The sequence below is a fragment of the Lentzea sp. NPDC058436 genome (genome assembly GCF_042721515.1).
In the GTDB taxonomy this organism is placed as follows: domain Bacteria; phylum Actinomycetota; class Actinomycetes; order Mycobacteriales; family Pseudonocardiaceae; genus Lentzea.
The window spans coordinates 1,157,324-1,383,672 of the sequence record NZ_JBHXLF010000001.1; the positions used below are offsets into that span (position 1 = coordinate 1,157,324).

Genomic DNA, 226,349 nt, shown 5'->3' on the forward strand with positions numbered 1-226,349 from the left:
GGCTTCTACCTGATGGACGAGCCCGAAGCGGCGCTGTCGTTCCAGTCCTGCCTGCGGTTGATGCATTTGATGTACGAGCTGGGCAAGTCGGGGGCGCAGATCATCTGTGCGACCCACTCGCCGATCCTGGCGTCGACACCGGACGCCGACATCATCGAGGTAGGGGAGCACGGCTTTCAGCGATCGAGGTGGGAGGACCTGGCGCTGGTCGATCACTGGCGTCGGTACATGGCGAGGCCGGAGGCCTATCTGCGCTACGTCACCGAGGAGTAGCGGTGCCTGAGGGTGGACTGCTTGAACAGTTGGCTCGCGCGCGTGCTGAGAGAGCCAGGTGCGGCAAGACGACGGTAGTCATGCACTGCGGACAGCCTCTCCCCGGAGTCGGGAAGACTGGTGCCGGGTGGGAAACGTCCACGGCTTCCTATAGGCGTGCGGCGGCTTCGGCGATGAACTCCAGTGACTCGTCTTCGTCGAGCGCCAGTTGTCGCAACGCGGAGAACCTGTCGGCCACCTGCTCGACCTCGCTACGAGATTCGAGGTATTCGGAGCGCAAGAAGGTTTCCGTGTAGACCACGTCGTTGTGCTGTCTGTGCGGGAAGTTCATCCATGCGAAGGTGTGTCGCCCGGAAAGTCATCGCTGCTCTGAGCGTTGAGGTTCTCCCAGCTGAGAGCATGTCTGGGTGGTCTGTTCGTTGTTGTACCAGGTGGTCTGCAAGTTGTTGTCTGTTCCGGCGGTGCTGCTTCGAGGTGAGGCGGCTAAGGATGCGGAGCTTCTCGTTCTGCGGCACGAGAACGTTGTGCTTCGTAGGCAGTTGACTGGTCCGGTTCGTTACGAGCCTGCGGACCGGTTCTGGTTCGCGGTGCTGTCGAGATTGGTGCATCGCTCGCGCTGGCAGGAGGTCTTTCCGGTTACCCCAGGGACGTTGCTCGACTGGCACCGCAGGTTCATCGCCCGGAAGTGGGATCACACCGCGCGCCGGCGAACCGGGCGTCCATCGACCGCAGCGGCGATGAAGGCGCTCGTACTCCGGCTCGCTAGAGAGAATCCGCGGTGGGGTCATCGGTGGATCCATGGTGAGCTGGTTCGGCTTGGTCATCGCCTGGGGGCCTCGACGGTCTGGGAGATCCTGAACCGCGCGGGCATCGATCCGGCGCCGCGGCGATGCGGCCCGACGTGGCGGGAGTTTCTGACTGCGCAGGCTGAGGGGATCATCGCGGCTGACTTCTTCCACATCGACACCGTGCTCGGAGCGCGCCTGTACGCGCTGGCGTTTCTCGAACACGGCACCAGGCGCTTGCACATCACTGGAGTTACGGCGAATCCGACGCGGGAGTGGACGGTGCAGCAGGCAAGGAACCTGGCCAGCGAGCTTGGAACGCGCATAGAGTCCTTTCGCTTCCTGCTGCGTGACCGCGACGGTAAGTATGGCGACGCGTTCGACGCCGTATTTGAGGCAGAGGAACTGCGAGTGATTGCGACTGCGCCTCGAGCTCCGCGGATGAACGCGCATTGCGAACGGGTCATCGGCAGCATCCGCCGCGAGATTCTCGACCACGTCCTCATCATGGGAGAAAGCCATGCGCGTCACGTACTTGCGGCCTACCAGACGCACTACAACGAACACCGGCCTCACCAGGCCCGCGACCAGCTACCGCCAGACGTCCAAGAGCACACCGGAGCGGCGCATGATCTTGACGTCTCTGGCGGTCAACCCGTCCGCACGCGGATCCTCGGTGGGGTGATCAACGAGTACCGATATGCAGCTTGAGCTGCAGCGACCACTTTCCGAGCGGCACAGGTCAGGCTTTCAGGCCCCACAACGCGGTGATGGCATCCCGAGTGCTGGGGAGAGCATCGATCAGCCGCGCGGACTCACCGTTCTGCACGCACGCAGCGTAGATGACAGCTGCAGTGTCGCTCTGCCAGCCATCGCGCACACCGCCCGGAAGCGGACTGTCGATGATCCGGGTGAGCTGCTGGTGAAGGTGCAGGATCTTTTCACGGGCGTCACCGGGCTGCATCTTGTGCGCTACCTGGCGGAGATCCAGTGCGACCTGCGGTACACCGAGCTCAACGAGTCCATCTGACGTTCGAGGGTTCAGGTCGAGCTGCGCACAGATCATGTAGACGCGGTCGAGCGAGGCTTGCGCAAACTCGTGATCACGCTGGCGCATGGTCCAGTCGCGGTTGTTCTGCCGCTGCTGAACGTCGGCGTGTCTGTCGTCGGCGCGGTCGCTCTGGTCGTTCGCGCGCCCACGCTTGTGCAGATTTATCCCAGCGACCGTACCGATGGTGCTGCTGATGAGCGCGATGACGACTGACCCGACGAAGGTCGTGCCGCCTGCGGAAAGCGGGTTCTGTGCGAAGTCAGCGAGGAGTTGGAGCGAAGACACGAAATGCCCTTCTCGGTGAGGTTCTCACCGGGGCAGAAGTCCATGTGCCGCAACAAAGGCGACAGCACATACGGATGCCCCGGCGCGCCTTGGCCAATCCTGGAGAGATGACAAGAGCGCTGGAATATCACCGGCGAAGGACGCAGAGAGCTCCGACAGGCGTGGCGTGGAACGAGCCCCGCGACGTGGTGGATGACACGGTTCGCACCCGTGAGCAGTCGTCGAACAGCAGAAGTGCGGCCATCGGTATCGAGGACAGCCACATGGTGAAACTGAAGGGCGCACACGGATGCATGCGGGTGTTACCCGCATGCATCCGTGTGCGCCCAGTTCCCATGGCGAAAGAGCGTACCGGAGCTGAAGACGAGCGGGTCGCAGGGGCGCGAACGCGGAGACGGTCAGTCCGCAGTCTCGGCGATTGCGGCAGACACCAGGGGACGCCATGCGCCGTCCGGCAAGGATCACGACCAGCACGACGACGCGCGTGAACGGTGGCACGCTCGAAATCGTGGGGGGCGAGGTGGGCGACTTGGAGGTTGCTGCGACGGCGGAGCGCTACAGCGCGCGTCTTGGGACGTGGCGCCGCTGGTTGACGAGATCGTGTAGGCGTTCGGCTCTGCCGTGGATGCCGGTTGCTCCGGGTCGGTCTGTCGCGGGGGCGACTCGCTCTCGTGAGTCGGTAAACGGCTAGCTCATGGGCCTCGTGGGAACTCATCGTCGAACGCCGGGTCAAGAAACGGGGGCACTGAAACGAGCACCGCACCGGCCGATCACTGGCCGGCGCAACGCCTTCGAAGATCTGCAGTGATGTCCGCGGGCTTGCGCACCGGTCTTCCCGTAGGACCGTCCGCTGTGTCGAGCGGAGCCACGAAACAGTCGTCAGGTCGCCGCACCTTCTCATCACTCTTCTTCACCTTGGTCGACCGAGGATTCGACCACTTCTCCGGAACCGAACCCACCGTGCTGCGGATCACGCTCGAAGACCGAGAGATCGAGTGGGCCGATCTGCCGGGTTCCTGGCCGGTCAAGGAGGTGAACTCGGCCTCCGAGTTGTCTGCGGCGGTAGCCGACGTGCTGACCGGCAGTCCCGCACTGCTCCTGCCGCCGTGGCGCCGCCGTGACGACCTCAAGGGGTCGGTTGTCCGGGATGAGCACGAGCTCGTCCTCTTGGACTGCGCGCCGCCGAAATCAGGCTCGTTGCTCGCGGCCGTGATCCCGGCGATGAGTCTGCTCGGGCCTGTCGGCGCCGAGAGGTTCAGAGAAGAGCTCTTCCGCACCTGGTGCCCAGTGCTCGCGCAGTACTCGAGGGTGTACTGCCGGGTGTGCACCACCGATTCTGGATCGCCACCGTTTTTCTCCGTCCCCGAGCGGAGGGTGAAGCGCCGCCGCTGCGGATCTTCGAGTACTCGGCGGCCGATGACGAGAAGGCCGTGCTCGACGACTTCGACCGGCTGCTCGCCAGGAAAGGCGGGCGGGGCGACTTCGGGTACGTGCTCCGGGACGTGCCCGAGCCGAAGGAGCCGCTGAGCTTTGCGCGTCACGACCCTCGGCTCAAAGCCAGACGCGAGTCCCTCACCGCGTTCGGTGGCGCTGCCACGATCGACGGGGTGTTCGAGATCCTGCCGCCGGGTCTCCACTCCGTTGCCGACCGTGCGCTCAAGTGCGATGTGGACGCTCCCGGCGCCGTTCGCGTTCTCAGCGGCCGTGAGATCACGCGCGACGGCACGATCGTGCTTTCCGACGAACAGGCAGAATGGGCGACGGTTTCGGCGGACCGGCAGCTGTGCGTCGGCGATGTCGTCACGCGCGCCATGAGGTTGCCGGGGCAAAACCTCGTCGTGGCTGAGGTGTCCGAAGAAGACCTTCCCGCGGCAGCGAACCAGTCTGTTGCGGTGCTGCGCCCGAAGCCGCAGCTGGACGGGTCTCAACGCACAGTGGTTCTCCAGTACTTGCGCTCGGCGCTGGCCCGGGAGTTGCTCGACGCTTCCCGTGGTGGTGCGGCGCACCTCAACCGTCAGACACTCCGGGAATTGCCCTTGCCCAGGCTGGACGAGGCGTTGACCGCGGCCCTGTCAGATCTAGCCGAGGCCGCGCGGAGTTTCGAGACCTGGCGGATAGAAGCGGAAACCGTGTTGCAGTCGGCTTTCCCCGACGACGAAGACTTCGAGATGGCCAAGTCGCGGCTCGTGGAACATGGACGAACCTCACGGCTCCGGCTGGAAGCCGCGTCGAACCTCGCTGACCAGGACTACATCGTCCGGACGCGGTTCCCCTACCCGATCGCCTACCGATGGCGGACCGTGGAAGCGGAACTCAGCGCAGGCCCCACTCGGGACGCGTACAACGCCGTCCTCCAAGCTGCTGAGGTCCTGCTGTGCTACATCGCCCATCTGGCCCTTGTCCTCGCCCGTGACGCGAACATCGAGATTGGGTACAGCGGCACGGTCCGCGCCACCCTTGCCAAGGGGCGAGGTCTGGGATTCGGCGACTAGTCCGCGATCCTCGAAGAGGTGCGCGACGGCAAAGCCTTCCGGAACCTTCCCGATGCCCACCCGTTGAAGGACCTCCGCGCGCTCTTGGCCGACCCAGGCGTCGCTGCGGCTCGCAAGAGGCTGAACGTGCGCCGCAACGACGACTCACATCTGCGGACGGTGGACTTCACGGACCTGCCGCATGCGCTCGACTCGGCAGCGGCCGACCTCCGTACCCTGCTCGCGGCGGCTGAGTTCCTGTCCGACCTGTCGCTCATCCACGTCACCGCGGTCCGGTGGGACAGCATCCGTGCAGAAGCCACGGTCAGCTACCGCGAGTTGATGGGCGACCACCCGGTCGCGCCGACGCGGACCATGACCTACCGCGAGGCGGGTGTGGAGGTCGACAGCCTCTACTTGGTGGACACTCGACACCGCTTGCACCTGCTGCGGCCGTTCCTCGTCGGCCGCATCTGCCCGACTTGCCGCAACTGGTCCACGTTCCACGCCGACGGCGCGAGTCGAGGCGTGGTGACCCTCAAGAGCCTCGAACACGGTCACACGCTCAAGGACGCCTCGGTGGACGAACCCCTGCGCCAAGTCGGTCTGCTCTGACCCTCGACGAATTCAAGGCCATCCTGGTCGAGGCGTTCGCCGAGGCGTGGGGGCTGGACTCGCACGGCGGGCGGGCTGGTCGGAAGCAGGGTCTGCTGCACGAGTAGGTGACTCTGCGACGGCGGAGCAGGGCTGATCAGTGCAGCGCAGTCAGGCGGCCAGCTGACCGTGCTGTTCTTCTGACACAGACGAAGCAGACACCCGTGAGGACGGAGGTTGTCCTCACAGAGTGAACGCACCACCGCGCCGACAGGCTTTCCGTCATACTGCAACGTTTTCGGCACTAGGGGCGATTGTCCAGTTGGTGAGCGTGCGTCCGGAAGGGTGGGTGGTTTGGGTTCTGGCCGACTGGTGGTGCTGTCCCTGTGAAGCTGGGCAGGTGGTGGACCGTCATCCTCGCGTTCGGCACGGCGGTGATCGGCTTCTTGGTTTGGTTGTCCAAGTCGGCCGACGCCTTGGATATTGGCGACAAGCTCGCCAGTGTCTCAGGTGCGTTGCTCGCGCTCGCGGGGTTGTTCGTCGGTCTGGTAGGCCTGCGGGCGAACGCCGCGAGAGCCGTTATCCGTGATGCTGGCCAAGCGTTGGAAGATCTGGCCCGGCTGGTTAGCCGACAATGGGAACGCGAAGCCAACGCGCGCGGACTTACCCAGCAGGCGCCTTTGGACGTCCGCTGGGCCTCAACCCAACGGCCGGTAGCGCCAAGTGCAGCGGAGATCGTCGGTGTAGAGGCGATGGCTGCCAGACCCACGCGTCTCAAGTTGCGGGGAGGTGTCGAAGATTTAGCGGATGCTTTACAGATGCTTCCTAGCCATCAACTTGTGCTACTTGGAGAGCCTGGCTCCGGTAAGACTAGTGCGGCGGCTCTTCTGACCCTCCAACTACTCGCTCAGCGACATGTCGGCGACCCTGTGCCAGTGCTCTTGTCGCTCGCGTCGTGGGATCCGAAGAGCCAGGACATAGAAACCTGGATGATGCAAAGGATCTCGGTCGACCACCCGGTGTTTCGCAAGCGCGGCGTACACGGGCCTGAGGTCGCGTGGGACCTAATTGAACGCAGGATGATTCTACCTGTGCTGGACGCATTGGACGAGGTTGCCTCGAAGGCAGACGCGGTCCGGGGCATCGCGCATGTGGTCGGCCGTAACAGGCCGATGGTCTTGACATGCCGCGCAGATGACTACGAGGAGATCATTCGCGAGACCGGTATTCTGGTTGGCCGTGCGGCGGTCGTCGAGCTGAAACCGGTCGATGCGGTCGAGGCAGCCCGCTACCTCAGAGACGGCCCTCAAGACGCCGACCAACGTTGGAAGTCGGTCGTGACCGCTTTACGCGGGGATCCGGAGGGCTTGCTGGCGCGAGCACTGTCCACTCCGCTAGCCGTCTATCTGGCGAAGACCGCGTATGCGTCCCCATCGACCGACCCTGCGGACCTGCTCGCGCTTCCGACGCTTACCGCTGTCGAACACCATTTGCTCGATGCCTATCTGCCGGCGCTGTATTCGCTGCCGGACGCCCTGAATGCGCGAAAATGGCTTGCCTTCCTGGCTCGCAGACTTGCGATGAATCCTTCCGCAGGAAACCTCGCGTGGTGGCGGTTGTTCTTGTTATTACCACGGCCTTATGTGATCACCTCTGCGACCCGGGCTGCGCTGGTTGGAGCACTGTTCGCGCTCGGTGTAACGATCCTAGCAATCGCGAAGGGGCGGTTGGGGCCACCCGAAGATGTACGCGCCTTCGCGATATGGTGTTTATTCCTTCTGATAATTCATCTAGTGGGTGCGGTCATAGTAGCCTCAGTAGGGGCGCTGGTGGGCCTTGCTGTGACCTTGGTGGCGAGCTGGAGACCGGAAGTCGAAAAGTTCATAGTTTTAGTTCCGTTGCCTAAAACTATGGTATTGACGCTTAGGGGTACAGTCCGCATAATATTACGGCAGGCAACCCTTGGCGTTCTCATGATGTTGGTTATGGGCGCACTCTTGATGCATGACGTACGACTGAAGAATCTGTTGGCCGTTGGGTTATTGATGGGCCTTGGGGCGTCTATTCCTGCACTTGCTGAAACAATTTCGCTGGATATCCCGGTCGATGCTCGCAGTGCACTGTCCGATGATCGCAAAGCCACCCTAATATATGGGCCTTCACTTGCGGCTGTGCTGTCACTCGCGATGGTCTTGCTGCTGGCCGGCACGTCAAAGCCATTGTCTGCGGGGTCAGCGGCTATCGTAGTTATTATCGTATCTAGCTTTGTTGTCTGGTGGCAGGTCCCGGGAGCTTGGTTCAGATTCGCCACTGCGCGGCTGTGCTTCGCCCTATTTCGAAAACTTCCCTGGCACCTTGTCCGGTTCCTTGAAGACGCACACCATCGTGGAGTTCTACGTCAAGTCGGGGCGGTGTACGAGTTCCGTCATCAGCGCTTGCAGCAGTACTTCAGTCAACAGGGCAGTGAGTAGAAAATCGTACGCCACATTCCACGTCATGCCGAGGGTGGTGTTCGTTGATGATGGGCTGTCGGCCGGTGATCTCGTGTCTGGAGGTGCCGGCGAATCGTTCGGTGTAACAATTGTCTCGCAGGCACCCCACAGGCTTGGGACGTGTGTCGAAACCGGGCGTTGGCAGGTGAACTATGGCTGCTCAACGCCGTTCACACCCTGTGGGCTCGTAAAACTATCGTCGCGATTGGAGGCCTGCCTACACAGCTCTCCGGCGGCGGTGTGCGTGCCGAAAAGCACGTCCGTGCAGGTCGCGAGTCTCGGCCGACGGCGGGCGGTCGTCGACCATGATCGCGCCCCGTGCTGGTCCCGCTTCGTTTACCTGCCGTCACCCACGCCTTCGCCGCGCTGCGGCTACTGCCACTGACTGACCGCGAGAAGGATGTCGAGAACCTCGCTCTGCGCCTCCAAATCACCGTGTTGCAACGCCTGTGGGGTGCCAGAACTCCACACACACGCGTTGAGCTGCAGTGGTCGGGCACCGTTGCACAGTCAGCATGATCGTGGGCGTGGCGCTGCGAATGCTGTACCTCGTCTTTGTCCGGCTGGGCGGCTGGCTGGTTCTGCTTGGCCGGTCCTCGGCGGCCAAGGACGTCGAGTTGTTGGTGTTGCGGCATGAGGTCGCGGTGCTGCGCCGTACTCATGGTCGTGCGCAGTTTAAATTGGGCTGATCGTGCGGTGCTGGCCGCGTTGGTGCGTTCTGGGCAGCGAGTCGTACGATGCGTTACGTCTTCTCCTGAACGCCGAGGAGACCGAGTAGCTCGTTCACCCGATTGGCCTTGGGCTCTGTGCTGAGTGTGAGCCGTCGTGATGCTGCACCAGCCCAGCTGAACGCGCGCAACTCGACTTTCGAGGGGAGACCTGGCGCCCCTGGTACGTGCGGCTAACCAAGCCGCACGACAACGAGCACCGGCCCCACCAAGCGTGCGAGTAGCGACTACCAGACCTTCGGGACGTCGAAGGTAGAGCGAGCTCGGGCCTGAAGCTACGCGAACACGAGCAGACCTCGTTGGGCTGTTGGGCTGTTTGGGTGGAGCAAGCTCCAGTCGGCGTCATGGTGTCGCTGCCTCTCGAGTCTCGGCTTTGATCGAGGGAGCTGTCTGTGGCCACGTTGACGAATGCCGAACTGGTTGCCGCGTTGACGGGGCGTCGCCGTCCAGTGGCACAGTCTGAGGAGCCTGGTCTGCGCTTTGCGTTCTACGGGCGCATGTCGACGAGCACGTTTCAGGATGTGCAGACGTCGCGTGCGTGGCAGCGTGCGGTGTCGGATGAGTTGATCGAGGGTGTCGGCTCGGTTGTCGCGGAGTTCTTTGATGTGGGTGTATCGCGGCGGTGGACGTGGCTAGACCGTCCGGAGGCCGCGGCGTTGCTGGCCGCTGCTTCAGATCCTGATCGTGCCTTCGATGCGGTCGTGGTGGGGGAGTACGAGCGCGCTTTTCATGGTGATCAGTTCCGTGAGGTCATGGCTCGGCTGAATGCACTGGGTGTTGAGGTATGGCTGCCGGAAGCAGGCGGCCCAGTGGAGCTCGGCAGCCCTGTGCATGAGGCGTTGATGGTGTTGTTGGGTGCGCAAGCGCAGCGTGAGGTGGCGCGGGCTCGTCAGCGAGTGCTCGCGGCGATGCGGTCTCAGACTCGTTTGCAGGGCCGGTTTCTGGGTGGTCGGCCGCCGTATAGGTATCGGTTGGTTGATGGTGGTCGGCATCCGAATCCTGTGCATGGGCGGTGGGGTCGGCGGGTGCAGGTGTTGGCGCCGGATCCGGTGACGGCGCCGTGGGTGCGGTGGATGTTCGCCGAACGTGCTCGCGGGCGGACGGTGGCGTCGTTGGCACGGGAGCTCAACGAGCGTGGCGTGGTGTGCCCGTCGGGCGCCGACCCTGAGCGGAACGCGCACAGGTCGGGGGAGCGGTGGATCGTCCGGACAGTGGCGATGATCCTGGAGAACCCGCGCTACACCGGCCGGCAGGTGTGGAACCGAAGCAGCACAACCGGTCACGGGCCTGGCGGACGTGCCGGTGGCCGCGGCTCGGGGGCGCTGCGATACAACCCGGTTAGCGAGTGGGAGGTGTCCGAGCAGATCGCGCATGAGCCTCTCGTCGATGACGAGACGTTCGTCGCGGTGCAGGGGATGCGGGTGGCGAAGCCTGCCGAGGACGGCGAGGCACGGCGTTACCTGCTGGCGGGGCTCGTCGTATGTGGATTGTGTGGCCGTCGGATGGATGGGCACTGGGTTCACGGGCGAGCTGGCTATCGCTGCCGGCACGGCTTCACCAGCGCCAAACGACGTTCCGGCGGCGAACCACGGAACCTCTACGTCCGAGAAGACCACCTGCTCGAGGCGCTGCCACATCTACTCGGGCGGACTGCTGGACCCGTGGAAGTAGGTGTGGGCGAGGAGCTGGTCGATCAAGTTCGTGAGCAATGCCTGCAGATTAACTATGACGACCGGCGTCTTGAAATTCGACGCGCACGACTAACTCTGAAAACCGTGGAACCGGCTTGTCGCCCAGTTCAGCAGGCGCTCGCGTTGGATTTACACGCGGATCTAGCAGTGGTCGAAAACGAATTACCCCACGGAACTCTGGTGAATCCCGTGGGGTAAGAGAATGTCCGAACGTGAAGCAAGCTTGCGCAGTTCGGGTGTTCATGCGCTATTGAATAGCTCGAACCTAGTGCAGAGGGCCAGTCGACACGATTCAATCTCTCGTCGCTGAGTTCATCGACTTGGGCAACAACTTTTACGGTTACACGTTGGACTGCACGCTGATCTGGAATCAGGTCCATCTGCATCAGGCGCTGCGCAAGTAAGAGCGACACAGCAACAAGCACTGCACCCACGGTCGCTCGGCACCCTGCGAGTCCGGCCTCAGGTTGTCGACCTCATTGGATCGAACGCTTCGCCATGGACTGACATGATCTTCTCGGCTGAGTCATCCACGAGTATCAACATGCGTCTTGACCTGCGTGGACGTCGTTTTCGGTGCACGCAGGGTGGTTGTTGTCCGTCATCGCCGACCTGTTCGGGTAGTAACAACGTGTAACTGTGGTACGACAATCGAGGCATGTCCGAGCCGCGGCCCACGTTCGGCCAGGAAGTTCGTATCCTGCGTAACGAGCGTGGGCTCTCAATGTCGCAACTGACCGAGTTGGTTCCGTACAGCAAGGGCCACCTGAGCAAGATCGAGAACGGCCAGGTACAACCGAACCTCGAGATGGCGAGGATCTTCGACATCGCGTTGGACGCCGACGGCCGCCTGATCAAGCTCGCGATGGAGGCTGCGGAAGAAACGTTGATCAGGATCGAAGGCGCGCAGGTCGAGCTCGAGGAGCGGGTCCAAGAAATCACGTCGCGCCTGAAGGAGTCGAGAGTCGACACCAGCACGGGTCAGGCACCGGCAGAGGGCGTCGAGGTCAGGTGGTCGACTGACTCCGCAGCATCGGTCGACCTCCTGCGACGCGACTCGTTGGCGCGTGTGCTCACTGTGAGGTTGCGGGAGTCGAAGCGGGACGATCCGCTCACGTCGTTGCTCGTGCATCTCGACGGCAGCTGGGGTTCCGGCAAGAGCAGCCTCCTCATGCTGCTCGCCGCGCATCTTCTCAAGGAACCGCCGTTCGTGATCGTGTGGTTCGACGCTTGGCAACAGTCACGCGTGTCGCCGCCGTGGTGGGCTCTCCTGACCGAACTCCGGCAGCACCTTCTCGCCGATCGCAATCCGTTCGAAAGAGCGTGGCTCCGCTTCAGGGGGATGTGCGCGCGGATGCGGGTGTCGGGCGCGCCCTACGCGGTCGCGCTGATCGTGCTCCTCGTGCTTTCGTCCGGAGTCGGATACGCGACCTGGTGGCTGGCGAGCCGCTTCACCCCGACGGCCGGTGATCTGGTCAAGCTGTTCGCGCCCATGAGCGTGATGGTGGCGTTCCTGTGGGCCGGGAGCCGCGTCGCGGCGCGCGCGTTCCTATGGGCGTCCGCAGGCGGAGCTCGGCTCTTCGAACAGTCCAATCCGAACCCGATGACCCGTGTCGCGTCGCACTTCGACTGGCTCCTTAAGCGTTCGAAGAAGCCGGTGGTCTTCTTCGTAGACGATCTCGACCGCTGCCGGCAGGACTACGTCGTCGAACTCCTGGACTCCGTCCACGCACTGGTGCGTGACGCGCCGCGGATCCACTACCGCTCCGATGCGAAACAGTTCACTCCAGCGGCTTACTTCGTCGTCGCGGCGGACGGTACATGGATTCGGCGGAGCTACGAGCACGCGTACGAGACCTTCGACGAACCGATTGCCGCGTCGGGAGGTTCTCTCGGCTATTTGTTCATGGACAAGCTGTTCCAGCTGAACGTGCAGATGCCGGCACTGGGAGGCAACACCCAGAAGGCGTTCATGGGAAGGCTGCTTGGGCTCGCGTCCGACGACCTGGAACCGGAGGTCGCGTCCGCCAGCGCCGCCATCAAGAATGCCGGGGGCGATGAAGCGGCGATTATCCATGCGTTGAAGAACCTGAGCCCGGACGCGCGGGAGGTGGTTGCCGGTGAGGCGGCGCTCGCCCTGGCTTCCGGAGAGACACGTATGCACACGGAGCACACGTTGCGGAAGTTCTCGCCGATGCTGCACGGCAACCCGAGAAGCATCAAGCTGTTCCTGAACACCTACAGCATGCTGCGTTCTGTGCGGACACTGGAAGGAAGCACCTTGGCTCCCGACACGCTGGCGCTGTGGGCGTTGATCCGCGTGCGGTGGCCGAGCATCGCGGACGTCCTCGCGCGAAACCCCGATGCGGTCGAGGGGATCAAGGACGATCTCTGGTGCGCGGACCACTTCCCCGAGGACCTGCGGGCCCAGGCAAAGAACAAGGAGCTGCGGCGCGTCGTTGTCCACGAGCAGGGCGGGCCGCTTACTAACACCCTGATCCGGCAGTGCTGCGGGCTGACTGAGAACTAGTCGAGCAGTTCCTAAAGTTCCTAACCAAATGATCAACTGCGATGACTGAAGCTCCATCATTGTTGATCATGGAGTGGTGGGGAAGGGTGAGCAGCCGTGGATCGTTTCCGGCGATCTGTGGGAGCGAATCGAGCCGTCGTTGCCCCGGTGGGAGTACGCGCTGCCCAAGCTTGGCCGCAAGCGCATCCCGGACCGGCTTGTCCTGCAAAGCATCCTGTTCGTGCTGCACACCGGCATCCAGTGGGAGTTCCTGCCTCAGGAGCTGGGATTCGGATGCGGAATGACGTGCTGGCGGCGCCTGGCCGAGTGGAACGAGGCCGGAGTGTGGCAGCGGTTGCACGAGGTGTTGCTGGCCGCGCTGAATGCGGCGGGCAGGCTGGACTGGTCGCGTGCGGTGGTCGACAGCTCGCACGTGCGGGCGGCGCGGCGCGGCCCAAAAGCGGCCCAGCCCGGTCGACCGCGCCAGGCCGGGCTCCAAGCACCACGTGATCACCGAGGGCGGCGATATCCCGACGGCGTACAAACTGACCGGAGGCAACGTCACCCAGCTCCTCCCGCTGATCGAGGCGATCCCGCCGGTACGGGGCAAGCGCGGGCACCCTCGCCGCCGGCCCGACGCGCTGTACGCCGATCGTGCCTATGACTTCGATAAGCACCGCAAAGAACTGCGCGCCAAGGGCATTGATCCCCAGAATGCGCAGCGAGGAACCGATCACGGCTCCGGGCCCGGCACAGTCAGGTGGGTCGTGGAGCGCACGATCGCCTGGTACCACAGCATGAAGCGGCTGCGTGTCCGCTGGGAGCGCCGCGACGACATCCACGAAGCGTTCCTCGGCTTGTCAACCTGCATCACCTGCTACAGGCACACCAAGATCCTTTGATAGGAACTCTTAGCCAACTCAGGATGTCACCTATCGGTGCAGCAGACTCATCGACCCTAGGCGCTCGTTCGGTGGAACATGACCAATGATGACTACAAGACCTGCCTGAGGGCGAAGCTGAAGTCGCTCGATGCCGGTGCCGAGTCTGGTGTGCCGGGCAGCGCTTCTCCGGTCGATCTGGGGGCGCGTGCTTAGTGTTGGGTATGACGATGCGTATGTCTGGACCTGTGCCAACTGACGAGATCAGGCGGTTGGCCACCCCGGAGCTTGCCCTGCGATTGCTGGCGAGCCTGGGAACCGGCGAGGTGAGCGCGAACAGCACCTTGCGGGGTGCTGAGCAGGCGTTCGAGCACAATCAGGAGCCGGACGTGATCGAGTTGCTGGACCGGCTCTCGGATGCCTGGGCGTGGTTGGAGGCGCATGGGCTGATCGGGCCGAGTGCCCGCAACACGGCTTCTGCGTGGCAGCGGCTGACTCGCGCCGGGCATGAGGCCAAGGCTGATGCCGCTGCCCTGACCAGGTTGTGGGCCGGTGACCGCCTGGCGGGCTCTCTGCATCCGATCCTGGAGGAGCGGGTGCGCCCCATCTTCAACCTCGGCGACTATGAAACCGCGTGTTTTGCGGCGATGAAGACGGTCGAGGTCGAGGTGCGTCGGATGGCTGGTTTGGAGAACTCCGTTATCGGTGTGGACTTGATGCGCCAGGCGTTCAGGCCCGAGGCGGGACCTCTAGCGGACGTTGACGCTCACAAGGGTGAGCAAGTGGCGATCATGGAGCTGTTCGCCGGAGCGATCGGGGCTTTCAAGAACCCTTCCAGCCACCGCACTGTGCACTTCGATGATGCGATCGAGGCGGCCGAGGTAGTGCAAACAGCCGATCTGCTGCTGCGTCTACTGCAGCGAACGGCCCGCCGCAGTAAGGGACTGGAACCTGATCGGAATCAAGGATGGCTAACGCCCAAGGGGTAGCCAGCACCGTCCCTCCTGTTCGGCTGCATCGATCTTTGCGATGAGCGCATCCGACAACGTCATTCGTCCGTCGAAGATTGCGATCAGGTCTTGGGCGTCAAGGAGGATCAGGTTGTTGCGAGACCCGCGGGCCACGTTGGCGAGGTGATCAAGGGTGTTGTCGTCGAAGCTGGCCATTGCAACGAACAGGCCGCGCGTGCTGTCCAGCTTCCCGTCGACGTTGAACTTGAATTTCGCTAGATCGCCGAACGTTGGCGGGTGCTCCGAGGACGGGGAAGTTGGTGTAGATCGCCGGGCCGGTTTCGAGCAGCAGCGGTTTGCGAGATGGTCCGACGACCTTCAGTCGGACCACTTCGCCACTGCTCGCCCACCAGGGCGCTGCCCAGCATGTTGGGGAACCGCGTGCCTGGCTCGCCCGGCCGGTCGGCGCGGGCGTTTCGCAGGTACCAGGCCTGGCCAACATCGCCTTGGACCCACACATCGTTGAAAGCTCGCTGACCACCACGGGGCCGAGCATCTCCGGACGGATCGTCCACTGAGTACGGCAGAGCGATGTCCCTTGCCAACAGGACAGCCCAACGAAAAGGCCCGGATTCCTTGCGGTTGATGACAATCTCCAGGTTGACGGGCCACGCCTGGCCCGGATGGAAGTCCAGTGTGAGATCCATGGTCAAGCTGACCTGGACGTCTACATCAGTAGTCAGCAGCGCCAACTGGCCGCCGTCGACCTCGGGCAAGCCTCTTGGTGACCCCTGTTTGAAGGTCTGGTAACCGAACAAGAGTGCGGCGATCGCCAAGCCGCCCACCAGAATCGGCAGGCTGAATCGGACCCACGGGCGCGCCATCCGGATCCCTCCCTGCGAGATCGAGGTGCCACTACATCGCGGGGTCGCAGGCCAGTGTGACTCTCCGATCGCGGTTCCTTACCAAGTCGTGACCCAGGACTCCAGCACGGCCTGCACGACCGGTACACGCGGGGTGGAATGCCGTAACGCCCCGAACAATGCCGCGATGGTCTCCGCAGGTTCGGACATTGGAGGCAGGGGTGCGGAAAAACCGCGGGCGGTTGATCCGCATCAGCTGGTGGGGCGGCGCGGGACTGGGGGTGCTGAGCCTCGCCTGGTTTCTCGCGGCCGACGGCCTCGACATCGGTGATCAGCGCGCCAGCATCGTCGGTGCGGTGCTGGCCGCGTCCGCCCTCGCGCTGTCGTTGTTGTTGCGGCAGGGCGACGCCGACGAGAAGAACAGGGTGTCTCGGCAGGAGTTGTTCGCGCGCCACCTCGGCACGTTGCTGGACGAGCAGGCGAGCCAGGAGGACTGGCAGGACGAGAAGTATTCGGAGCTCGAGGCCGAGGTCGAACTCGAGGGCGGGCAGCGACGCCGGTGGTACTCCGGGCGCAGGACCGACGCACTGCGTCGGGTCGGATCGTTGTCGAAGGCGTTACGCACCAGCACCGAGCGGTTGATCCTGCTGGAGGGGCATCCCGGTTCCGGCAAGAGCATCGCGCTGCGGCACGTCGCGTACCAGCTGGCACTGGACGCGCGGCGCAGCTCTTCGAGCGACGTCGCCATCGCGTTGTACGTCAACCTGAAGTCGTTCCGGCCGCAGCGTCCGGTGACCTCGGCTGCGGTGCGCGACTACGTGCGGGACGCGGTCAACCCAGGCCCGAGCGCCGACGTCGACAACTACCTCGATCAGGAGTTCGCGCGGCGGATGGTGGAGGGCACCTGGCTGTTCCTCTTCGACTCCTTCGACGAGATTCCCGACATCCTGAGTTCGACGGAGGCTGACGATGCGGTGAACGAGTTCGCCGCCGCGATCTCGGAGTTCCTCAGCGCGTGGACCAACTGTCGCGGCGTGCTCGCTTCCAGGGAGTTCCGCGGTCCGGGGCGGCTGGGGTGGCCGAGATTCCGCATCCTCCGGCTGACACTCAAGCGGCGAGCCGCTCTGGTCAGGCGGTTCCGTTTGCGTCCCGAGGTCGAGCGCAAGCTGTGGACCGGCCTCGGCAAGGTGCGTCCCGAGGACGAGGACCGTTATGAGACCCCGCTGGCCATGAACCTGCTGTGCTCGTATCTGCGCGACACGCAACGGTTTCCCGAGAACCCGCACGAGGTGATGGAGAGGTTCGTCGTCAGCCGGGTCGAACGCGACAAGGTTCGGCACGCGCAAAGGTTCGGCCTGCAAAGCGATTTCGTGCTTCGCCTCGCCGAGGAGTTCGCCTTCGCGATGGTGGCCCTCGGGCTGCGTGCGGACAAGACCGTCCTGATCGAGCGTGCGGTCGAGAGCGGGGTCGGCAGCGTCGATGACGTGACCAAGGGCGTCACCGCGCTCACTTACTCCAAGCTCGCACACACCGAGAACCTGGGCGGCGTGGAGGAACTCACGTTCGCGCACCGCCGGATCCAGGAGTACTTCACGACGAGAATTCTCCTGCGAGAGTCCGACCGCGTGCTGGTGGACAAGCTGCTCAGCGACCAGAACTGGCGTGAGGCGGTGGTCACCATCCTGCAGACACATCCGAAAGACAAGCTGGACGCACTCGTTACGACGGCCGGATCGCTTGTCACCGCGAAGCTTCCGCCCGCGGACGCGACGACCTACCAGTGGCCGGCGGGACTGGACTACCTGCTGCAACTGCTTACTGCGGGCCTGCGTCACCGCGCCGCGATGCTCGGTCCCACCGTGATGGGACAGCTGTCCAAGTTCTTCGCGCGGACCTGGCGGGAAGGCAGGCGCCACGAGAAGCTGTCGGTGCTCGAAGCCCTGCCCCTCACAATGTCGAAGCGCCAGCATTCGTTGCTCAGCAACGCTTTCTCGTCCGGTAGTCCCATGCTCCGCGAGGAGGCCTACCGCCAGCTGGGTGGTCTGCCGAAGGTGCCGGACGATCTCGGGCGATACGTGCGTCGAGGTCTCGTGTCCCAGTGGCTGACCGGGGCATTGCGCCGCCCGCAGCTGGAGACCGTGCGCGCGTGGGTGCGCCGCGCAGACCCGGCTGGGAAACTCGCGCGAACTCTGCGCCTGCTGCTGGTAATCCCGCACGTGGACGCGGTGCTCGCCTTGGCCATCGCAGGGCTCGCAATCTGGAGGCTGGGCGCGACGATCCCCGGGATGTGGGCGGAAGCTGGCCTCGCGGCCGGCTACGTGGCTGTCTCCCACCTGTCTCTGCTGATGATCGCGACGCATCCACATTACTCGTGGAGTCCGCGGCTTCGGTTGCTGTTGCCGATCCAGGTGGTGCGCAACGCGGTGATGGCTGTGTTCCGGCGAGAGCCTGGGCACTCATACCGTGTGCTGGGCCTGCTCGTGCGAATGTCGCTGTTGGTTCCCTTCGCATTGCTCGGCGTCAAGGATCCCAGTGCTGTTGGGGCACTCGCCATTTCGGCGCTGTTGCTGTTGTGGCCGCTGTCGGCGTTGCGCGCTGTGGTGAACGACCGCGTGCCGCACGTTGCGCTGTTGCCGTTGCTGCCGGCCGTCAATGGACAGCGCCACCTCGTGCGTGCGGGGGTTGCTTCCGGACGAGCGGTCGCCGCAACGGGTAGGGGCCTCTACCGCCGCCGCACAGGAATCTGGGAGACCCTGAAAGGCCTCTGCTACGTCGTGGCTGGCGTAGCGCTGTTCACAGGTGGGTTCGCGTTGATCGGAATGGGGCTGTCGTTCCTTGTCAAGTGGGTCAAAGGCTCTGGCAGTTCGTCGGCCGCGACTCCGACGACAACGACCACCACCACGTCCAGTCCCAAGGAGGAGACGCCGTCGTGGACGAACGATGTGGACTGGCCGCTCGTCTGGACGATTGTGGGCGGCGTCGTCGCCGTCGTGGTGCTGGTGTTGGTGGTTCGGCATCTCGTGATCGTCATCCGGGACACGAGGGTGGCCCGCGCCGTCGGCCGTGCACTTCCCGAGACGGAGGGTGAGGTCGACGTCGCGCACATCATCAAGATCGTCGAGTCCGCTCGAGGCGACCGCGTGTTGCTGAACTGCATCGCGGAGCTGAGGCGGCGGGGCATGCTGCAGCGGGCCGAGCGCGTCGTGACGTTTCTGAGTGATTTTGCGGCGACCAGCGAGCGATCTCGGACCGAAGCGGGCTGGAGCACGCCGTACAAAGGTGGCAAGCCGCGTATGCGGCTGGCACCGAACTGCGGCCAGGACTTCCGCGACTGGTTCATGAAAGGCTCACTCGGCGCCGACCTGACCAGTGCACGCCGAGAGCGCATCGTCCGCTCGTTGAGCGAGGCGGCGATCGACGAGATCGCTCGCCTGGCGCGGTTGCGGCCAGAGCCTGACGATGTTGCCCCCGCTGTTTGAGCGAGTACTCAAACTCGTTGTCCTCTATTTTGAGCACTCGCCGGGTTGTGGTCGGCGGATGGACAGGCACTGGGTTCATGGGCGGGCTGGCTATCGATGCCGGCATGGCTTCACCAGTGCCAAGCGACGTTCCGACGGCACACCGCGGAACCTCTACGTCCGTAAAGACCACCTGCTTATGGCACTGCCACATCTGCTCGAGCGGACTACTGGCCCCTTGGAGGGCGCGGGGGAGGAGTTGGTCGATCATGTTCGCGACCAGGTTTCTGCAGATTCATTATGACGACCAGTGCCTTGAAATTCGCCCTGCACAACTAACGTTGAAAACTGCGCAACCTGCTCGTCATCTAGTTCAGTCAGGGCTCGCGTTGGATTGGCGCGTTGACTAATCAATGGCCGAAATATAAGTTACCCCACGGGATTCTGTTGAATCCCGTGGGGTAAGAGAATGTCCGAACATGAACCCCCACGCGTAGCAAGCGTGCAACATTCGCGTGTTCATGTGGCCATGGATAGCTCGCCGTCAAATTAGAGGGCCAATCCAAGTGATTTGGCCAATTCTTTCGGCGGGAGCTGAATCGCAATCTCGATCAGCTCTTCTACGTTAGGCCTCGATCGGTTTCCGCAGGGCGGTAGGAATGTCGAACGGGATAGATGTCGATCGGGTCGAGGTTGCGGTGTGAGTGCCCGAATCTCGGCAATGTCAACGAAGGTCTTCTTGAGCCTGCCGTGCATATGCCGAGAAAGGCCGTGGCCGGTCTCGCTGACGGCGATACCAGCCGGACCGGGACGGCTTAAGGACGTCGGAGTTTCCTTTGTCACCCGATTCAAGCAAGGCGGCCACGACACCGCTGACCTGGCGCAGCTGATCAACGAGTATGAACCTGCAGCGGCCGGATGCGCAGGTCAAACCATTGGGCACTGTTTTGGTACCCACAGGCTGCTGGGCTGTGTTGTGGCACTGACAGCCGCTCGGGTCTCCGGCAGTGGCGGTTGGAGGGTTAACGCGCCAGTGGTACGCATGATTTGGACCGTGACGAGTTGACGGTAGTGGAACGGGGGGCGACGTGAACGGGGAGGGTTCAGCTGGCCACACACACAACGAGGTCACCACGTCAGGCCAGTCGCACATCCTGCAGGCCGGCACCGTCGAGGGATCGGTCTATATCGGTGACGCGGCTCTGGCACAGGCTCAGGCCGACGCACTGGCCGTCCACCGCAGGCTCGAAGCAACCTATGACCGGCTGGACGCCACACAGCGCCAGCTGATCGACCAGATCAGGGCTCAGTCGCGGGACCTCGGTACTTCTCCAGGAACCGCAGAGCCGGTGCAGGTCGGATTCCATCCGGCGGATCACAGCTGGGCGTTGTGGATCGCCGACACACTTCGCCATGCCGGATACGCCCCCGTGCTCGTGCCGGTAACCGAGGACGCGCTTAGCGGCACAACGAGAACAGTGGTGGTGCTGAGCGACGACTACCTGGCTGCGGTTGCGATGGCGGCAGAACCGGACTGGTTGCCGGTGCTCGTGAGGAACAGCGCACATGGCGCCCTGCCGGCCCACCATCTCCGGCTGGTCGGCGTCCGCGCGGACCGGGCCGCGTCGTTGCTGGTTGAGGCCGTCGCGGCGACATCAGGGAGGCGGCGGCCGCCTCCTCCGTCGATGCGTGTGCGCGATCTGGACGATCCCGTGCTGTTCGGTGTGCACCCGTCGCCGACGTCGGACTCGCGGGTACCGCGCTACGTGCGGCGCGATGTCGAGAACCGGCTCGAACGAATGCTGGCAGGCAATGTGTTCGTCGTTGTCGTCGGAGACGCCGCCGCGGGCAAGACCCGGATGGCGTACGAGTTCATGCGGGCGAGAATGCCGGATCACTGGTTCGTGGTACCCGATGACGTGACCGGTCTGACGGCTGCGCTCGACCAAGCGGACGCGACCGACGCGTGCGTGGTGTGGCTGGACGAGTTGGAACGCTACCTGGAGCCGGGCGGGCTGACCGCGGCCACCGTGAGTTCGTTGCTGCGCAAGCAGGGCCGGCACCTCGTGATCCTGTCCACCATGAGGGCTCAGGAACACGCGATGCTGAGTCCCCGCTGGGAATCGCGGATCGGCGACGAGCGCGGGCAGTGGTGGCGGTCGGCGCGTGACGTGCTCCGGCTCGCCCACGAGGTGCACCTGGACACCCGATGGTCGAAGGCCGAGCTGGCACGGGCGGCGAGTTCGTCCGACCCGAGGGTCCGTGAGGCGGTTCGGCATGCGGGTTCCTCCGGACTCGCCGAGTACCTGGCCGCCGGTCCGCAACTGCTGGCGGAATGGCGGGACGCGTGGTCCGTCGGCGTCCGGCCACGCGGCGCCGCGATCGTCGCGGCCGCGGTGGACGCCGCTCGGGCCGGTCTGCGCGACGGTGTCGGGATTGATCTGCTCAGACGACTGCACACCCACTACCTGAAAGCACGCGGCGGCCGTGCATTGCGGCCGGAGTCGTTCACCGACGCGGTGGCCTGGGCGACGGAACTCGTTCCCGGTACGAGTGCGCTCCTCGTGTCCGCGGGCAAACGGCGCTACCTGCCGTTCGGCTATCTGATCGACGCGACCGACGGCGACGTGCCCGAGGCCACCTGGCGGACGTTGATCGAGCGGGCGTCTGCGGAGGAGTGCTGGCACGTCGCCCAGTCCGCGTACGCCCGGCGGTTGCTCGACCTCGCGGAGTCGGCGTTTCGGCGTGCGGCGGAAGCCGGCAATCCGGCGGCCGAACTGAGCGTCGCGGACTGCATCGGGGAAGCGGGCAGGCGCCGCGACGCACTGGCGTCGTTGCACATCATCGTCGAGGAACGCACCCGGCGGCTCGGGCCGCGCCACCCCGACGTCCTGGACGCGTTGCGCGCACTCGGCAGCTGGACGGGGCGCGTCGGTGACCTGCGCGGGGCGGTCGCGATCTTCGAGTTGCTGGTGGACGAACGTGCTTCCGCGTTCGGCGCCACCCATCCGGACACCCTCGCGGCCAGGCACGCGCTGGCGAACTGGTGCGGACGGGCGGGTGATCTCCCCACCGCAACCGGCGAGTATCGGCGACTGGTGGACGACCTCGTGCACCTGATCGGCCAGGACGAACCGCAGACGCTCGCCGCCCGGCACGAGCTCGCGAACTGGCTGGGGCGAGCGGGCTGTCAGGAGGAGGCGCTCGCCGAGCACGAGAGCGTGCTGGTCGCCAGGCAACGCGTGCTCGGCCCCGATCACGTGGACACGCTCCGCAGCAGACATCGCACCGCACGGTTCGTGTGCGATGTGCGCGGTCCAGCTGCGGGACTGCCGTTGCTCCAGCAGGTCGTCGTCGATCGGACTCGGGTGCTCGGCGGCAGCCACCCGGATACCCTGCGGAGCAGAGCGCAGTTCGCGCGGTGGACCGGCAGGGCAGGTCGTGCACGGGAAGCCGCGGAGCTCTATCGGCGACTGGCGCTGGACAGCGACCGGACGCTGGGCGCGCGTCATCCCGACACGTTGCGCTACCGCCATCAGGAGGCTCGGTGGGGCGGTGAATCCGGCGACCACGCCCGCGCGGAAGCGATGCTGCGGCGGATCATCGCCGACTGGACCGCGCTGCTCGGCGCACTGCACCCGTACACCCTGATCAGCCGGTACCGGCTCGCGACGTGTCTGCACGATGGTGGCGACCTGCCCGCCGCGATCGACGTGCTCGCGAGCCTGGCCGCCGACGACGACTCCGTGCTCGGTGCCGAGCACCCCTACGCGTGTCATGCCGGGGAACTGCTGGCGAGATGGCAGGATCAGCTCGCCGAACGGTCAGCACAAGGGAGCGGGGATGGAGCCGGGGATCGATGACGATCTCGCGAAGGTGCTCGGTTCTGACGGCCCTGAGGTCAAGCGCTGGGCGGTACAGGTAGGCGCCGAACTGCGTTACGCGGGCTGGGAGGACCGCGGCAACACCGCCGCCAGGCTGGTTGCCGCTTACGTCACGTGGAATCGTCTCGGCGGCACCGGCAGCTTCTCCGGCAAGCTGATCCTGAAGTACATCCCCTTCCGCTGGAAGGAAACCGAGGAACCGTGGCGGACCGCGGACGCTTGGGACGCGGCGGACGAGGCGTTTCGCGACGCTCACCTGGTACGACAGATCCGCGACCCGGTGATGCTGCCCAACGGCGGCTGGCTCATGTTCCTCGACGTCGCGAGCGGAAAGCTCAGCGGGTTGCGGTCGCTGTCCAACTTGCTGGAGAAGAGGGAGTTCGCGCTGCTCGCCGACCACGCTTCGGTGGTCGTCCGGCAGATGCTCGGTGCGTTGGCTCCGGTCGAGGACGCATACCCCACGGTGGCCGGGCTGCTGAGCGAACTGCTCGGCGCCCGCATCGAGCCGAACGGCACCGTGCACAAGTGGTTGCTGGGCAAGGGACTTGTCACCGGCAAGCCCGTCGCCGCCGTCGACGTGCAGGTCGACGGACTGCCGAACCCGGTGTCATTCGTGCTCGGGGGCCTGTCCGCCGGCACGCGGAAGATCCGGGTGCGGTTGACCGGATCGCACCGGGACATGCATCCGGGCAACTGCCTGACAGGCCGGGTGGTCGGCGAGTTCTGGCTGATCGACCAGGCGCGGTTCGCCAGCAGTTGGCTCGCGGCGTTCGATCCGATGTACCTCGTGGTCACGACGGTCGCGCACCTGCTGCCGTCCGATGCCGACCAACGCCGCGATGTGATCCGTCTGCTGGTGGACCCGGAAGCGCCACCGGACCTCTACGTACCCATGCCGCTGCGGGACTTCGTGATCGCTGTCCGGACGGCGTGCGCCGACTTCGGCGCAGAGGGAAACCTCGATGACGAGTGGCAGGTCGAGTCACTGGTCGCGCTCATCGCGGTGGCGTTGATCATGACCGGGCGAAGCCTGATCGACGAGACCGACCGCGAGTGGTTCCTGCACCTCGCCGCGAACGCGGCTGCCAGGTTGACGTCGTTGATCGGAACCGAGGACACCGGAGCCGAGGACAGCGGTGCCAGGAGTTCGGTCGCCGCGGACGGGCCGGTGTTCCGTGACGCCGCCGCGCCCCGCGCTGACGAACCCATCGCGGTTGATCTGCCCGTCCTCCTGCCGTATCTGGTGTCTCGTGGCCAACTGGTGTCACGGATCAAGGAGCTGCACACCGTCCGGCCTGGTCAGGTCGTGGCCCTGCACGGGCCACCTGGCGTGGGGAAGAGCCAGGCGGCCGTCGAGTACGCCCACACGTTCGGTACCGGCTACTCCCACGTCGTGTGGTTCTCCGGCGGCCCCCTGCTGACGGCGCAGTTCGCCGAGTTCGCGCGCGGCCTCGGAATCGCCGCCGAGTCCGTCCCGGACGTCCTGCGCAGCAGGGTGTTCAAGGCGATGCGGGAGTCGGGACAGCGATTCCTGCTCGTCTTCGACGGGGTCGACACCGCCTCCGAAATCCGGCCTTTCTGCCCGTTCTCGCCAGAGGTCGACGTGCTGGTGACCTCTCGTAGTCCACAGTGGACTCAAATGGGGAAGCTGCTGCCGGTGGGCCCGTTCGAGCGCGCCGAGTCGGTCGGACTGCTGGAGTCGATCATCGACCCGGCTGAGGGGACCGACGCGCTGGCGCAGGCGCTCGACGACCTGCCGGCCGCGGTCGCACAGGCCGGCCACTACCTGGTCGGCCTCGCTATGTCCCCTCAACGGTACCGCGAGCAGGTGCTGCGGGAGCCGGAGAGCACACTGGCCAAAGGGCCGCTGGACGACTACGGCGCGCTCGGCTTGGTGTGGGCGACCGCGATCGACCAGCTCCGGCTGCGCAGCCCCAGGGCGGCCGACGCGCTGAACGCCATCGCGTTCTGCGGATCCGCGCCGGTGCCGGTCGAACTCGTGCCCGACGCCGGTGAGGGTCAGCACGAGACGTTCGACGACATCGTCAAGATCTTGACGGAGTCGGGCCTGGTCACCGCATCCGGTGAAACGCTGAGCTGCTACGCACTCCTCCGGTCGTTCGTGCGGAACAGATGCGCGCCCGATCAGGCAGAGGGACTTCGGCTGCTGCTCGGGCGCCAGCTGGTCGACCACCACCCCGGCGACCCGCGCTCCCCGCGGACGTGGCGGCGCTATCACGAACTGTTGCCGCACATCGTCGAAATCGGCCCGTTGCTCGCGCACGGTCGCAACTTCCTGAAGCTCTACCTGGACTCGGTGCATTACCTGATCGTCCAGGGCGACGCGGCGACCGCGATCGGACTCGCGGAGAAGGCTCGAACCGAGTGGGGCGAGGATGACGAGGCGATGGTCGATGTACTCGACCGCATCTCGCAAGCGCACTTCTACCGCGGCGACTACGACACGTCCGTACGGCTGGACGCCGAGATCCTCGACCGGGCACGACGCGCGTTCGGTGAGAACCACCCCGACACGGTGATGGCGCAGAAGCATGTCGCAGCGAGCACCGCGGCACTGTCGCGCGATCCGCGGAACGCCATGGTGGCGTTCGAGCAGATCGTCAACCGCCACGACGACCTGCTGGGTTCGAGGCATCCGGAGACCTTGCGCGCCCTGCACAACCAGGCGCACTTCCTGCGTGCGGCAGGACAACTGGAGCGCGCTCTGGAGATCGATCGGCGGAACTTCCAGACCCTCGGCGAAGTCCTCGGCTCCCACCACGTCGACACGCTCAAGTCCGGCCACGCGTTCGGGCTGGACCTCACGGCCTGCGGCGACCACGAGGCCGCGCGGCAGGTCAACGAGCGGGTGCACGACGCCCTGCTCGAGGTGTTCGGTCCGGCGCACCCGCAGACCGCCCAGTCGGCGATCAGCCTCGCCGACAACCTCCACCGCGCAGGCGAGTTCGAAGCCGCTCGACGGCTGAACGCCGCGGCGCGCGAGACGTTGCTGGCGGCACGCGGCGCTGATCACGGGCTGACGCTCCTCGCCACGCACGGTCTCGCGAAGAACCTGCTGGCGCTCGGCGACGTCGAGCAGGCGGCGTCGTTCGCCGAAGACACCTACGAGCGGCGTGCCCGTCTGCTCGAACCTGACAGCCTCCAGACGGTGCGCAGCGGCAGCCTGCTGGCACAGGTGCTGGAACGCCGCGGCGACGGGGGACGGGCGCGTGAGCTGAAAGCGCGCATGACCGAGCTGCTCACGGCGTCGCACCGGGAGCGGTCGTGATCAGCGGCGCGGTGGGTTGTCCCGCCTGACGACGAACGTCTCCTTGGGGTCGTCGCGCAGGATCGTGTCGAGATCGCCGGGCGGCAGGTTGCGGTAGGCACGCCACTTCGCGCCGTCGAACACCTCGACGTCATCGTCGTCGGTGATCCGCAGGTCGCCGAGCTTGGCGGTCGCGTCGTCGTCCATGTTGGCATCATCTCACCGTGAACGACCGAGAGCCGGGAAGCGGCGAGTCGCCGACGCAGCGACTGCTCATGCGCGCGCAGGAACACCGGATGTCCTATGAACGCACCGGGGATCTTCGCCTGCTGCGGCTTGCGACCACACTCACGTTGTCCGCGGTCAACCGCGCGACAGATGACGTTCAGCGCGGTCATGCGCTAGCGAACTACGCCGCGAACCTGCACTTTCTGATGCACCTGACCAGCAGACGGCTGATGCTGGGAGTCGCCGAACGCCGGTACGCGCAGGCCTACGCGCTCCTGGCCGACGACCACTCCGCGCGCGCCGTCGTCCTGGGCAACCTCCTAGCGATCGCACGGCAGCGGTACCAGGAGACCAAGGACGTCAGGGTGCTCACCGCCGCCATCGATCGGGTGCAGTCGTACCTGGCCGGCCCGGACATCCCGGCGCAGCGCCGGGTGATGCTGCTGTACCAGCTCGGCGTGCTGTGGAGATTCCGTGCGCAGGGCGAGGACAGGATCGCGCACCTGCACCGCGCGATCTCGTTGTTGCTCAGGGCGAACCGCGACAACGGCGAAGAACGGTTCGTGGCCGCGATCGCGAACGCCTTGTCAGCCGCACTGGCGGACCACTTCAACTACACGCATCGGCTCTCCTCGATCGACCGGGCGATCGAGGTGCTCCGCGGCGCGGCGGACGCACTGCTCCCGAACGACCCCGATCGGGTGATGCTGGCCAGCAACCTCGCGACCTATCTCGGCGAACGACTCGAAGCCGCCTTTGCACCCGAGGACCTGGACGAAGCCGTGGCCTGGGCACGGGTCGCCGTCGATCTGGGCAGGGACTCGCGGGACGCGGCGCAGTTCCACCTCACGTTGGGAAATCTGCTGATGCTCCGCTTCCGGGGTGCCGGAGTGCTCGGTGACCTGCGCGAGGCGATCGGCGAGCTGAACACCGGGGTGAACGCAGCCCCGTCACCCGAAGCCGCGGCGACCGTGCTGAACGCCCTGAGTACCGCGCACGACCTGCTCGCACGAACGACCGGTGTGGTCGCCGACCGCCGAGCGTCACTCGAGTTCGCCCGCACCGCGGTCGCGCACGAGAGCAGGCGCGCGGCCACGTACCGGACCAGGATCAACAACCTGTGCCGGGCACTGGCGACGGAGGCCACCGTCCGGGGGAGTCAGGCGTTGATCGACGAGGCGGTGGTACGTCACCAGACGGTGCTCGCGGCAGCACCGGACGGGTTCACCGCCATGACCGATCTGTGGCTGGCAGGGGCCTCGCTGTTGCTCGACCGCAGCCGGGTCGTCGGCAGGGCTGCGGATGCCGTCGCGGCAGCGCGCATGTGCAGGCAGGTGCTCGCCGAGGTCGGCCAGGACACGGACTTGTTCGTCCAGGCCCATGCCGTGCTTGCCCGGTCGATGACGCAGTGGCGTCACCTCGCGCCCGACCGCGTGCTCGACGGCGCGACTCGGCGCAGTTGGCGCGCCGCGTCACGGATCTCGTCCGCCCGCGATCCGAGGCGGGGGTTCGACGTCGCGGTGCAATGGCTGCGCCACGCGGTGGCGGCGGAGTGGTGGGAAGACGGCGTCGACGCCGCACGTGCGGCTGTCGCCAGCCTCGACGCACTGGTCAGAGCGCAGACCACCCGGACAGAGCAGCAAGCCTGGTTGCGCGTCGGCGCGGACCTCGCCGCGCTGGCGGCCGAGTCGGCGCTCGCCTGCGGGAGACCGCGGCTCGCAGTGGAGCTGGCGAACAGCGCGCACGCCCGGCTGCTCGCCCTGGTGTCGGAGGTGGGTCCGGTCACCGATGAAGGAGAGGGTCTTCGCCAGTGCGCGGCGACCGAGCCGATCGTGCTCCTGTGCCCGGGACAGCGCGGCGGCACGGCAGTGGTGGTTCGCGCGGCCGGTGCGGCCACGCGCGTGGAGACGATCACGTTGCCGGGGCTCACGAGCGCCGCGGTCGAGGCGCAGATGACGAAGCTGGACGAACGACTTCGCGCCGAGGGGCTCGCCGAGCGGAGGTTGCGCGACCTGCACGTCGGCCTGCAGGTGTACGGGAAGTGGGCCGGGGAGCACATCTTCCGGCCGGTGACGCGGGGGCTGCCCGAAACGTCGTTCAGCCTCCTCGCCCTCGGTGCGCTAGGCGGACTACCGCACGCCGCGGCGTGGTGGTTCGCTCCGGAGGCCGGGGACTTCGTCGTGCTGCATCAGCGCGCACGGGTCAGACTGCTGCCCAGGGTCGATCCGCGGTACGCGCCGGGTGGGTCGCCCGGCGTGGACGACGGCCTGAGCGTGATCACCCTGTCGGGTTCGCCGATGAGGAACCGGTACCGGCCGGCCGACCTGATGACGGCGGAGACCGCGCTGCTCAGGTCCTGGACCAGGCACCGGACGATGCGGTTGATGGACGACGACCACCATCTGGTGCGCAAGGAGCCGGGCGCGGACGTGCTGCACGCGGCCGGACACTCCACATTGGACACCAGTGGCGCCGAGGGAACGCTCAGGGTGCCCGGCGGTGCGACGCTGACGCTGCGGCGGATTCAGGAGGTGCTGGCACGGCGGCTGGCCGCGGTACCGGAGCTGGTGCTGTGGTCGTCCTGTCAGAGCGCGGGACGGGACGTGCTGCTGCCCGGCGAACATCTCGGACTCGCGGGTCTCGCCCTGGAGATGCGTGCCCGCAGGGTGGTGGCCACGACCGTGCCGGTTCCCGACGACAGCGCGTTCCTGTTCGCGTCCCGGTTCGTGCAGCAGCTCGGCCTCGGGACGCCCCCGGCCGAAGCGTGGCACCAGGCCGTCACGTGGCTCGCCAGTTCCTTGCCTGATGCCATCGTGGCCTGGCTGGGCGAGATCGGGGACGAGCTCGACGACGCGAACGCGGCGGTCGTCGCGGCGCTGCGGGACCGGATCTCGCGGCTGGCCGACGACCAGCCGCCGTACGGGTCGCCGGTGTACTGGGCCTCGTTGTGTTACCTGGGCGCACCCTGAGACAACGTCACGTGACCGGTGCCGAGCAGCACGAGCGCCGCAGGGCGTTTGCTCAAGTTCTCCCTTCCGACTGCCGACATACTCGATCTACCAGTGTTCAGTCCGAGGGAGCAGAGGAAGGTCCGTGCGCAGGGAATCCGCGGCGGTTCGCCTGAAGGAACGAGCGCTCGACCTGATCGAGACGTACGAGTCGACCGGTGACGTGCGCACCCTGCGCCGCGCCGTCAAGGCGTTCCGGGACGCGGCCGCGGCCACGCCGGCCGGACATCCCGACCGGGCCGCGCGCCTGTCGAATCATGGTGCCGCGCTGCAGGCGTTGCACGAGGCGACCGGCGATCCGGAACCGCTGGAGCGCGCGGTCGAGCTGGCCCGCGACGCGGTTGCCGCCGCGGCACCGCACGACCCTGAACGACCGATGTATCTGGGGAACCTGTGTGCTGCGCTGCTCGCACGCCACGGCCTCGACGAGGATCCGGTCACGGTGGAGGCGGCGATCGACGCGGCACGCGAGGCCGTGGCCGCAGAACATCCCGATCAGGCGAGGTACTTCAGCGACCTCAGCGAGGCCCTGCTGCTCCGCTACGCGCACGACGCGGACCTGCCAACTCTGGTGGAGGCGGTCGACGCGGCCAGACTCGCGGTGGACCACGCTGCGCAGGACGATCCCGATCGCGGCACCTACCTGTCGGATCTCGGACTTGCGCTGCGCACCCGCTACGAGCGCGACGGCGTCCGGGAGGCTCTCGAGGAAGCGATCCTGGTGGGGCGAGCCGCGGTCGCCTGTGTCCAGGAGGGCGACGCCAGGACCGGGGTCTACCTCTGCAACCTCAGCGCGACGCTGCTCACGTGGTACGAGAGCACCGGCGAGGAGCCGTTCCTCCACGAGGCGCTGCACACCGGGCGGGCGGGTCTTGCCGTGTTCGCCGCCGACGATCCCGATCGCGCCGCACCGTTGTCGAACGTGGCGGCAGCCCTGCAAGCGTTGTACGAGACGAACGGCGATCATGCCGCGCTGGCCGAGGCGATCGCCGCGAACCGTGCTGCCCTCTCGTTCACCGAACCCGGCGATCCGCTGCACGCCGTCTACCTGACCAACCTCAGCCTCGCACTGCTGAGCGAGCACATCCGGACCGGTGCCGCGGACCTCCTGCGCGAAGGTGTGGCAGCGGCGAGGGCCGCAGTCGCCGACACCGTGCGGCGTCCTGATCGGATCGGGTACCTGACGAACCTGTCGAACGCGTTGCGCGCCCTCTACGAACGCAGCGGAGATGTGGCCGTGCTGCGAGAGGCGGTGAGCGTGAGTCGTGAGGCGGCAACCGCTTCCGAGCCGGACGACCCCGGCCGCGCGGGCAGGTTGGCCAACCTGTGCGGAGATCTGGCCGCGCTGCACGAACACACGGGAAACGTCGGTGCGCTGGAAGAAGCGGTGCGCGTTGGCCGGGAAGCCGTCGCGATCACCGTGGAGGATCATCCGAACCTCGGTGGGCGCCTGCAACAGCTGTGCTCGGCGTTGCGAGCGCTGTCTGAGCGTCGCGGTGACGCGTCCGCGCTGGAGGAAGCGATCGCGGTCGGCAGGGAGGCGGTCGCGGTCACCCCCTTGGTGCATCCGGACAAGGCCATGCGGCTGGCCAAACTCAGCACCGCGTTGCAGTTGCGGTACGTGCGCAGCGAAGACGAGTCGGTGTTGCGGGAGCTGCTCGGGTGTCAACGGGAGATGGTAGCGCTCACCCCGGAAGGCCACGTCGACCGAGCCGGGAACCTGATGAGCGTCAGCCTTACGTTCCAGGCGCTGCAGGCCACGCAGTTCGCCGCGTTCCAAACCGCGGTGCGGGCCGGGAGGATCGCCGAGGACCCCGAGCACCGGCCGGACCTGGACACGCTCGACCGTGCCATCCGGTTCGCGCGCGAGGCACTGGAAAGCACGGCGCCGGACGGTCCCTTCCGCGCCTTGTGCGCGACGGTGCTCGCGGTCGCCTCACACGAGTGGTACCGCCGGACCGGCAGCCGGACGGCCTTGGACGCCGGACTCCGCAACGCCGTGACTGCCTTCGAGACGACGGGTGCGCCGTCTGCGGTCCGTGCGTCGGCGGCCAAGCTCGCGGCCTCGATGGCGGTGTCCGCCGAGAAGTACGACGAGGCGGCGGTGATGGCGGAACAGGCCGTCGAGCTGTTGCCTCAGGTCGCGACCCGCGACCTGGCGTTCGGTGACCGGGTGGACAGGATCGCCGACCTCGCGGGCCTCCCTTCGTCGGTGGCCGTCGCGATGATCGAGGCCGGAAAACCGGAACGCGCGTTGGCTCTGCTGGAGAAGAGCCGTGGTGTCCAGTTCGCGGACGCACTGGACATCAGGAGCGACCTGACCGAGTTGCGGCGCCGCGAACCGCGGCTCGCGACCGAGTTCGACGACCTCCGCCAGGCGATCGGCATCGCCGATCGAGAAACTCCCGGCACCGACTACCAGCAGCTGTCGGACACACGGATCCAGCTGCGCGAACGGTGGCAGGCACTGCTCGGCCGCATTCGCGCCGTGCCGGACATCGAGGGGTTTCTCGTTCCCCCGACTGTGGAAACGCTGCGTACCGCCGCCGAGTCAGGGCCGATCGTGCACCTCATCGCGCACGAGGAACGGGGTTACGCGTTGATCGTCGTGAACGACGCGGACGATCCCGTGCGCGTGGTGAAGCTCGACAACCTGACCGTGGACGCGGCGACGTTGCACGCGGCCGATCTGGACGTGTTCGTGCGGTCAGCCGGCGACGAGGACCGGTCGCAGGACGAGCGCGACGCGGCCCAGCGGGAGATCCTGCGTGTTCTCGGCTGGTTGTGGGACGAGGTGACCGAGCCCGTGCTGCGGCACCTCGGTCACGCCGCGCCCCCGGCGGCCGGCCAGGCCTGGCCGAGGGTCTGGTGGTGCCCGGTGGGGGTCGTGGCGTCGTTGCCGCTACACGCCGCCGGACACCACCTGCGGCAGCCGCACACCGACACTGTGCTGGATCGGGTGATCTCGTCCTACACCCCGACCGTCCGGGCACTGTTGCACGCCCGCGCACCTCGGGGAGAGCCTGATGCCAGGTCACAACGGGTTCTGATCGTGCCGGTGCCGGATGCATCGGAGACCAGGCCGCTGCCCGCCGCCAGGCAGGAAGCGGATCTCGTGCGACAGCTGATCTCGGACGCGACCGTGCTGCCGAGGCGAGGAAAGGCCGTGCTGCACGACGACGTGCTGGCCGAGCTGCCTCGCCACCGGATCGCCCACTTCGCCTGCCATTGTGTCGCCGACTCGGACGTGCCCGGCAACAGCAGGCTGCTCCTGCACGACCACGCCCAACGGCCGCTCACCGTGACGCGGATCAGTGAGCTGCATCTCGCGAACGCAGGCCTTGCCTACCTCTCCGCATGCGGCACGGCGGACACGAACATCGACCACGCCGACGAGGCGACTCACCTCATGGCGGCGTTCCACCTCGCCGGCTACCGAGCTGTGATCGGTTCGCTGTGGCCCGTCAACGACACCGCGGGCGCGGTCATCGCGTACGGCGTGTACTCCCACCTCTCTCAGCGCGGCACTGTCCCACCGGACCCCGCGGTCGCCGCCGAGGCGCTGCACCGGACGGTTCGGCGTAGCAGGGGCGGAGCACGAGATGTGCCTACCAGGTGGGCGGCGCACATCCACATGGGCGCCTGAGAGGCGAGGACGGAGACGCGGACGTCACGGGTGCGAAGATGTGCGGCGTCCCAAGGAGAGGGGATGGGGTGCGTGCCGGTGCGGCTTGGCGATGACGTGGCTGATCTGCTCGACGGTCCTGACGGCGACGATCTTCGCCGATGGAGCACCTCGACCGGCCAAAGGTTCCTCTACGCCGGCTGGGAGGAACGCGGGAACACCACCGCCGCTCTCATCGCCGCTTTCACGGGTCGGCGCACGGAACAAAAACTGATCATCAAATACGTCCCGCTCGGCCGGCGCGAAACGCTCGAATCTGCACGGCACTCCGAAGCGTGGGACGAGTCGCCGGACGAATTCCGGAACAGTCATCTCGTCCGGCAGACCCGGGAACCGATCATGCTGCAGAACGGCGGCTGGATCCTCTTCCAGGACATAGCCGCACGCGACTTGAGCAAGGTGGCGACGATGTCGGCACGGCTCGGCGACGCCCTGGTCGACAGGTTGCCGGCGGCCTCGCTGGCGGCCGCCACGACGTCCGCCGTGCATGCGGCGCTGGCCGGATGGAATCCCGAACGGGGCCATGGGCAGTTCGTCTCCACCGCACAACACATGGCGACGCTGCTCGGAGGCCGCCTGCGCGACAAACATCCGTTGCGCGAGTGGGCGTACGGCCGAGGCCTGGTGGCGGGCGCGGACCCCAGCCCCACCGAGTCGGACGTCGACGGCTTGCCGAATCCGTTCCTGCTGGCCGCAGGGGACCACCCTGCGCGTGGCCGCCGCGTGTACGCGGTCTACGGACGCGCGCACGGCGACCTGCATCCGGGCAACGTCCTGTTCGGAGCGGAGCCGGAGAAGTTCTGGTTCGTCGATCTCGCACGGTTCGGCAAGTCCGCTCCGCTCACCTTCGACCCGGTGTACCTGCAGATCACGGTGTCCGCGCACGTCCTGGAGCGGTTCGACCAGGACATGCGTCTGGTGGCGATCGACTTCCTGCTGGATCCGTCGGGGGACCGGGCACAGGTGCTGCCCGCGCTCTACCGCGACGTGATCAGAGCGATCAGCGGTGCCGCCGAGTCGTGGGCGAACGAGACGAGCCGGGCCCAAGAGTGGCGTGTGGACACGTTGCTCTCCTTCGTGGCCTGTGGGCTGGTGATGTGCGGCCGCACTCGTTTCTCCGAGGCCACCCGCGAGTGGTTCCTCCGGCTCTCCGCCGCGGCGACTGCTCGGTACCTGGCGTTGGACGAGCCTGCCTTCCCCGCCCAGGTCCCCGCGAGGCCCGTGGTCGAGTTGGAGGTCCGTCCCGAACCGCTTCCGGAGACTGAGCCACTGCGGATCGTGGCTCACGACCGTGCTTCCCTGCGCGCACTGACGTTGCCGGCGGTGCTGCGCTCCCGATGGCTGGACCTCGCTCTGGAACGCCGTGACCTTCAGGCCGCCACATCCGGCGGCCGGCAAATCCTCGTCGTCAGCGGCGAGGGCGGCATCGGGAAGAGCGTGCTGCTCGGGCAGTTGCTGGACCGCCTGGAACCTGGTGGACAGTCGCTGGTCCTGGTGTCGTGCGGAAGCGTCGACCAAGGCGCGGCACTGTCCGACTTGGCATCGGTGGACCTGGCCCTCGGCCTCGCGACGGACAGGGACCGGGGCGGGCGGGGTCTGCTGCACCTCCTGGACACCCAACGCGCCGCACATGGTTCAGTCGTGCTCCTGATCGACACGCTCGATCTCGTCCTCGGCGAGGAGTCGGCAGCGCCCCTGGCCGCGTTGCTGGTCGAAGCCCTCGGGATCGGAGAGGTCGTGGTGACCTGTAGGACGCACGAGTTCCGCGACTACCTTGAGCTGGCGCCGCGTCTCGCGGGCAAGATCACGAAACAATCCGTGCCGCCGCTGGACGGACCAGAGATCGTCGACTGGGCCAACAGGTACCTGCGCGCTCGGCCGGACTCGGACGACCACTCGGCCTTCCTTGACCACTTGGCCGGCCGGATCGAGTCGAGCGGTTCGTTGCTGGAGGTGTGTTCGCTGCCGGTGCGGCTGGCGCTGGCCTGCGAGACGTTCGGACAGAGGGGGTACCTGCCGGAGGATCTCAGCATCAACGACCTCTACGTCGCGTACTGGGACGCCCGAGTGGGAAGGCAGGCCGGGATCGCCGGTGTGACCGGCCGCATGAAGGAGAACGCCGCGCTCGCGGTGGCCAGCGGAGTGGTCACGAGGTCGGGACGCATCGTCGTGCGCGTGCCCAAGGCCAGCATCGGTGCGGAGCACACCGCCGGCTTGGAGCGGCTCGCCAGCGAGGGGGTGCTGCGCGAACGTCCGACCGAATGGGAGTTCTTCCACCAGACCTTCGCCGAGTTCGCCCACGCCAGATGGCTCCTGATGCACGGGATTGAGTCCACAGAGGTCGCCGAGCTGGTGGATCGGGTGACCTCGGGACGTGCCAACCTCTGGCCCGTCGTGGGATCCGTGCTGTTGCAGGTCTCCGACGACGACTTCCCGGTCGTCACCGCAATGATCCCGATGCACAGTGCCGACGCGACCCGGACGCGGGTGCTCGGCACGCTGCAGCGGCGCGACCAGAAGGTCCTCGTCCAGGTGCTGTCCGAACTGCGTGACGAGGTGGAGCTTCTCCCCGTCGCGCTCGCCGCTCTCGGCACTGCTCCGTGGTGGCATGTCCCTGTTGCCTTCGACGGTGCCGTGGAGGCGCTGCGCAGCCGGCCGGAGCTGCTCAGCTCGCCGGCGATCGACGCCCTCGCCCAACTCGGTCCTCGTGCGGCGGCCAGCGCCGACGCGGTGAGTCGGGCGCTGCGCGAGGTGTCGTTGTTGAAGGGCAAGGTTCCCGAGGACAAGCGCATCGGCTATCTCCAACGGCTGGTCAGGCCGTTCGCGGCGCACAAGACCTCCGCCGAGAAGCTCGCCGTGATCAGGGATGCGTACGTACACCTCGGTCCGCTTGGCCGCCGGGAGGCGTTGCGCGCGCACTTCGCACACGCGCCGACCCGAGACGTCGTCACCCTGGCGCTGACCGCCGTGGAGTACCAGTGTCCGCCGCTGACCGACGAGGAACTGGTCCCGCTGCTCCTCGCGCTGTGGGAGGACGCGACGGCACGTGCCCGGCTCGGCTGGACGACTTGGCGGGAGGCATTGGCCAGGTCCATGCCGAAGGACTGGGACAACGCCCAGATCAAGCTGGTCGTCCACCTTGCGGAGCACGATGAGAAGGTCTCTGCGGAACTGGTCGACGAACTGCTGGATGACGACGTGCGAAGCCCCGACCGGCACGTCAACGCCTTCGCTCAACTCGTTGCGCACCGGGTCGACTGGGCTGCCGCACGTATGCTCGCCAGGAGTGCGCCGATCACCCGCCGCGCCGTGAGCGCGGTCGGGAAGTGCGGTTCGCTCTTCGCGTCCGAACTGGACGAATCAACCCGGCTGCGGCTGATCGGCTGGCTGTGGGCGGCCAGGACCACCGCACCCCGCCCCGCGTGGCCGACTCAGTTCGCGCTGGCGGGGAACAACGTCGAGACGGTCCGGGCGCTGCTGTGCGAGTTCGGCGCGAGGGTCGCCGAGTCGGAGGTGGTCGTGGCGGTCGCGCACACCCTCTTCCACAACACCGCACTCAACGCACTCGTGCCCCTCACCTCGGAACTGCGTGATCTGGTCGCGCAGATCCAGCGACTCGGCAAGATGACCAACCGAGAAGTGCTCCAACTTCGCGCGCGGCTGGAAGGTCGGCTCGCCGAGGTGGACCCGGACGCTCGGCGGTGGATCGAGGACCAGGTCACCACCGGCGTCAGCCCGAACGTGGCGAGCACGGTGATCAAGACGTTCGTGGACGCGCACGCCGCCGCTGGCCCTCCCGCCCGCATGGTCACCTGGCTGGCGGCACTGTTGAACACCCCGCACACCGATGCCGCCGAAAGACTCGCGACGATGTTACTCGGCGCACGAGAGTCCTTCGCCGAGATGGACGCAGACGGACTGGCAGCGTTGGTGCACTCGGTCATCGCACGCATGGAGGCGGCGGTGAACCGGCAGGAGGACAGCGGACTTCATCGAGCGCTGCTAAACCTGTTGATCCGGCTGGACGATGTCCGCGCGTTGGGCCAGCACGAAGTGTGGTGGATCTACCGGAACGTCCGGGCTCGCCTGATCGCCGATGCGTCGGCAGCGGCCGGGCCGCCCACGAGCGACTACCCGGCGGCGATCCGCGACATGTCGACCCTGTCCGGCACGCTGATGTCACGGCGCCTCGACTCGGGAACCGTGCGTGACATGCTCGCCGAGATCGTGCTGGGTCTCGACGAGTCCCAGCTGAAGGGCAAAGTCCGGGTTCCTTTCACCAGCCTGCTGGTCAGTCTCGCGCATCGGGATCCGGAGGCACCGGACTGGCTGGTGGCCGTCTTCGGCACGCCGGGTGTCGGCGTTGAGGTCCAGAAGGCGATAGCGCGGGCGCTGTTGAAACTGGAGGACAACATGCCGGGCGGCAGGGCCTCGGCGCTGAAGGACCGGCCGAACTGCCCGGTGGCGGTCGAGTCCCTGATCGTCAAGGAGCTGCGTTCTTGACCACTTCGGGGGTGAAGGCGATGGAGCGGTCGGCGCGTGATCAGCCCGCAGGAGAGAAGTTCTTGAGGCGGAGCTGACGGATCTTCATGCGCGGCTTTCGTTCTTCTCAGCAGGTTCCACAGGTCAGCCTGCTGCGTTGCGCGGGGCAGTACCCCACCTGAGCGACTTGACCGTGTTGTCGTAGGGGGACTTCGGTCCGTTAGCGCGAGAATGCCACGCCGAACAGGTGAAGCCATTTGTGCCAGCGAACGACCTGTAGTGGCCGCAGAGGTCGGGTGCGGCACTGCAGGCCGCACGGCCGTAAGTTCCGGGACAAAGCTGCGCCGTCCATTGTCTGCATCCGGCGCGATCCTCGAGGTGCCATTCTCCGGCAGCAGCTCATCCTCGTAGGTGCCGGTCCCCGCTTTTCTCCCTCGTCGTGGGATTAGTGACCGGCATGGTGAAGAGCGCAACCGGTGTCGGCGTCGCCGAAGCGGTGCTAACCGGCGGATCCGCGTTCACCGGATCAATGCTGCTGTGCCTCGGCATCCTGGCGTCGCTGCACAAGTTCGAGCGGCTGATCGAGCGGGGACCAGCCAGCGCGACGAGTCGTCGTAGCCTTGCTTCCGCAGTCCTTGGCACCGGGCCGATCCACTTCGGCCCGGTGCCGAGTTTGGGAAGTCGTGTGCCTGCTACGTAGCGTCACGAGCCTTGGCAATCGCAGGGAGGCTGCCTTCGCCTGTCAGGTCGTGACGCCCGCGGGGATAGGCTCCAAACCCCATTTACGCACGGCCTTGCTGGAAACGAAGCGCCACTCCGCGCGGCACTTGTCGCAGTCGATCCAGACGTCATGATCACGGAAGCCCGGAACATTGTCGTGCTCTTCGATGATCCTCCCGTCGCCGCAGGGGCAGTGGTACTCGTAACGCTCCACCGTCCCAGCGCCGGCGCCTCAGCCCTCGTGATAATGCGAGTCTCCACCGATTCGTTCAGTACGAATGGGCTGCGGTGATGGCAACGTCCTTGTCCACTCTGCGATCGCGCTCACTACGGCGTCGTACGCCTCGGGCGAATGTGAAAGCTCACGGAAGATCGTCAGCAGCTCGTCGGGGGTGCGAGCGATGCGATGATCGCCGTCTCGCACGCCGGAGGAGTAGTCGTTTGCCAGATCGCCCACTGGGTCGTTGCGATCGGCCTGCAGAATCAGCCAGGCGTGGAACGCAGCCACCTCGTTCACGGGAGCTGGCCGAACCCAGCGACCTGTGATGGGCTTGCCAGTTGCCGCCTGGGCAAGCGCGGCCTGTAGATGTGCGTACCCGGCGGGGCAGTAGTGGTCTGAATGCGGTCGAGTCTGCCCCGGACCGACCATTCTGCGTACGTAGTCGTGCTCGCGCTCCGACACACCAATCAGGAGGTTCGGGCCAGCATCATCCGGGTCGGCGATCATGAGCCCCAGCGCTGCTGCTGCCCAGATCAGCCGGCCGTTGGACACATACGAGCAGTGCGGGGCCAGGAACCACTCCGCGGTGTGCTTCAAGGAATAGCTGTTCACCTCCAGCGTCGCGGTCCCCGAGATAGGGGTGAACATGCGGAGCATGTCCGTGATGAGAGCGAGTTCGATAAAGTCAGTCTCGCCATTGAAGTGCCACGACGCTTCCGAGAGAATCCATCCTCACCGAGGACAGGATCGCCACCGCGCGCACCGATCAACTCATGATCGTCGAGGATAGCGATGAGTCGCCGTGCACTGACTCGATCGCCGAGGAGCCCTTGGGTCAGCGGAGAACTCATCTGCCGCAGAGCGGCGGTGTACTTTGCGCCAGTGAAGGCTGCCCACTTGCGCGCATCCTGCTGGAGCGCGCGATTCTGTGTGTGATTGTTGGAGGTCATCTCAATCCTGCTCCGGACTAGCACCCCACGCCCACCAGCCCTGTGACATGAGAGAGATCCCAATCCAACAGGTAGTGCTTCTGGATCGGCAACCGTTGTCCTCGGCGTCTTCGTCGCGTGGAACTCAGACTCGGAGAAAGGCAGTCCAGGCTGCCCGCGTAGAGCGTAGCCGGGAGAGTTTCGCACGTCCACACCACGGCGAAGGGATCGGACCATCGAGCAAGGCGCGGGCACTGTCCTTCGTGCCGGATCATCGTGAACTCGCCGGTGCTCGACGTCCTGGGCTCAGAGCAGCGTCCACGGAGCGAGGGCCCAGACGGGGAGGTTGTCGCGCTGCCGGAACTCGAACGCACACCATCTCTGGAACCCATCCAGTACGGCAGGTCATCTCTGAGTTGGCTTGCCGTGATGGTGAGCTGGCCCGATTTCTGGTGTGGCTCGCTCTTGGTCTGTTCGGGTGGAGATGGACAGGACGTCGTCACGATGCCTTTGACAGCTGGGTCTCGGTTGTGACCGAGGGAGCTGACTGTGGCCAGGCTGACGAACGCCGAACTGGTTGCCGCGTTGACGGGACGTCGCCGTCCAGCGACACCGTCTGAGGAGCCTGGCCTGCGCTTTGCGTTCTACGGGCGGATGTCGACAAGCGTGTTTCAGGACGTGCAGACGTCGCGTGCATGGCAGCGCGCCGTGTCGGATGAGTTGATCGACGGCGTCGGTTCGGTTGTTGCGGAGTTCTTTGATGTGGGTGTGTCGCGGCGGTGGTCGTGGCTGGACCGTCCGGAGGCTGCGGCGTTGCTGGCCGCCGCTGCAGATCCTGATCGTGATTTCGACGCGGTGGTCGTCGGTGAGTACGAGCGGGCGTTTCACGGTGATCAGTTCCGCGAGGTCGTGGCTCGGCTTAACGCACTTGGTGTCGAGGTGTGGCTGCCGGAAGCGGGCGGTCCGGTGGAGCTCGGTAGTCCGGTGCATGAGGCGTTGATGGTGTTGTTGGGTGCGCAGGCGCAGCGTGAGGTGGCGCGGGCTCGTCAGCGGGTGTTGGCGGCGATGCGGTCTCAGACTCGTTTGCAGGGCCGGTTTCTGGGTGGTCGGCCGCCGTATGGGTATCGGTTGGTTGATGGTGGTCGGCATCCGAATCCTGTGCATGGGCGGTGGGGTCGGCGGGTGCAGGTGTTGGCGCCGGATCCGGTGACGGCGCCGTGGGTGCGGTGGATGTTCGCCGAACGTGCTCGCGGGCGGACGGTGGCGTCGTTGGCACGGGAGCTCAACGAGCGTGGCGTGGTGTGCCCGTCGGGTGCCGATCCCGAGCGGAACGCGCACAGGTCGGGGGAGCGGTGGATCGTCCGGACAGTGGCGATGATCCTGGAGAACCCGCGCTACACCGGCCGGCAGGTGTGGAACCGAAGCAGCACGACGGGTCACGGGCCTGGAGGCCGTCCCGGCGGCCGCGGTTCAGGTGTGCTGCGGTGGAATCCGGTCAGCGAATGGGAGGTCTCCGAACGGATCGCGCACGAACCACTCGTGGATGACGAGACGTTCGTCGCCGTGCAGGGGATGCGGTTGGCGAAGCCTGCAAAGGACGGCGAGGTCCGGTGCTACCTGCTGGCGGGGCTTGTCGTGTGCGGGCTGTGTGGTCGTCGGATGGACGGGCACTGGGTTCATGGGCGAGCTGGCTATCGATGCCGGCATGGCTTCACCAGCGTCAAGCGACGTTCCGGCGGCGAACCGCGGAACATCTACGTCCGAGAAGACCACCTTCTCGAGACACTGCCACACCTGCTCGGGCGGGCCGCGGGCCCTGCGGAAGTAGGTGCGGGCGAAAACCTGGTCGATCAAGTCCGCGAGCAACACCTGCACATTCACTACAGCGACCAGCGTCTTGAAATTCGACCCGCACCGCTAACGCTCAAGGCTGCGGAAACTACCTGTCGACCAGTTCAGTCGACGCTTGCGTTGGATTGGTGTGATGACACGAAAGTCGTCGAAATATGAATTACCCCACGGGATTCTGGTGAATCCCGTGGGGTAAGAGAATGTCCGAGACGAAGTCGCACACTATTCACCCACGTAGCTCTGCCTGGCTTTGAGTAGGACGACCCGACCGGTTCGGCACACGACGCCCGTCCTGCGGTGGTCACGCGGGACGGGGCCCAGGGCTTGTGTTCGTAGGTCGTCGCTAGCTGCGGACCTTCGCGGCGGGACCTGGGGACACCTTGATCACCACGTGTCCTACCGTTGAAGATCCCCGCCTCGAAGACGGGTTGATGAGGCTGCGTTGCAGAGGCAGTTGGCACCCTGAGGGCCAGGCACAAACGCCAGTTGTCCCCTTTTTGTCAACTATAGGAATATTTAATGGGCGCAATCTGGCGTGTCGCCGGAGTGCGGCTAGCAGGACATCTGATTAACTACCCGGCCGAGTCCGGCACCTTGCGAGCACGCTCCATATTCCAACCGACCGGGGGTAATGCGGGTACCACGTTGCCCCGATGGGGGTGAAACGAAAGTGATGTCGCCGACGATGTCAAGCGTGTTCGGACCATGTGCGCACCAGTCGCTCGGCTACGTCGAGATCCGCTAGGTCGTCAACGTCGATGACATCGCGCTCAAGGTATACGCCGACCGCGCCGGGAAAGGTGGACACCAAAGTGGCCATGAACTGCGTATCGCGCTTGACCCCGGACAGTTTCAACTTGCCCATGGAAGTCCACATCTCTTCCCCGACCCACCGCACGTTCCCGAACACGGAGCTGGACGCTGATATGCCCTTGCCGATCCCGGTGACCACCTCCGGGTCGGCGTCGTGACAGTGAATCCAAATGGGATCGGAGTCGTGCACCAGATCCGTTCCGAGCACCGTCATTAAGCGGCTCGGTGTACGCCGAGCCGCTTCGACTAACCGTCCGAGGCTGCCGATCGGCAGTACCACGTCACAGGTACTGATCAAGTGCTCCTTCCCTGCGAAGCTCGCCGACAGGGCGCGTACAGCTTCGAAGGTGCCCTCCCCGGAGGTGGGTATGAAGTTCCACTCGAACCTGCGGTCTGCTGCCAGTCCGGTCATCACCTCATCGTCATCGGCTCGGACCGCGGCCGACACGTCCGTGACCCCTAGGTGGGCCGCCTCGTCAAGGAAGTACGACACGACCGGTCGGCCACCCACCCGAACGAAAGGCTTCGGAGTAGTGACACCTTGTGCCCGCAAACGCGATCCGGTACCGCCGGCCATCAGCCCGGCATGACGTAATCCGAACATATGTGTACCCCTTCACCGCTGCACGGTTACGCGGTTTTCCGCGGCCGAACTTCTGGAAATGTCGTGCACTATGGCACGGCTGACAAGATGGACGCAAGAACTGTGCTCGTGGCCCCGAGTCTCACCATAGCGGTGGCAAATACCGCGCTCGCCTCACGCGTATCATGCGTCATTACGATGGCTGGCAGCTTCGCGTGCCACGGGGCAAACATCCTGCGCTCGGTCGGAACCGGCCGGCCGTTGTGGATCACAGATTTTACTGATATCCACTCACTGCGGTCCGGCATGCGGGTGACCATCGATGGAGATTTCGTGCACTTGTCGCCAGATGCCGCCGGGGCATTTCGTTACGACCGCGGACAGGAATGGCGGAAGTCATCATCACACGAATTTCAGGAATGGGACGTGACGAGCCGACCCGCCGTCGTGACGGCCTACTGCTACTGGCACCACCGCCGGTATGACCGGTTGACCGCCTCTCTGATGGTGCCGGGGTTGACCCGGTCCGCGCGGTCGCTCGGCTACCAGGAAGCCGTAGTGGATCACCGGCTCGACGGTCGGCTTTGGTTTCGTGCCGCGCCGTCCACCGCCGATCTGGAACGGCTCGCCGCCGACACGACCAGGGCACCCGCGCTGCTCCGCCATCAGGTGCAGGTATACGACGAGATTCTGCGCTCCCTCTCCGGTCCGGCCAACACCGGTCATCGACGGCTGGCCGAACTGTGCGAACTGCTGCACGCCTACTTCTCGGTCCACCTGCTCACGCACAACACCTACGAGCACGTCCTGCTCGAACTGCGCGAGCACCTCCGCCGCGGCGCGCCGCGTACAGCTGATCTCGCCGACCTGCTCGACGTTGTGCTGACGCCCGACATCGTCGCGTGGCATCGTGCTCGGCAACTGGACAACCATAAGGATCTGCTGACGGACTCCACGCCGGTGGACTTGCCGGACACCACCGTAACGGTGGCAGTCGAACGGCATGTGCGCCGTGTCTACCGGGAATACATCTCGCTCGGTGACGCGCTGCCGCCCCTCGACGATGACCGGCTGAAACTCTGCGCGACAACCATTGTCGTGAAGGAGTGGAAGTTCGTGCTCAACAAACTGATTTTTTCCAGGTTTGGCGCGCAGGCTCATGAACTCGCCGAGCGCCGCTCCCTTGACCTCGCGGAGCTGAGGACCATGGATCACGCCGAGTTGGTCGCCCTGGCTGGACCAGCGGAGTTCCGTCCGTGACCGATACGACGACCGACCCTGATACGGGCGCCAAGGGATTCGGCCTGCGCGCCCTGGCTGCGCAAGGCATCCCCACCCCGCCTACGTTCCCCGTGCCGCTAAACCCCGTCGGAGGATCCGGCTGCCCACCCGTTCCCCCTGGCTCTGGTGGCTACATCGTGCGCGCGTCGCCCGTCGTCGACTTTGCAGTCCTCCCCCTACTCTCCGGGCTATACGACTCGGTCCGTATCGAGCGCTTCGAGGACCTGCCGCCCGCGGTCGAGCAAATCCGGCAGAGCGCGATGGACGAAGCCGTGCGTACTCGACTCGACGAGCACAGGCTGCCGCCGCCTCGGGTCGTGGAGCTGTTGCAGCCCTACTTCACGGCGCTGATCTCCGGGATCGCTCACGTCGATCCGCGCCGCGGCATCAGGACGGCGTGGAGAGAGGGCAACCTCGAACCGTTGGCTGGCGGCCACGCCGCCGGTGAACTGCAGTGCGTCCTGCCCTACACGGGAATCGTGCGCGGACCGGCTGACGACTCAGACCGGATCGCCTGGTGGTCCGATCGGATCGCTCTCGCGTTCACCGAGTTGGCGAAGCTGCGGACATCGATGCAAGTGCTGGAAGTCGAGTGGCTTGTCGACCTGCGAGGTCGCTTCTACGGCCTGCAAGCACAGCCGCTCCTAGATGACGGGATGCGTGATGACTGGTAGCACTGCTCTCATGTTCGTCGGCTTGGCCGGTTCGACCGCTTCCACGGCGGTAGCGACATTGCTCGAGTCGATTCGGCAACCCTCGTACCTCAGGTCAACCACGACCACGGGGCCGTTGGAAGCGCTCGACCTGCGACGCCCGGACGGCTTCCGTTTCGGAGGCTGGGACTTCGACTCTCGCGCGCTGGATGCTGTGTGCGACGGCCATGGAATAGTCGGGAGTCTGCACGCCGACACCCGGCAGGCTTTGTCGGCCATCCGGCCTATGTCGGGGATAAGAACGAACCTTGACATCGAACCGCGGACAGGTTTCGACAACTTCGTACAGGTCACCGACGTTGGCGAGGCGGTCGATAGGGTAGCCGAGGACATCGGCCGCTTCACGACCACCGCGGGCGCGGACAGCGCCATCGTGTTCTACACCGGGTCGCCGCACGCCGACGACGCCAACGACCCGGTCCCTGTGCCGAACACCTGGGAGGAGCTGCGAGCCACGGCAGGGGTGGTTCCTTCGTCGGTGGTGTACGCACTGGGTGCGATTCGTGCCGGCGCGCATTTCGTCGACTTCACGCCCGGCCGGTGCCTGGACTCCGCATTGGTGCACCGGCTCGCGGCCGAACATGCCGTGCAGCTCGCTGGTCGGGATGGCAGTACAGGTCAGACGATGCTCAAGATGGCGCTCGGCGAACTACTGAAGTCGCGCGGCTTTCGGGTGCGTGGCTGGTACAGCACTAACGTTATCGGCAATCACGACGGTTACGTACTTTCTCTTCCACAACACGCCGTGGTGAAGTTGTCCGACAAATCCGACGGCTTACCGAAGTTGCTCGGTTACGACGATTTCGACCACCACGTCTCCATCGACTACGTACCCCACTGGGGCGACCACAAGGAATCCTGGGACGCGATCTCGATCGAAGGTTGGGCTGGCAGTCGACTCGACATTCGGGTGAACTGGCGGGGTGCAGATAGTATGCTCGCCTCCGCAATGCTCTTCGATCTCGCCCGACTCTTGGACTACGGCGCCCGTTTCAGTCTTTCTGGGCTCCGCCATGAGGTCGGCTACTTCTTCAAGAGACCTCTTGGCCGCGAGGGCGTAGCCCCCGGTGCGCTCCTGAAAGATTTGGTCGGCTTCTACACTGCGCTCAGAAAAGCGTAGGTGGTCATGGTCGATCTGACCGTCTACTTCAGCGGCACGCTTGTCAGCATCGCCATCGGCGTGGCATGCGCGGGTTTGCCGACCGTGGCCACGACCTGGCGCACCGGGCAGCTCAAGCAGCGCCGCCCGTCCGAGCCAGGGTTCAGCGTCGGCCTCGTGCTCGTGTACGGACCAGCGGCTTATGGTCTCGGTGGACTGGTCTTCTACCTCGTCCCGTCCAGCAATCCTTACGTGAACGCCTCGATCTCGTTATTCGGTTGGGTTTGCGCGCACGTCACATATCTGATGGGTCGGCGAACCCGTCAGTCCGCCGATACCGGAAACGCGAGGTTCGCGGGCTTGACCGACCTCTATCACCTGTCTGATCCGACCCGGCTGCGCGGCGACTTGGCGAGCGACGCGAAGCGGGTGACTCACGCTAGACTGATCGCACCACACGCGATGGTGCGATCGCTGGGCGACCCGCACTCCCCGATGGGAGAGATCCTGCGCGGCATTTCCGCCTCCGGTATACGGCTTGAGATCCTAGTAGATCCTAGTGATGGAAAAACACTGCGCAGCCATCTTACGGGCCAGCACGTCATCGTCGGCAAAGAGTCCGTCGACTGGCCTTCAGCGTGGCTCATCGCATCCATCGGACGGGTCATGTATTTCGGTCCAGTAGGTAGCGCGGGCGATATCCGGCAATTGCCGATCGTGCGCGGTGAGCGTTCAGACAGCGGCGACAGTCGCAATCTCGCCGACGCTATGTACGCGATCTCTGAGATGTTGTTTTCGGACGCTCGTGGCCACGCTGGCTTTGGTAAAATCCTTACGGCATCGTCACCGAAGGACTATCGCGAGCGCATCGTGCCTGCCGAAGCCGGGGCGACGACCGTCGAGAGGTTGCCGAAACGCTTGTCGGTGATCTTTAAATCCGAATCAACCGTCCGTTCCATTGCTGAGCAGCGCTTCGGTCCCGCGTCCAAGTCGGTGGTCGAGTACGTCAACGAGCATAACGCGCGGCGCGCCGAGTTCTTCGCTGCCCTGGCGCGAGGCATGACGTGCCGTGAGATCTACAACGAAGCCGAACTGCTGACCTATGTCGCGTCGCGACGCCATTCATCGAAGGTAAAGCTTTCGACCGACGACATGTCCGATACCGTGCGCCGATGGCGGGAGGCACTGACGCTGCACGAGAACTATGTCGTGGGCATCACGACCGATCCGTTGCCGTTGAAGTATGAGCTGATCGATGGACGGCTGGTTGTGATGCACGAGGCCATCGGAGTTGCCGATGCCCACCGTCTTAACGCGATCTTCATCCACAGCGCGACGGTCGGAGCGAGCTTCACCCACGACTTCGACACGATCTGGGATCGGATCCCGCCGGACCGTCGCAGCCGTACCCATGTGCTCAACTTCATCGACCAGAAGTTGATCCCTTTGATCGAACACACGGAGGAACTGACTTGACCGCGCTGGAGCACTGGAAGAAGTTTCGCCCCGCCGAGTTGACCGTGCGGGAGTTCGACCACTGGCTGGTCGTCGTCCGGGGAAAGCAAGTTACGCTCGGCTCGGTCGTATTTCTGCCCAAGCGAGCGATCCCGGCACTGGGTGAGATGAGCCACGACGAGAGCGCCGAGATGCCAACGGTCGCTCGGTGGTTCGAACGCGTCACGAAGGAGTTGTACGGCGCCGAGCGGTTCAACTATGTGGCCGCCATGATGAAGGATCCCTTCGTGCACTTCCACGCCTTCCCTCGGTACAGCTCGGCGCGATCAGCGCACGACATCGAGTGGCGCGACGAGGCATGGCCGCGCGTAATCGAGTTCAAGGACGTCGACACGTCCGACGAGGTGCTGCTCGACATTCACCGAGCCATGTCGCAGGTTGAAGTCTGAGCAGATGCGCGGTGCGTCGGGTCGCGCTCCGGCCCGACGCACTGTTCACGAGGCATCACCAGGCCGAGATCACTGACGCCCAATGGCTGCGTGACTACGAGCACGAACTCTATGGCGGCAGCCAGGCGCGAATCTTTGACCGATGGCCTCTCATCGAACCGCCGGCGGTGTCGCCGGAACTCGCGTCCGACCGGCGAAGCATGCCGAGGTTGTCCCCGGTGGCGACAACGCGCCGGCCGAGCCGGTCGGTGACCGCGGTGACCGAGCGAATGTCGACGTCCTGTATGGACAGTGCTTTCTCGAACAGGATGCCCGTTTTCGGATCCCGCGGTCGCACGACACCGTGGCCGCGTAGGAGATCACGGACTCCGACGAGCTGTCTCCCGGAAGCACGGCCAATCCACGCACTCCGCCGGTGTGGCCGCGGTGAGCTCAGAAGATCGACGTGCAGGTGCCGGCGTTCCACATGCGAACGTGGCCGTTGTTGTGACCGGCCACCACTGTGTCCGAGGAGGGGAGGTGGACGAGCGTGCGCACTCTGGACCCAGCGGGGGGAGTCGAGGTCGCGGATGGCGGCGTCCACGGCAGGATCCCCACGCGGAGGCCGCCGTCCTCATGCCCGGTGACCAGAAGATCACCGGACGGGCGGGGAATCGCGATGATCGCGTGGATCTCGCTGTCCGGCCAGGACAGCGGCTCACCGTCCGCCTTGCCCGTGAGCGGGATCCAGCGGCAGACCACGTTGTCGTGGGTCGCCAGCGCCAGCCGTACCCTGCCGTGGTGATCGACGTACGAGGTGATCGGGCGAGCCCTGCCGTGCTCGTCTGGCAGGGGTCGCCGCCGGTTGGCGTGTCAGGGGGCCTGGACGCGGGTCCTGCGTCCCGCCGCCAGCAGCCCGGCCGTCGGGAGCCGGGAACGACTTGTAGCCAGATCGGTCAGCCCGATCAGGCTGATCACCACGGCCTCCGCGATGCCGTCGCATCTGGCCTCCGCGTGCCGCCTGGCCACCGTTGCCGAGTCGAGGCTCGGTTGCCGCGGATCATTTGCTGATCTCCGCGTTGGTCTTCGCCGATGTAGCGGCACAGTTCGTCGGCCTGCCAGCCATCGAAGTAGCCATGCTGCTCGCCAATAGCAGGGTCGGAAAAGATGACGATGTTGGGCGACTGCGACGACGCGGAGATGCCGTCCTGCCCGCTGCCGTCGTACCGTTGATGCAGTTCCGTGCGCTTGACTTGCAGGCCTGGCTGAAGATGCATGTTCTACTCTATCGTTTTCGGGGTGGGCTCTGCGTCGAGGGCGAGCAGGTGCTGCTCACGTCGCTCCGGTCGTAGCAGCTGCTCGATGTGCTCGATAAAGCGACGAGGAAGTGGACAGCGGTCGATCGCAACTCGCCACGCCTCAAGGTCAATGAGCACTCGGAGCCGACTACTCGCTACGAGCGTGCGTTCGAGTTCGCTCAGTTGCTCGTTTAGCCAGGCGGCTTGTTCTGTGTCCAGGAGGAAGGCCTCTGATCCGTGAATAGGCAATTCCAGGCGGAGCGCTGAGCGCCACTTCTCGGGTTGAGCGACGTACTGGGCGAGCACGGGATTACGATTGTACGAGTCTGCGAACAACTCCTCGAGCGCTGGCGGAACCGAGGGAGTGAACGTGAACGTCACGTACTTGAGCCAGGTCGTATTTCGCCCCGGTCGATAGCCGCGGCTTTCGCTCCCGTAGTAGGGCGCGCCGGCTATCTCCCTGCGGGCGTGTTCAGTTGCCGGCACGAGGTTGGCGTACGACGTGCGTAGGTGCTGAGATGATGTCGTTCTCCCCAGTCGCTGTGACAACCATGCGGCCTGGTCTCGGAGATCTTCCGTCCGGGAGGACAACTCGTTGAAGACATGCATGAACCTGTGCTGCTCGGTCGGCGTAACAAGTAGTGCACTCCAAGAGGCATGGGCCTCGAAGTCGTCCACGTCGCCGAAGTAGGGTAGGCCGGTGAGCATAAGATGGATCGAGGCGCTCGCCGATACAGTTCGGAGTTCCTCCAAAAGTTCGGCGGCAATGCGCCTGGACACGTGGTGTTCTTCCAGTTGTCGACGAAACTGTATCTCGAGATCCGCCGGCGATGAGTAGGTCAAGTCAACGAGGGCCGGTCGTAGGGCATCCGAGATGTCCTGATATAGCCATCGCTGCTCGAAGTGGTACTCAAGAGGCGAGTCGTGGACTTGCACGACGTGGGCAGAGGATTTTCCTGGAGCGGCGCGCAGAGCCCGGCCCGCCACCTGCATGAGGTGACCGATGCTGGAGGAGGGGTATGTGATGATGGCGGCATCGATGGATGGGTCGTCAAACCCCTCACCGACGAGTTGGCTGGTCGCGATGAGAATCCCAGCTGGCCGTGCCGCGAACTCGTCCAAGAATTCCCCAGGCGTGGACAGGCCGCGACTGTTGGCGTCGCCGTGAACGAAGGCGATGTCATCGCTCACCAGAGGGTGCGAGTCTCTCACCTCCAACTGCTCGAGGAGGGCTTCGTACAGGTTCTCGGCACGTTCGCGCAGCGATACAGCGATGAGTGGCTTCGCGAAGTCGGTGTCAGTCCGCTCTAGCAGGTAGTCCGCAAGATCGCGTAGCCCTTCGGGCGAGTGCCAATCCAGCTCCGGCATATCCTCCGGAGGGTCGAAGACCGGTTCGATGACGCAGCCCCGGCTGAACAGTTCGCGGTAGGTGATCGTGTACGCGATCTCGTCGATGCCGATCGGCAGGGCGTCTGATCGATTCGGTGTGGCGGTTAGGAATAGGCTCGGAATGCTCTCGAGCTTGAGGATCGGCGCGTAAGAAGACGCCGCGGCGTGGTGCGCCTCGTCCACGATCACTAGGGACAGCGAGTCGCCGAGGCTCGCCAGGGTCCCGCTGAGGTTGTTCGTCATCGCAAAGTGGACCCGCTCGAAGGCCTGAGTTGCCTCATCGGACCCAAGTCCTGACTCTCGCATCAAGGCTTGCAGCGTTCTCCTAGCCTGCGTTTTGAGCAGGTGACGGTGAGTCACCCAGAGGACAGTGCGACTCGGCTCCTGGGCGGCGAGCCACTCCAGGGCGATCCGCAATGCGATGCGCGTCTTGCCACCGCCGGTGGGCACGATCAAGCCGGTTTTGATAGCGCCCTGCGACAAAGACTTCAGCGATGCCTTCACCGCATCGTCTTGCCAGGACCAGTCGGGGAGCAGGCTTGAGTCCTGCTGGACGGCAGCGGTCGGTTTCGCGCTTTCGGGGGCAGTCGCCGCGACGACGCCGATGGGGAGGCCAAGCTCGTCGGCCACTGTTGCCTGCGCCTCGCGACGGGGCAGCTTGGCGGCGTGGGCCGCCACCATCGAACGGATGGCGTCCGGGCTGAACGCCCACTCCACGGACGTCGGCTCGGGTTGGAAAGCGGCACAGGCCTGCTCGAGCAGCTCCAGGGTCGCGGTGTTCACCCCTCGGGACGGATCGTCGGTAAGCAGTCCATGGATCCGGTTCGGGTAGATGCGCCCCGCCTGGTCGCCCAAGGCCTGGGAGAGACCCTGGGCAACGGCGTTGACGCTGCCGAGGCGAAGCACCAAGTCGGCCAGATGGTGGATAACCGCCTGCACGCGAGATTCGGTCATGCTGTGGCGGGGCATCAGGCCTCCGAGGCGTCGATCATCTTGATGAACTTGGCGGCCACGTCGCGCACCTGCTCCAGTTGCGGGCGCAGAAAGTGCCCCTCAGACGTGAGTTGGCTCGCCGAGAACTCGTTCAGCCGCCGCAGCAGGTCGTCCAGGACGGCGTGAGGCTTCTTGGTCGCCTTGTGCATCAGGTACTCGGCCTCGACCTCGTGCATGGTCGGCGCCTCGTCCGGGTTCTCCACGTCGAACCGGCTGGCGAAGGACGTGCCCTGGGCTTCGTCGTACCGGTTCATCTGGTCCCAGACCAGGATGTTCTCGTGCCGGTAGAAGGTGTTCGGGTTGGTCTCGGCCTTCTTGGTCCGCGGCTCCTTAAATACCCAGGTGAACAGCGCCATTTCCCCCTGCTCGGGGATCGCCATGGCGTCCTCGCTGATGCCGAGCTTCTGGCGGACCCACGGCTTCTTGGAGATGTTCTCGAACAGGTAGTAGTCCTTCTTGCCGAACGTTTCCCCCTCGGGCAGTTCGTCCTCCCACTCGGCGCGGAAGTGGCTGAACCACTTCGCCGCCCGGAGTTGGCGCCTAGTGGTGGTCTCGCCGAGCGAGGCCTCGTGGGCCACGCGCTTGAGGATGGCGGAATCCCAGGAGAGGTCCGCCTTCTCACCGTAAGTGTCGGCGTACAGGTGCTCGTATCGGTTGAGCAGCCAGATGTCCTCAGCGTAGTTGCCCCACTCCTTGGCGCCGGTGATGTGTCGCACGGCGAGGACGCGGGGCAGTTTGTGCTCCAACTCCTCGGGAGTTGAAGCGTCGACGGGCACAATTGACAGGTTTTCTGTGTCGGCGATGACCTGTTCCAGGCGCTGGACTTGCGCCCGGCAGCTCTCGATCTCGCTCTTGGGGTAACTCGACGCTTTGGCCTCCATGCGCGCGAGCTTCTTGCGTGCCTTCGGCAGGTCGTCGGTACGCAGCCGGTTCAGGGTGATGAGCCGACGGTTGCCCTCCACGATCACCCAGCGTTTCGGGTTATCCGGGTGCTGCCAGCCGAGAATGTTGTCGATTGGCATCCAGCCCTGGCCGGCGATCGCCTCGGCCAGATCGGCGATGCCGTGGGCGTCGTTGCCGATCTCCTCGAGGATCTGCTTGCGCAGGGTCTCGTCGAAGAGTGCCGCGTCGTCGGCGTAGCCCGGCGCATCGGACAGTGCGAGGCGTGGGTTGTTGGGGTCGGGGTGGCAGGCCGTAATCGGCACCGTGACCGGGGACCGCAGGTACTTCTCCATGATGTCCTCATCCATGATTCGTTGTTCTGAAAGGTGGCGACCCACTGTATCGAAATTTCGGAACGAAGCGCAACCGCGATGCCGAAACGGTGGCACGCCCTATGGTGTCAAAAGCGGCCGCATGATCTGATCTGCACTTATGCTGCAGTCCGGCTCGTCATCGGCTGGTCTAGTGGCAGTGGGCGAGGTCGTCGCAGACGATCAGGCTTCATGCCCCATCGCTGCGGAGGGCATCACGGACACGGCGGGCTGAGTCGGTTCTGCATCGCAGCGCCTCGCGCAGCGCGTCGCGGATGGGTCGTCGGACAGTTGGCAGGTGGCGATCATCCCGCGAGCGCGGTCTATCAGTAGGGCCACTCGGTCGCCGATGATCCCGCGCTGTGCCGCTGTGCCGCTGTGCCACTAGGCGTGTTTTGCCTGTACCCCGGCTTGGCGAGGGTAGGTGCAGGGCCTACCGGTAGGCAGTGGTTGTGGGTCGGCGAACGCTGTCCAGATGATTGGCAGCACCGCCACGGCGCCGGCCGCGCCCAGCGGCCGACGGCGTGGGCGAGGAGCTATATCGGGTCGATCCTGTGTCCACGGCACCGATACCCGCGGAGTGGTAGGAGGATCTCCTAATACGCAACGGAAGTAGGAGGATCGGTCACCGGCGCGGCTGGCTGGCTGGCTCGCCCCGGGTCGTTATCTGCGATGGCGGCACCGAGGTGTTCCTGATCAACGCTCGGCCAGTCGCCTCCGCCTGTCCATGCACCGGTGACCAGCCAGATCTCGTAGTGGAAGAGCCACTCGCTGGCCCACGGCAGGATGCTGCTGGCGACGGGCATATCGGTCTTCCACTCACCGGGCTCGTACAGGCACAACCTGCCGTCGGCGTAGACGTGCGGTAACCCTTGCGCGCCGGCGTGGAGACGCAGAACAGGTGCGATGCCCTCGACGACAGGATCGAGAGGCGGACGGTGGGTGATCCTGACGGTGTACCGGCGTGACACGGGTGTGGGTTGAAGGTCCACGATGCACTTCAGCACACCTCGCCGTATGCGGCAGCGGCTGCCGCTGACCGCCCGGCGAATGCCGAACGCGTGTTGTGCCGCGGTGAGGACCGCCCTACCGCTGCGTCGGACCATGGAAGGTGTGCTTCCAGATAGGGGGAGCCGATGCGCTCGTCGCGATGAGCGCGCCCGCCTTGCGGGACATGCCAAGCTTGCCCGCATCGCGGAACTGCTTGGCCTCCAGACCCATGCGCTGGGCCGACTTCCTCAGCAGTCCGATGTCGAAGGACTCACCGAGCCGGTCGACCAGGTGGTCGAGGCCCCGCCCAGCGGTGTCGCCAGCGCTGTTCAGGTCGGAGGCGAGGACATCGAGCCACGACCGGAACTTCTCGTGGCGCTTGTTGGGCTCCTTCCACTTGTCGGCGAAGTTCTCGAGCTCGTGGGCCGGGTTGGGCACCCACAACTTGTCGCCGACCTCGATGATGTGGTCCGGCATGCGCGTAACGGCGTTCAGGGCGGCCGTGAACACATCCGTCTCGCCGGAGTACGCGTGGGCGGCCAGGGTGGTGATGATGACCGATGGCGGACGGTCGTCGAGGTCATCGATAAAGTGGTTGGCGCAGTGCCACTTCAGCACCTGAACCATGCGCTGCAACGTGGTGTGGACTGTCCAGTTCGGAACTGCGGGGACGCCGGCCTCCTCGGCTTTGGCTTCCAGCGCACGGATCATCTCGGCAGACTGGTCGCGGAACCACTCCGCGTAGCCCTTCGGGTTGCTGTGGTGCCAGGGGCGTAGCTTCAGGTCGGTGAGCAGGATGCTGTCCGGCGGGTAGTCCTCATCGACCACACACGGCACGACGTCGAGGTGAAAGCCGTCGTAGCTGAGGGTCCAGCAGCGCCGGCACTCGTTGATGGACAGGATGGGGAGGTCGTCGCTGTCGTCGTCGGTCTTCAGCTTCTCGTAGACCGCGAGCATGTCGCCGACCCCGTTCTTGAGCTTCTCCTGGGTCGTGCTGGTCTTGCTGATCGCCTTGTGGCAGACGATGTCGATGTCGTACTCCCCGTCCTCGTTGGGAGGGCGGATCATGGTGCCGAGAGTGATCGATCCTTGGGGATGGACGGACCACAGGTCGCCGCCCTGGTCGAGCAACGACTCACCCACGTCCTCGTAGCAGGTGATGGTCTTGTCCAGGAGCTCGTCGGGAATGTCGAGTTGCTCGACGCCACCGGTCAGCAGTTGGGAGATGAGTTCCTCTGGGGAGTCGGTCATGGAACGGGTGCTCCTTGCGCAGGTCAGAATTCGGTGCTGGTGGCGAAGATGTAGTCGGGTGAGCCGGGCATGCGGTCGTAGATGTGCAGCGGCGGATGCGCGGCGTGCAGGAGGTGCCGGCCGATGGTGATGGCCGCCGGCGGAGGCAACGCCGGAAAGATCGGGATGGCCGTTACTCCAGGATGATCGACTTCGATCGTCGACAGCAGAGTGCGCCTCGCCTGGGAGAAGCGGTCCAGCGTCGCCTGGGTGTTGATGAGCTCAGGTGTCGGCAACACCGAGTCAGGTCGCAGCTCGTAGATCGAGTGGGTGTCGCGTACGTCGCTCGGGAGTCGGTCGATGTCGACGCTTCCGGAGATCGAGCACACCACGGCGACGCGCGCCGGATCGTTGCCTGGCCGCAGGAGATGTGACGTGAAACGGGTCGGCTCGCCGAGTTCGTCGAAGCCCCAGACCGGCTTGCCCTCGCGCCGCTTCGGGTAGAGGTCGACCTGCAGCATCTTGTCCAGGTAGGTGCCCAGAAGCACCAGAACGGGGATCCTGGCCAACGCGAACACCGAGACGTGGTTCACCGACTCCTTGCGCACCTGAGTGCACAGATGCCTCAACCGATCTTCCAGGTGGCTGCGTGCGGCCGCCCAGTACGCCGGGCTACTGGCCGACTCACCGGGAATGGCGCGAAGGTCGATCTCGAACTCGTCGGCGCCGCGCAGAATCCAGTCGGGGAACCGGTTCTTCGCCAGCAATGCCGTGGTCACGCTGGAGGAGGTGAGCTCGACCGGACGGCCGTGGATGTTGCCGACCACCCGCAACACCGTCGTGCGGTTGTCGTGACCGAGGCCGGTCAACCTGCGGATGCGCTCCTCGTGGTCGCGCTTCATCGCGCGCAAGGTGTCCACGTCGAACACCTCCCAGAGGCTCTTGTGGTCGATGACCCGATGCTGGTCGTGGCACAGGAGCATCAGGTTCTCCGCCGAGTTCCGTTCCTCGACGGGCAGGTCGTGGTCGCCACGCGGCGAACCGGGGGCGGTGGACCAGCCGACGATGTGCGCCAGCTGGCCGATCGGCACCTCTTGGCCGGTGGCGCTGTCCTCCATCAGGTACCGGTTGCAGATTGTGCAGCGGCCGCCGGCTCTGACCCACACGTGCCGGGCGACGGCCTCGGGGACGGCGCGGGTCTCGCCCCTGGGGCCGACCGCCCTTGTAGCCGACGGGGTGCCGTTGCCCATCCGCGTACCTTCCAGTCGATAGACATGTCTGTGTGGATGTGCGGCGCGACCAGCCGCGTCCGAGGTGGCCAGCAGGGACCTGAACCGCGTACGTCGGCCGGGTCACCCGGCCGACGTACGCGGTGGACGTTCACCTGCGGTCGCGGGGTGGGTTCGGGTCGTTGCCGGGAGCGATGGTGTCGCTGTCCCTGATGTGGCCGTCGCGACCGTGAATCCGCAGCTCGCCACCACCCGCGTTGCCGACGATCTCCCGACCGCGCGCGATGGCGTCGGCCTGGGTCTCGTGGTGGCTGCTCGCTCGCGAGGATCCCGGAGCGACGACGTCCCAGCCGCCCCGCTCGTTGTTCGGCACGACGTGCCGCTCGTTCTCGGTCACTTCGGTGACCTCCTGACTTGAGTAGGGTCATGTAGACCACGACGGCATGACCGCCGAACTGTATCGGAGAAGTTCTATTTACCTATCAGGTGCATGAAACGTCCATCCAGGGCAGAGGCTAACATGGTGTCTACGGGTGTATGGAACCCGCAGGAGGCCGAGGTGTCGGGTGAAGATCTTTTTCGGCAGTTCTGAGCTCGCACGCGTCTGCAACGACGACAGGGAGCGAGCTCAGGTCTACGGCGAGCCGCTGGCCTCGACCCTGCGCCAGCGCCTCGGGGAGATTTCTGCCGCCTCCCACCTGGCTGAACTGCGGCGATTTCCGGCGGTGCGGCTGAGGCAGGACGCCACGCGCGGTGACGGATCGTTGCTCGTCGCGCTCGGGCGTGTCGCTGATCTTCGGGTACGGCCTCGGTACGATCCGCCTCCGATCTTGCCGGACGGTCGGCTCGACGAGTTCGAAGTGCGGGAGCTCGTGGTGGCGGCCATCGCGGTCGCGGCATGACCACGCAGGGAAGTCACCATCTGAGAGGTATCCGATGACACTCGGCGCCGAACCGCTCGAGTACGCCCCCCAGTCGTCGGCTTCGCCGGGGGAGACGCTCAAGGAGACCCTCGAGGAACTAGGCATCACCCAAGCCGACCTGGCTCGCCGAACCGGGATCTCGACGAAGCACCTCAACCAGATGATCCAGGGCACGGCGGTCCTGACACCGGAGACCGCAGAGGTGCTCGAGCGAGTCACCGGTTTGCCTGCGGTCGCATGGAACCGGCTTGAGGCTGCGTGGCGAGCGCAAGCGGTTCGGGCGTCGGAGGACGAGAAGCTCGGCGAGCACCTGGACTGGCTCGACAACTTCCCGTTGGCGGAACTGGTCGTCAGGAAGATCTTGCCGGACAGGAAGAAGTCGGTGCAGAACCTGCGGCGCTTGCTGAACTTCTTCGGCGTTGCTGATCCCGGTCTCGCCGAAGAGCTGTGGGCGGGCTACCGGGTGGCGTTTCGCAGATCGGCGAAGATCGAGCCCAACGACTATTCGGTGCTCGTGTGGCTGCGTCACTCGGTGCTGCGCGCCCGCCAGGTCGAATGTCAGCCGTTCCGCCGGGACGAACTGGTCCGGTCGCTGCCGGAGATGCGCGCCCTGTGCCGCCGGAACCCGGAGTCCTGGCTGACGGAACTGCCCGCGTTGTGCGCACGTGCCGGTGTCGCGCTCGTGTTTATGCCGGCCATGCGGGGCACCCACGTCTCGGGCGCGACCAGGTGGCTTACCCCGGAGAAGGTCCTGATCGCCTTGACGGACAGGCACAAGAAGGACGATCGGTTCTGGTTCACGGTCTTCCACGAAATCGGGCACGTTCTCCTGCACGGCAAGCGGCTCACGTTCCTGGATGGGGATCCGTTGAAGTACGACGAGGATCCCGCGGAGGACGAGGCGAACCGGTTCGCGGCAGAGATGTTGATCCCCACACGCTATTCGTACGACTACGAGCGGCTGCGGAGTCGGCCCAGGCCGTTCACGAAGATCGAGGAGTTCGCAGAGATGGTCGGCATCTCACCAGGCGTGATCGTCGGCCGTCTCCAGCACGACGGTGCGCTGGCGTGGTCGGAGGGCAATGGCCTCAAAAAAGGATTCGAGGTGATTCTCGACGAACTGGTGTGACGGCAGGGCGTTGGATCTCGGCAGCGAGGTGGCCGCTGATGGTGCTGCCGGTGCCGGTGGCAGACGTGGGGTGGATCGCATCGGCTACCAGCGACATCGACCTGGCGCTGCGGTTGTTGCTGCAGCTCTCACCTCCGGTGGAGGTGCTCATCTCCGCACTGGCGCGGCGGGGACCGCTGTACGGCCATCTGGAGAACCCGGTTCACAACGATTTCATGGTGCCCGCCGACCTCCAGCACCGAGAGGTGCTGGAACTCCTCAAGAAGCACGGTCACATCCACCGGTTCAAGAAGCGGCGGCTGGCCAAAATGTTCGACGTGGTCGTGAAGAAGTAGGGCTGCGAGCTGCAGATGCTTACGAGGAACGCGGAAGTGGTCGATGCGTTCCTTAAGGTGTGTGGCGGCTGGACGCGGAAGGCGGCGGACAGGCGGAAGTTCGCCAAGGACGGGCCGAGGTCATATTTTGGCGAGATGGTGCAGTTCGACACCACTGCGGCCGGCGAGCATCGGATCGACAACACACAAGGAGAAAAGTACTTTCTCCGCGCTGAGAGCTCGTTCGGTTCAGCTGGATGCGTGGCGACTGGGACGTGGACACGAGCGAGATGAGCCAAGGCGAGGGCTTTCTGGCCGTGTTCCCTACGACGGCGCAGACTGAAAAGGGTTCAAGTCGCTACCGACTTGAACCCCCACGTGTCCGAGGGGCGAGGTGCACACTATCCACACGCCTCGCGGTGCCCAGCACGGGCTGATCGTTAGGGCGGCTCTCGTTGTGACATGCGCTTGATTGCCGTTGGCCAGACAAGCAGTTCGACCATCAGAGAGATACGACCGAGTTGGGAGATGGCTATCTGTTCAGCACATCGCAATGGCCTACGTGGAGCTCCAGGAAAGCGGCGAAAGCTACGGTTGGCGGGGTGCGAAGCGCCCGCACTGAGCGAAGTCGCGCTTCGTCCCTGCTCAGACTGCGGAGACTTGACCGATCTTCGGAACCGAGATGCATCTCTCGTCGTACCCTCCTACCCGTGAGCGACAGAGGGTGGATCAAGCGAGTCCGAGCGTTCGTGGCTGACGATAACCTCGACCCCTATGTCCTTGCTCTCGTGGGGCCGCCCTTCACAGTCCTCGACATTACCGGCCTGGTCGGCCCCGACAAGCTCGTGACCGCTGTGCTTGCGCTGCTGGCGATTCTCGCGTTCTCACAGATCAAGTCGAGAGGGCTCACCCAGCGGATCACCAGTTCGCGGTCGGGAGTGGTCGCGTCGAGGACAGAGTCCTCTGCCGACTTGATCGACCGGCGAGCTGCTGCATCGAACATCCTGCCGATCGGGTTTGCTATGGCGCGGACTGTCCAAGGCATGCGCACCGACCGTCCCGGCATCTTGAACTCCGGCATGCGGGAGCGGGTCTCGGTACTCGCCCCCACGAACGACTCGCTGATAGAGGCTTCAGATCGGCGTCGACTGATGACGTGGATCCAAGTAGCCCTGGATGACCTGGTGGCGCTGCGCGAGCGGCATAGTCGCCAGTTAGAGATTCGCGTTCTGCGTAGTTTGAATCTGTCCTGCCTGATAGCTTCCACCGCTCCTTATAGGTGAGTCTTTTTTCTGAAGTACGCGTGAAGCTAAGGCACATGAAATAATGCCAACCAACAAATTTACGAGCAGGGGCTCCATGACGAAGTCTTCATCTGGAGGTGCACGGGCAGCGAGTGGTGTTGGACATGAAGTCCGCATCCTCGCTTGGCTTGCGTCATACATGCTGTCGGGTCGCCGTGTTCCTGAATGGGCCGGCGGCCGCACCGTGGGATCAGTGGGCGCGCAAACTGAACTAGCAGTCGATGACGCAGCAGCAATATATACAGAAGGTGGCTTTCTACTAGTACAGGCCAAGAAAGGGCTTAAGCTGGAAGCTGGGCCGAAGGCTGCTCTTGGCGATGCGCTGGCTCAGGTTGTTGTGCTTGATCGAGACGGGATTCCTGATGGCCTGCCCGGGGGGCATCGTCGTCCGCTTGAACGTACCAAAGATCTCGTTCTGATCGCTTCAGATAGCGGTGCCTCGGGAAGTATTCGCAAGAATATGAGGCGTATCACAGAACGACTGCGGACGCTCCCTGAAGGTCTTCCACTGGCTCATGCGGCGGCAGGAGAAGAGGCCGGTGAGCATGCGCTGTCCATACTTGTCGGACACCTGCATCATTCATATAATTCGGTTCATGGCGTTGAGGCAGGTGAGTCCGATATTCGGAGGATCGCCAGCCTTATGTTAATTCGCAGTGTAGAGCTTCAGGATGGTGAAAGCCAGTATGAATCGGCGATCACCATCCTCCGCTCATTGCTGGAGGATAGGCGGGAAGCGGAGGCTGGCTGGGGATGGCTGCTATGGCGCATGCAAAAGATTTCTGAATCACGGGAATGGATCGATTGCGACAAACTCCGCGTTGAATTTGGCGAGCATTTCACCCTCGTTAAAGGAGAGGGCAGCTCTCTAGGTCAGAAAGTCGCGATCGGCCCAGGGGACAATTACAATCGTTCAGCGGCGTCCGACGGAGAAACCTTTGGTCGGCGCCATGAAGGCACGACCATTTCCGTCAGTCCGATTATTGGGATTAGCGCGCCAGTTAGAAAACTTGTTGGTCGAAAGCTGGAAATTGACCTTCTGCTCGACTCACTGAAGCCTGCGAGAGAATCCTCCGGTGAAAGGTCAATTCCGACTGTCTCTGTGATTGTTGGAATGGGAGGTGTGGGTAAATCTGCACTTGCCGAACAGGTGGCAGTCCAGGCAGTATCGAATAACTGGTTCCGGGGAGGCGCGCTACACCTTCGCTTCGGCTTTGAAAGTATAGGAGATTCGGGTGAATCGAGAGTAGCACTCGAGCCCATCCTGAGGTCGCTTGGTGTTCCTGGTGCTCAGATTCCCGAGTATCGCGCGGACCAGATTTCAATGCTGCACAGCCTGTTCCACGAATTCGACTCGCGAGGCGATCGAATTCTCTTCGTTTTGGATGGTGTATCGGAGAGTAGTCAGATTCTAGACGTCATACCAAAAGGGGGTCAGCATCGAGTAATCGTTACGACGAGGCATACATTGAACTTGGGCCCCGTCACAACGGTGTCAATGAAGATTCTTGACCCTTGTAGTTCTATCGAGCTCCTCGAAAGTGTCCTTCTGGAACGAAATAAAGTTGATGAAAGAATTCGCGTCGACGAATCGAAGGCTATTGAATTGGCTCGGCTGTGCGGGCATCTTCCGCTAGCCTTGCTAATTTCAGGTTCGCTTCTAGCTGATGACCTCTCGCTAACAGTAGATATGCTCGCGCGTAACTTGAAAGAAGAAATGAACGAAGTTGGACTCGACGCCCTTGTGTACGGTGACCAGGCAATTTCCACGTCGTTCGAGGTGTCCTGGCGGCGACTAAATGTAAAGCATCCCGAAGCTGCCAAACTACTGCAATATATTGCGGTAGTTCCAGGAATTGATATCGGCACGTCGGCTGCTGCCGAAATTCTCGGCAGTACGCCGGCGAGGATTCGGCCTCAGTTGCGAATTCTACAGCAGGCGCATCTTCTTGACGCTGCGGCGGAACGTTGGTCGATGCATGATTTGGTGCGGAAATACGTGAAGCATCAACCTCTTTCAGAGGAGGATTTCGACGTCGTCAGTAATCGATTTCAAACCTACTATCTTGAGCGTGCTAACAGTTTCGATCAGCAGCTTCGACGCGTGCAGAAAACTGGGGAGGAATCTGCCGCACACGTTCAGTCCTTGGACTGGTTTGATATTGAGCGTGTGAACCTGATCTCGCTGGTCAAGTGGGCGGCAACGGTAGGTGACTACATGTACGCCGCTCCGCTTTCTTTCTCACTCACGAATTATTTCTCGGCTCGGCGCTACTTGGCTGATTGGCTGGAAACGGCGCAGTGCGTTGTCAATGCATCCAAAGACCATCCAGCCGTACTTTCTACTGCTTTGGAGGTTCTTGGCCGGGCGCTGCAAGAGGCTCGCTATTTTGATCGTGCCGTAGTAGCTCACTTGCACGCTGTTGACTTGTTCACGTTGATAGGTGAACGGTTGGAGGCAGCAGGAAGTTTGAACAGCTTGGGGTTGGCATACCGTCAACTGAGAAGGTTCAATGAAGCGGCAGCCGCGCATCTAAAGGCGAGTCTGATTGGCGCAGAGTTGAAAGATCTCGACCTGGAGGCAAATTCGCTAAATAACCTAGGATTAGATCTACGATATTTGGAAGAGTTGGATCAAGCATTAGATGCACACCGCAAGGCGCTCGAGCTATATCAAAGGGATGGCAACAAGAGTGGCTTGGCAATGTCCTGGAACAATATCGGTCTGGTGTACCGCGCTAAAGGTATGCCAAAAGATTCGGCGTCGGCGCATGAGGCTGCTATTAGGATTTTTGAAGAGTGCGCCGATACGTTCGGTCGGTGTACCGCACTGCTAAACCTAAGTCAGGCGCTAGTTGAAGCCCGTGACTTTAGGAAGGCCGCTAAAGTTGGCCACTCTGCGGTTGAATTGTTCGACAGCCTTGGTGATCGCTACCACAGTGCAGTTGCACTGGGTGCGCGAGCGCACGCTCTATATTGCGATGGTAGAGATCACGAAGCAATGGATGATGCGAAAAGGGCGTTGGCTATATTCTCTGAACTCGAGAGCGCTGTCGATGAGGCCAAGGTGTTAGCGATTCTAGCGCAATGTTACGGAAGACTGGGTGAGCTGCAAGATGCTATAAACATATTGACCCAAGCGTCTGGTGCGTACAGGCGTGCCGACCTCGCAGCAGAAGAGGCGGCAGTATTTGATGAGCAAGGTGCGATTTTTTGTGAACTGAAGGATTTTATTGGCGCGATCGGCGCGTACAGGAAGGCGCTTAAAGTTTGCCGTGACGCCGGGTTCTTTGAATTTGAATCGGAGGTGTTGATGCACCTAAGCCATGCCTATTTGGCTATCGGTAATCATGATAAGGCGATTGCCGGTATGAGAATGGCTGCAGGAGTGGCTTCCGGTGTGGGCGACAAGTCGAGGGAGGGTGCGGCTCTTAACGATTTGGGCGTGATTCTTCATGATTCAGGGAGAGACGATGAAGCAAGGCAGGCTTGCATGGGCGCTGCAGGCGTTTTCCGAGATTTGGGCGATAATGTGTACCTTGGTGCAGCCTTGATGAATCTGGCGGAAATTGCTGACGCACAGAGTGCGCGCCAGGAAGCGATCGGCCATTGGCAATCCGCACTAGAAATTTTTGAAGCAGAGGGCCTCCTGGAGCACGCTAGTGCAGTAAAGCAGTTGCTCGTTGATAAGGGTGGTAATTGATGCCTGATGTGACCTTACAATGCGATTGCTCGTGTTGGCTGTGCTATTGGCGGATAGATAGTGCTTCGGCTACGAGGACTTCACACCCGAGAACCAGTCAACTCGGCGCGGTGCTCGCCGCTGTACGAGCCCGGGACGGGTGCGTGGGACACGTGGCTAGTGCTCTGAGCAGGGGCAAGCGGGGCGAGGCCGGCTGGGACATCATGCCGAGAGGACGTCCCAGCCGGCCCACTGCCACGCTGGGAAGCTGTCGTGAGTGCGCTATGACAGCGGGACGGGTCTGCATGCGATCACCATCAACTGGCAGGCCGAGGGATCAACCAGGATCAGGCCGATGCCGAGCGCCCTGGACGGAGCAGTCCCGTGTCGGGGTGATGCGTCATGGCTTCCGTGCGGGCGAATCGAGCTTGTTCACTCTTTCGCGTCAACATCGGCTTCTATGTCCAGGAAATCTGGACATAGCGCTTTTAGGGTTCGGTCATGGCATCTGCCGCAGAGACCCTCCAGGCGACGTTGAGCGAGGCAGCGTACAAAGTCTTGGGCGTGCTTGCGCACAGCACTGATCCGCTGTCGGGCCGCAAGGTCACGGCGGCTCTCAATGTCGCGCCGGGCACCGCCAACGACGCACTATCCATTTTGGCCGCCGCTGGCCATGTGACCTCGGCGCGATCTGGACGGGCGACGCTGTGGCAGCTCGAGGCGTCCCATCCGGCCATCAGCGCCTGGCTGCAGGAGACGCTGACCGAAGAGGCGACGACGGGGGCGGGTGCCAGTCCGTACTCCACGGGTGGTGGCGGCACGCGCCTGGAACACTCCTACGCGGCATGCTTGATTGCCAGCTTTCTTGTTGGCGAGGCGCTTACCGAGCTCGGCGACTCGGTGGCCGTCGACACGATCCGGTTGCAGGCCAGCGATTCAAGCGATGGCGACGACATTCTTGTTGTGGGACGCGATCATCATGGGCAGACACATCACGCCTCGATCGCCGTGCGCAGAAGTCCCGCCCTTACCGCAAGCGACAGCACCTCGATTCCGTTGATCCGGGACTTCCTCGCCATCGTCACCGGCCATTGGCCTGCGGTGTCCGCGGGGAGGTGGCGGACCGTCCTGGCGGTGTCTACCAATTCCAATGCGATCATTCAGCTCGGCGCGCTCGCGCGGAGCCTGCTCGGCGCCGATGCCTTGGCGCGGCGTCTGAGCGAGCCGGGGCGCACCAACTCCGATCTTCGCGTCCGGCACGAGCATCTGGTGGCGCTGGTCGCGCAGGCCTCGGCCTGTGCGTGCCGAAAAGTACGTCCGTGCAGGTCGCGGGCCTCGGTGTGTGGCAGGTGGTCGTCGGGCATGATGGTGCCCCGTGCTGGTCCGCTTTGCTTGCCTTGCCATGACCCACGCCTTCGCCGCGCTGCGGCTACTGCCACTGACTGACCGCGAGAAGGACGTTGAGATTCTTGCTCTTCGCCACCAACTCACCGTCTTGCAGCGCCAACTCGGTGACCGACGTCCTCAACTCTGGCCTGAGGACAGGGCGTTCCTCGCTGCGCTCCTGACGCCGCTTGAGTAGTTGTCGAGGTCTGACCGGGGGTGTCGCGGTTCGCGAGGACCGACGCCGGTCTGGCGGCAGCAGTCGACGAGGAGCTGAGATGTCAGCGCTGCGCTGCGAGGTCACGCACCGACGAGACTCGAAGAGCTGTACGAAGCGATAGACCTGCAAGTCCGGTACAAGCAAAACCCCCACGAAGCTGATGTTTCCATCAACCCCGTGGGGGTGAATAACGCTGGTGTCCGAGGGGGGACTTGAACCCCCACCCCCTTTCGGGGACTAGCACCTCAAGCTAGCGCGTCTGCCATTCCGCCACCCGGACGTATTTAGTTCTGCCTCGGCTCGCGCCGTGGTGTGTGCCTAGATTACATGATCGTCGGTGCGGGCCAAAATCGGGGGGCTGCGCGCCTGTTTGTGCTGGTAGGGGTTGGCTAGGGTCGTTGGGTGCGTGAGCTGACTGCGTGGTTGCTTGAGGCTGACCCTGCGTTGCGGTGGCAGGTTGAGCGGGATCTGGTGGGGGCGCCTGAGGAGGTTTGGCGGGCCACTCGGGCGCTGGTGGCCGTTGAGGGGTTTGGGGCTCGGTTGTTGGCCGCTCAGGGGGACGACGGGATGTGGGCTGGTGGGGCCTTCTTTCCCGCCGGCTTTGACGGGACGGAGGAGGGGCAGCCTTGGACGGCTACCACCTGGTCTCTGACGTCGTTACGGGAGTGGGGGCTTGATCCGGCCGTGCTGGTGGAGCGGCGGACTGTCGAGTTGCTGGACGCCGGGTGTCGGTGGGAGTACCAGGGGCTGCCCTACTGGGGTGGGGAGGTTGACTGCTGCATCAACTCCTGGACCTTGGCCAACGGGGTGTGGCTTGGGGTGCCTGTTGATGGGATCGCCTCGTGGTTCGTGGAGCACCAGCTCGGGGATGGTGGGTGGAACTGCGAGTGGGTTGAGGGGTCGGTTCGGTCTTCGTTTCATTCGACGCTCAACTCGTTGAAGGGGTTGTTGGCGCACGAGTTGGCTACTGGTGGGACTGTGGAGAGTCGGGCTGCTCGGGGGCTTGGGGAGGAGTACCTGCTTGAGCGGGGGTTGATGAGGCGCTTGTCCACTTCGGAGGTTGTGGGGGAGTGGGCGACTACGTTTCGGTCGCCGTTTCGTTGGGGCTATAGCGTTTTGAACGCCATGGAGTACTTCCGGGCTGCTGGGCGGCGGGGTTCTCGGATGGCTGAGGCCGTTGAGGTCATCCGTGGTGCTCGGCAGGCTGATGGGACTTGGCTGCAGGGTGGGCGGCATCCTGGGCGGGTGTGGTTCGAGACCGATGTTGCCGCTGGGGAGCCGTCCAGGTGGCTGACGTTTTATGCCTTGCGGGTGCTTGAGTGGTGGGATCGTTAGATCCAGCCTCTGGCTCTGGCGAAGCGGGCTGCTTCGTGACGGTTCGAGGCTCCCGTTTTGCCCACTGCTGAGGAGAGGTAGTTGCGGACTGTGCCTGGGGAGAGGGAGGCGCGGCGGGCTATTTCGTCGATGGGGGCGCCTTCCAAAGCCAGTTCTAGTACGTCTGCTTCTCTTGGGGTCAGGGGGCTGTCGCCTGCGCTGATTGCCTCTGCGGCTAGGGCTGGGTCCACGTAGCGGCCGCCTGTGTGGACGGTTCGTACCACGGTGGCGAGGACGTCTGAGGAGACGGTTTTTGGCAGGAAGCCTCGGACTCCGGCTGCCAGTGCTCGCTTCAGGTGGCCTGGGCGGCCGTGGCTCGTGACGATCATCGTTGAGCACGAAGGCAGCTCTTGAGCCAGGGACTGGGCTACCGAGACGCCGTCCAGGTCTGGCATCTGCAGGTCGATCACGGCCACGTCCGGGCGGACCACTCGGGCTGTGGCCAGGGCTTCCGCGCCTGTTGCCGCCTGGGCGACCACTTCCAGGTCGTCCTCCAGGGACAGGAGGGCGGCCATGGCGCCTCGGATGAGGTGTTCGTCGTCTGCCAGGAGGATGCGGATCACGGGAGCTCCACGGTCAGGACGAAGCGGTTCGGGGGTTCTGGGCTCGCCGTCACGGAGCCGCCGAGGGCCGCTATGCGTTCGTGGAGGCCTGTCAGGCCGCTGCCGAAGCGGAACGAAGCCAGGGAGACGCCGTCGTTGGTCATGGTCAGTACCTTGCCGCGCAACGTGATCGTGCACGAACGGGCCTCGCTGTGGCGCAGGACGTTGGTCACGCCCTCGCGGACCGCCCAGCCCAGGGCGCCCGCCGGTTCGCCGTCGAACGTGACGTCGCCGATCACCCGGCAGTCGATGCCGGCCGAGGCCAGCAACGAGCGGGCTCCTGCCAGTTCCGCGGAGAGGTCTGCGGTTCGGTAGCCGCTCACGACGGCTCGGAGTTCGTCGAGGGACTCGTGGGCTATGCGGCGGACTTCGAGCATCTCGTCGATCGCCGTGTCACGGCCGCGGCGCGCCAGTTGGGCTGCCAGGTCCGCCTTCAGCGCTACCACTGAGAGGTTGCGGCCCACCACGTCGTGGAGGTCTCGGGCGAAGCGCAGGCGTTCTTCGGCCACGGCCAGGTTGGCGCGGACTTCGCGGGAGCGGTCCAGTTCCCAGACGACGCTGAGCATCCACAGGGTCGAGCGGAACGCGGCTACGAGGAACTGCAGCATGACGGTGATGAACAGCGCGTGGCCCGGTGGTGCGGTGAGGAACATCCAGGCGCCGCCCGCCAGGGCCACGAGCATGAGGGTTCGCGGGCGGCAGACGGCGGACAGGGACGTGATCATCAGGATCAGGAAGATCACCGAGATGCCGTCGCCGGGGCTGTCCGGCTTGCCGGGCAACGGGTCCGGGTAGACCAGTTGCCCGGCGGCGACGGCGACGCAGGTGGCGGCGACGTAGATCGTCAGCTGGCGGCGGGGGTACGGCGCCCTGCCCAGGTGGTGCTCGATGCCGAAGTGGGCCAGGCGGATGCCCAGGTAGCCGTTGGCCAGCAGGGCCGCGATGACGACGACCATCGCCGTGGTGCTGATCTCCGGGGCCAGGCCGAGGAGCACGAGCGGTGGCAGGAACACGAAGCTCAGGTAGAACGTGTAGCGGACGAACAGGTCGAACCGCGCCGCGCTGCCACGGGACCGCCACCAGCCGAACAAGTTCACCTCCGCGGGTCCCACCTGAACCACCGCTGCACAGCGTAGGTCCCCAGGCCGATCCACACCGCCAGGACGATCAACGGCTTGAGCACCGGGCCGTCGGCCCAGCCCGCGCGCAGGAGCTCCAGCACCGGGGTCAGCGGCAGGTACTGCAGCACCCTCCCGAGGACCTCTGGCAGTGCGGAGAGCGGGAACATCAGGCCGGAGCCGAACAGGCACGCCATCAGGATCGGCAACGACGTCACCTGCGCCATCTCGACGGTCCGGGTGAACGCCGAGGAGGCCGCGGCCAGCAGCACGAAGACCGCGACGCCGCCGAGCACGCCCAGGAGCAGGAACCACGGCCTGGACGGCAGTTCGACGCCGGTGATCACCCCGACGACCACGCAGTACAGCACCATCTGGCCCAGGGCCACCACGACGGACGGCAGAGCCGCGCCGACGAGGATCTCCGGGTCGGTGAGCTCGCCGACGCGCAGGCGCTTGAGCACGAGCTCCTCGCGCCGGGCGACGAACGTGGTGACGAGGTTGTAGTACACCGCCATGAGCAGCGCGAACCCGACCAGGCCGACGACCAGCGGCACGCCCTCGGCGTCCACCGAGATCAGCACCGGCACCAGCAACAACGGCAGCAGCAGCGAGTTGAACAGCGCGGTCCGGTTGCGCCAGAACAACTTCAGCTCGGCCTGTCCCACAGCCACGGCCCTCATGCCGCCTCCTCCGCGATCGCCAGGAACGCCTCTTCGAGCGACGCCGAACGGGCGTCCAAACCGGACAGTTCCACGTTGTTGTGCTGTGCCCACAAGAGAAGCTCGTGCAGCGTCGACTGCAGCTCGTTCGTCCGCACGGTCACGCGACCCGATGAGTCCGCGTCCGCCACGACCGGCAGCGACACCCCCGCCGGCGGCACGAACGAGATGCGTGACGGGTACGCGTCGACCACCTCGGACACCGTCCCCTGCGCGACGATCCGGCCGCGGTGCATGATCGCCAGCCGGTCGGCCAGCGCCTGCGCCTCCTCCAGGTAGTGCGTCGTCAGCAGCACGGTCACGCCGTCGCGCAGCAGGGAGCGGATCAGCTCCCACGTGTTGCGCCGGCTCTCCGGGTCGAGGCCGGTGGTCGGCTCGTCGAGGAACAGCACCTCCGGCCTGCCCAGCAACGCGAGCGCGAGGTCGAGCCGCCGCCGCTCGCCGCCGGAGAGCTGCTTCACCCGCACCGAGGACCGGTGAGCCAGGTCGACGAGGGTCAGCGCCTCCTCGACGGGCCGGGGCGAGGTCAGCGTCCCCGCCCACATTTTCGTCGCCTCGGTCACCGTGAGGTCGGGCGGGAAACCGCCTTCCTGCAACATCACGCCCATCCGCGGCCGCACGGACGAACGTTCCTCGAACGGGTCGTGGCCGAGCACACGCACGGTCCCCTCTGCCGGACGTGAGAGCCCTTCCACCACCTCCACGGTCGAGGTCTTCCCCGCACCGTTCGTACCGAGCAGGGCGAACATCTCGCCCCGCTCGACCTCGAAGGACACACCGCGCACAGCTTCGAAACCTCCGCTGTACCGGCGAGTCAGCCCCCGCACCTCGATCGCTGTCATACAAGAACGATCTCGGGAAACACCGGCGCCCGGCAGTGCCGTCCCACATCAGTTCCCCATGACAGATGTCATGAGAGCCGGCTGGGTGCGGGGGAGTTGCGGTCTTTGGATTAAGGTCGTAATCTCACGACTGTGCCAAAACAAGCGGACCCCGCCGAACGGCGTCAGCAGGTGGTGGCCGCCCTCTACCGGGTGGTCGACGCCGAGGGGCTGGACGCGGCGAGCCTGCCCAGGATCGCCAGGGAGCTGAACGCCACGACGGGCCTGCTGCAGAAGTACTTCCGCAGCAAGGACGAGCTGCTGCTGTTCGCGCAGGACCAGCTCGTGGAGGAACTGACGGCGAGCGTGCAGGGGGTCCTCGACCGGGAGGGGAGCTTTCAGGACCGGCTGTGTGAGGCGTTGTGCGCCATCGCGCTCGTGGGTGACGCGGCACGCGCACGGGTGTGGCTCGCGTTCGCGGCGAGGGCGGCAGCGAATCCCGTGTTGCTCGAACGGCACAAGCAAGGCGCACGCGTGGTCAGGGACCTGTGCAGGCACGTGCTGGAGGCCGAGGGCCTGGACGGCGGGGAAGCCGTCGGGCTCGCGGCACTGGTGGACGGGGTGACGGCGCAACGGGCGCTGGAACCGGACGAGATGACCGAGGAGGTGGCGGAGCGCGTGATCGCACGCCACCTCGAACGACTGTGGGGGAGCACGTGACACTGGGACTGGTGGCGGCGCTGGTGGGGCTGGCGCTGCTCGACTCGACGAGCATCGGGACGCTCTTCGTCCCGATCTGGCTGATGCTGACGCCGGGCAGGCTGAAGCTGAGCAGGTTCGCCGTCTACCTCGGAATGATCACCGTCTTCTACTTCACCGTGGGCGTCCTCATCGTCCTCGGCGCCTCGCAGCTGATCGACCGGCTCGACGGTCAAGTGGTCCTGTGGGGCCAACTGGTGATCGGCGTGCTGCTGTTCGCGGTGAGCTTCCGCTTCGACGGCAAGAAGAAGCTCGACACGGTGAAGTGGCAGAACCGGGCCAGCGGGTCGACCATGGCGCTCGCGGGGGTCGCGGTGCTGGCGGGCGTGGTCGAGCTCGCGACGATGCTGCCGTACCTGGGTGCGATCGGCATGATGAGCTCCGCCGACCTGAGCGCGGGTCAGATCGGGCTGCTGCTGGCCGGGTACTGCCTGGTCATGATCCTGCCGGCGCTGCTGCTGCTCGGCGGCAGGATCGCCCTGCGCACGAGGATCGAACCGTTCCTGACGAAGATCAGCACGTGGTTCGCCGAGAAGGGTGCGGGCATGACGGGGTGGATCCTCGGCATCGCCGGGTTCCTCGTGGCGCGCGACGCGATAGCGCGGCTGTTCTTCGTGTGAAGCAGTTGATCCGGTTGGCTGAACGACCCGGTTTCGTTTCGCTTCTACACTCGCGAGGTGACCGGGCTCGACGATCCGCGCAGATCGGTCCCGCGCGCACTGGCGCCGCTGCTCCGAATGGAAGTGGCGCCGGTCGCGGTGAGCATTTTCGACGCCATCGAGAAAGCCATTCCGGAATACAGCGACTTTCGTGAGAACGTGGTCGACGGAATCCGGCAGGCGTTGGTCAAGTTCGTCGACCGCATCGCCTCGCCGGACTCCGAGCCCGACCCGCACGACGACATCCACCGCAAGCTCGGCGCGTGGGAGTTCAAGTCCGGACGCAGCCTCGACAGCCTGCAGGCCGCCTACCGCATCGGGGCGCGGGTGGCCTGGCGGCACGTCTGCGGGTTCGCCGAGCAACGGGAGCTGTCGCTGCGCGAGATGTCCGTGCTCGGCGAGGCGATGATCGCGCACGTCGACGAACTGGTGAGCCTGTCCGTCGAGGGGTACGCGGCGGCGCAGGCGAGTGCGGCAGGCACCCTGGAACGCAAGCGGCGCAAGCTGATGGAGCTGCTCGTCGGTGATCCCGCGGGCAACTGGCAGGCGGTGCTCGACGCGGCGCGGGCGGCGGCGTGGCCGATGCCCGAACGGCTGGCGGCCGTGGCGCTGGAGCCGCCCGCCGCGCCCGCGGACGACCTGCCCCCCGACGTCCTGGTCGACTTCGAGGACGCCGAGCCGTACCTGCTCGTGCCGAACCCGGTGGCCGGTGCGCGGTGGTTGCGCAGGGCCGGCTGGAGAGCGGCCGTCGGTGTGCCCGTCGAACCGCAGGACGCGCCCAGGTCGCTGGCCTCGGCGCGACGGGTGCTCGCCCTGGTCAACGGGCAGGTCCTGCACGCCGCCGACCACCTCGTCGAACTGACCGTGCTCGCCGACGAGTTCCTGGCGCGGCAGCTGGCACAACGCGCGCTGGCGCCCCTGGCCCCCCTCACTGAACGGCAGCGCGTCAAGCTCGCCGAGACGCTGCTGGTCTGGCTGTCGGCACGCGGTGGTGCCCCGGAGGTCGCCGCCAGGCTCCAGGTGCACCCGCAGACCGTGCGCTACCGCGTGAACCAGTTGGACGAACTGTTCGGCGACCGAATGCACGACGCCGAGGAACGGTTCACGCTCGAACTCGCCCTGCGCGCGCACTATTTGTTGCTGCGCGACTGACAAATCGCCGCAAGTCATTTCGCACGCGGATGACAAAAGCGCGTTTTCGCTTGCCTCCCGGAATGCGGCGTGGTTACTTTACTGGCGAGTAAAGCAACACCGCCTTCTTGCAGTTCAATGTCGTACTCCTGGAGGTCCCTGCAGATGAAGACCGGACTTTTCGCGCGCGCCGCCGCAGTCCTCATGGTCGCCGGAGCGCTGAGCGTGGCGACGGCCGGCACCAGTTCCGCCGCGACCGCCGAGCTCAGCATCACCTACTCCTGCCAGTTCTCGATCGCCGGCACGCACGACGTGCCGTCGGTGGTCAACTCGCCGAACCTGCCCGACTCGGCCGCCGTCGGCGTGCCGACCGCGCCGGCCTCGACGACGGTCACGTCGACCGTCTCCGACGACGTCCGCAACACGCTGTGGTGGATCGGCGGCCGCTCGGTCGACGGCACCCTCACCACGAACATCGCCGTGAACAACGCGGGCAGCGTCCAGAACCTGACCTCGACGCTGACCATCCCGAACACGCCGGTTCCGAACTCCGGCACGTTCCAGGTCGTCGCGAGCGGCAGCCTGCCCGCGCTGACGCTCGCCAACCCCGGCACGACGTCGATCAACCTGGGCACCGCGGACCTCGCACTGACGCCGCGCTACCAGAACGGCGAGCCGACCTGGATCGGCGTCGTCCACGTCCCGTGCACCGTCAAGGCGGGCCAGGTCACCAAGTTCTACGAGTTCCAGGTGGCGTAGCCCCCGGTCCTGCGAGTGGCGTGGCACCCGTCCCGTGATGGGATGGCGGCCATGGAGCTCCAGCAGCTGGTGGACCGCATCGCCGCCGAGGTGACGCCCGGTGGCGCGCCGGCCGACTACATACCGGCGCTGGCCAGGATCGACCCGCACGCCTTCGGCCTCGCCGTCGCGACACTGGACGGCGAGGTCTTCCGCGCGGGACAGCACGACAGGCCGTTCTCGATCCAGAGCATCTCCAAGGCGTTCACGCTCGCTCTGGCCCTCGCCGAGAACGACGACGTGTGGACCCGCGTCGGCCGCGAGCCGTCCGGGTCGCCGTTCAACTCGCTGGTGCAGCTGGAGACCGAGCAGGGCGTCCCGCGCAACCCGTTCATCAACGCGGGCGCCGTCGTCGTCACCGACCACCTCGGCCTCGGCGCGGCCGACCGCCTCCTCGACTTCCTGCGGCAGGAGAGCGGCAACGAGGCGATCACCATCGACCCCGAGGTCGCCAAGTCCGAGATGGACCACAGCGACCGCAACCGCGCGCTCGCGCACTTCATGGCCTCCTACGGCAACATGCGCAATGCCGTCGACGTGGTGGTGCACGAGTACGTGCGGCAGTGTTCGATCGCGATGAGCTGCTCGGACCTCGCCAAGGCCACCCTCTTCCTCGCCCGCCACGGCGTCCGCAACGACGGCACCCGGTTGCTGAACGTCAGCGGGGCCAAGCGCGTCAACGCGGTCATGCTCACGTGCGGCACCTACGACGCCGCCGGCCAGTTCGCCTACCGCGTCGGCCTGCCCGGCAAGAGCGGCGTCGGCGGCGGGATCATCGCCGTCGTCCCAGGGAAGTGCGCGATCTGCGTGTGGAGTCCAGGATTGGACGCGCGCGGCAACTCCGTCGCCGGGGTCGACGCGCTGGACCGTTTCACCACTCTCACAGGCTGGTCCGTGTTCTGACGGATGGTAGGAAGACGGGGTGAGCACAACGGGGAACGCACTGGCACTGGCTGAAGAAGAAGTCGTCACGCTCGTCAGCGAGCTGATCAGGATCGACACGACCAACACGGGTGACCCCGACACGGTCGTGGGGGAGCGCGAGGCTGCCGAGTGGGTGGCCGAGAAGCTGTCCGAGGTCGGCTACGAGACCACCTACGTCGAGTCCGGGGCGAAGGGCCGCGGCAACGTGGTCGCGCGTCTGAAGGGCGCCGATCCCAGCCGTGGGGCGCTGCTCGTCCACGGACACCTCGACGTCGTGCCCGCCGACGCCTCGGAGTGGTCGGTGCACCCGTTCTCCGGCGCCGTGCAGGACGGGTACGTGTGGGGCCGCGGCGCGGTCGACATGAAGGACATGGTCGGCATGACGCTGGCCCTCGCGCGGCACTTCAAGCGCGAGAACGTCGTGCCGCCGCGCGACATCGTGTTCGCGTTCCTCGCCGACGAGGAGGCCGGTGGCCTGTTCGGCGCGAAGTGGCTGGTGGAGCACCGGCCAGAGCTGTTCGAGGGCGTCACCGAGGCGATCAGCGAGGTCGGCGGCTTCTCGATCACGCTCAAGGACGACGTCCGCGCGTACCTCGTCGAGACCGCCGAGAAGGGCATCCGCTGGCTCAAGCTGCGGGTCAAGGGCACCGCGGGCCACGGCAGCATGATCCACCGCGACAACGCCGTGGCGAAGCTCGCCGCCGCCGTCACCAAGCTCGACCAGCACCAGTGGCCGCTGATCATCCGGCCGTCCGTGCGCGAGTTCCTCGACGGCGTCACCGAGATCACCGGCCTGGAGTTCCCCGACGACGACGTCGAGGGCTCGATCGGCAAGCTCGGCGCGCTGTCCCGCATGATCGGCGCGACGCTGCGCGACACGGCGAACCCCACGATGCTCTCCGCCGGGTACAAGGCGAACGTCATCCCGTCCACGGCCGAGGCCACTGTGGACTGCCGCATCCTGCCCGGCCGCGAGGAGGCGTTCGACCGCGAGCTCGCGGAGCTGCTCGGGCCGGACGTGGAACGCGAGTGGGTCGGCCTGCCGCCGGTCGAGACGACGTTCGACGGCGCACTGGTGGACGCGATGACGGCGTCGATCATCGCCGAGGACCCCGGCGCCCGCGCGCTGCCGTACATGCTCTCCGGCGGCACGGACGCCAAGTCGTTCCAGCAGCTCGGCATCCGCAACTTCGGCTTCGCGCCGCTGAAGCTGCCCGCCGACCTCGACTTCTCCGGGCTCTTCCACGGTGTGGACGAGCGAGTGCCGGTCGACGCGCTCAAGTTCGGCGTGCGCGTGCTGGACCGTTTCCTGCGCAACAGCTGAGGAGGCTGTCGTGTCCACTGTGGACCTGTCCGGTCAGGTCGCGCTCGTCACCGGCGGCGCGCGGGGGATCGGTGCCGCTGTGGTGCGGCGGCTCGCGAAGCTCGGTGCGCGGGTGGCGGTGCTCGACCTCGACGCCGCCGGCGCGCACCGGGTCGCGTCCGCGGCCGGAGGCGTCGCCATCGCCGGTGACGTCACCGATCCCGAGACCATGCCCGCCGTCGTGGAGCAGGTCGAGAAGGAGCTCGGACGCCTCGACGTCGTGCACCTGAACGCCGGGATCGGTGGCGGCCAGCCCGGCGTGGACGCCCTGGACGTCGCCCGCTACCGCAAACTGGTCGGCGTCAACGTCGACCACGTCGTGTACGGCGTCTGCGCGGCCGTTCCGGCGTTGCGGCGGCAGGGTGGCGGGAAGATCGTGATCACCGCCTCGCTGGCCGGCCTCACGGCGATGTCCTCCGACCCGCTGTACACGCTGACCAAGCACGCGGTCGTCGGGTACGCGCGGGCGGCGGGACAGGCGCTGGCGGGGGAGGGCATCACGGTGTCCGCGCTGTGCCCCGGTTTCGTCGACACGTTGCTGCTCGGCGCGGCGAAGGAGGAGTTCGACGCCGTCGCGTTCCCGCTGCTGACGCCGTCGGACGTCGCCGAGGCGTTCCAGTCCGTGCTGGCCGCGGGGCAGCCGGGGGAGGCGTGGGTCATCCAGCCCGGCGGGAAGGCGTCGCCGTACGACTTCCGCGGTGTACCGGGGGTCGGTGGCGGGCAGAGGCCGCCGGAAGTCGTTCTCGGTCGCGGTTAGGGCGTGTCCGGAACCGGGTTGTCTCGTTAGGACGAACAAGACGACCACGGTGAAAGGACTGCGCATGGTGCGCCTGGAGGACGGGACCGAGCTCAACGTGGTGCGCGCGGGCGATCCCGAGGCACTGGTGACGGTCGTGCTCGCGCACGGGTACGCGCTCGACCACCGCAGCTGGCACAAGGTCGTGGCGCAGCTGAGCCAGGAGTTCCAGGTCATCGCCTACGACCACCGCGGTCACGGCGGGTCGGGCGGCGCGTCCAAGGAGACGGCGACGATCGAGCAGCTGGGGGAGGACCTCGGCGAGCTGATCGAACGGGCCGTGCCGCAGGGGCAGGTCGTCGTCGCCGGGCACTCGATGGGCGCCATGGCGGCGCTCGCGATGGCCGAACGCAGGCCGAGGCTGTTCCGGCAACGGGTGCTGGGCAACGTGTTCGTGTCCATGGCGGCGAGCGGGGTCTCGGAGACGACGCTGGCGTGGCCCAAGGCCGTCGGCAAGCTCGTGCGGGAGCTGGAACGCGCGTTCGGGCCGATCGTGCGCGCGGTGCGGGAGAAGATCGAGCCCGCCAAGACGGCCGGGCTGCGGTGGTGGCTGTTCGGCGACCAGCCCTCCGACGAGGACGTGGAGCTGACCGCGGACATGGTGTGGGGGCACTGGCCGGAGACGGTCGCGCTGTTCCGGCCCGCCGTGGACCGCTACGACCGCGAGGCAGGCCTGACCGTCGCCCAGGAGAAGGCCGTCGTCGCGGTGGTGGGGGACGAGGACCGGCTGGTGCCCGAGGCGGACGCCGTGAAGTTCGGCGGAACGTCGGTGGTCCTGGCCGACGCCGGACATATGCTCCCGTTGGAACGACCGGCGGAGCTCGCGAACCTGATCCGCGAGGTGGCCGCGAAGGCGTAGCTGGGGGACCGGTGCAGTACCTGGAGCCGCGGACCGACGTGCCCGCGAAGGACGACTGGTCGACCGGCCTCATCCTGCAGGACCTGCGCTGGGGAGCGAAGGCGCTCGGCGGCATCGCGGTCGTGGCGGGTGCCGGCGCGGTGACGTGCTGGCTGCTGCCGTCGTCGCCGGGCAACGTCGGCGCGCTCGTGGTGCTGGCGCTGGTCGCGGTGCTGTGCGGGCTCGGTCCGTTGATGTACCGCGCGGAGACCAGGGCCGAACGGCGCGGGTTGCTGGAGCAGCCGTGGCGGCGCGTCGGGGTCCGGGTGGCGGAGAAGCACGACGACGGGACCGATCGGCTGCTGCTCGACGACGGTCTCGTGCTCAAGGGCTGGTTCGAGGACTTCCCGGACATGGCGCTGGAGCGGCAGGAGGTCTTCGTCTGCGGCCCGGACGCCGGCGGCAGGGCCGTCGTGCGGGTCGCCGGGTTCGCCAAGATGGAGAACGCCAAGGTTGACAGGCGCGAGGCGGAGCACCCGCTGCGCGATCGAGTGGAACGGCCGCTCGCCCGTCCGCTGGACGACCCGGCGACCGCGAGGGCCTACCGGGGCATGCGGTGGGGCGTGCGGGCGTGGCTGTGGTCGGCCGCTCCCGCGGGCCTGGGGGCGGTGGTGGTCCTGCTTAGCCTGTTCCCGCTCGCCCCCGCTGGGCTCGTGGTCGGCGGGCTCGTGCTGGTGACGGGACTGCTGGGCGTGCCGACGTCGATCGAGATCAGCCGCTGGTACCGCGACGCCGTGACGGCGGTCGGCAACTCGGCTCAGTGGACGCCGGTGGCCGTCACGCTGTTCCCGTGGCAGCCCAACCAGCACGTCGCCGGGCTCGCGGAGATGCCCGGCGGACTCGCGCTGGTGCAGTTCGTGCTGCCCGACCTGAACGTGGTCGCGAACATCGCCGACACCGGTGTCATGTGGATCGCCGGCACGCACGACGACGTGATCGCGGTCGGCGTGCCGCGCGTGCCGGTGCTGACGTTCGCCGCCGTCCAGCCGGATCGGGACGTCCCGGAGGAGGACCCGATCCCCTGGATCCAGCGGTTCACCCAACCCGACTTCAGCGGCCTGCCGCGCTAGACCTGCGCCTTCCCGGCGGCCGGCCGAACAACCGGACGTGCTCGCCGACCAGCCAGTCCTTCAACGGCGCCCACTCCGGGTGGTGGTTGAGCACCAGCAGGCGGTGCATCCACCAGTTCGGGTCGTCGTGGCGGGGGAACGCGGCGAGCCACGCGGCCCTGCCCTCCTCCGGCAACGCCCAGAGGTGGGCCAGCTGGCCCTCGGCGTCCGTGTCGAGTTGGGCGGTGACCTTGCCGTCCTCGGTGTGCCATTCCGCGCGCAGTTCGCGCAGCACGGTGAGAGCGCGCTCGTCACCCTCCTCGGCGGTGACGACAACGGTGTGCAGGCCCCGCGCCGCCGCATCGGCGAGCAGGGCACGGGCGGACGTTTCGTCGTGCGGCAGTGCGCTGTGAGCGACCCCGACTTCGTGCGGCACGAGCTCCATGACCCAGAATCTGATCATATCGACAACCGGTTCGGTGAATTTTATTGCTTCAGTGTTGACTGATGGCTCACCTTCCGCCGGTCGGCGCACCGAGTTGGACGAACGTTGTTGTACGGCGCCCCGACATCGACACCGCACAACGTTTTCGCACTACAAATGCGGTCGAGAGGAAAGGTGGGGGGTCTTGTTCAGCAGAGAGGCCTCGGCTCGACGCCGGGGAAGTATTGCTCCCAATGACGAGTGGACAGGTGCGCCGTCGTAGTAGCGCACACGCGGGCTGCTGTGGCTTCCACGTCGATGTCCCACACGCGGACGGTGCGGTCCGTGCCGGCGGTGGCCAGCGTCCGGTTGTCCGGCGCGAAGGCCACGCCCCAGACCCGTTCCGTGTGACCGTGCAGCACTGCCCGCACCTGGGGGTTGCGGGGATCGCGCACGTCCCACACGCGGACGAGGTCGTCGGTCGTCCCGGCCGCGATGAGGGTGCCGTCGGGGGAGAAGGCGAGGCGCTGCAGCGGCCCGCTGTCGTTGGGGAGGGACCCCAGTTTCCGCGGGTGCGCGGGATCGCTGATGTCGTACAGCGCGCCGCTGCTGTCCTGGTTCGCGAACGCCATCACGGTGCCGTGGATGACGACCGTCATGACCTCCTCGCGGCCGGCCTGGGCGCCGCGGCGGATGGGGTCGAGGTTGTCGTCCGTGCGCAGGGCGGGGTAGGGGCGCGGCTGGGCCTGGTCGCTGACGTTCCACAGGTGGAGCTCGCGGCTGCCGTTCGCGATGACGAGCGTGCGGTCGTCGCCGGAGAACTCGATCCGCCAGACCGTGTCGGTCTTGGGCACGGCGAAGCTGCCGGTCTTCACCGGGTTCTTCGGGTCGCTGACGTTCCAGAGCGCGATCTGGCCCTCGCGTTCGGCGACGGCGAGGGTCCTGCCGTCGTGGCTGAAGTCCGCCGCGGTGATGGAGTCGCCGCTCGTGATCCCGCGGCTGATCTCACGCGGCTTGGCGAGATCGCTGACGTCCCACAGGACGTTGGCCGTGAGGCTCGTGCCGAACAGGACGTCGCCGGCCGGGTTCAGGTCGACGGTGAACGCCTCGTCGTGCGGGGCGAGCTCGGGCAGGGCCGTGATCTCCTGGGCGTGCGTGTCCTCCTGCCGCCAGAGCCTGATGGTGCCGTCGCTGGAGGCGGTCGCGAAGAACCGGCCGCGCTGGTCGTACTCGAGTCTCCACACGGTCCACCGGTGGTGGCCGTAGGTGAGGTTGCCGAGGTCGAGGACGCGGACCTCGGTGTCGGTGCTGGCGGTGACCATCCGCCGGGAGTCGGGGCTGAACGAGACCGAGTAGATGCCGTCGGTGTGGCCGGGCAGGGCGTGGGCGAGCTGGATGGCGCGCGGGTCGGACACGTCCCAGATCCGGGTCGTCTTGTCGCCCCCGCCGCTGGCGAGGAACCTGCCGTCGGGGGAGAAGGCCATCGTGTGGATCGAGAACACGTGCCCGGTCGCGTGACCGATCTGCGTCGGGTTGCGGGGGTCGGTGACGTCCCACAGCCGCACGTCGCCGTTGTTCTCGCCGGTGGCGAGCACCTTGCCGTCGGGGGAGAAGACGCTGGAGTCGGTCGCCAGGTTGGTGGGGGAGGGCGTGATCGTGGCGAGCGGCGCTCCGGTCGCGAGGTCCCAGAGCTTGACGAGGCTGTCCCACGACGACGTCGCCACGACGGTGGCGTCGTTGTTGAGCGAGAGGCTGTGCACGAGCGTGTCGTGCGCCTGGATCGTGCGCACGAGCGAGGCGGGGCCGGACAGGGACCAGAGCCGGACGGTGCCGTCCTCGCCGGTGCTGACGATCGAACGGCCGTCCGGGGTGAACTGGACGGCCTCGACCTGCCCCTTGTGACCGGAGATGCGTTCCTTCTCGACGGTCCTGCGCGGGTCGGAGACGTCGAAGAGGCGGATGAACCCGTCCCAGTTCGCCGTGGCGAGGGTGCGGCTGTCCGGGCTGAAGGCCATGCTGTGGGTGGCGTTGTCGCCGGCGTGGACGCGGCTGAGCTCCACGGGGTGGTTCGGGTCGCTGACGTCCCACACGATCAGCAGCTCGTCGTCCCCCGCGCTGGCCATGAGCTTGTTGTCCGGGCTGAACAACGCGAACGACAGCGCGTCGCTGTGTCCGGGCACCACGGTGACCTGGGGTGCGGCGAACGTGCTGAGCACGGCGTCCCTGGTCGCCGGAAGGCCGCTGATCCGGTAGGCGGCGAGCCGGAGGCGGTTCGCGAGGCCGGGGTCGCGGGCCTGCAGCCCGTTTGCCTCGGCGATGGCCTTCTGCGCGAGGGCATCGGTGCGTTGCTCGGTGGTCTCGCGTTGGGCGCGCACGGCGAACACGAACGAGGCCGTCGCCACGAGCAGCAGCACCGCGAGCAGCGCCACGACCCTGCGGAGGTTGGTGGCGCGGCGCCTCCCGGCGGCCTGCTCGTGTTCGACGGACGCCCTGCTGGCGTCGAGGAACGTCCGCTCCTCGGCGTTGAGGGCCTCCGGCTCGCGCTGGGCCCAGTCGGTGGCCTGGGTGAACGGCACGCCGCGGTAGAGCGAGCCGGGATCCCGCTGATGCGCCTCCCAGTCGGCCGCGGCGGCGGTGAGCCTGCGGTGCACGCGCAGGTCGTCGCGTGCCTCGGCGAGCCAGTCCCGCAGGCGCGGCCAGCTGCGGATGACCGCCTCGTGGCTGATCTCGACGCTGTCGTCGTCGACGGTGAGGATGCGCGCGCTCGCGAGGTGTTCGACGACCTCGTCCGCCGCGAGCTCGGAGCGTTTGACGCGGCGTTTGGTGTCCTCAGTGCCGTCGCCGGGGTTCACCAGGCGCAGGAACACCTGGCGCGCCTGGGTCTGCTGGTGTTCGTCGAGCCCGGTGAACGCGTGCTCGGCGGTGTTCGCGATGGCGCGGGCGATGCCGCCGCTCTCGTGGTAGCTGGTGAGGGTGAGGGTGTTGCCGCGCTTGCGCTGCCACGTCTCCAGCAACGCGTGGCTGACGTGGGGGAGCACGCCCGGCTCGCCGGTGGCGTCGGCGATCAGGCGGGCCACGAGTCCGGTCTCCAGCGCGCAGCCGACCTCGACGGCGGGCTGGGTGATGGCCTTGCGCAGCTCGTCGGTGGTCATGGGCCCGACGAGCACCTGGGCGTCCTCGACGGCTTTCGCCAGGTCGGGGTAGCGGGCGCAGTGGCCGTAGAAGTCGGCGCGCATGCCGATGACCGTCTTGCCGGTGCGACGGGTGAGCGCGGCGATGAACTCGTCGCGGTGCGGGAGGGAGAAGACCTCCTCGAACTGGTCGACGACCAGCAGCCCGTCCGTGTCGGGGAGCGGGCTTGACGGTGTGATCAGCTCACCGTCGGTGCGGGCCAGCAGACCGGCCCTGAGCAGCGACGACTTGCCCGATCCCGAGGCGCCGACGACCAGCACGGTGTCGTGGTGCTCAAGTTTGCCGAGCAGCTTGCCGACGAGTCGTTCCCTGCCGAAGAAGCGGTCGGCGTCGTGTTCGGTGAAGGCCTTGAGGCCGACGTAGGGGGAGGCGCCGTTCTCGGGTTGCGCGTCTGTCTCGCCGATCTCGCGCCAGCGCTGTTCCCACAGCTCCTCGTCGCCGCCGCAGGCGCGGACGAACGCGAGCGCCACGGCGAGGGAGGGGAGGCGCTGGCCGCGGGCGGCGTCGGCGAGGGTGCTGGCGGAGTAGTGGCTGAGCTTGCCGAGTTCGCGGTAGCCGGGGGAGCCGGCCTTCTCGCGGAGCTTGCGCAGGTCGAACGCGAACTGTTCAACGGGCCCGGCGAACGGGTCGAGCGGTTTTTCCGGGCGAGGCATGCAGGGGAGTCTGCCATTCGGCCGTACATCGACAATCTCTATAGCTTCAGTGTTAACTGAAGTAGATCATCAGTCGATGGTCGCCGTCGCCCGGCAGGTACAGCGTCTCGAACACCAGGAGGTAAGGGCTCCAGCGCTCGGTGCCGGTCGTGGGCGGCAGGGAAGCGGCGGTGTCGTAGCGGTCGGTGAACGCGGCACCGGCGGTGATGGAGAGCTCGAACGCGAGCGCGGCCGCCGTGGGATCGCCCAGGTCGGCCGCCGCGCGCAGGCCTGGGGCGCGGCGGCCTGCGATCTGCTCCCAGTCGGGGTGGTGGGCCTTGGCGGGCGGGCTGAAGGCGAAGCGGACGAGGTTCTGCTCGCCGTCCAGGCCGGAGATCTCGCGGAACCCTTCCGTGCACGCCAGGACGTCGCCCGCGGGGGAGAGGACGGCGGCCGCGGTGGGTTCCAGGGCGTCCAGCGTGGCCCGCACAGTTGCACGCAGCGGCGGTGGAGGTGCGGGGGAGCAGGCCGCGTCGGCCTTGATGAGGCGGTAGAGGTGGACGCGTTCGTCCGCGGTCATCGTCAGCGCGTCGGCGAGGGCGGACAGGACCTGGCCGGAGGGGGAGCGGTCGGTGCCGCGTTCGAGGCGGGTGAGGTACTCGACGCTGATGCCGGCGCGGTCGGCCAGCTCGCCGCGGCGCAGGCCGGGGGTGCGGCGGCGTTCGGTCGTCGGGGGAGTGGTGGCTTCGCGGCGGGCGCGCAGGAAGCGGCCCAGGGCGTTGTCGGCCATGATCGAAGACTCTAGAGGGGCCCTGAGCGGGACTCCCTCCGTTCGGCGGCCGCGGCGATGCTGTGGATCATGCGATACCGACTGTTCGGACGGACCGGCCTGCGGGTCTCGGAGTTGTTGCTGGGCACGATGACGTTGCGTTCCGTGGACGTGGCACGGCCGGTGATCGACGCCTACGCGGACGCCGGCGGCAACTTCCTCGACACCGCCTCGGCCTACGGCGAGAGCGAGGAGGTGCTCGGCGCCGTGCTGAGCCGCCGCGACCGGTTCGTGCTCGCGACGAAGTACACGTTGACGCGCGACCCGGCGGACCCGAACGCGGGCGGGAACCACCGCAAGAACCTGGTGTCGTCGCTGGAGCGGTCGTTGCGTCGGCTGCGCACGGACTACGTGGACGTGCTGTGGGTGCACCTGTGGGACCGGCACACACCGGCCGAGGAGACGATGCGAGCGCTGGACGACGTGGTGCGGGCGGGGAAGGTGCTCTACGTCGGGGTGTCCGACGCGCCGGCGTGGTTCGTGGCGCGGGCGAACACGCTCGCGGAGTGGCGGGACTGGACGCCGTTCGCGGGGTTGCAGGTGCCGTACAACCTGCTGAAGCGCGACGTGGAGCGGGAGTTGCTGCCGATGGCGGACGCGCTGGGGCTGACCGTGGCGGCGTGGGCTCCGTTGGCTGCGGGGAAGCTCTCCGGTGGCACGCAACGGGCCGGGCGTCTGTCCGAACGGGAGGAACGCGCGGCTCGGGCCGTGCGGGAGGTCGCGGACGAGGTGGGCGCGACGCCCGCCCAGGTGGCGCTGGCGTGGCTGCGTTCGTCCGGTGCGCTGCCCTTGGTGGGCGCGCGGACGCCGGAGCAGGTGCTCGACTGCCTGGGCGAGGTGGTGCTGCCGCCGGAAGCGGTCGCGCGCCTGGAGGCGTCGGCCCCGTTCGAGCGGGGCTTTCCGGCGGACTTCATCGCCGAGTGCGATCCCGGCGCGTTCGGTTCCGGCGTCGTCGTCAGGTGATGAGGCCTGGCAGCAACGACGGCTGGACCTTGCGGCGAAGCCAGATCTTGCGGGAGCCGTCGCCGTAGAGCAGCGTGCGGGACAGTTCCCAGCCGGCGAACTCGGCGTGGATGGCCAGCTGCGTGGTCGCGGTGCGGCGGGAGATGCCGGGCGGCAGACGCAGCGGCCGGTACTCCCAGTCTCCGTCGATCACCCCTTCGGTCATGGTGAGATCACCTGTACCCCTCCGTTGTCGCCGGACGTGACGGTGACGCGTCCGGACTCCTGGTCGACGCTGACGGTGTTGGGTTGACGCACGGTGGGGAACCGGTACTTCTCGGCCGGTTCTCCCGCGGCGACGTCGAGTCCGACGACCTCGTTGCGCTCGGTGAGCGTGATCCACGCGATGTCGCGCTTGCCGTCGTAGGCGATGCCGTAGGGCGTGCCGGGCATGGGGTAGCGCTGGCGCATGATCAGCGGGTCGATCGAGAACGCGATGAACTCGCCGCCGCGGGTGTCGACGACGAGCAGGCGCCCGAAGCGGTCCGCGACGCCGTTGGTGGCGCCGTCGCCGGCCCGCAGTCCTGTGCCCCTGGCCTCGGCGCCCTTGTCGTCGGTGGTCATCTCGAACACGGCGCTGCGCAGGCGGTCGAGCTCGACGTTGCGGCCGTTGACCTGGAACTTCCGCGTGGTGTCGCCCTCGGTGAACGTGCCGCCGGGGGTGATGTCACCGGGCGGGGTGGCGTTCTGGGCGGGGGAGTGGGCGGGCTTGGCCGCTTCGAGGACTTCCGCGACCTGCAGCGGGTCCTGTGACCCCTCGCTCTGGCCGCACGCCGTCAGCGTGGCGGTGGTCAAGATCAGAGCAGCGAGCCGGCGCAAGATCGGTTCCTCCTGGCATACGTCGTGGTCTTTCCAGGATCCACGACGTTCGGGCGGAGGTCACGCAAGGGGTGGGGTGAAACTCATCGGGCAGCTCTGGTGTTTACCTCTATAGCTTCAGTGTAGACCGAAACTAATGCTCACCGATGGTCAACCCACAACGCAACCAACAGCAGAAAACCAGCAATGAAAGAGGGGTGCTCAGGGCATCGGGCGTTCGGGGTAGCCGAGCTCGATGGCGCTGACGTCGTCCAGCGCGGCGCGGATCGCCGGGGGCAGGGTGAGCTGCTCGGCTTCCAGGGAGGCGATGAGCTGGTTGGTGTCGCGGGCGCCGACGACGGGGGCGATGACGCCGGGCCGGTCGCGGACCCAGGCGAGGGCGACGCAGAGCGCGGAGGTGCCGAGGCCTTCGGCGGCGGTGGCGACGGCCTGGACGATGCGGGCGGCGCGGTCGTTGCGGTGTTGTTCGACGTAGCCGGCGAAGTGGGCGGAGGCGCCGCGGGAGTCGGGCGGGGTGCCGTTGCGGTACTTGCCGGTGAGGACGCCGCGGCCGAGGGGTGCCCACGGGAGGAGTCCGAGGCCGTGGTGCCGGGCGGCGGGGGCGACCTCGCGTTCGATGCCGCGTTCGAGCAGCGAGTACTCGACCTGGGTGGAGATGAGGGGGTGGGTCGTGGGGGTGAGGGCGGCGGTGGCGAGTTGCCAGCCGCTGTAGTTGGAGATGCCGGCGTAGCGGACCTTGCCGGAGTTGATGGCGTGGTCGAGTGCGGAGAGCGATTCCTCGATGGGGACGCCCGCGTCCCAGGCGTGCAGTTGCCAGAGGTCGACGTGGTCGACGCCGATGCGGCGCAGGGATCCGTCCAGTGCGGACAGCAGTGCTCCGCGGGAGGCTCCTCCGCCGAAGGGGCCTTCTGTGCGGCGGGCGACTGCTTTGGTGGCGAGGACGAGTTCGTCGCGGGGGACGATCTCGCCGAGGAGGCCGCCGAGGATGCGTTCTGCTTCGCCTTCGGCGTAGACGTCGGCGGTGTCGACGAGGGTGCCGCCGGCGTCGGCGAAGGCCATGAGCTGGGTGGCGGCCTCGTCCGCGTCGGTGTCGCGGCCCCACGTCATCGTGCCCAGTGCTGTCCTGGAGACGCGCAGGCCGCTGCGGCCGAGGTATCGCTGTTCCACGTGCGCGATGCTAAGGGGTGATCATCGTGTGAGCCTGGCAATCGGTGTTACTGACCGGTAGGGTCTCGCTGCGTGAAGCTCGGATTGAACCTCGGATACTGGGGCGCCGGCAACGACGCCGCGAACCTTGAGCTGGCCAAAGAGGCCGACCGTCTCGGCTTTTCGGTGGTGTGGGCCGCGGAGGCCTACGGTTCCGACGCGCCGACGGTGCTCGCGTGGGTGGCCGCGCAGACCGAACGCATCGACGTCGGTAGCGCGATCTTCCAGATTCCGGCGCGGACGCCCGCGATGGCGGCGATGACCGGTGCCACTTTGGACACGTTGTCGGGTGGCCGGTTCCGGATGGGGCTGGGTGTGTCGGGGCCGCAGGTGTCGGAGGGCTGGCACGGTGTGCGGTTCGACAAGCCCCTGGCGCGGACGCGTGAGTACGTGGAGATCGTGAAGAAGGCGCTGACGCGGGAGAAGCTGCGGTACGAGGGTGAGCACTACACCCTGCCGTTGCCGGACGGTCCCGGTAAGGCGTTGCAGCTGACCGTGCACCCGGTGCGGGAGCAGATTCCGATCTACCTGGCGGCTGTGGGTCCGAAGAACCTGGAGCTGACGGGGGAGATCGCGGACGGGTGGCTGGCGATCTTCTTCTCGCCGGAGTTCTCGGCGGAGTCCCTTGCCAGTGTGAAGGCGGGCCGGGAGAAGGCCGGCAAGACGATGGAGGGGTTCGACGTCGTTCCGACGGTGCCCCTGGTCGTCGGTGAGGACTGGAAGGCGTGTGCTGACCCGGTTCGCGCGTACACGGCGCTGTACGTGGGCGGTATGGGCAGCCGCAAGCAGAACTTCTACAACAACCTGATGGTGCGCATGGGTTTCCCGGATCAGGCCGAGGAGATCCAGGAGAAGTACCTGTCCCGCGACTACGCCGGGGCGATGGCCGCGATCCCGCTGGAGTTCCTGGACGCGACGGCGTTGCTGGGGCCGAAGGAGCGCATAGCAGACAGGATGAAGGCGCTCGCTGCCGCGGGGGTCACCACGCTGTCCGTTTCGCCGATGCTGCAAGATCTGGAGCAGGGGATCGCGGGCCTTCGCACCGCGGCCGAGGCTCTGGATCTGGCAGGAGTGGGTAGTTGAGCTGGTTGCAGGCTCTTGTCCTCGGACTCGTCCAAGGACTGACGGAATTCCTGCCGATTTCCAGCAGTGCGCACCTGCGCATCACGTCGACGCTGTTCTTCGGCAACGACGCGGGCGCTTCGTTCACCGCGGTGATCCAGTTGGGTACCGAGGTGGCGGTGCTGATCTACTTCGCCAAGGACATCGGGCGCTTCATCAGCGCCTGGTTCCGCGGCCTCTTCTCCGCGGAGGCGCGGAAGGAGAAGGACTACAAGCTCGCGTGGTACGTGATCATCGGTTCCGTGCCGATCTCGGTTCTCGGGTACCTGTTGAAGGACGAGATCCGGACGTCGGCGCGGAACCTGTGGATCACGGCGACGATGCTGGTCGTGTTCGGTCTGCTGCTGGGTCTGGCGGACCACCTGGCGAAGCAGCAGCGTGACGAGCTGCGGATGAAGGACGCGATCGGGATGGGTCTGGCGCAGGCGCTGGCGCTGATCCCGGGTGTGTCGCGTTCGGGTGGCACGCTGACGGCGGGTCTGTTCCTGGGGCTGACGCGTGAGGCGGCGGCGCGGTACTCGTTCCTGCTGGCGATTCCGGCGGTGTTCGGGGCGGGGTTGTTCTCGATCCCGGACGTGCTGGAGCGCACCGGTGAGGGTGTGCAGGCGTCGATTCCGCAGATGGTCGTGGCGACGTTGATCTCGTTCGTGGTGGGGTACGCGACGATCGCGTGGTTGTTGAAGTACGTCTCGAAGCACTCGTACTCGGCGTTCGTGTGGTACCGGTTGATGCTGGGTCTGGTGCTGATGGGGCTGCTGTCGATGGGTTTGCTGCAGCCGAACTAAGGTGGGTGCCGTGGCCACGGTGATCCTGCTCCGACATGCTCGTTCGACTGCCAACGGTTCTGGTGTGCTCGCCGGGAGATCGTTGGGTGTGGGGTTGGACGAGCGGGGGCGGGCGCAGGCGGCGGCTCTGGTGGGTCGGTTGAAGGACGTTCCGGTCAGCGCGGTGGTGTCGTCTCCTCTGCAGAGGTGTGAGGAGACGTTGGCGCCGTTGCTGGCCGATCGGTCTTTGGAGGCCGTTGCGGAGCCGGATTTGTCCGAAGTGGACTACGGCGCGTGGACCGGTAAGGCGTTGAAGGACCTGTACGACGAGCCTTTGTGGAAGGTCGTGCAGCAGCATCCGTCCGCCGCCGTGTTTCCCGATGGTGAGGGTTTGGCGCACGTTCAGTCTCGTGCTGTGGCGGCGGTGCGGGCGCATGACGCGCGGATTTCCGAGGAGCACGGTCCTGGTGCTGTGTGGGTGTTGTGCTCGCACGGTGATGTGATCAAGGCGGTGCTGGCGGACGCGTTGGGTGTGCATCTGGACGGGTTCCAGCGGATCGTGGTGGATCCGTGTTCGATCTCGGTGGTGCAGTACACGCAGACGCGGCCTTTTGTGTTGCGCACCAACGACAACGGTGGGGATCTGTCGGGTGTGGTGCCGGTGGCGCCGCCGCAGGAGGAGCCGTCGTCGGACGCTACCGTGGGTGGCGCGACCGGAGCCTGAGGTAGCGCTGTTCTGGTGCGCTGAGGGTGAGTTTCGCGGCTTTCTCGTATTCGGCGCGGGCTTGGTCGTGGTCGCCTCGCAGGTCGAGCAGGTGTGCTTTGACGGCGTGGACGCGGTAGTGGTCGAGTTCCAGTGTGGACAGTTCTGTCAACGCCTGGTCGGGGCCGTGGACCATGGCGACGGCGACGATGCGGTTGAGTGAGACCATCGGGCCGGGTGCGGTGACGGTGAGCAGGTCGTAGAGGCCGAGGATCTCGGGCCAGTCGGTGTCGTCGGCTGTTTTGGCGTCGGCGTGGACGGCTGCGATCGCTGCCTGTAGCTGGTAGGGGCCGATCTGGGCGGTCTCCAGTGCCGTTCTGATGAGCCCTGTGCCTTCGTCGATCGCTTCGGGGTCCCATTTGTCCCGGTCCTGCTCGGTGAGCGGGATGAGGGCGCCGTGGGGGTCGGTGCGGGCGGGCCGGCGTGCGTCGGTGAGCAGCATCAGCGCGAGCAGTCCGGTGAGTTCGCCGTCGTTCGGCCTGCGTTTGTGGAGCTGGCGGGTCAGGCGGATGGCTTCGGCGGTGAGGTCGACGCGCAGCAGGTCGTCGCCGGAGCTGGCGGTGGAGCCCTCGGTGAAGATCAGGTAGAGGACGTGCAGGACGGCGGTGAGGTCCTGGGGTGGCCGGAACTTGGCGCCGGACTGCTTGATCTTCTGCTTGGCGCGGCTGATGCGTTGCGCGACGGTGGCTTCGGGGACGAGGAACGCGCGGGCGATCTCGGCGGTGGTGAGTCCGCCGACGGCGCGCAGGGTGAGGGCGATCTGCGAGGCCGTGGTGAGGGTCTCGTGGCAGCACAGGGCGAGGATCGTGAGCGTGTCGTCCTGCGCGGGCACCGGGTCGGGCGGTGGGGGTGTGAGGGCGACGACCTTGTCCTCGCGCTGACGGCGGGCGGTGTCGGAGCGGTACTGCTCGATCCACCGGCGTGAGGCGGCGGTGATGAGCCAGCCCTTGGGGTTGTCCGGGACGCCCTGCGACGGCCATTGCTGGGCGGCGCCGAGCAGGGCTTCCTGCACGGCGTCCTCGCAGACGTCGAACTGGCCGTGGCGGCGGACGAGCACGCCGAGGACCTGCGGCGCGAGGGTGCGCAGCAGGCCCTCCACTTCTGGTGTCACGCGCCGTCCAGCATCGACATGTCCCAGACGGGCCGTACCTCGATGCCGTCGTTGTGGGCGTCGGGCAGGGTGGCGGCGTGGGCGATGACCTGGTCGATCGAGTCGGCTTCGACGAGGTAGAAGCCGGCGAGGTACTCCTTGGCCTCGGCGAAGGGCCCGTCGGTGACGACGACCTCGCCGTCGCGGATGCTGACGCCCTTGCCGGTCTCGGGGCCGGGCAGGCCCTCGCTGACGACGAGCTCACCGGAGGCGCGGAGCTTGGCGGAGAGGTCGTAGTGGTCCTGGCCGAACTTCATCTGCTGCTCTTCGGTGAGCTTCTCCCACGCGGCCCGCGACTTCGGGTTGCTGTAGATGAGGATCAGGTACTTCACTTCCGGCCTCCTCGTGGCTGGTTGCCCGAAAAATCTTCTCACCGCCGTGTCGAGACCGCGGGCCGTGTCTCGACATCGGAGTGTCACTTCGAGACGGAGGTTGTGGGATGACTCAGGCGTTGGTGCGGGACGAGGCGGCGATCCGGGAGACGTTCGCGGAGCACGAGGAGGGCATGCGGCTGCGCGATCCGGCGCGGATCGTGGCGCGGTACGCGCCGGAGGTGGTGACGGCGACGCTGGCGCCGCCGTTGCGGCACACCGGGGCTGACGCGCGTGACGTGGAGGCGTTGGCGGGGTGGATGGCCGGGTTCGAGGGGCCGATCACGCTGGAGTACCGGGATCTGGAGGTCGTGGTGTCCGGTGACGTGGCGTTCGCGCACGGGCTGGCGCGGCTGGCGGCGGTGCCGGTGGGTTATCCGGAGGGGTTCTCGATGTGGATGCGCACGACCGTGGGGTTGCGGCGGCGTGAGGGGCGGTGGCTGGTCACGCATTCGCACGACTCGGTGCCGTTCCACATGGACGGGTCGTTCCTGGCGGCGACGGATCTGCTGCCGTGAGGTGTGCCGAGGCCCGGCCCGTGCAGGGGGTCGGGCCGGACCTCGGCGTTCTTGCGGCGGATCCCGCGTGGTCTAGGCGGCGAGCGGTGCACGGCGGGACTGGCCGGGGGCGGGAGAGGTCGTCCCCGCCTGCCCGGCTGTCGCGTGCAGAGCTTCGTGTCGCGTGGTGACGCTCTTCATGAACGCTCCTTGTTCCGCTTGCAGGGAGTGGTCGCTCCGGCGTTACAGGGGCGCCGGGGTGATCACCGTGGAACAACCCGACCATCGTCGATGACCGGGTGTGGTGATCGTATTGCTCTCGGTGCACGTGTCCGGCCACTCCCAGAGTGCGAGACCGATTCATGAATTGGGCTCGTGCGCTGGTCAGGCCGCCCGGAATCGGCCGTGTCCCGAGGTAAAAGAGCAGCTCAAAGGCTGTGGAAACATCAAGGAAACGGCGCGTTCCGGGCACGCCTTCGGACTAGCGCGCTGGTGCTTTCGGCTCAGTCCTGCCGGAGGGGTCTTGTTTACAGTTAACTACTCTGCGTGAGAGCTGAGTCACAGATTCACAGGCCCAGACGGGTGACGGCGTTGTCTTCGAGGGGGTTCGCGGTGCGGATGTAGCGGTGCACCGTGCGCGGGTTCGTCCACCGGCCCTGACGCATGATCTCCCGGTCGCTCGCCCCGCCCAGCGCCGCCTGGGTCGCGAAACCGGCCCGCAGCGAGTGCCCGCCGAACAGCGCCGGGTCCAGGCCCGCCCGCACCGCGTACCGCTTCACGAGCTCCGCGACGGCGCGTCCGGACATCGCCTTGCCGCTGATGCCGCCGTGCCGGTTGATGATCGGGAACACCGCGCCGTGCCGTCCGGTCTGCTGGTAGCCGTGGCAGCGGTGCAGGGCGGTCTCGGTGATCTCCCTGCCGTCGAGCACGTCGGCCCAGTCCGCGAACGCGCACACCGGGCACGTCGGGCGCCTGCTGCCGCGCGGCAGCACCACGGACTGCTGGTGCTTGCCCGTCTGGTCGGTCTTCGTGGTGCCGAGCCGGATCAGCAGCAGCGGTTCGTGGGTGCGCGGGTCGACGTCGACCGTGACGTCCTCGAACTCGATGGCGGCCAGTTCGCTGCGCCTCAGTGCTCCGGCGAAGCCGACGAGCAGCAGCAGGGAGTCCCTCGCCCGCGCGGGGCCGTCCTGCGGGCGTTCGGCGAGCAGTGCTTCGAGCGTGTCGAGCAGGACGGGGCGTTTGCGGCGTGGCTGTGTTTTGCGCGTGCGGCGGATACCGCGCAGTGTCAGGCGCACGACGTCACTGCGCGTCGGGCTGGGCAGGCCGTTCGCGGCATGTACGGCGGAGATCGCGGCGGACTTGCGTTCGAGCGTGGAGGCGCCGAACGCGGGCGTGCCGTCGGGTTTGACCGTGTCCGCGGCGACCGCGAGGTACACCGCGACGTCGAGCGGGTCGGCCGGCAGCGCCTGGCGGCCCTCGGCCTGGCACCAGCCGGCCCACGCGATCCAGTCCGACCGGTAGGCGCGCACGGTGTTGGGGGACTGGGCGCTGCGCAGGTAGCCGCTCAGCGACGCGGCCTGCTCGTCGTCGAACCTCTCGCGCACGCTCGCCAGCGCGGCGACGTCGATCAGCACCGAGTGCGAGACCCTGACCAGGGCGTGCTGGACGGGTTCGGGCAGGCTCACACCCGAGATGGTAGCCCTCTGATCAACTCCACCACCTCGTGCGGCGTGAACTCCAGCCCGCTGACGCCGACGCTCACCTCGAAGCTGCAGCGGCGCGGATCCGGGTTCGACCGGGCGTAGAGGAACAGCCTGATCCCGGTCTCCTCGGTGAGGTTGAGGGCGGCCTTCTGCGCGTCGTGCCGGGACATCGGCAGGTGGACGTGGAACAGGGGAGTGGCGGGCACGTCCGGGGTGGTGCGGGCGAAGCCGTCGGCGTTGATCGCCTCGGCGATCGCCTGCGCGTGCCGTGTGAACTCGGCCATGCGCGGCAGGTTCGCGTCCATGCCGATCAGCGCGATCGCCGCGAGCGACCAGGCGTCCGCGATCGCGCCGCCCATCCGCCGCCGCCACACCGAGGCCTGCCCGATCGTGTCGGCATCGCCGGCGAGCACCGCGCCGCGCACCCCTTCGAGTCCTTTGTAGAGCGACACGTACACCGTGTCGAACAGGGCGCCGATCTCGGCGAACGTGGCGTCGTAGCCGGTCTGCGCCTCCCACAGCCGCGCGCCGTCGCAGTGCGCGGCCGCACCGTGCTCCCTGGCCCACCTCGCCTGGGCCGCGAGGTCCTCGAAGGCGGGCAGGACGCCACCGATGTCGCGTTGCGGCAGCTCGAACACCACCGCGGCAAGCGGTTCGTGCACGGCCTGCAGATCATCGAGGCCGAACAGCTCGTTGCGGTCGCCGAGGGGGTGGAACCTCAGGCCGTGCAGCGCGTTGTAGCCCTGGTTCTCCCACACGTGCAGGTGCGTCTGCGGATGCCCGGCGAACGCGTGGCGGCCCGTGCGTTCGGCGTGCACCCGCAACGCCACCTGCTGCGCCATCGTCCCCGACGGGAAGAACAACGCCTGTGGTTTGCCGAGCAGGCCCGCGACCCGTTCCTCCAGTTCCCGCACCGGATCCTCCGGGCGGGTCTGCGGTGTGACGTGCTCGGCGAGCCTGCGCGCGAGCTCGTAGGGCGACTTGCGCGGACCACTGTGCTGCGACAGAGAACGGCGGATGTCCATGCCACCGAGACTAGCTATTGCAAGTTAGTGGCAATAGGGCCGTTCGCCGTGGTCAGGCCGCGTTCTCCAGGCGTGCGTCGAGCTCCGCCTCGTCCGTCACGAACCACAGCTGCCGGCCCCGGTTCGACTCGTGGACGAAGTCGCGCAACGCCGTGCTCGCCGCCACCTGCTCGCTGATGTCGCCGACCACCGCCACCCGGAACCCGTACTGCTGCAACTTCTGCACCACCGCGCCCGCCACCCGCGTGCGCAGGACGAAGAAGTCCTCCGGCAACCGGTCGACCGGCAGCACCAGCCACTGCACGTCCTGACCCCACAACGTGCCGATCAAATCCACAGCGGACTGCTCGTCGGCGATCTTGGGACCGTCCGGGGCGCACATCAGGACCGTCGCGCCGTGGCGCGTCCGCACAACATCAGGCATGGCACCGGAACCTAATCGCCGCGCCCGCCTCCTGTCGCGCCGAATTCCCGCGCGTGGGGTGATCACCGGTTGGTAGGGTCCGGGGCACGCGATCGGCCAGAGGAGGTGAGTCCCATCAACGCGGTCAACCCAGATGGGCGCTTCCTCCTCGTTGTGGCCTGACGCGCGTCTCACGCGTCGCCACGGGAGCGCCTCAGTCCCGAAAGGCTTCTGCGATGCGTTTCAGCTCGACCTCCACCTCGCCCGAGGGCACCACCGAACGCGACTTCGTCCACGACGGCGTCCCCGGCGTCCTGTGGACCCCACCCGGCGACCCCGTCGGCCTCGTGCTCAGCGCCCACGGCGGCGGCCAGCACAAACGAGCACCCGGCATCGTCGCCCGCGCACACCGCTGCACCGCCGCCGGACTCGCGGTCGTCACCCTCGACGCACCCGCCCACGGGGACCGCGCCCGCACCGCCACCGACGACCGGTTCTCCGCCGAGATCCGCGCCCGCATCACCTCCGGCGGCGACGCTTCTCCGCTCGTCGCCGAGTACAACGCTCTGCAGGCGGCCCGTGCGATCCCGGAGTGGCAGTCCGTGCTCGACGCCCTGCCCGGTACCGGCGGCCGCGTCGGGTTCTGGGGCGTGTCGATGGGCAGCGCCATCGGCATCCCGCTCGTCGCCGCCGAACCCCGCGTTGACGCCGCCGTGTTCGGTCTGATCGGCGCCACCGATGCCCTGGTGGCGGCTGCGGCGGCGATCACCGTTCCGGTGCGGTTCCTGCTGCAGTGGGACGACCGGCTCGTCCCGCGCGACGCCGGGCTCGCGCTGTTCGACGCCTTCGCCGCGCCCCGCAGGTCGTTGCACGCCAACCCCGGCGGGCACGGCGACGTGCCGGACGACGAGATCAGCAGCGCCGTCGCGTTCCTCGCCCGCTGACGCGACGCAGGGCCCGCAGCGCCGTCACCCGCTTGCCTCGGTGACACCCGCTGGCGGGCGCCCCGAAAATGCCGGGCGTCCGCCGGTCGGCCTTGAGTAGCGTCGCGCCCCATGCGTGATCTCGCGGCGTTGCCCAAGGCCCATCTGCACGTGCACCTCGAAAGCACCGTGCGCGCGGACACCCTCGCGGAACTCGCCGACCATCACGGCATCGACGTGCCCGCCGCTCAGGCGGGCGCGTTCGACGGGTTCGCGCAGTTCGCCGCGCACAACGGAGCAGTGCGGGACTGCCTGCGGCGAGCCGAGGACTTCCACCGGATCGCGTACGAGTTCTGCGCCGAGGAAGCAGCGCAGGGGACCCGGTACGCCGAGGTCACGTTCACCGCGGCAGCGCACGGAGAACGGCTCGGTGATCCGGACATGCCGCTCGTGGCGGTGTTGTCCGGGCTCGCCGCAGGACAGGCCGCCCACGGCATCGAATGCCGTGTGATCGTGGACCACCCCAGAAAGCGATCGGTCACGCGGTTCGAGGACTCACTGCGACTCGCCCGCGCACACGAGCAGGTCGTCGCGATCGGCATGGCCGGAGCGGAGAACCACCCGCTCACCCCGTTCACCGACGTGTTCCGCGCCGCCCGCGACGCCGGAGTCGGCCTCGTGCACCACGCGGGAGAGATCTGCGGAGCGCACAGCGTCGCCGAAGCCGTGACAGTCGGGCTCGCCGACCGCATCGGACACGGGTTCCGCGCACTCGACGACCCGGAGGTCGTCGCACTGCTGCGCGACCGCGCCGTGCCGCTCGAAGCATGCCCGTCGTCCAACGTCGCACTGGGACTGGTCGAATCCGTCTCCTCTCATCCACTACCACTGCTGATCGACGCCGGCCTGACCGTCACGCTCAGCACCGACATCCCCGCCTCCACCGGCACCACGCTCACCGACGAGTACCGGCTGCTGCGCGAGCACCTCGGCTTCGACGACGACACCCTCGCGCGCCTGGCCACCAACGCCGTCGACGCCTCCTTCGCACCCGCCGGCACGAAGACCCTGCTGCGTCAGGACATCGCGGCCTGGCGGGCAGGCTCGAAGCACACCAGCCCGTGCCGTGACGCCAGCAACGCCACCAGCTCCAGCACCTGACGCTGCCCCGGCCACACCACGTGCACGATCACCGCGTCCACCCCCACCGTCAGCGCCTCGTCCCACGACACGGGCGAGGCGGGATCCGGCGAGGTCTGCCTCAACTCCCGCACGAACGCCGCCACCGCGGGTTCGAACGCACCCAGCGGCGAGGCCCGCAACTCCGCGTACCGGGCCGCCGCCTCCGGGAACGACGCAGGACCAGGAGCCCGCCACACCACCACGTCGACCGGCACCTCGACTGGCACGTCCATCACGCCACCTTCCCGAACAACGCACCCAACCGCGGAATCCGCGCGGAGATCTCCGCCGGATCAGCGAAGTCCCACGACTCACCAGCAGGATCCGGAGACGCGAGCAACTCCAGCCCCCGCGAGGCCAGCACCGCCTCCAGATCGCCGTCGAACGCCTCTGCCGCCACGTAGTCGAGGCCCTCCCAGTCCGGCCAGTCCTCGTCGGCCCACGCGTGCACACCGCCACGCGACGCCAGCAACCACACGTGCGGCAACGCGGCCAACGCGTCCGGCGACGAGGCCACCGCCTCGAACACCGCCCGCCCCTGACCCACCAGCCACGCCTGGAAGTAGAAGAACCCGTCGTCCGAACACAGCCCGCCGCAGATCAGATCCGCCGCGTGCCAGTGCGCCCACGTGTCCACCCGGCGACGCACCTCGTCAAGCCGCACCGCGAACTCCACCACCTCGCCGGCAGGCAGCGCGGCCAGCGCGGCGGTCAGCCGCTCCAGCCGATCGTCCTGGTCGGACGCCTCCGCAGCGGAGGACTCCACCAGGCCCCAGAACGCGTTCAGGTCCATGCCTCAGACGCTAGCGAGGGGGTCTGACAATTTTGGACGCCTCGGTATCGCCGCAGTTCACGGGCGCAGTGGTGGTGCCATCGGCGGCCAGCGCACGGGTGCGGGCAGGCGAGAGGCGGAGGAGAAGAAGGAGCGGTGGGGGCCGGGGCGATCGGGCGGGTGGGAGGTGAAGCGGGGAGGGCGGCGAGTGCGGCGGGGTTCGGCTGTGTGGGAGCGAGATGGGGTGCGACAGAGGGCTGCCGGGAGGGAGGGACAAATCGGTTGCGGGGAGGCCTGGGAGGGGTGAGGTACCGGGCTTGAGCGGGCGAACGGACACCCAGGGCGCCGAACCACCTACCCCGCTGCCTTCCCGAACAACGCCCACAAACGCGGGATCCGCCGCGCGATGTCCGCCGGGTCCTCGACCTCCACGACCTCACCACCCGGCGTCACGTCGAAGGCCCGCCGCTGCCCCCGCCCGTCGAGGTACGAGTCCAACTCGCCGCCGTGCACCACCTCGAACGCGTCGTCCGCGACCCGGTACAGCGACTCCCACTCCGGCCAGTCCTCATCCGCCCACTCGTCCACCGGCCCCAGCGCCGCGAGCCGACGCACCCACGCCACCTCGGCCAACGCGTCCGGAGACTCCGCCACCGCCGAGAACACCGCCCTGCCCTGACCGATCAGCCACGCCTGGAAGTAGAAGAACGAGTCCATCCCGCACAGCCCGGAACAGATCAGCGTAGCCGCCTGCCAGTGCGCCCACGTGTCGACCCGCGCCCGCTGCGCGTCGAGCAGCACCGTGAAGTCGGCGATCTCACCTGCCGGCAGCAGGGCGAGGCGCCCGGACAGCCACGCGCGGCGTTGGTCCAGGTCAGGAGCACCGGACACGGCGTTGTCGACCAGCTTCCAGAAGCCCCCTGCGTCCATGGGCACACGCTAGCGGCCGGGTCTGACAGTTATTGGCGCGAACGATTCGCGCGGCCTGACTATCCTTGAGCCCAAATGGACACCCCGCACGCTGAACTGCACAAACGCCTGCCCGAGCTCATGCCGCGTGATCAACGCCGGCTCGCCAGGCGCCTCGACGGCGCACGCAAGGTCAAGGACCCTCTGGCGCGCAAGAAGATCACCGAGGAGATCGCCGCCCAGATCGACGAGGCCGCGCTCAAGGTCGCGCTGCGCAGGGAGTCCGTTCCCAAGATCAGCTATCCGCAAGAGCTGCCGGTCAGCCAGCGCAAGGACGACATCAAAGAGCTGATCGCGAACCACCAGGTCGTGATCGTCGCCGGCGAGACGGGGTCGGGCAAGACCACGCAGCTGCCGAAGATCTGCCTGGAGCTCGGGCGGGGCATCACCGGTCAGATCGGGCACACCCAGCCGCGCAGGATCGCCGCGCGCACGGTCGCGGAGCGTGTCGCGGAGGAGCTCGGCACCAAGCTGGGTGACACGATCGGGTACAAGGTTCGGTTCACCGACCAGTCCGGTGACGACACGCTGGTCAAGCTCATGACCGACGGCATCCTGCTCGCCGAGATCCAGACCGACCGCACCCTCAGCCGCTACGACACGATCATCATCGACGAGGCCCACGAACGCAGCCTCAACGTCGACTTCCTGCTCGGCTACCTCAAGCAGCTGCTGCCGCGCCGTCCCGACCTCAAGGTCGTCATCACCTCGGCGACGATCGACCCGCAGCGGTTCAGCCAGCACTTCGAGAACGCCCCGGTCATCGAGGTCTCCGGCCGCACCTACCCCGTCGAGACCCGCTACCGGCCGCTGGACGAGGACGACGACCAGACCCAGGGCATCATCAACGCCGTCCGCGAACTGCAGGCCGAGGGGCCCGGCGACGTCCTCGTGTTCCTGTCCGGTGAACGCGAGATCCGTGACACCGCCGACGCCCTCAAGGCCGAGGACCTGAAAAACACCGAGATCCTCCCGCTCTACGCGCGGCTGTCCGTGGGTGAGCAGCACCGGGTGTTCCAGCGGCACACCGGGCGGCGGATCGTGCTCGCGACCAACGTCGCCGAGACCAGCCTCACCGTGCCCGGCATCAAGTACGTCGTCGACCCCGGCAACGCGCGCATCTCCCGCTACAGTCACCGCCTCAAGGTCCAGCGCCTGCCGATCGAACCCATCAGCCAGGCGTCGGCGAACCAGCGCAAGGGCCGGTGCGGCCGTGTCAGCGAAGGCATCTGCGTCCGGCTGTACTCCGAGGAGGACTTCGAGGCGCGCCCGGAGTTCACCGACGCGGAGATCCTGCGCACCAACCTCGCCAGCGTCATCCTGCAGATGACCAACATCGGTCTCGGTGACGTAGCGCGGTTCCCGTTCATCGACCCGCCCGACAGCCGCAACATCAACGACGGCATCGGCCTGCTGCAGGAGCTCGGCGCCATCAACGCCGCCGAGAAGACCCTCACCGCGACCGGCCGCAAGCTCGCCGCGCTGCCCGTCGACCCGCGCCTTGGCCGCATGGTGCTCGAAGCCGACTCCACCGGCTGCCTGCGAGAGGTCATGATCATCGCCGCGGCGCTGTCCATCCAGGACCCCCGCGAACGCCCTGCCGACCAGCAGGAGGCCGCGACCCAGCAGCACGCGAGGTTCGTGGACAAGGAATCCGACTTCGTCACGTTCCTCAACCTGTGGGCGTACCTCAAGGAGCAGCAGAAGGAGCTGTCCGGCAACCAGTTCCGCAAGCGCTGCAAGGCCGAGTTCCTCAACTACCTGCGCGTGCGCGAGTGGCAGGACATCTACCTGCAGCTGCGTCAGGTCGCCAAGCAGATCGGCATGCACGTCAACGAGCAGCCCGGCGAGCCGCGCAACATCCACATCGCGCTGCTGTCCGGCCTGCTCAGCCACATCGGCGTCAAGGACGTCCTCAAGAAGCAGGCGCCGGGCGAGAAGCGCCGCCCGATGACGGAGTTCCTCGGCGCCCGCAACGCCAAGTTCGCGATCTTCCCCGGCTCGGCGCTGGCGAAGAAGCCACCGCAGTGGGTGATGGCCGCCGAACTGGTCGAGACCAGCCGCCTGTGGGGGCGCATCGCCGCCAAGATCGAACCCGAGTGGGCCGAACGCCTCGGTGAGCACGTCGTCAAACGCCAGTACTCCGAACCGCACTGGGAGACCAAGCGCGGATCCGTCGTGGCGTTGGAGAAGGTGACGCTGTACGGGGTGCCGATCGTCGCCGGCCGCAAGGTCAGCTACGGCCGCATCGACCCCGAACTGTCCCGTGAGCTGTTCATCCGCCACGCCCTGGTGCAGGGGGAGTGGACCACGCACCACCGGTTCTTCCACACCAACCGCGCGCTGCTCGACGAGGTCGGCGAGCTGGAGAACCGGGCGCGACGGCGTGACATCGTGGTGGACGAGGAGACCCTGTTCGACTTCTACGACAAGCGCGTCGCCGCCGAGGTCGTCTCGGCGCGGCACTTCGACTCGTGGTGGAAGAAGCAGAAGGACAAGAACCAGCTCACCTTCACCAAGGAGATGCTGGTCAACGAACGCGCCGACGTCACCCCGGACGCGTACCCGGACCAGTGGCGCCAGGGCGAGCTGACGTTGCCGCTGAGCTACCACTTCGAGCCCGGCACGAAGAACGACGGCGTCACCGTCCAGCTGCCGCTGCCCGCGCTCACCACGCTGGACGACGACGCGTTCTCCTGGCAGATCCCCGGCCTGCGCCACGACCTCGTCGTCGCCCTGATCCGGTCGCTGCCCAAGCAGATCCGCCGCAACTTCGTGCCCGTCCCCGACGTCGCCACCGCCGTGCTGGCCCGCATCAAGCCCGGTGAGACCAGCCTGCTCGGCGGTGTGGAACGCGAGCTCAAGGCGCTGACCGGGGTGACCGTGCACCGCGAGGACTGGCAGTTCGACTCCGTCCCGGACCACCTCAAGCTCACGTTCCAGGTCGTCGACGAGCACAACCGCACCCTGGCCGAGGGCAAGGACATCGCGGTGCTCAAGGAGAAGCTGCGCGACGAGGTCCGCGAGTCGCTGTCGCAGGCGGCCGGGCACCTCGAACGCACCGGGCTGACCACCTGGGACCTCGACGTGCTGCCCCGCACCATCGAGCAACGGCAGTCCGGCATCACCGTCACCGCCTACCCGTCGCTGGTCGACCGCGGTGAGAGCGTCGCGATCAAGGTCCTCGACACCCCCGGCCGGCAGGCCTACGCCCACCGCCGCGGCGTGCGCAGACTCCTGCTGCTCGGCGTCAACTCACCCGTCAAGCACCTGCAGCGCCACCTCGACAACGCCGCCAAACTCGCGTTGACCCGCAACCCGCACGGCGGCGTCGCCGCGTTGCTGGCGGACTGCATCATGGCCGCCGTCGACCGGCTCATGGGCGACCCCGCCTGGGACGCCAAGGGCTACGCCGCGCAGCTCAAGAAGGTCCAGGCCGCGCTCAACGACACCACGTGGGTCGTCGTGCAGGAGGTCCGCAAGATCCTCGAAGCCGCCCACCGCGCCGAACTGGCACTGGCCGGCCTCAAGGGCGCCCCGGACTCCGCCGCCGACATCCGCGCGCACCTCAACTCGCTGGTGTACAAGGGTTTCGTGACGCACACCGGCTACGACCGGCTCCCCGACCTCGTGCGCTACCTCAACGGCGTCACCCGTCGCGTCGAGAAGCTGCCCGAGAACCCGCGCCGCGACCTCGACTGGACCAACCAGGTCCACCAGGTCCACGCCGAGTACCGGGAACTGCGCGCCCAGACCCCCGCCGACGAGCCCGCTCCCGAGCTCGACGAGATCCGCTGGATGATCGAGGAACTGCGCCTGTCCTACTTCGCCCAGACCATCAAGACCCGCTACACGATCAGCGACAAGCGCATCTACAAAGCGCTCGACGCCGTGCCCCTGTGAGCCGCTACCGTGGAACATGCGCTTTCCCGGGGATTCCACGTGGGCGGTGTCGAGCGGCGACGGTGACACGTTCGCCCTCTACGTCCGCGACGCACTCGGCATCCGCACTCCCACCGCCGACTCGATCCCGCGCCTGACCCCGCCGGTCCCGCGGGTGCACGACGTGTACGTGCCCGAGACGTTCGGGTCGGCGTGGGACCGGTGGTGGAGCCAGTCCTACGCCTCGCGCGGCGCGCAGCACGTGCCCAGCCGCTGGCCGGTCGGCCTGCCGGGTGAGGTCCGGGCCGCCTACGAGGGCTGGCGTCCCCACATCCCCGACGTCGCCCCGAGGACCAGGGAGAACTTCTCCGCGGTGCTGCGGGAGGTCGTCACGCAGCTCACCGAGGAGATCGGGCGCGAACCGGTCTTCTCGCTGAGCCTCATCGCGATCCCCGTCGAGGGTCAGTTCTGGCGGCGTGTCGGCTCGGACTCGGTGCTGCTCTCCGAGGAGCTCATGGCCTCACCGCACCTCATCGCGCCGCTGGAGTCAGTGATCCGCGACCTCGTGAAGTAGTGCCTCACCCGTGCGGTACAACTGCACCAGCAAAGGCTTGAGCAGCAACCCCTTCTCTGTCACCGCGTAGGTGGTGCGCGTCGGGAAGCCGGGGGAGCGGGTGCACGACACCAACCCCTGCGCCACCAACGACTCCAGCCGCTCCGTGAGCACCTTCGCGCTCAACGACGGCAACCCCGCCCGCAACGTCGTGAACGACCGTGGCCCGTGCATGAGGTCCCGCAGCACCAGCGTCGCCCACCGGCCGCTGATCGCCGCCAGCGCCACCTCCACCGGGCACTCGGCGGACGGGCGGTCCCACGTCACCGTTTGGTGACCCACGGAAGCGAACGCGACGCTGTCGGCATGCATCCCGCCAGTGTCGCCCACACCTTCGCCGCCGCGTTCAACGCGGGCGACCCCGCCGCCGTCGACGCCGTCTACGAACCCGGCGCCCTGTTCGTCCCACAGCCCGGCACCACCGTCACCGGCGCCGCCCGCCGTGACGCCAACCAGCGGTTCCTCGGCCTGGGCCTGCCGATCGACGTGCGGCCCCGGCACGTCTACGAACACGACGGCATCGCGCTGCTGATCGTCGACTGGAGCATCGGCGACGTGCACGGCACCGCCACCGACGTCGCACGCAGGGGCGCGGACGGCCGGTGGCGGTACGTGATCGACAACCCGTTCGGCGTCAGTCAGGCGGCTCCAGGGCACCGGTCATGATCGCCACCGCGTCCGACATCGACACCGACCCCGGATCCACCACCGCCCTGCGGCGGCCCAGGCGCTGGATGTGGATGCGGTCGGCGACCTCGAACACGTGCGGCATGTTGTGGCTGATCAGGATCACCGGCAGGCCCTTGTCGCGGACCTGCAGGATCAGGTCCAGCACCGCACGGGACTCCCGCACACCCAGCGCCGCGGTCGGCTCGTCCATGATCACCACCCGGCTGCCGAACGCCGCCGCCCGCGCCACCGCGACCGCCTGCCGCTGCCCGCCCGACAACGTCTCCACGGCCTGGCCGGGGTTCTGGATCGTCATGATCCCCAGCGCGTCGAGCTGACGCCGTGCCTCCTCCCGCATGCCGGCGCGGTCGAGCATCCGGAACACCGAACCGAGCACGCCGGGGCGGCGTCGTTCGCGGCCCAGGAACAGGTTCGCCGCGATGTCCAGCGACGGGGCGACCGCCAGCGACTGGTGCACCGTCTCGATCCCCGCCCGCCGCGCGTCCAGCGGAGTCGGGAACGACACCGGTTCGCCGTCGAGGAAGATCTCGCCCTCGTCCGGCACCACCGCCCCCGACAGGGCCTTGATCAGCGACGACTTGCCCGCGCCGTTGTCGCCGATCACCGCGAGGATCTCGCCCGGCAACAGCTCCAGGTCCGACCCCGCCAGCGCCGTCACCCTGCCGTAGCGCTTGACCAGGCCCGTCGCCTGCAGGATCGGGGTGGTCATGCCTTCACCTTCCTGATCCACTGGTCCAGCGACACCGCCACGATGATCAGCACACCGACCGCCATCGTCTGCCACAGCACGTCCACGCCCGCGAGCGCGAGGCCGTTGCGGAACACGCCGACGATCAACGCGCCGATCAGCGACCCCACCACCGCGCCGCGGCCGCCGAACAGCGACGTCCCGCCGATCACCACCGCCGTGATCGAGTCCAGGTTGTCGGTCTGCCCCGCCTGCGGGCTCGCCGACGCGATCCGGCCGATCAACGTCCACGCCGCCACCGCGTAGATCAACCCCGCCGTCGCGTACACGGACAGCAGCACCCGCGCCGTGCGGATACCGGACAGGCGTGAGGCCTCCAGATCGTCACCCGTGGAGTAGACGTGCCGACCCCACGCGGTGTTCTTCAGCACGAACGCCATCACCGCCACCAGCAGCACCAGCATGATCGAGCCGTAGGTGATCCGGGTGCCGCCGACGGTGAACGTCTGCCCCGTGAACAGCAGCAACGACGGCATGTCCGTGCCGCGGATCGTGGCGCTGCCCGAGTACCAGAGGTTCAGGGCGAAGAACACGTTGAGCGTGCCCAGCGTGACGATGAACGGCGGCAGCTTCAGCCGCGTCACCAGCAGGCCGTTGAGCAGCCCGCACAGCGTGCCGACCAGGAACCCGAGCAGCAGCGCCGGAAGACCGGGCAGGCCGGTCTCCGCCGCGACCTTCGCCATCACGATCGACGTGAGCACCATGATCGCCCCGCACGACAGGTCGATGCCCGCCGTCAGGATCACGATCGTCTGCCCCACCGCGAGCGTGCCGACCACCGCGACCTGCTGCAGGACCAGCGAGATGTTGCCCGGCGTCAGGAACCGGTCCGACAGCAGCGCGAACACCACCACCGACACCAGCAGCACCACCGCCGGGCCGATCGTGGCCTGCGCGTGCAGCAGGTGCTGCACGCGCGTGAGCACGGAACGATCCCGTTCCTCCACCACCGTCATGGCCTAGCCCCAGCAGTTCTGCAGGCCGAACGCCGAGTCCTTCGACTCCACGCCGTCGGCGGGCTGGTCGGTGATCAGCGTGACCCCGGTGTCGGTGTTCTGCGGCTTGGAGCCGTCCTTCGCGAACTTCGCCACCGCCTCCACACCGAGCTGCGCCATCTTCAGCGGGTACTGCTGCGACGTCGCCCCGATCACCCCTGCCTTGACGTTGTTCACACCGGGACAGCCGCCGTCGACCGACACGATCACGACGTCCTTCTCCTTGCCCGCCGCCTTCAACGCCTCGTAGGCGCCCGCCGCGGCCGGTTCGTTGATCGTGTAGACCAGGTTGATCCCGGGGTCCTTCTGCAGCAGGTTCTCCATCGCCGTCCGCCCACCCGAGGGGTCACCGTCGGTGACGTCGTGTCCCACGATCCGGGGATCGGACTCGTCACCGATGCGGGTCTTGTCCTTCACGTCGACACCGAAGCCCTCCAGGAACCCCTGGTCGCGCTGCACGTCCACCGACACCTGGTTCGGGTTGAGGTCCAGCAACGCGATCCTGGCCTGCTTGCCGTCCTTCGCGAACTTCGCCTTCGCCCACTGGCCGATCAGCAGACCGGCCTTGTAGTTGTCGGTCGCGAATGTCGCGTCGGCGGCGTTCGCCGGTTCCAGCTGCGTGTCCAGCGCGATGACCAGCAGTCCCGCCGCCCGCGCCTTGTCCACCGACGGCACGATCGCCTTCGAGTCGCTCGGCGTGATCAGGATGCCCTTCGCGCCCGACGCGATCAGGTTCTCGATCGCGTCGACCTGCGTCTGGTTGTCGCCGTCCTGCTTGCCCGCGAACGACTGCACCGTCACCCCCGCCGAGCCCGACGCCTGCTGCGCGCCCTCCTTCATCTTCACGAAGAACGGGTTCGTGTCCGTCTTCGTCACGAGCCCCACCAGCGTCGACCCGCCGCCGGACGAGCCACCACCCCCGCACGCGGTGAGCACGAGCAACGCCGCCGCGCCGACAACCCCGACCGTTCTGCGCATGACCACTCCTACGTCAACGTTGACGCAACCAGCCTCTCTGCTGTATCACCGTGAGTAACGGCAAGGCGGCTACGCGTGATATCGATCGGGTATACCGTTCGCGTCAACGTTGACGCAAGAGTCCAAGGGACGTGGGCATGGAGCCATCAGGCAGACGCGAACCCACGATGCGCGACGTCGCCGCGCTGGCGAAGGTCAGCACCAAGACCGTGTCCCGCGTGATCAACGGCCTGCCCGGCGCCGGAGCCGAGGTCACCCGGCGCGTCCGCGACGCCGCCCGCACCCTGGGCTACCGGCCCAACCTCACCGCCAGCAGCCTGCGCCGCTCCGACCGCCGCAGCGCCACCATCGGCGTGCTGTTCGAAGACCTCTCCAACCCCTTCGACGCCGCCCTGCTGCGCGCCGTCGAGGACCGGGCCCGCCACCGCGGCGTCCTCGTGCTCGCCGGCAGCAACGAGGACGACCACGCCCTGCAGAGCGAGCTGCTCGTGTCGCTGTCCGCGCGCCGCGTCGACGGCGTCGTCGTCATGGCCGCCGGCGGCCACCAGGACGCCCTGCAGCACGAACGCGCCCGCGGCACCCCGATGGTGCTCGTCGACCGGCCACCCACCTTCGGCGGCACCGACTGCGTCACCACCACCAACCGCGCGAGCTCCCGCGACGCCGTGACGCACCTCGCCGCCCTCGGCCACCGCGACATCGCGTTCCTCGGCGACCGCCGCACCCTGTGGACCAGCCAGGAGCGCTACACCGGCTACCTCGAAGGCCTCGCCCACGCCGGCGTGGCCCTGCGCGGCGAACTCGTGCGCACCGACCTGCACGGCGAGAGCCTCGCCGCCGCGGCCACCGCCGCGCTGCTCGACCTCGCCCGGCCGCCCACCGCGTTGTTCACCGCCCAGAACCTCGTCACCGCCGGAGCGTTGCGCGTGCTGCGCGAGCGCGGCCTGCACCACCGGGTCGCGCTCATCGGGTTCGACGACTTTCCGCTGGCCGACATGCTCGACCCCGGCATCTCCGTCGTGCGCCAGGACGTCCCCGGCATCGGCCGCAAGGCCGCCGACCTCGTCCTGGCCCGCATCGACGGCGACACCTCACCGCCCGTGCACGCCGTCGTCCCCGCGGCCCTCGTGCACCGCGGGTCCGGCGAGATCACGCCTGGCTGACCGACACGATCGCGTCGATCACCTGCGGGCCCGAGTTGAGCACCGGGTCGTTGTGGTCCGCGCCGTCGATCTCGATCAGCCGCGCCCGTGCCGCCGTCGCCACCTCACGGCTCTGCGCGGGCGGCACCACCGAGTCCGCCGTCCCCAGCAGCACCACGGCCGGAACGTCCACAGCGGACACCCGTTCGAGCACCGGGTACTTGTCCTGCAACAGCATCCGCACCGGCAGCCACGGGTAGTGGTGCGACCCGACCGCCGCCAGCGACGCGAACGGTGACCGCAGCACCAGGCCCTTCGGCGCCCGGTAGGTCGCGAGCTCCGCCGCCACCGCCGCGCCCAGCGACTCACCGAAGTACACGACCGGCCCGTCGATCAGGTCCAGCGCCGCCCGCGCGTCGTAGGTCAGGCCCTCCTCCGACGGCTTGCCGGGGTTGCCGCCGTAACCGCGGTAGTCGAACAGCAGCACCGACAACCCGCGCGCGGTCAGGCCCTGGGCCAGCGACAGCCGGCCCGACCGGTTGCCGGCGTTGCCGGGGAACACGATGACCGTCGCGAGCGCGTCCGGGAGCTCGAAGTGCCAGCCGTCGAGCATCAGGCCGTCCGCCGTCACCAGCCGGACGTCACGGCCGCCGGGCATCGCCTCGTCCGCGGAGGGCAGCGGACCGGGTTCGGGGAAGTACACGAGCTTGCGCTGGAAGGTGAAGACCACGGCGACGATGGTGACAACCACCGCCAGCGCGATCAACACCGCCCTCCGCATCAGCGCTCAGAGCGTGCGCGAGAACAGCGCCAGCAGCTCCGTCCAGTGACGCTCCGCCGCCCCCGCGTCGTACGCGGCGGTGTCGGCCTGCGTGTAGCCGTGGTGCGCGCCCTCGTAGACCTCGCAGCGGTGCGTCACGCCCGCCTCGGTCAGCGCCTGCTCCAGCCGTGAGATCTGCTCGGGCGGCATCGCGGCGTCCTGGTCGGCGTGCGCGAAGTACAGCTCCGCGGTGACCTTGCCGGCCAGCAGGTGCGGGCTGTCGTCCGCCTCCGACGCCAGGTTGGCGCCGTGGAAGCCCGCCGCGGCCGCCACCCGGTCCGGGTAGGTGCCCGCCGTGCGCAACGCCAGACCGGCACCCATGCAGTAGCCCGTGATGCCCACCGGCCCGTCCGCCGTGAACGGCGAGCCGGCCAGGAAACGCAGGTAGGCGTCAGCGTCGCTCATCAGCCCCTCCGGCGTCAGCGACCGCAGCATCGGCATGATCTTCTCGAACAGCGCCGGGCGCGACGACGGGTCGATGAACTCCGGCAGGTCGACCACCGGAGCGCGGCCCGCGCGGTAGAAGACGTTGGGCACCAACACCACGTACCCCGCCTCGGCGAGGCGGTCGGCCATCTTCTCCAGGTGCGGGCGCAGGCCGAAGGCGTCCATGTAGAACAGGACCGCCGGGAACGGGCCGTCGCCGTCGGGACGCGCCAGGTAGGCGTCGGCGATGCCGTCCTCGGTGGTCACGTCCACGGTCGTGCCGGGCATGAAGAGGTTCCTTCCAGGTTGAGCGAGCGCCTGCGTCGCTAGTCGGCCGGTGCGAACGGCACCAGCACGACGGTGATGTTGTCGTGACCGCCCGCGTCCAGCGCGACCTTCACGAACTCCTCCGGCCCGCACGGCAGCAACGGCTGCAGGTCCTCGGGCTCCGGCTTGTAGTTGTGCAGGCCGTCCGAGCACAGCAGGAACACGCCCGGCGACGTCGGCTTCAGCGTCACGACCTGCGGCTCCACCCGGCCCGCGTCCGCGCCGATCCACCGCGACAGCACGTGCGCGCGGCGGTCCGTGCGCGCCTGCTCCTCGGTCAGCACACCCTCGGCGACCAGCTGCGCCGCCCACGTGTCGTCCGCCGTGAGCTGCTTCGAGCCCTCGTCCGACAGCCAGTAGGCGCGCGAGTCGCCGACCCAGCCGATCGTCACCGACGACTCCGTGACCAGCGCCGACACGAACGTGCACGACGGTGCCACACCCCGGCCGCCCGGTTCGAGGGGCTCGTCCTCGACCAGCTTCTCCACCGCGAAGCAGGAGGCGGCGACGGCGTCGACCATGGCCTGCTCGGGGTCCGCGGTGTCGATCAGCGCGTTGAGCAGCACGTCCACGGCGGCGTCGGCGGCGGCCTGCGAGGCCTGCTCGGCGCGTTCGGAGGAGGCCACACCGTCGCAGACGACGGCGGCGACACCCTTGCCCGCGACGTGACCGAACGCCATCGAGTCCTCGTTGCGCGCCCGCCGCTTGCCGCGGTCCGACACACCGGACACGGCGCCCAGCGCGTACTCGACGCGGTCACGCGCCGAGGGCTGGTGCCGGCCGCACTGGGTGCAGTAGTCCTCGTCATCGATGTCCGGCGACCCGCACAGGATGCACGAGGCCTGCGCGGGACCGGTCGGTCCGCCCAGCGGCGTGCGGCGCACCAGCAGGTTGCGTCCGCACGCCTCGCAGAACCGGTCCTCCGCCGCGACGGGCGCGAAGCACTCCGGGCACTTCAGGGTGTCCATCAAACCAACGTCCTAGGCCTTACCGCGTTCGCGCGGTCCACCAATGCGATCCGTTCCTCCGGCGTGGCCGCGAACCGGGCCAGCGTGCGGTAGCGACGCTCCAGACCCAGCCGAAGTTCGTGTTCGGAGAGTGCACAGTCCAGCACCTTGCCCTCGGCGGCCTGATTGCGGGTCACGTAGTCGTACGCCGCCTCCAGCACCTCCGCCGACAGCTGCGTGTGCGAGTGAACGTCGATGTCCAAGGCGTGCAACCGTTCCCCGGCCGCGACGAGGTCCTCAGCGGCGCAGTCGCCGAGCTGCGCGCGCACCGCCGCGATCTGCGCCGGCAGATGTTGTGAAGATGTGTCCGGAACGGACAGCAGCACCTCCACCGCCCTCGCCCGGTCCCCGCACTCCAGCAGCACCCGCGCCAGGCCGAACGCCGCCGACACGTACGCGTGGTCGGTGTGCCACACCAGCTCGTACCAGCCCACCGCGCCCTTCAGATCGCCGACGGCCTCCGCGCACACGCCGAGCGCGAGCTTCGGGGCGGCCTCGCCGGGGATCGCCGAGCACACCGCGTCGAAGAACCCCAACGCGTCCTGCGCGCGGCCGTCGACCAGCGCCGCGAGGCCCCGGAACCAGTCGGCACGCCAGTCCTCCGCAGGGTCGAGCTCCGGCTCGTCGAACATCGACGGCGCCGTCAGCGTCCCCAGCTCCAGCAGCGCCGCCGCGGTGTCACCGGACTCGATCAGCACCCGCACGATCCGCAGCCGCACCTCCACCGTCAGCTCCGGTGCCTTGCGCAGCCCCTCCGGGTCCGACGTCGTCGCCGTCGCGAGCCACGAGGCGGCCGCGTCCGACGTGCTCACCGACGGCGCCGGCAACGCCAGCGCCACCTCCCGCAGGTCCAGCGCGCCCTCCACACCGAACCGGCGGCGTTCCGGCGTGAACTGGCGCGACAGGCCCGGCCTCGGCACGCCGTCCTCGATCGCCAGCACCTCGCGCAGCACGCCCGTGAGCTGCTCGGCCATGTCCTCGGCCGAGGAGAACCGCAGCTCCGGGTTCGGGTTCGTCGCCCGCAGCAGCAGCCGGTGGAACGAGGAGAACCGGCCCAGCAGCTGCTCCTCGTCCACCGACGGCAGGCGGTCCTTGCACTTGCCGCGGAAGTCGAACGGGAAGCTCATCACCGCCAGCGCGCGCCCGACCGTGTAGATGTCGGAGAACACCGACGGGCCGATCGTGCCGATCTCCGGCGCCTGGTAGCCGACCGTGCCGTAGATGGGGGAGTGGTGGTCGTCGATGCGCCGCACCGCGCCCAGGTCGATCAGCTTGAGCTGCTCCTCGGTGTGGATCATGTTGTCCGGTTTGAAGTCGCAGTACAGCAGGCCCACACCGTGCAGATAGCCCACGGCGGGCAGGATCTCCAGCACGTAGGCGATGGCCTGCGCGAGCGGCAGCGCCTCGTCACCGCGGCCGTCGCGGCGCCGACGCGTGATCATGTCCTTGATGGACTCGCCGCCGACGTACTCCATCACGATGTACTCGACGAGCTTCTCGCTCACGCGGCTCTCGTGGCGGATGAAGTTGTGGATCTTCACGATGTTCGGGTGCTCGACCTCGGCGAGGAACCGCCGCTCCGCCAGCGCCGCCGCCATCGCGTCGGCGTCACCTGAGTCGAGCAGGCCTTTGAGCACCACCCACCGGTCGCTCACCGCGTGGTCGAGCGCCAGGTACAGCCAGCCCAGGCCGCCGTGCGCCAGGCACCCCAGCACCTCGTACTGGTCGTGCAGCACCTCACCCGGTTCGAGCTTCGGCGTGAACGAGTAGGCGTGCCCGCACTGAGGGCAGAAGCCCTCCACCCGGCCCTGCTTGCCGTCCTTGGTCCGGCCGACCTTCTTGCCGCACTTCGAACAGAACCGCTTGGCCTCCGGGACCTCGGGGTTCTCCAGCACCGCGGTCTTCGGGTCCCGGTAGGGCACCCGCGGCACCTCGACCAGGCCCGCGCCCAGCCGGCCGCGGCTCATCGACCGCGCACTGCCGCGCCGCGCCCGTCCCGACGACGACCGCGTCATGTCCTGCGATGCCGACCAGGGCGCGGTGCCCGGCGCCGTGGACGGCCCGGTCTCCGGCAGCTCGTCACTCATCGAGGCCCCCTTTCAGTCCCGGTACCGCGCGACCGGCGGCGTCGGCGCCGGACCCAGCGGCGTCAGCCACCGCCCGTAGATCCCGCGCCACGTGCCGTCGGCGCGCATCCGCTCCAGCACGCCGTTGACGAACCGGACCAGGTCCTCCTGCCCCTTCGGGACCCCCACCCCGTAGGACTCGTCGGTGAACCGCGCCCCCACGACCTCGGTGTACGGGTCCTGCGCGGCCAGGCCCGCGAGGATCGTGTCGTCGGTCGAGATCGCGTCGGTCTGCCCCTGCTGCAGCATCACCAGGCAGTCGGTCCAGTTCGGCACGCTGATCGTCGTCTTCACCCTGTTCACGACGTTGTTGAGCGACGTCGACCCCGACGCCACGCACACCCGCTTGTCCGCGAGACCCTCCACGCCGATGATGCCGGAGTTGCGGCGCACCAGCACCCGCTGCCCGGCCTGGTAGTAGACCTGCGAGAAGTCGACGTCCTTGAGCCGGTCGCAGGTGATCGTCATGGTGCGCACCACGACGTCGACAGCGCCGCTCTGCAGCATCGGGATCCGCTCCGCCGCCGTGACGACCTTGAACTGCACCTTCTTCTCGTCACCGAACACAGCCTTGGCGATCTGGCGTGCCACGTCGACGTCGAAGCCCTCGATCTCGCCGGTGAAGGAGTTGCGGAACCCCATCAGGTACGAGTTCTGGTCGACACCCGCGATCAGGCGGCCGCGTGCCGCGATCTTCGCCATCGTCGAGCCGTCCGGCATCTGCCCCGCCTGCGGCAACGCCCCCGGCCGCAGGCTCGCGGTCGCGTCGCACGACGCCGGCGGGTTCGCCTGGCTGCTCGGCGCCGCCGACACCGTGCTCGCGTTCGCCGGCTGCGGCGCCGGGGCGGAGCGCGGCACGACCTCGCTGGGCGCCGGCCCCGCCGAACACGCCCCGAGCAGCAGCACGGCTGCCAGCGCCAGTCGCCTCACCTGTACTCCTTGAGCCGCTGCCACAACCCCATCGCCGCCCCCGCCGCACCGATCACCGCGAGCAGCAGCACCCCGACCGCCGTGCCCGACAGCGACACCCGCGCCACCGCGACCTCGTCGCTGAAGTCCTGCCGCGCCTCGGTGATCCCGCGCACCAGCGCCTGGTCCAGCGAGTCGAAGTACGGGTTGCCGATCAACGCCACCGCGTCGTTGTACTGCCCGGCGTCGTCGGCCTCGCGGATGCGTTGGTGCACCTGCTGCCACTGCCGGAACTGCCGCATCGCCTCGTCCACGGCCGCGGTGTTGTCCAGCCGGACGGCCTGGTCGAGCAGCCCCTCCAGCCGTTCGGACACCTCGACGAAGTTCTTCTCGTAGGTCTGCCCCGCACCCCGGGCGACCAGCGTCAGCGTCTCCTCGCCGCGCGCGGTCAGCGTCGCGATCCGCGCCTGCGCCAGCACGTCGACCTTCTCCGACGCCGCCCGCGAGTCCGCCACGTCGTTCATGACCAGCACCGACACCGTCGTCATCCACAACAACGACAGGGCTGCTGCTGTTGTGGCGACGAGGAGCCCGACGTTGAGCAGCCGGTTCGTCTTGCGCGTCAGGTACCGCTGGGTGAGCACCAGCGCTATGACGACGGCCAGCGCGACGCCGACCGAGCCCCATGGGAAGCTCGCCTCGTCCTGCGCGCGGCCCACCCGGTCGGTCTCCGCCCGGTACAGCTCCTGCGCCGCCGGCAGCAGCTGCGTGCGCATCAACCCCGACGCCTCACGCAGGTACGCGGCACCCACGGGAAAGCCCTGCCGGTTGTTCGTGCGCGCCGTCTCGATCAACCCCGTGTACACCGGCAACTGCGCGGCCAGCGTCGCCGTCAGCTCGGGGGAGGAGGCCGTCGCCACCGACAGCGCCGCCTGCGCCTGCGCGATGTCGGCCTCGTAGCGTTCCCGCAGCTCCGAGGGCTCCAGCCCACCGGACAGGAACGCGCTCGCGGCCGTCGCGTCGGCGTCCTGCAACGCGCGGTAGACCTCCTGCGCCGCGTGCGCGAGCGGCTCGGACCGCGTCGCCAGGTCCTCCAGCGCCCGTTCCTGCCGGTTCACGCTCCACGTCGTCAGCCAGCCGCTCGCCAGGCTCGCCACGACCAGCACCACGACGATCAGGCTCAGTCGTCCCGGCGTCGACCGCGCCAGACCGGTGACGCGGCGCACCAGCGCCTGCCGCGGCTGCGAGTCGACCACCACGAGCGAGCCTCCCGAACGGCGAGTTGATCGGCGTGGCGTAACTGTAGGCACCTCGGACACACCGCGTGGGAATTAACGACCCATCCCGCCACACGTCACTCAGGAGTTACCGAGCGGAAGATGTCAGCAGCCGCGACGTTCGGCCTCCGCGTGCCACCACGCGGGCGGCGAGTCGCCCGTGACCTGCGACGACGGCTGCTCGGGATGCAGGCCCAGACGGCGCAGCGCGTCGGGCCGCACGGAGATCGCGATCACACCGGAACCCGGCCGGCACATCAGGTCGACCCGGACGTCGGCGGGATCGAACGGGTACCAGTCGATGCCGCGTTCGCGCAGTCAGGCCCGCACGGCGGCGGAGGAGGTCGGCCTGCCCTTGACGTTGTCGTAGCGCGCGATGCGCACCCACTCGTCGTTCACGCCGCCATCATGACCGCGACTCGACCAGCCGCGCCACCCCGTCCAGGCCTACTGGCGAGGTTGCGACACGAGCAGCCCGTTCTCCAGCTTCCAGGTCGTCGTCATGTAGGTCGACGGGCAGCAGTTCGCATCTTCCGGAGCGAACCACCTCTCGTCCGTGACGACCTCGCCCGGTTTGAAGACGATGTCCTCGACCCGACCACGCCGCTGCACGTCCTGGTCCTCCTGGACGTCGACCAGCCCGATCCGCCGCACGTCCTGGCCGGTGCTCGCGAACACCAAGAACGCGATCCCGAACACCAGGTTCCCGCCCTCGTACGAACACGCGACCCGCACGGCCATCTCGTCGTTGCCGTCACCGTCGAGGTCGCCGAACCTCTTGTCGGACAGGCTCAGCCGCACCTCCCCGCCGCGGTCGATCTGCACCACCGCCTTGCCCGTGTCATCGACCTGCACCGGCTTGCTCGTGCCACACGGACCCGGTCCCACCGGCAGGCGGCTGAGCGCGACATCCGCCAGCCTCACCGGCGGCACATCTGCCGGTGAGGAGCCACCACCGCTCGTCGGCGAGGAGCCGCCGGCGGTATCGCCGCCACCTCTGGGAAGCATCACGAAAACCAGCGCGGCCACCAGAAGAATCGCGGCGAGGCCGAACATGACAACCGTGCTGCGCGCAGCTTTCCAAGATCGCATCGAATCCCTTATTGCTCCGTAAGTGTGAACACCCCGCAACGATGCAACGCGGCAAGGGCGTAATCAGATAGATGAACCGTCAGCGTTCCCGTGAGCCCGTGTGAACACTAGGAGTTCGATGGCCAAGAAAGGAAGAGGGAAGAATCTTCCGCGGCCACAGCAGCAGAAAAGACGCCCGCCCGCCGAGGAAAGCCCGCAGCGCCGCTCCGCAGGCCCGTTAATCGCGGGAGCCGTCACCCTTCTGGCCACCGTCGGAGCGTTCGTGTTCGCCGTGCTCTCCTACACGAACGACCGAGCGGTCGCCACGCGCGACATCACACCGGTGCTCGACTTCGTCATCGTGCGGCCAGACGTCAAGAAGAACGTCCCGGTGCAGGGCCAAGACACCAGAGGACACGAACCCCTGACAGGCGTCCTGGAGGGAGGTTCGGGCGCGGTCGACGTCGTCCTGAACAACACGGGCGGGCAGACCGCGCTGATTCACAAGATCGACGTCACCGTTAAGGATCACGCCAGACTCGATTCGTGCACCGGAGCCGGAGGTCTGCCGGCGTCGGCCTCATTTGACTTCCGAATTCCGACCAAGGGCGGAGCATCGGGATACAAGACGAGCAAGGAAGACCTGTTCACCGTCGAGGGGCAAAAACCCGACAGGTTTCTGGTGTCGATCGGGCCGGACGAGATCAGCGAGGGAACCTGGGGCTGGATCTACGTCGTTTCCGTCACCGTCCACGTCAAGTCCACCAAGGAAGGTGAACCGGATCAGGAAATCGAGACACCCGACGTCATCGTCGTGGACGACTGGCTCGCGGGAAGGTACGACAGGGGGTCGCTCGACAGCCAATCTCCTGATTGGAAGGGATGCGTTCGGGAGCATCGTGCATTGGTCAACCGGATGGTGAACCGGCCCGAGAAGCATTCGGCGGCGCTCGACGACCTGCACCGCGCCATCGAGAAGCTCGGCCTCTAGGCCCGCGACTCGACCAGCCGCGCCACTCCGTCCAGGATCATCTCCAGCCCGAACTCGAACGAGTGCTCCGGGCTGAACGCGCTCTGGTGCGCCTGCCCGACGGCCGCCCCCACGCGTGCGGCGACGGGGTAGCGGGCCGGGTCGAACACCGTCATCAGGAACGGCGCCGCCGCGTCCCACCACTGCTGGTCGGTCAGCCCGGTCTCCTTCTCGGTCACCGCGGCCGCCGTCAGGTCCCGCGCCGAGTTCTGCACGTGCCCGAGCACCAGGTTGAGCACCGAGTCCATCTCCACGTCCGACAGGCCCGCGCCCTCCAGGCCGCGCAGCTCGAAGTCGTACTTCGCCGCGACCTGCGGGCCCAGCACCGTGCGGGCCGGCGCCACCTGCAGCAACCACGGGTGCCGCCGGTACAGGGTCAGGTTCTCGCGTGCCACGTACGCGAGGTGCTCGCGCCATCCGCCCGCCGGTTCGCGGCCGGTCGCGGACTGCACGGTGTCGACCATGACGTCGATCAGCTCGCCCTTGCCCGGCACGTAGGTGTAGAGCGACATCGTCCCCACGCCCAGCGTCTCGGCCACGCGCCGCATCGACAGCGCCCTGAGCCCGTCGGAGTCGGCCAGGGTGATGCCCGCCCGCACGATCCGGTCCACGCTCAGGTCCGGCTTGCCCTTGCGTGACACGCGTTCCTGGGTGCGCCACAGCAACGCCAGCGTCCGCGCCGGGTCACCGCTGCCCGTGTGTTCGATCACGGCCACCACACTACCGTACCGTATGGTGTACGGTACAGAGTATGTTCGTGCCTGCCGACCCACCCCGACTCGGCCAGTTCGACGGAAAACCCCTGATCGACGCCTTGCCGGAGGTGCTGGACGACGACGGCTACTGGGGTGTGGCGGCGGCGACCGCGCTCACCCTCGTCGCCCGCGGCCGGATCGTGCCCGGTGTGACGGCGGCGGGTCACGACACGTGGCGCGTCGGGCCGCTCGACCACGCCGACGAGCTGCACCTGCGTCAGCTCGCCGCGCACGACGACTACGACCGGCTCCGCGCGTTCCTCGACGCCGTCGCCGACACCCTGCCCCGCACCGGCACCGGGCCGTTCGCCGGCACCGAACCCTGCGACGTCTCCGGCCTCAAGGCGTGGGCCGACGAGCAGATCAAGATCTCCCTGCGCATCGAGACCACCGACGACCTGCGGTTCCGGGCTATCGTGCAGGTCCGCGCCATCACCGACCCCTACCCGCAGGACGTGCGCGGCTCCGGCCGCGAGCTCGACGCCATCCGGGCCATCAGCCGCATCGACTGGCCGCCGCTGCAACGCCTGCTCGACGCCGCCGAGCTCACCGACGGCGAGGTCGGCGAACTGCTCGGCACCGACATCGAGGTCCACTGGCCGCGCGAGCTCACCACCGGCCTGTCCGCCAAGGCCGTCATCGGCGAGTCCAGCGGGACGTTCCAGACAGGCGACCTGCTCACGTTCGACTGGCGGCTCGCCCTCGGTGGCCAGGAGCTGACGCAGACCGAGATGGACCTCGTCGCCGAGGCGTCCCGGCCGGTCGTGAAGCTGCGCGACCAGTGGGTGCTCGTCGACCCGAGCCTCAAGAAGAAGGCCCGCCAGCAGCTCAAACCGCTCACCGCCGCACAGGCCGTCACCGCCGCGCTCACCGGCGTCGCGATCATCGACGGCGAACGCGCCGAGGTCGCCCCGCACAGCCTCACCGCCGCGATCACCACCGTGCCCCAGTTCCCGCAGCCCGCCGCGTTGCGGGCACAGCTGCGCGACTACCAGCTGCACGGCCTGCGCTGGCTCGCCCACATGACGAGCCTCGGACTCGGCGCGTGCCTGGCCGACGACATGGGCCTCGGCAAGACCATCACCCTCATCGCGCTGCACCTGCACCGCGCCGACCCGCGCCCCACCCTCGTCGTCTGCCCGGCCTCGCTGCTGGGCAACTGGGAACGCGAGATCCACCGCTTCGCCCCCGCCACGCCCGTCAGCCGCTACCACGGTCCACAACGGACTCTCGCGACCGAGGGAGTCGTGCTCACCACCTACGGCACCATGCGCCTGGACGCCGAGGCGTTGCGCGGCCACGACTGGGGCATGGTCGTCGCCGACGAGGCCCAGCACGTCAAGAACCCGCACTCCGGCACCGCCAAAGCACTGCGCTCCATCCCCAGCGGCGCCCGCGTCGCGCTGTCCGGCACCCCCGTCGAGAACTCGCTGTCCGAGCTGTGGGCCGTGCTGGACTGGACGACACCGGGCCTGCTCGGCACGCACCGCGCGTTCCGCACCCGCTGGCCCGAACCCGACGACACCCTCGCCAAGGTCGTCCGGCCGTTCCTGCTGCGCCGCCGCAAGACCGACCCCGGCGTCGCCCCCGAACTGCCCGCCAAGACCGAGACCGACCGGTACGTGTCGCTGTCGGTCGAGCAGGCCGCGCTCTACGAGGCGCTGACCCGCGAGACCCTCGACCAGATCGCCCACTCCGACGGCATCGCCCGGCGCGGGCTCGTGCTGAAACTGCTCACCGGGCTCAAGCAGATCTGCAACCACCCGTCGCACTACCTCGGCCACGACGCGCTGCGCGGCACGTCCGGCAAGCTCGACCTGCTCGACGAACTGCTCGACACGATCATCGCCGAGGACGGCTCCGCGCTGATCTTCACCCAGTACGTCGGCATGGCCCGGCTGCTGGAGCGGCACATCAAACAGCCCACCCGGTTCCTGCACGGCGGCACCCCCGTGCCCCGGCGCGAGGAGATGGTCGACGACTTCCAGAACGGCCGCGCACCCGTGTTCCTGCTGTCGCTCAAAGCCGCCGGCACCGGCCTCAACCTCACCCGCGCCGACCACGTGATCCACTTCGACCGCTGGTGGAACCCCGCCGTCGAGGACCAGGCCACCGACCGCGCCTACCGCATCGGCCAGACCAGACCCGTCCAGGTGCACAAGCTCGTCACCGAAGGCACCGTCGAGGAACGCATCGCCGCGCTCCTGCAGGACAAGCGCGACCTCGCCGACGCCGTCCTGCGCGGGGGAGAGGCCGCGTTCACCGAACTCACCGACGCCGAACTCGCCGAACTCGTCCAGCTCAGGAGCGCGCCATGACCGCCCGCGGATTCGCCGCGTTCCCCAAGGTCAAGCGCCGCATCGCCACCTCGTGGTGGGGCAGGACGTGGGACAAGGCGCTCAAGGACACCGCGCTGGACTCCGGCATGCTCAAGCTCGGCCGCCGCTACGCCCACGCCGGCGTCGTCGGCCCCATCACCGTCAGCCCCGGCCGACTGCACGCCCAGGTCCACGACGACGACACCGCCTACAGCACCACCGTGAGCATCCCCGAGCTCTCCGAGGTCCAATGGGGACGGTTCCTCGACCGCGTCGCCGAGAACTCCGCCCACATCGCCGCGTTGCTGGACAACGACATGCCCCGCGACCTCGTCGTCGCCGCCGAAGAGTCCGGAGTGGACCTGCTGCCCGGCATCGGCGACCTCGAACCCGAATGCGACTGCGACGGCTGGGAACTCCCGTGCCGCCACGCCGCCGCACTCGCGTTCCAGGTCGGCTGGCTGCTCGACGCCGACCCGTTCGTCCTGCTGCTGCTCAAGGGAAAACCGGAACAGGAACTCCTCGACGCCCTGCGCGACCGCGTCGCCGGACCCGTCGGCACCAGAACACCTGTGGTGGTTTCGCACGAAGAAGCAGGTCAGCTGCCCGCCCGTCCACCACTTCCGGCCACCACACCTGTGGTGCTCGCGGTCGAACCGCCGCCCGGTTTCGACGCCGCGGAACTGGTGGCGCTGATGGAGATCGCCGCCTCCCGCGCCCGCGCACTGCTGCGTTCGGGCACTCTCGAAGGGTGATCACCGAGAAGCAGAAGATGATGACCGGCCTGCTGTACAAGGACTCCGACCCCGAGCTCGTCGCCGAACGGCAGCGCGCCCAGGCGTTGGTCGACGAGTTCAACACAACCCGCTCCGGCGAGGTCATCGCGAAGCTCTTCGGCTCGGTCGGCGAAGGCTCGTGGGTCATGCCGCGGCTGCAGTGCGACTACGGCTACCAGATCCACCTGGGCTCCAACAGCTTCCTCAACTACGACGCCATCCTCATGGACTGCGCCACCATCACCATCGGCGACGACGTCTCCATCGGCCCGCGCGCCCAGTTGCTCACCGCCCTGCACCCGATCGAGGACCACGAGGCCCGGCGGCAGCGCTTCGAGTCCGCCGCGCCCATCACCATCGGCGACAACGTGTGGCTCGGCGGCGGCGTCATCGTCTGCGCCGGCGTCACGATCGGCGAGAACTCGGTCATCGGAGCCGGTAGCGTCGTCACGCGCGACATCCCGCCGCGCGTGCTCGCCGTCGGCAATCCCTGCAAGGTGGTCCGTGAGCTCTAAGACGCACATCGAGCCGTTGGTCCTGCTCGGACTGACGGCCGTGGCGCTGGTCGTGTCGGGCATCGGCCCCTACGACCGCGCCACCTGGTACCTCGAGGTCGCGCCCGTCGTGATCGGCGGCGCGCTGCTGGTGGCGACCTACCGGCGGTTCCGGCTGACGCCGCTGCTGTACCGGCTGATCTTCCTGCACGCGCTGGTGCTGATCCTCGGAGGCCACTACACCTACGCCCGCGTGCCGGCGGGATTCTGGGTGCAGGACTGGTTCGACCTGGCGCGCAACCACTACGACCGGTTCGCGCACTTCGTGCAGGGCTTCGTGCCCGCGGTGCTCGCCCGCGAGATCCTGCTGCGCCGCTCACCGCTTCGGCCGGGCGGATGGCTGTTCTTCCTCGTCGTGTGCGTGTGCCTGGCGTTCAGCGCGACCTACGAACTGGGCGAGTGGCTGGCCGCGGTGCTCGGCGGGTCGGCCGCGGACGAGTTCCTCGGCACCCAGGGCGACGTCTGGGACACCCAGTGGGACATGTTCATGGCACTGCTGGGCGCGCTGGCCGCGCAGCTGACGTTGGCGCGCGTGCACGACCGGGAGCTCGCGCGTGCCGTTTGAGCAGGCCATCGCGCACGTCGAGAGCCTGTCCGCGGGCGGGCCGCTGCCGCGCGACCTCCGCGTGACGCTGAACTTCCACCCCGGCAGGGGAGTGCTGGACGGACTCGTCCGCGACGGCGTCTACCGGTCGCAGTTCGAGACCGGCACCAGCAACGGCGGCCTCGGAGGCGCGCGCCGCGACTGGGAGAGCCGCCTGTTCGGCGGCGCCTACGACCACGCGGCACCCGCGGACCGGCCCAAGTACGGCGCGCTCAACACCCGCCGGCTGGCCTGCGGCGCCGCACCGCGCTTCGGATCGGCGCACCTGCGTCTTCGCGAGGACGTGCTCGACCGCACGACGTTCTGCTACCCGGACAGCGTCTTCGAACCGGTCGACTTCGGCACCGCCCGGCACTTCGCCCTGACCGAGGACGACGGCCTGGACTTCCTCGACGACTACGTCGAAGCCCACGTCCACGGTCCCGTCACCCTCGACGACGTCGAAGCGGTCGTCCTCGACCCGAGCCACCCCGAGGTCTGGCTGCCGTGCCCGGTCGAACGGCACCCCGGCTTCCGGCTGTCCACACAGGACCTCCTGCGCCACCCCGGCTACCGCACACCCGAGTCCGTCGCACTGGGACTGGAGATCGCCGAGGACGGCGTCCTCACGCCACGGCTCCTCGACGACGCGAAAGCACCACCCCAGGTCGTCAAACACCTCTGGCACCACCTCGCGCGCTTCGGTCACCCCAGGTAGATCGACGCCAGCCGCCGCACCGCCGCCGTCACCTGGTCCCTGAGCTCTGCGGGCTCCAGCACCTCGACCTCACCGGCCAGCCGCAGCAGCATCCCGGTCGCGTGGCTGAGCGACTCGATCGGGATCGTCACCCGGAACCCGTCCCCGTCGTCCACAACGGACTCCTCCGCCGCCTTCGCCACCACCGGCAACACGTGCGACGCGAACGACTCCCAGCCCCGTTCCGACAACCTGATCACCGCCTCGCCGGTGTACTGCCGGGCCTGGAAGTCCTCCAGCGACTCCGCCCAGTGCGCCGCGAGGTCGAACCCGTCCGGCCTCGCGAACGACTCGTCCAGCACCACGGCCGACTGGATCTGCGCCACCCGGTACGTCGAGATCCGCGACGCCCCCTGCGCCACCAGGTACCAGCGCCCGGCCTTCAACACGAGCCCCAGCGGCCGCAGCACCCGAGTCACGTCCTCAGGCGAACGCCACCGCCGATAGCTGACCTCCAGCACCCGCTCCCGCCACACCGCGTCCGCCACCAGCCCGAGGAACGGCGACCGCTCCGGGTCGTAGTACCAGGCGGGCGCGTCGAGGTGGAACCGCGTCGCCATCCGCGAGGCCCGGTCACGCATCGGCGACGGCAACGCCGCCATCAACTTGAGCTGCGCCGCCGACACCGCGTCCCCGAGCCCCAGATCCGCCGCCGGCCCCGGCAACCCGGCCAGGAACAACGACTCGGCCTCCTGCTCGGTCAACCCGGTCAGCCGCGTCCGGTAGCCGTCGAGCAGCTGGTACCCGCCGGACGGACCGGCGTCGCCGTACAGGGGCACGCCGGCCGCGTGCAGCGACTCCACGTCGCGGTAGATCGTGCGCACCGACACCTCCAGCTCGTCGGCCAGCGCCTGCGCCGTCATCCGGCCCTTGGCCTGGAGGAGGAGCAACAGGGACACCAACCGGCTCGCGCGCACGCGGACACACTGCCACAAACCACTGACACACCGATGTCAGTGATTCACCCGTCAGGCAGCGCTCAGGATGAGGAACAGCCCGATGACCGCGGCAGCGGCGAAGCCCGGCGTGATCACCAAGCTCCACATGAGGATGCGGCGTATCGAGTGCAGGACGATCACGGCTTCGGTCGTCGCCTGCACGCCCGCTTCCTCGGTCGTCGCGGAAGCGCGGATGCGCCGCAACGAGGCCGCAGGCAGCCGGCTCTTCCAGTCAGGTCCCGTTCCAGGGCCGGTGGCCTGCTGCACGAAGGGCTGGAACGGGCCGACCTCGGGATACGTCGTGGGCTCTTCGGACACGGTGTCACCTCTCGTTCGCCACTGAACGATCCGACTGTCGCCCCATCTCGCGCGCGCGTTACCGGCGAACTATCACTGACACACCCTGTCAGGGTTAGCTCATACGTTCGACGCATGGCTTTCTACGAGAAGCAGCTGGCGGTCAAGGAACCGCTGGTCGTCGCGGGCAGGCACGTCAAGCGCTACGAGGTGGTCACCCCGGGGCTGGAGATCACCGACGACATCCGCGACGCCGCCTGCGCGTTCCTGCCGCGGATCTACCCGGACTTCGACGACCCGACCCCGCCCGCCACCGTGACGGTCCTGCACCGCAGCGCCGCGGGCATGTACCTCAACGCCTACAACTGGGTCTGGGACAACGTCCTGCACTGCCGCACCGCCGTGTCCGGTGACCAGCCGTTCCTCGGTTCGACCGACCCCGACCTGACGCGCTTCACCGTCATCCCGAAGGACCTCATCGGGTGCGTCTGGGAGCTTCCGCCGCTGGCCCACGAGCGCACCGCGTGGGTCCGGCACGTGCTCGAACCCGACACGCCGGACTTCGACGGCTACCTCGGCGACGTCATGGCCGAGGGCCTGGTGGGCAGATGAGCGCGGACTGGCAGGGCGCCCCTTCCCGCTGAAAACCGGTGGACGGCGGCGTTAGGTTCGCAGGCATGACCACTCCGGAGTCCGTTGTGCGCGTGCTGGCCGAACCCACGAGGCTGCGGGCGTTCGCCGCCGTCGTCCTCGGCGCGGGAACGCTGGCCGACGTCGCCGCCGCCTCCGGCCTCAAGGTCAAGGACGCCGGAACCGCGCTGCGCAAGCTCCGCGAGGCCGGGCTGGTCGAAGGCGAACCGGCCCGGCCCACCGACCTCAAGCCGCTGGCGGCGACGCTCACCGAGGCGATGCCCGCCGACGGGCTCGCGCCGTTCGTCCGGGGCGACAAGCTCGTCTCGTTGCCGGTCGCGCACGAACGACGCCGCAAGATCCTCGAACACGTCGCCGCGCACGCCTTCACCGCGCGGACCTACTACGAGGAGAAGGAGATCAACGAGCGGCTGCAGGCGTGGTGCGACGGGGGAGAACTCGACCACGTCACCATCCGGCGCTACCTCGTCGACCTCGGTCTGTTGGAGCGCGGCGGCGGCATGTACCAGGCTCAGCCTCTGCCGATGTAGGGCATCGCCGTGGCCATCACGGTCATGAACTGCACGTTGGCGTTCAACGGCAACCGCGCCTGGTACAGCACGGCGTCCGCCACGTGCTGCACGTCGAACGTCGGCTCCGGCCGTGTCTCGAAGTTGGCCTGCAGCACACCGGCGCCCATCCGCTCGGTCATCTCCGTCGCCGCGTTGCCGATGTCGATCTGCCCGCACGCGATGCCGAACGCGCGGCCCTCCAGCGACAACGACTTCGTCAGGCCGGTCATCGCGTGCTTGGTCGCGTTGTAGGCGACGGCGTGCGGGCGCGGCACGGACGCCGAGATCGAGCCGTTGTTGATGATCCGGCCGCCGCCCTGGGTCTTCATCACCTTGAACGCCTCGCGGGCGCACAGGAACGCGCCCGTGAGGTTCACCCCGACGACCTTCTCCCACGCGCTCAACGAGAACTCCTCGACCGGTGTCGCGCGCACGTTCATGCCAGCGTTGTTGAACAGCACGTCCACCCGGCCGAAGCGCGCGACCACCGCCTCGAACAACGCGACGACCGAGTCCTCACGCGACACATCGGCCGGCACCACGAGAGCGCTCTCGGGAAAGCCCTCTCCGGTCTCGGTCAACGCGTCCTCGCGCCTTCCAGCCAGCGCCACCTGGAACCCCGCGTCCAGCAGGGTTCGCGCCGCCGCGCGCCCCACGCCGGAACCCGCGCCTGTCACGACCGCTACTGCCATCGGTGATCTCCCCTCGATCCAGCGATTGCCCGAAGTGTCCCGTGTGGAGTAAATCCTGGGTGTGGAGTGTGAAGAGGACACCTGCCGGCTGTGCGCGGGGTCCGGAACCATGTCGTGGCAACAACCCGTTCCCGGTCCCGAAGGCCTTGTGCTGCACGAGATGTCGCATCCGTGCCCGCGCGGGTGCTCCGGCTGGTGGAGGCTCCCGCACGCGGAGACCAGAGGCATCGTCGCAGGGAATGTCGCACGTGCCAACGAGATTCCAGCCGGTCCGTCCACCCAGGCCTGATCACCGAGCGTGAACGATGGGGGTCACCCATTATTGCCAGGAGGGTCCCTGCTTGGCGGCTGCCACCACTCGGAGTGGAAGCGGACACTGTTCTTCTGTGAAGGAGTGCAGCCGTTGCCATGGTTCTGGGCTCAACGAGGACCGGACCGCCTGCCGGGTCTGCGGTGGTCTGGGTCAGGTCCCCGACCGCTAGCCGAGCCTATTTCTTCGTCATCAACGTGGGGCCGAGGATCCGGCGGGCCAGCCGCCGGGTCAGCGACTTCGGTTTGCGCTCCGCCGCCGGGGCAGCGGGCTGCTGGGCCGGTGCGGAAGCCGGTGGCGTAGCGGCCGGCTGAGCCGGGGTGGCGGCGGGTGGAGTGGTGGCCCGCTGGACCGGAGTTGCGGCCGGTGAAGGAGTGGCCTGTCTCGCCGGCGCGGCAGCCGGTGGCGTGGTGGCCCGCTGGGCCGGAGTGACGGCCGGTGGAGCGGGGATTCCGGGAGGCGGCGTCACCGGAGCGACACCGGGGACGGTCGCCGGTTCCGGTCGCAGGGGTGGGATCTTCGCGAACACCTGGGTCTCGGCCTCGACATTGCCGGGCTGCTGCTGCTCGATCGGCACGCGGAGATCTTGCCATCGGGGTCGTTCGCGCTTCGAACGAGGGGCCGCCTGCCGTGGGCGCGGTCACCTTGCGAGTGCGGACCCGGCCTGGGATGGCGCCCCAACCGGCTGAGCCCCCGCGCGCGTCAGCGTTGGCGCGCCAGGAACTGGTCACCGGCGGCCAGGACGAGGTCGAGCTGCTCCTCCAGGCTGTCCGCGCCGCGCGGTATCGACTGGCCGATCAGCTCCTCGACCTCCGCGCCGTCGAAGCCGGGGCGTTGCAGCAGGAGGTCCGCCAACGCCTGCATGTAGGCGACATTGCCGGTGGCGCGCAGCAGGTTGAGCGCCTGAGCACCGTCGAACCCCTCCCCGCGCAGCACGCGCAGTCCTGTCTGGACGAGCACGGCGCCCTTGCCCTGGATGAGGAACGCCGTCTCGGGCCTGGTGAGCACGGGATGCCGGCCGAGGGCCGCGTACATGTCCCTGGCGTAGGTGCGCAGCCAGGTCCGCCAGTCCAGGTCCTCCTCGGGTGCCCGCAGCTCGGCGCCCAGCCGTTCGGCCAGCGCGCCCAGCAGTTCCTCCCGGTCGCGCACGTGCGTGTACAGCGCCGAGGTGGCGACGCCGAGGTGTCTGGCCACCGCGCTCATCGTGAGCGCGTCGGGGGACAGGGTCTCGGCCGCGTCGAGGATCGCCGTCAGCGAGATGCGGGGAGGCCTGCCCTTCCTGGGCGGCGACGGGTCGGGAGGGTTGCCGTGCAGCATGCCCGCCATTATATTCAGAAAAACTTTCTGAAACTCGTTCAGTAATTCCCGTGGCGCGAGGAGAGCGATCGTGGACCAGACGAGACTGCAGCAACGCCTGGACGAACTGTGCGAGACCTACGTCGTGCCGGGAGCGACCGCGGCCGTTCTGCGCGACGGTGTCGTCACGAGCGCGGCGTCGGGCATCGCGAACCTCAGCACCGGCCTGCCGGTGCGGCAGGACACGCTCTTCGCGGCGGGCTCGATCACGAAGGTCTTCACCTGCTCGCTGCTCATGACGTGTGTCGACGAGGGCCTCGTGGGCCTGGACGACCACGTCACGGCCTACCTGCCGGACTTCCGCGTGGGCGACGGCGACCGCTCGTCCCGGATCACCGTGCGGATGCTCCTGAACCACACCTGCGGCCTCGCGGCGAACTTCATGCCGGCGCAGCGCAAGGGGCCGCACGTCCTCACCGAGTTCGTGCGGCTGATCGAGGCCCACTCCGTCGTCGGCGAGCCCGGCGGGCACTGGTCCTACTCGAACGCGGGCACCGTCACCGCGGGCGCGGTCATCGAGGCCGCGACGGGCAGGACCTGGGACGAGGCGCTGGAGGAGCGGATCCTGCGCCCGCTCGGGCTCAACGCCACCACCGACACCGACCGCATGATCCTGCAGTCCACGGCGGTGGGACACGAGGTCGATCCCGGCGCCACCTCGGCGCAGCGCTCCGACCTGTTCCAGATCGCGCCCGGCATGGCGCCCGCCGGCTCGACCCTGTTCTGCGACGTGCACGCGTTGATCGCCTTCGCCCGCATGCACCTGGCGGGCGGCGTGGCGGCGGACGGGCGCCGGGTGCTCTCGCGGGAGGCGACCGAGTTGATGCGGGCGCGGTCGGTCGACACCATGTGGGGCTTCGAGCAGGCCGAGTTCGGCCTCGGCTGGCACCGCCGCCCCACGCCCGCCGGACCGGTGGTGGGCCACGGCGGCGGCAACATCGGCCAGATCTCGCTGCTGGAGACGCTGCCCGACCAGCAGGGCGCCCTCGCCGTGCTGACCAACGGCAACCAGGGCGCGCTGCTGGTCGAGGCCCTCAAGACCGAGGTGCTGCAGGAGTGCTTCGGCGTCGCGCCGTTCGTCCGCCCCACGCCCTCCGGGGAGCAGGTGGAGATCGACCTGGAGCCGTTCACCGGACGCTACGAGGCACCGCACGGCACGGCGACGGTGCGCGTCGTGGACGGCCATCTGCAGGCGGAGATCGAGGACGAGGAGATGCTCGCGCGGTGGTACCGGACGATGCGCCACCCGTCCCCACCCGCGGCGAAGCTCATCCCGACCGGTGAGCCGGGGCGGTTCCTCGCGGAGTACGGCCCGCTGTTCCCCTACGTGCCGGCGGAGTTCCGCGAGTACGAGAACGGCTCCCCGACCCTGTTCCGCTACATCGCGTCGTACGAACGCGTCTGACCGCCCGTCCCCACCTCACGAAGCGGAGGTCCGATGCGCTCGACGACCGAGCTCGCCGACGAGTTCTGGAACCAGCTCAAGCACGACGAGCCGTACTTCGCGGTGGTCGCCGGTGACCGGCCCGCGTCCATCCCGCCGGTCACCGAGCGGGTGCTCGGTGACCGGGCGTCCCGGGCCCAGCGGCTGCTCGACGAGCTCCGGCAGACCGGCACCGCACGCGAGGACGCCGACCTCGCCGCCGTGCTGGAGGCGCAGCTGGTCCAGCAGGTCGCCGAGGCGCGGGACCTGTGGCACCTGCACCTCACCGCGCCCTACCAGAGCGGCATCCTCACCCTGTACGCCCACCAGGTGATCGCACCGCAGCCGGAGACGCTGCGCAGGCGGCTCACCGCCGAGTTCGGCGAGCGCCTGCGTTCGATCGCGGCGCTCGTGCGGGAGCAGCGGTCACGGGGCATCACCCTGCCCGCTCCCGCCGTGCCCGCCGGCCGGGCCACCTGGCAGAGCATGCGCGACGGCCTGCCCGCCGTGCTGGGCTCCGAAGCCCTCACGGCAGCCTTCGACGAGGTGCTGACCGAGATCGACGAGTCGGCGCGGGTCGCCGGCGAGGCGATCGGCCTGGCCCACCGGCCCGGCGGTGAGGAGGTCTACCGGTCCCTGGTCCACCGGCAGACCACGGTGCGGGTCGATCCGGAGGAGCTGCACCGGCTCGGGCTGGAGCAGTGCGCCGAACTGACCGAGCGGATGCGGGAGATCCGGTCCCGCCTCGGCGGCCCGCCCGGTGAGGCGGAAGCGCGCGACTGGGTGCGGGGCCAGGCACACCTCTACGTCTCCACCCCGGACGAGGTCGCCGCGCTCTACCGCCGTCACATCGCCCGCGTCGAGCCGGAGATCGGCTCCCTGTTCAAGACCCTGCCCGGCGCGCCCCACGACGTGCGCCGCGCCGACCCGGCCGTCGAACCGGGGATGACCTTCGGCTATTACCAGCCACCCACCCCCGACGACCCGGTCGGCCTCTACCGGTTCAACGGCTCCGCCCTCGCCGAGCGGTCCCAGCTGACCGCCGCCGCGCTGATCCTGCACGAGCTGCTCCCCGGACATCACTTCCACATCGCCCGCCAGAACGAGAACACCTCGCTGCACCCGCTCCAGCGGTTCTCCTTCGACCTCACCGCGTTCAACGAGGGATGGGCCGAGTACGCCTCCGGCCTGGGGTGGGAGACCGGGGCCTACGCCGACGACTGGGACGCCTACGGCCGGCTGTCCCACGAGCGGATGACGGCACAGCGGCTCGTCGTGGACACCGCGCTGAACCTGGGCCTGTGGGACGCGGGGCGGGCGCGGGCGTTCATGCGCGCCAACACCCTGGAAGGCGAGGAGCAGATCACCTCCGAGATGCTCCGCTACGCCACCGACATGCCCGCTCAGGCGCTGGCCTACCGCTCCGGTTTCCTGGCCTTCACCGAGGCCCGCGCGAACAGCGCCGGCGCGGACCCGCGCGAGGTGCACGAGGCGATGATCGGCGGCGGAGCCGTCCCGATGCCGCGCATGCTCCAGCGGGTCGCGGACGCGACGACGTGAACGCCACACGGTCCCAGAACCTGCGGGTGCCGATGCGCGACGGCGTCGAGCTCGCACTCGACCTGCTCCTGCCCGGCCTCGACGAACCGCGGCCGGTCGTGCTGATGCGCACGCCCTACGACAAGACCCTGTCCCGCGAGACGCCCAGCACCCTCGTCGGCAAGCTCCTCGAACGCGGCTACGTCGTCGCCTTCAACGACGTGCGCGGCCGGTTCAACTCCGACGGCGTGTTCGTCCCGTACTTCCACGAGGCCGAGGACGGCTTCGACACCGTGGAGCGGATCGCGGGCCAGGCGTGGTGCGACGGCAACATCGGCATGATCGGCGGTTCCTACGCGGGCCAGACCCAGTGGTACGCCGCCTCGAAGCGGCCACCGCACCTCAGGGCCATCGTCCCCATGGCCTCGCCGCCGGCGTCGTTGTGGCGCAACGAACCCATCCTCAACGGGGTGTTCATGCTGGGCATGGGGGACTGGGCCGTCACCATGGGCCGGCGCTCGTGGCAGCGCGCCGAGTACGGCGACATGCTCACCCGGCAGCAGGACTTCTTCGACGCGCTGCCGCTCAGCTCCCTGCCCGATCACGCGGGCGTCGAGGTCGGCTGGTGGGACGAGTGGATGAAGCACCCCACCTACGACGAGTTCTGGGCACGCGGCTCCTACGACGACCACGAGCGGATGTCGGTGCCCGCGCTGAACATCACCGGCTGGTGGGACCTGAATTTCCCCGGAGCGCCGCTGAACTTCGAGGCCATGAGCCTGCGCGGCGCGACCGCAGAGGCCCGCACCGGCCAGGAGCTCGTCATCGGCCCGTGGCCGCACGTCCCCAACCGCACCCGTGAGCTGAACGGGCTGGACTTCGGCGAGGACGCCGTCATCGACCTCGACGGCCACGTGCTCCGCTTCCTCGACCGATGGCTGCGAGGCGGCCCGGCCACCGACGACACCCCTCGGGTCCGCGTCTTCGTCACCGGCGCCAACGAATGGCGCACCGCCGACGAGTTCCCCCTGCCCGGCACCGAGCCCACCCGCTGCACCTGCGCTCGGCAGGTGCAGCCAACAGCCACCACGGCGACGGCCGGCTCACCTTCGAGCCACCGACGACAGAAGAACCAGCCGACCACTACACCTACGACCCCCACGACGTGGCGCGGTCGCTGTGGACCCTGCACGACGGCCCGGTGGACGACCGCGCCGTCACCGGGCGCGACGACGTGCTCTGCTACACCAGCGACGAGATCACCGAACCGCTCGACGTGATCGGCTGGGTGCACTGCCGCCTGTGGGCCGCGTCCTCGGCCCCCGACACGGACTGGCACGTCCGGCTGGCCGACGTCCACCCCGACGGGACGGCCAGGTTCCTGTGCCGGGGTGCGCTGCGCGCCCGGTTCCGCGAGTCGTTCGCACACCCCACCCCGCTCATCCCCGGTGAGCCGACCCTCTTCGAGTTCTCGATGGACGGCACCGGCGTGCGGTTCCTGCCCGGCCACCGCATCCGAGTCGAGGTGACCAGCTCCTGGTTCACCCGCTACGACCGCAACCTCAACACCGGCGCCACCAACCCGTTCACCGACACCGCAGGCCAGGTGGCGAGGCAGACCGTGTTCCACCGGCCAGGACTGGAGTCGCAGGTCGTCCTGCCCGTCGTGGCGAACCGGTCCACGCCGACCGGCTGACCCCGTCCCCGCGTGCCCCGTCGACCTGGAGATCGCCCTGAACCACGAACTGCCACTCGGCCCCGAGCAACTGCCCGACTACCTGCGGACGCTGCGCGGCGAGAACCCTCCCGCGGAACCGGACCTGCGCGTGCGGATCCCGGTGCGCGACGGCGTCCGGCTCGCCGGTGACGTCTACCTGCCTGCCGGTGAGCGCCGCGCCGTGCCCGCCATCGTTCAGATCACGCCCTACGACAAGTCGCTCGGCCCGTGGTCGCGCGAAGCGCGCTGGTACGCCGACAACGGCTACGCGGCGGTCGTCGTGGACACCCGCGGCTGCCTGGAGTCCGAAGGCGACTTCCACTGGTTCGTCCACGACGGAGCCGACGGACACGACGTGGTCGAGTGGGTGGCGGCCCAGGACTGGTGCGACGGAGCGGTCGGCACCACGGGCATCTCCTACATGGGCTGGATGCAGTGGGCACTCGCCGCGCACCGTCCACCCCACCTCAGGTGCATGATCTCCAGCGCACCGGCAGGCAGGTGGATGCAGGAGGTCCCCTTCACGTGGGGCGTCCTGCAGAGCTACTTCCCCATCTGGCTGCACAGCATCCAGCGGCGCGAGGGCCCGCCGCCCGCCGAACGGCCCGGCGACCTCACCGAACTCCTGTCCACCCTGCCGGTCAGCGACATCGGCAGGACCCTGGGCCTGTCCGGGCCGTCCTGGAACGACCTCGTCGAGCACCCGACGTTCGACCAGCACTGGCAGAGCCTGCGCTTCGACGACCGCTACGCCGACATCGACGTGCCCACCCTGCACGTCGGCGGCTGGTACGACCTCGAAGACCTGACCGGCACCCTGCACCACTACGAACACATGGTGAGCGCGGGCGCCGCCGACCAGACGCTGGTCGTCGGCCCCTGGTCGCACGCGGGTGTGCGCTACCCGCACTCCGGCTACGACGGCGTGGACCACGGCCCTTCGGCCGCCGTGGACATGAACGAACTGCACCTGCGCTTCCTCGACCGGTGGCTGCGCGGCGACCGGACCCGGTGGACGGCCCCGCCGGTCTCCGTGTTCGACACGGGACGGCACGCCTGGGACCACGGCGACCAGTGGATGCGGACCGCTCCCGGACTCACCCTGCACCTCTCCGGACCGGACGCGCTGGTGACCGACCCCGCGAGCGGCAACGGGCGGGCGAGCTACGTGTTCGACCCCGCCGAACCCGGCCCGCGGCTCGCCTTCACCAGCTACTCCGCCACGGACTACCCGTTCGACGAGACCGCGAACGACCAGCGCGCCGACGTCCTGACCTGGACCTCGGCGCCGCTGACCGAGCCGTTGCGGCTCACCGGGTGGTCGCGGCTGGCCCTGCACGCCGCCACCGACGGCACCGACACCGACTGGCACGTCAAGATCACCGACGTCGAGCCCGGCGGACGGTCCCGGCGGGTCACGTCGGGATGCCTGCGAGCCTCCCACCGCGACGGGCTGGACCGCCGCGCCGCCGTCGAACCGCACTTCCCGCTGGAGTACGCGATCGAGCTGTGGCCAGCCCACCACACCTTCCAGCCCGGCCACCGCGTCCGCCTGCAGGTGGCGAGCTCGGACTTCCCGTGGTTCACCCTCACCGGCAACCGGTTCGACCCCGGCGACGAACCCCGGCCCGCGACCCACACCGTGTTCTTCGGCGAGGACCACCCCTCCCACGTCGTCCTGGGAACGACCGCGATGGACCCCACGCCCGACTGGTGACCGGCGTCACGCAGCACACTGGGGCGTGACGGCCCCAAGCGGAGTGTGATGACTGAGACGACCGAGCGCGCGAACGTCGGGCCGCCCGACACGCTGCTCTGGGAACGGATCGCGCAAGGCGACCACGCCGCGTTCACGGAGCTGTTCGAACGCCACGCCGAGGCGGTCTGGAACTACGCCTACCGGCTGACGGCGTCGTGGTCGCAGGCGGAGGACCTGCTCTCCGCGACGTTCCTGACCGCGTGGCGCAAACGCGGAGACGCCCAGCTCGTGCGGGACTCGGCGCTGCCGTGGCTCTACACGGTGACCGCCAACAGGGCCCGCACCGAGTGGCGGGCATCGCGCCGGGCGTTGCGGCTGGTCACCAGGCTGACGCCGCAGGACGAACGCGACCACGCCGACGACGTCGCCGCACGCACCGACGCTCAGCGCAGGCTCGCCGAGGTGGTGGCGGCCATCGCGAAGCTGCCCGCGTCCGAACGCGAGATCGCGCAGCTCTGCCTGCTCGGTGACGTCTCCGTCGCCGATGCCGCCGCGCTCCTCGGCATCACCGAGTCGAGCGTGCGCGCCCGCGTCTCCCGTGCCCGCGCCCGCTTGCGCGACCTGACCCCCGAGGACACCCCGTGATCGACCAGATGCCCGAACACCGCGCACTGCCCGACGACGTCCGCATGCGCGCCCGTCAACGCCTCAGCGAAGGCATGAGGCCCGCCGCGCGCAACGGCAGGCCGGTGCTCATCGCGGCCGGTGTCAGCATGCTCGCCGCCGGGGCCGTGTTCGCCGGTCAGGCCGTGCTCGGCGGAACGGCCGACCCCGCCGCGCCGCCGATGCAGCACAACGGCGAGTTCGTCGGCAAGGACCGCGCGGTCGTCAACCACGTCGAACGCGGTGTGGTGGCGCCCGACGTGCTGCAACGGTGTGCCGCCGCCGCGAAGGCGCATCCGCCGGCGAGCCAGTGGCAGCCGGTCGCGACCAGCCGCAAGAACGGCACGGTCCTCACGGCGTTCCGGGCGCCGGCCGGGCTGTTCTTCTGCGCGAACACCGCCACCACCACGACGGTCTCGGCGCCGGACGACACCGGGGTCGGGGACGGCAGGGTGAAGATCCTGTTCACCACCCCCACGGGCGCGATGGCGGGGCTCGTCTCGCCCGACGTGAAGATCCTCAGCCTGTCGCGGATCTCCGATCCGGCACGCAGCAACACGCTGCCCGCTGTGGTCGACGGGCTCTTCCTCGCGCCCAGCGGCTACACCAAGGCCGACACCGGCACGCAGGCGCTGGTCAACGGCGAGGAGTTCGCCGTGCGGGGCGTGCCCAGGCCCACCACGCCGGTCGTGGACCGGCCGCTGCCGCCCGCTGCCCGCGACACGCCTGAGGCGGCGCGGTTCGGCGAGTGCCTGCGGGACAGGCCGATCCCGGACGCCGACCAGTTCGCCCACACCCTCACCGTCCGCCTCGACGCCACGTCCACGGCGCGGCTCGGCCGGTTCGGCGACCTGCTGCTCTTCTGCCTCGACGGCGATCACCCCTCGGCCGGCGCGGTGACCGAGGTCGAGGACCTGGAGGAGGTCCGCGGCGCCACCGTCGCCGCGATGCCCGCGTTCTACGACTTCAAGGTGCACAAGGGGGACGAGCCGGGGGAGGTGGACGCCCTCGCCAGTTCGACCTTCGCGGCCGTCGGCCTGATCACCGACGAGAGGGTCGCCTCGATCACCTACACCCGGCCCGGCCTGGCCGACGTGCCCGCGTCGATCGGCAGCGGGACGTTCGTGCTGGCCGCGCCGCTGATCGACCGCCACCCCGACGCGCGCGTGGTCGTGCGGGACGCGGCGGGTGCGGTGCTGGAGACGATCAAGCCTCGCGACGTCCCCTAGACAGAATGATTAGCATGGCGAAGTGACTTTGCGGACGGCTCCGGCCGGGTACAAGTGGATCGCGCTGTCCAACACCACGCTGGGCATGCTCATCGCGACGATCAACTCCTCGATCGTGCTGATCGCGCTGCCCGACATCTTCAAGGGCATCGCGATCAACCCGCTCGACCCGGCCAACACCGGCTACCTGCTGTGGATGATCATGGGGTTCCTGGTCGTCACCGCGGTGCTGGTGGTGAGCTTCGGGCGCCTGGGCGACATGTACGGCCGCGCCAGCATGTACAACCTGGGCTTCGCGATCTTCACGTTCTCCTCGGTGATGCTCGCGATCACCTGGTTCGACGGCGACGCCGCCGCGCTGTGGCTGATCGGCTGGCGCGTGGTGCAGGGCGTCGGCGGGGCGTTCCTGATGGCGAACTCCTCGGCGATCCTGGCCGACGCCTTCCCGGTCACCCAGCGCGGCATGGCGCTGGGCATCAACGGCGTGGCCGCGATCGCCGGGTCGTTCCTCGGCCTGGTGGTCGGCGGGCTGCTCGCGCCGGTCAACTGGAACCTGATCTTCATCGTGTCCGTGCCGTTCGGCCTGTTCGGCACGGTCTGGGCCTACCTGAAGCTGCACGACACCGGCGAGCGCCGCCACGCCGCGATGGACTGGTGGGGCAACATCACCTTCGCGGCCGGCCTGATCACCGTGCTGGTCGGCATCACCTACGGCATCCAGCCGCACGGCACCTCCCAGACCGGCTGGACCAGCCCGTTCGTGCTCACCTGCCTGATCGGCGGGGCGCTGGTGCTCGTGGCGTTCGTCGTGATCGAGCACCGCGTGCCCAACCCGCTGTTCGACCTGCACCTGTTCCGGCTGCCGTCGTTCACGTGGGGCAACGTCGCGAACTTCGCGTCGGCGCTGGGCCGCGGCGGGCTGCAGTTCATCCTCATCATCTGGCTGCAGGGCATCTGGCTGCCGCTGCACGGCTACTCCTTCGAGGAGACGCCGCTGTGGGCGGGCATCTACATGCTGCCCATGACCGTCGGGTTCCTGCTCGCCGCGCCCACCGCCGGCATCCTGTCCGACCGCCTCGGCAGCCGGGCGCTCGCCTTCAGCGGCAACGTGCTGACCGCGGTCACGTTCGCGCTGCTCATCGCCCTGCCCGTGGACTTCCCGTACTGGGAGTTCGCGGTGATCCTCGTGTTCACCGGCATCGGCATGGGCATGTTCTCCTCGCCCAACCGCGCCGAGGTCATGAACTCGCTGCCCGCCGACGCCCGCGGCTCCGGCAGCGGCATGATGACCACGTTCCAGAACACCGCGATGGTGCTGTCGATCGGGTTCTTCTTCAGCCTGATCATCGTCGGCTTCTCCCAGTCGCTGCCCGGCGCGATGCGCACCGGCCTGGTCGAGCACGGCGTCTCCCCGGCCGCCGCCGCGCAGGTCGCGTCACTGCCCGCCGTCGCCGTGCTGTTCGCCGCGTTCCTCGGCTACAACCCGATCCGGCAGCTGCTCGGCGACCAGCTCACGACGCTGCCGCCGGACCAGGCCGCGTTCCTCACCGGACGCGGGTTCTTCCCGAGCCTGATCTCCGGGCCGTTCGCGCAGGGCCTCGCCATCGCGTTCGGGTTCGCCATCGCGCTGTGCCTGCTGGCCGCCGTCGCGTCGCTGAAGGTGGGTAAAGCGGTGGACAGCCGCGCCACGATTCGTCCGTGAAGACCGAACGCCTGACGCTGCGCCCGATCGACCCGTCGGACCTGGACGCGTTGCGCGCGCTGCACGCCGACCCCGAGGTCATGCGGTACGTCGACCCGGCGCCGGTCGAGAACTACCTCGGCGACAGCTTCCACGCGGCGCACGAGACCACGACGGGCCGGTTCGTCGGCTGGTTCGAGTTCAAGGGCGCCGACGTCGTCGAGCTCGGCTACCGGCTGCACCGCGCGTTCTGGGGCCTCGGTTACGCCACCGAGGGCGGGAAAGCCCTGATCGAACGCGGCTTCACCACCGGCGGCGTGCGACGCGTCGTCGCCACGACCATGTTCGTCAACGCCGGCTCGCGGCGCGTCATGGAGAGGTGCGGGCTGCGGCACGTCCGCACGTTCCACGTCGACTTCCCCGATCCGCTGCCCGGCACGGAATACGGAGAGGTCGAGTACGCGCTGACAAGAGAAGAGTGGCAACGAGCTCAGGGGGAACGGCATGTGGCAGACGGAAACGGTTGATTTGGACGCGTACTTCGCGCGCACCGGGGCATCGGCATCGAGTTCGCTGACGGAGTTGCACGAAGCGCATGTGCGCGCCATTCCGTTCGAGAACATCGACGTGATGCTCGGCCTCGTGCCGTCACTCGACCTCGTCGACATTCAGAACAAGATGCTGCGGCGCCGTCGAGGCGGCTATTGCTACGAACACCAACTGCTGTTCACCGCAGTGCTGGAACGACTCGGCTACACCGTGAGCCGGCAGCTGGGCCGAGTGATGACCGGCCCGCGCACGCACTTCATGTCCATCGTGGACGACCAGCTCGTCGACGTCGGGTTCGGTGCCGGCGTGCTGCACCCGATGCCGCTCGTCGACGGCGCCGTCGTGGACCAGGCCGGGTGGCCGCACCGCCTGCGCCGCGAGGACAACCGGTGGGTGCTGGAGAAGCAGACCGCCGACGGCTGGGAGCTGCGCCACCAGTTCGAGACCGGCATCGAACAGCGGCCCGTCGACTACGCGGCCGCCAACTACTACGTCGCCACGCACGAGCGTTCACCGTTCAGCCGCCAGCTCGTCGTCATGCGACTCGAACCCGGTCTGAGCCGCCGTCTGGTCGGCACGCAGCTCACCGTCGAGCACGCGGGGGAGAAAGCTGAGAATTCTCAGGTCGACGACCTCGGAAAAACACTGGAATCGCTGGACATCACGCTTACCGACAGGGAGCTGAGTCACATCGGCGCGGGTTTGGGAACAGAATCGGTGGCCCGTTCGTAGTACCAGGTGTAGGGATCGCAATTCGGAGGTGTTGGAAATGACCACCGCGACTCCGTTCGCCACGGGAGCGAATTCCACGGGCGCCAACGCACTGCCCACCCCGCCCACCGGCTGGCCCATCGGTTCCTACGGAACCTACGAAGAGGCTCAGCGGGCCGTGGACCACCTGGCGGACAACGACTACCCGGTCGCGGACGTCACCATCGTCGGCGTCGAGCCGATGATCGTCGAACGCGTCACCGGACGCCTGACCTGGGGCCGCGTGCTCGGCTCCGGTGCCGCGTCGGGTGCCTGGTTCGGTCTGTTCGTCGGTCTGCTGCTCGGCCTGTTCTCGACCGGCGGCGCACTCGCCCCGATCGTCACGGGTCTGGTCGTCGGTACGGTCTTCGGCCTGGCCAGCGCCGCCACCAGGTACGCCGCCACGCGCGGCAAGCGCGACTTCGCCTCGACCACCCAGATCGTCGCCGGCCGCTACGACGTGCTCAGCGACCCGCGCAGCGCCGAACGCGGCAGGGAGATGCTGACCGCGCTGGCCTGGCGCTCATGAGCACCCCGCTGACGGTCGACGAACTGCGCACCGCCCTCGACGAGATCCGGCAGACCAGCACCAGGCTCGGCGCGCAGGCCACGAACCTGGCCGCCCGCGCCGAGAACGACCTGGGCCGCGACGTCGCCGAGATCGTGAAGGACCTGCGGGCAGCGGCCCGTCAGCTGCGGGTCACGCAGCTGCTGCTGGAACCGGCCCGCGCCGATCTGGCAGCCTGAAACCCAGCTCCCACCACAGGAAACGCCGTTCCGGACTCCGGGGCGGCGTTTCCGCTGTCACTGGACCCGTGTTCACGCACGAGGCTTGTGCCGAGCCGCACCACTAGCCGCTTTGCCGTCCCACCACGAGCACCGGTGTTCCGGAGACCGCGACTGTGTCGCCCGCGCGCACCGGCCGGCTGGTGCCGTCGAGGCAGCGCACCTCCTCGGCGTTCGGCGGGAGTGATGTCGTCGCGGTGCCCTCGTGCGTCCAGCGGATGGTGAGCAGCCGTCCGTCGTCCGCGGTGAACTCGCACTGCCACACGTTCGCCGGCAGGTCGATGGCGAGTCCCTGACCGCACGACCGGGTGCTGGTGCGGGCCAGCCACCGCTGCAGCTCCTCCACCGCGAGCGCCGCAGGAGTGGGCGGGCTGCCCACGGCCTGCAGCGTGATGGGCAGACCGCCGCCGCCCCAGTTGTAGAAGTAGGTGCGTTCGAGGCTGAAGTTGGAGCCCTGGATCGCCACCAGGTAGAAGCGCGCGGCGTAGTCGATCGCGCGTTGCTCGTCCAGCTGTTCGTCGCGCACGTACTCATAGGTGACGCCGGTGTTCCACAACCGCGGGTGCACGCCCGCGTCATGCAACGCGCCGTCGATCTGCCGCAGGAGGCCGATCATGGTCTCCGGCGGGTCGGCCGCCTGCCGCTGGTGCAGGTTGAGGCCCGCGACGTCGCAGTGGTCGTACCCGCGCAGCTCGGCGAACCGGCGCAGCACCGCGCGACCCTCGTCGGTCCACAGCCGGGCGATCGACGGGCACACGACGAGCGCGTCCGGGTCGGCGGCCTTGATGGCCCGCGAGGCCAGCCTGGTCATCTCGACCAGGGTCTCCGTCGAACCGGAGAAGTAGCGCTCGTCGTTGGCGTGCACCCACACCTCGTAGGCGTCGATGCGGCCCTGGTAGCGATTCGCGAGCGTGCTGACGAACTGCTCCCACACACCCAGGTCGTCGGGTGGCGCGCTGCGGGAACCATCGCCGTACGGCGCCTTCGGCCCTGAAGGCGCGGCCCAGGCCGGTGTGCCGCCGAGCACCAGCGTCGCCGGCAGGTCCGCCTTCCGCGCGCCGGCGACGAGCCGGTCGAGGACGGTCCAGTCGTAGGTGTCGCGCCGCGGCTGCAGCCGCGCCCACCGCGTGCCGCTGTCCCAGAACCGCAGGCTGCCGACCTGGAACGACGGCATCGCCCCGCTCGACGAGGACGCCGTCACGCCGAACAGCGACGGCGCGAGCGGCCGTTCACGCTGCCAGGACGGACCGGTGATCTGCCCCTGCGCCGCCACGGGTCTGAAGTCCGCGCCGCTGGCCGCCAGCGAGAAGAGCACGAGCACCACGACGAGCCCTGCCGACACGGCGGAACGGACGCGGGGACTCGGCAGCCGCTGCAGCTCCTCCGGTTGCCGGTGGACGATCTCCGGAACGACCACCCGGCCGGTCGCCGATCTCCACAGCGCCAGCAGCTCGACCAGTTCCTCGTCGCTCGCCGAACACGCCGTGGCGATTCCCGCCACTGTCTGGTAGTCCGGCGGAACGGTCGTTCCCGAGCAATACCTGTGCAATGTCGAACTGCTGATGTGCGACCTGCGTCCCAGTTCCGAATAACTCATCCCGCTGCGCTGCTTGAGCGCAATGAGATGGCGTGCGAGGTCACCCCTGTTTCCCGCCACACCTACCGCCCTCCCCAAGCTTTCGGTGTCGCGGGCCAGTATCGCAGTCGTCCCACGCCCGCACATATCGCCTGTTCAGGGCGTGTCTCACCATTTCGGGACGGCGGCATGTTGTCCGGTTGCGGGTTCATCGGCATCGTTTGTCCCGACCGCACTCGCGGACATCTCGCACGATCACTTTCGCGTGCAAAACAGTGAACCGCCCATTCGACTTCGCTCATGCCGAGCAGTTGTCGACGTTTTCGCCGCGCGTCGTCGTGGCATCACGATCAGCACAAGGAGCAACCCATGCAGAAGTTGAAGGCCGCACTGGTGATGGCGGCCTGCGCCGCCGGAGCGCTCGGCGCTTCGATCCCGGCGGCAGCGTCCGACGCCTCCGTCCTGTCCACCGTCCGCCACGTGCAGAGCGGGCAGTGCCTGGACGGCAGCGTGTCCAACGGCGTGGTGCTCAAGACCTGCAACAGCGGCGCCTACCAGGAGTGGGGCACCACTGGCGGCGACATCGTGCACGCGCAGAGCGGGCAGTGCCTCGACGGCAGCGTCTCCAACGGCGTGCGCCTCAAGCCCTGCAACGGCAGCGTGTACCAGCAGTGGACGATCTCGGGCAACCAGATCAAGCACGTGCAGAGCGGACTGTGCCTCGACGGCAGTGTCTCCAACGGCGTGCGGCTCAACACCTGCAACGGCAGCGCCTATCAGAAGTGGACCAACTGACGCCGACCGTCCTGTGACCTATTTTCGTACGTCATACGGTATTGTTTCCGTATGGCCTACGGAAATGGGGTGGACGGATGGCCGCCGAACGCAGCGGCGGGGGAGACCCGGCCAGGACGCTCGCGCTGCTCTGGCGCAGGCCGCCGGAGCCGAAACCGGTCGGCAGGAAGCCCAAGGTGAGCGTCGACCAGATCGTCACCGCGGCGATCGCGGTTGCCGACCGCGACGGGCTCGGCGCGATGTCGATGGCCCAGGTCGCGCAGGAGCTGAACGTCGGCACGATGTCGCTCTACACGCACGTGCCCGGCAAAGCCGAACTGATCGACCTCATGGCCGACACGGTGCTGCAGGAACGCGACCTCACGCCCGAAGGCACGTGGCGTGAGCGCGTCAAGCACTACGCCGACCGCACGCGTGCGGTCTACCAGGCACATCCGTGGATGCGGGACGTGTCGATGGTGCGGCCGCCGCTCGGCCCCGGGCTGATGGACGGCCAGGAGTTCGTGCTGGCCGCGCTCGCCGACTCGGGCCTGGAACCGCGGCAGGTGACCGTCGCGCACGTCGCGATCGAGGGGTTCGTGCACGGCGCGGCGGCGTCCGAGGTGGACGACCAGCAACTCGCGGCGGCGACCGGCGAGTCCGGTGACTCGTGGTGGGGCGCCAGGCAGGTCTTCTGGGACGACTACTTCGACGTCGAGCGCTACCCGGCGATGACGGCGCTGTGGAACGCCGGCGCCTACGACACCGAGGGCACGCTCGCCGACACCATCACCAGCTCGTTCGACTACGGGCTCGACAAGCTGCTCGACGGCATCGAAGGGGGCATGCGATGACAACGCTGGTGACCGGGGCGACGGGCAACGTCGGCCGGCTCGTGGTCCAGGGACTGTCCGGCCACGTCCGGGCGATCACCCGCGACCCGTCCAAGGCGGGCTTCCCCGCGGGCGTCGAGGTGGTGAAGGCAGACCTCGACGACCCGGACAGCCTCCCGTTCGACGGTGTGGACAGGCTCTACCTGTTCGTGCACCCGCCGACCGCGCAGGACGTGGTCGACCGGGCGGTGCGAGCGGGGGTGCGCCGCATCGTGACGCTGTCCTCGGGCGCGGTGACCTACGGCTACGACACCACCCACCACCTGCCCGTCGAGCAGGCCGTCGAGGCGTCCGGCGTCGAGTGGACGCACCTGCGGCCCGGTGAGTTCGCGGCCAACAAGATCGACCTGTGGGGCCCGTCGATCCGCGAGGACGGCACCGTCGTGCACCCCGAGCCGGACGCGTTCGGGCAGCCGATCCACGAGGCCGACATCGCCGACGTGGCGATCAGGGTGCTGCAGGAGGACGGCCACGCCGGCAAGGCCTACGACCTGTCCGGGCCCGCTCAGATCACCCAGCGGGACATGGCCCGCGACATCGGCGCCGCGATCGGGCGTTCGCTGACGTTCCGCGACGTCACCACCGAGGAGGCGCTCGCCTACTACGTGAGCGTCGGCTGGCCCGAGGAGATCGCGCGGTACGTCCTCGGCCTCGGCGGCTACGAGGGCGGTGACCCCGACGACTTCAGCGACTACGAGTTCGTGGTGTCACCGGACTACGAGAACCTCACCGGCAGGCCCTACCGCACGTTCGCGCAGTGGGCCCGCGACCACGCCGCCGACTTCCGCGGCTGATCACCGCGTCGATTCCGGACCTCCCCGTTCGACGTCCTCACGAGAGGCGAACGAGGAGGTCCGGTGCGGTTCATGGTGTTCGTCAGGAGCCCGGTCCCGTTGGCGGCACTGCACGGGGACGCGCTGCGGCGCGCGGGCGTCCTGCTCGACGCCGGTGACCTCGTCCCCGGCGCGTACGGGGTGTCGGGGTACTGGCTGATCGACGTCCGCGACCACGAGGAGGCGGTGCAGCGGGTGAAGCGCATCGACCTACCGGCGTGCGTCGTGGAAATACGTCAGGTGGCTGTGGTCTGATGCCCCCATGGGGGCTACCTCGGTGCACCGCACCGTCGACGCGGTCTGGCGGATGGAGTCGGCGAAGGTCATCGCCGCGCTGGCCAGGTACGTGCGCGACGTCGGCCTCGCCGAGGAGATGGCCCAGGACGCCCTGGTCCAGGCGCTGGAGCAGTGGCCGGAGCAGGGCGTGCCGAAGAACCCCGGCGCCTGGCTGATGACCACGGCGAAACGGCGTGCCATCGACCAGATCCGGCGGCGCGAGAACTTCAACCGCAAGGTCGAGGAGATCGGCCGCGACGTCCAGGAGGCCACACCGGACGCCGCCGAGGGCATCGAGGACGAGATCGGCGACGACCTCCTGAGCCTCATGTTCACCGCCTGCCACCCGGTCCTGGGCACCGAGGCACGGGTCGCGCTCACGCTCAAGATGCTCGGCGGCCTCAAGACCGAGGAGATCGCCCGCGCGTTCCTCGTCAGCGACGCGACCGTGGCCCAGCGCATCGTCCGGGCCAAGAAGACCCTGGCCGACGCCGGCGTCCCGTTCGAGGTCCCCGAAGGCCCCGAGCTCGCGGGCAGGCTCGCCAGCGTCCTCGAAGTCCTCTACCTGATCTTCAACGAGGGCTACTCCGCCACCCAGGGCGACGACTGGCTGCGCCCGGAACTCTGCGCCGAGGCACTGCGCCTTGGTCGCGTGCTCGCCGAGCTCGCGCCCAAGGAGGCCGAGGTCCACGGCCTCGTCGCACTGATGGAGATCCAGGCCTCCCGCGCCAAGGCCCGCACCGGCCCCGGCGGCGAACCCGTGCTGCTGCTCGACCAGGACCGCGGCCGCTGGGACTGGCTGCTCATCGGCCGCGGGTTGAAGGCGTTGGAACGCGCCGAAGCGTTGAACCAGCCGCCCGGCCCCTACTACGTGCAGGCCGCCCTCGCCGCGTGCCACGCCCGCGCGCGCAAGGCCGAGGACACCGACTGGCAACGCATCGCGGCCCTGTACCAGGTGCTCGCGGGCATCTCGCCGTCCCCGATCGTCGAGCTCAACCGCGCCGTGGCGTTGTCGATGGCGTTCGGGCCCGCCGCCGGCCTCGCGCTGGTCGACGAGATCGCGGGCGAGAAGGCGTTGCAGGGGTACCACCTGCTGCCCAGCGTGCGCGGCGACTTCCTGGTCAAGCTCGGGCGCACGGCCGAGGCGAAGGCCGAGTTCGAGAAGGCGGCCTCGCTCACGCGCAACGAACGCGAGCGCACGCTGCTGCTGGAGCGCGCCGCGAGCTGCTAGGTCAGCGCGAGCTTCGCCCCCAGCGCCGCGAACGACGCCGCGAAGAACCGCCGCAGCCACACCATCACCCGAGGCCGGGCCAGCACCCGGTCCCGCATCGACGCCGCGAACACCCCGTACCCGGCGAACACCACGAACGTCAGCGCCATGAACACCGCGCTCAACGTCACCATCTGCCCGAACCCCGTCGCGAACTGCGGCAGGAACGCCACGAAGAAGATCGTCAGCTTCGGGTTGAGCAGGTTGATCAGCACCGCCGACACCACGACCTTCCGCGCGGACGCCGGCGCCGCCGCGGTGTCCACGACGAGTTCGCTCTTGTCCCGCAACGTCGCCCACGCCAGGTAGACCAGGTACGCGACGCCGAGGTACTTCACGATCTCGAACGCCAGCGCGCTCGCGTGCAGCAACGCCGCGAGGCCGGTCACCGTGGCCAGCACGTGCGGCACGATCCCCAGCGTGCAGCCGAACGCGGCGACCACGCTCGCCCTCCGCCCGTGTGCGAGTCCAGCGGACAACGTGTACAGCACACCGGTGCCGGGAGTGGCGACCGCGATCAACGTCGTGATCAGGAATGCGAGTGTCATACCGCAGCACTCTGCCGCGAAAGCGGTCCAGCCAGGAGAGCCAAAAACCGCCCGCGAAGTTGGACCACTTCGGGTGTAGAGAACGCGCGGCCCGCTCCGTCCCCAGGGCATGAGCATCAAGAGCATGCACCACGTCGGAATGACCGTCACCGACCTCGCGGCCGCCATCGCGTTCTTCGAGGAGCTCGGCATGGAGCTCGAAGGCAAGGCGCACATGCAGGGCGAGTTCGTCGACGGCGTCATCGGCCTCGACGGCTCCAGGAGCGACATCGCGATGATGAAGACCCCGGACGAGAAGTACCGCATCGAGTTCAGCCAGTTCCAGGCTCCGCAGAGCATCGACGGCAGCTCACACGCGCCGATCCACGCCCTGGGCCTGCGGCACGTCGCGTTCGTCGTCGACGACCTCGACGACACCCTCGCCCGCCTCAAGCCGCACGGTGCCGAAGTGGTCAGGAACGTCGAGACCTACGAGAACATGCTCAAGACCTGCTACGTCCGTGGTCCCGAGGGGATCCTCATCGAGCTGTGCGAGTACTTCAGGTGAGAGCGCGCGCGTACGCCGTGGGGGAGACGCCCACGGTCTGCGTGAAGTCCCGCACCAGGTGGGCCTGGTCGCTGTACCCGAGATCGGCGGCCAGCCCGGCCCACTCCACATCCGTCTCGGCGCGTTCCAACGCCTCGTGGATGCGGTAGCGCAGGATGACCCACTTCGGGCTCACGCCGACGTAGTCCGCGAACAGCCGCTGCATCGTCCGCACCGCCACGCCGCAGTCCCGCGCGAACCCCGACACCCGCCGCACCGAACGGTCGTCGCGGATCCGTTGGACCAGCTCCATCGCGAGCGTCGCCTGCGGGTCGGCGACCGGTCCGAGGCCGAGCAGGAACGCGTCGAGCGCGGCCACCCGGTCGTCCTCGTCCTCGACGTCCAGCACCGGTGACGACGGCACGTCGAGCCGCACGTGCCGCCCGGTCCACTCCGACACCGGCTCAGGGCGGAACGGCCGGAACCCGCCGGGCCGGAACTGCACGCCCGCCACCCGGATCCGCCCGTGCAGCACCCGGCTGAACAGCCCCAGCCCCACCCCGGCGATCTCGGGACGGTCGAAGCCGCGCTCGAACACGACGTTCACGGACGGATGCGGCACGACGTGCGAGGTGTAGGGCTCGTCCAGCTCGCCGTCGATCAGCCAGTAGTGCTCCAGGTACGGCTGCAACGCGGCACACGGCAGGCGGCGTCGGAACCGCACGCGGGCGAACAGCTCACGCGCGTCCACGATCCCCCGAGTGTCCCGGCGCGGCCCCTGCACAACCAGGCATCCTAGGTTGGCGCGTTTCTTCAAGAACCCCGGCAAGCCGAAGAAATAGCCTGAGAACCATGAAGCTCAGCGTTCTGCTCGACCGAGCCCGCGACCACGCACTGCCCGTCATCGCGAACATCACCGACGACGACCTGACCAAGCCCACGCCGTGCGCCGACTACGACGTCCGCGCGCTGCTCGACCACCTGCTGCACGTCGTCGTCGAGTTCCAGAAGCTCGCCGCGAAGCAGGACGCCGACTTCAGCCACACCCCGTCCTACCCGGACTGGCGCGCGCAGTACCCGGCCGAGTCCGCGAAGCTCGTCGAGGCGTGGGGACAGCCGGGCGCCACCAAGGGCATCGCGGGCAACATGCGGATGCCCGCCCAGACCGTCGGCGGACTCGTCCTGCTCGACCTCACCATCCACGCCTCAGACCTCGCCCAGGCCACCGGCCAGCGCTTCGAGCCCGATCCGGAGGTGTTCACCGAGGTCGCGGGCCTGGTGAACCAGATGGGACCGATGGCGATCGAGATGAACGTCTTCAAGGCAGCCGTCGCCGCACCCGCCGACGCCTCGCCGTTCGAGCAGCTGCTGGCCACCACCGGCCGCGACCCGCGGTGGAGTGCTTGACTGGTCGCATGCTGACGATCGGAATGCTGGGCGGGATGAGCTGGGAGAGCAGCGCGGAGTACTACCGGCTGGCGAACGTACTCGTGCGGGAACGCCTCGGCGGCCTGCACTCCGCGAAGGTCGTGCTGCACTCCGTCGACTTCGCCGAGATCGAACGCATGCAGGTCGAGGGCCGCTGGGACGACTCCGGCAAGGCGCTCGCCGACGCCGCCACGGGCCTGCAGGCGGCAGGCGCCGACTTCGTGCTGATCTGCACCAACACCATGCACAAGGTCTACGACCAGGTCCAAGCGGCCGTCGACGTCCCGGTGATCCACCTCGGCGACACGACGGCGCAGGCGATCAAGGCGGCCGGCCTCACCACGGTCGGCCTGCTCGGCACCGGCTTCACCATGGACCAGGCGTTCTACCGCGAACGGCTGGAGTCGCACGGCCTGACGGTGCTGGTGCCGTCGGAGGAGGACCGCGCGACCGTGCACCGGATCATCTACGACGAACTGTGCCTCGGCATCGTCCGCGACGAGTCCCGCCGCGCCTATCAAGACGTGATCGCCCGGTTCGAGGGCGCGCAGGGCGTCATCCTCGGCTGCACCGAGATCGAACTGCTGATCTCCCAGGCAGACGTGCCTCTTCCGGTGTTCCCGACCACCCGCCTGCACGTCGAGGCGGCCGTCGAACGGGCCGTCCAGACAGTTCTGTGAACACGTGACGTGATCGAGGCTGCAACGCGGCCACCGACCGGAGTGTCTTAGTCACTGAGGGCTATTCCTTCTTCAGTGAACTAGGGGAGTTCGCGTTGAAACGATCACACATCGCCGCCGGTCTGACGGCTGTCGTGGTTGCCGCCACGGCAGCCGTTCCCGTTTCGGCGGCACCGCAGGAGCAGGCGGTCAGGGCAGAGGGACTGACCACCAGGGTCACGCTCGTCACCGGTGACGAGATCACCGTCAGCAACGGCAAGGTCCACGCCAGAGGCGCCAAGGGCAGGGAGAACGTCGGGTTCCGCTCCTTCACGGACCCGAGAGGCGACCTGCACGTCGTCCCGCGCGACGCCCAGGCCCGGCTCAACTCCGGCGAACTGGACGCGCGGCTGTTCGACGTCTCGCTGCTCGCCAGATCCGGCTACGACGACAAGGCGAGCACGACGATCCCGCTGATCGTGCAGGGGCAGGCGATCAGCGCGGCGAACGCCGAGTCGTTGCCGAGCATCAACTCCCACGCGATCACGGTCGGCAAGGACGGCTCGTTCTGGGCCGGGGCTCGGGCGGCGGGCACCGGCAGGATCTGGCTGGACGGCAAGGTGACCGCGTCGCTGGACCGCAGTGCCGCGCAGGTCGGCGCGCCGCAGGCGTGGGAGAAGGGCTTCACCGGCAAGGACGTCACCGTCGCGATCCTCGACACCGGCGTCGACGAGACCCACCCCGACCTCGTGGGTTCGGTCGTGGAGTCGAAGAACTTCTCCGACAGCGACACCACCGACGACCGCATGGGCCACGGCACGCACGTCGCCTCCACGGTCACCGGTGACGGCAAGTACAAGGGCATCGCGCCCGACGCCAAGCTCGTCAACGGCAAGGTGCTCGGCGACTACGGCGGCGGCCGCGAGAGCGACATCATCGCCGGCATGGAGTGGGCCGCCACCAAGGCCAAGATCATCAACATGAGCCTCGGCAGCTCGTGGCCCGACGAGGGCACCGACCCGATGTCGCTCGCGCTCAACCGCATCACCGAGCAGACCGGCGCGCTGTTCGTCGTCGCCGCGGGCAACTCCGGTGGCCCCATCGGCTCACCCGCCGCCGCCGACGCGGCCCTCACCGTCGGCGCCGTCAACCGCGACGACAGCCTCGCCGAGTTCTCCTCCCGCGGGCCGCGCTGGACGAACAACGCCGTCAAGCCCGACATCACCGCTCCTGGCGTCGACATCGTCGCCGCGAAGGCCAAGAACGGACAGATCGGCACGCCGGTCGACGAGGGACACGTCTCGCTGTCCGGCACGTCGATGGCCACCCCGCACGTGGCCGGAGCAGCGGCGATCCTCGCGTCGAAGAACCCGGCGTGGAAGGCCGAGGACATCAAGGCCGCGCTGATGAACAGCGCCAAGCCCACCCCGTCGCTCTCGATCTACGAGCAGGGCGCCGGACGCCTCGACGTCGGCCGCGCCGTCTCCACCGGGGTCTCCACGAACCACGGCAGCTTCTCGCTGGGCACCGCGTTGTGGCCGCACGACGACGACAAGCCCATCACGCAGAAGCTGACCTACCGCAACAACGGCACCGCCGACGTGACGCTCGACCTGAGCGTCGCCGAGGTCAAGCCCGCCGGTTCCGGCCTGTTCGGCGTCTCGCCCGCGAAGCTCACCGTCCCCGCGGGTGGCAGCGCGGACGCCACCGTCACCGCCGACACCAAGGCCAACGTGCCGGACGGCGTCTACGGCGCCGTGGTCCTGTCCTCCGACGGCGTGCGCGTGCCGATCGGTGTGGTGAAGGAGGTCGAGAGCTACGACCTGAAGCTCACGTTCCTCGACCACACGGGCGCGCCGGCGCCGTACTACAACTACCGGTTCGTCAGCCTCGACCAGCCGCAGGCGTACTTCCGCTACGACCCGTCCGGCACGATCGTGCAGCGCCTGCCCAAGGGCAAGTACTTCCTCGACGGCACGATCGACACGCTCGAGTCCGGCAAGACCACCACGCTGACCGAACCGGCGCTGGACGTCACCGGCGACACCGAGATCGTGTTCGACGCACGGCAGGGCAACCAGCCCGGGATCGCGGTCGAGGCGAAGGACGCGAAGGCGGCCACCGCGGGCCTCGGGTTCCTGCTGGAGGCGAGCTGGGGCCAGACCGGCGGCACCTGGTACCTCAACGACTTCGACGGCATCCTCATCCGCCCGTCGAAGACCTCGTGGCCGACGTTCGAGTTCTACGCCGAGTCCGTGCTGGCCAAGCCGGACGCCAACGGCAGGTTCGACGGCAGCCCGTACCAGTACCACGTGCGCATCGGCGAGAAGACCCGCGTGCCGGCGACCGTCCAGCGGTCGGTCAAGGATCGTGAACTGGCCCGCGTCGACTCCGTCACGCACGCCCGCGTGCCGGGCTCGATCGGTCAGCGCGACAGCGGCGCCTCCGGCCCGTTGCCGTTGCGGCTCAAAGAGTTCTACACGCCCGGCGTCGAGTGGTCCGGTTCGCTGACGGAGTTCGCGAAGCTCGGCGAGTACCCGAACCTCGGCGCGCAGCTGTCGGTCGCGCCGCGCGTGTTCAAGCTCGGCCGCACCACGACCGAGCACTGGAACAGCGCCGTCTACGGCCCCGGCGTCCCGCACCAGCCGGGAGCCGTGCGCTTCGCCGGACGCATCGGCAACGTGCTGCGTCTCGACCTGCCGGTGCACAGCGCACAGGGCATGTACGGGTTCAGCGCGAGCACCGGCCGCACCACCGTCACGCTCGACGGCAAGGTCATCTCCGACCAGCCCGAGTCCGGGTACGCCTACATCCCGGACGCGCCGGCGGCGAAGAAGCGCTACACCGTGCACACCGAGGCGACCCGCGACTCGTTCTCGTCGAAGGTCACCGCGGACTGGTCGTTCTACTCCGAGCACGTCCCCGGCGAGCTGTACCAGCCGGTGCCGCTGCTCGCCGTGCGGTTCGCGCCGCAGCTCGACGACCGCAACCGCGCCGGACGCGTGCTCACCGTGCCGATCACGGTGGAGCGCAACGGAACGGGCCCCGTCACGAACATCAAGGCACCGGCGGTGCAGGTGTCCTACGACGAGGGCAAGACGTGGAAGCCGGTGTCGCTGCGCAAGACGAAGGCGGGCTGGAACGTCACGCTGATCCACCCGCACGGCGCCAAGAACGTGTCGTTCAAGGCGCGGGCGGCGGACGCGGGCAGTGACGTCCAGCAGACGATCATCCGCGCGTACGACCTGAAGTGATCCGTGGTGAGGGGGCTGGCATCCCGGCCCCCTCACCGCTACTTCTGGTACGGCGCCAGGGTCTCCGGGTCCACGTCGGGGGCGCTCATGATCGGGTGCACCTCGATCGGCTGGTTCAGCAGCTTCCCGCCGGGACCAGGACAGGCCGACGCCTTCTGAGCGATCTCCAGCAGCCGCTCCTGGCTGTCGACCTCGACCACCCAGTACCCGGCGATGACCTCCTTGGACTCCGCGAACGGACCGTCCACGACCATCGGGCCGGAGTCGCTGCCCCGCACCACGAACGCCCGCGCCGGACCGCTCAGCCCCTCGGACTGCAGCAGCTCACCCGAGGCGCGCAGCTCGGCGTCCAGGTCGCGCATGTAGGCGATCATGCGGTGCATGTCCTCGTCCGACCAGGCGGCGAGGCCCTCCCAGTCCTCCTGGCTGCCGCCGTAGCTGACCAGCATGTACTTCACTTCCACTCCCCACCGGTAGCGCGGGCCTTGATCTCCTGCACGGCCCAGCTGTTGCCGTCAGGGTCGTCGAAGAAGATGAACGACCCTCCGTCCGCCTCGTTCATGCGCACGATCTCGCCGACCTCGACGCCGCGCTCGACGAGCTGCGCACGCGCCTTCTCCAGGTCCGACACGACGAGCTGCACGCCCTTCAAACTGCCGGGCTCGCCCTTGACGATGCCCTTGCCCATCACGATCGAGCAGCCCGAGCCGGGTGGCGTGAGCTGCAGGACGCGGGCGTCCTCGCTGAACGTCGTGTCGTGGTCGACCTTGAAGCCGAGCTGCTCGGAGTAGAACCGCTTCGACCGGTCGAGATCCGACACCGGCACGACGATGACTTCCAGGGTCCAGTCCATGTCCGTGGTTCCTTTCAGCGGCCTTTGCGGAACCGTCGAAGTGCTCAGAGACTTTTCGACATGGGGTCGCGACCCACATACCCGAGCAGCCTGTCCTGCAGCGGAGCGTCCTGCGGCACCGGTACCTCGGCGCCGTAGACCTCGATGCCGGGACCGAACGCGCCGGGCGTGCGGAAGCGTTCCATCAGCTCGGGCGGCACGGCGGTGGCGGCGGCCCAGAGGCGTTCGACGTCAGTGGCGGGGATCGTCTCGTCCTGGCCGGTGGCGCGGGCGAGGTCCCAGCCGTGCAGCACCAGGTCGTCGCTCACGACCTGGTCGACGTGGTCCTCCAGCGTCATCGGGCCGGCCGGTGTGCTGACCTCGGTCGTCGCCCTGTCCGAGGTCAGCGCTGCGAGGACCTGACGACGGGCCTCGCGGAAGTCCGTGAGCGGGTCCTCGGTGCGGGGGATCGGTTCGCCGAGCATTACGCCGTGCATGTCGATGACGTGGTCGACGACCTCCAGCGCCGTCCACCTCGCACACGGCGACGGGTCGCCCCACTGCTCCGGGCGCACGTTCGCGACCTTGTGCTCGAACGCGTCCGCACGGGCCCGGTATCTGTCCGCGATGGTCATGGCCTCACTCCTCGACGGCGCCGCCGATCTCGCGCAGGTGCTCGCGGAACGTCAGTCCGCTCGCCAGGTACTCGCCGAACCGGAGCTGGCTGCGCAGGGACTCACCCTGCCGCACGCGGTCCGCCTGCGCTCGTTCGACGTCCCGGATGCCGCGCGCCTTCTCGATCAGCGCCTCGGCCTCGGAGGCCGGCACGAACAGCACGCCGTCGTCGTCACCGAACACGAGGTCGTCGGAGGTGACGGTCCACTGGTCGACCTCCGCCGTCGAGAGCGCCTCCGGTGCGCGGTCGCGCAGGCTCAGCGGTCCCGTCGGGTTGGCTCCGAGGCTGAACACCGGCAGCCCGATCGCGCGGATGTCGTGGGTGTCGCGGTGCAGTCCCCAGATGACCACGCCCGCGAGCCCGGCCTTCTGCGCTTCGAGGACGATCAGGTCGCCCACGCAGGCCTCGTCGGTGCGGCCGTCGTTGTCGACGACCAGCACGTCACCGGGCTCGCTGCGTTCGAGTGCCTCCAGGAAGACGTCCACGCTGCCCGCGTGCCGGGCGGGCAGCACGCGGCCACCGGCCTTCGCGCCGGGGACGACCGGCGTCAGAACGGCCGTGCGGACCGGGACGCCCGCCCGGATGCAGGCGTCGGCCAGGTGTGCGGTGGTCAGGTCGAGCCGGTCGAGATCCATGCGGGCATTCTTACGCCGACACCTTCTCCTCGGCGGGCGCGGTGCGCAGAACACCTGCGGAGAACGCCGCGACCAGGCACAACCCCACCGGCAGCAGGAACGCGATGTTGAGCGGCACGACGTGCGTGAGCCAGCCGATCACCGCCGGTCCGGCCAGCACGCCGAGGTAGCCGAGCCCGGCGACGCGCGAGACGTTGGCCGCGGCCGCGCCCGGTTCGAAGTGGCCCGCGGCGCTGAAGAGCTGCGGGACCGTGCCCGACAGGCCGATGCCGGCGATCGCCCAGCCGACCAGGGCCAGCCAGATGTAGGGCGAGAGCGCCGCCGTGGCGATGCCGACCGCGCCGATCACCGAACCCCAGCGCAGCACCGCCATCGGACCGATCTTCGCGGTCACGCGGTCCGCGATCAGCCGCCCGACCGTCATGGTCGTGGCGAACGCGCCGTAGGCGAACGCCGCGACCTCCGGTGCGGCGCCGAGGATGTCCTGCAGGTGCAGCACGCTCCAGTCGTTGGCCGCGCCCTCGCTCAGCATGACCAGCAGGGCGAGCACGGCCATGACCCAGATCCGGCGCGGGACCTTGCGCTTGCCGGTGGTCTTCTCGGCGGCGTGCTGCTCCTCCTTCTCGTCGAGCAGGAACCGGCCGGTCACGAGGCTGACGACGACACCGAGCACGGCGGCCGCGCCGAGGGTGACGGCGGGGGAGAGCTCCCAGCTCAGCGTGCGCGCGCCGGTCAGCGCCGCCGCCACACCGCCGAGCGACCACGTCGCGTGGAACGCCGACATCACCGGGCGGCTGTAGCGCCGTTCCACCACCACGGCGTGCGCGTTCATGGTTACGTCGATCAGGCCGTTGCCGAAGCCGAAGATGAGCAGCGCCAAGCCGAGCGTCCACTGGTTGACGGCCACACCGGGTAGGAACGCCGTCACGCTGCACACGACACCGGCGATCGGCACCATCAGCTTCACGCCGATGCGGTCGGTGACCTTGCCACCGGCCCTCATGCCCAGGAACGCGCCCAGCCCGAGCAGCAGCAGCAACCGGCCGAGCTCGGCGTGGGATATGCCCGTGCGGTCCTCGACCGTCGGGATGTGCACGAGCCACAGCCCGAGCAGGAACCCGTTGAGGGCGAAGTAGGTGAAGGTCGCCGCCCGCGCGGCCTTGAGAGCGCTCACATGCACAAGCTAACTAACATCTCGCTTGTTCGAAAGGTTGAGTTTCGCACATCACTGTTGTTCAATCGCGTTCGTGTCCCGACTGAAGCAGATCTCCGAGGCGGTGCGCGACGCGGGCTCCCTCGGCGTCGCGGAACTGGCGTCGCTGACCGGCGCCTCCGAGATGACCATCCGCCGCGACCTGGAGGTCCTCGCGGCCCAGGGCGTCCTCGAACGCTACCGGGGCGGCGCCCGCAGCCTGCTGCTGCGCGGCTCCGAACCCCCGTTCGCGCTGCGCTCCGACGAGAACATGGACGCCAAGCGCCGCATCGCCGCTGTCGTCGCAGGCCTGATCGCAGACGGCGAGTCGGTCGTGCTCGACAGCGGCACCACATGCCTGGAGGTCGCGCGCCTGCTGCACGACCGGCGCGTGACCGTCATGCCGCTGTCGCTGCACTCGGTGAACGCGCTGTCGTCTTCGTCGTCGGTGACCCTTCTCGTACCCGGCGGTCGCCCTCGGCCGGGAGAACTGGCCCTGACCGGTCCGCTCACGCTCGCCTCGGTGCAGGCGTTGCGCTTCGACACGGCCGTGATCGGCTGCTGCGGCCTGTCCGCCGAACACGGCCTGACCGCCTTCGACCTGGAGGACGCCTCGGTGAAACGAGCCGCCATCACCTCGGCCCGCCGCGTCATCGCCGCCGTCGACGCCTCGAAGCTGACCCGCACGGCCCTCGCCCACGTGGCCCCGGTGTCCTCTTTGGACGCCGTCGTCACGGACGCCGCGGGCGACGACGGCCTGACCGCCGCGGGCGTCACGGTGGTGACGGCGTGATCGTGCTGTTCGACATGTTCGGCGTCATCGCCCGCGACCAATCGCCCGAGGTCATGGACACGATGAGCACCTCACCGGACTTCTGGACCGCCTACTGGGAACACCGCCCCGACTACGACCGCGGCACCGTGACGTCCGACGAGTACTGGTCCCGCGTGGGCCACGCACCGCTCGTGGAGAAGGACGTGGCGAGCTGGAGCCGCGTCGACTACGAGATGGTCGCGCTGCTGCACGAACTGCACAACGCGGGACAGCGCATCGCGTTGCTGTCCAACATCCCCGAGGACCACGCCCGCCACTTCGAACGCACCTACGCGTGGCTCGACCTGTTCGAGGTGCGTGCGTTCTCGTGCCGCATCGGCCACGCCAAGCCGGACCGCGCGGCGTTCGAGTGGTGCCGTGACGCGTTGGGCGACGACGACGTCCTGTTCGTGGACGACCGGCTGGAGAACGTGCGGGCAGCGGAGCTCGTGGGGATGCGCGGGCACCACTTCACCGGCATCGACTCGCTGCGCTCGGAGTTGGGCGCCGTCAAGTCGCTCTAGATCCATACGATGGGCGCCATGTCGCGCACCGCCCGCCGGATGTTCGAGCTCCTGGAACCGATCTGCCTGGTCACCTACTTCGCCGACGAGATCGGCGAGGAGATGACCGCGCTCGGGCACCGCAACTACTGGGCCGGCTACTTCGCGAGCCGCGCCGCGCCGCTGGGCCGGGTCCCGGCCGAGGTCGTGCACGCGGCGTTCTACAGCTTCGCCGAGGGCGAGGCCGCACGGCACATCCCCAGCGCGTGGGAGACGATCCCGCCGGAGACGTCCTGGGCGGCGTGGCGGCGAGGGTCCGTCACCGCGCTCCGGCGGATCCTGGGTGACCTGGCCTCCTCACCGGGCCTGGAACGCGCCGCCGACCTGACCACCAAGGCCGCGGTCAGCGCGCCCACGGCGGGCCGGGTGATGTACGCCGGGATGCGGACGCTGGAGGTGCCTGCCGACCCGGTCGCCCGGCTGTGGCACTCCGCGACCATGCTGCGCGAGCACCGCGGTGACGGACACGTCGCCGCCCTGGTCACCTCCGGGATCGGCGGCACGGAGGCGCACATCGTCTCCGCCATCGCGATGGGCATCCACCCGCCGGAGTCGTTCGGCCGCGTCCACCACCTGCCGGCGAAACGCCTGGCCGAGGTCATGAACGGCCTGCGCGCACGCGGACTCGTCACGGCCGACGGCCACTTCACCGACCTGGGCCGCGAGGTCCGGCAACGCGTCGAGGACCTCACCGACGAACTGGCCGCCCCGCCCTACGACGCGTTGCCGGCGGCTGAGCTCGACGAACTGGTCGCCGAGCTCAGCCCGATCACCGCGAGACTGCAAGCCGCCGGCTCGCGTCAGACGAGCGACGACCAGTAGAACCAGAACGCCTGCAACACCCCGGCCGCGATCAGCAGGTACCACAGGATCAGCACGACGCTGTGGTACTGGAACGTCGGCCGGATGTTGCGCAGCGTCGTGTACCAGAAGATCGGGATCGTCACCGCCCACACGACCATGCAGTACGGGCACAGCGCGCCGATCTCGTACAGCGACTGGACGATCAGCCAGTGCACGAACAGCACACCGAACGTCGCCCCGACCTGCAGCCCGATCCACACCCACGACGGCAGCTCCACGCCGGCGAGCAGCAGCACGCCCAGCGTCGTCACCACCGCGAAGCCCGCGATGCCGATCAGCGGGTTGGGGAACCCGAACAGCTCGGCCTGCGGGGTCTTCATGATCGAGCCGCAGCTCAGCACCGGGTTGATGCTGCACGTCGGCACGTAGAACGGGTCCTTGAGCAGCGCGATCTTCTCGACCGTCAGCACGAACGAGGCGACCAGCCCGACGAACCCGCCGACGGCCAGCACCCACGCGACGATCCGGTTCACGAGAGCTCCTTCTCGATCGCCGCCTTCAGCTTGTCGTACGAGGGCGCGCCGGTGAACTTGGTGCCGTTGATGAAGAACGTCGGCGTGCCGGACACACCGGCCTTGCTGCCCTCGTCGCGCTGGGCCAGCACCCGCTCGCGCAACGCCGAGTCGTCCAGCGCCTTGTCGAACGCTGCCTGGTCGAGCCCGAGCTGCTGCGCGAACCCGACGAACACCGCGCGCTGCGAGGTCTGCTGACCGCCCCACTCCTGCTGCGCGTCGAACATCAGCCGGAACATGTCGTCCCGCTTGCCCTGCGCGCCCGCCGCCTCGACGGCGACCGCCGCGAGCTCGGCGTTGCGGTGGCTCGGGATGGGGAAGTGCCGCACGTCGAACGTCACGCGCTCGCCGTACTCGGTCTTGAGCCGCTCGACGCCGGGAAACGCGGCGCGGCAGGACGGGCATTCGAGGTCGAGGTACTCGACGACAGTGACTTTGCCGTCGGCTGATTGGGGTGCCGCGGTGGTGTCGTTGCGGCTGAACAGGAGGAACCCGGCTACGACGACCGCCACGACGGCGACGATGACCAGGGACAGACGAGCGTTTTTCGACATGGCAGAACTCCACGTGAGGCGTCGGGAAGAGGACCGAACTACGGGTTCGGTCTAGGCGCGCAGCACGCAGAGCTGCGCCAGCCGCACTTCCAGCCGGCGTGAAGGGGGAGCCAGAACACCAGGCAGACGCACCTGGGCCAGCGCGAACGAGCCGGTGCGCCGCAGCACGGCGAACCCGATCAGCACCGCCAGCGCCACCACCAGGCAACAGCCCGCGATGAGGATCCCGTCGAGCATCGACGACCCCGTGTCCACGTCGTCGGCCACGAAGGCCGTCGAGGACGTGGCGGACGTCGGACACTGCGCGGTCCAGGCGAACTCCGTCTCGCACGGGGTGCCCTGCATCATCGCGACGCCGGCGACCAGCGCGAGCACGGCGACAACCCGCGCGAAATACGCGCGGGTTCGCGAGCTGCGGGTGCCTGGCACGTGATCCAGGGTAGCGACCCGGCCCCTATCGTCGTGCGCATGGGGGAGAAGTCGCACGAATCGGACCGGCTGGTGCTCGCCGGCGAACCGGTGCCACGGGAGTTGGCGCCGCTCGACGCCCGAGCGGGCGGAGCGATCGCCGCGTTGCTGTGCGCCTACATGCCGTTGCTCCCCGACCGGCGGGCCGAGGTGCACGCGCTCGTGCGATCGCTGCCCCGGCTCGACCACCTGGGCGCGGAACTCACCGTCGTGTACGACTCCGCAAGCCCAGGGGGCCTCGTCCTGCGCCTGCTGCGCAACCGGAACATGAACCTGGTCGCGGTCGCCCAGTCGGTCTTCGCGGTGACCGGCGGCCGCCGGTACTGGGCGGCTTCGACGTACGGGAGGGTCGGCGGCGGCCAGAAGGACCTGACCCCGGACCTGCTCGCCGACCTCGCCGCCCTGCTCGACCTCACCGACGACCACCTCGAAGCGCTGACCGGAATCAGGCCAGGACCCCGCCCCGCTGACGTCGTCGGCCTCGTCTGGGACCTCCGCCGCCTCACCCGCGGGCAGATCGAACGCGTCACCAAATCCCTCGTCTAACGCCAGAACCCCAGTGCGTGCTCCGCCGCGTAGTCGACCGGCCCGATCGCGCCCGGCGCCAGCGACTGCACGTACCGCCCCTCCGAGAACCGGGGCCAGCCCGGCGTGCCGGTGCGGGCGAACTCCGTCCACGCCGTGATCATGTGGTCGGACAGGCCGCGGTCCTTGGTGAAGTCCGCGTCCGGGAACAGGTAGTCGATGTCGGACGAGTGGTTCGCGCCGTGCAGCTCAGGTGGCAGGGACGGGTCCGTGGCCGCGTTGGGGTCAGCGAACTCGAACGCGTAGACGGGCGCCTTCTTCGCGTAGAGCGTGTTCTGCTGGAACGTCGAACGCGCCCACATGCGGTCCGTGAGCACACGGGCCCATGCCTGCTTCGGCGACGCATAGGCGCTGACCGGGTACTTGCGCTCGATCTCGGCCGCGCGGTCCGGGAACGCCTCGCGCAGCAGCCGCGAGTAGTCCTCGGCGGACATCGGGTCCGGCCGGAACAGGCCGACGAAGCTGTTGTGCTCGTCGCGCGTCGCACCGGCCAGGATCGGCACGTCCGCGAACTCGCCCGCCTCCAGCGACTCGGCCGGCAGCTTCGGCAGCACGGAGCCGCCGTAGCCGACGGGCTGGAAGATGTTCATGATCTGCGGGTAGTCGAGCAGCTTCTCGACCGGCAGCGCGCGCAGGCACTCGACGTCGGCGCAGCCCAGTTCGGAACTGATCATCGCGCCGATCTCCTGGATCTCCGGCACCGGCCGCCACGCGAGCGACGGCAACGCCTCCAGGCCCGGGAACCAGGCGCCCTTCGGCACGTCCACCAGCGTGAACGAGCTGTGCATGATCGCCTTGTGGAACAGCGGCCTGCCGTCGATGAGGTGCGCGCCCACGGCCGTCGCGCCGAAGGACACCCCGAACAGCGTCACGTTGCCCGGATCACCGCCGAAACCGGAGATGTTCCGTTGGACCCACTCCAACGCCGCCCGCTGGTCGAGCAGCCCGAACTCGCCCGAGTGCTCCAGCCCCGGCAGGCCGAAGCCGCCGAACACACCCATCCGGTAGTTGAACGTCACCACGACGACATCCCCTTGCCGCGCAAGGCGTTCGGCGTCGAAGTAGTGCCCCGCCCCGATCGCGCCGTCGCCGTGCACCCACACCAGCACCGGCTTGCGGCCGTTCGTGGAGGGCGTCGTGACGTTGGCGAACAGGCAGTCCTCGTTCGTGCTCTTCGTCTCCGAGTAGCTGGACCCGACCTGCGGGCACGGACTGCCCGGTTTCGACGCGTCCCGCACGCCGCTCCACTGAGCGGCCCGCACCGGCGGCTCCCAGCGCGACGCCCGCGCGTACGGAACCCCCTGGAACCTCAGGTGTCCCTCGCGCAGTTCCCCCTTGACCTGCCCGGTGTCGGTCGTGACGACGTCCGACGGCATGGCTTCCCCCTTCCCGCATGCGCTGAGCAGCAGCAATGCGGCGATCAACAACGTGCCCCGACGCACGGTGATCAACTCCTCGTGGCTAGGTCGACGACCGCGACCAGTTCCTCCTCGCAGACGTCGAGATCGAGTGACCCGGACCGCAACACGACGCCGTTGCGCATCGCGAGGACGAACACGGCCATCACGTCCGGGTCGAACGCGCGGAACTCGCCGGCCTGCTGCCCCTGTCTGAGCAGGCCGGCGAGCGCCACGCGATCGGAATCGGCGATGCCCCCGTCGGTCACCGCCGCGTTGGCCCTGATCCGCAGGAACGCCACCATGTCCGCGCGGTGCTCGCGCAGGAAGGCGATGTTGGCGACCAGGAACGCCCGCAGCTCCTCACGAGCCCCGGCCTGGCCCATCCGCGCGTTCACGAACCCTTGGAACCGCTCCAAGACGTCCGCGAACACCACGTCGACGAGCTCCTGCTTGTTCTTGAAGTGGTACGAGATCAGCCCCGTGCTGCTCAGTCCCGCGCGCACCGCGATGGCCTTGAACGACGTCTCCGCGTAGTCCAGCTCCGCGATCGTGGCGATGGCCGCCGCCACGATCTGCGCCCGCCGGGCCTGCTCGGTCACGGACTTTGCTCGCATGAGCAAAATTTAGCACGCCTGAGCAAACAGCGGGGCCGACAGAATCGACTGCCATGAGCGCCAGGCAGCAGGTGGTGTTGCGGCCGCTTCGCCGATGGGTCGTCGTGGTGTGCGCGGTGCTGGTCGTCGTGCTGACCGCGGCGGTGCTGGTCTGGCTGCTCGCCGAGGCGGGCAGTGATCCCGGCCGGCGGCTGGAGGCCATCAGGACGGGCTTCACCGTCGGGCTGGCCGGAGGCGGCAGCATCGTGCTGTTCCTGGCGGTGCGCCGGCAGTGGCATCAGGAGGTCGTCGCCGTCGTCACCACCCGTGACGCCGACGAACGCCGCCTCACCGACCTCTACGTCAAGGCCACCGAGCATCTCGGGTCGCCGCTGGCGCAGGTCCGCATCGCCGGGCTCTACGCGCTGGAACGCCTTGCGCAGGAGAACCCGCACCAGCGCCAGGTCGTCGCCGACGTCGTCACCGCCTACCTGCGCATGCCGTTCGCGTACGGCGACGAGGACCTCGAGACCCAGCAGGAGCTGCACGTCCGTCGTTCCGCGGGCACGATCTTGACCACCCACCTGCGCGAGCCGGAGTTCTGGGGCGTGACGCTGGACCTCAGCCGGGCGGTGCTGGTCGACTTCAACGCGCGCGGCTGCGTGTTCACCGGCGGCCTGAACTGCGAGAAGGCCGTCTTCATCGGCACCGCCCGCTTCACCGACGCGCGCTTCGCCGGTGTCGCCAGGTTCGTCGGCGCCGACTTCCGCGACACGAGCCGGTTCACCGGCGTGACGTTCGAGGACGACGTCCTGTTCGCCGGGGTCCGCTCCCGCGACACGCGCTGGTTCCTCGGCGCCACGCTCACGAACCACCGTGCGGTGCTGGACATCCCGGGCTTCCACGTCGAGCCGGACGGGACGATCAACCCCGACGGACCAGCCCGATGAGGTGGTCGACGGCGGCGGGCAGGTCGGCGGGCCCGTCGACGGCGATGCCGGAGCCACCGAGCCGGCGCAGCGGCGCGATGTCGATGTCCACCCGGTCACCGATGCTCCAGGTGTGCTCGGCCAGCACTCCGCACCGGTCCAGCACCACCTGGAACGCGCCCGTGTGCGGTTTCGGCGTGTCACGGGAGTCCTCGGAGCTGAACACCGCCGTGAACCCGTCGGCACCGACGCCGACCTTGTCGAGGATCTCCGTCATGGCGCTTCGCGTGTTGTTGGTGAGCAGCACGATCGGCACGACCTCGCGGAGCCTCGCCAGTTCCCGCAGCACGTCCTCGTCACGTGCCAGGCCGTCCGCGATGGATAGGTGCGCCTCGCGGTACTGAAGCCACTGCGCGACGTCGAACCCGTTGGCCCGCACGAACGACGTGGTGGACGTGCCGGACCAGTTCGTCCGCATCGCCTCCCGCAACTCGGCCACCTTCGCGTCCGCGAGCGCCTGCGAAGTGCCCCGCAACTCCACGAACATCCGGCCGATCACCGCGAGCACCTGCTCCGCGTACGCCTCCTTCGGGTAGAGCGTCCCGTCGAGGTCGAACACGACGAGCCGCGGCGCGGAGCCGTTGCCGAGAACGTCGATCATGCGCCCACCCAACCACGCGTCAGCCGAGGTCGGACAGGTCGAGCACGAACCGGTAGCGCACGTCCCCGCGGTCGAGCCGCTCCAGCGCCTCGTTCACCCGCGCCGACGGCAGCACCTCGACGTCGGCGGCGATGCCGTGGGCGGCGCAGAACTCCAGCATCGCGGCCGTGGCGGGAACACCGCCGCTGCCCCCGGACGTCAGCTTCTTGCGCCCCGCGAGCAGGTCCATCGTCTCCACGGTGATGGAGCCGAGGTAACCGACCTGGCTCAGCGTCCCGTCCACGGCCACCAGCGCGAGGTAGGGCGCGAGGTCGTGCGGTACGGGGATGGTGTCGATCAGCACGTCGAACGAGTCACGCGCCGCGGCCGCGCTGTCCGGGTCGGTCGAGACGACGACGCTGCTCGCGCCCAGCCGGAACGCGTCCTTCGCGCGGTCGGCGGACCGGCTCACGACCGACACCTCGGCGCCGAGCGCCGCCGCGAGCTTCACCGCGAGGTGGCCCAACCCTCCCAAGCCCGCCACCGCGACGCGCATGCCCAGCCCGACGTTCAACGCGCGCAACGGTTCCCACACGGTGATCCCGGCGCACATCAACGGTGCCGCCGCGGCCGGGTCCAACCCGGACGGCAGGGGATAGGCGAACTTCTCCCGCACGACGTACTCCCGCGAGTAGCCGCCGAGTGTCGTCGTCCCGTCGTGACGGTCCTTGCCGCCGTAGGTGAGCGTGGGGAACTCACGGCAGAAGTTCTCCTGGCCCGCCTCACACATCGTGCACACGCCGCAGGAGTCGACGATGTTGCCGACGGCGACGGGATCGCCGGCCCGGAACGCGGTCACGTCCGGACCGACCTCGGTCACCACACCCGTGAACTCGTGCCCCGGCACCAGGACGCCCTCACCGTCGTGCCCGCGCAGGGAGTGCAGGTCGGTGTGGCAGACCCCGCAGAAGTCCACGCGCACCGCGATGTCGTCGGGCCGCAGGTCGCGCCGGGCGATCGTCACCTCGCGCAACGACGTGGTGCCGTCGGCCTGCCAGCCGGTGGTGCTTCGCATGACACTCCTTCAAACAGACTGTTCGGTCTATTTCAAGTTAGCTCGCCTGGGCGTGAAAGTAAACCGACTGGTCTGTAGGTAAGCTGTGCGCCATGCCTGACCAGCAGCTGACCGCCCGAGGCGCCGCCACCCGGCAGCGCATCCTCGACGCAGCCACCCGCGAGTTCGCCGAACACGGCATCGCCGGCGCCCGCGTCGAACGCGTCGTCGCCGCGGCACGCACCAACAAGGCCCAGCTCTACGCCTACTTCGGCAACAAGGACGGCCTGTTCGACGCGATCTTCTTCGCCTCGCTCGAACGCATCGTCAACGTCGTCCCCATCGACGCCACCGACCTCGCGGACTGGGCGGTCCGCCTGTACGACGAGTACCTGGAGAACCCCGAGCTCATCCGCCTCGCCACCTGGACGCGCCTGGAACGCCGCCCCACCGGCCACCTGGTCGCCGACCGCCTCGACGAGCACAAGCTGCAGGCCATCGCCCAGGCGCAGGCAGACGGCCTCGTCCGCGACGGCGACCCGTTCGACGTCATGGCCATGGTCATCGCGATGTCGATGGCGTGGTCGCCGGTCAGCAACGTCTACGCCGCCACCGCCGGCGAACCCGCCGAGACCCACGCCCGCCGGCGCGAGTTCCTGCGCGACAGCGTGCGCCGCGCAGTCGCACCGTGAGCTTTGGAATCCGTCCAAACGACCTTCTTTCAGGTTGACCTGAGGCGAATGGGTGGAGCCGAACGGAAACGCGGCTTTACGTTGTCCCGCATGCCTTTGCGGAGATCAACGGTGCGCGGCCGCGAGTTCGGTGACGCGATACGAGCGCTGCTGCGGGCGGCCGACCTGACCAACCGTGCCGCCGCCGAGTTGCTCGGCTGGCAGGAGGCCAAGGTCTCGGAGCTGGTCAACGGCAAGGAGGGCGTGAGCGACGTCGACCTGGCCAAGCTGCTGGGCCTGCTGCGCACGCCGCCCGCCGAATGCGACCACCTGATGGCGCTGCACCACGACGCCCACATCAGGGACTGGTTGCAGCCCACCGGTTCCTGCACGCCGAATCGCACCTTGCGAGAACACGAGAAGATCGCGTCGGAGATCGCCGGCTGGTCGATGAACGTCGTGCACGGCCTGGTGCAGGTGCCCGACTACACCTGGCACCTCGGCCTCGCCAAGCCGTTGCCGGAACCTGACGCGCGGGTTCTGGTCGAGAACCGGGTCGTGCGTCAGACAGCGGTGCTCGACGGCGGCCGGACCGTGCAGATCTTCATGCACGAGCAGGCCCTGCGGCTGCCCGTCGGCGATGCGGACGTCATGGCGGAGCAGCTGCACCACCTGCTTCGCTTGTCCGTCCGGCCCTACCTCACGATCCGCTTGATCCCGACCGCGTTCGGACCCCACGCGGGACTCGCGGGCGACTTCGACCGCCTGAAGTTCAAGAAGATCCCGGAGATCGTCTACGTCGAGAGCGAAGGAGCTAACGTCTTCCTCGAAGATCAAGCTTCCGTCGATCGCTACGAGACCGTCCTCAAGTCACTCGACCGGACGGCGTTGGACGAGGTCGGAACGAGGAAGCTGATCACCAGCATCATCGGTGAGGAGGCTCGTGGTGACCAGGTGGCGCAAGAGCAGCTACAGCGCTAGCGACGGCAACTGCGTCGAGGTGGGCCGGGGCGTCGGCATCCGGGACAGCAAGTCGCCCTCCGTCGAGCTCCCTCTCGCCGCTCACCAGTGGGCCCCGCTCCTGCGGATGGTCAGGACCGACCCCTCGGACAGGTGACGCCGACCCGCCGAACGTCGGGTTTAGGCAGAATTGCCGCCCAAACGACCGCCTCCAGGTGCATCCTTGAGTCCGACGACCTCAGAGCCGAGGACTGATGACCATGACGAGTGCGACCGCGGCCTCCCGCCACAACTGGGAGTCCGACCTGGAGCGCTACCGGACCAGGGCGGTTCAGGTGCTCGACACGCACCTGCCCGCGACGTCCGGCTGCACCGAATGTGGCGACCCGTGGCCCTGCGCCCGCGCGTGCACGGCCGAGCTGGTTCTCGAGCTCTGACGCCTACGAGTTCACTCGGTCCAGGAACGCGCCGACGCCGGTGATCATCCGCTCGACCTGGTCGTCGAGTGTGATCGCCTCCTTGAACCGCGAGCCGGGGCCGGCGCTCTTCTTGCCGCGCAGGTACAGCGGGCACAGCAGGTCGGCGCACACGTAGACGCCGACCGTGTTGCCCAGTTGCCCTGACTTCCCCGCCTTGCGCGCGCTCATCAGCGACACGCCGTCGCCGGAGTGCGTGGTCAGGCACCACGAGCACATCGTCTTGCGCGCCCGCCCGGTCTGGGCCGCCCTGCGCAGCGCTATGCCGACGAGCTTGCCGTCGAGTTCGGTGACCAGGTATCCGCGGTCGGGTGCGGCGGGGTCGGTCCAGCCGAGGAAGTCCAGGTCGTCCCACGGCCGGTCGCCGAGATCCCTGGGTACGTGCATGCGCTTCGCCTCGCCCTTGGTGGAATTGACGAAGGACGCGCGGATGTCCTGTTCGGTCAGTGGCTTCATGCCGACGACGCTAGGCTTGCCTATAGGTCCTAGGCAAATTAATAAGGACCCTAGGAAGGGTGACGGATGGCACGTGCGGGGCTCACAGCCGACCGCCTCACGCAGGCGGCGGCGGACCTGGCGGACGAGGTCGGCTTCGAGAACATGACGGTGTCGGCCCTCGCCCGCCACTTCGGCGTGAAGGACGCCTCGCTGTACTCGCACATCCGCAACGCCCAGGACCTGCGCGTCCGTCTCGCGGTGCTGGCGCTCGCCGAGCTCGCGGACCTGGTGGCGGAGGCGGTCGCGGGCCGTTCGGGCAAGGACTCCCTGGTCGCGTTCGCCACCGCCTACCGCACCTACGCCCGCGAGCACCCCGGCCGGTACGCGGCGACGCAGATGGCGCTCGACCCCGACACGGCGGCCGACAGCGCGGCCGTGAAGCACGCCGAGATGACTCGCGCGATCCTGCGGGGCTACGACCTGTGGGAGCCCGAGCAGACCGACGCCGTGAGGCTGCTGCACAGCACGTTCCACGGGTTCGTGTCGCTGGAACGCGCCGGGGCGTTCCACAGCCATCCGCGTGGGGTCGAGGCGTCGTGGCTCAGATCCCTGGACGCGCTGGACTCGGTGCTGCGGGCGTGGCCCGCCTGAAGAAGTTGACGAGGTTGCCGTCGGGGTCGCGGACCAGCAGCGACCGGTTGCCCCACGGCATCGTGGTGGGTTCCTGGACGACCTCGACGCCGGTCAGCTTCTCGTGCACGGACTCCACGTCGTCGACCTCGAACTCGATGATGACGCTGCGGTTGGCGGACGGCTCGGCCGACCCGGCGGCGAACAGCGCGACGGTGCGGGTGCTGCCGATCGCGAGGGTCACCGCGGGGCTCCTGAGCTCGGCGAAGTCGTCGTTGGCCCACGTCACCTCCGTTTCGGTGGCGCGTTCGTAGAAGCCGGCGAGGCGGGCGACGTCGGCGGTGATGATGCGGATCGATGCGAAGGTCATGACCACCACGCTAGAAGCGATACCGGACAGAAACCGCCCGGTATTTCCGGCAGACTTCTCGGCATGACCCGGCCCATCGCCCGCGTGCTCTCACTCTTGGAGCTCCTCCAATCCGGAGGCGTCCGGACGGTGGCCGAGCTCGCCCAACGGCTGGAAGTCGACGAACGCACCGTGCGCCGCTACGTCGACCACCTCCTGGACCTGGACGTCCCGGTCGAGTCGGTGCGCGGACGGTACGGCGGCTATCGCCTCGCGCCCGGCTACCGGATGCCGCCGCTGATGCTGAACGACGACGAGGCGCTGGCCGTGCTGGTCGGGCTCGTCCCCATGACGGGCACGGCGAGCGAGACGGCGGCCGCGAAGATCCGCCGCGTGCTACCCGCACACCTCGCGACCAGGCTCGACGCGCTGCTCGGCGCACTCGCCTTCACGAAGCCCCCTGAATCGCCGCCCACCCCGGAGGCGCCGGTCCTGCTCGCGCTCGCCGACGCGGTGACCCACCACCGCCCGGTCTCCCTGCGCTACACCGCCGCCGACGGCCGGCACAGCGAACGCACGCTGCACCCATCCGGCCTGGTCGCGCACTCGGGCCGCTGGTACGTGATGGGCGCGGACCCTGCGATCGGCGAGCAACGAACGTTCCGGCTGGACCGGATCACCTCCGCCAGGACGCTGCCGGGCTCGTTCGAGCCACCCGAGCCGTTCGATCCGGCGCAGCGCCTGCTGACCGGCCTCGCCACCGCGCCGCACCGGCACGAGGTGACGCTGCGGATCCAGGGCACCGCCGAGCAGATCCGCACCCGGCTGCCCGCGAGCGTCGCGGTCGTGGAGCCCCTCGCCGACGGCTGGTCTCGGGCCGAACTGCGGGTGGAACGGCTCGACTGGCTGCCCGGCGTGCTCGCGTCGCTGGACCTGCCGTTCGTGGTCGAGCGACCCGACGAGCTCCGCGACCTGGTGGCGGCGCTCGCGGAGCGGCTGCTGCGGTCGGCGCGGCGGCGCTAGCATCGTGATGATGACGGTCCGCTGCCGAACGACGGCGCGCCCTACCCGGACGACTCCCTGTCACGCGGTTCTCTGACCGGCCAACGCAAGATCGGCGCGGACGTGGCACGGGTTCTGGACAGGTACTTCACGGCCGAGAAGCTCTCACCCGAGAGACTTGCCGAAGAGCTGTCCCGCCTCACCGCCCCGATCCACCCGAACGACCACATCACTGCCGCCGCTCTGCGCGCAAAACGGTCACGCGTGCGCAGAACAGGTCGCTGGCTCGTGCGCCACGGCCGAAACCGGCAGGCTGTCGCCGACGCGCTGAGCCGCAGGCCCGGTGGCAGCGACGCGTTGCTGTGGCTGGGTGCCCGAACCGCGGGCTGGGGCCGGGTCCACGTCGTGGAGGCGTTGTGCCGCAAGCAGATGCCCGCTGTGCGCGAGTGGCTGCTGCGCCACGCCTGCGACGGGAGCGTCTTCGACGGCTACTACGCCGGCAAGGTCGCGACCGCGGCACACCTGCACTCGGCGATCACCTCCGAGGACGCCGACGAGGCGCTCGTCGACCACACCGGGCGGCTGCTGCACGCCATGAGCGACTGCGAGGGCATGGGCATGACGCTGAAGGCCTACCCGCCCGCCGCCGCAGTCGTCGAGGCCCATGCCGCCCATGTCTCCCGGTTGCGCACCAGGTGATGGCGAGCTCGGGTCAGCGCGTCGCGTACCTGGTCAGCACCATCCCGGCGGCGAACACGCGCGTCTCCACCAGGTCCAGGTTCACCCAGTCGTCCAACGCGGCGAAGAACGGCTTGCCGCCGCCCACCAGCACCGGGTGGGTGATGATCTCGTACTCGTCGACCAGCCCGGCCCGCATCGCCGCGCCCGCCAGCGTCGCGCCCCCGACCCTCATCGGCCCGCCGTCCCCGGCCTTGAGCCGGGTGATCTCGGCGATCGCGTCGCCGGTCACGACACGGGTGTTCCAGTCGACCTCGATCGGCGTGGAGGAGAACACGACCTTCGGCGTGTCCCGCCAGTTCCGCGCGAACTCGATCTGCGCCGGAGTGGCGCCCGGCTGCTGGTCACCGGTGGGCCAGTAGGAGCTCATCCCCTCCCACAGCCCGCGTCCGTACAGGAACGTCTCGATCGCCTGTTCCTGTTCGAGCCAGAACTGGAACAGCTCGTCGCTCGACCCGCCCCAGCCGATGTCGCCGTCGGCCGTGGCGACGTAGCCGTCCAGGCTCACGTTCATGCCGTAGATCAGTTTCCGCATGGAGTCATCCTTCCGTCTGAGGCGTATGGACATGCACGACGTAGGAAACTCATCGGCGCGCTGCTTGGATTGGCTCCATGCGAGCCTTGCTGCTCTCCCTGCTCCTGACCGCCTCGTTCGCCGTGCCTGCCCACGCCACCAACGGGTTCGTGGTGCTCAGCGACGTCGACCCCACCATCCGGCACGACATCCGCTACTACACCGCCCACAACTTCGTCGGCACCCGTGTCGACGGCTACCGCGCGCCGCTGTGCATCCTGACCAGGCAGGCTGCCAAGGCGTTGCGGGCCGTGCAGCGCGAGGTGCTCCGGACCGGCCACACGCTCAAGGTCTACGACTGCTACCGGCCGCAGCGCGCGGTCGACCACTTCGTGCGGTGGGCGCGCGACCTCGCCGACCAGCGGATGAAGGCCGAGTTCTACCCGCGCGTCGACAAGACGCGGTTGTTCGAGGACGGCTACATCGCGGAGAAGTCCGGCCACAGCCGCGGGTCGACGCTCGACGTGACGATCGTGAAGCTGCCGCCGCGCCACCAGCGGCCGTACGTGCCGGGGGAGCGGCTGGTGGATTGCGCCGCGCCGAACCGGTTCCCCGACAACACCGTCGACATGGCCACCGGCTACGACTGCTTCGACACGCTCTCGCACACCGACGACCCGCGCGTGACCGGTGAGGCGCGGGACAACCGGCAGTTGCTCAAGTCGGCGATGGCGCGGGCGGGGTTCCGCAACCTGCCCGAGGAGTGGTGGCACTTCACGCTCAACGCCGAGCCGTTCCCCGACACCTACTTCGACTTCCCCGTCACGCGCTGAAGCGTGCCTTCGTCGCCCTCCCGACCGGCAGCGCAGCTCTAAGCCTTGCGCATGCCGTTCCAGATCAGGTCCGTCAGGTCGGCGGTGTGCTCCCGCCAGGAGTCGGCCGGGTTGAGGTAGAACAGCCCGGCCAGTCCTCTCAGGACGGTCTGCGGGTTCAGGTCGTCGCGGACGTTCCCGGCGGCGACGTTCGCGGCGACCAGGGTCGAGACCGCGCCGGCCAACGCCTCGTACGCGTTCGCGGGCAGCTTCTCGCAGGACTTCGTCGCGACGGTCAGTGCGTCGGCCAGGCCGCGCTTGGTCATCATGTAGTGCGCCAGGTACTCGCTGATCCAGGTCCGGAACGCGTCTTCCGGGGAGTGCTCGGCCAGCAGGCGGGGCACCACGTCCACGAGGTGCCGGACCTCGCGCTCGTAGACCGCCAGGATGAGCGACTCCGGCGTCGGGAAGTGCCGGTAGACCGTGCCGACCCCGACTTCCGCCTTCCTCGCGATGGCGTTGAACGACAGTTCCGCGGAGCACGAGAGCGATTCGGCCGCGACCGCGAGGATGCGCTCGTGGTTGCGCCTGGTGTCCGCCCGCCGCGGGCTGACCGACCCCGTCATCGTTCCTCCGCCCGCGATCTGGACCCGCTCAAGGATGCGTAGTGGATTCTCATCCGCTACGTTCGAAAAGGGAAGCGGATAAGAATCCGTTTCGAACCGCGATGAATAGAGATCCGGTGGACATCACCCTCGAAATCAACGGCAGGACCGAACGGCTGACCGTCGATCCGGGCGTCACGCTGCAGGACGCGCTGCACGAACGCCTCGGGCTCACGGGCACCAAGAAGGGCTGCGACCGCGGACAGTGCGGCGCCTGCACGGTGCACGTGGACGGCCGGCCCGTCCTCTCCTGTCTCACCCTCGCCGCCACTGTACGGCGGCCCGTCACCACCGTGGAGGGACTCGCGACCGAGGACGGGCTGCATCCGGTGCAGCAGGCGTTCGTCGACCAGGACGCGCTGCAGTGCGGTTTCTGCACCTCAGGGCAGATCCTGTCGGCGGTCGCCGCGGTGCGCGACGACGTCAGCGACGTCCGGGAGTTCATGTCCGGCAACCTGTGCCGTTGCTCGGCCTACCCGAACATCGTCGCCGCCGTCGAACAGGCGAAGGCGGTGACCGCGCATGCGTCAGTTTGAGCTCACCGCGCCCACGACCATCAACGCCGCCCTCGCCACGCCGGGCACGTTCCTCGCGGGCGGCACCACCCTCGTCGACCTGATGAAGCTGGACGTCCTGACGCCCCAGCACGTCCTGGACATCAACGGCCTCCCGTTGCGCGGCATCGACACCTCCGACGGACTGCGGGTCGGCGCGCTGGAACGGATGGCCGACATCGCCGCGCACCCCGGCGTGTACCCGGCGATCTCCCGCGCCCTGCTGCTGAGCGCGTCGCAGCAGCTGCGCAACATGGCCAGCATCGGCGGCAACCTGATGCAGCGCACTCGCTGCACCTACTTCCGCGACGTCTCCACACCGTGCAACAAGCGCGAACCCGGCAGCGGCTGCCCGGCGATCGCCGGCACGAACCGGATGCACGCCGTCCTCGGCACCAGCGAGCAGTGCGTGGCGACTCACGCGAGTGACGTCGCGGTCGCCCTCGTGGCGCTCGACGCCGAGATCACGCTGGTCAGCGAGGACGGCGAACGCGTCGTCGCGCTGGCCGACTTCTACCGCCCGCCCGGTGACACCCCCGACGTCGAGAACGACCTGCGTCCCGGTGAGCTGATCACCGAGGTGCGCGTCGCGCGCACCGACTGGGCGCACCGCTCCACCTACGTCAAGGTGCGGGACCGCCAGTCGTACGAGTTCGCGCTGTGCTCGGCCGCGGTCGCCCTGGACGTGCGGGACGGGCTCATCGCCGACGCCCGCGTGGCGGCGGGTGGCGTCGCCACCGTGCCGTGGCGGTTGCGCGCGGTCGAGGAGTCGCTGCGCGGCAAGCCGGTCTCCCTCGCGTCGTTCGAGGAGGCCGCCGCCCAGGCCACCGAAGGCGTCAAGCCGTTGGCCCACAACGCTTTCAAGGGCTCGTTGCTCAAGCGGACGATCATCCGCGCTCTGCTGGAACTCACCGAGGGGGAACTCCGATGACGGGCCGCGTGGACGCGCCGCTCAAGGTCACCGGCGAGGCGCGGTACGGGGCCGACCACATCTTCCCCGGCATGGTCTACGGCTATCTCGTGCTCAGCACGATCGCCCACGGCCGGGTCGAGGCCATGGACGTCACGGCCGCGAAAAGCGCCCCAGGCGTGATCGCCGTCTACACGCCGTTCGACCCGCTGGCGCTGAGCAAGCCGATCTCGTTCATCGGTGAGACGTGGGTTCCCCTGCAGGACACCGAGGTCGCCTACTACGGCCAGGTGATCGGGTTCGTGGTCGCGGAGACCTTCGAGCAGGCCCGCGACGCGGCGATGCTCGTCGACGTCACCTACCAGGTGCTTCCCGCCGTGACGTCGCTAACCGGGGGAATGGCCGACGCCGAGGACCCGCCCGGCTCGGGCGACGAGTCGCCGGCGGTGCTGGAACTGCTCGCGGACGGTGTCGCGTCCATCGAGGACGCGTTCGCGGCGAGCCCGGTCGTCGTCGACGCCACCTACAGCACGGCGGCGCAGAACCACGCCCCGATGGAACCGCACTCCGGTGTCGCCGTGTGGCAGGACGGCGTCCTCACCGTGTACAGCGGCAACCAGGCTTCGAACATGCAGGCCGGTGAGCTCGCCAGTGCACTGGGCCTCCAACCGGAACAGGTCCACGCGCTGAACCCGTTCGTCGGCGGCGCCTTCGGTGGCAAGGGGCGCACGTCCGCGCCCGCGTTCCTCGCCGCGGCCGCCGCCAGGGCGCTCGGCCGTCCTGTCAAGGCGGCACTGGCCAGGGAGCAGGTCTTCACCGCCACCGCGGGCAGGGCCTCGACCGTCCAGAGACTCACCCTCGGCGCCGACGAGCACGGCACGCTGATCGCCGTGCGCCACGACTCCTGGTGCAGCACCGCGATGGACCGCTCGTTCGTCGAGTCGACCGGACGCGGGACCTCTGGCCAGTACTACGCCACCCCGAACCTGTCGCTGAGCCAGAAGATCGTGCCGCTGAACCTGCCGCCGACGACGTTCATGCGCGCGCCCGGCGAGGCTCCCGGCTCGTTCGCGCTGGAGAGCGCGATGGACGAACTCGCCATCGCGCTGAACATGGACCCGATCGAGCTGCGGACGCGCAACAACTCGACGGCGCCGATCGGCAGCGACCTGCAGTGGTCGAGCAAGCACCTCGACGAGTGCTTCCGCGTCGGCGCGGACCGGTTCGGCTGGGCGCGACGCACGGCGGGCGGCCGCACCGAGGGGGACTGGCTCGTCGGCATGGGCGTGGCCAGCGCGTTGTTCCCCACCGTGCGCTTCCCGGCCTCGGTCGAGGTCACGCTGCGTGCCGACGGCACCGCGGTCGTCTCGACCAGCGGCGCCGACCCGGGCACGGGTCTGCTGACGGTGCTCGCGCAGGTGGGCGGTGAGTCCCTGGACATCGCGGTGGACCGCGTCGTTCCACAGCTCGGCGACTCCACCTACCCGCCGGGTGGGATGTCCGGCGCCTCCAGCGCCACCGTGAGCGCGGGCACCGCCGTCATGATCGCGGCGGCCCAGGTGATCGACGACCTGCTCGGCCTCGCCTCGGCACCGGGCGCACCGTTCGACGGCGTCGAGGTGTCGTACGAGAGCGGCACCGTGGTCGGCGACGGCCGCGCCCTGACGTTCGGGGAACTCCTGCACGCGCTGGGCCGCGAGTCGCTGTCCGCCACGGGTTCGTCCGCGCCCGGCGAGGAGCTCACCAAGCACTCGTTCAGCTCGTTCGGCGCCCAGTTCTGCGAGGTCAGGGTGCACCGCTGGACCCGAGAGGCGCGGGTGACGCGGCTGCTCGGCGTGTACGACGCGGGCAGGATCATCAACGAGAAGACCGCGCGCAGCCAGATCAGCGGCGGCATGATCTGGGGCGTCTCGGCGGCCCTGCACGAGGCCCTGGAGTTCGACGCGAACGGCAGGCCGGCCAACGGCGACTTCGCGGGATATCTGCTGCCGGTCAACGCGGACATCCCGGACATCGACGTGGAGTTCCTGTCGTACCCCGACACGCTGCACAACACCATCGGCGCCAGGGGCCTCGGTGAGATCGGCGTGGTGGGGCTGGCGGCGGCCGTCGCCAACGCGATCTACAACGCCACGGGGGTCCGGGTCCGGCACATCCCCATCACCATCGAGGACCTGCTGGTCGACTGAGCGGTCCTGCCGCGGGTCGCGGTTCGGGGGCCTGGTGGACGTCGTGAACGGCGTTCACCAGGCCCCCTAGTTTTTCAGCGGCTTTTTGCCCCGCTCACCAACACGGGAGAGGTCTGACTCCGTCCAATGCTGGGCGCCGATAATGTTCACTTATCGGCGCCCAGCTTTTTCACTCCTAATTGGGTAGCGTTGCGTTGGATAACGTTAGTGCACACGTAATTCTGCTACGATACCGCCGTGGAGACGAGCTGCAACTTCCCCGGCTGTGAACGGCCCGTTTTTCGAGGTGGCGGGCCTGGCAGGCCCTCGGAGTACTGCGATCTGCCGGAGCACACGCGGTGGCGGGCGTGGAGGGAGCGGCAGCGGCTGGCGGAAACCCCCGAGCAAAACCTGGAGGTCGTCACCGTGACGAATCTCCCCAGGGTCTCCGGTACCGCCAAGATCAGGGCTGAAGAGCTCCTCGACCGCTTCCGGGTGCTGTCGGAGCAGATGACGCAGACGCTGGGGCGGGCCGTCGATGAGCTGAACGCCATGGCCGACCCGAGCGTCGCCGAGAGCCAGATCCAGGCCGCCGAGGCCGAGGCCGCCCGCCGGGTCGCGGAGGCCCAGGCGGAACTGGCCTCCGCCGAACGTCGCCGGCACGACGCGGAGAAGGCGCGCAAGGCTGCTGAGGAGATGACCGAGCAGGCGGTGCGCGCGGCCGAGGAGGCCGACGACGCCGTGGACACCGCGGTGACCGAGCGGGACGAGGCCCGGGAGGCGGCGCGGGCCGCCGCCGAACGCGCCGAGGCGGAGATCGCCGAGGTCAGGGTGCAGGCGGCGGCGGTGGTCGAGGAGATCCGGGCCGAGGCGGAGCAGGCGAAGGCCGACGCGGTCAAGCACGCGGAGCAGGCCCGGCGGCAGGCGGCGAAGGAGATCGAGCAGGCGCGCGCTGAAGCCCGAACTGAGGTCGAACAGGCACGGGCTGAAGCTCGGACCGAGGTCGAGCAAGCGCGCACCGAGGCCCAGGTCGAGGTCGAACGGGCTCGTGCGGAGGCGCATGCTGCGACGGACCGGGCCGGGGCCGCCGTGCTCGCGGCGGAACAGTCGGCCGATGAGGCACGCGGCGATGCGGCGGCGCAGGTCGAGAAGGCGCGTGCGGAGTCCGTCGAGACCGTCAGCCGGGCCGCGAAGGCGCGGGACCAGGCGGTGGTGCGCGCCGAACGCGCTGAGCAGGCGGCCTCGGACGCGCGCACCGAGCTGGAGCGGTCACGCGGGGAGTTCGAGACGCGGTTCGCGCAGGTCAGGCAGGAGAGCGCGGAGCAGGTGGCGGCGGTGCGGCAGACGTTGGCCGTGGTGGAGGACGCGCGTGCTCAGACGTTGACGCGTGCCGAGCGCGCCGAACGTCAGCTGGACGAGGCCGCCGAGGAGCTGCGGGCGGCGCGGCGGGCGAAGACCTCGTCCTGAGAGGCGGCCATCTCCCGCAGTGCTGACTTGCGTTCGCGCTGGGTGAGCCGGTCGAGGTAGAGCCGGCCGTGCAGGTGGTCGGTCTCGTGTTGCAGGCAGCGGGCGAAGTAGCCCCTGCCCTCGACGACGATCGGGTTGCCGTCCTTGTCCTGACCGCGCACGACGGCGCGGTCAGGCCGGGCGACCACGCGGTACGGGCCCGGCACCGACAGGCAGCCCTCGGGCTCTTCGAGGAGTTTCCGCTGGTCGGAGGGCAGTTCGTCGAGGACTGGGTTGAGGATGTGGCCGACGTGGTGGGTGCCCCGTTCGTCGGTCATGTCCCACACGAACAGCTGCAGGTCGACGCCGACCTGGTTCGCGGCGATGGCGGCGCCCTCGGCCACGTGGTTGGTCGCGATCATGTCGTCGATCAGCCGGGTGAGCTCGGGCGTGCCGAACTCGGTGGTGGCCGCGCGGCAGCGGCGGGTCAGGATCTCTTCGCCCACGACGGTGATGTGGCGCGGTGTGCCTCGGTCGGACATGCTTTGCAAAGTAGCAGTGTTTGCAAAGTTATCGGTAGGGTGGCGTCCATGTCCCGACGGCCGCTTCCTGACCACCCGGTGCGCATCGCGTTGCTGGACCTGCTGGCCGAGCACGGCACGCTGACCTCCACCCAGGCCGCCACGCGGCTGGGCGAGAGTTCCGGGCTGTGCTCGTTCCACCTGCGCAAACTCGCCGAGCTAGGACTGATCGAGGAGGCGCCGCACCAGGGCGGCAAGGCGCGCCCGTGGCAGCTGCGCTGGGAGACCGACGACCAGCCGGCGGCGGACGAGTCGTTCAGCGCGCTGGTCCACGTGACGCCCGACGAGATGGCGGAGATCAGCGCGTCGATCCGGCGCCTGCTGTTCCGCTACCGCGACCGGGGCGCGCGCCCGTCCGGTGCGGTGGCCGTCACGGCGGAGATCAAGTTGCTGACCGGTGACCAAGTACGCTGATCCGCGATGGACGAGTTGAAGGGCGACTGCGCCAACTGCTTCGGGTTGTGCTGCGTCGCGCTGCCGTTCGCCAGGTCGGCGGACTTCGCCGCCACCAAGGACGCGGGCACACCCTGCCGCAACCTGCTGGCCGACCACCGCTGCGGCATCCACGACCAGCTGCGGCAGAAGGGCTACGCCGGCTGCACGGTCTACGACTGCTTCGGCGCGGGCCAGCGCGTCTCGCAGACGGTCTTCGCCGGCGTCGACTGGCGCACCGCGGGACGGCAGCAGATGTTCGCCGTGTTCCCGCTGGTCCGGCAGCTGCACGAACTGCTCTGGTACCTCGCCGAGGCGCGGCGCCTGGACCCGCACGACGACCTCGCGGCGGCGTTCGCCGAGGTCGAGCGGCACACCGTCGCCGCTCCGGACGAGATCCTCGCGCTCGACGTGGCGGAGATCCGGGCGAAGGTGAACGTCCTGCTGCTGCGCACCAGCGAACGGCTGCGGACCAGCGCGAAGTCGTACCGGGGCGCCGACCTGATCGGCGCGCGGCTGCGCAACAAGAACCTCGCCAGCGCCGACTTCCGGGGCGCGTACCTGATCGGCGCGGACCTCACGAACTCCGACCTGTCGCGGGCGGACATGATCGGCGCCGACCTGCGGGGTGCCGATCTGTCGGGGGCTGACCTGAGCACGTGCCTGTTCCTTACCCAGCCGCAGGTCAACGCGGCGCGCGGCAACGACCGCACGAAGCTCCCGGACGCATTGTCCCGGCCCTCGCACTGGCAGCAGCCCTCCCGGCGCCGCTGACCCACCCAGAAGGGTGATTCAACGCTCCTGCCAGCGGTTTCGGTTTGACTGAAAATTCAGTCAGGGTTACCGTGCGGGGTATGAACAGGCGCAACTTCGTGCAGTCGGCGGCCACCGTCATCAGCGGTCTGCTCGCCGGCTGCACCTCCAGCACCACGAGTGCGGCCAGGTCGTGGGTCATGCCCGAGGAGGGCGAACCGCATCGGCGGACGTGGATGGCGTTCGCCGCCAGTGAGCGGATCTGGGGCCGTGACCTGGCGCAGGTGCGGCGTGACCAGGCGACGATCGCGACCACGATCGCCCGGTTCGAGCCGGTGTCGATGCTCGTGCGCGCCGAGGACCTGGAGCTCGCGCGGCCGTTGTTGCCGGGGGTCGAGCTGGTCACCGCGGAGCTCGACGACCTGTGGGTGCGTGACACCGGGCCGGTGTTCGTGCGGGGCGGGGGCGCTGTCGACTTCAACTTCAACGGCTGGGGCGGCAAGCAGGAGCACCGCCGGGACGCGAGGGTCGCCGGGTTCGTCGCCGGCCGGGCCGGTGCGGAGCGGGTGCGCACGGACCTGGTGCTGGAGGGTGGTGCGCTGGAGGTCGACGGTGAGGGCACGGCGATCATCACCGAGAGCTGCGTGCTCAACTCCAACCGCAACCCCGGCTGGAAGAAGGCCGACGTCGAGGAGGAGCTCGCTCACCTGCTGGGGATCAGGAAGGTGATCTGGTTGCCGGGGATCGCCGGGCAGGACATCACCGACGGCCACACGGACTTCTACGCGCGCTTCGCCGGGCCCGGTGTGGTGGTGGCGGGGCTGGACAACGACCCCGAGTCGTTCGACTACGACGTGACGCGCCGGCACCTGGAGATCCTGCGCGGTGCCACCGACGCGGCGGGTCGGCCGTTGCGGGTCGAGGTGCTGGAAGGGCCGGACACCGTGCGGGTGCGCGACGAGGACTTCGCGGCCGGGTACATCAACTTCTACGTGTGCAACGGCGCGGTGGTCGGGCCGGAGTTCGGTGACCGGCGCACGGACGCCGCGGCGAAGGCGACGCTGGAGCGGTTGTTCCCCGGACGTACGGTGGTGCAGATCAACATCGACGGGATCGCGTCGGGTGGTGGGGGCATCCACTGCACGACGCAGCAGGAACCGAAGTGAGGGAGCCGGTGTCGGAGCGCAGGACGCAGATGCTGGAGGCCGCTGTGCGGGTGATCGCGCAGGACGGTGTGCGCGGGTTGCGCGTCGAGAAGCTGGCGGCGCAGGCCGGGGTGTCCACGGCGTTGATCTACTACCACTTCAAGGACCGCGCCGGGATCCTGCGGGCGGCGCTGGAGCACGTCAACCACCGCGCGCAGACCTACACCGGCGAGGTGCGGTCGGATGATCCGCGTGTGCGGGTCGAGCAGATGCTGCTGGCGGAGCTGCAGGACACCGACGTGGTGCGGGAGACCAGCATCGCGTGGGGTGAGCTGCGGGCCAGCGCGGCATTCGACGACGAGCTGCGCGCGACGTTGCGCACGGCCACCGAGGCGTGGAACTCCGACGTCGAAACCCTGGTGCGGCAGGTGGATCCGGGCCTCGACGCGGCAGCCGCGGCCGAGCGGCTCACCGCGCTGGTCGAGGGGCTGAGCGAGCGCTGGCACAGCGGCTCACTGACCCTGCAACGCGCGCGCGAGCTGCTGTCGGGCGCCGTCGAACGCGAACTGCGTTAGACCGACAGCCGCTGCTGGGCGACGGCGCGGGCGAAGCCCTCGACGTTGTCGATCATGATGTTGTGGCCGGTGTTCGGCACGGAGACGAGCTGGACGCCGGCGCCGGCGAGCTCGCGGCCGCCGCTGGGCGGTGCGTCCTCCGGGTACAGGTAGACGCGCGGGATCTCCAGTTCCAGCAACAGCTTGCGCATGGTGGGCGAGGTGCCGCGCACGAGGTCGACGGCGCTGCGGTAGAGCGCTTCGGGGCCTGCCATGCGCATCGTGGCGGCCCAGTGCGGGCCGACGTCGCGCAGCACGCGGTCGAAGCCGTGGCTGAGGAAGTCGGCCTCGCGGTAGGCGGCGATGCCACGGCTGCCGGGCGCGCCGAGCGACGGCGTGGTGGGGTCGATGGTCGGGTCGACGAGCACGAGCGAGCGCACCATCTCGGGGTGGCGCGCGGCGAGCACGATGGCGACGGCGCCGCCCATGCTGTGGCCGATGATCTCGCTGCGGCGCAGCCCGATCTTGGCCAGCGACACGGCGAGGGCGTCGGCGTGGCCTTCGAGCGAGTAGGCGAAACCGCTGGGCCTGTCGCTGATGCCGAAGCCGAGCATGTCCATCATCAGGCTGCGGCGGCCGGCCAGCAGCGGGTGGGCGACGGCCTCCGCGTAGTAGGGAGCGGACGAGGCGCCCAGTCCGTGCAGGTAGACGCGTGCCGGCGTGGCACCCGGCACCTCGACCCAGCGGATCCGGACCCCAGGTCTGATCTCGACGGCACGCATGTCTCTCCCGGCGGTAATCGGTTTCCGGACCCTACCCCGCGCTCGGACCGGTCGAGAGCGGATTCGAGAGTCCGTTCTCGGCTGATCGACGAGCCGCATGGGTGTGGCTGAATCCTATGGCGGCCTGGTAGCGCTCCCGCACGGGAGCACCGCGTGATGTTCGTCCTTTGTGGCGCGGACCGACAGCGACCGAACGGCGGCTTTTAACGCGCGCGGGCCGGTTTTGGCAAGCACTCGCGGCCGGGGGTTCCGGTATGTGGTCGTCGTTGGCCGATGCCGTTCGGGTGCGGATGATGACCACACCCCGCCCTCCGAAGGATTGGACGCCGGCATGCGACAACTCCTCCTCCTCGCGTTGGTGGGCCTGGGCGCCCAGCTCGTCGACGGCAGTCTCGGCATGGCGTACGGCGTGACCTCGACGACGTTGTTGCTGGCGATCGGCACCAATCCCGCGGCGGCGTCGGCGACGGTGCACCTGGCGGAGATCGGCACGACGCTGGCGTCCGGGTTCTCGCACTGGCGCTTCGGCAACGTCGACTGGAAGGTCGTCGCGAAGATCGGCATCCCGGGCGCGGTGGGCGCGTTCGCCGGGGCGACGTTCCTGTCGAGCCTGTCGACGGAGGTGGCGGCGCCGATCATGTCGCTGGTGCTGCTCGCGCTGGGCCTGTACGTGCTGATCCGGTTCACGACGTTCGGGCTGCCCAGGACGAACCTCGGCAAGCCGCTGCGCAAGAGGTTCCTCACGCCGCTGGGCCTGGTCGCCGGGTTCGTGGACTCGACGGGCGGCGGTGGCTGGGGCCCGGTCGGCACGCCCGCGATCCTCGCCAGCGGCCGGTTGGAGCCGCGCAAGACGATCGGGTCGATCGACACCAGCGAGTTCCTCGTCGCGGTGGCGGCGAGCATCGGGTTCATCGTCGGCATCGGCAACGAGGGCGTGAACTACGCGTGGGTGCTCGCGCTGCTGGCGGGCGGCCTGATCGCCGCGCCGATCGCGGCGTGGCTGGTGCGGCACATCCCGCCGCGGGTGCTGGGGGCGGCGGTCGGTGGCGTGATCATCCTGACCAACACCCGCACGTTGCTGCGCAGCGACTGGATCGACGCGAGCGATGCGGTGAAGTGGCCTATCTACGGGCTGATCTACGTGGTGTGGGCGGCGGCGCTGGCGTACTCGATCCAGCAGTACCGGGCGAACCGCGAGGAGGAGCGCAGGGTCGTCGAGGAAGCCGGGAAGAGCGAGCCCGCGAGCGCCTGAGCTCGCTCAGCGTGGTGAAGAAGAAGACGGTGCTGAAGATCGCGGGCGTGGCGGTGACGACGGCGAGCATCGCGAGCCCGAACTGACTGCCGCCCGTCTCGTCGGAAGCGCCGAAGCCGAAGACCCGGAGAACGGCCCAGGTCGCCACGCCGGACCCGGCGACGGCGACCGCGCCCGAAGCCGAGGACCGCGCGTCGGAGGCCGAAGGGTGCCCAGGTGGCGTCCGCGCAGTGCTCGCCGAGCGCGGCCCGCATACTCGAAGCCGTCGAGGTCGACCACGACCATGGCGACCAGCGGCATCAGGAACAGCAGCGCGCCGGCCAGCGCGATCCGCCCGAGGTGCGTGCTCAGCAGAGGTCCCGTACCGATCAACGGTAGAGACGGGGTCTGACACTCCCGGACGGCGCGATCAGGATCCCTGATGGGCCCGTTCGATCCCCAGCGCGGCGCAAGCGGCCGTCACGGTCGCCGCGCGCAGCTCGTCGACCGGGGTGTCGGGGAACTGCATGGTGCAGTCCTGCATGCCGCCGAACGCCAGCACCGCGCGTGCCTGCTGCTCCAGCGACGCCTCCGGCCCGAACACGAGCCGGGTGAGGCGGGCGCGCCAGGACAGCACGACGTCGATGAGGCCGAGCTCCGCGAGCGTGGTCAGCTCGGTGAGCAGCAGCATCATGTCCTTGCGGTGGCGGTGGTGGAAGTCGAAGAAGCCCTCGACGAGCTCGATCGCCGACACGTCGGCACGGTCCTCCATGCGTGCGAGGAACCCCTCGCCGTCGTCGAGCAGCGGGGTGACGATGCTGCGGACGAGGTCCTCGCGTGAGGCGAAGTGGTAGTAGAGCGCGGGTTTGGTGATGCCGAGGCGGTCGGCGATCTCCTGCAGGCTGGTCTGCTGCACGCCCTGGGTCGCGAACAGTTCCCGTGCGGTCTGCAAGATGCGCTGCTTGGTGTCGGACTTGGCCACGCGCCGAATCTTACTTAACGGTCGGTAAGTCGGAGTGCTAGAGTCGGCGGCTCAGCTTACCGACCGTTAAGTAAGGGGGTGTGACGTGCGGATACTCGTTTCCGGGGCCAGCATCGCCGGTCCGGTGCTGGCCTACTGGCTCACCCGGCACGGGCACGAGGTGACGGTGGTCGAACGCTCACCGGTGCTGCGCAAGACCGGCGGACACGCGGTGGACCTGTTCACGCCGGCGATGGAGATCTCCGAACGCATGGGCGTGCTGCCGCGCATCGAGGCGTTGGCCACCGGGACGACGCGGCTGACGTTCGTGCGCGAGGGGACGCGCAGGCCGGTCACCGCGGACGTGACGAAGCTGTTCGTGGCGGCGTCGGACCGGCACGTCGAGGTGATGCGCGACGACCTGAGCGAGATCTACTACGACGCCACGCGCGCGGACGTCGAGTACGTGTTCGGCGACTCGATCACGTCGATCGGCGACGACGGCGGCGTGACGTTCGAGAACGGGGCTGTGCGGCGGTTCGACCTGGTGGTCGGGGCGGACGGGCTGCACTCGAACGTGCGGCGGCTGGTGTTCGGCGAGGTCGCGACGACGTTCGTGGGCGCGTATCTGGCCGTGTTGTCCGTGCCTCGCGAACTGGGCGAGCCGGGGGCGATGACCGGGCACATCGGGCCGGGGCGCAGTGCTGCGATGTACGGGGCACGGCACCTGGACGACGCACGGGCCGTGTTCCTGTTCCGCTCGCCCGAACTCGCCTGCCACCACCGGGACGTGCCGCGGCACAAGCAGCTGCTGCGCGAGGCGTTCGCGGGGCTGCACCCGCAGGTGGACGAGTGGATGTCCTACCTGGACTCCGGGCGGGCGTTCTACTTCGACTCGATCACGCAGCTGACGCAGGACACCTGGTCACGCGGGCGGGTGGCGCTGGTCGGCGACGCCGGGTACTGCCCCGGTCCGGCGATCGGCGGCAGCACGAGCCTCGCGGTGCTGGGCGCGTACGTGCTGGCCGGTGAGCTGGCGGCGGGCGCGGACCACGAGGCGGCGTTCGCGCGCTACGAGAACGAGATGCGCGACGTGGTGCACCGCAGCAGGGCGTTCGCGCTCGGGATGGCCAAGACGCTGATCCCGTCCTCACGGCTGGGCGTGTGGGGGCTGACGCGGGGCGCGCAGCTGCTCACGGCGTTGCCGTCGTGGCTGGTGCGGCCGCTGGCCAAGCTGAACTCGAAGGGCGTGCGCCTGCACGACTCGATGCGGGTGCGCGACTACGAGGTTCAGGGCGCCGGCGTACCGGCGCCCTGAACTCTCAGGTCAGAACTGCAGGCTCCACTTGTCGAGGAACCCGGTGTCCTGGTTGGCGTTGTCGTTGACCCTCAGCTGCCAGGTGCCGTTGGCGACCTCGCTGGAGGCGTTGACGGTGTAGGTGGTGTTGATGTTGTCCGTGCCGCCGCCCGCGCGGTTGTGCAGGACGTAGACGGAGCCGTCCGGGGCGATCAGGTCCACCTTCAGGTCGCCCTGGTAGGTGTGCTTGATATCCACGGCGACCTTGAGCGTCGTCGGGGCGTTGCCCGTCACGCCGGACACGGTGATCGGCGAGTTGATCGTGGTGTTGTCGCGGATCTGGAAGTCCGCGGCGTTCTCGAAGAACTTGCCACCGGGGTCGGGCGGGTTCACGCCGCAGTACTGCGCTTCCTTGCCGATCGCCTCGTACGGACAGTCGGCGCGCTCCAGCAGCTGCAGCACGGCCTCCTTGTTGCGGGAGGTCTGCGCCGGGATCACCTCGTCGGGCGGGTAGAAGCCGCCACCGCCGGCGCTGCCGGGGTACATCTCGAAGGTGTAGGCGAAGACGCCCTGCGCACCCCACAGCCAGTCCGGGATCGACCCGTCGGTGATGTACAGGTCGCTGGACTGCTCGGGGGTGTAGCCGTTGCTCTGCGCCATCGACTGGCCGATGGTGGCGAACGTGTCGCGCTGGTCCTGGGTCAGGCCCGGTGCGATGTCGTCGTAGGTCCAGCCCCACGGCCACAGGATGAGCTCGCTGTAGGTGTGGAAGTCGATCGCCGCGCTGATCTGCTGCTTGCCGCCGACGTTGCGGCCGCGCACGAAGTCGGCCACGACCTTCACCTCGGGCGCGGACTCCGCGCTCGGCCCGCGGTAGGTCTCCGACCCGGTGCTGCCGCTGGAACCGCCGCAGCAGCCCCACTTGTAGTTCCAGTTGCGGTTGAGGTCGGTGCCGACGTTGCTGGAACCGGCGTTGGGCTGCCGGTTCTTGCGCCACGACCGGTAGCTGCCGGTCGCGATGTCGTACTCGCCGCCGTCGGGGTTGACGTCCGGGATGATCCAGATCTCGCGGGTGTCCACGAGGCCCTTGATGCGCGCGTCGGTCGCGTACTGGGTCGTGAACTGGTTGATCAGGTACAGCGCCATCTCGACGGTGAGGTGCTCACGGGCGTGCTGGTGGTGCGTGAACAGCACCTCCGGCTCGTTCTCGTCCACGCCGACGTTGTCGCTGATCTTGAGGGCGACGATGTCGCGGTTCTCGTAGGACTTGCCGATGACCTGCTTGCTGATCAGGTTCGGGTACGCCGCGACGGCGTTGTTGATCGCCGTCGTCATCTCGGCGTAGTTGTGGTAGTTCGAGTCCGCCGCGGGGAAGTCGAACGGGCCGACGGCCGAGTTCGCCTCCATCCGCTTGGGCAGCTCGGTGACCTCGAACCCTTGCGCCCGCAGGCTCTTCGCCTCGCGTCCGGTCGCGGTGATCACGACGATGCCGTGCTCCTCGACCGAGTCGATGGCGGCACCGGACTTGGCGAGCTTGGTGCGCTGTTCAGCGGTGCGAACGTTGCTGACCTGGTAGTTCGTCGACGACTCCTCGGCGCCGGGTGCCGCGCCGGTGGGCACGCCTCCCATGGCGAACACGACGCTCGCGGCGACCGTGACCCCGATCAGGGGTCTGAGATGGCTCTTTCGCATGCAGGGCAACCCTTTCGTACCACGTGCAGGGACATGGCTCCGCAATGTTTAGTCCGTGTGAAGGCTCACTGTCAGCCCGCCATTCGTATGGGGTTGGCTGGTGGGATGACGCGCTACGACGCTGTGGAGGCCGGTGCGTACCGGCTGGCCCGTGAGATTCCGCTCGACATGCTGTCGCCGTGGCGGGAGGCGGTGCGGCCGTACTTCGTGCCGGGACGCGCGGTGCTGGACCTGGGGGCCGGGACGGGGTTGTTCGTGCGGGCGTTCGCGGAGTGGTTCCCGGAGGTGTCGGTGGTGGCGGTGGAGCCGTCGGCGGACATGCGCGCGGCGTCGGGGCTGCCGATGCTGACCGGGGACGCGTGCGCCATCCCGTTGCCGGACGCGTCGGTGGACGTGGTGTGGATGTCGACGGTGATCCACCACGTCCGGGACCTGCCCGCGGCCGGGCGCGAGTTGCGGCGGGTGCTGCGGCCGGGCGGTGTGGTGGTGTTGCGGTCGTTGTTCCGCGAGCGCCACGAGGGGATCGGGTTGTTCCGGTTCTTCCCCGAGGCCGTGCGCGGGCTGCCCGGTTTCCCGACGGTGGCCGAGGTGGCGGACGGTCTGGGGTTCGCGGTGGCGCGGCTGGAGCCGGTGGGTCAGGTGACGGCGTCGTCGCTGGCGGACAAGGCGTCGTCGGTGCGGCAGGAGGCGGACACGCTGCTGCGTTCGTTGTCGGCGGACGAGTTCGAGGCGGGCAGGGAACGGCTGCGGGCGGCGGCCGCGGTGGAGTCCGGGCCGGTGGTCGACCACCTGGACCTGCTGGTGCTCACCACCGTCGGCCCAGGCGCGTCGGCGTAAATCGCCGTCGCGGCCGGGCGCGCTCTGCAAGGGTGACGGGCATGGCCTCAGACCCGAAAGCCGACCTGCACCGCTACCTCAAGACCGCGCGCGAGTCGTTCCTGTGGAAGCTCGACGGCCTCTCGGAGTACGACGTGCGCCGCCCGCTCACCCCGACGGGCACGAACCTGCTGGGGCTGGCCAAGCACCTGGCGTGGGTCGAGGCGGGGTACTTCGGTGACTGCCTGGGCCGCCCGTTCCCGGAGAAGGCGCCGTTCGACCTCGACGCCGACCCGAACTCGGACATGTTCGCCACCGCGGACGAGTCGCGCGAGTCCGTGCTGGGCCTGTTCGCGCGGGCGACGGCGTTCGCGGACACCACGATCGAGGAGCTGCCGCTGGACGCGCCGGGTGTGGTGCCGTGGTGGCCGGAGGAGCGCAAGTACGTGACGCTGCACCTGCTGCTGGTGCACGAGATCGCGGAGGTGAACCGGCACGCGGGGCACGCGGACATCCTGCGGGAGGGCCTCGACGGGGTGGCCGGGCTGCGGGCGGGCAACTCGAACCTGCCGGAGCAGGACTGGCAGGCGTACTGGGACCGGCTGGAGCTGGAGGCGCGCAAGGCGTCCGGGCAGGCGTGACGGGCGCGTTCACGTGCTGGAATCGCGGCTGACAGGGCGGCCGGGGCGATCAATACTGCGAAGCATGGGTAAGGAATACGAGCGCATCGAGCCGCGGCTGTGGAAGTTCATCGAGGAGCAGAAGGTGTTCTTCGTGGCCAGCGCGCCGCTGGCCGGTGACGGGCACGTCAACCTCTCGCCCAAGGGCCGGCAGGGCACGCTGCGGATCCTCGACGACCGCACGGTGGCCTACCTCGACTTCGGCGGCAGTCACGCCGAGACGATCGCGCATCTGCGGGAGAACGGCCGCATCACGCTGATGTGGTGTGCGTTCGACGGGCCGCCGACCATCCTGCGCGTGCACGGCCGCGGTGAGCCGGTGTTCCGCGACGACCCGCGGTTCGCCGGGCTGGTGGCGGGGTTCGGGGAGGCGGACGGGCCCGCGTTGCGGGCGGTGGTCGTGGTGACGGCGGAGATGATCAGCGACTCGTGCGGGTTCGCGGTGCCGTTCATGGACTACCGGTCGGAGCGCGACCTGCACGCGGACTACTTCGGTCGCAAGAGCGACGAGGAGTTCCGCGAGTACACGAACAAGAAGCCGTACAACATCGCGAGCATCGACGGTCTGCCCGCCGTGCAACTGCCGTTGCCGCCGCGCTGAGAAAGTTTCTTCGCGGGCGATGTCGAGAGCGTCGTGGCGGCTCCGTCCCTGGGGCATGACGATGACGCGGAGCGAGATCACCGAGGTTCTGGACCGGCCGTACAGCAGGGAGCTGCTGCACCGCGACCTGTGCCGGCTGGCGTACGTGGCGAAGGACGGCACGCCGCGGTCGATCCCGATCGCGTTCGCCTGGAACGGCGAGCAGCTGGTGCTGTGCACCTCGACGAACGCGCCGAAGCTGCACGCGCTGCGGGCCAACCCGGCGGTGGCGCTGACGATCGACACCGAGGTGCATCCGCCGAAGATCCTGCTGATCCGCGGCACGGTCGAGCTGGACGTGGTCGACGGCATCCCGGACGAGTACTTGCAGATGAACGGCAGCTACGAGATGACCGCGGAACAGCGGGTGGTGTGGGAGCGGGAGGTCCGCTCGCTCTACGACGGCATGGTGCGGATCGTGGTGACGCCGACGTGGGCGAAGCTGATCGACTTCGAGACGACGCTGCCCAGCGCGGTGCAGGAGCTGGTGCAGCGGCGGTCAGCTCGACAGGAAGCGGTCCAGGACGCGCACGCCGAACTCCAGGCCTGAGACGGGGACGCGTTCGTCGACGCCGTGGGCCATCGCGCGGTAGTCGAACCCGGCGGGCAGTTGCAGGGGTGAGAAGCCGTAGCAGTGGATGCCGAGCTGGCTGAAGGCCTTGGCGTCGGTGCCGCCGCCGAGGCAGTAGGGCACGACGTGGGCGGCGGGGTCCTCGTCGCGCAGGGCGTCGGCCATGGCGGTGAACCAGGGCGTGTCGATCGGGGCCTCGACGGGCGGCTGGTGTTCGAGGAACTCGCGGGTGACGCCGGGTGAGAGCAGCGAGTCGATGTCGGCGACGAGCTCGTCGACGGTGCCGGGCAGGGTGCGGACGTCGAGCTGCGCGGTGGCGGTGCCGGGGATGACGTTGACCTTGTACCCGGCGGACAGCATCGTCGGCGTGGTCGAGCAGCGCACGGTGTTCTCCACCAGCTTCGCCGCGGGGCCGAGGCGGGCCAGCGTGCCGTCGACGTCGTCGAGGTCGACCTCCACCCCGAGCGCCTTGCCCGCGCCCACGAGGAACGCCTCGACGGTCGGCGTGAGCCGGACGGGGTGGCGGAACGCCGCGATCCGCGCCAGGGTCGTGACGAGCGCGGTGACCGCGTTCTCGTCGTTGCGCCGCGACCCGTGCCCGGCGCGTCCGGTGGCGGTGAGCCTCATGTGCGAGGTGCCGCGTTCGGCGGTGCCGACCGGGTAGAGCCGCACGCCGTCGACGTCGTAGGAGAACGCGCCGGACTCGCTGATCGCGGCCTCGACCCCGGCGAAGTGCGCGGCGTGGTGCTCCACGAGCCAATGCGCCCCGTAGGCGCCCTGGTCCTCCTCGTCGGCGACGAACGCCAGCACCACGTCGCGGCGCGGCCGGCGGCCCTCGGTGTGCCAGCGGTCGAGGACGGCCAGCGTCATCGCGGCCATGTCCTTCATGTCGACCGCGCCCCGGCCGTGCACGAACCCGTCGCGGATCTCGCCGGCGAACGGGTCGAAGCTCCACTCGGCCGGGTCGGCGGGCACGACGTCGAGGTGGCACTGGACCAGCACGGCGGGCAGCGACGGATCGATGCCGTGCACGCGGGCCAGGACGTTGGTGCGCCGCGGGGCCGGTTCGAGCAACGTCGAGTGCACGCCACTGTCCTGCAGGATCGCCGCGACGTGCTCGGCGGCCTCCCGCTCGCCGGCGGAGTCGCCGCCGCCTCGGTTGGTGGTGTCGAAGCGGATCAGCTGCGCGCACACCTGCGCGACGTCGAGCGCCATGAATCCCACCGTATCCGTCGCCGTCGTGTGGAATCGTCACGGGCCTGTGCCGATCACCTGGGGGACACCGGTGCACCTGCAGAAGGCCCTGGAAGGGCTCGCTCTCAACCCGGTGCTGCCCGAGGGACTAGTCCGCCGCCTGATCGCCCACCGCCGGGGCGAGGTCGCGGCACGGCCGGACCTCACGACCGGGCTGATCGACGAGATGATCGGCACGGGCGAGCCGCGGCTGCTGCGCGCGCTGGCGTTCAACGAGCGCCTGCCCGAGTCGTTCCGGCTCCGGCTGGCCCGCCATCCCGATGCGGCCGTGCTCGCCGCTCTCGCGGCCGGCTGCCGCCACGGCACGGCGCGCGAGGTGTTCGAGCTGCTGCTGACCGCCTCCGAACCGACGACCCGCAAGTTCCTCGCCGAGAACAAGGCCATGCCCGACGACCTGCGGGAACGTCTCGCCGCCGACCCAAGCGCCGAGGTCAGGGCGACGCTGGCCCGTCACTGGCCGGCCGCACCGGAGCACGTGCGGCGCGCCCTGCTGACCGACGCGGACGACGGTGTCCGGGAGGCGGCGTGCTCGGCCCACCACCCCGGTCTGCCCCTCCCGGACCTGGTTCCCGCCCTGCTGGCGGATCCGGTCACCAGGGCCGGGGTGGTTCGCCACCTCGCCCTCGACGAGCGGACGGCCCGGTGGCTGGCGCAGGACCCCGACGCGGACGTGCGGGTGGAGCTGGCCAGGCACCCGCGGTTGCCGGCGGAGCTGCGTGACGTGCTCGGCGCCGATGCGAACCCGCGGGTCAGGGTCGGGGTGTTCCAGCGGCAGGACACCCCCGAACCGCTGCGGGCGGCCATCCACGCAGATCTCGGCGCCGTGCCCCTGTCGTTCGGCGGCGACGAGCAGCTCGAACGGGCGGTGGCGTCCGGTGAGCTGCGGATGCTGCGCCTGGAGTGGGTGCGAGCCGACCCGTTGCCGCACGTCGGCTCGCCGTACCCGTGTTTCCGCGCCTCGGCGGCCTCCAGTCACGAGGCGCTGCCCCCGGAGGCGGTCGCCCGGCTGCTCGCCGACGACGAGCAGGACATCCGGTGGATCATGGCCGAGCACGCCCCGCACCTGGTGGACGCGGCGACCGCGGAGCGCATGGACCGCGAGTTCAATCCCGCGGACACGAATTTCGCCCCGTGGCGGCCGGCGGACGTGCTGAGGTTCCCGGCGCAGGTGCTGCGCCGGTTCGCCACCGACCCCGACCCGCGGATGCGGTGCCTGGCGCCGCGTGACCCAGACCTGCCCGGCGGGATCGCCGCCGCGCTGGCCGCCGATCCCGCCGCCGAGGTGCGGCACGCGGTCGCCGGCCACCACAACCTGCCGGAGCACGCACTGGTCGCGTTGCTCGACGACCCCGACGAACGGACCGTCCACGCGGCGGCCGGGTCGCTGTGGTTGCCGGTGCGGGAGATGGAACGGCTGCTGCGGCTCGCGGAGCTGTAGTCAGCCGTAGAGGTCCTCGACGGCCGCGCCCGCGATGTGCGTGACCACCTTGAACGCCTTCATGGCCTCGGTCATCGACGCGGCGTCGAACCCGACCCGGCGCGCCCCGAGCAGCTCGACGGTCGGCACGATCGCGGCGGCCTCCGCAAGGTGCGAGGCGTCGAACTCCACCTCGATCCGGTGCGGCGCAACGACGGCCTCGCCGCGGCCCGCCGACGCCATGGACGCGGTCGAGGCCTCTGTGATCTGTGAAGAAGTCACGGCGGGTGGCAGGCACACAGCGGCGTAGCGCGACACGCACTCCTTGACCGCGACCGTCCACGCCGAGGCGGCGTAGGAGACGGCGTCGGCGCACGTGAGGTCGTCACCGGTCACGAGCAGCACGGGAACGCCGTGCTCGGCGGCCAGAGCGGCGTTGAGCCTGCCTTCGGAGGCGAGGACTCCGTCGAGCCACACGCCGGTGACGGAGTTCTCCATGTAGGTGTGGGCGAGCACGCCTCGGGTGCCCGCGCCGGTGTGGTAGCCGAGGAAGACGACACCGTCCACATCGGAGTCGATACCTTGCATCATCGACAGCGGTTTGTGGCGGCCGGTGAGCAGTCGTGCCGAGGCGTGGAGGTCTTCGAGCAGGAGGTTGCGTTGCGAGGAGTGGGCCTCGTTGACGATCACCTGGGTCGCGCCGCCGGCGAGCAGGCCGGTGACGCAGGCGTTGACGTCCGCTGTGAGCAGGCGCCGGAACCGTTGCCACTGCTCGGTGCCGGGAACGACGTCCCCGGTCCAGGTGACTCCGGTGGCGCCTTCCATGTCCGCCGAGATCATGATCCGCACATCTCGGTAAGTTAGCGGCGGGCCGCTGGGGAAGAGGGGTTTTTCGTGCGGGTGAAGTGGTGCGCGTTGCTTGCAGCAGCAACGACAGTGGGGCTGTCGGCACCTCCGGCGGCGGCGCAGGCGCCGGTCGTGCTGAAGGTCGCGATCGTGCAGCAGATCGACTCGCTGAACCCGTTCCTCGCGGTGTTCCAGTCGAGCACCGAGATCGGCCGGCTGATGTACGACTACCTGACCGCCTACGCCGCGGCGGACCAGACGGTGACCGAGGGCATCGCGAACAGGTGGGAGTCCTCACCGGACAGGCTCACCTGGACCTTCACCGTCCCCGACGGCAAGAAGTGGTCCGACGGGCAGCCGATCACCGCGCACGACGTCGCGTTCACCTACGACCTGATGCTCACCGACGAGGTCGCGCGCACGGCCAACGGCGGCTTCGTCACGAACTTCCAGGACGTCACGGCGCCCGATGACCGGACCGTGGTCATCCGGACGAAGACGCCGCAGGTGACGATGCTCGCGCTGGACGTCCCGATCGTGCCCAAGCACGTGTGGGAGAAGGTCGGCGCCGTCAAGGACTACACCAACGACCGGATGCCGGTGGTGGGGTCAGGCCCGTTCGTGCTGACCGAGCACGAGGCGGGGCAGTTCATCAAGCTCAAGGCCAACAAGAACTACTGGCGGGGCGCGCCGAAGGTCGACGAGCTGCACTTCGTGTACTTCCAGAACTCCGACGCCGCGGTGCAGGCGCTGGCCAAGGGCGAGGTCGACCTGGTCAACCGGATGGCGCCCGCCCAGTTCGACTCCCTCGACAGCAAGGCCGGCGTCACCCGCAACAAGGCCCAGGGCCGCCGCTTCACCGAGCTGATGATCAACCCCGGCGCGCAGACCCGCACCGGTGTCCCGATCGGTGACGGCGCCCCGCAGCTCAGGGACGTCGCGGTGCGCAGGGCGATCGCGCAGGCCATCGACCTCGACGCCCTGGTGGCGCGGGTCAACCTCGGCTACGCGGTCAAGGGCGCCGGGCTGGTGCCGCCGGTGTTCGGCAAGTGGCACTGGCAGCCGGGCGAACAGGAGCAGCGCCGGTTCGACCCGGCCGCGGCCAACGCGGCACTCGACGCCGCCGGCCACCCGCGCGGCGCCGACGGCACCCGGTTCGGGCTGCGGCTGATCGGACGCGCCGGGCGGGCCTACGACGAGCAGGCCAGCGAGTACCTCAAGCGGTCGATGAGCGACATCGGCATCGCGCTGGACGTGCGGCTGGTGTCGGACAACCAGCTCAACGAGGCCACCACCGCAGCCACCTACGACCTGGCGTTCTCGGGCTGGTCGACCAACATCGACCCGGACTTCGTGCTGGGCCTGCACACCTGCGCGCAACGGCCCGGCGCCGACGGCAAGGGCGGCACGACCGACACGTACTTCTGCGACGAGACCTACGACGAGCTCTACGCCCAGCAGCTCTCGGCGTTCGACGAGGGCAAGCGCGTCGAGATCGTCAAGCGGATGCAGGCCCGCTTCTACGACCAGGTGCCCGCCGTCGTGCTCGCCTACGAGAACGCGCTGGAGGGCTACCGGTCCGACCGCTTCGCCGGGTTCACCACGCAGCCCGCTCAGGGCGGCGTGATCATGGCGCAGAACGGCATGTGGGGCTACTACGGCGCCGAACCCGCCGGCCGCACCGCGCAGGCCCAGGGCAGCAGGTGGGCCGGGCTCGCGATCGGCGGTGCGCTGATCGGCGGCCTGGTGCTGGTGGTGGTGTGGATGGCGCGGCGGCGCAGCGCCACGGCCGGGGAGCGCGAGTAGGTGCGGCTCGCCGGCCGGTTCGGCGGTGCCGCGCTCAGTCTGCTGATGGTGGCGGTGCTGGGCTTCTTCCTGTTCCGGGTGGTGCCGGGCGATCCCGTCGTGTCGATGACACGGGGCCGCCCGGTCACGGCGGAGATGCAGGCCGCGTTGCGCGCGCAGTTCGGTCTGGACCGTCCTCTGCACGAGCAGTTCTGGAGCTACTTCACCTCGCTGCTGCGGGGTGATCTGGGGACGTCGTTCACGTTCCGCCGCCCGGTCACCGACGTGATCCTGGAGCGTCTGGGGCCGACGGTGCTGCTGGTCGGCACGGCGACGCTGATCGCGGTGCTGCTGGGGCTGTGGCTCGGGGTGCGGGCGGCGTGGCGTCGCGACTCGGCGTTCGACCGGGTCACGACGGGGGTGTCGCTGACGTTGTGGGCGGTGCCGACGTTCTGGCTCGGCATGCTGCTGATGATGGTGACCGGGGACCTGTTCCCGTCGCGGGGCATGCGCGACACCGACACGGCGCCGGACTTCGTCTCGCAGGCCCTCGACGTCGGTCACCACCTGGTGCTGCCGTCGGTCACGCTGGTCGCGGTGGTGTGCGCGGAGTACGCGCTGGTGATGCGGTCCTCGCTGCTGGAGGAGATGCACGCCCCCTACCTGACGACGGCGCGGGCGAAGGGGTTGCGCGACGACCTGGTGCGGCGCCGTCACGCCGTGCCGAACGCGGTGCTGCCGGCGATCACGCTGGTGTTCCTGCGGTTCGGGCTGGTGGTGGCGGGGGCGATCACGACGGAGACGGTGTTCTCCTGGCCGGGACTGGGGTTGTTGTTCTACGACGCGCTGACCGGGCCGGACTACTTCCTGCTGCAGGGGTTGCTGGTCGTGACGGCGGGCGCGGTCGTGGTGATGAACCTGCTGGCCGACCTGCTGCACGGGGTCCTGGATCCACGGGTGAGGGTCGTATGAGCGTCAGCGAGCGCCGGGCGGGTGTGTTCCTGGCGCACAAGGGCGGTGTGGCGGGCGCGGTCGCCCTGGTCGCGGCGGCACTGGTCGCGCTGGTCGCACCGCTGCTGATCCCGGCCAACGCCCTGGACGTCACGCGGGTGACGGCGCGGGCGTGGCAGCCGCCGGGCGCGGAGTTCTGGCTGGGCACCGACCACACGGGCCGTTCGGTGGCGTTGCTGATGGCGCAGGGCACGGGCACGTCGTTGTTCGTCGGGCTGACGGCGGCGGTGCTGTCGGTCGGCATCGGCACGCTCGCGGGCATCCTCAGCGGTCACTTCGGCGGTCTGCTGGCGGGCGCGTTGCTGCGGGTCACGGACTTCTTCCTGGTGCTGCCGGCGCTGGTGCTGGCGATCGCGCTGTCGACGGTGCTGCCGCGCGGCCTGGGCACGATCATCCTCGCGATCGGCCTGACGAGCTGGCCGTCCACGGCGCGGATGGTGCGGGCGCAGACGCTCACGATCGAGGCCCGCCCGTTCGTGGAACGCGCACGGGCCCTGGGCGGCGGCCACGCGCACGTGATCGGCCGGCACGTGCTGCCGTCGGTGGTGCCGCTGATGCTGGTGAACGCGACCCTGGCGGTGGCGTCGGCGATCGTGGCGGAGTCGACGCTGGCGTTCCTCGGGCTGGGGGATCCGACGCGGATCTCGTGGGGCGCGATGCTGCACCAGGCTCAGCTGCACGGGGCGGTGCCGCAGCGGGCCTGGTGGTACCTGCTGCCGCCGGGACTGGCGATCGTGGTCGTGGTGCTGGCGTTCACGCTCGTCGGGCGGGCGCTCGAAGCCGTTGTGACGCCGAAGAGGTAACCGCATGCTGGAGTTGAAGAACCTCACCGTCCACTACGGGCCCAAGCGCGTCGTCCACGACGTGAGCCTCACGCTGGCGCCGGGCGGCACGCTGGGGCTGGCGGGCGAGTCGGGGTCGGGCAAGTCGACGGTGGCGATGTCGGTGCTGCGGCTGCTGCCGAAGTCTGCGCGTGTCGAGGGGGAGGTCCTGCTCGACGGCGAGGACGTGCGGACGATGTCGTGGGGCCGGTTGCGGGCGGTGCGGTGGGCGTCGGCGTCGATCGTGTTCCAGGGCGCGATGCACTCGCTCAACCCCGTTCAGCGCGTCGGTGACCAGATCGCCGAGCCGATGCGCCTGCACGGCACCCCCGGCAGTGTCGCGGACCTGCTGGAGCAGGTGGAGCTGCCGCGGGACAAGGCGCGGGCCTATCCGCACGAGCTCTCAGGCGGGCAGAAGCAGCGGGTCATGATCGCGATGGCGCTGGCGTGCGGGCCGCGGCTGGTGATCGCGGACGAGCCGACGACGGCGCTGGACGTCGTGGTGCAGGCGCAGGTGCTGGCGTTGATGACGCGGCTGGTCGCCGAGCAGGACCTCGGGCTGCTGATGATCAGCCACGACCTGTCGGTGCTCGCGCAGACGTGTGAGGACCTCGCGGTGATGCAGGGCGGCGAGCTGGTCGAACGCGGTCGCGCCCGTGAGGTGATCGCCGACCCGCGGCACCCGCACACGGCGGCGCTGACGGCGGCGTTCCCGGTGATCGGCGCCCCGCAGCACCGCTGGACCGAACCCGCGCCCGCTCCGGAGCCGCTCCTCGAAGTGCGGGACCTGGTGGTCGACTACGGCCGTATGCGCGCGGTGGACGGGGTGGACCTGACGGTCGGGCGGGGCGAGATCGTGGCGCTGGTCGGGCAGTCCGGCTCCGGCAAAACGACACTGGCTCGTACCATAATGGGGCTGCGGGCACCGTCCTCCGGTCGGGTGATCTTCGACGGCGCCGAGGTGGCTCGCAACGGCAGGGCGCTCAAGGCGTTCCGGCGTCAGGTGCAGCTCGTGCTCCAAGACCCGTCCAGCGCCCTCAATCCGCGTCACACCGTGTTCGACGCGGTCGCCGAGGGACTGCGCGTGCACCGCGTCGACGGCGACCACGAAGCCCTGGTCACGGCCGCTGTGGAACGGGCGGAGCTGCGTCCGGCGAGCCTGTACCTCGACGCCCTGCCGCACGAGCTGTCCGGGGGTCAGCAGCAGCGCGTGGTGATCGCCGGAGCACTGGTGCTGGCGCCCCGTCTGCTGGTCGCCGACGAGCCCGTCGCCTCCCTGGACGCCTCGGTGCGCGGGGAGATCGTGGCCCTGCTGCTCCGGTTGCGCGCCGAACTCGGCCTTGCTTCATTGCTCATCACGCACGACCTAGGGCTGGCGTGGCAGATCGCCGACCGGGTCGCGGTGATGCACCAGGGGAAAATCGTGGAACAAGGCCCAGTGGAACAAGTCCTCCTCACCCCTTCTCACGACTACACCCGCGCCCTGGTGCGCGCGGTGCCGCAGGTCTAGAGCGTGATCCCGATCGAACACGCCCGGCATCGGGCGTCGCTGACGCCTGCCGAGATAGGCCGGGGCGGCGCCGGTGGCTGGGTCGCGCTCGGCGAGGTGCCGGAACTGGCCCGGCTGGCGTGGCACGACCTGGGCCGCCCGCCCGGTGTCCTCGGCGAGCTCGCGCGGGCGAGCGATCCGGAGCACGTGCTGGAGCTGTGCCGGATCCTCGCGTCCACCTCGCGCGCCGACACCGCCGCGGTGTGGCGCTACCTGGCCGCGGACTTCGACCGCACCGGCGAACGCTCCGACGGCCACCGGCGGTTCCTGCTCGACCGCGCCGAACGCGGCCTGGGCGTGGACTGGCACGACTACGCCGCGCTGATGGGCATCGCCCGCCCCGAGGAGGTCGACGCGGCGTTCGACCGCGGCGAGGCCATGGTCGGCGTGGCGGTGATCGGCCTGGCCCTGTCGCACCCCGACCCCGTGCTCGTCTTGCGGCGCGTGGCCCGCGCGCTGGACCACAACCGCATCGAGGTCCGCCGCCAGGGCGCCACGGCGCTCGCGCACGTGGCCCGCCTGCACGGCGTGGTGTCGCGGGAGTGCCTGGACGTGCTGCGCCGCCACCCCAACGAGGTGGCCGAGGACGACCTGTGGACGTTCGTCGAGCACCGCAGGCTGCCGCCGTGGCTGTGGTGGCGGCGGATCAGGGCGCGGTCAGGGCGGCGAGTTCCGCGCGAACGGCCAGCTCGGTTACGTGGTTGCGCTGCCCGACCGCCCACCGCAGCGCCTCGTCGAAGTGCCGGCGCGCCTCGCCCCGGTCACCCTCGGCCTTCGCGACCTTCCCGCGTTCCACGGCGATGTGACAGCGCATCTGGTCCGGCCCGTACCAGCCACCGGGGCACAGCTCCCACGCCCGGTCGCACTCACGGCGCGCGGCCGGGTAGTCGCCGCTGACGCGCGCCAGCTCCGCCAGACCGAGATGCGCACCCGCCTGCACGACCGGTGCCCCGGCCCGGCGGGCCAGGGTGAGCGCGAGGACGAAGTCCGCGCGGGCGGCGTCGAGGTCACCGGTCAGCAGAGCGGCGTGAGCACGCGCGGCGACCGCCTCGGCGGTGTCCTCGGAGGCGCCGAGCTCGTCGAGCAGGCCACGGCCCGCTTCGATGTGGGTCAGGGCGCTCGCGGCGTCACCGCGGGCCAGTGCGATCTCGCCGAGCTGGTTGAACGCCAGCGCCGCACCCCAGCGGTCACCGAGCCGGGTGAACGCCTCCGCGGCCCGCCGCAGCAGGTCCTCACCGGTCACCGGATCGCCCGCCATCCTGGCCACCAGGCCGTCGCCGACCAGGGCGAGCGCCGCGCTCCACGGGTCGTCGCCGAGCAGCCGGTGGCGGCGGTGCCACACCTGCGAGTCGTTCTCGGGCGCCCCGAGCGCCATGCCCCACATCAGGGTCGTGATCGGGTAGCGCGGCGGGTCGACGAGCTCCTCCATCAGCGCGTCGGCCTGCCGGATGCGCGCGGTCTGGTCACCGGTCGCGGCGGGCCAGGCGATCAGCAGGCACAGCGCGTACTCCTGTTCCCGGCCGGGCGGAGGCGTCTCGCCGCACGCGTGCAGCACCGCGTCGGCCTGCTGAGCCGCCTCGGTGCGCAGGCCGCGGAACCAGTAGTAGGTCGCGAGCGCGGCGACGAGCTCGAGCGCGAGCCCGTGGTCGTGGGCGGTGGCCCGGGTGACGGCGGCGACGAGGTTGTCGTGGTCGGCGGCGAGCCCGGCGAGCCACTCGATCTGCCCGGCCGCGCGCAGGTGCGGTTCGGCCTCCTGCGCCCGGTCGAGGAACCAGCGGGCGTGACGGTCGCGCAGGTCAGGTGCGTGGGTGGCGCAGAACGCGCGGATGGTGTCGAGCATCCGGTACCGGTCGCCTGTGACCTCGACGAGCGACTTGTCCACCAACGAGGACAGGGTGTCCACATCGGACTCGCACACCGCGGTGACGGCGTCGAGCCGGGCGCCGCCGGAGAACACGGTGAAGCGGGCGGCGAGATCGCGTTCAGGACCGGTGAGCAGGTCCCAGCTCCACTCGACGACGGCGTGCAGCGTGCGGTGCCGGGGCGCGGCGGTGCGGCTTCCCCGCGACAGCAACCGGAACCGGTCGTCGAGCCGGGCGGTGATCTCGGCCAGCGGCAGCGTCCGGACGCGCGCGGCGGCGAGTTCGATGGCGAGCGCGATGCCGTCCAGCCGCCGGCACACCTCCGCCACCACGTCGGGGTCGGCGTGGAAGCCGGGCTTCACGGCCTGCGCGCGATCCAGGAACAGCCGCGTGGCGGCCTCGTCGTCCAGCGCGGTGACGGGGCTCAGCGTCTCGCCGGTGATGCCGAGCGGCTCACGGCTGGTGGCGAGCACCCGCACGTCCGGGCACGTGGCGAGGATGCCGCCGAGCACGCGGGCGGCGTCGTCGACGACGTGCTCGCAGTTGTCGACGACCAAGACGACCTCACGTGAGGCGAGCGCGGCCTGCAGCCTGTCCTGCACGCTGACCGGCCCGCCCTGCAGCATCCCCGCCTCGCGCACCCCGGCGCCGTCGAGCACCGCGCGGGCGACGTCGGCGGTGGCGCTGAGGTCGATGAACGCGACCTCGCCCGGTTCGCGGTGCGCGACCTCGACGGCCAGCCTGGTCTTGCCCGTGCCGCCGGGACCGATCAGCGTCACGAGACGGTTCTCGCGCAGCCACTTCGCCACGCGCCGCAGGTCCTCGTCACGTCCGACGAAGCTGGTCAGCTGCGCCGGCACACCCCGGTGCGGCGCCCGCGCGCGCAGCACCTCCAGGTGCGCGTCGCCGAGCACGGGGGAGGGGTCGACACCGAGCTCCTCGGCCAGCAGGGCGCGGCCGCGCGCGAACACCTCCAGCGCCTCGCCCTGCCGCCCGTCGCGGTGCAGGGCCCGCATCAGCGCCGCCCGCAGGTCCTCGCGCAACGGATGCTCCACGAGCAGGTCGCGCAGGTGTTTCTCAGTTCCGCCGGACAGTGCGCAGTCGATGAGCAGTTCTGTCAGCCGGTGCCTCGCGACCTGCACGAACGGCGCGTCCACATCGGCCAGCGCCGGTCCGCGCCACAACGCCAGCGCGTCCGCGGCACGCCCGGAGCCCAGCAGCTCGGCACACACCAGGTGATCCACCTCGGAGGGGCCGGCGACCAGCCGGTAACCCGCCGGGTGGTGCTCGATCACCACGCCCGGGACCGTTCGGCGCAACCGGGAGACCTGCGACTGTAGAGCGTTCGCCGCACCCATGGGCGGTTCGGAGTACAAGCCGCCGATCAGCTGGTCGTGCCCCACGATCCGACCAGCGTCGAGCACGAGCATCGCCAGCAACGCGCGCTGCCGCGGCGCCGCGACCTCCACGCCGTCGACCAGCACCGGACCGAGCACCCCGAACATCACGAGGCCTGATTCTTCCCGAGTTCCAAGATCCGCGAGGCCACAACGGGCACTGGGCCGAATAGGTCGACTATCGATGCATCCCGGTGACACCCCGTATCAGCTCCGCCACGTGCGGTCTCCTTCCGTTCGGTCGGGGACGAAACGGAATTCGAGCGGAGAACCATGAGACCCAGCATCACGGTCGGCGCCGCCCTAGCGGCCACCGTGGCACTCGCCATCCCTGCACACGCGGCGACCGCCACCCTGCCCGGTGGCACCAGCATCGAGGTGACCATCACCAGCCCGGCGAACAACGCCGTCGTCGTACCGGGCCCGGTCACCGTCACCGGCAAGGCCTCCATCGGCACCGGTGCCGCGGTCGTCGACACCGCGCTCACCTACGTCGTGGACGTGTCCGGCTCCACCGCCACCGGTGTGGCCGCGGGCTGCGGCGGTGACGTCAACGGCGACGGCCAGGCCGACAGGGTCCTCGACTGCGAGATCGCCGCGGTCAAGGCCCTGCACGCGAAAGCGGCCGTCCCGAACACCGTCGTCGGCAGCGTCGGCGGCGCCGTGTTCGGCTCGTCCGGCGCCACCGTCGACATCAGCCCCGCGGCAGGCGAGCAGAAGACCGTCGCCCCCGGCGCCGACGCCAACGCCAACGGCACCAACGACGTCGTCGAGGCGATGGTCAGCGCCCGCGTCGGCGGTGTCGGCCTGTTCACCAACTACAACGTCCCCACCGGCACCAACTTCGCCGGAGGCCTGGACGCCGGTCTCGCCACCGCCGTCACCGCGCCGCAGCAGCGCAAGCTGATGGTGTTCCTGTCCGACGGCGCCGGCAGCGGCTCCGTGGACGCCGCCCTGCAGCAGGCCGTGAACGCGGGCATCAAGATCTTCACCTTCGCCGTGTCCAACGGCGCCGGCTGCAACATCGGCACGGACTCGCTGCGCAAGATCGCCGAGACCACCGGCGGCACCTGCACCGAGGTCCCGGACGTCTCCCAGCTGCCCGACGTCGTGCCCGGCGTCATCGCCTCCAAGCTCACGGGGCTGACGCTGAAGGTCGACGGCGGCGCCGACATCCCGATCACCTCCATCACGCCGGGCCTGCCGCAGGACGGCCCCGCGACCGTCGACTACACCGTCGACACCCCGGCCCTGACCGCCGGAACCCACCAGCTCTGCGTCACCGCGCGCGGCACCGACGGCGGCGGAGCCGGTGACGTGACCGAGTGCGTCACCGTGAAGGTCAACGCACCGCCCGTGGTGAAGCCCGGCGGCCCGTACGCCGGTCAGGAAGGCACCGACGTCGGACTCGCCGGCACGGTCACCGACCCCGACGGCCCCTCGCTGAGCACCACCTGGACCGCCACCGCGCAGTCCGGTGTCGACGCGGGCGCCACCTGCGCGTTCGGTGACGCCGCCGCCCAGACCACCACCGTCAAGTGCACCGACGACGGCGTCTGGGAGCTCAAGCTCACCGCGAACGACGGCATCAACCCGCCCGTCACCCAGACCACCACCCTGACCCTGACCAACGTCGCCCCGCAGGTCACGATCACCGCCGACAAGACCCTCGTCACCCGCGGCACCACGGTCAACTTCACCGCGCCGTTCACCGACGTCGCCACCAACGACAAGCACACCTGCACCCTGAACTTCGACGACGGCAGCCCGGTCGTGAACGGCACCGTCGCCCAGGGCGCGGGCTCCGGCACCTGCACCGCCTCCCGCACGTTCACCGCCCTGGGCGCGCACACCGTCCTCGTGCGCGTCACCGACGACGACGGCGCCTCCGCCACCGCCGTGGTCAAGGTCGTCGTCTACCTGCGCGGTGAGGCGTGGGCGCTCAACGCCACCGGCCTGATCACCGTCGCCAAGACCCCGCACGCCCAATGCCCGCCCAACGAGGACAAGACCGTCGCCGCGATCAACGTGCTCGGCCTCGCCTCGGTGAACGCCCTGCACGCCGACTGCACGCTCAACGCCGACACCGGACGCACCGAGGCGAACGCACGGGTGGAGGGAGCCACCCTGCTCGGTGGGGCGATCAAGCTCAACGCCATCGAGGCCAAGTGCGTGAGTGACGCGAACGGCATCACCGGCTCGTCCAAGGTCGGCACGCTCAACGGCCAGCCCATCGGCACCGGACCCGCCACCGTCGGCATCCCCGGCGTCGCGACCGTGCACCTCAACGAGACCGCCACCGGACCGAACGGCCAGCTCGTCCAGAACGCCGTCCGCGTCCGCACCCTGCTCGGCCAGGAGATCATCCTGTCGGCCTGCCGCCTGGGCTGACCCGCTGAAATGACGATGGGGGAGGCCCGCGCTACCTCCCCCATCATCACAGCTCGTGCCCGGTGGTCGCGTCCACGTGCGCCGGGACCTCGTCGTGCCGGTCGCCCACGGTCAGCGTTCCGGACGGTTCGAACATGAGGATCTTCGCGCCGTGCGGCGCCGACGGCTTGTGGAACGTCCCTCGCGGCACGGTGAACACCGCGCCCTTCGCCAGCACCACCGTCCGCTCGGGCTCCCGCAGCGCGATGTGCAGCTCACCGTCCAGGACGAGGAAGAACTCGTCGGTGTCGTCGTGCACGTGCCACACGTGCTCACCCTCGACCTTCGCCACGCGCACGTCGTAGTCGTTGACGCGGGTGACGATCCGCGGGCTCCACAAGGCGTCGAACGAGGCCAGGGCGTCGTCCAGAGCGATCGGGTTCATGCCGACCAGCCTCTCGGGTGACGCGACACCCGCGTGAGTGCTAGGAATCGCACATGCCGCAAGAATCCTCGCACCGGGTCGTCGTGATCGTGGACGAGAACTCCAACCCGTTCGAACTCGGCTGCGCCACCGAGGTCTTCGGCCTGCACCGCCCCGAGATCGGCGGCCACCTCTACGACTTCCGCCTCTGCGCCGCCGAACCCGACACGCTCATGCGCGACGGCTTCTTCACCCTCACCGGCGTGGCCGGACTAGAGGCCACCGAGCACGCCGACACCCTCATCGTCCCCAACCGCCCGAACGTCGACACACCCCGACGCCCCGACGTCCTCGACGCCATCCGCACCGCCCACACCCGAGGCGCCCGGCTCGTCGGGTTCTGCAGCGGCGCCTTCACCCTCGCCGAAGCCGGAGTCCTCGACGGCCGCCGCGCCACCGCCCACTGGCAGTGGGCCGACGAGTTCCGCACCCGCTTCCCCCAGGTCGACCTCCAGCCCGACGTCCTGTTCGTCGACGACGGCGACATCCTCACCTCCGCCGGCAGCGCCGCCGCCCTCGACCTCGGCCTGCACCTCGTCCGCCGCGACCACGGCGCCGAGATCGCCAGCTCCGTCAGCCGCCGCCTCGTCTTCGCCGCCCACCGCGACGGCGGCCAGCGCCAGTTCGTCGAACGCCCCGTACCCGACCTGCGCGACGAGTCACTCGCCCCCGTCCTCGCCTGGGCACAACAGCACCTCGACACCCCGCTCACCGTCACCGCACTGGCCGCCCGCGCCGCCGTCAGCCCCGCAACCCTGCACCGCCGCTTCCAGGCACAACTCGGCACCACACCCCTCGCGTGGCTCACCGCCGAACGCGTCACCCTCGCCTGCCGGCTGATCGAACTGGGGGAGAGGCGCTTCGACGTCGTCGCCCGCCGCACCGGCCTCGGCACCGCCGCCAACCTCCGCGCGTTGATGCGCCGCGAAACCGGCCTCACGCCGACGGACTACCGGCGCCGGTTCAGCCCAGCGCCCGCAGGATGATCCGCTCCACCACCCGCGTCTTCGCGTCCGCGTAGTCCTGCACCCGCGCCCACGTCCGGCCCGCCAGCTCCCGCTTCGTCCGCTCGTACTCCTCGCGGTCGGAGGTGTGAGAGCGCAGCCGGTCGCGGAACGCCAGCATCCGGTCCACCTCCTCGCACCTGGGGGAGAAGACGTGCAGGTTCACGTTCGGCACCGTCCCCTTGAGCAACCGGTGCTCGTACCAGCCGTGCTCCCGCAACCGCAGGTAATAGCCCGCCCGCACCAACGCCGGCACGTACGCGTCCTCGTCATTCGAGTCCGGCACCACCAGCAGAATGTCGATCAACGGCTTCGCGGCCAGACCCGGCACCGACGTGGACCCCACGTGCTCCAGACGCACGATCCCCGACCCCAGCGCGGCACGGATCTTCGCCTCCTCACCCGCGTACCAGTCAGGCCACACCGGGTCGTACTCCGCCAGCGTCACCGGCGCGTTGTGCGGCGGATCGTCGGTCACGAACTCCACGTCGTCCGACGGCAACCGCCACGCCGCATACGCCCGTTCCAGGATCTCCAGCACCACGGCGTTCTTCGCGTTCGCGTAGTCCTGCACCCGCTCCCACTCCAGCGCCGCCAGCTTCCGCTTCGTCGACGCGTACAGCTCACGGTCCTCGTCACTGTCCCGCAACCAGTCCCGGAAGATCAGATGCCGCCGCACCTGCGCACAGCCCCGCGGGAACACGTGCAGGTTCACGTTCGTGTCCGGACCCTTCAGAACCCGGTGCTCGTGCCAGTCGTCCTCCCGGACCACCACCCGGTACCCGGCCGCCTCCAACGCCGGCATGTACGACCCCTCGTCGCCCGGCTCGTCCACCACCAGCAACAAGTCGATCACCGGCTTCGCGCACAACCCCGGCACCGACGTCGACCCCACGTGCTCCAGCACCGCACCCGGCAACGCCCCCACCACCCGCGCACGCTCCCGTTCGAACAACCCGGGCCACGCGTCGTCGTACTCGGCGAGCTCGATGTTCACAGCAGACCCCCTCGTAGGCAGTCGGCCAGAATATCAACCCCCGAACAGGTCACCCGCCTCCTCGACCCGCTCCAGCACCTCGTCCGCCGTGAACACCAGATCCTCCACGGCCTCGCAGTCCTCCACCTCGTCCCACGTCACCGGCGTCGACACCGCCGGACGCTCCCGAGCCCGCAACGAGTACGGCGCCACCGTCGTCTTCGCCGTGCTGTTCTGCGACCAGTCGATGAACACCTTCCCGGTGCGCTGCGCCTTCGCCATCGTCGACACGATCAGCTTCGGATGCTCCTGCGCCAGCCGCTGCGCCACCGCCTTCGCGTACTCCGACGTGTCCTTCGCCGGCGCGTACGCGTACACCTGCATCCCCTTGTTGCCCGACGTCTTCGCCCAGCAGTCCACACCGTCGTCGTCCAGCACCACCCGGATCAGCCCCGCCACCCGCGCGCACTCCACGACCGTCGCCGGCGCACCCGGATCCAGGTCGAACACCAGCAGATCAGGATCCCGCTTGCCCCCGCGCGGCCCCACCGTCCACTGCGGCACGTGCAACTCCAGCGCCGCCAGGTTCGCCAGCCACACCAACGTCGCCAACTCGTCCACCATCACGTAGTTGACCGTCTCGTTGCCCTTCGAACTGCCCGGCGAGTCCAGCCGCATCGTGCGCACCCACTCCGGACGGTGCTCCGGCGCGTTCTTCTCGAAGAACCACTTCCCGTCCACCCCGTTCGGGAACCGCTTCAACGTCACCGGACGGTCCTTGAGGTGGGGGAGCAGCACCGGAGCGATCCGCGTGTAGTAGTCGATCACCTCACCCTTGGTGAACCCGAACTCCGGATACAGCACCTTGTCCAGGTTCGTCAGCTTCACCGTCCGGTCCTCGACCCGCACCGTCACGTCCTTCGCGGCATCAGAGCTCAACCCGGCGCACCTCCTCAGGCGACTTGTCCGGACGCAGACCACGCCACGCCGGAAACCGCATCCGCCCGTCCGGCGTCCACTGCCGGAACACCACCTCGGCCACCAGCTCCGGCTCGACCCACTTCGCGCCCTTCGACCGCTCCCGCGGCATCTCCGTCACGAACGGCGACCTCTTGCGCGCCAACGCCGTCAACCGCGGCGTCAGCACCGCCAGCTCCGCGTCGTTGAACCCCGTGCCCACCGACCCCGCGAACGCCAGCCCGCCGTCCTGCGGAATACCCAGCAACAACGCGCCGATCACCCCCGCGCGCTTGCCCTCACCCATTCGCCAGCCGCCGATCACGACCTCCTGCGCCATCAGGTCCGTGATCTTGCGCCACACCGGCGACCGCGTCCCCGGCTGATACGGCGAGTCCAGCCGCTTCGCGACCACACCCTCCAGACCCTGCTCACGACTCGCCGACAGCACCGCCGCGCCGTCCTCGTCGTAGGACGGGGGAGTCAGCCAGTGCGAACCCCTCAGCTCCAGGCCCCTGAGCAGCTCACGCCGCTGCCGGAACGGCAACGGCATCGTCGAGGTGCCGTCCAGGTGCAACAGGTCGAACAACAGCAACGTGATCGGGTGCTGACGAGCCGCCCTGCGCGCGGCCTCGGACTTGGTGACGTGCATCCGGTTCTGCAACGCGCTGAAGCTGGGGCGGCCGTTCTGCAACGCGACGATCTCCCCGTCGAGGAGCGCCTCCGTCGACCCCAGCTGCTCACCCACACCCTGCAGCTCGGGGTAGGCGACCGTGATGTCGTTGCCCAGCCGCGACCACGCCTGCACCCGGCCACCCTCGACCCGCAGGATCGCCCGGACACCGTCCCACTTGAACTCGTACGCCCACTGATCATCATCGTCGTGGGGGAGAGGACCCGGCACCGCCAGCATCGGCTTCACCAGCTCCGGCAGGACCTTCCAGTCCGGACGGGCCGGAGCGTGCCGGCGCTTCATCATCCAGTTCTTCTCGTCCTTGCCCGACCGGAAGAACACGAACTGACCCTGCACCCGCTGCCCGTGCAACACCACGTCGACCTCGCGGTCAGACCACTTCACCGTCTCGTAGCGGCCGCGGTCCCACAGGAACATCTCCCCGCCGCCGTACTCACCCTTCGGGATCTCCCCGGAGAACTCCGCGTACTCCAGCGGATGGTCCTCCGTGTGCACCGCCAGCCTCACCACATCCGTCGTGGACGGCAGACCCTTCGGCACCGCCCACGACACCAGAACCCCGTCACGCTCCAGCCGCACGTCCCAATGCAGGCTCGACGCGTGATGCTCCTGGATCACAAAAGTGTCGTTGTTCCCCCGCGGCAGATCCCCAGCACCAGGAACGGGCTCCGGCGTCCTGGCCGGATCCCGCTTGCGCCGGTACTCGTCGAGCCCGGCCATCTACGCCGACGAGGCCTTCTTCTTCGGCGCCGGCTTCTTCTCAGCGCCCTTCCGCCCGGCCTTCGCCTTCTCCACACTGCGCTCCAGCGCCGTCATCAGATCGATGACATCGCCCTTCTCCTCGGCCTCCGGCTGCTCGGGCAACTCCGCACCCTCCGCCTTCGCCGCGATCACCTTCTCCAGCGCGTCCCGGTAGTCGTCGGTGAACGTGTCCGGATCGAAGTCACCCGCCATCGACTCCACCAGCGACGTCGCCATCTTCAACTCCTGCGGCCGCACCTCGACGTCCTGGTCGAGGAAGTCGAACTCCGCCTTGCGGATCTCGTCCGGCCACAACATCGTGTGCATCACCAGCACGTCGTCACGCGCCCGGATCGTGGCAAGGGTCTCCTTCTGCCGGATCGTGATCTTCACGACCGCCAGCTGACCGGTTTTGACCAGCGCGTCCCGCAGCAGCACGTACGGACGCGCCGCCGCCTTGTCCGGCTCCAGGTAGTACGTCTTCTGGAAGTAGATCGGATCGATCTCCTCCGCCGGCACGAACTCCAGGACGTCGATCGACTTGTCGGTCTTCACCGGCAACTTCTCGAAGTCCTCGTTCTCCATGATCACCATCCGGCCGTCGTCCAGCTCGTAGCCCTTGGTGATCTCCGAATACTCGACCTCTTCACCGCACACCGAACAGACGCGCTTGTACTTGATGCGCCCGCCGTCCTCCCGGTGCACCTGGTTGAAACGGAAGTCGTGCTCCTCGACAGCCGTGTAGAGGCGCACGGCGATCGTCACCAACCCGAAGGAGATGGCCCCACGCCACACGGATCTCATTCTCATTGGGTACCCCTGAAATGCGGTTTTCGCACTATCAGGTCACCCACTCGGCCTAACGATCCGGCAACAGGGCGACCCCCGGATCACCCGAGCCTCCCGCACCGCGGTCGAACACCACTAGATGTCCTTGAGCGCCCGATACGTCCTGTTGCTCGCCACCGCCGCCCGCCGCTCCCGCGCCGTCGCCTCGATGTAGTTCTGACTCGTCGCCAGACTCGCGTGCCCCAGCAACGCCATGATCTCGCTCGCCGACGCCCCGTCCTCGGCCAGCCGCGTCGCGAACGTGTGCCGCAACGCGTGCAGGTTCGCCCCCGTCGGCACCCGGTCGTGCAACCCCGCCCACCGGAAGCACGACTTCACCAGGTACTCCAGCCCACCACGCCCGATCGGCTCACCGTGCCGATCCCGCAGCAACGCGCTCTCCCGGTCGAACCGCCCCTGCGGAAAACGCTGCCTGCAGCTCTTCAGGTACGCCTCCACGATCCGCTCCATCGGCGGCTCGATCGGCACGCTGCGATCCCGGTTGCCCTTGCCCTTCACGTGCAACCGGCTGTCACCCTCACGCCCGACGATGCTCGACAACGTCAGCGTCCGCATCTCCGCACTCCGCAGCCCCGCGACCAGCCCCAGCGCGATGACCAGCACGTCCCGCTCGGGCCACGGGTCACGACCCTTGCTCGCACCCTCCGCCGCGGCCGTGAGCAGCTGTTCCGGCGTGTCCTCACCCCGCAGCGGCTTCGGGACCAGGGGAGGCGTCTTGGGACGGGCGACCGCGCCCATCGGGTTGCCGGCGATGAGGTCCTCGGCCACGCAGAACGTCAGGAACTGGTTCCAGGTCGACCAGGCCCGCAGCACGGAGCTCTTGGCGTGGGTGTCCGCGAACAACCCGAAAGCCTGACGCAGGTTCGCCCCGGTGAGGTCGCCGATCGCGAGGTCCTCGACGGGGGAGGAGAGTGTCTCGGCCAGGAGTGTGTTCACGCCGGAGAGATCTCGCTGGTAGGCGGCCGTGGTGTGCGGCGAGTCCTTGCGAGTCCGGCGGGCGAGGAAGAAGGCGTCCTGTGCGGCGAGCACGTGCATATGGATCTTGTACCGCACAGCACCGACAATCCCGTGTTCCGTGCTGGATAATGGCGATTATGCATCAAATGTCCGTTTCGACCGGTTGTCGGCCGCCGGACGAAGCTGCTGGACCAGGTGGCGTCACTTGCCGGGGATCGTGAGCGTAATGGCGCCCCGGTGCGTACGTCCTCACTGATGACACGTCGATGTCGACCGCGCTCCGGCATCGCCGTGGATCTGATGTTGTGGCGTCTGCAAGTGCGGCCGGCCTGCCCGCCGGTGCGGCTTGCAGACGCGCCAACACGGGCGTTCCGGCCCCTTCTGAAGCGATCTTCGCAGGTCGCCGTTTCGCCGATAATCTACATTATGTCAAGTAACGGAGATCTGGGCCGGTCGCAGGGCTCTCCCGGCGGCTCCCTGTGGCTCGGTCGTCGTTGCGTGACGGCCGTCGACCGCTCTGCGTCGTGCGGCGGTTCGTCCAGACGGATTCTCCTGGCGTTTGCCGGCGACGCGCTCGCGGCCGTGGAGGCTCGGCGCCCGTGTTCGTCGCCTGTCCCTCTCCGTCTTTCGTCACCGTGGCGTTAGACGTGTCGTCGTGCCCGCTGCCATGCTCCGCGGTCATGATCGATGAGTTCGCGAAGGAGTACCTGCACGGCGACCTGCGTGAGTTGCGCGAGGTGCTGGTGTGGAAGCTCGACGGGTTGTCCGAGGCCGAGGTGCGGCGTCCGCTGGTGGCGTCCGGGACGAACCTGCTGGGGTTGGTGAAGCATCTGACGCTGACGGAGTCGCGGTACTTCGGTGAGGTGTTCGGGCGGCCGTTTCCCGGGCCGGTGGCGCGATGGGACGACCTGGCGGCGCGTGGGCTGGACATGCGGGCGGACGAGTCGGAGTCGCGTGAGGACATCGTCGGCGGCTATCGGCGTGCGTGGGCGCATTCGGACGCGACGATTTCTTCTCTCGCGGTGGATTCGCCTGGTCATGTGCGCTGGTGGCCTCGCCCGAACGTGATGTTGTTCAACGTCCTGGTGCACGTGACGACGGAGACGGCGCGGCACGCGGGGCATGCGGACATCCTGCGGGAGCAGCTCGACGGGGCGACCGGCGAAGGTCGCTGACTCCCCTGTTGTTGCTGCTCCCCCGCGTTCAGGCGCGCAGGCCTCGCAGAAGGGTGGCGAGGTAGCGGCGTGCGGTGGTGAGTCGGTCGGTGGGGTCCTCGCTGTGGACGTAGGTGGCGTAGGAGACGCCGCACATGAGCGGGACGATGTCGGCGTCGTCGATGTCGGGGCGGACGGCTCCCGCGTCGCGGGCTCTGGCGAGCAGTTTGGCGCCGGTGGCGAGGATCTCGGTCTTGAGTTCGGTGGTGCGGGGCAGCACGTCCTGGGCCGAGGCGGCGACCTTGACGAGGGCGGGGTCGGTGACCTGGCCTTCGACGAGGCGGGTGAGGTAGTCGGCGAAGGCGGTCCACGGGTCGTCGTGCGTGAGTGCCTGTTCGCCTTGGTCGGCGAGTGTTTCGAGGCGGGGGGTGGCGACGGTTTCGAGGAGTGCTTCGGGGGTCGGGAAGTGGCGGTAGACGGTGCCTACGCCGAGTCCTGCACGTTTGGCGACGTCGTTGAGCTGCAGCGGGGTGCCTTCGTCGACGAGTTCTCTGGCGACGGTGAGGATGTGCTCCCAGTTGCGGGCGGCGTCCTTTCGCTGCGGCGTCATGTCCACCAGACTAATTGGATACGCCATCCGGAACGTGGTCGAGTGGCGCGTGCCTCTCGCTGAGGCGGCGTACGGCCTGCTGGACGCGGGGGTCGGTGGCGGCGCGGTGGGGTTTGGCGGGCGTGGCGCGGGATCCGAGGACGGTGCCGGTCGGGAGTGTGTCGTCGGTGGCGGCGCGGATCGGTGAGCGTGCTGCTTCGGACGCTGCTCGGGAGGTGGCTCGTTCGAAGGTGTAGCCGACAACGGGCCAGAGCAGCCTGAGTGCCGGCGAGACCATTTTGGGGTCGCGCAGGGTGCCGTCGGTCATGTCGGTGGCGGCGGCGCCGGGGTCGGCGGCGATGACCGGGACTCTGGTTTGCCGGCCTGCGAGGTCGAGGGTGTAGGCGAGGTTCACGAGCTTGGCGCGTCCGTACCAGTGGAAGCCGTAGTAGCCGCCGGGTGGTTCGACGGAGTCGAAGGCCTTCTTGGCGACGACGACGGCGCTGGAGGTGACGTTCACGACGCGGCCGGTCAGCACGGGCAGGAGTGACTCGGTGAGCAGGTAGGGCGAGAGGTGGTTGACGACGTAGGAGGCTTCGACGCCGCCGATGCGGGTGTGCTGGGCGAACATGGCGCCGACGTTGTTGATCAGCACGTCGAGTTCGCCTTCGGCGGTGATCCGGGCGGCGAGCGCGCGCACTGCGTCGAGTGAGGCGAGGTCGGCCTGGAGGAATCGTGCGGTCTCCCCTCCCCTGGCGTTGATGGTCTCGACGGCTTTCGCGCCGCGTTGGGCGTTGCGTCCGACGACGGTGACGGCGTAGCCGGCCTCGGTGAGCCCGAGAGCGGTTTCGAGTCCGATGCCTCCGGTTCCCGCGGTGATCACTGCCTTGCGTGCCATGACGTCCCCAATCCGGATAACTGATCCGCTTGCTTGTGGTCGACGCTAGCACACATGCGGATTAGCTATCCGCTTCGCCGGGTCTGGCTGGTCTGTTGGAGTTGTTCCGCGCATGGGCGGGCCGGTTGTCCGGTAGACATTTCGGGTGCGAAGGACCTACAGCTACAACGAGGCCGTCAAGATCCTCGGCGGCCGCGAGCACCCGGTGATCGCCGCGATGGACAAGGTCCTGGGTGGCGCGTTGCTCGCGGGGTCTCTGGGCGCGTGGACCGTGCTGGACCTGTTCGACGCCAGGCCCGACTTCGTCCGCCTGAGCAACGACCTGCTCACCAAGCTCTCGTCCCGGCGCCGGGACGAGAGCCGCTACACCCGCACGCAGCAGCTGCACGCCGCGCACGCGGTCCTGGCGATGACGGCGTTCTTCGAGGCGTACGAGGAGCAGCAGTGCGCCGTGACGCTGACCGCGGAGGACCGCGAACTGGTCGCCGCGTTCAACCCGTGGGAGCTGGAGCTGCCGCTGCCCTCGGTGGGCCGGTCGTACGAGGGGAATCTGGCTCGTCTGAGCCGCCTCTACGGGGAGCTCGCCGCCGATCTGCTCGACGGTGTGACAGGCCTGGCGTGCTGGGACGCGCTGAACGACACCGAACGTGATCGCCTGCGGACGGCCCTCGACCGCGCGGCGACGCGGGCGTTGGAGCGGTACCGGGAGCTGCTGGGGCAGTTGGCGGCCGAGTACCCCGAGATCCGGTTCTGGTTCGCGATCGAGGACGGCCGTGCGACCCGCAAGGCGCTGGCGAGGCTCGGGGACGTCCTGGCCGAGACGACCACGGACCTGACGCCCCAGGTGCGGCTCGCCGAGCTGGCGGGTGCGTACCGCGGCGCGTTGCGGCGGCCGTTGGCGACGGCGGCGGAGGTGCGGGTCCCGAGTCTGGCCGATGCCTACGTCGATCCGCGGTTCCAGGTCGTGACCGAGGTCGACCTGGTGTGGGCGCCGTCGTTGCTGGCGGCGTGGGACGACGTGCCGGTCCGTGACGACCTGTACGCCTACCTGGCCGGTTACCTGACGTCGCCGTTGGCGTTGAGCGCTCCCCTGCTGGTGCTGGGTGACCCGGGGTCGGGCAAGTCGGTGTTCACGGAGATGCTGGCGGCGAGGTTGCCCGCGTCGGACTTCGCGGTGGTGAGGGTGGAGCTGCGGTGCACGCCGGCGGGCTGCACGCTCGAAGAGCAGATCGAGCACGGATTGCGCACGTTGCTGCACGAGCAGGTGAGCTGGGCGGAGTTCTGCCGCACGACGGGTGGTGCGCTGCCGTTGGTGGTGCTGGACGGCTTCGACGAGCTGTTGCAGGCCACGGGGGTGAACCAGACCCGGTACCTGACGACGATCGCCGCGTTCCAGCAGCGTCTGGAGGACATGGGCAGGCCGGCGGTGTTCGTGGTGACGAGCCGTCTCAGCGTGTGCGCGGGCCTGGAGCTGCCCGAGGAGACGCACGTGGTGCGGCTGGTGCCGTTCGACGAGCGCCAGGTGCGTTCGTGGCTGGAGGTGTGGAACGCGGTCAACCGCCCCCTGCCGGCCGAGACCGTCCTGCGCTACCCGGACCTCGCCTCACAGCCGTTGCTGCTGTTGATGCTGGCGTTGTACGACGCGGTCGACGACTCGTTCCAGCGCGACCACCTGGGCCTGAGCCGGGGCGAGCTGTACGGGCGGCTCCTGGCCCGGTTCGCGGAGCGCGAGGTCACCAAGACCGTGACCGGCCGCACGGAGGCCGATCTGGCCGAGGACGTCGAGTTCGAGCTGGACCGCCTGTCGGTGGTGGCGCTCGCGATGTTCAACCGCGGCGTGCAGTGGGTCGCCGAGCACGACGTGACCGCGGACCTGGTGCAGCTGCTCGACGTCGCCTCCCCGGAGCGGTCGAAGGGCACGCACACTCCCTTGACGGCCGGTGAGACCGTGTTGGGGCGCTTCTTCTTCGTGCAACGCACGGAGGCCATCCGGGAGGACCGGACCACGCTGCGGACCTACGAGTTCCTGCACGCGACGTTCGGCGAGTACCTGGTGGCCAGGTTCGTGTGGGACAGGCTGACGGAGCTGCGCCGCGAGGACGAGGCCCGGTCCCGGCGCAAGATCATGGTGGACGACTCCGAGCTGTACTCGGTGCTGTCGTTCGCGGCGCTGACGTCAAGCAAGCCGGTGCTGGACTTCCTGCGGGAGTTCGCGGAGGGCTCCGACCGCGACGGGCTGTTCGACCTCGTGTCACGGCTGATCTTCTGGCGGGACCAGTCGCGGACCTCGCGCGGCGGCTACCTGTCGTTCCTGCTCACCGACTCGGTGCGGGACGCGAAGTACTCGCTGAACCTGGTCGTGCTGGCGCTGGTGCTGCGCGGGAAGTGCTACTCCGACGAGCTCGAGCTGGGCGTGGACGACTGGCGGCGGCTCACGCTGTTCTGGAAGTCGCGGCTGCCGTCGAGCGAGTGGGCGAGCGTGGTGCGCTGGTTGTGGGTCGAGCGCGTCGCTGATCGGCACTTCGCCGTGAGTCTGAGCAACCGCGATCGCGAGGCTCATCGCGAGTGGCTGCTGATGTCGGAGCCGTACGTGACGCTGGACGAGGTCGCGGTGACGTTGCGGGACGCGGTGACGCCTCTGGTGTCGCAGCACGGCATCGAGGTGACGGCGGCGCTGATCAACCTGATGGCCACCCCGGTCGAGAAGTGCCTGCCCGCACTTGAGCGGCTGCGCGCGGTCGACACTGCCGGCGAGGTGTTCAGGCGTGAGTTCTACGCGAGGCTGGGCACCGGCCGGAACGACGTCGAGCTCGTGGAGCAGTTCGGATTGCCGAGTCCCCTCAAGGACATCGAGGTCGTGATGGAAGGGCTGCTGCGGTTCTACGATCGAGGGGGCGACAAGGATCAGTTCTGGAACTTTCTCGGTGGGCTGTTCGCGCCGGGGCTGCGGCCTGATCTGCTCAAGCGGGCCAGGCGGGCGGCGGAGGAGCTGGGTCTCCAGCTGAACTGGTGAGCTCGGCGGCCAATGCCGCCAGCTCCCCCTCGCTCAGGTCCCGCTCCCCCACCCTGCGCAACAACTCACTGCGCGAGCACACCACCACGGCCCCAGGCCGTCGCCCGAGGTCGGCGGAGGCGACGATCTCGGTCTCCCCGTTGTGCACGACCAGGATCGGGTCGGGCGTGTCGGTGTAGAGCAGGCGCTCGATGTCCCGTCCGGTGATGGCCATGCTCAGTCTTGTACGGCTCGGGCGTAGCGGGCCGCAAGAGAGCGAACGTGTGCCACGAGCTCGGGTGGTGAGGTGACCTCGAAGTCGAGGCCGAGCATGCCGACCCAGACGGCGAGGGTCTCGACGGAGTCGGAGCCGGTGACGAAGACGCAGGTGGTGTCGTCGACGGCTTCGACGGTGCCGATGGAGGCGTTGATGCGGGCGGCGACGACGTCTGCTGGTGCGTGGACGAGGACTCGGGCCTGGATGCGCCAGGCGGCTTGGCTGGCGCGGGCGGCGACGTAGGTGGTGGCGTCGAAGTCCCGTGGGGTGAAGCGGGGGCCGTGCGGGGGTTGGGGTGGGGTGATGCGGTCGACGCGGAAGCTGCGCCAGTCCTGCTTCTCGACGTCCCAGGCGACGAGGTACCAGCGGCGGCCCCAGTTGACGAGGCGGTGGGGTTCGGCGCGGCGGCGGGTGGGGGTGCCGTCGTGGGAGTTGTAGTCGAAGCGGATCGTGTCGCTGTCGCGGCAGGCGGCGGCGAGGGTGGACAGGAGTTCGGGGTCCAGGGCCGGTGCCGGGGAGTCCCGTGGGACGGATTCGATCTGTTCGAGGGCGGAGACGCGGTGGCGCAGGCGGGAGGGCAGGACCTGTTCGAGTTTGAGCAGGGCGCGCAGGGAGACCTCTTCTAGGCCGGTGACGGCGTTGGTGCGCAGGGCGGCTGCGACGGCGACGGCTTCGTTGTCGTCGAGGAGCAGGGGTGGGAGTTCGGCGCCGGCGCCGAGGCGGTAGCCGCCGAACGTGCCGGTGGTGGCGTTGACCGGGTAGCCGAGTTCGCGCAGCCGGTCGACGTCGCGGCGGACGGTGCGGGGGCTGATCCGCAGTTCGTCGGCGAGTTCGCTGCCCTGCCAGTCGCGGCGTGACTGCAGCAGGGCGAGCAGGCGCAGCAGGCGTGCCGAGGTTTCCAGCATGGACGCACACTTTAGGACCGGATCTGGCCGCAAAGCTCGCTGGCCTCGGGTTGTGACGGAGATCAGGGACTTCCCCATCGCGCTCGACGAGGCCGACCTCGGCGGGCCGCGGTGTCGAACGGGTGCCGGAGGTCCTGATGCGCGACCTAGGGCGTTCTTCGCCAGGATGTGGTGGTGCCGCTGTGGGTGGAAGCAGGACTGTGGGGACTGGCGGGCGGTGGTGCGCTCGTGGTGGGCGCGCTCGTCGCCTGGTTCGTGAAGGTCCCGCGGGACGTGGTCGCGGTGGTGATGGCGTTCGGCGCTGGCGTGCTGATCGCGGCGGCGTCGTTCGAGCTGGTCGACGAGGCGGAGAAGACCGGTGGCCTGCTCGCGACCTCGGCCGGGTTCCTCGGCGGGGCGGTGGTGTACGTGCTGGCCAACGTCGCGCTCGCCCGGCGCGGGGCGCGGCACCGCAAGCGCAGCAGCAACCAGCCGACCGAGTCCGAGCAGGCCGGTAGTGGCACGGCGATCGCGGTCGGGGCGCTGCTCGACGGCGTTCCGGAGTCGGTGGTGCTGGGGGTGTCGCTGCTGAGCGGTGGCGGGGTCGGGGTGGCGATGCTGGCGGCGGTCGTGATCTCGAACGTCCCGGAGGGGCTCTCCAGCGTCGCCGGGATGAAGCAGGCCGGTCGCGGGGCGCGGTACGTGTTCGGGGTGTGGGGCGGGATCGCGGTCGTGAGCGGGCTGTCGGCCGCGGTGGGCACGTTGCTGCTGGACGGGGCGTCGCCGCAGCTCGTCGCGGTGATCACGGCGGTGGCGGCGGGGGCGATCCTGGCGATGGTCGCGGACACGATGATCCCCGAGGCGTTCGACCGCGCCCACCTCTACACGGGGCTGTGCACGACGGCGGGGTTCCTCACGGCGTTCGTGGTGGAACGACTCTAAGTCCTCGCTAGGCGCGCCAGACCGTGGCGCCGCGGGTCTCGGTGCTCTCCAGCGTCAACGGCACCGGTACCTGGTAGCGGGCCTGCGCGGTGAACCGGTCCGGTGGCAGGTGGGCGCGGTCCGGGTCCCCGAACAGCACCAGCGCGCCCCGTGCGGCGGCCCTGGTCAGGAACGGCAGCACGAGCGCGGTGACCTCGGCGTCGTAGAACACGTCGCCCGCGAGCACCACGTCGGCGCCGTGGGCGTCGCTGTCGAGCTGGTCGCCGCCCAGGGTGGCGACGGTGACGCCGTTGGCGGCGGCGTTGAGCTCCACGGCGGCGAGCGCGAGCGGGTCGATGTCGTTGGCGGTCACCGAGTCCGCGCCGGCCAGTGCGGCGGCGATCGCGACGAGGCCGGAGCCCGACGCCAGGTCGAACACCTTCTTGTCGCGCACCAGTCCGCCGTTGTCGAGCAGGTGGCGTGCCAGTGCTTGGCCGCCCGCCCACGGGAAGGCCCAGAACGGCGGCTCGTCGTGGTGGGTGAGCTCCCACAGGTCCATGGCCTCGACCGCGCTGTGCAGCGACACCTCCGGCACCAGCGGCACGGGGGCCAGCGTCGTGTGGGTGAGCACGAAGTCGGTGAGCGTGGGCGCGGACATGACGGAGAAGCCTACGGGCAGCGCGAACCGCGGCCGCAGAGTCGAAAGGCCTCGCGTGCGGTCACATGCCGCCGGCCACCCGCAGGATCGCGCCGGTGGTGTACGAGGCCTCGTCGGAGAGCAGCCACGCGATGGCGTTCGCGATCTCGTCGGGCTCGCCGGGCCGTCCCAGCGGGATGCGGGAGGCGACGCGGTCGGGGCGGTCGGGCACGCCGGAGAGCTGGTGGATGTCGGTGCGCACGGTGCCGGGCTGCACGCAGTTGACGCGGATGCCGCGGGGCGCCAGCTCCTTGGCCAGGCCGATGGTCAGCGCGTCGACAGCAGCCTTGGTGGCGGCGTAGTGCACGTACTCCCCCGGGCTGCCCAGCGTCGCCGCCCCCGAGGACACGTTCACGATGGAGCCGCCGGTCATGCGCCGCGCGGCCTCCCGTGCCACGAAGAACGCGCCGACGACGTTGACGTCCACCACGAGCCGCAGGTCGGCGGTGCTCAGCTCCGCGAGGGGGCCGACCGGGGAGGTGATGCCGGCGTTGTTGACCACCCCGGTCACCTCGCCCGCCGCGTCGAACAGCCGCGCGACGTCGTCCTCGTCGGCGGTGTCGGCCCGTACGGCGAGCACGCCGAGCTCCTGCTCCAGCTGCCGTGCGTCGTCCTCGGCCTGGCGGTAGCTGATCACGACCCGCTGCCCGGCGCGCACGAGCCTGCGCGCGGTCGCGGCACCGATACCCCGGCTTCCCCCGGTGATCACCGTTGTCATGTCGCCACCCTAACCCGCATACTCGGTGCCGGATATACGGGAGCGGATATGACGTTCAAGCGCACGAACCCCCTGGCCCTCGCGGTGCTGGCACTGCTGGCGGAGCGGCCGATGCACCCCTACGAGATGGCGCAGACCATGCGGGAACGCCACCAGGAGGAGGTCATCAAGCTCAACTACGGCTCCCTGTACACCGTGGTCGACTCGCTGCACAGGCACGAGCTGATCGCCGCCTCGGCGGTGCAGAAGGCGGGCAACCGGCCCGAGCGCACCGTCTACTCCGTCACCGACGCCGGCACCACGGAGCTGCGGGACTGGCTGCGCGAGCTCATCGCCGTGCCCGCCAGGGAGTACCCGCGGTTCGAGGCCGGCATCTCCATGGTCGGCCTGCTGCCCCCGCCCGACGCGCTCGACCTGGTGCGGCAGCGCGAGGCGGCCGTGGCCGAGCAGCTCACCGCCCTGGCCGTGCTGCTGGAGAGGCTCGCGGGCATGGGCCTGCCGCAGCTCGCGTGGATCGAGCTCGACTACCGGATGGCGATGTTGCGCGCCGAACGCGCCTGGCTGTCCTGGTTCGCCGCCGCGGTGCACGACGGCACCGTCGGCGGCTACGACACCTGGGAGGAAAGACACCGATGAGACTGCTCTTCGAAGTCACCGGCGTGGTGCACGCGCCGTTGGAGGACGTGCGCGCACGGATGTTCGCCGACGCGGGCGAGTCCGGCTCGCATCGGCTCGTCGACCGCGAACGCGGCGTGATCGCCTACTGGGGCGACTGGTGGTATCGCGGCGAGGACTCGCTGCACCTCCACCCCGAGGGCGCGTTGCTGCGGCACCGCGTCTACAACGTCGCCAGGCAGGGCAACTGGGCGCCCTACCTGGCGAACGGGCTGTTCCTCGGCTACCGCGCCAGGCTCGAAGCGGCGATGAGGGACCGCGTCCGGGATCTGGAGGGTCAGAGCTGACCGAAGCGCACGACCGCGACGAACACCGCCAGCAGGCACAGCACGACGTTGACCGGCAGCGTGGCCTTCTCGCCGCGCCGCAGGTGCGTGATCCCCGCCCCCACCTGCACCACCGCGAGACCGGCGGCGGCGATCGGGGTCAGGACCGGCGCGACACCGGTCAGCCACGGCAGCACCAGCCCGAGCGCGCCCGCGACCTCCACCGCGCCGATGCCCTTGACCTGGCCTGACGTGAAGTCGCCCGCCCACGCCATGCGCGGCTCGGACAGGAGATCCTGTTTGGTCTTCACCAGCTTGGTGAAGCCCGCCATGAGGTACAGGGCCGCCAGCACACCCGACACGATCCACACCACGACGTTCATGACCGGAAACCTAGTGACACGAACGGCGATGTTCTACATCACACCCAACTGGGTAAGGGTGTCCTTACCCGTCACCCGAACGGCCGTATAGAGTGTGCAGATGAGGTGCTCGATACTCTCCGACTTCGCGGGGGAACCGCTGGCCGGCACGGCCGCGACCGCGACCGCGTGGCTGTGCCTGGAGCAGCCAGGCCCGTGGGGCCGTGACGCGCTGACCGAGAGCCACCTCGATCCCGAACTGGGTGCCGAGTTGCAGCGCCGTGCCGACGGCACCGGGGTGCGCATCCTGCTGATCCGCCGTCCCGGCAGGCACGCCGACGACCACGTTCCCGCGCGCCGCCGCCTGTACCTGGCCTCGACGAAGCCCGGTGGATCATGGCTGGAGCAGGCCGATCTGGCCTCGCCGGAGGAGGCGCTCGAACTCGACTTCGCCGCGCTGGGCGCGGGCCGCTCCACCGCGTTCGGCACGCCGGTCGACGATCCGTTGCTGCTGGTCTGCACGAACAGCAAACGCGACGTGTGCTGCGCCCTGTACGGCCGCCCGATCGCCACCGCGCTCAACCTGTGGGAGTGCACCCACACCGGCGGGCACCGCTTCGCCCCCACCGGAGTGCTGCTGCCCACCGGTCACCTGTACGGGCGACTCGACCACCAGTTGGCGCAGCGCGTGGTCACGGAGGGCATCGTCGCCGACCGCTGCCGGGGCCGGTCCTGCTTCACCCCGAGGGGTCAGGTCGCCGAGGTCGCCGTGCGGCAGAAGATCAGCGAGACCCGCGACGTGCTCACCGTCGTGGCCGAGACCGATGACTCCGCGACGGTGCGGCACGCCGACGGCCGCGAGTGGCGGGTGGCGCTGACCGAGCAGCCCGTGCCGCCGCGGCCCGCGAGCTGCGGCAAGTCGCCGGACATCGCGATCGCGCTGGTGGCGTCGGCGATCGACGAGCTGGTGGGCGTCGCACGCTAGTCTCGGCCGGGTGCCCAGGCTGATCCACCTCAACGGCCCGACCGGCGTCGGCAAGTCCACGATCGCCGCTCGCTACGCCGCAGACCACCCCCGCACGCTCAACCTCGACGCCGACGAGATCGTCCGGCTGGTCGGCGCCTGGGAGGACGACTTCTCCGGCGCGGTCAACCTGGTGCGCCCGCTCGCGATCACCATGGCGAGCACGCACCTCAGGTCGGGGCACGACGTCGTCATGCCTCAGCTGATCACCGCGCGCGACCAGAGCGCGGCGTTCGCGAAGGCCGCGGCGGAGGTGGGCGCCGAGTACGTCGAACTCGTGCTGCTCGCCCCACCGGAGACCACGATCGACCGGTACCAGGCGCGGGAGCACCACATCGACCGGGCCGTCGAGGACATGGGCGGCGTGACGGTCATCCGCCGCATCCACGAGCACCTCGCCGCCTACCTCACCGCCGAGTCCGTCGTCATCGACACCGAGGGCGCCGACGCCGAGCAGACGTACAAGACGGTGCTGGCGGCCCTGTCAGCCTGACTCCGCCGAGCGGCCCGGCGACGGGGTCGTGCCGGGGACGGTCGCGGAGAACACGCCGATGCCCAGCGCGTACGGGTCGTCCAGGCCCACGGTCGCGAGGGTCTCGGTCGGCAGCGCGAGCAGGGAGATCGCCACCCCGAGGAAGTAGGCGTCGAGCAGGCCGGTGTCGCGCACGGTCGAGGGCAGGCCCGCGGCCTGTTGCAGGGCGGCGCCGGCCTCGGCGTTGGCGAGCACCATGCCCGACAGCGCCTCCCGCACCCCCGGCCGGCGCACGGCCTCCAGGTAGAGCTCGACCATGGCGAGCATCTGGGTCGGGTCGTCGGCGACGGCGCGGCGCAGCAGGGCCGGGTAGAGCTCGGCGACGTCGCTGGCGGTGATGTCGGCCGGGGTCGTCTCGCGCAGGCGCTGCACGGCGGCCTGGTGCAGCGCGGTCATGCGGGCGGCGCAGGCGGTGAGGATCGCCTCGCGGGTCGGGAAGTAGTTCTTGGTGGTGCCGATGGGGACGCCGGCCTCGCGGTCGATCGCCCGGTGGGTCAGGCCCCGGCCGCCCTCCACCGCGAGGATCTGGATCGCGGTGTCGCACAGAAGATCACGACGGCTCACGGTCCGGGACACTAGCAAGATCACCGCCGGTCCGGCCTGCCGGGGCGAACGCGCTGGTCCCGGCCGTGGCGGTGACGGCTCCGCGTTCGAGCACGAGGAACAGGCCGCACACGCAGCGGACGTAGGCGACCGTGCCGTGCCTGGAGACGGCGGAGGTGGCGGGCCAGTGGCAGGCGGGGCAGGTGGCGATCATGCTCCCCAGCGTGCTGTCATGGTCTAGTGCATTTCAACCCTTACGGCGGGGCGGCCGCGGAGCTCGCCGCGGCGCTGGTCAACGCCGACCCGGCCGATCCCCTGCTCGACGTGCTGAAAGCGGCGGACTACAAGCCCCTCGGCACGCTCGACGCACGTCAGGAACGTGACGTACGAGACTGGGTCGACCGGCTGCGGCAGGTGTTCCGCGAACCCACCGTGGAGCTGCTCAACGACCTGCTGGCCCAGTCCTCGACCACGCACTACATCTCCACGCACGACGGCCGCGCCCCGCACCTGCACTACGCCCGCGAGGACGCGCCGACCGACGTGCGCGTGAAGGCCTACACCGCGGCGGGCATGGCGGCGTTGTTCTGCGAGGACGCGGGACGCATCGGCGCGTGTTGCCGCGACGGCTGCGGCACGGTGTTCGTCGACACCAGCCGCAACGGCAAGAGGCGCTTCTGCTCGACCAAATGTGCCAACCGCGTCGCCGTCGCGAACCACCGCAGCCGTCAGCCGGTCACGTTGAGCAGCCGCCGCGGCCAGTAGTTGTCGGTCGTGGACACGCCGTAGCGCAGCACGCGGTACGTGGTGCCGTGGGTGCTGCGCTGCTCGTAGGCGTGGTAGGCGGTCTTGTACGGGTCGGCCCACTTGTCGAAGATCACGACGTGCCGCCCGTCGGCGGTGGTGCCCTCGGTGTTGACGATGATGTCGCCCCACCGCAGCTCGGCCATCGAGATCGACTTGGAGTGGAAGCGGTCGGCCAGGTCGATGGTGATCTTGCCCGGCGCGTCGATCCGCGCGGCCATCGAGACGTAGCCGGAGCAGTCCTGGCGGTACTCCTGGAACCGGGAGGTCTGGCTGTAGGGCACCGGGCCGCCGCCGGGACCCGCCGTCAGCCACGACTTCGCGCGGGCGATCACCTCGGCGCGCGGCACCTGCGGGTAGGCGTGCGCGGGTGAGGGCGACACCAGGGTGGTGCTCACCGCGACCAGGACCGCGGCGGCCATCGCGAGGACTCTCATGCGTGCTTCTCCCATTCCGTAGATCACCTGCGGGCGCTTAGGGTCGGTTCATGGAGCTGTCGGAGCTGTGTTTCGCCGGGGTCGCCGCGCAGGCGCAGGCCGTGCGGTCCGGTGAGGTGAGCGCCCGCGAGCTCGTCGCGGAGCACCTGCGCCGCATCGAACGGATCGATCCGCGGCTCAACGCGTTCCGGCTGGTCTTCGCCGACCAGGCCCTGGAGGAAGCGGCCAGGGCCGACGAGCGCGGCTCCGGGGACCTGCCGTTGCGGGGCGTGCCGATCGCGGTCAAGGAGGACATCGCGATCGAGGGCCTGCCCACGACCAAGGGCACCAACGCCGTGCGCACCCCGCAGCCGGCGGACTCCGCGATCGTGGCGCGGCTGCGCGCGGCCGGTGCGGTGATCATCGGCCGCACCCGCATGCCCGAACTGGGCCTGTGGCCGCACACCGAGAGCTCCTGGGCGGGCCCGACGCGCAACCCGTGGTCGCTGACGCACTCGCCCGGCGGGTCCAGCGGCGGGTCGGCCGCGGCCGTGGCGGCGGGGCTGGCGGCGGCCGCGATCGGCACCGACGGTGCCGGGTCGATCCGCATCCCCTGCGCGGTGACGGGCCTGTTCGGGCTCAAGCCCCAGCGCGGCCGCGTCTCGCTGTTCCCCGAGGCGCAGATGCTGGGCGGTCTGGTCGTGGCGGGACCGATCACCCGCACCGTGGCGGACTGGGCGCTGGTCGCCGACCAGATCCGCGGCGCCGCCCCCGGTGACGCGCACGTCGCCCACCCGCCGCGCACGAGCTTCACCCAGGCCGCGCGCACGGATCCGGGCAGGCTGCGGATCGGGGTGTCGCTGCGGCCGTGGGGTCCGGGGATCACGATCGCCGACGAGGTCCGCGACGCCGTGCAGGACACCGCCGCGCTGCTCACCGACCTCGGTCACGACGTGGTGCGCCTGGACCCGCCGATGCGCGACGTCACCGCCTCCACCCGGTTCGCGGCCCGCTACCTGCACAACGCCCACCTGGCGCGCGCCGGCACGGAGTTCCCGGACCTGGTCGAGCCCCGCACCCGCGCGGTCGGTGAGCTGGGACGGCGCGTGCCGCGCGGGGTGGCGCGGTGGGCGGCAGGGGACGACGCGTCGCTCACGGCGTTCGCGAACCGGATCTTCACCTCGGTGGACGTGCTGCTCACCCCGGCGCTGACCCGTCCGCCGATCCGCGTCGGCGAGTGGGACGGCCGCGGCGCGTTCACGGCGCTGCTCGCGGCCTCGCACTACACGACGTTCCTGCCGCTGTGGAACATCACCGGCAACCCCGCCGCGTCCGTTCCAGCCGGGCGCACGTCGGCGGGCCTGCCGCTGGCGGTGCAGCTCGTGGGCCGCCAGCACGACGAGTGCACGCTGCTGTCGGTGTCCGCCCAGCTGGAGCGCGCCCGGCCGTGGGCGGACCGGATCCCCTCCGGCCTCGATCATGCGAACTAGGATATTACGAGGACGTACTATCCGATTCGGGAACGGTCAGAATCCGCGGCGGGACAACTCGTCGAGCAGTTCGCGGTCCGCGACGTGGCGCGACTTGATGTGGTCCAGGTAGTCGGCGAACGCGTCGGGCTGCAGGCCGCGTAGTTGCGCGAGCCATTCCACGACCAGTTCTTGCTCCTCGATCCCCCGCCGTGCCAGCTCGACCTCGACGATGCGCCGGTAGACCTCGACGGCGAGGCGGCCGCCGTCCTGCACGAGGTGCTGCACCAGTTCCGCGCGCAGCGGCGGCCAGTCGTCGGTGTGCACGACCAGCGCGCGTGCCTTGAGGTAGACGTCGAGGTTCGGGCGGGCGAAGAACGCCTCCCGGCACACCGCCACCGCCCGTTGTGGTGCTCCCCGGCGCAGGTGCTCCTCGACGGCGAGGTCGATCAGCCGCAGCGCCGCTCCCCTGCCCCCGACCGCCGCCAGCCCGCGCTCCACCCACTCCAGGGCCTCATCCGACCGGTCGTTGTCGCGCAGCACGGTCGCGACCTGCAGGTAGTGCCAGCCCGACGAGAGGTCCTTCGACAGCACGAGCAGCTGCAGGTCGACGTCCTCGGTGTACTCGGCGAGCTCCTCCATGACGCGCAGCAACGCCCAGCGGGCGCGGTCGTAGCGGCCGGTCTCGCCGAACCCGATCACCGGCAGCGGCTCGAACAACGCCACCGCCCGCTCGCGGTAGGCGGCCAGGCCGTCGTCGTCGAGCGCGGAGGCGTACGCGGCCAGGCTGACGTCGGGTGCGTCGGGGTGGTGCAGCTGCAGGTCGAGCAACCACTCGGCCAGCCGCAGCGGGTCGGGGTCGGTCTCGGCGCACGCGCGGGCGTGGGTGGTCAGGACGCGATGGGCGAGCTCCGCGAGTTCGACGCGGTGCCGCCGGCTGGCCGCGACCCCGTCGGCGAGCTGGGTGACGATCTGCTCGATCAGCGCGACGAGCCGCGGGCCTGGGTCGGTGACGAGCAGTGACTGCAGTTCGACCGACACCGCGGTCAGCGCCTGCCAGCGGGCTGGCCAGGCGGCGTCGTCGGTCTCGCTGTCGGCCTCGACGAGCGCGGAGGCCACGGTGGCGGGCAGCGAGTCCATTCACAACATCATTCCCGCGTCACCCGGTCGAGTGCCACCGATGTCGCCCATACGGATTTAAGGTTCACCCTGCGTGGCCGAACGCCTACAGTTCGGCCAGCTTGCGGGTCAGCACGGCACGCTCGCGTTCGTTGCCGCACAGACGAACGGCCAGCTCCAGCGCGGTGCGGGCCTCGTCGAGACGTCCGAGGCGGCGCAGTAGCTCTCCGCGCACGCCCGGTAGCTGATGCGAGTCCTTGAACGCCTCCCCCGCCGCGAGCGCGTCGACGATCGGCAGGGCGGCGGCGGGCCCCTGGGCCATCGACACGGCCACGGCGCGGTTGAGGTCGACGACCGGGGACGGGGCGAGGCTGCCCAGGCCGTCGTAGAGGGCGACGATGCGGCCCCAGTTCGTCTCCTCGACCGAGGACGCCAGCGCGTGGCACTCGGCGATCGCGGCCTGCAGTCCGTAGTAGCCGTACCCGCGGCCCGCGTCGGCGGCCTTGGCGAGCGCGGCGCGGCCGCGCGCGATGGCGGAACGGTCCCAGCGACGCCGGTCCTGCTCCTCCAGCAGCACCGTCTCGCCGTCGGGGCCGCGGCGGGCCGGGAAGCGCGCGGCGGTGAGCTCCAGCAGCGCGAGCAGGCTGTGGACCTCGGGTTCCTCGGGCATCAGCCGCGACAGGATCCGCGCCAGCCGCTGGGCCTCGCCGGCCAGGTCGAAGCGGATGACCTCGTCGCCGGAGCTCGCCGACGAGCCCTCGGTGAAGATCAGGTAGACGACGCTGAGCACCTGCGCCAGCCGCGCGGGCCGTTCGCCGACCGGCGGCACCTCGAACGGCACCCCCGCCGCGCCCAGTGACTTCTTCGCGCGCGTGATGCGGGCCTGCACCGTCGCCGTGGGCACCAGGAACGCCCGCGCGATCTCGTCGCTGGTCAGACCGCCGATCACGCGCAACGTCAGCGCCACCCCGGACTCCCGCGACAGCACCGGGTGACACGAGGTGAACATCAGCGCGAGGGTGTCGTCGTCGATCTGGTCCGGGTCCCACAGCACGTCGTCCGGCGCGGGACCGGGTTCGGCGCCGGTGAGCGCGCCGCCCTCGGGCAGGTGGTGCGCCATCGCCGCGTACTTCTCGTCACGGGCGCTGCGGCGCCGGAACGCGTCGATCGCGCGGCGCCGGCCGACGGTGAGCAGCCAGCCCGCCGGGTTGTTCGGCACGCCCTCACGCGGCCACGTCACCAGCGCCTCGGCGAGTGCTTCCTGCGCGAGGTCCTCGGCGAGGGCGAAGTCGCCGGTGTAGCGGGTGAGCGCACCGATGATCCTGGCGGAGTCGATGCGCCACACCGCGGCTACGGCCTTGCGTCCCGTGGGGTCGCTCATGGCACCTATGAGATCAGAACCTGCCCGCTCAGAGCTGGCCGGTGGACTCGCGCCACGCCCGTTCCTTCTTGATCCACTCGTTGTCCTGCGGGAACTCGTCGATCGTCGGTACGCGGCGGATCTCGGTCTTGAACCCGGCGGCGGTCATCGGGGTGCGCTTGGCCCACTCGATCGCGTCCTGGATGGTAGGCACGTTGATCAGGTAGAAGCCGTTGAACAGCTCCTTGGTCTCCCCGTACGGGCCGTCGGTGACCACGGGCGGCTCGGAGGAGAAGTCGACGACCACGCCCTCGTTGGCGTCGGCGAGGCCCTCGGCGGCGATGAGGACGCCCGCGTTGATGAGCTCCTCGTTGAACTTGCCGACGGTCTCCAGCATCTGGTCGAAGTCGATCTCACCGAGGTTGCCCCATGCCTCGTCGGAGGTCACGCGCCAGATCAGCATGAAC

At 68.6% G+C, this 226,349-nt stretch carries 217 protein-coding genes, 1 tRNA gene and 2 pseudogenes (2 of these 220 running past the window's edge); 123 read left to right on the forward strand and 97 right to left on the reverse strand.

Translation table 11 applies throughout. From position 1 onward, the window contains the following. Nucleotides 1-273 carry the 3' portion of an AAA family ATPase gene (locus ACFWN2_RS04480; protein WP_382424863.1) on the forward strand. It extends 54 nt beyond the left edge of the window, so only the last 273 of its 327 coding nucleotides appear in the window; the start codon falls outside the window, past its left edge; it ends in the stop codon at nt 271-273. A 148-nt stretch (nt 274-421) separates the two neighbouring features. On the opposite strand, the pseudogene ACFWN2_RS04485 reads toward ACFWN2_RS04480, so the two are convergent. Next, a pseudogene (locus tag ACFWN2_RS04485) lies at nt 422-607 on the reverse strand (Scr1 family TA system antitoxin-like transcriptional regulator); the annotation flags it as partial. Nucleotides 608-692: 85 nt separating this feature from the next. Here ACFWN2_RS04485 and ACFWN2_RS04490 point away from each other — a divergent pair. Further along, nucleotides 693-1,769 carry an integrase core domain-containing protein gene (locus tag ACFWN2_RS04490; protein ID WP_382424864.1) on the forward strand — a complete coding sequence of 359 codons (1,077 nt, stop codon included), beginning with the start codon at nt 693-695 and terminating at the stop codon, nt 1,767-1,769. Between the two features lie 31 nt (nt 1,770-1,800). Here ACFWN2_RS04490 and ACFWN2_RS04495 read toward each other — a convergent pair whose 3' ends face one another. Then, nucleotides 1,801-2,394, reverse strand: a complete 594-nt coding sequence (locus tag ACFWN2_RS04495; RefSeq protein ID WP_382424865.1) for a hypothetical protein — start codon at nt 2,392-2,394, stop codon at nt 1,801-1,803. Between the two features lie 1,322 nt (nt 2,395-3,716). On the opposite strand from ACFWN2_RS04495, the gene ACFWN2_RS04500 reads away from it, so the two are divergent. The 8 genes from ACFWN2_RS04500 (at nt 3,717) to ACFWN2_RS04535 (ending at nt 14,749) form a co-directional block, all read left to right on the forward strand. Continuing rightward, nucleotides 3,717-4,886, forward strand: a complete 1,170-nt coding sequence (locus ACFWN2_RS04500) for a hypothetical protein (protein ID WP_382424866.1) — start codon at nt 3,717-3,719, stop codon at nt 4,884-4,886. 18 nt (nt 4,887-4,904) lie between these two features. Then, the gene (locus ACFWN2_RS04505) at nt 4,905-5,480 is read left to right on the forward strand and encodes a hypothetical protein (protein ID WP_382424867.1); all 576 of its coding nucleotides are present in this window, start codon (nt 4,905-4,907) and stop codon (nt 5,478-5,480) included. 365 nt (nt 5,481-5,845) lie between these two features. Next, a complete protein-coding gene (locus ACFWN2_RS04510; RefSeq protein ID WP_382424868.1) occupies nt 5,846-7,930 on the forward strand; it encodes a hypothetical protein in 2,085 nt (694 codons plus the stop codon). Between the two features lie 536 nt (nt 7,931-8,466). Beyond that, entirely contained in the window at nt 8,467-8,640 is a 174-nt protein-coding gene (locus ACFWN2_RS04515; RefSeq protein WP_382424869.1) for a hypothetical protein, read from the forward strand. Between the two features lie 431 nt (nt 8,641-9,071). Further along, nucleotides 9,072-10,568 carry a recombinase family protein gene (locus ACFWN2_RS04520; RefSeq protein WP_382424870.1) on the forward strand — a complete coding sequence of 499 codons (1,497 nt, stop codon included), beginning with the start codon at nt 9,072-9,074 and terminating at the stop codon, nt 10,566-10,568. 460 nt (nt 10,569-11,028) lie between these two features. After that, nucleotides 11,029-12,900, forward strand: coding sequence for a P-loop NTPase fold protein (locus ACFWN2_RS04525; RefSeq protein WP_382424871.1), 1,872 nt, complete (start codon nt 11,029-11,031; stop codon nt 12,898-12,900). 76 nt (nt 12,901-12,976) lie between these two features. Further along, a protein-coding gene (locus ACFWN2_RS04530) for an IS5 family transposase (protein WP_382424872.1) occupies nt 12,977-13,781 on the forward strand; the annotation gives its coding sequence in 2 pieces (ribosomal slippage) (nt 12,977-13,335 and nt 13,334-13,781; 807 coding nt in all). A 227-nt stretch (nt 13,782-14,008) separates the two neighbouring features. Then, the gene (locus ACFWN2_RS04535; protein ID WP_382424873.1) at nt 14,009-14,749 is read left to right on the forward strand and encodes a TIGR02391 family protein; all 741 of its coding nucleotides are present in this window, start codon (nt 14,009-14,011) and stop codon (nt 14,747-14,749) included. On the opposite strand, the gene ACFWN2_RS04540 is transcribed toward ACFWN2_RS04535, so the two are convergent. Next, the gene (locus ACFWN2_RS04540; RefSeq protein ID WP_382424874.1) at nt 14,732-14,926 is read right to left on the reverse strand and encodes a hypothetical protein; all 195 of its coding nucleotides are present in this window, start codon (nt 14,924-14,926) and stop codon (nt 14,732-14,734) included. The two genes, ACFWN2_RS04535 and ACFWN2_RS04540, sit on opposite strands and share 18 nt — an antisense overlap. A 59-nt stretch (nt 14,927-14,985) precedes the next feature. Next, the gene (locus ACFWN2_RS04545; protein WP_382424875.1) at nt 14,986-15,594 is read right to left on the reverse strand and encodes a hypothetical protein; all 609 of its coding nucleotides are present in this window, start codon (nt 15,592-15,594) and stop codon (nt 14,986-14,988) included. 200 nt (nt 15,595-15,794) lie between these two features. Here ACFWN2_RS04545 and ACFWN2_RS04550 point away from each other — a divergent pair, with 200 nt between their 5' ends. The 3 genes from ACFWN2_RS04550 to fxsT all read left to right on the forward strand — a co-directional run bounded on the left by ACFWN2_RS04550 (nt 15,795) and on the right by fxsT (nt 26,204). After that, entirely contained in the window at nt 15,795-19,052 is a 3,258-nt protein-coding gene (locus tag ACFWN2_RS04550; RefSeq protein WP_382424876.1) for an NACHT domain-containing protein, read from the forward strand. Between the two features lie 1,067 nt (nt 19,053-20,119). After that, entirely contained in the window at nt 20,120-22,894 is a 2,775-nt protein-coding gene (locus ACFWN2_RS04555) for a tetratricopeptide repeat protein (protein WP_382424877.1), read from the forward strand. After that, the gene (fxsT, locus tag ACFWN2_RS04560; RefSeq protein WP_382424878.1) at nt 22,875-26,204 is read left to right on the forward strand and encodes an FxSxx-COOH system tetratricopeptide repeat protein; all 3,330 of its coding nucleotides are present in this window, start codon (nt 22,875-22,877) and stop codon (nt 26,202-26,204) included. Before ACFWN2_RS04555 ends, fxsT begins: the two co-directional genes overlap by 20 nt. On the opposite strand, the gene ACFWN2_RS04565 is transcribed toward fxsT, so the two are convergent. Beyond that, nucleotides 26,205-26,390 (reverse strand): hypothetical protein, encoded by a 186-nt coding sequence (locus ACFWN2_RS04565; protein ID WP_382424879.1) that lies wholly within the window; start codon nt 26,388-26,390, stop codon nt 26,205-26,207. Between the two features lie 17 nt (nt 26,391-26,407). On the opposite strand from ACFWN2_RS04565, the gene ACFWN2_RS04570 reads away from it, so the two are divergent. The 4 genes from ACFWN2_RS04570 to ACFWN2_RS04585 all read left to right on the forward strand — a co-directional run bounded on the left by ACFWN2_RS04570 (nt 26,408) and on the right by ACFWN2_RS04585 (nt 38,286). After that, on the forward strand, nt 26,408-29,380 hold the full coding sequence (locus tag ACFWN2_RS04570; RefSeq protein WP_382424880.1) for a CHAT domain-containing protein: 2,973 nt from the start codon (nt 26,408-26,410) through the stop codon (nt 29,378-29,380). Between the two features lie 124 nt (nt 29,381-29,504). Next, on the forward strand, nt 29,505-33,065 hold the full coding sequence (locus tag ACFWN2_RS04575; RefSeq protein WP_382424881.1) for a CHAT domain-containing protein: 3,561 nt from the start codon (nt 29,505-29,507) through the stop codon (nt 33,063-33,065). Between the two features lie 378 nt (nt 33,066-33,443). Then, a complete protein-coding gene (locus ACFWN2_RS04580; protein WP_382424882.1) occupies nt 33,444-37,607 on the forward strand; it encodes a hypothetical protein in 4,164 nt (1,387 codons plus the stop codon). Between the two features lie 427 nt (nt 37,608-38,034). Continuing rightward, the gene (locus tag ACFWN2_RS04585) at nt 38,035-38,286 is read left to right on the forward strand and encodes a hypothetical protein (RefSeq protein ID WP_382424883.1); all 252 of its coding nucleotides are present in this window, start codon (nt 38,035-38,037) and stop codon (nt 38,284-38,286) included. A 252-nt stretch (nt 38,287-38,538) separates the two neighbouring features. On the opposite strand, the gene ACFWN2_RS04590 is transcribed toward ACFWN2_RS04585, so the two are convergent. Then, on the reverse strand, nt 38,539-39,183 hold the full coding sequence (locus tag ACFWN2_RS04590) for a hypothetical protein (RefSeq protein ID WP_382424884.1): 645 nt from the start codon (nt 39,181-39,183) through the stop codon (nt 38,539-38,541). 821 nt (nt 39,184-40,004) lie between these two features. Here ACFWN2_RS04590 and ACFWN2_RS04595 point away from each other — a divergent pair. Beyond that, nucleotides 40,005-41,465 carry a recombinase family protein gene (locus ACFWN2_RS04595; protein ID WP_382424885.1) on the forward strand — a complete coding sequence of 487 codons (1,461 nt, stop codon included), beginning with the start codon at nt 40,005-40,007 and terminating at the stop codon, nt 41,463-41,465. Nucleotides 41,466-41,994: 529 nt separating this feature from the next. Here the strand turns inward: ACFWN2_RS04595 and ACFWN2_RS04600 are convergent. After that, nucleotides 41,995-42,723 (reverse strand): NTP transferase domain-containing protein, encoded by a 729-nt coding sequence (locus tag ACFWN2_RS04600; RefSeq protein WP_382424886.1) that lies wholly within the window; start codon nt 42,721-42,723, stop codon nt 41,995-41,997. Nucleotides 42,724-42,900: 177 nt separating this feature from the next. On the opposite strand from ACFWN2_RS04600, the gene ACFWN2_RS04605 reads away from it, so the two are divergent. Genes ACFWN2_RS04605 through ACFWN2_RS04625 form a run of 5 tightly spaced genes read left to right on the forward strand, consistent with a single transcriptional unit; the run spans nt 42,901 to nt 47,699 of the window. Continuing rightward, nucleotides 42,901-43,962, forward strand: a complete 1,062-nt coding sequence (locus ACFWN2_RS04605; RefSeq protein WP_382424887.1) for a hypothetical protein — start codon at nt 42,901-42,903, stop codon at nt 43,960-43,962. After that, entirely contained in the window at nt 43,959-44,657 is a 699-nt protein-coding gene (locus ACFWN2_RS04610) for a hypothetical protein (RefSeq protein ID WP_382424888.1), read from the forward strand. The genes ACFWN2_RS04605 and ACFWN2_RS04610 overlap by 4 nt, the downstream gene beginning before the upstream one ends. Nucleotides 44,658-44,667: 10 nt before the next feature. Next, nucleotides 44,668-45,816 carry an inositol-3-phosphate synthase gene (locus ACFWN2_RS04615; protein WP_382424889.1) on the forward strand — a complete coding sequence of 383 codons (1,149 nt, stop codon included), beginning with the start codon at nt 44,668-44,670 and terminating at the stop codon, nt 45,814-45,816. A 6-nt stretch (nt 45,817-45,822) separates the two neighbouring features. After that, nucleotides 45,823-47,271, forward strand: coding sequence for a hypothetical protein (locus ACFWN2_RS04620; protein ID WP_382424890.1), 1,449 nt, complete (start codon nt 45,823-45,825; stop codon nt 47,269-47,271). Then, nucleotides 47,268-47,699, forward strand: a complete 432-nt coding sequence (locus ACFWN2_RS04625; protein WP_382424891.1) for an HIT family protein — start codon at nt 47,268-47,270, stop codon at nt 47,697-47,699. Before ACFWN2_RS04620 ends, ACFWN2_RS04625 begins: the two co-directional genes overlap by 4 nt. A gap of 432 nt (nt 47,700-48,131) precedes the next feature. Here ACFWN2_RS04625 and ACFWN2_RS04630 read toward each other — a convergent pair whose 3' ends face one another. The 8 genes from ACFWN2_RS04630 to ACFWN2_RS04665 all read right to left on the reverse strand — a co-directional run bounded on the left by ACFWN2_RS04630 (nt 48,132) and on the right by ACFWN2_RS04665 (nt 56,457). Next, nucleotides 48,132-48,440 (reverse strand): hypothetical protein, encoded by a 309-nt coding sequence (locus ACFWN2_RS04630; protein ID WP_382424892.1) that lies wholly within the window; start codon nt 48,438-48,440, stop codon nt 48,132-48,134. 111 nt (nt 48,441-48,551) lie between these two features. Beyond that, nucleotides 48,552-48,707 carry a hypothetical protein gene (locus tag ACFWN2_RS04635; RefSeq protein ID WP_382424893.1) on the reverse strand — a complete coding sequence of 52 codons (156 nt, stop codon included), beginning with the start codon at nt 48,705-48,707 and terminating at the stop codon, nt 48,552-48,554. Between the two features lie 251 nt (nt 48,708-48,958). Further along, nucleotides 48,959-51,334, reverse strand: coding sequence for a DEAD/DEAH box helicase (locus tag ACFWN2_RS04640; RefSeq protein ID WP_382424894.1), 2,376 nt, complete (start codon nt 51,332-51,334; stop codon nt 48,959-48,961). Further along, nucleotides 51,334-52,608 (reverse strand): hypothetical protein, encoded by a 1,275-nt coding sequence (locus ACFWN2_RS04645; RefSeq protein ID WP_382424895.1) that lies wholly within the window; start codon nt 52,606-52,608, stop codon nt 51,334-51,336. The genes ACFWN2_RS04640 and ACFWN2_RS04645 overlap by 1 nt, the downstream gene beginning before the upstream one ends. Nucleotides 52,609-53,207: 599 nt before the next feature. Continuing rightward, nucleotides 53,208-53,603, reverse strand: coding sequence for a hypothetical protein (locus ACFWN2_RS04650; protein ID WP_382424896.1), 396 nt, complete (start codon nt 53,601-53,603; stop codon nt 53,208-53,210). Nucleotides 53,604-53,697: 94 nt separating this feature from the next. Next, nucleotides 53,698-54,852, reverse strand: a complete 1,155-nt coding sequence (locus tag ACFWN2_RS04655) for a nucleotidyltransferase (RefSeq protein WP_382424897.1) — start codon at nt 54,850-54,852, stop codon at nt 53,698-53,700. Nucleotides 54,853-54,875: 23 nt separating this feature from the next. Further along, nucleotides 54,876-56,081 (reverse strand): SAVED domain-containing protein, encoded by a 1,206-nt coding sequence (locus tag ACFWN2_RS04660; RefSeq protein WP_382424898.1) that lies wholly within the window; start codon nt 56,079-56,081, stop codon nt 54,876-54,878. Nucleotides 56,082-56,211: 130 nt separating this feature from the next. After that, nucleotides 56,212-56,457 (reverse strand): DUF2188 domain-containing protein, encoded by a 246-nt coding sequence (locus tag ACFWN2_RS04665; RefSeq protein ID WP_382424899.1) that lies wholly within the window; start codon nt 56,455-56,457, stop codon nt 56,212-56,214. A gap of 169 nt (nt 56,458-56,626) precedes the next feature. On the opposite strand from ACFWN2_RS04665, the gene ACFWN2_RS04670 reads away from it, so the two are divergent. The 6 genes from ACFWN2_RS04670 to ACFWN2_RS04695 all read left to right on the forward strand — a co-directional run bounded on the left by ACFWN2_RS04670 (nt 56,627) and on the right by ACFWN2_RS04695 (nt 64,858). Continuing rightward, nucleotides 56,627-56,962 (forward strand): hypothetical protein, encoded by a 336-nt coding sequence (locus ACFWN2_RS04670; RefSeq protein WP_382424900.1) that lies wholly within the window; start codon nt 56,627-56,629, stop codon nt 56,960-56,962. A 34-nt stretch (nt 56,963-56,996) separates the two neighbouring features. Then, on the forward strand, nt 56,997-58,112 hold the full coding sequence (locus ACFWN2_RS04675; RefSeq protein WP_382424901.1) for an ImmA/IrrE family metallo-endopeptidase: 1,116 nt from the start codon (nt 56,997-56,999) through the stop codon (nt 58,110-58,112). A gap of 38 nt (nt 58,113-58,150) precedes the next feature. Beyond that, nucleotides 58,151-58,447, forward strand: a complete 297-nt coding sequence (locus ACFWN2_RS04680; RefSeq protein WP_382424902.1) for a hypothetical protein — start codon at nt 58,151-58,153, stop codon at nt 58,445-58,447. 689 nt (nt 58,448-59,136) lie between these two features. Then, on the forward strand, nt 59,137-59,709 hold the full coding sequence (locus ACFWN2_RS04685; RefSeq protein WP_382424903.1) for a hypothetical protein: 573 nt from the start codon (nt 59,137-59,139) through the stop codon (nt 59,707-59,709). 214 nt (nt 59,710-59,923) lie between these two features. Continuing rightward, nucleotides 59,924-63,433, forward strand: coding sequence for a tetratricopeptide repeat protein (locus tag ACFWN2_RS04690; RefSeq protein WP_382424904.1), 3,510 nt, complete (start codon nt 59,924-59,926; stop codon nt 63,431-63,433). A gap of 480 nt (nt 63,434-63,913) precedes the next feature. Continuing rightward, nucleotides 63,914-64,858 (forward strand): hypothetical protein, encoded by a 945-nt coding sequence (locus tag ACFWN2_RS04695; protein ID WP_382424905.1) that lies wholly within the window; start codon nt 63,914-63,916, stop codon nt 64,856-64,858. Nucleotides 64,859-65,209: 351 nt separating this feature from the next. Here the strand turns inward: ACFWN2_RS04695 and ACFWN2_RS04700 are convergent. After that, nucleotides 65,210-65,295, reverse strand: a tRNA-Leu gene (locus ACFWN2_RS04700). A 122-nt stretch (nt 65,296-65,417) separates the two neighbouring features. On the opposite strand from ACFWN2_RS04700, the gene ACFWN2_RS04705 reads away from it, so the two are divergent. Then, entirely contained in the window at nt 65,418-66,350 is a 933-nt protein-coding gene (locus ACFWN2_RS04705) for a squalene cyclase (protein ID WP_382424906.1), read from the forward strand. Here ACFWN2_RS04705 and ACFWN2_RS04710 read toward each other — a convergent pair. From ACFWN2_RS04710 to ACFWN2_RS04725, 4 genes are read right to left on the reverse strand one after another with little or no spacing between them, the layout of a single operon-like run. After that, nucleotides 66,347-66,952, reverse strand: coding sequence for a response regulator (locus ACFWN2_RS04710; RefSeq protein WP_382424907.1), 606 nt, complete (start codon nt 66,950-66,952; stop codon nt 66,347-66,349). The two genes, ACFWN2_RS04705 and ACFWN2_RS04710, sit on opposite strands and share 4 nt — an antisense overlap. After that, nucleotides 66,949-68,112, reverse strand: a complete 1,164-nt coding sequence (locus ACFWN2_RS04715) for a sensor histidine kinase (protein WP_382424908.1) — start codon at nt 68,110-68,112, stop codon at nt 66,949-66,951. Before ACFWN2_RS04715 ends, ACFWN2_RS04710 begins: the two co-directional genes overlap by 4 nt. Continuing rightward, the gene (locus ACFWN2_RS04720) at nt 68,085-68,792 is read right to left on the reverse strand and encodes an ABC transporter permease (protein ID WP_382424909.1); all 708 of its coding nucleotides are present in this window, start codon (nt 68,790-68,792) and stop codon (nt 68,085-68,087) included. The genes ACFWN2_RS04715 and ACFWN2_RS04720 overlap by 28 nt, the downstream gene beginning before the upstream one ends. After that, the gene (locus ACFWN2_RS04725; RefSeq protein ID WP_382424910.1) at nt 68,789-69,673 is read right to left on the reverse strand and encodes an ABC transporter ATP-binding protein; all 885 of its coding nucleotides are present in this window, start codon (nt 69,671-69,673) and stop codon (nt 68,789-68,791) included. The genes ACFWN2_RS04720 and ACFWN2_RS04725 overlap by 4 nt, the downstream gene beginning before the upstream one ends. Before the next feature lie 132 nt (nt 69,674-69,805). On the opposite strand from ACFWN2_RS04725, the gene ACFWN2_RS04730 reads away from it, so the two are divergent. The 9 genes from ACFWN2_RS04730 to ACFWN2_RS04770 all read left to right on the forward strand — a co-directional run bounded on the left by ACFWN2_RS04730 (nt 69,806) and on the right by ACFWN2_RS04770 (nt 78,050). Beyond that, a complete protein-coding gene (locus ACFWN2_RS04730; protein ID WP_382424911.1) occupies nt 69,806-70,372 on the forward strand; it encodes a TetR/AcrR family transcriptional regulator in 567 nt (188 codons plus the stop codon). Beyond that, a complete protein-coding gene (locus tag ACFWN2_RS04735) occupies nt 70,369-71,031 on the forward strand; it encodes a GAP family protein (protein ID WP_382424912.1) in 663 nt (220 codons plus the stop codon). Before ACFWN2_RS04730 ends, ACFWN2_RS04735 begins: the two co-directional genes overlap by 4 nt. Before the next feature lie 57 nt (nt 71,032-71,088). Further along, the gene (locus ACFWN2_RS04740) at nt 71,089-72,222 is read left to right on the forward strand and encodes a PucR family transcriptional regulator (protein ID WP_382424913.1); all 1,134 of its coding nucleotides are present in this window, start codon (nt 71,089-71,091) and stop codon (nt 72,220-72,222) included. Nucleotides 72,223-72,366: 144 nt separating this feature from the next. Continuing rightward, complete coding sequence (locus tag ACFWN2_RS04745) at nt 72,367-72,960, forward strand: DUF6801 domain-containing protein (protein ID WP_382424914.1); 594 nt, start codon at nt 72,367-72,369, stop codon at nt 72,958-72,960. A 51-nt stretch (nt 72,961-73,011) separates the two neighbouring features. After that, nucleotides 73,012-73,902, forward strand: a complete 891-nt coding sequence (locus ACFWN2_RS04750; RefSeq protein WP_382424915.1) for a glutaminase — start codon at nt 73,012-73,014, stop codon at nt 73,900-73,902. Nucleotides 73,903-73,921: 19 nt separating this feature from the next. Next, a complete protein-coding gene (locus tag ACFWN2_RS04755; RefSeq protein ID WP_382424916.1) occupies nt 73,922-75,247 on the forward strand; it encodes a M20/M25/M40 family metallo-hydrolase in 1,326 nt (441 codons plus the stop codon). Between the two features lie 10 nt (nt 75,248-75,257). After that, a complete protein-coding gene (locus ACFWN2_RS04760) occupies nt 75,258-76,043 on the forward strand; it encodes an SDR family oxidoreductase (protein WP_382424917.1) in 786 nt (261 codons plus the stop codon). Between the two features lie 64 nt (nt 76,044-76,107). Further along, nucleotides 76,108-76,941, forward strand: a complete 834-nt coding sequence (locus tag ACFWN2_RS04765) for an alpha/beta fold hydrolase (protein ID WP_382424918.1) — start codon at nt 76,108-76,110, stop codon at nt 76,939-76,941. A gap of 11 nt (nt 76,942-76,952) precedes the next feature. Then, nucleotides 76,953-78,050, forward strand: coding sequence for a hypothetical protein (locus ACFWN2_RS04770; RefSeq protein WP_382424919.1), 1,098 nt, complete (start codon nt 76,953-76,955; stop codon nt 78,048-78,050). On the opposite strand, the gene ACFWN2_RS04775 is transcribed toward ACFWN2_RS04770, so the two are convergent. From ACFWN2_RS04775 to ACFWN2_RS04785, 3 genes are all read right to left on the reverse strand, one after another. After that, the gene (locus ACFWN2_RS04775; RefSeq protein WP_382424920.1) at nt 78,031-78,492 is read right to left on the reverse strand and encodes a hypothetical protein; all 462 of its coding nucleotides are present in this window, start codon (nt 78,490-78,492) and stop codon (nt 78,031-78,033) included. The two genes, ACFWN2_RS04770 and ACFWN2_RS04775, sit on opposite strands and share 20 nt — an antisense overlap. Nucleotides 78,493-78,662: 170 nt before the next feature. Next, nucleotides 78,663-82,298, reverse strand: coding sequence for a hypothetical protein (locus ACFWN2_RS04780; protein ID WP_382424921.1), 3,636 nt, complete (start codon nt 82,296-82,298; stop codon nt 78,663-78,665). 52 nt (nt 82,299-82,350) lie between these two features. Further along, complete coding sequence (locus tag ACFWN2_RS04785; protein ID WP_382424922.1) at nt 82,351-83,067, reverse strand: helix-turn-helix domain-containing protein; 717 nt, start codon at nt 83,065-83,067, stop codon at nt 82,351-82,353. A 69-nt stretch (nt 83,068-83,136) separates the two neighbouring features. Here ACFWN2_RS04785 and ACFWN2_RS04790 point away from each other — a divergent pair, with 69 nt between their 5' ends. Further along, nucleotides 83,137-84,069, forward strand: a complete 933-nt coding sequence (locus ACFWN2_RS04790; RefSeq protein WP_382424923.1) for an aldo/keto reductase — start codon at nt 83,137-83,139, stop codon at nt 84,067-84,069. Here the strand turns inward: ACFWN2_RS04790 and ACFWN2_RS04795 are convergent. The 3 genes from ACFWN2_RS04795 to ACFWN2_RS04805 form a co-directional block, all read right to left on the reverse strand. Then, the gene (locus ACFWN2_RS04795; protein ID WP_382424924.1) at nt 84,062-84,274 is read right to left on the reverse strand and encodes a DUF5703 family protein; all 213 of its coding nucleotides are present in this window, start codon (nt 84,272-84,274) and stop codon (nt 84,062-84,064) included. The genes ACFWN2_RS04790 and ACFWN2_RS04795 overlap by 8 nt on opposite strands. Beyond that, entirely contained in the window at nt 84,271-84,927 is a 657-nt protein-coding gene (locus tag ACFWN2_RS04800) for a YncE family protein (RefSeq protein ID WP_382424925.1), read from the reverse strand. The genes ACFWN2_RS04795 and ACFWN2_RS04800 overlap by 4 nt, the downstream gene beginning before the upstream one ends. A gap of 201 nt (nt 84,928-85,128) precedes the next feature. After that, nucleotides 85,129-86,094: an aldo/keto reductase gene (locus tag ACFWN2_RS04805; protein ID WP_382424926.1), complete on the reverse strand. Its 966-nt coding sequence runs from the start codon at nt 86,092-86,094 to the stop codon at nt 85,129-85,131. A 72-nt stretch (nt 86,095-86,166) separates the two neighbouring features. On the opposite strand from ACFWN2_RS04805, the gene ACFWN2_RS04810 reads away from it, so the two are divergent. The 3 genes from ACFWN2_RS04810 to ACFWN2_RS04820 are packed head-to-tail and all read left to right on the forward strand — an operon-like array spanning nt 86,167 to nt 88,743. Then, on the forward strand, nt 86,167-87,216 hold the full coding sequence (locus tag ACFWN2_RS04810) for an LLM class F420-dependent oxidoreductase (RefSeq protein ID WP_382424927.1): 1,050 nt from the start codon (nt 86,167-86,169) through the stop codon (nt 87,214-87,216). Then, on the forward strand, nt 87,213-88,040 hold the full coding sequence (locus ACFWN2_RS04815; protein ID WP_382424928.1) for an undecaprenyl-diphosphate phosphatase: 828 nt from the start codon (nt 87,213-87,215) through the stop codon (nt 88,038-88,040). Before ACFWN2_RS04810 ends, ACFWN2_RS04815 begins: the two co-directional genes overlap by 4 nt. Nucleotides 88,041-88,050: 10 nt before the next feature. Then, on the forward strand, nt 88,051-88,743 hold the full coding sequence (locus ACFWN2_RS04820) for a histidine phosphatase family protein (protein WP_382424929.1): 693 nt from the start codon (nt 88,051-88,053) through the stop codon (nt 88,741-88,743). On the opposite strand, the gene ACFWN2_RS04825 is transcribed toward ACFWN2_RS04820, so the two are convergent. Next, the gene (locus tag ACFWN2_RS04825; RefSeq protein ID WP_382424930.1) at nt 88,715-89,893 is read right to left on the reverse strand and encodes an RNA polymerase sigma factor; all 1,179 of its coding nucleotides are present in this window, start codon (nt 89,891-89,893) and stop codon (nt 88,715-88,717) included. The genes ACFWN2_RS04820 and ACFWN2_RS04825 overlap by 29 nt on opposite strands. Next, the gene (locus ACFWN2_RS04830; protein WP_382424931.1) at nt 89,890-90,264 is read right to left on the reverse strand and encodes a YciI family protein; all 375 of its coding nucleotides are present in this window, start codon (nt 90,262-90,264) and stop codon (nt 89,890-89,892) included. The genes ACFWN2_RS04825 and ACFWN2_RS04830 overlap by 4 nt, the downstream gene beginning before the upstream one ends. Before the next feature lie 107 nt (nt 90,265-90,371). On the opposite strand from ACFWN2_RS04830, the gene ACFWN2_RS04835 reads away from it, so the two are divergent. Beyond that, a complete protein-coding gene (locus ACFWN2_RS04835) occupies nt 90,372-90,821 on the forward strand; it encodes a YybH family protein (protein WP_382424932.1) in 450 nt (149 codons plus the stop codon). A 545-nt stretch (nt 90,822-91,366) separates the two neighbouring features. Here ACFWN2_RS04835 and ACFWN2_RS04840 read toward each other — a convergent pair. From ACFWN2_RS04840 to ACFWN2_RS04850, 3 genes are read right to left on the reverse strand one after another with little or no spacing between them, the layout of a single operon-like run. Then, nucleotides 91,367-92,485: a site-specific integrase gene (locus ACFWN2_RS04840; protein WP_382424933.1), complete on the reverse strand. Its 1,119-nt coding sequence runs from the start codon at nt 92,483-92,485 to the stop codon at nt 91,367-91,369. Next, nucleotides 92,482-93,528: a threonine aldolase family protein gene (locus ACFWN2_RS04845; protein ID WP_382424934.1), complete on the reverse strand. Its 1,047-nt coding sequence runs from the start codon at nt 93,526-93,528 to the stop codon at nt 92,482-92,484. Before ACFWN2_RS04845 ends, ACFWN2_RS04840 begins: the two co-directional genes overlap by 4 nt. A 52-nt stretch (nt 93,529-93,580) precedes the next feature. Further along, nucleotides 93,581-93,952, reverse strand: coding sequence for a DUF4180 domain-containing protein (locus ACFWN2_RS04850; protein ID WP_382424935.1), 372 nt, complete (start codon nt 93,950-93,952; stop codon nt 93,581-93,583). Between the two features lie 215 nt (nt 93,953-94,167). Here ACFWN2_RS04850 and ACFWN2_RS04855 point away from each other — a divergent pair, with 215 nt between their 5' ends. Further along, complete coding sequence (locus tag ACFWN2_RS04855; RefSeq protein WP_382424936.1) at nt 94,168-94,875, forward strand: alpha/beta hydrolase; 708 nt, start codon at nt 94,168-94,170, stop codon at nt 94,873-94,875. 111 nt (nt 94,876-94,986) lie between these two features. Further along, the gene (add, locus tag ACFWN2_RS04860) at nt 94,987-96,015 is read left to right on the forward strand and encodes an adenosine deaminase (RefSeq protein ID WP_382424937.1); all 1,029 of its coding nucleotides are present in this window, start codon (nt 94,987-94,989) and stop codon (nt 96,013-96,015) included. On the opposite strand, the gene ACFWN2_RS04865 is transcribed toward add, so the two are convergent. From ACFWN2_RS04865 to ACFWN2_RS04875, 3 genes are all read right to left on the reverse strand, one after another. Then, complete coding sequence (locus tag ACFWN2_RS04865; RefSeq protein ID WP_382424938.1) at nt 95,931-96,269, reverse strand: hypothetical protein; 339 nt, start codon at nt 96,267-96,269, stop codon at nt 95,931-95,933. The genes add and ACFWN2_RS04865 overlap by 85 nt on opposite strands. After that, nucleotides 96,269-96,829, reverse strand: coding sequence for a DUF4240 domain-containing protein (locus ACFWN2_RS04870; protein WP_382424939.1), 561 nt, complete (start codon nt 96,827-96,829; stop codon nt 96,269-96,271). The genes ACFWN2_RS04865 and ACFWN2_RS04870 overlap by 1 nt, the downstream gene beginning before the upstream one ends. A 333-nt stretch (nt 96,830-97,162) precedes the next feature. Further along, nucleotides 97,163-97,738: a DUF4240 domain-containing protein gene (locus ACFWN2_RS04875; RefSeq protein ID WP_382424940.1), complete on the reverse strand. Its 576-nt coding sequence runs from the start codon at nt 97,736-97,738 to the stop codon at nt 97,163-97,165. 75 nt (nt 97,739-97,813) lie between these two features. On the opposite strand from ACFWN2_RS04875, the gene hrpA reads away from it, so the two are divergent. After that, a complete protein-coding gene (gene hrpA, locus ACFWN2_RS04880) occupies nt 97,814-101,680 on the forward strand; it encodes an ATP-dependent RNA helicase HrpA (RefSeq protein ID WP_382424941.1) in 3,867 nt (1,288 codons plus the stop codon). A 16-nt stretch (nt 101,681-101,696) separates the two neighbouring features. Next, nucleotides 101,697-102,233 (forward strand): hypothetical protein, encoded by a 537-nt coding sequence (locus tag ACFWN2_RS04885; RefSeq protein WP_382424942.1) that lies wholly within the window; start codon nt 101,697-101,699, stop codon nt 102,231-102,233. Here ACFWN2_RS04885 and ACFWN2_RS04890 read toward each other — a convergent pair. Next, nucleotides 102,207-102,584, reverse strand: a complete 378-nt coding sequence (locus tag ACFWN2_RS04890) for a winged helix-turn-helix transcriptional regulator (RefSeq protein WP_382424943.1) — start codon at nt 102,582-102,584, stop codon at nt 102,207-102,209. The two genes, ACFWN2_RS04885 and ACFWN2_RS04890, sit on opposite strands and share 27 nt — an antisense overlap. Here ACFWN2_RS04890 and ACFWN2_RS04895 point away from each other — a divergent pair. After that, on the forward strand, nt 102,579-102,938 hold the full coding sequence (locus ACFWN2_RS04895; RefSeq protein WP_382424944.1) for a YybH family protein: 360 nt from the start codon (nt 102,579-102,581) through the stop codon (nt 102,936-102,938). The two genes, ACFWN2_RS04890 and ACFWN2_RS04895, sit on opposite strands and share 6 nt — an antisense overlap. On the opposite strand, the gene ACFWN2_RS04900 is transcribed toward ACFWN2_RS04895, so the two are convergent. Genes ACFWN2_RS04900 through ACFWN2_RS04910 form a run of 3 tightly spaced genes read right to left on the reverse strand, consistent with a single transcriptional unit; the run spans nt 102,907 to nt 105,683 of the window. Then, a complete protein-coding gene (locus ACFWN2_RS04900; protein WP_382424945.1) occupies nt 102,907-103,671 on the reverse strand; it encodes an ATP-binding cassette domain-containing protein in 765 nt (254 codons plus the stop codon). The genes ACFWN2_RS04895 and ACFWN2_RS04900 overlap by 32 nt on opposite strands. Next, nucleotides 103,668-104,666: an ABC transporter permease gene (locus ACFWN2_RS04905; protein WP_382424946.1), complete on the reverse strand. Its 999-nt coding sequence runs from the start codon at nt 104,664-104,666 to the stop codon at nt 103,668-103,670. Before ACFWN2_RS04905 ends, ACFWN2_RS04900 begins: the two co-directional genes overlap by 4 nt. Before the next feature lie 3 nt (nt 104,667-104,669). Continuing rightward, nucleotides 104,670-105,683 (reverse strand): sugar ABC transporter substrate-binding protein, encoded by a 1,014-nt coding sequence (locus ACFWN2_RS04910; RefSeq protein WP_382424947.1) that lies wholly within the window; start codon nt 105,681-105,683, stop codon nt 104,670-104,672. A gap of 137 nt (nt 105,684-105,820) precedes the next feature. Between ACFWN2_RS04910 and ACFWN2_RS04915 the strand changes: the two genes are divergently transcribed. Continuing rightward, nucleotides 105,821-106,846: a LacI family DNA-binding transcriptional regulator gene (locus tag ACFWN2_RS04915; protein WP_382424948.1), complete on the forward strand. Its 1,026-nt coding sequence runs from the start codon at nt 105,821-105,823 to the stop codon at nt 106,844-106,846. Here the strand turns inward: ACFWN2_RS04915 and ACFWN2_RS04920 are convergent. From ACFWN2_RS04920 to ACFWN2_RS04955, 8 genes are all read right to left on the reverse strand, one after another. Continuing rightward, nucleotides 106,833-107,606 carry an alpha/beta hydrolase gene (locus ACFWN2_RS04920; protein ID WP_382424949.1) on the reverse strand — a complete coding sequence of 258 codons (774 nt, stop codon included), beginning with the start codon at nt 107,604-107,606 and terminating at the stop codon, nt 106,833-106,835. The two genes, ACFWN2_RS04915 and ACFWN2_RS04920, sit on opposite strands and share 14 nt — an antisense overlap. 6 nt (nt 107,607-107,612) lie before the next feature. Further along, nucleotides 107,613-108,359: a dienelactone hydrolase family protein gene (locus ACFWN2_RS04925; RefSeq protein WP_382424950.1), complete on the reverse strand. Its 747-nt coding sequence runs from the start codon at nt 108,357-108,359 to the stop codon at nt 107,613-107,615. 38 nt (nt 108,360-108,397) lie between these two features. After that, nucleotides 108,398-109,366, reverse strand: coding sequence for a PP2C family serine/threonine-protein phosphatase (locus tag ACFWN2_RS04930; RefSeq protein WP_382424951.1), 969 nt, complete (start codon nt 109,364-109,366; stop codon nt 108,398-108,400). Continuing rightward, nucleotides 109,366-111,492 (reverse strand): tetratricopeptide repeat protein, encoded by a 2,127-nt coding sequence (locus tag ACFWN2_RS04935; protein WP_382424952.1) that lies wholly within the window; start codon nt 111,490-111,492, stop codon nt 109,366-109,368. The genes ACFWN2_RS04930 and ACFWN2_RS04935 overlap by 1 nt, the downstream gene beginning before the upstream one ends. Nucleotides 111,493-111,504: 12 nt before the next feature. After that, entirely contained in the window at nt 111,505-112,461 is a 957-nt protein-coding gene (locus ACFWN2_RS04940) for a transporter substrate-binding domain-containing protein (RefSeq protein WP_382424953.1), read from the reverse strand. Next, nucleotides 112,458-113,699, reverse strand: a complete 1,242-nt coding sequence (locus tag ACFWN2_RS04945; protein WP_382424954.1) for a hypothetical protein — start codon at nt 113,697-113,699, stop codon at nt 112,458-112,460. The genes ACFWN2_RS04940 and ACFWN2_RS04945 overlap by 4 nt, the downstream gene beginning before the upstream one ends. Nucleotides 113,700-113,822: 123 nt before the next feature. After that, nucleotides 113,823-113,954, reverse strand: coding sequence for a hypothetical protein (locus ACFWN2_RS04950; protein WP_382424955.1), 132 nt, complete (start codon nt 113,952-113,954; stop codon nt 113,823-113,825). 210 nt (nt 113,955-114,164) lie between these two features. Further along, nucleotides 114,165-114,641, reverse strand: a complete 477-nt coding sequence (locus ACFWN2_RS04955) for a hypothetical protein (protein WP_382424956.1) — start codon at nt 114,639-114,641, stop codon at nt 114,165-114,167. A 286-nt stretch (nt 114,642-114,927) separates the two neighbouring features. Here ACFWN2_RS04955 and ACFWN2_RS04960 point away from each other — a divergent pair, with 286 nt between their 5' ends. After that, nucleotides 114,928-115,779: a hypothetical protein gene (locus tag ACFWN2_RS04960; protein WP_382424957.1), complete on the forward strand. Its 852-nt coding sequence runs from the start codon at nt 114,928-114,930 to the stop codon at nt 115,777-115,779. Here ACFWN2_RS04960 and ACFWN2_RS04965 read toward each other — a convergent pair. Continuing rightward, nucleotides 115,776-116,528, reverse strand: coding sequence for a TetR/AcrR family transcriptional regulator (locus tag ACFWN2_RS04965; RefSeq protein WP_382424958.1), 753 nt, complete (start codon nt 116,526-116,528; stop codon nt 115,776-115,778). The genes ACFWN2_RS04960 and ACFWN2_RS04965 overlap by 4 nt on opposite strands. 41 nt (nt 116,529-116,569) lie before the next feature. Here ACFWN2_RS04965 and ACFWN2_RS04970 point away from each other — a divergent pair, with 41 nt between their 5' ends. The 5 genes from ACFWN2_RS04970 to ACFWN2_RS04990 are packed head-to-tail and all read left to right on the forward strand — an operon-like array spanning nt 116,570 to nt 121,522. Next, nucleotides 116,570-118,891, forward strand: coding sequence for a DEAD/DEAH box helicase (locus ACFWN2_RS04970; protein ID WP_382424959.1), 2,322 nt, complete (start codon nt 116,570-116,572; stop codon nt 118,889-118,891). Then, nucleotides 118,888-119,646, forward strand: a complete 759-nt coding sequence (locus tag ACFWN2_RS04975) for an SWIM zinc finger family protein (RefSeq protein WP_382424960.1) — start codon at nt 118,888-118,890, stop codon at nt 119,644-119,646. Before ACFWN2_RS04970 ends, ACFWN2_RS04975 begins: the two co-directional genes overlap by 4 nt. Nucleotides 119,647-119,663: 17 nt before the next feature. Then, a complete protein-coding gene (locus tag ACFWN2_RS04980; protein ID WP_382425589.1) occupies nt 119,664-120,182 on the forward strand; it encodes a sugar O-acetyltransferase in 519 nt (172 codons plus the stop codon). Beyond that, nucleotides 120,172-120,786 carry a DUF2238 domain-containing protein gene (locus tag ACFWN2_RS04985; RefSeq protein WP_382424961.1) on the forward strand — a complete coding sequence of 205 codons (615 nt, stop codon included), beginning with the start codon at nt 120,172-120,174 and terminating at the stop codon, nt 120,784-120,786. The genes ACFWN2_RS04980 and ACFWN2_RS04985 overlap by 11 nt, the downstream gene beginning before the upstream one ends. After that, nucleotides 120,776-121,522 carry a DUF3626 domain-containing protein gene (locus ACFWN2_RS04990; protein WP_382424962.1) on the forward strand — a complete coding sequence of 249 codons (747 nt, stop codon included), beginning with the start codon at nt 120,776-120,778 and terminating at the stop codon, nt 121,520-121,522. Before ACFWN2_RS04985 ends, ACFWN2_RS04990 begins: the two co-directional genes overlap by 11 nt. Here the strand turns inward: ACFWN2_RS04990 and ACFWN2_RS04995 are convergent. Next, nucleotides 121,510-122,478 carry a helix-turn-helix transcriptional regulator gene (locus ACFWN2_RS04995; RefSeq protein ID WP_382424963.1) on the reverse strand — a complete coding sequence of 323 codons (969 nt, stop codon included), beginning with the start codon at nt 122,476-122,478 and terminating at the stop codon, nt 121,510-121,512. The two genes, ACFWN2_RS04990 and ACFWN2_RS04995, sit on opposite strands and share 13 nt — an antisense overlap. Nucleotides 122,479-122,529: 51 nt before the next feature. Further along, entirely contained in the window at nt 122,530-122,817 is a 288-nt protein-coding gene (locus ACFWN2_RS05000) for a hypothetical protein (RefSeq protein ID WP_382424964.1), read from the reverse strand. A gap of 114 nt (nt 122,818-122,931) precedes the next feature. Here ACFWN2_RS05000 and ACFWN2_RS05005 point away from each other — a divergent pair, with 114 nt between their 5' ends. Both ACFWN2_RS05005 and ACFWN2_RS05010 read left to right on the forward strand, forming a co-directional pair. Further along, entirely contained in the window at nt 122,932-123,408 is a 477-nt protein-coding gene (locus ACFWN2_RS05005; RefSeq protein WP_382424965.1) for a hypothetical protein, read from the forward strand. 65 nt (nt 123,409-123,473) lie between these two features. Next, entirely contained in the window at nt 123,474-123,977 is a 504-nt protein-coding gene (locus ACFWN2_RS05010; RefSeq protein WP_382424966.1) for a DUF2087 domain-containing protein, read from the forward strand. Here ACFWN2_RS05010 and ACFWN2_RS05015 read toward each other — a convergent pair. The 3 genes from ACFWN2_RS05015 to ACFWN2_RS05025 form a co-directional block, all read right to left on the reverse strand. Then, complete coding sequence (locus ACFWN2_RS05015; protein ID WP_382424967.1) at nt 123,959-124,690, reverse strand: SDR family oxidoreductase; 732 nt, start codon at nt 124,688-124,690, stop codon at nt 123,959-123,961. The two genes, ACFWN2_RS05010 and ACFWN2_RS05015, sit on opposite strands and share 19 nt — an antisense overlap. Before the next feature lie 488 nt (nt 124,691-125,178). Continuing rightward, nucleotides 125,179-125,577 carry a hypothetical protein gene (locus ACFWN2_RS05020; RefSeq protein WP_382424968.1) on the reverse strand — a complete coding sequence of 133 codons (399 nt, stop codon included), beginning with the start codon at nt 125,575-125,577 and terminating at the stop codon, nt 125,179-125,181. Nucleotides 125,578-125,702: 125 nt separating this feature from the next. Further along, nucleotides 125,703-126,317, reverse strand: a complete 615-nt coding sequence (locus ACFWN2_RS05025) for a TetR/AcrR family transcriptional regulator (protein ID WP_382424969.1) — start codon at nt 126,315-126,317, stop codon at nt 125,703-125,705. Between the two features lie 70 nt (nt 126,318-126,387). Here ACFWN2_RS05025 and ACFWN2_RS05030 point away from each other — a divergent pair, with 70 nt between their 5' ends. From ACFWN2_RS05030 to ACFWN2_RS05085, 12 genes and pseudogenes are all read left to right on the forward strand, one after another. Further along, nucleotides 126,388-127,761 (forward strand): serine hydrolase, encoded by a 1,374-nt coding sequence (locus ACFWN2_RS05030; RefSeq protein WP_382424970.1) that lies wholly within the window; start codon nt 126,388-126,390, stop codon nt 127,759-127,761. Nucleotides 127,762-127,794: 33 nt separating this feature from the next. After that, on the forward strand, nt 127,795-129,339 hold the full coding sequence (locus ACFWN2_RS05035; RefSeq protein ID WP_382424971.1) for a DUF885 domain-containing protein: 1,545 nt from the start codon (nt 127,795-127,797) through the stop codon (nt 129,337-129,339). A gap of 32 nt (nt 129,340-129,371) precedes the next feature. Further along, nucleotides 129,372-130,307 (forward strand): annotated as a pseudogene (locus tag ACFWN2_RS05040) (CocE/NonD family hydrolase); the annotation flags it as partial. A 14-nt stretch (nt 130,308-130,321) separates the two neighbouring features. Next, complete coding sequence (locus tag ACFWN2_RS05045; RefSeq protein ID WP_382424972.1) at nt 130,322-131,014, forward strand: CocE/NonD family hydrolase; 693 nt, start codon at nt 130,322-130,324, stop codon at nt 131,012-131,014. Nucleotides 131,015-131,144: 130 nt separating this feature from the next. Then, complete coding sequence (locus tag ACFWN2_RS05050; RefSeq protein WP_382424973.1) at nt 131,145-132,752, forward strand: CocE/NonD family hydrolase; 1,608 nt, start codon at nt 131,145-131,147, stop codon at nt 132,750-132,752. A 48-nt stretch (nt 132,753-132,800) separates the two neighbouring features. Then, on the forward strand, nt 132,801-133,379 hold the full coding sequence (locus tag ACFWN2_RS05055; RefSeq protein WP_382424974.1) for an RNA polymerase sigma factor: 579 nt from the start codon (nt 132,801-132,803) through the stop codon (nt 133,377-133,379). After that, nucleotides 133,376-134,626 carry a hypothetical protein gene (locus ACFWN2_RS05060; protein WP_382424975.1) on the forward strand — a complete coding sequence of 417 codons (1,251 nt, stop codon included), beginning with the start codon at nt 133,376-133,378 and terminating at the stop codon, nt 134,624-134,626. The genes ACFWN2_RS05055 and ACFWN2_RS05060 overlap by 4 nt, the downstream gene beginning before the upstream one ends. Nucleotides 134,627-134,711: 85 nt before the next feature. Next, nucleotides 134,712-136,328, forward strand: coding sequence for an MFS transporter (locus ACFWN2_RS05065; protein ID WP_382425591.1), 1,617 nt, complete (start codon nt 134,712-134,714; stop codon nt 136,326-136,328). Next, nucleotides 136,325-136,834: a GNAT family N-acetyltransferase gene (locus ACFWN2_RS05070; RefSeq protein WP_382424976.1), complete on the forward strand. Its 510-nt coding sequence runs from the start codon at nt 136,325-136,327 to the stop codon at nt 136,832-136,834. Before ACFWN2_RS05065 ends, ACFWN2_RS05070 begins: the two co-directional genes overlap by 4 nt. Continuing rightward, on the forward strand, nt 136,812-137,588 hold the full coding sequence (locus ACFWN2_RS05075; RefSeq protein WP_382424977.1) for an arylamine N-acetyltransferase: 777 nt from the start codon (nt 136,812-136,814) through the stop codon (nt 137,586-137,588). The genes ACFWN2_RS05070 and ACFWN2_RS05075 overlap by 23 nt, the downstream gene beginning before the upstream one ends. Before the next feature lie 37 nt (nt 137,589-137,625). After that, nucleotides 137,626-138,135 carry a general stress protein gene (locus tag ACFWN2_RS05080; RefSeq protein ID WP_382424978.1) on the forward strand — a complete coding sequence of 170 codons (510 nt, stop codon included), beginning with the start codon at nt 137,626-137,628 and terminating at the stop codon, nt 138,133-138,135. After that, nucleotides 138,132-138,353, forward strand: a complete 222-nt coding sequence (locus tag ACFWN2_RS05085; protein WP_382424979.1) for a hypothetical protein — start codon at nt 138,132-138,134, stop codon at nt 138,351-138,353. Before ACFWN2_RS05080 ends, ACFWN2_RS05085 begins: the two co-directional genes overlap by 4 nt. A 103-nt stretch (nt 138,354-138,456) precedes the next feature. Here the strand turns inward: ACFWN2_RS05085 and ACFWN2_RS05090 are convergent, their stop codons facing one another. Beyond that, nucleotides 138,457-140,115, reverse strand: coding sequence for a helix-turn-helix domain-containing protein (locus tag ACFWN2_RS05090; protein ID WP_382424980.1), 1,659 nt, complete (start codon nt 140,113-140,115; stop codon nt 138,457-138,459). A gap of 222 nt (nt 140,116-140,337) precedes the next feature. On the opposite strand from ACFWN2_RS05090, the gene ACFWN2_RS05095 reads away from it, so the two are divergent. From ACFWN2_RS05095 to ACFWN2_RS05115, 5 genes are all read left to right on the forward strand, one after another. Beyond that, nucleotides 140,338-140,763: a ricin-type beta-trefoil lectin domain protein gene (locus ACFWN2_RS05095; protein ID WP_382424981.1), complete on the forward strand. Its 426-nt coding sequence runs from the start codon at nt 140,338-140,340 to the stop codon at nt 140,761-140,763. Nucleotides 140,764-140,840: 77 nt separating this feature from the next. After that, entirely contained in the window at nt 140,841-141,596 is a 756-nt protein-coding gene (locus ACFWN2_RS05100; protein WP_382424982.1) for a TetR/AcrR family transcriptional regulator, read from the forward strand. Next, nucleotides 141,593-142,429 (forward strand): NAD(P)H-binding protein, encoded by an 837-nt coding sequence (locus tag ACFWN2_RS05105; RefSeq protein ID WP_382424983.1) that lies wholly within the window; start codon nt 141,593-141,595, stop codon nt 142,427-142,429. Before ACFWN2_RS05100 ends, ACFWN2_RS05105 begins: the two co-directional genes overlap by 4 nt. A gap of 63 nt (nt 142,430-142,492) precedes the next feature. Next, on the forward strand, nt 142,493-142,723 hold the full coding sequence (locus tag ACFWN2_RS05110; protein ID WP_382424984.1) for a hypothetical protein: 231 nt from the start codon (nt 142,493-142,495) through the stop codon (nt 142,721-142,723). Nucleotides 142,724-142,730: 7 nt separating this feature from the next. Next, the gene (locus ACFWN2_RS05115) at nt 142,731-143,975 is read left to right on the forward strand and encodes an RNA polymerase sigma factor (RefSeq protein WP_382424985.1); all 1,245 of its coding nucleotides are present in this window, start codon (nt 142,731-142,733) and stop codon (nt 143,973-143,975) included. Here the strand turns inward: ACFWN2_RS05115 and ACFWN2_RS05120 are convergent. After that, nucleotides 143,972-144,562: a LysE family translocator gene (locus tag ACFWN2_RS05120; protein ID WP_382424986.1), complete on the reverse strand. Its 591-nt coding sequence runs from the start codon at nt 144,560-144,562 to the stop codon at nt 143,972-143,974. The genes ACFWN2_RS05115 and ACFWN2_RS05120 overlap by 4 nt on opposite strands. 124 nt (nt 144,563-144,686) lie before the next feature. On the opposite strand from ACFWN2_RS05120, the gene ACFWN2_RS05125 reads away from it, so the two are divergent. Continuing rightward, nucleotides 144,687-145,109, forward strand: a complete 423-nt coding sequence (locus ACFWN2_RS05125) for a VOC family protein (RefSeq protein WP_382424987.1) — start codon at nt 144,687-144,689, stop codon at nt 145,107-145,109. Here ACFWN2_RS05125 and ACFWN2_RS05130 read toward each other — a convergent pair. Continuing rightward, the gene (locus tag ACFWN2_RS05130; protein WP_382424988.1) at nt 145,102-145,839 is read right to left on the reverse strand and encodes a DUF6597 domain-containing transcriptional factor; all 738 of its coding nucleotides are present in this window, start codon (nt 145,837-145,839) and stop codon (nt 145,102-145,104) included. The genes ACFWN2_RS05125 and ACFWN2_RS05130 overlap by 8 nt on opposite strands. Before the next feature lie 101 nt (nt 145,840-145,940). Between ACFWN2_RS05130 and ACFWN2_RS05135 the strand changes: the two genes are divergently transcribed. From ACFWN2_RS05135 to ACFWN2_RS05145, 3 genes are all read left to right on the forward strand, one after another. Continuing rightward, nucleotides 145,941-146,495, forward strand: coding sequence for a TIGR03086 family metal-binding protein (locus ACFWN2_RS05135; protein ID WP_382424989.1), 555 nt, complete (start codon nt 145,941-145,943; stop codon nt 146,493-146,495). A gap of 8 nt (nt 146,496-146,503) precedes the next feature. Continuing rightward, the gene (locus ACFWN2_RS05140) at nt 146,504-147,196 is read left to right on the forward strand and encodes an aspartate/glutamate racemase family protein (protein ID WP_382424990.1); all 693 of its coding nucleotides are present in this window, start codon (nt 146,504-146,506) and stop codon (nt 147,194-147,196) included. Nucleotides 147,197-147,291: 95 nt separating this feature from the next. Continuing rightward, nucleotides 147,292-150,429 carry a S8 family serine peptidase gene (locus ACFWN2_RS05145; RefSeq protein ID WP_382424991.1) on the forward strand — a complete coding sequence of 1,046 codons (3,138 nt, stop codon included), beginning with the start codon at nt 147,292-147,294 and terminating at the stop codon, nt 150,427-150,429. A 38-nt stretch (nt 150,430-150,467) separates the two neighbouring features. Here ACFWN2_RS05145 and ACFWN2_RS05150 read toward each other — a convergent pair whose 3' ends face one another. The 5 genes from ACFWN2_RS05150 to ACFWN2_RS05170 are packed head-to-tail and all read right to left on the reverse strand — an operon-like array spanning nt 150,468 to nt 153,746. Further along, nucleotides 150,468-150,878, reverse strand: a complete 411-nt coding sequence (locus ACFWN2_RS05150; protein ID WP_382425592.1) for a YciI family protein — start codon at nt 150,876-150,878, stop codon at nt 150,468-150,470. A gap of 5 nt (nt 150,879-150,883) precedes the next feature. Next, a complete protein-coding gene (locus ACFWN2_RS05155) occupies nt 150,884-151,282 on the reverse strand; it encodes a VOC family protein (RefSeq protein WP_382424992.1) in 399 nt (132 codons plus the stop codon). 44 nt (nt 151,283-151,326) lie between these two features. Then, on the reverse strand, nt 151,327-151,896 hold the full coding sequence (locus ACFWN2_RS05160) for a TIGR03086 family metal-binding protein (RefSeq protein WP_382424993.1): 570 nt from the start codon (nt 151,894-151,896) through the stop codon (nt 151,327-151,329). 4 nt (nt 151,897-151,900) lie between these two features. Next, entirely contained in the window at nt 151,901-152,572 is a 672-nt protein-coding gene (locus ACFWN2_RS05165) for an RraA family protein (RefSeq protein WP_382424994.1), read from the reverse strand. A 10-nt stretch (nt 152,573-152,582) separates the two neighbouring features. Further along, nucleotides 152,583-153,746, reverse strand: coding sequence for an MFS transporter (locus tag ACFWN2_RS05170; RefSeq protein ID WP_382424995.1), 1,164 nt, complete (start codon nt 153,744-153,746; stop codon nt 152,583-152,585). Between the two features lie 73 nt (nt 153,747-153,819). Here ACFWN2_RS05170 and ACFWN2_RS05175 point away from each other — a divergent pair, with 73 nt between their 5' ends. From ACFWN2_RS05175 to ACFWN2_RS05185, 3 genes are read left to right on the forward strand one after another with little or no spacing between them, the layout of a single operon-like run. Further along, nucleotides 153,820-154,557, forward strand: coding sequence for a DeoR/GlpR family DNA-binding transcription regulator (locus tag ACFWN2_RS05175; RefSeq protein ID WP_382424996.1), 738 nt, complete (start codon nt 153,820-153,822; stop codon nt 154,555-154,557). Beyond that, nucleotides 154,554-155,102 (forward strand): HAD family hydrolase, encoded by a 549-nt coding sequence (locus tag ACFWN2_RS05180; RefSeq protein ID WP_382424997.1) that lies wholly within the window; start codon nt 154,554-154,556, stop codon nt 155,100-155,102. The genes ACFWN2_RS05175 and ACFWN2_RS05180 overlap by 4 nt, the downstream gene beginning before the upstream one ends. An 18-nt stretch (nt 155,103-155,120) precedes the next feature. Next, a complete protein-coding gene (locus tag ACFWN2_RS05185; protein ID WP_382424998.1) occupies nt 155,121-155,963 on the forward strand; it encodes a MarR family transcriptional regulator in 843 nt (280 codons plus the stop codon). On the opposite strand, the gene ACFWN2_RS05190 is transcribed toward ACFWN2_RS05185, so the two are convergent. From ACFWN2_RS05190 to ACFWN2_RS05200, 3 genes are read right to left on the reverse strand one after another with little or no spacing between them, the layout of a single operon-like run. Beyond that, a complete protein-coding gene (locus tag ACFWN2_RS05190) occupies nt 155,942-156,478 on the reverse strand; it encodes a vitamin K epoxide reductase family protein (protein WP_382424999.1) in 537 nt (178 codons plus the stop codon). The genes ACFWN2_RS05185 and ACFWN2_RS05190 overlap by 22 nt on opposite strands. Next, entirely contained in the window at nt 156,475-157,071 is a 597-nt protein-coding gene (locus ACFWN2_RS05195) for a DsbA family protein (protein ID WP_382425000.1), read from the reverse strand. The genes ACFWN2_RS05190 and ACFWN2_RS05195 overlap by 4 nt, the downstream gene beginning before the upstream one ends. A gap of 51 nt (nt 157,072-157,122) precedes the next feature. Continuing rightward, nucleotides 157,123-157,500, reverse strand: coding sequence for a hypothetical protein (locus tag ACFWN2_RS05200; protein WP_382425001.1), 378 nt, complete (start codon nt 157,498-157,500; stop codon nt 157,123-157,125). A 39-nt stretch (nt 157,501-157,539) separates the two neighbouring features. Here ACFWN2_RS05200 and ACFWN2_RS05205 point away from each other — a divergent pair, with 39 nt between their 5' ends. Beyond that, nucleotides 157,540-158,085 carry a hypothetical protein gene (locus ACFWN2_RS05205; RefSeq protein ID WP_382425002.1) on the forward strand — a complete coding sequence of 182 codons (546 nt, stop codon included), beginning with the start codon at nt 157,540-157,542 and terminating at the stop codon, nt 158,083-158,085. Here ACFWN2_RS05205 and ACFWN2_RS05210 read toward each other — a convergent pair. Beyond that, complete coding sequence (locus ACFWN2_RS05210) at nt 158,082-159,566, reverse strand: carboxylesterase/lipase family protein (RefSeq protein WP_382425003.1); 1,485 nt, start codon at nt 159,564-159,566, stop codon at nt 158,082-158,084. The two genes, ACFWN2_RS05205 and ACFWN2_RS05210, sit on opposite strands and share 4 nt — an antisense overlap. A 5-nt stretch (nt 159,567-159,571) precedes the next feature. Further along, nucleotides 159,572-160,138 (reverse strand): TetR/AcrR family transcriptional regulator, encoded by a 567-nt coding sequence (locus ACFWN2_RS05215; RefSeq protein WP_382425004.1) that lies wholly within the window; start codon nt 160,136-160,138, stop codon nt 159,572-159,574. Between the two features lie 53 nt (nt 160,139-160,191). Between ACFWN2_RS05215 and ACFWN2_RS05220 the strand changes: the two genes are divergently transcribed. Next, the gene (locus ACFWN2_RS05220; protein WP_382425005.1) at nt 160,192-161,067 is read left to right on the forward strand and encodes a pentapeptide repeat-containing protein; all 876 of its coding nucleotides are present in this window, start codon (nt 160,192-160,194) and stop codon (nt 161,065-161,067) included. On the opposite strand, the gene ACFWN2_RS05225 is transcribed toward ACFWN2_RS05220, so the two are convergent. Both ACFWN2_RS05225 and ACFWN2_RS05230 read right to left on the reverse strand, forming a co-directional pair. Next, a complete protein-coding gene (locus ACFWN2_RS05225; protein WP_382425006.1) occupies nt 161,042-161,707 on the reverse strand; it encodes an HAD family hydrolase in 666 nt (221 codons plus the stop codon). The two genes, ACFWN2_RS05220 and ACFWN2_RS05225, sit on opposite strands and share 26 nt — an antisense overlap. 19 nt (nt 161,708-161,726) lie before the next feature. Further along, nucleotides 161,727-162,761: an NAD(P)-dependent alcohol dehydrogenase gene (locus ACFWN2_RS05230; RefSeq protein ID WP_382425007.1), complete on the reverse strand. Its 1,035-nt coding sequence runs from the start codon at nt 162,759-162,761 to the stop codon at nt 161,727-161,729. Between the two features lie 92 nt (nt 162,762-162,853). On the opposite strand from ACFWN2_RS05230, the gene ACFWN2_RS05235 reads away from it, so the two are divergent. From ACFWN2_RS05235 to ACFWN2_RS05250, 4 genes are all read left to right on the forward strand, one after another. After that, nucleotides 162,854-163,432 (forward strand): TetR family transcriptional regulator, encoded by a 579-nt coding sequence (locus ACFWN2_RS05235; protein WP_382425008.1) that lies wholly within the window; start codon nt 162,854-162,856, stop codon nt 163,430-163,432. Between the two features lie 90 nt (nt 163,433-163,522). Next, nucleotides 163,523-164,392, forward strand: coding sequence for a Scr1 family TA system antitoxin-like transcriptional regulator (locus tag ACFWN2_RS05240; RefSeq protein WP_382425009.1), 870 nt, complete (start codon nt 163,523-163,525; stop codon nt 164,390-164,392). Then, nucleotides 164,358-164,528, forward strand: coding sequence for a DUF397 domain-containing protein (locus tag ACFWN2_RS05245; protein ID WP_382425010.1), 171 nt, complete (start codon nt 164,358-164,360; stop codon nt 164,526-164,528). The genes ACFWN2_RS05240 and ACFWN2_RS05245 overlap by 35 nt, the downstream gene beginning before the upstream one ends. Before the next feature lie 103 nt (nt 164,529-164,631). Continuing rightward, on the forward strand, nt 164,632-164,808 hold the full coding sequence (locus tag ACFWN2_RS05250; RefSeq protein WP_382425011.1) for a hypothetical protein: 177 nt from the start codon (nt 164,632-164,634) through the stop codon (nt 164,806-164,808). A gap of 3 nt (nt 164,809-164,811) precedes the next feature. Here ACFWN2_RS05250 and ACFWN2_RS05255 read toward each other — a convergent pair whose 3' ends face one another. Beyond that, entirely contained in the window at nt 164,812-165,303 is a 492-nt protein-coding gene (locus tag ACFWN2_RS05255; protein ID WP_382425012.1) for an FBP domain-containing protein, read from the reverse strand. A 66-nt stretch (nt 165,304-165,369) separates the two neighbouring features. Here ACFWN2_RS05255 and ACFWN2_RS05260 point away from each other — a divergent pair, with 66 nt between their 5' ends. Next, nucleotides 165,370-165,936, forward strand: coding sequence for a TetR/AcrR family transcriptional regulator (locus ACFWN2_RS05260; protein ID WP_382425013.1), 567 nt, complete (start codon nt 165,370-165,372; stop codon nt 165,934-165,936). Here ACFWN2_RS05260 and ACFWN2_RS05265 read toward each other — a convergent pair. After that, the gene (locus ACFWN2_RS05265) at nt 165,887-166,285 is read right to left on the reverse strand and encodes a VOC family protein (RefSeq protein WP_382425014.1); all 399 of its coding nucleotides are present in this window, start codon (nt 166,283-166,285) and stop codon (nt 165,887-165,889) included. The genes ACFWN2_RS05260 and ACFWN2_RS05265 overlap by 50 nt on opposite strands. A gap of 63 nt (nt 166,286-166,348) precedes the next feature. Here ACFWN2_RS05265 and ACFWN2_RS05270 point away from each other — a divergent pair, with 63 nt between their 5' ends. Together ACFWN2_RS05270 and ACFWN2_RS05275 are read left to right on the forward strand one after the other, a co-directional pair. Beyond that, on the forward strand, nt 166,349-167,287 hold the full coding sequence (locus ACFWN2_RS05270; RefSeq protein WP_382425015.1) for a helix-turn-helix transcriptional regulator: 939 nt from the start codon (nt 166,349-166,351) through the stop codon (nt 167,285-167,287). Nucleotides 167,288-167,389: 102 nt separating this feature from the next. Then, complete coding sequence (locus tag ACFWN2_RS05275) at nt 167,390-167,965, forward strand: hypothetical protein (protein WP_382425016.1); 576 nt, start codon at nt 167,390-167,392, stop codon at nt 167,963-167,965. Nucleotides 167,966-167,978: 13 nt separating this feature from the next. On the opposite strand, the gene ACFWN2_RS05280 is transcribed toward ACFWN2_RS05275, so the two are convergent. Next, nucleotides 167,979-168,539 (reverse strand): dihydrofolate reductase family protein, encoded by a 561-nt coding sequence (locus tag ACFWN2_RS05280; RefSeq protein ID WP_382425017.1) that lies wholly within the window; start codon nt 168,537-168,539, stop codon nt 167,979-167,981. Between the two features lie 77 nt (nt 168,540-168,616). Here ACFWN2_RS05280 and ACFWN2_RS05285 point away from each other — a divergent pair, with 77 nt between their 5' ends. Continuing rightward, nucleotides 168,617-169,351, forward strand: a complete 735-nt coding sequence (locus tag ACFWN2_RS05285) for a M15 family metallopeptidase (RefSeq protein WP_382425018.1) — start codon at nt 168,617-168,619, stop codon at nt 169,349-169,351. Nucleotides 169,352-169,389: 38 nt separating this feature from the next. Here ACFWN2_RS05285 and ACFWN2_RS05290 read toward each other — a convergent pair whose 3' ends face one another. Next, entirely contained in the window at nt 169,390-169,956 is a 567-nt protein-coding gene (locus tag ACFWN2_RS05290) for a TetR/AcrR family transcriptional regulator (protein WP_382425019.1), read from the reverse strand. A 116-nt stretch (nt 169,957-170,072) separates the two neighbouring features. On the opposite strand from ACFWN2_RS05290, the gene ACFWN2_RS05295 reads away from it, so the two are divergent. The 4 genes from ACFWN2_RS05295 to ACFWN2_RS05310 all read left to right on the forward strand — a co-directional run bounded on the left by ACFWN2_RS05295 (nt 170,073) and on the right by ACFWN2_RS05310 (nt 175,094). After that, complete coding sequence (locus ACFWN2_RS05295; RefSeq protein WP_382425020.1) at nt 170,073-170,531, forward strand: (2Fe-2S)-binding protein; 459 nt, start codon at nt 170,073-170,075, stop codon at nt 170,529-170,531. Continuing rightward, nucleotides 170,518-171,480: an FAD binding domain-containing protein gene (locus ACFWN2_RS05300; protein WP_382425021.1), complete on the forward strand. Its 963-nt coding sequence runs from the start codon at nt 170,518-170,520 to the stop codon at nt 171,478-171,480. The genes ACFWN2_RS05295 and ACFWN2_RS05300 overlap by 14 nt, the downstream gene beginning before the upstream one ends. Beyond that, nucleotides 171,477-173,648, forward strand: a complete 2,172-nt coding sequence (locus tag ACFWN2_RS05305) for a xanthine dehydrogenase family protein molybdopterin-binding subunit (protein WP_382425022.1) — start codon at nt 171,477-171,479, stop codon at nt 173,646-173,648. The genes ACFWN2_RS05300 and ACFWN2_RS05305 overlap by 4 nt, the downstream gene beginning before the upstream one ends. Before the next feature lie 405 nt (nt 173,649-174,053). After that, nucleotides 174,054-175,094 (forward strand): hypothetical protein, encoded by a 1,041-nt coding sequence (locus ACFWN2_RS05310; RefSeq protein WP_382425023.1) that lies wholly within the window; start codon nt 174,054-174,056, stop codon nt 175,092-175,094. Here ACFWN2_RS05310 and def read toward each other — a convergent pair. After that, nucleotides 175,034-175,615, reverse strand: a complete 582-nt coding sequence (def, locus tag ACFWN2_RS05315; RefSeq protein WP_382425024.1) for a peptide deformylase — start codon at nt 175,613-175,615, stop codon at nt 175,034-175,036. The genes ACFWN2_RS05310 and def overlap by 61 nt on opposite strands. A 48-nt stretch (nt 175,616-175,663) precedes the next feature. Between def and ACFWN2_RS05320 the strand changes: the two genes are divergently transcribed. The 4 genes from ACFWN2_RS05320 (at nt 175,664) to ACFWN2_RS05335 (ending at nt 178,559) form a co-directional block, all read left to right on the forward strand. Next, complete coding sequence (locus ACFWN2_RS05320) at nt 175,664-176,068, forward strand: helix-turn-helix domain-containing protein (protein ID WP_382425025.1); 405 nt, start codon at nt 175,664-175,666, stop codon at nt 176,066-176,068. A 6-nt stretch (nt 176,069-176,074) separates the two neighbouring features. Further along, entirely contained in the window at nt 176,075-176,860 is a 786-nt protein-coding gene (locus ACFWN2_RS05325) for a pentapeptide repeat-containing protein (RefSeq protein WP_382425026.1), read from the forward strand. An 80-nt stretch (nt 176,861-176,940) separates the two neighbouring features. Continuing rightward, nucleotides 176,941-178,005, forward strand: a complete 1,065-nt coding sequence (locus tag ACFWN2_RS05330; protein ID WP_382425027.1) for an agmatine/peptidylarginine deiminase — start codon at nt 176,941-176,943, stop codon at nt 178,003-178,005. Next, entirely contained in the window at nt 178,002-178,559 is a 558-nt protein-coding gene (locus ACFWN2_RS05335; RefSeq protein WP_382425028.1) for a TetR/AcrR family transcriptional regulator, read from the forward strand. Before ACFWN2_RS05330 ends, ACFWN2_RS05335 begins: the two co-directional genes overlap by 4 nt. Here ACFWN2_RS05335 and ACFWN2_RS05340 read toward each other — a convergent pair. After that, entirely contained in the window at nt 178,556-179,320 is a 765-nt protein-coding gene (locus ACFWN2_RS05340) for an alpha/beta fold hydrolase (RefSeq protein WP_382425029.1), read from the reverse strand. The genes ACFWN2_RS05335 and ACFWN2_RS05340 overlap by 4 nt on opposite strands. Before the next feature lie 331 nt (nt 179,321-179,651). On the opposite strand from ACFWN2_RS05340, the gene ACFWN2_RS05345 reads away from it, so the two are divergent. Continuing rightward, nucleotides 179,652-180,572: a sulfite exporter TauE/SafE family protein gene (locus ACFWN2_RS05345; protein ID WP_382425030.1), complete on the forward strand. Its 921-nt coding sequence runs from the start codon at nt 179,652-179,654 to the stop codon at nt 180,570-180,572. A 216-nt stretch (nt 180,573-180,788) separates the two neighbouring features. Further along, nucleotides 180,789-180,950, forward strand: a complete 162-nt coding sequence (locus tag ACFWN2_RS05350; RefSeq protein WP_382425031.1) for a hypothetical protein — start codon at nt 180,789-180,791, stop codon at nt 180,948-180,950. 31 nt (nt 180,951-180,981) lie between these two features. Here ACFWN2_RS05350 and ACFWN2_RS05355 read toward each other — a convergent pair whose 3' ends face one another. Beyond that, complete coding sequence (locus tag ACFWN2_RS05355) at nt 180,982-181,533, reverse strand: TetR/AcrR family transcriptional regulator (RefSeq protein ID WP_382425032.1); 552 nt, start codon at nt 181,531-181,533, stop codon at nt 180,982-180,984. Between the two features lie 85 nt (nt 181,534-181,618). Between ACFWN2_RS05355 and ACFWN2_RS05360 the strand changes: the two genes are divergently transcribed. Further along, nucleotides 181,619-182,830, forward strand: a complete 1,212-nt coding sequence (locus tag ACFWN2_RS05360; protein WP_382425033.1) for an FAD-dependent monooxygenase — start codon at nt 181,619-181,621, stop codon at nt 182,828-182,830. Nucleotides 182,831-182,839: 9 nt separating this feature from the next. Here the strand turns inward: ACFWN2_RS05360 and ACFWN2_RS05365 are convergent, their stop codons facing one another. Further along, nucleotides 182,840-184,501 carry a M14 family metallopeptidase gene (locus ACFWN2_RS05365; RefSeq protein ID WP_382425034.1) on the reverse strand — a complete coding sequence of 554 codons (1,662 nt, stop codon included), beginning with the start codon at nt 184,499-184,501 and terminating at the stop codon, nt 182,840-182,842. Nucleotides 184,502-184,606: 105 nt separating this feature from the next. Between ACFWN2_RS05365 and ACFWN2_RS05370 the strand changes: the two genes are divergently transcribed. The 4 genes from ACFWN2_RS05370 (at nt 184,607) to ACFWN2_RS05385 (ending at nt 187,187) form a co-directional block, all read left to right on the forward strand. After that, nucleotides 184,607-185,338, forward strand: coding sequence for a class I SAM-dependent methyltransferase (locus tag ACFWN2_RS05370; protein WP_382425035.1), 732 nt, complete (start codon nt 184,607-184,609; stop codon nt 185,336-185,338). Nucleotides 185,339-185,379: 41 nt separating this feature from the next. Next, nucleotides 185,380-185,958, forward strand: a complete 579-nt coding sequence (locus tag ACFWN2_RS05375; protein ID WP_382425036.1) for a DinB family protein — start codon at nt 185,380-185,382, stop codon at nt 185,956-185,958. 64 nt (nt 185,959-186,022) lie between these two features. Beyond that, nucleotides 186,023-186,598 (forward strand): pyridoxamine 5'-phosphate oxidase family protein, encoded by a 576-nt coding sequence (locus ACFWN2_RS05380; RefSeq protein ID WP_382425037.1) that lies wholly within the window; start codon nt 186,023-186,025, stop codon nt 186,596-186,598. Between the two features lie 61 nt (nt 186,599-186,659). Further along, nucleotides 186,660-187,187: a pyridoxamine 5'-phosphate oxidase family protein gene (locus ACFWN2_RS05385; protein ID WP_382425594.1), complete on the forward strand. Its 528-nt coding sequence runs from the start codon at nt 186,660-186,662 to the stop codon at nt 187,185-187,187. Here ACFWN2_RS05385 and ACFWN2_RS05390 read toward each other — a convergent pair. Next, complete coding sequence (locus tag ACFWN2_RS05390; protein WP_382425038.1) at nt 187,137-188,423, reverse strand: M20/M25/M40 family metallo-hydrolase; 1,287 nt, start codon at nt 188,421-188,423, stop codon at nt 187,137-187,139. The two genes, ACFWN2_RS05385 and ACFWN2_RS05390, sit on opposite strands and share 51 nt — an antisense overlap. Here ACFWN2_RS05390 and ACFWN2_RS05395 point away from each other — a divergent pair. Continuing rightward, on the forward strand, nt 188,422-189,900 hold the full coding sequence (locus ACFWN2_RS05395) for a hypothetical protein (protein ID WP_382425039.1): 1,479 nt from the start codon (nt 188,422-188,424) through the stop codon (nt 189,898-189,900). The genes ACFWN2_RS05390 and ACFWN2_RS05395 overlap by 2 nt on opposite strands. Here ACFWN2_RS05395 and ACFWN2_RS05400 read toward each other — a convergent pair whose 3' ends face one another. Beyond that, on the reverse strand, nt 189,901-190,728 hold the full coding sequence (locus ACFWN2_RS05400) for a M55 family metallopeptidase (RefSeq protein WP_382425040.1): 828 nt from the start codon (nt 190,726-190,728) through the stop codon (nt 189,901-189,903). Nucleotides 190,729-190,773: 45 nt separating this feature from the next. On the opposite strand from ACFWN2_RS05400, the gene ACFWN2_RS05405 reads away from it, so the two are divergent. From ACFWN2_RS05405 to ACFWN2_RS05420, 4 genes are read left to right on the forward strand one after another with little or no spacing between them, the layout of a single operon-like run. Continuing rightward, a complete protein-coding gene (locus ACFWN2_RS05405) occupies nt 190,774-192,531 on the forward strand; it encodes an ABC transporter substrate-binding protein (protein WP_382425041.1) in 1,758 nt (585 codons plus the stop codon). Next, the gene (locus ACFWN2_RS05410) at nt 192,532-193,482 is read left to right on the forward strand and encodes an ABC transporter permease (protein WP_382425042.1); all 951 of its coding nucleotides are present in this window, start codon (nt 192,532-192,534) and stop codon (nt 193,480-193,482) included. Further along, complete coding sequence (locus ACFWN2_RS05415; protein WP_382425043.1) at nt 193,479-194,324, forward strand: ABC transporter permease; 846 nt, start codon at nt 193,479-193,481, stop codon at nt 194,322-194,324. Before ACFWN2_RS05410 ends, ACFWN2_RS05415 begins: the two co-directional genes overlap by 4 nt. A gap of 4 nt (nt 194,325-194,328) precedes the next feature. Continuing rightward, on the forward strand, nt 194,329-195,852 hold the full coding sequence (locus ACFWN2_RS05420; protein WP_382425044.1) for an ATP-binding cassette domain-containing protein: 1,524 nt from the start codon (nt 194,329-194,331) through the stop codon (nt 195,850-195,852). A 685-nt stretch (nt 195,853-196,537) separates the two neighbouring features. On the opposite strand, the gene ACFWN2_RS05425 is transcribed toward ACFWN2_RS05420, so the two are convergent. Next, nucleotides 196,538-199,258: a BTAD domain-containing putative transcriptional regulator gene (locus ACFWN2_RS05425; protein ID WP_382425595.1), complete on the reverse strand. Its 2,721-nt coding sequence runs from the start codon at nt 199,256-199,258 to the stop codon at nt 196,538-196,540. 165 nt (nt 199,259-199,423) lie between these two features. Here ACFWN2_RS05425 and ACFWN2_RS05430 point away from each other — a divergent pair, with 165 nt between their 5' ends. Further along, on the forward strand, nt 199,424-201,541 hold the full coding sequence (locus ACFWN2_RS05430; RefSeq protein ID WP_382425045.1) for a choice-of-anchor P family protein: 2,118 nt from the start codon (nt 199,424-199,426) through the stop codon (nt 201,539-201,541). Between the two features lie 46 nt (nt 201,542-201,587). Here ACFWN2_RS05430 and ACFWN2_RS05435 read toward each other — a convergent pair whose 3' ends face one another. Continuing rightward, nucleotides 201,588-201,965: a cupin domain-containing protein gene (locus ACFWN2_RS05435; protein ID WP_382425046.1), complete on the reverse strand. Its 378-nt coding sequence runs from the start codon at nt 201,963-201,965 to the stop codon at nt 201,588-201,590. A gap of 53 nt (nt 201,966-202,018) precedes the next feature. Here ACFWN2_RS05435 and ACFWN2_RS05440 point away from each other — a divergent pair, with 53 nt between their 5' ends. Further along, a complete protein-coding gene (locus tag ACFWN2_RS05440) occupies nt 202,019-202,990 on the forward strand; it encodes a GlxA family transcriptional regulator (RefSeq protein WP_382425047.1) in 972 nt (323 codons plus the stop codon). Here the strand turns inward: ACFWN2_RS05440 and ACFWN2_RS05445 are convergent. The 5 genes from ACFWN2_RS05445 to ACFWN2_RS05465 all read right to left on the reverse strand — a co-directional run bounded on the left by ACFWN2_RS05445 (nt 202,968) and on the right by ACFWN2_RS05465 (nt 208,278). Next, nucleotides 202,968-204,005, reverse strand: coding sequence for a GrpB family protein (locus tag ACFWN2_RS05445; protein WP_382425048.1), 1,038 nt, complete (start codon nt 204,003-204,005; stop codon nt 202,968-202,970). The two genes, ACFWN2_RS05440 and ACFWN2_RS05445, sit on opposite strands and share 23 nt — an antisense overlap. 33 nt (nt 204,006-204,038) lie before the next feature. Next, nucleotides 204,039-204,923, reverse strand: coding sequence for a non-homologous end-joining DNA ligase (ligD, locus tag ACFWN2_RS05450; protein WP_382425049.1), 885 nt, complete (start codon nt 204,921-204,923; stop codon nt 204,039-204,041). Then, nucleotides 204,913-206,355, reverse strand: a complete 1,443-nt coding sequence (gene ligD / locus ACFWN2_RS05455) for a non-homologous end-joining DNA ligase (RefSeq protein ID WP_382425050.1) — start codon at nt 206,353-206,355, stop codon at nt 204,913-204,915. The genes ligD (ACFWN2_RS05450) and ligD (ACFWN2_RS05455) overlap by 11 nt, the downstream gene beginning before the upstream one ends. Beyond that, nucleotides 206,356-207,180 (reverse strand): Ku protein, encoded by an 825-nt coding sequence (locus tag ACFWN2_RS05460; protein WP_382425051.1) that lies wholly within the window; start codon nt 207,178-207,180, stop codon nt 206,356-206,358. It abuts the gene before it with no gap. Between the two features lie 120 nt (nt 207,181-207,300). Then, a complete protein-coding gene (locus tag ACFWN2_RS05465; RefSeq protein ID WP_382425052.1) occupies nt 207,301-208,278 on the reverse strand; it encodes a tyrosine-type recombinase/integrase in 978 nt (325 codons plus the stop codon). A gap of 584 nt (nt 208,279-208,862) precedes the next feature. On the opposite strand from ACFWN2_RS05465, the gene ACFWN2_RS05470 reads away from it, so the two are divergent. Next, nucleotides 208,863-209,357 carry a DinB family protein gene (locus ACFWN2_RS05470; protein WP_382425053.1) on the forward strand — a complete coding sequence of 165 codons (495 nt, stop codon included), beginning with the start codon at nt 208,863-208,865 and terminating at the stop codon, nt 209,355-209,357. A 28-nt stretch (nt 209,358-209,385) separates the two neighbouring features. Here ACFWN2_RS05470 and ACFWN2_RS05475 read toward each other — a convergent pair whose 3' ends face one another. Together ACFWN2_RS05475 and ACFWN2_RS05480 are read right to left on the reverse strand one after the other, a co-directional pair. Beyond that, the gene (locus tag ACFWN2_RS05475) at nt 209,386-209,946 is read right to left on the reverse strand and encodes a TetR/AcrR family transcriptional regulator (protein ID WP_382425054.1); all 561 of its coding nucleotides are present in this window, start codon (nt 209,944-209,946) and stop codon (nt 209,386-209,388) included. Nucleotides 209,947-209,956: 10 nt separating this feature from the next. After that, nucleotides 209,957-210,823, reverse strand: a complete 867-nt coding sequence (locus ACFWN2_RS05480; protein WP_382425055.1) for an SDR family NAD(P)-dependent oxidoreductase — start codon at nt 210,821-210,823, stop codon at nt 209,957-209,959. A gap of 145 nt (nt 210,824-210,968) precedes the next feature. Between ACFWN2_RS05480 and ACFWN2_RS05485 the strand changes: the two genes are divergently transcribed. Then, complete coding sequence (locus tag ACFWN2_RS05485) at nt 210,969-213,836, forward strand: NACHT domain-containing protein (RefSeq protein WP_382425056.1); 2,868 nt, start codon at nt 210,969-210,971, stop codon at nt 213,834-213,836. Here ACFWN2_RS05485 and ACFWN2_RS05490 read toward each other — a convergent pair. Both ACFWN2_RS05490 and ACFWN2_RS05495 read right to left on the reverse strand, forming a co-directional pair. Continuing rightward, complete coding sequence (locus tag ACFWN2_RS05490) at nt 213,784-214,050, reverse strand: hypothetical protein (RefSeq protein WP_382425057.1); 267 nt, start codon at nt 214,048-214,050, stop codon at nt 213,784-213,786. The two genes, ACFWN2_RS05485 and ACFWN2_RS05490, sit on opposite strands and share 53 nt — an antisense overlap. A 2-nt stretch (nt 214,051-214,052) precedes the next feature. Further along, nucleotides 214,053-214,997, reverse strand: coding sequence for a helix-turn-helix transcriptional regulator (locus ACFWN2_RS05495; RefSeq protein ID WP_382425058.1), 945 nt, complete (start codon nt 214,995-214,997; stop codon nt 214,053-214,055). Between the two features lie 174 nt (nt 214,998-215,171). Between ACFWN2_RS05495 and ACFWN2_RS05500 the strand changes: the two genes are divergently transcribed. Continuing rightward, on the forward strand, nt 215,172-215,918 hold the full coding sequence (locus ACFWN2_RS05500) for a ZIP family metal transporter (protein ID WP_382425059.1): 747 nt from the start codon (nt 215,172-215,174) through the stop codon (nt 215,916-215,918). Nucleotides 215,919-215,925: 7 nt separating this feature from the next. Here ACFWN2_RS05500 and ACFWN2_RS05505 read toward each other — a convergent pair whose 3' ends face one another. Further along, nucleotides 215,926-216,555 (reverse strand): class I SAM-dependent methyltransferase, encoded by a 630-nt coding sequence (locus ACFWN2_RS05505; RefSeq protein ID WP_382425060.1) that lies wholly within the window; start codon nt 216,553-216,555, stop codon nt 215,926-215,928. A gap of 61 nt (nt 216,556-216,616) precedes the next feature. Beyond that, nucleotides 216,617-217,312 carry an SDR family NAD(P)-dependent oxidoreductase gene (locus tag ACFWN2_RS05510; protein ID WP_382425061.1) on the reverse strand — a complete coding sequence of 232 codons (696 nt, stop codon included), beginning with the start codon at nt 217,310-217,312 and terminating at the stop codon, nt 216,617-216,619. 48 nt (nt 217,313-217,360) lie between these two features. Here ACFWN2_RS05510 and ACFWN2_RS05515 point away from each other — a divergent pair, with 48 nt between their 5' ends. After that, nucleotides 217,361-217,948, forward strand: a complete 588-nt coding sequence (locus ACFWN2_RS05515; RefSeq protein ID WP_382425062.1) for a PadR family transcriptional regulator — start codon at nt 217,361-217,363, stop codon at nt 217,946-217,948. Then, nucleotides 217,945-218,274 (forward strand): hypothetical protein, encoded by a 330-nt coding sequence (locus tag ACFWN2_RS05520; RefSeq protein WP_382425063.1) that lies wholly within the window; start codon nt 217,945-217,947, stop codon nt 218,272-218,274. Before ACFWN2_RS05515 ends, ACFWN2_RS05520 begins: the two co-directional genes overlap by 4 nt. Here ACFWN2_RS05520 and ACFWN2_RS05525 read toward each other — a convergent pair. Then, a complete protein-coding gene (locus tag ACFWN2_RS05525) occupies nt 218,265-218,636 on the reverse strand; it encodes a DoxX family protein (RefSeq protein ID WP_382425064.1) in 372 nt (123 codons plus the stop codon). The genes ACFWN2_RS05520 and ACFWN2_RS05525 overlap by 10 nt on opposite strands. A gap of 100 nt (nt 218,637-218,736) precedes the next feature. Between ACFWN2_RS05525 and ACFWN2_RS05530 the strand changes: the two genes are divergently transcribed. Next, nucleotides 218,737-219,600 (forward strand): sucrase ferredoxin, encoded by an 864-nt coding sequence (locus tag ACFWN2_RS05530; protein ID WP_382425065.1) that lies wholly within the window; start codon nt 218,737-218,739, stop codon nt 219,598-219,600. 10 nt (nt 219,601-219,610) lie between these two features. Then, nucleotides 219,611-220,132 carry an AAA family ATPase gene (locus tag ACFWN2_RS05535; RefSeq protein ID WP_382425066.1) on the forward strand — a complete coding sequence of 174 codons (522 nt, stop codon included), beginning with the start codon at nt 219,611-219,613 and terminating at the stop codon, nt 220,130-220,132. Here ACFWN2_RS05535 and ACFWN2_RS05540 read toward each other — a convergent pair. After that, nucleotides 220,124-220,735, reverse strand: a complete 612-nt coding sequence (locus tag ACFWN2_RS05540; protein ID WP_382425067.1) for a TetR/AcrR family transcriptional regulator — start codon at nt 220,733-220,735, stop codon at nt 220,124-220,126. The genes ACFWN2_RS05535 and ACFWN2_RS05540 overlap by 9 nt on opposite strands. After that, a complete protein-coding gene (locus ACFWN2_RS05545; RefSeq protein ID WP_382425068.1) occupies nt 220,722-220,928 on the reverse strand; it encodes a hypothetical protein in 207 nt (68 codons plus the stop codon). Before ACFWN2_RS05545 ends, ACFWN2_RS05540 begins: the two co-directional genes overlap by 14 nt. Nucleotides 220,929-220,954: 26 nt before the next feature. Here ACFWN2_RS05545 and ACFWN2_RS05550 point away from each other — a divergent pair, with 26 nt between their 5' ends. Continuing rightward, the gene (locus ACFWN2_RS05550; protein ID WP_382425069.1) at nt 220,955-221,479 is read left to right on the forward strand and encodes a CGNR zinc finger domain-containing protein; all 525 of its coding nucleotides are present in this window, start codon (nt 220,955-220,957) and stop codon (nt 221,477-221,479) included. Here ACFWN2_RS05550 and ACFWN2_RS05555 read toward each other — a convergent pair. Then, on the reverse strand, nt 221,443-221,955 hold the full coding sequence (locus tag ACFWN2_RS05555; protein WP_382425070.1) for a hypothetical protein: 513 nt from the start codon (nt 221,953-221,955) through the stop codon (nt 221,443-221,445). The genes ACFWN2_RS05550 and ACFWN2_RS05555 overlap by 37 nt on opposite strands. 50 nt (nt 221,956-222,005) lie before the next feature. Here ACFWN2_RS05555 and ACFWN2_RS05560 point away from each other — a divergent pair, with 50 nt between their 5' ends. Further along, complete coding sequence (locus tag ACFWN2_RS05560) at nt 222,006-223,424, forward strand: amidase (RefSeq protein ID WP_382425071.1); 1,419 nt, start codon at nt 222,006-222,008, stop codon at nt 223,422-223,424. Between the two features lie 36 nt (nt 223,425-223,460). Here ACFWN2_RS05560 and ACFWN2_RS05565 read toward each other — a convergent pair whose 3' ends face one another. The 3 genes from ACFWN2_RS05565 to ACFWN2_RS05575 form a co-directional block, all read right to left on the reverse strand. Then, complete coding sequence (locus ACFWN2_RS05565) at nt 223,461-224,543, reverse strand: hypothetical protein (protein ID WP_382425072.1); 1,083 nt, start codon at nt 224,541-224,543, stop codon at nt 223,461-223,463. A gap of 85 nt (nt 224,544-224,628) precedes the next feature. Further along, complete coding sequence (locus ACFWN2_RS05570; RefSeq protein WP_382425073.1) at nt 224,629-225,903, reverse strand: RNA polymerase sigma factor; 1,275 nt, start codon at nt 225,901-225,903, stop codon at nt 224,629-224,631. A gap of 28 nt (nt 225,904-225,931) precedes the next feature. Then, nucleotides 225,932-226,349: the 3' portion of a YciI family protein gene (locus ACFWN2_RS05575; protein ID WP_382425074.1), read on the reverse strand. The gene runs 5 nt beyond the window's last position; 418 of the gene's 423 nt are visible here — the last part of the coding sequence; the start codon falls outside the window, past its right edge — the gene reads right to left on this strand; its stop codon occupies nt 225,932-225,934.

Excerpts from the sequence above, each read along its gene's own strand:
- ACFWN2_RS04515 (WP_382424869.1), top strand. The coding sequence starts at position 8,467 with ATGATCGTGGGCGTGGCGCTGCGAATGCTGTACCTCGTCTTTGTCCGG.
- ACFWN2_RS04525 (WP_382424871.1), top strand. The coding sequence starts at position 11,029 with ATGTCCGAGCCGCGGCCCACGTTCGGCCAGGAAGTTCGTATCCTGCGT.
- ACFWN2_RS04540 (WP_382424874.1), bottom strand. The coding sequence starts at position 14,926 with ATGGCCAGCTTCGACGACAACACCCTTGATCACCTCGCCAACGTGGCC.
- ACFWN2_RS04545 (WP_382424875.1), bottom strand. The coding sequence starts at position 15,594 with ATGGCGCGCCCGTGGGTCCGATTCAGCCTGCCGATTCTGGTGGGCGGC.
- fxsT (WP_382424878.1), top strand. The coding sequence starts at position 22,875 with ATGGAGCCGGGGATCGATGACGATCTCGCGAAGGTGCTCGGTTCTGAC.
- ACFWN2_RS04565 (WP_382424879.1), bottom strand. The coding sequence starts at position 26,390 with ATGGACGACGACGCGACCGCCAAGCTCGGCGACCTGCGGATCACCGAC.
- ACFWN2_RS04580 (WP_382424882.1), top strand. The coding sequence starts at position 33,444 with ATGCTGCAGAACGGCGGCTGGATCCTCTTCCAGGACATAGCCGCACGC.
- ACFWN2_RS04590 (WP_382424884.1), bottom strand. The coding sequence starts at position 39,183 with ATGCTCCGCATGTTCACCCCTATCTCGGGGACCGCGACGCTGGAGGTG.
- ACFWN2_RS04600 (WP_382424886.1), bottom strand. The coding sequence starts at position 42,723 with ATGTTCGGATTACGTCATGCCGGGCTGATGGCCGGCGGTACCGGATCG.
- ACFWN2_RS04605 (WP_382424887.1), top strand. The coding sequence starts at position 42,901 with ATGGCTGGCAGCTTCGCGTGCCACGGGGCAAACATCCTGCGCTCGGTC.
- ACFWN2_RS04615 (WP_382424889.1), top strand. The coding sequence starts at position 44,668 with ATGTTCGTCGGCTTGGCCGGTTCGACCGCTTCCACGGCGGTAGCGACA.
- ACFWN2_RS04620 (WP_382424890.1), top strand. The coding sequence starts at position 45,823 with ATGGTCGATCTGACCGTCTACTTCAGCGGCACGCTTGTCAGCATCGCC.
- ACFWN2_RS04640 (WP_382424894.1), bottom strand. The coding sequence starts at position 51,334 with ATGCCCCGCCACAGCATGACCGAATCTCGCGTGCAGGCGGTTATCCAC.
- ACFWN2_RS04645 (WP_382424895.1), bottom strand. The coding sequence starts at position 52,608 with ATGGATGAGGACATCATGGAGAAGTACCTGCGGTCCCCGGTCACGGTG.
- ACFWN2_RS04655 (WP_382424897.1), bottom strand. The coding sequence starts at position 54,852 with ATGACCGACTCCCCAGAGGAACTCATCTCCCAACTGCTGACCGGTGGC.
- ACFWN2_RS04660 (WP_382424898.1), bottom strand. The coding sequence starts at position 56,081 with ATGGGCAACGGCACCCCGTCGGCTACAAGGGCGGTCGGCCCCAGGGGC.
- ACFWN2_RS04675 (WP_382424901.1), top strand. The coding sequence starts at position 56,997 with ATGACACTCGGCGCCGAACCGCTCGAGTACGCCCCCCAGTCGTCGGCT.
- ACFWN2_RS04680 (WP_382424902.1), top strand. The coding sequence starts at position 58,151 with ATGGTGCTGCCGGTGCCGGTGGCAGACGTGGGGTGGATCGCATCGGCT.
- ACFWN2_RS04695 (WP_382424905.1), top strand. The coding sequence starts at position 63,914 with ATGGCATCTGCCGCAGAGACCCTCCAGGCGACGTTGAGCGAGGCAGCG.
- ACFWN2_RS04720 (WP_382424909.1), bottom strand. The coding sequence starts at position 68,792 with ATGAGGGCCGTGGCTGTGGGACAGGCCGAGCTGAAGTTGTTCTGGCGC.
- ACFWN2_RS04725 (WP_382424910.1), bottom strand. The coding sequence starts at position 69,673 with ATGACAGCGATCGAGGTGCGGGGGCTGACTCGCCGGTACAGCGGAGGT.
- ACFWN2_RS04745 (WP_382424914.1), top strand. The coding sequence starts at position 72,367 with ATGAAGACCGGACTTTTCGCGCGCGCCGCCGCAGTCCTCATGGTCGCC.
- ACFWN2_RS04750 (WP_382424915.1), top strand. The coding sequence starts at position 73,012 with ATGGAGCTCCAGCAGCTGGTGGACCGCATCGCCGCCGAGGTGACGCCC.
- ACFWN2_RS04765 (WP_382424918.1), top strand. The coding sequence starts at position 76,108 with ATGGTGCGCCTGGAGGACGGGACCGAGCTCAACGTGGTGCGCGCGGGC.
- ACFWN2_RS04775 (WP_382424920.1), bottom strand. The coding sequence starts at position 78,492 with ATGATCAGATTCTGGGTCATGGAGCTCGTGCCGCACGAAGTCGGGGTC.
- ACFWN2_RS04780 (WP_382424921.1), bottom strand. The coding sequence starts at position 82,298 with ATGCCTCGCCCGGAAAAACCGCTCGACCCGTTCGCCGGGCCCGTTGAA.
- ACFWN2_RS04785 (WP_382424922.1), bottom strand. The coding sequence starts at position 83,067 with ATGGCCGACAACGCCCTGGGCCGCTTCCTGCGCGCCCGCCGCGAAGCC.
- ACFWN2_RS04790 (WP_382424923.1), top strand. The coding sequence starts at position 83,137 with ATGCGATACCGACTGTTCGGACGGACCGGCCTGCGGGTCTCGGAGTTG.
- ACFWN2_RS04795 (WP_382424924.1), bottom strand. The coding sequence starts at position 84,274 with ATGACCGAAGGGGTGATCGACGGAGACTGGGAGTACCGGCCGCTGCGT.
- ACFWN2_RS04835 (WP_382424932.1), top strand. The coding sequence starts at position 90,372 with ATGACTCAGGCGTTGGTGCGGGACGAGGCGGCGATCCGGGAGACGTTC.
- ACFWN2_RS04845 (WP_382424934.1), bottom strand. The coding sequence starts at position 93,528 with ATGGACATCCGCCGTTCTCTGTCGCAGCACAGTGGTCCGCGCAAGTCG.
- ACFWN2_RS04850 (WP_382424935.1), bottom strand. The coding sequence starts at position 93,952 with ATGCCTGATGTTGTGCGGACGCGCCACGGCGCGACGGTCCTGATGTGC.
- ACFWN2_RS04855 (WP_382424936.1), top strand. The coding sequence starts at position 94,168 with ATGCGTTTCAGCTCGACCTCCACCTCGCCCGAGGGCACCACCGAACGC.
- add (WP_382424937.1), top strand. The coding sequence starts at position 94,987 with ATGCGTGATCTCGCGGCGTTGCCCAAGGCCCATCTGCACGTGCACCTC.
- ACFWN2_RS04865 (WP_382424938.1), bottom strand. The coding sequence starts at position 96,269 with ATGGACGTGCCAGTCGAGGTGCCGGTCGACGTGGTGGTGTGGCGGGCT.
- ACFWN2_RS04870 (WP_382424939.1), bottom strand. The coding sequence starts at position 96,829 with ATGGACCTGAACGCGTTCTGGGGCCTGGTGGAGTCCTCCGCTGCGGAG.
- ACFWN2_RS04875 (WP_382424940.1), bottom strand. The coding sequence starts at position 97,738 with ATGGACGCAGGGGGCTTCTGGAAGCTGGTCGACAACGCCGTGTCCGGT.
- hrpA (WP_382424941.1), top strand. The coding sequence starts at position 97,814 with ATGGACACCCCGCACGCTGAACTGCACAAACGCCTGCCCGAGCTCATG.
- ACFWN2_RS04885 (WP_382424942.1), top strand. The coding sequence starts at position 101,697 with ATGCGCTTTCCCGGGGATTCCACGTGGGCGGTGTCGAGCGGCGACGGT.
- ACFWN2_RS04895 (WP_382424944.1), top strand. The coding sequence starts at position 102,579 with ATGCATCCCGCCAGTGTCGCCCACACCTTCGCCGCCGCGTTCAACGCG.
- ACFWN2_RS04890 (WP_382424943.1), bottom strand. The coding sequence starts at position 102,584 with ATGCATGCCGACAGCGTCGCGTTCGCTTCCGTGGGTCACCAAACGGTG.
- ACFWN2_RS04900 (WP_382424945.1), bottom strand. The coding sequence starts at position 103,671 with ATGACCACCCCGATCCTGCAGGCGACGGGCCTGGTCAAGCGCTACGGC.
- ACFWN2_RS04905 (WP_382424946.1), bottom strand. The coding sequence starts at position 104,666 with ATGACGGTGGTGGAGGAACGGGATCGTTCCGTGCTCACGCGCGTGCAG.
- ACFWN2_RS04910 (WP_382424947.1), bottom strand. The coding sequence starts at position 105,683 with ATGCGCAGAACGGTCGGGGTTGTCGGCGCGGCGGCGTTGCTCGTGCTC.
- ACFWN2_RS04915 (WP_382424948.1), top strand. The coding sequence starts at position 105,821 with ATGGAGCCATCAGGCAGACGCGAACCCACGATGCGCGACGTCGCCGCG.
- ACFWN2_RS04920 (WP_382424949.1), bottom strand. The coding sequence starts at position 107,606 with ATGCGGAGGGCGGTGTTGATCGCGCTGGCGGTGGTTGTCACCATCGTC.
- ACFWN2_RS04925 (WP_382424950.1), bottom strand. The coding sequence starts at position 108,359 with ATGCCCGGCACGACCGTGGACGTGACCACCGAGGACGGCATCGCCGAC.
- ACFWN2_RS04930 (WP_382424951.1), bottom strand. The coding sequence starts at position 109,366 with ATGGACACCCTGAAGTGCCCGGAGTGCTTCGCGCCCGTCGCGGCGGAG.
- ACFWN2_RS04935 (WP_382424952.1), bottom strand. The coding sequence starts at position 111,492 with ATGAGTGACGAGCTGCCGGAGACCGGGCCGTCCACGGCGCCGGGCACC.
- ACFWN2_RS04960 (WP_382424957.1), top strand. The coding sequence starts at position 114,928 with ATGGCCAAGAAAGGAAGAGGGAAGAATCTTCCGCGGCCACAGCAGCAG.
- ACFWN2_RS04970 (WP_382424959.1), top strand. The coding sequence starts at position 116,570 with ATGTTCGTGCCTGCCGACCCACCCCGACTCGGCCAGTTCGACGGAAAA.
- ACFWN2_RS04975 (WP_382424960.1), top strand. The coding sequence starts at position 118,888 with ATGACCGCCCGCGGATTCGCCGCGTTCCCCAAGGTCAAGCGCCGCATC.
- ACFWN2_RS04980 (WP_382425589.1), top strand. The coding sequence starts at position 119,664 with ATGATGACCGGCCTGCTGTACAAGGACTCCGACCCCGAGCTCGTCGCC.
- ACFWN2_RS05005 (WP_382424965.1), top strand. The coding sequence starts at position 122,932 with ATGGCTTTCTACGAGAAGCAGCTGGCGGTCAAGGAACCGCTGGTCGTC.
- ACFWN2_RS05010 (WP_382424966.1), top strand. The coding sequence starts at position 123,474 with ATGACCACTCCGGAGTCCGTTGTGCGCGTGCTGGCCGAACCCACGAGG.
- ACFWN2_RS05015 (WP_382424967.1), bottom strand. The coding sequence starts at position 124,690 with ATGGCAGTAGCGGTCGTGACAGGCGCGGGTTCCGGCGTGGGGCGCGCG.
- ACFWN2_RS05025 (WP_382424969.1), bottom strand. The coding sequence starts at position 126,317 with ATGCTGCACGGCAACCCTCCCGACCCGTCGCCGCCCAGGAAGGGCAGG.
- ACFWN2_RS05035 (WP_382424971.1), top strand. The coding sequence starts at position 127,795 with ATGCGCTCGACGACCGAGCTCGCCGACGAGTTCTGGAACCAGCTCAAG.
- ACFWN2_RS05045 (WP_382424972.1), top strand. The coding sequence starts at position 130,322 with ATGGCGCACCGCCGACGAGTTCCCCCTGCCCGGCACCGAGCCCACCCG.
- ACFWN2_RS05055 (WP_382424974.1), top strand. The coding sequence starts at position 132,801 with ATGACTGAGACGACCGAGCGCGCGAACGTCGGGCCGCCCGACACGCTG.
- ACFWN2_RS05065 (WP_382425591.1), top strand. The coding sequence starts at position 134,712 with ATGCTCATCGCGACGATCAACTCCTCGATCGTGCTGATCGCGCTGCCC.
- ACFWN2_RS05075 (WP_382424977.1), top strand. The coding sequence starts at position 136,812 with ATGTGGCAGACGGAAACGGTTGATTTGGACGCGTACTTCGCGCGCACC.
- ACFWN2_RS05080 (WP_382424978.1), top strand. The coding sequence starts at position 137,626 with ATGACCACCGCGACTCCGTTCGCCACGGGAGCGAATTCCACGGGCGCC.
- ACFWN2_RS05085 (WP_382424979.1), top strand. The coding sequence starts at position 138,132 with ATGAGCACCCCGCTGACGGTCGACGAACTGCGCACCGCCCTCGACGAG.
- ACFWN2_RS05090 (WP_382424980.1), bottom strand. The coding sequence starts at position 140,115 with ATGTGCGGGCGTGGGACGACTGCGATACTGGCCCGCGACACCGAAAGC.
- ACFWN2_RS05095 (WP_382424981.1), top strand. The coding sequence starts at position 140,338 with ATGCAGAAGTTGAAGGCCGCACTGGTGATGGCGGCCTGCGCCGCCGGA.
- ACFWN2_RS05100 (WP_382424982.1), top strand. The coding sequence starts at position 140,841 with ATGGCCGCCGAACGCAGCGGCGGGGGAGACCCGGCCAGGACGCTCGCG.
- ACFWN2_RS05105 (WP_382424983.1), top strand. The coding sequence starts at position 141,593 with ATGACAACGCTGGTGACCGGGGCGACGGGCAACGTCGGCCGGCTCGTG.
- ACFWN2_RS05115 (WP_382424985.1), top strand. The coding sequence starts at position 142,731 with ATGGGGGCTACCTCGGTGCACCGCACCGTCGACGCGGTCTGGCGGATG.
- ACFWN2_RS05120 (WP_382424986.1), bottom strand. The coding sequence starts at position 144,562 with ATGACACTCGCATTCCTGATCACGACGTTGATCGCGGTCGCCACTCCC.
- ACFWN2_RS05125 (WP_382424987.1), top strand. The coding sequence starts at position 144,687 with ATGCACCACGTCGGAATGACCGTCACCGACCTCGCGGCCGCCATCGCG.
- ACFWN2_RS05135 (WP_382424989.1), top strand. The coding sequence starts at position 145,941 with ATGAAGCTCAGCGTTCTGCTCGACCGAGCCCGCGACCACGCACTGCCC.
- ACFWN2_RS05140 (WP_382424990.1), top strand. The coding sequence starts at position 146,504 with ATGCTGACGATCGGAATGCTGGGCGGGATGAGCTGGGAGAGCAGCGCG.
- ACFWN2_RS05150 (WP_382425592.1), bottom strand. The coding sequence starts at position 150,878 with ATGCTGGTCAGCTACGGCGGCAGCCAGGAGGACTGGGAGGGCCTCGCC.
- ACFWN2_RS05155 (WP_382424992.1), bottom strand. The coding sequence starts at position 151,282 with ATGGACTGGACCCTGGAAGTCATCGTCGTGCCGGTGTCGGATCTCGAC.
- ACFWN2_RS05160 (WP_382424993.1), bottom strand. The coding sequence starts at position 151,896 with ATGACCATCGCGGACAGATACCGGGCCCGTGCGGACGCGTTCGAGCAC.
- ACFWN2_RS05165 (WP_382424994.1), bottom strand. The coding sequence starts at position 152,572 with ATGGATCTCGACCGGCTCGACCTGACCACCGCACACCTGGCCGACGCC.
- ACFWN2_RS05185 (WP_382424998.1), top strand. The coding sequence starts at position 155,121 with ATGTCGCGCACCGCCCGCCGGATGTTCGAGCTCCTGGAACCGATCTGC.
- ACFWN2_RS05195 (WP_382425000.1), bottom strand. The coding sequence starts at position 157,071 with ATGTCGAAAAACGCTCGTCTGTCCCTGGTCATCGTCGCCGTCGTGGCG.
- ACFWN2_RS05205 (WP_382425002.1), top strand. The coding sequence starts at position 157,540 with ATGGGGGAGAAGTCGCACGAATCGGACCGGCTGGTGCTCGCCGGCGAA.
- ACFWN2_RS05215 (WP_382425004.1), bottom strand. The coding sequence starts at position 160,138 with ATGCGAGCAAAGTCCGTGACCGAGCAGGCCCGGCGGGCGCAGATCGTG.
- ACFWN2_RS05220 (WP_382425005.1), top strand. The coding sequence starts at position 160,192 with ATGAGCGCCAGGCAGCAGGTGGTGTTGCGGCCGCTTCGCCGATGGGTC.
- ACFWN2_RS05225 (WP_382425006.1), bottom strand. The coding sequence starts at position 161,707 with ATGATCGACGTTCTCGGCAACGGCTCCGCGCCGCGGCTCGTCGTGTTC.
- ACFWN2_RS05230 (WP_382425007.1), bottom strand. The coding sequence starts at position 162,761 with ATGCGAAGCACCACCGGCTGGCAGGCCGACGGCACCACGTCGTTGCGC.
- ACFWN2_RS05235 (WP_382425008.1), top strand. The coding sequence starts at position 162,854 with ATGCCTGACCAGCAGCTGACCGCCCGAGGCGCCGCCACCCGGCAGCGC.
- ACFWN2_RS05240 (WP_382425009.1), top strand. The coding sequence starts at position 163,523 with ATGCCTTTGCGGAGATCAACGGTGCGCGGCCGCGAGTTCGGTGACGCG.
- ACFWN2_RS05250 (WP_382425011.1), top strand. The coding sequence starts at position 164,632 with ATGACGAGTGCGACCGCGGCCTCCCGCCACAACTGGGAGTCCGACCTG.
- ACFWN2_RS05255 (WP_382425012.1), bottom strand. The coding sequence starts at position 165,303 with ATGAAGCCACTGACCGAACAGGACATCCGCGCGTCCTTCGTCAATTCC.
- ACFWN2_RS05260 (WP_382425013.1), top strand. The coding sequence starts at position 165,370 with ATGGCACGTGCGGGGCTCACAGCCGACCGCCTCACGCAGGCGGCGGCG.
- ACFWN2_RS05265 (WP_382425014.1), bottom strand. The coding sequence starts at position 166,285 with ATGACCTTCGCATCGATCCGCATCATCACCGCCGACGTCGCCCGCCTC.
- ACFWN2_RS05270 (WP_382425015.1), top strand. The coding sequence starts at position 166,349 with ATGACCCGGCCCATCGCCCGCGTGCTCTCACTCTTGGAGCTCCTCCAA.
- ACFWN2_RS05280 (WP_382425017.1), bottom strand. The coding sequence starts at position 168,539 with ATGCGGAAACTGATCTACGGCATGAACGTGAGCCTGGACGGCTACGTC.
- ACFWN2_RS05285 (WP_382425018.1), top strand. The coding sequence starts at position 168,617 with ATGCGAGCCTTGCTGCTCTCCCTGCTCCTGACCGCCTCGTTCGCCGTG.
- ACFWN2_RS05290 (WP_382425019.1), bottom strand. The coding sequence starts at position 169,956 with ATGACGGGGTCGGTCAGCCCGCGGCGGGCGGACACCAGGCGCAACCAC.
- ACFWN2_RS05300 (WP_382425021.1), top strand. The coding sequence starts at position 170,518 with ATGCGTCAGTTTGAGCTCACCGCGCCCACGACCATCAACGCCGCCCTC.
- ACFWN2_RS05305 (WP_382425022.1), top strand. The coding sequence starts at position 171,477 with ATGACGGGCCGCGTGGACGCGCCGCTCAAGGTCACCGGCGAGGCGCGG.
- def (WP_382425024.1), bottom strand. The coding sequence starts at position 175,615 with ATGTCCGACCGAGGCACACCGCGCCACATCACCGTCGTGGGCGAAGAG.
- ACFWN2_RS05320 (WP_382425025.1), top strand. The coding sequence starts at position 175,664 with ATGTCCCGACGGCCGCTTCCTGACCACCCGGTGCGCATCGCGTTGCTG.
- ACFWN2_RS05325 (WP_382425026.1), top strand. The coding sequence starts at position 176,075 with ATGGACGAGTTGAAGGGCGACTGCGCCAACTGCTTCGGGTTGTGCTGC.
- ACFWN2_RS05330 (WP_382425027.1), top strand. The coding sequence starts at position 176,941 with ATGAACAGGCGCAACTTCGTGCAGTCGGCGGCCACCGTCATCAGCGGT.
- ACFWN2_RS05340 (WP_382425029.1), bottom strand. The coding sequence starts at position 179,320 with ATGCGTGCCGTCGAGATCAGACCTGGGGTCCGGATCCGCTGGGTCGAG.
- ACFWN2_RS05345 (WP_382425030.1), top strand. The coding sequence starts at position 179,652 with ATGCGACAACTCCTCCTCCTCGCGTTGGTGGGCCTGGGCGCCCAGCTC.
- ACFWN2_RS05365 (WP_382425034.1), bottom strand. The coding sequence starts at position 184,501 with ATGCGAAAGAGCCATCTCAGACCCCTGATCGGGGTCACGGTCGCCGCG.
- ACFWN2_RS05370 (WP_382425035.1), top strand. The coding sequence starts at position 184,607 with ATGACGCGCTACGACGCTGTGGAGGCCGGTGCGTACCGGCTGGCCCGT.
- ACFWN2_RS05375 (WP_382425036.1), top strand. The coding sequence starts at position 185,380 with ATGGCCTCAGACCCGAAAGCCGACCTGCACCGCTACCTCAAGACCGCG.
- ACFWN2_RS05380 (WP_382425037.1), top strand. The coding sequence starts at position 186,023 with ATGGGTAAGGAATACGAGCGCATCGAGCCGCGGCTGTGGAAGTTCATC.
- ACFWN2_RS05385 (WP_382425594.1), top strand. The coding sequence starts at position 186,660 with ATGACGCGGAGCGAGATCACCGAGGTTCTGGACCGGCCGTACAGCAGG.
- ACFWN2_RS05395 (WP_382425039.1), top strand. The coding sequence starts at position 188,422 with ATGAATCCCACCGTATCCGTCGCCGTCGTGTGGAATCGTCACGGGCCT.
- ACFWN2_RS05390 (WP_382425038.1), bottom strand. The coding sequence starts at position 188,423 with ATGGCGCTCGACGTCGCGCAGGTGTGCGCGCAGCTGATCCGCTTCGAC.
- ACFWN2_RS05415 (WP_382425043.1), top strand. The coding sequence starts at position 193,479 with ATGAGCGTCAGCGAGCGCCGGGCGGGTGTGTTCCTGGCGCACAAGGGC.
- ACFWN2_RS05420 (WP_382425044.1), top strand. The coding sequence starts at position 194,329 with ATGCTGGAGTTGAAGAACCTCACCGTCCACTACGGGCCCAAGCGCGTC.
- ACFWN2_RS05425 (WP_382425595.1), bottom strand. The coding sequence starts at position 199,258 with ATGTTCGGGGTGCTCGGTCCGGTGCTGGTCGACGGCGTGGAGGTCGCG.
- ACFWN2_RS05430 (WP_382425045.1), top strand. The coding sequence starts at position 199,424 with ATGAGACCCAGCATCACGGTCGGCGCCGCCCTAGCGGCCACCGTGGCA.
- ACFWN2_RS05435 (WP_382425046.1), bottom strand. The coding sequence starts at position 201,965 with ATGAACCCGATCGCTCTGGACGACGCCCTGGCCTCGTTCGACGCCTTG.
- ACFWN2_RS05440 (WP_382425047.1), top strand. The coding sequence starts at position 202,019 with ATGCCGCAAGAATCCTCGCACCGGGTCGTCGTGATCGTGGACGAGAAC.
- ligD (WP_382425050.1), bottom strand. The coding sequence starts at position 206,355 with ATGGCCGGGCTCGACGAGTACCGGCGCAAGCGGGATCCGGCCAGGACG.
- ACFWN2_RS05460 (WP_382425051.1), bottom strand. The coding sequence starts at position 207,180 with ATGAGATCCGTGTGGCGTGGGGCCATCTCCTTCGGGTTGGTGACGATC.
- ACFWN2_RS05470 (WP_382425053.1), top strand. The coding sequence starts at position 208,863 with ATGATCGATGAGTTCGCGAAGGAGTACCTGCACGGCGACCTGCGTGAG.
- ACFWN2_RS05475 (WP_382425054.1), bottom strand. The coding sequence starts at position 209,946 with ATGACGCCGCAGCGAAAGGACGCCGCCCGCAACTGGGAGCACATCCTC.
- ACFWN2_RS05480 (WP_382425055.1), bottom strand. The coding sequence starts at position 210,823 with ATGGCACGCAAGGCAGTGATCACCGCGGGAACCGGAGGCATCGGACTC.
- ACFWN2_RS05490 (WP_382425057.1), bottom strand. The coding sequence starts at position 214,050 with ATGGCCATCACCGGACGGGACATCGAGCGCCTGCTCTACACCGACACG.
- ACFWN2_RS05495 (WP_382425058.1), bottom strand. The coding sequence starts at position 214,997 with ATGCTGGAAACCTCGGCACGCCTGCTGCGCCTGCTCGCCCTGCTGCAG.
- ACFWN2_RS05505 (WP_382425060.1), bottom strand. The coding sequence starts at position 216,555 with ATGTCCGCGCCCACGCTCACCGACTTCGTGCTCACCCACACGACGCTG.
- ACFWN2_RS05510 (WP_382425061.1), bottom strand. The coding sequence starts at position 217,312 with ATGACAACGGTGATCACCGGGGGAAGCCGGGGTATCGGTGCCGCGACC.
- ACFWN2_RS05515 (WP_382425062.1), top strand. The coding sequence starts at position 217,361 with ATGACGTTCAAGCGCACGAACCCCCTGGCCCTCGCGGTGCTGGCACTG.
- ACFWN2_RS05520 (WP_382425063.1), top strand. The coding sequence starts at position 217,945 with ATGAGACTGCTCTTCGAAGTCACCGGCGTGGTGCACGCGCCGTTGGAG.
- ACFWN2_RS05525 (WP_382425064.1), bottom strand. The coding sequence starts at position 218,636 with ATGAACGTCGTGGTGTGGATCGTGTCGGGTGTGCTGGCGGCCCTGTAC.
- ACFWN2_RS05530 (WP_382425065.1), top strand. The coding sequence starts at position 218,737 with ATGAGGTGCTCGATACTCTCCGACTTCGCGGGGGAACCGCTGGCCGGC.
- ACFWN2_RS05545 (WP_382425068.1), bottom strand. The coding sequence starts at position 220,928 with ATGATCGCCACCTGCCCCGCCTGCCACTGGCCCGCCACCTCCGCCGTC.
- ACFWN2_RS05555 (WP_382425070.1), bottom strand. The coding sequence starts at position 221,955 with ATGAGAGTCCTCGCGATGGCCGCCGCGGTCCTGGTCGCGGTGAGCACC.
- ACFWN2_RS05560 (WP_382425071.1), top strand. The coding sequence starts at position 222,006 with ATGGAGCTGTCGGAGCTGTGTTTCGCCGGGGTCGCCGCGCAGGCGCAG.
- ACFWN2_RS05565 (WP_382425072.1), bottom strand. The coding sequence starts at position 224,543 with ATGGACTCGCTGCCCGCCACCGTGGCCTCCGCGCTCGTCGAGGCCGAC.
- ACFWN2_RS05570 (WP_382425073.1), bottom strand. The coding sequence starts at position 225,903 with ATGAGCGACCCCACGGGACGCAAGGCCGTAGCCGCGGTGTGGCGCATC.